We start from the raw sequence: 222,152 nt of genomic DNA on the forward strand, positions 1-222,152 counted from the left end.
GGGGCTGGAGTCGGTCGAGTTTCCGCCTCCGGAGGCCACCTACGCCTCTTGCTTCGCGGGACCAATACCGAGCATGGAAAGGAACGTCCGGCATTCGTCGGCATCGGTTGCGTAGGCGGCGACCACTCGACGCGCCTGACTGGCAGTGTCGTCGGCGACCGGCTCGACTTCGCCGATCTCGGCGGTATCAGATTTTGCAGGCATCCACTAACTGTAGGTGACCGGGCCCGGTGCTGTGTACATCAGGCCCGGTCACCAGCCACTTACGGGCTGGAGCTGACGCTGCTGTGCGGCTGCTGGAACTGCGGCGCGTCCTCGGCCAGACCGATGCACTGGCCCGAGTTGCGGCCGGTGCAGGGGATGCCGTTGATGGCGGGCAGGTCGGGATTGCCGGGGATGGCGCTGAACGGCGACGCCGGCGAATTCGGGACGGTATGCGGCAGGCACGAGCCTGTGTACAGGTCTTCTTCCTCGCCGGACGGGCAGGCTGCCACCGTGCCGGTGGCCGGACCGGCAGTCGCGAGGATGGCGACCACCGGGGCGGCGGCCACCGCGACAGCGAATCCGCCCGCAAGGACCAATCGTGGAACGGAGAACTCGAAGGTCGCCATCGTCACGCTTTCTGTAGTTATTGACCGAGACGTCGGACAGATTCTAAGGAAGCTGGGAAGAATCTGCATGGGTTCCATGAGTTGCCTGGGAGTTGTGCCGGCGCTGATCGACGAAACTCACGACAAAGCCGGGGCACCCGCAGGCAACCCCGGCTTTTGTCAACGGCGCGCTAGGGGCTGGAGCTCACGCTGGTGCGCGGCTGCACGAACTGCGGCTGATCTTCCGACAGGCCGATGCACTGGCCGGAGTTACCGCCGGTGCACGGGATGCCGTCGACCGACGGCAGACCGCCGCCGCCCGCGGAGGTGTTGCCGAACTCCGGAGAGTTCGGCACCAGTTCCGGGGTGCAGTTGCCGGTGAAGGTGTCCTCCGATTCGCCGGACGGACAGGACGCGAGGGCGGGTCCCGGTGCGGGTGACTCGACGGCGAACGCCGCGAGAGCGGGGGCCGCGACGACCGCCGCGGCGAACCCGCCGGCAAGAATCAGTCGTCGGGCGGGGAACGCGAAGGTCGCCATGAGCGTCACGCTTTCTGTGATTTGCCGGCCGGATCGACTGGGTGATCCAGGGCTCGGACGGGAGGTGACTCCTGTGCCGAGAATACGCTGGCGAGGGCCGGAAAGAGCGGCCAACGGCGCCAAAATTGGTGCGGCCGTGCCAATTCTGTGAACGCTCTGGACACTTGCTGTGCCATGACTGGACGGCGAACTGCTGTACGGCACCGGTGCGGCGTGGTTCTATGACGAGAACGTGTTTCAGTTTTGACGTTGAAGGGATCGCGGTGCAGCTCTCATTGGCCGATCGCACGGTTCTGGTGACCGGCGGCGGCAGCGGTATCGGCAAGGGTGTCGCGGCGGCGGTGGTCGCCAGCGGCGGCAACGCAATGCTGGTGGGCCGCAACGCGGATCGCCTGTCCGCCGTCGTCGACGAGATCGCGGCAGCGGGTGGAGCGGGACGGGTTCGGTACGAACCCGCCGACGTCACCGACGAAGACGAAGTCGCCCGCGCTGTGGATGCCGCCACGGCGTGGAACGGACGACTGCACGGTGTCGTGCACTGCGCCGGCGGCTCGCTGACCATCGGCCCACTGACACAGGTGGATTCCGACGGATGGCGCAAGACCGTCGACCTCAACGTCAACGGCACCATGTATGTGCTCAAGCACAGCGCCCGGGCCATGGTCCGCGGCGGCGGCGGGTCGTTCGTCGGAATCTCGTCGATCGCGTCGAGCAACACCCATCGGTGGTTCGCCGCCTACGGCCCGAGCAAGGCCGCGCTCGACAATCTGATGCAGCTGGCCGCCGACGAACTCGGCCCGTCGTGGGTTCGGGTGAACAGCATCCGGCCGGGTCTGATCAGGACCGAGATGGTGGCGCCGATCCTGGATTCACCGGAGATCAGCGCCGACTACGCCAACTGCACGCCGCTGCCGAGGCCCGGTGAGGTGGAGGACATCGCCAATGCGGCGATCTTCCTGCTCAGCGATGCAGCCCAGTGGATCACGGGTCAGTTGCTCAACGTGGACGGCGGGCACTGCCTGCGTCGCGGCCCCGACATGTCCTCGATGCTGGGGCCGGTGTTCGGTGAGGACGCGCTGCGCGGCGTGGTCGACTAGTCAGGCGCGGATGTTCTGCGCCGCCTGGTGCACCGCGTTGACGATGCCTTGATATCCGGTGCAGCGGCAGAAGTTGCCGGACAGGCCCTCGCGAATCTCCTCGTCGGTGGGCTCCGGGTTGTCCCGTAGCAGCGCCGTGATCGATGTGACGAAACCCGGTGTGCAGAAACCGCATTGGAGACCATGACAGTCGCGCAAGGCGGCCTGGACGGGGGACAGCTGACCGTCTTCCTCGGCGATGCCCTCGACCGTCGTCACCTCCTGGCCGTCGGTCTGGACGGCGAACACCAGACACGAGCGGACCGCCTGACCGTCCAGCAGCACGGTGCAGGCGCCGCAGGCGCCGTGCTCGCAACCCAGGTGGGTGCCGGTCAGCCCGCAGTTCTCCCGCAGGAAGTCGGCGAGCGTGATGCGCGGTTCCACGGAGTGTTGATGGCTGCGGCCGTTGACCGAGATGCCCACCGGTAGTTCATGCATCGAGCGCCTCCGTGGTTGCCTCGGTCCAGGCCCGTGCGACCATCGCGGCGCCCACTCTGGTGCGGTAGGACACCGAACCCTGTAGATCGGACGGGATGTAGTGCAGGTCGGACAATGCCAACCTGCCGAACTCGTCGGCGCTGATGTCACCGACAGGCCTGCCCAGCACCGCGGACTCGGCGGGTGTGCCGCGCTCGGGGGTGGAGCCCAGCCCGAGCAGTCCCACACCGCAGCGGGTGACGCGGTCGTCGTCGTCCACCTGGACGGCGACGGTCGCCCCCGCGATGGCGAAATCGCCGTGCCGGCGCGCGAACTCGTGCACCGCGAAACCGCACCGGCCCGACCACACCGGGAATCGCACCGCGGCCAGCAGTTCATCGGCCGCCAGCGCGTTCTCCCACAAGCCGGTGAAGAAGTCGGCCGCCGCGATCTGCCGGTCGCCGCGCGCGGAGACGGCATCCATGGTGGCGTCCAGCGTCAGGGCCACCGCCGCGAACTCGGCGGCGGGGTCGGCGTGCGCGACGGCACCGCCCAGGGTGCCGCGGGCGCGGATCTGGAAGTGCCCGATGTGTGGGGTCGCCCGCGTCAGCAGCGGCACGGAATCGGCCACCTCGTCGTCCATTCCGACCAGGGCGTGTGTGGTGCCCGCGCCGACGACCACCTCGTCGCCGACCAGATCGATGCCCTGCAGTTCGCCCAGTCGCGAGATGTCGACCAGATTCTCGAAATGCGTCAGCCGCATGGCCAGCATGGGCACCAGGCTCTGCCCACCGGCGAGGATCTTGACCTCATCGCCGAAGTCGGCCAGCAGTTCTGCGGCCTCCTTGACCGTGTCGGCCCGGTGGTAGGCAAACGGAGCGGCTTTCACGACAGCAGCCGGGCCAGCAGCGCCTGCAGTTCGGCGGAGACGGCCCCCGCCGGGGGCACGGCCTTGCGCTTGCGGCGTCCGGCGAGGAACCCGACCGCACCGGCGGCGGCCGCCGCCGCGAGCACCGGCCCGAACCGTTTGGCCACCGGCACCGCCACCACCTTCAGCAGGTCGACGGAATCGGCGGAAGCCGGCGCCACGGTCTCGCCGGGCTGCGTGTCCGAAGGTGCTGCGCCGCCGAGCAATTCGGCTTCCAGGCTGCGGGCGAACTGCTCGATGAGGTTGCTGGATACGTCGGCGAGCACCCCGCGGCCGAACTGGGCGGCCTTCCCCGAGATCGCCAGGTCGGTGGTGATCACCACGCTGGTGGCATCGCCCTCGTCCTTGAGTTGGGCGGTGACGGTGGCCGCGGCGGTGCCGTTGCCGCGCGTCTCCTTGCCCTCGGCGCGCAGCACGATCCGGCGGGCTGCCTCGTCTTTCTCCTTGTACGCCGCAACACCCTTGTAGGACACCGTGATCGGGCCGACCTTCACCTTCACCGCGCCGGTGAAGTCGTCACCGTCCACCGAGAGCAGGGTGGCACCCGGCAGGCAGGGCGCCACGCGTTCGACATCGGTGAACACCTCCCAGGTCTTGGCTGCGGGCACGGCAACCCGGAATTCGTTGTTGAGTTCCACGCCTAGTGGTCCTTTCCTGGGGATGCCGCTTGTTCGAGCAGGGCGACGATGGCCGCCGGGCTGGCGGGCAGCTGGGTGACCGTCACGCCGAGGGGCGCCAGTGCGTCGTTGATCGCGTTGATCACGGCGGGTGGCGAACCGATGGCCCCGCCCTCGCCCGCACCCTTGTAGCCGCCGACCCCGGGCCCCGGGATCTCGACGTGGCCGAACTCGATCGGGGGCACTTCGGTGGCGGTGGGCAGCAGGTAGTCCACGAAGGTGGACGACAGCGGGTTGCCCGCGGCGTCGTAGGAAAGCTGTTCCAGCAGTGCGCCACCGATGCCCTGGACGGTGCCGCCGGCCACCTGACCCTCCACGACGTTCGGGTTGATCATCGGTCCGACGTCCTCGCTGACGATGTATCGGGTCAGCGTGACGTGGCCGGTGTCGATGTCCACTTCGCAGGTGCACGCATGGGTGGCGTTGGCCCAGTGGATCATCGACTGTGAGTTGAACCGCGCGGTGGCCTCCAGGGTGGGGGAGGCCCCGGCGAGCATGACCGGCTCGTAGTGCGATCGGTAGGCGATGTCGCCGAAGCTGACGCTCTTCTCGGGAGCGTCGCGGACGCAGGCCCGCGAGTCGGCGAGTTCGATGTCGTCGGGTTCGACGCCGAGCATCTGGGCGGCGATCCCGGCGATCTGCCCACGCAGGATGGTGCCCGCCTCGTTGACCGCGCCCGCCGTCATCGGCGCGCTGCGACTGCCCTGGGTGCCTGCGCCGTAGGGCGTCACCGCGGTGTCGCCCTGGATGGTGGAGACGTCGTTGATGTTGGCGCCCAGCGCATCCGCGGTCAGCTGCACGACGGTGGTCTCCAGGCTGTTGCCGCTGGAGCCGCCGTTGACGTACACGTTGATCCGGCCCGTGGGCTCCATCCGGATGGTGGCGCCCTCGGTGGCGAGGTGGCCGGTGGCCGCGCCGGTGGGCTCGATGTACGCCGAGAACCCCAGTCCGATGTAGCGGCCCTGCGCCAGCGCCTCGGCCTGCTCTTTGCGGAAACCCTCGTGGTCGAGGATCTTGACGGCCTGCTCGAAGGTGTCCGCCGGGGCGCAGTTGTCGTAGGGCATGCCGTTGGGGTTGAAGAACGGCATCTCGTCACCGCGCAGGATGTTGATCCGCCGCAGTTCGACCGGGTCCATGTCCATCTTGCGTGCGGCGATGTCGAGAAGCATTTCCCGCGTGAGGGTTTCGTACTGCCAGGGGCCGCGGTAGGCATGCAGGCCCGCGGTGTTGGAGAACACCGTCTTGTAGTTGAAGCTGGCCTTGGGCACCCGGTACGGGCCGGGGAAGAACATGCCGATGGCCGCCGTGGTGAGCACCGGATACGGCGTCGGGTAGGCGCCGATGTCCTGGACGAAGTCGATGTCGGCGGCCAGGATCTTGCCGTCGGCGTCGAAGGCCATCCGCACGGTGCCGTCGACGTGCCGGGATTGTCCCGCCGACATCAGGTTCTCGCGGCGGTCCTCGATCCACTTGAGCGCGGCGGGGGACCTGCGCGCGGCCAGCAGGATGGCCATGTCCTCGCGCATCGGGACGACCTTCTGGCCGAACCCGCCGCCGGTGTCGCGCATGATGACGCGCACGCCGTGGGCGGGGATGCCGAGCAGTCGCGCGGCAAAGGCTCGCAGTTCGTGCGGTGTCTGGGTGGACGCCCACACGGTCAGTTCCGATGTGCTGGAGGTCCATTCGGCGACGATGCCGCGGGTCTCCATCGGCACCGGCACGTACATCTGCTGATAGATGTTCTCCCGCACGACATGTGCCGCATTCGCGAACACGTCTTCGTCCGGTGGGGCGCCGCCCATGCCGCCTGCCACGTTGTCGGGATAGGCGTCGTGCACGCTGACCGCGCTGTCCTGTGCCGTACGGAAGTCGGCGATGGCGGGCAGTTGCTCGTAGTCGACGTCGACGAGGTCGACGGCGTCCTCGGCCACCCGCCTGCTCTCGGCGATCACGATCGCGACCGGATCGCCGACGAACTTCACCTCCCCCTCGGCCAGCGGCGGACGTGGGGTGTCGGCCACGTTCTTGCCCGCGACGGCATGCCAGGCCTCGTGCACGCCGGGGTTGATGTCCGCCGCGGTGAACACCGCGTACACCCCGGGCAGGGCCAGCGCCGCGGTGGTGTCGATGCCCGTGAGGGTGGCGCGGGCGAACGGGCTGCGCACGAAGCAGGCGTGCAGCATGCCGGGGCGCTGCACGTCGTCGACGAAGGTGCCCCTGCCGGTGAGCAGGCGGGTGTCCTCGATGCGCGGGACGCGGGTTCCTGCGTAGCGGGGGGCCACGGTTCCCGTCACTGGGCGGCTCCTGTCGATCGGTCACCTTCGCGCGTATGTGGTGCTGGTCACACCTGTGCGTGAGTGGCGCTATCGTAGCCCGAGAGCGAGCGTTCCAAAAGAAGAGAGTGGCGTTACCGCACGTCAGCGTCGTCGATCGAGGGTGTGTCGGCCAGGGCGTGGTGGATTCGCCCGTCGACCGCAGTCAACGGGCGGCCACCACCGCCCCAACGCCGGGCGATGATCTCCGCGACGATGGACACCGCCGTCTCCTCGGGTGTCCGGGCGCCGAGGTCCAGGCCGATGGGGCTGGACAGCCGCGCCAGATCTGCCTCCGTGAGTCCGGCGTCGGCCAGCCGGTCCAGTCGATCCAGATGGGTGCGCCGCGATCCCATGGCGCCGACGTAGCCGACCACGGGCAGGCGCAGGGCCACCTCGAGGGCGGGCACGTCGAACTTGGGATCGTGGGTGAGCACGCAGATCGCGGTCCGGCGGTCGATGGCGCCGGCTTCTTGTTGGCCCCGCAGATATCGGTCGGGCCAGTCGACGACCACCTCGGCGGCGGAGGGAAAGCGGGCAGGCGTGGCGAACACCGGACGGGCGTCGCACACCGTGACGCGGTAACCGAGGAATGTCGCCTGCTGGGCCAGCGCGGCCGCGAAGTCGATGGCGCCGATGATCAGCATGCGCGGCCGCGGTGCGTAACTCGCGACGAACACCTCCATGCCCGTATCAGTCTCGCCGGAGGTTTCGTCGACGCGCTCCCCGTCCGGGCCGTAGGACAACACCGCCGTACTGCCGGCCACCAACAGACCGCGGGCGTCGTCGGCGACGGCGGCGTCGGCGCGGCCGGATCCCAGGGTCCCGGTGGCGCGCTCGGGGTCGACGATCAGCCGGCGGCCCAGCCAGCTGGGGTCGGGATGGGCAATCACCGTGGCGACCGCGATCGGCCGGTGTGCATCGATGGCCTCGGCCACCTCGGCCAGCTGGGGAAAAGTCTTCTGCGACACCGGTTCCACGAATACATCGAGGATGCCGCCACAGGTCAGGCCGACGGCGAAGGCGTCGTCGTCGCTGATCCCGTAGCGCTGCAGGTCGGGTGTGCCGGTGGCGACCACCTCGGTGGCCAGCTCGTACACGGCGCCCTCGACGCAGCCGCCGGACACCGATCCCGCCACGGCGCCGTCGGGAGCGACGACCAGGGCTGCCCCGGCGGGGCGCGGTGCGGACCGGATGGTGCGCACCACGGTGGCCAGCCCGGCGGTGCCGCCGGCCCGCCAGGTGGCCATCAGGTCGTCGAGAACCTCGCGCACGGTGTGGAGTCTAGGTGTGTGCCGGCGGGCAAGCGGTCATGATGGGTTGATGCGCAGAGTGCTCGCGGCGGTGTTGCTGGTGCTGGCGGGGTGCGGCCATCAGCCGAACTCGCTGTTCGACGCCGCCGGCTATCACGTGCGCGACGGTGCCGTCTATTACCTGAATGCCTTCCCCGGAAGCGCCTTTCAGATCGAGGGCGCCGATGTGGACTCGTTCGAGGTGCTCGATGCGGCGTATGCGCGCGACCGCCATACGGTGTACCTGGACGGCCGCCGCCTGCCAGACGCCGACCCCATCACATTCGCCGTGCTGGCCCGGCCCGGCTACGCAAAGGACGCCAGGCACATCTTCGTCCGCGATCGCATCCTCAGCACCGATCCGGCGCATTTCCAACTGCTGGGCGGCGAATTGGCCAAGGACAGCGGCGCGGTGTACTGGTCCGATGGCACTGTCCTGTCGCATGATCCGCAGCATTTCGTGATCGTCTCCGACACCGACCACTACCTGTTCGCCAAGGACGGTGCCAACGTCTACGTCAACGGGAACACGATCGCGGGCGCCGACCCACCGAGCTTGCGGGTGCTGGGCAGGGCCTATGCCACCGACCGCGACCGGGTGTACTACTTCAGCGACGCCATTGTCGAGGCAGACCGTGCGTCACTGCGCTTTCTGCAGGATGCCTACGCGGCCGACGACCGGCGGGCGTACTGGATGGGCAAGGAGATCCCCGGTGCGGATCCAGGGTCTTTTCGGGTGCTCAACGGCGCCTTGGAATGCACGGCCGATGCCGACCGGGCCTACTACCGGCAACAGGTCATCGCGGGAGCCGATCCGCGGACGTTCCCGGCGAACCGGCAGGCGATCGGATGTTCAGCGGCCGAGATTTCCTTCACAAATTAGTGATGCTAAGTTAACGATTGGAATTTTCGCCCGGCTTCGGGTGTCGTTCCTAGGGAGTCGGGGGACTCAAAGTAGTCGATTGTGTTGCATGTGTTGGAGGTTGTGATGATCGGATTGCGTGAACTTGCAGCGGGGGCGGCGATCGTAGGTGCGCTGGGTATGGGCGCGGTGGGTTTTGGCGCGGGGATGGCCAATGCGGCACCGTCCGCGCCGTTTGCGCAGGACCGCGGCTGGGGACACGGTCACGACGATGATTGGCGCTGGGACAACGGCCGCCACCGCGGCTGGGACAACGGGCCTGGTATCTACCTGCCGTGCGTGACCGGCCCGTTCGGGCACGTCAGCTTCTGCCCTTAGCCCTGAAGTGGTTGACCTGAGCTGACTTTGGTGCGGCGGGCCGCTGACGCGAGACCTTAGACTGGATCGCATGACTGCACCGTTGCGCGTCGATCCGTCGGCCCTTCAGGCCGCGGCGTCCGCCCAGTCGGGTGTGGCATCGGCGGTTGCCGCCCTGGATATCGGCGGCGCGATCGCCGGTGCCGCCGACGGGATGGCGACGCTGTCCTCGGGTGTGGCATGTCGGTCCGCCGCGGAGTCGTTCACTGCGGAAGTCCAGGCTGTCCACGATGGATTGTCCACGTACGCAAACAATTTGGCTGCCGCGGCCAACGCCTATCAGCAGGCCGACGAGCAGCTCGGCGGGACGCTGTAGCCACCGCAACGGGACCGGGCTCCCTTCACGCGGAAGGGAGCCCGGCCGTCGGTTGAGTTGTGCTACTCCGACGAGCCGCTCGAAGACGAGGCGCCCTCGGTCGAATGGCTCGCGGCTGCGTGCTTGGTGCCGCGCTTGTGGGTGCCGGCCTTGGCGGTATCGGCCTTTGTCGAGTCAGCCTTTGCGGTGTCGTCGCTCTTGGTCGTCTCAGCCTTGGCGGTGTCGGACTTCTTGGTGCCGTGCTTGCTGCCGCTCTTGGTGGAGTCGGCCTTGGTGGTGTCCGCCTTGGTGGAATCGGTCTTGGTGTCCGCCTGCGCGTCATCCTTGGCCGTGTCCGCCTGGGTGGTGTCGGTCTTCGCCGCCTCGGCCGGGGACGACTCCGCATGGGTGGCGTCCGCGGTGGTGCTCTCGGTGACCGGCGTGGTGTCGGCCGTTTCGACGGTGGCGGTCTGCTCGGTTGCCGCGGTGGTTTCTGTTGCAGCCGAAACCTTTTCGACGGTCTTCGAGGTGTCGGCATCGACCACGGTCAGGGTGACCGTGCTGGATGCCGGCACGACTGCGGCCGAAGCGACATCCGCGGCGGTGGCTGCGGTCGCCGTTGTGTCCGCCGCGGCAGTGGCCGTGGCAGCGACCGCCGTGGTGGGTGCCACGTTCTTGATCGCGGCGGCGATCTTCTGCGCGATGGTGATGAAGAACTGCGAGATCGGACCGCCGCCGGCGCAGCGGCCGGTGCAGTTCGGATCCTTGGGCGACAGCAGACCCGCCCATGGGTTGGTGGTGCCGCTGGCGTCGTAGTCGAAACCGTTGAGGAACGCATCCGCGACGAACCCGGGGGTGTTCACCAGCGCGGTGACCGCCGCGACGATATTGCCCGAGCTCAGCGAGGACACCACGGTGCCCAGCGCGCGTGAGACCGCGAACGCCGCGCCGCTGACGGGGGCGTACAGGCCCTGGAAGGCGCCGAACACCAGCGTGCCGGTGGTGAAGAACGCGGCGGACGCATCGGTCAGGTTCTGTGCCATCTGGGTGAAGATGCTCGGGTTCGTGGCGGTACCCAGGAACCAATTGTTCAGCCACGGCAGCACGGTGTTCTGCACACCGAACAGCGCCAACTTGTTGAAGTTCTCGTAGGCGGCACCGAAATTACCGGTCTTCAGCGCTGATTCGACGTTGGCCACCAGGGTCTTTCCCGGAGGGGATTCACGCGTGCCGGCGGTCCACCACGTCTGGAAAGCGGTGGAGGCGGAACTGAAGTCGAAGATGCGCTTCAGGTAGCCGACCTGGTTCTGCACCAGCGCGGTGAGGATCGGGAACGGCGCGGCGGAGTACTGCTTGATCAGGGTTTGCACGTTGTACGCGGTATTGCTGAGCAGGTCGCCGTACACCGCAGCGGTCGAGTCGGTGACCGCTGCTGCCAGTTGCACGGCGTGCTGCTCGGCCTTGTGCAGCTCGAGGCTGGCGCCGTTCTGGGCTACCGGGCTGATGGCGATGACGCCGGCGCTGAGCGCGGCGACGCTGCCGATCAGGATCTTGTTCTTGCGCGCGACCCAGGGTGAGTCGGGGTTGAGGCCTGCTGCGGCAGACGGGTGGAGCGCGAGTTGCACGGGGGTTCTCCTCTATTGACATGTGTCACCTGTAGGTGGCGAGCTCAGAATTTAGCTGAGATTTAGCTAAGAAACCATAGGTTTGCCTTACCTCACTTTGCGAGCGGAAAGCTATGGGCCGTCTGTGTTTGCGGGACCGCAAGGGCGAGCAGATAACCTGCTCAAGCGTGGTCTTTAGGCAACCTAGGCTGGTCGGGGTCGGTGACGAGCCAAAACGTTGCGGCTGAGGCAAAACTGAGAAAACGAGGTAAGGCAAGCCTATTTTGACACAGCTGTCAGAAACATTGCTGGGTATCCTGCCGCCGCGGGTCGGCTAGTACGACTTGCCGTCGGCGTAGCGCTGCCGGCGGAAGCTGCGGCCGTTACCGCGGTTGCGGCTCTTGTAGGTCGGCAACTGCGAGTCGCAGTTGGGGCAGATGAGTCTCAAGTTCTCACGCCGGTTGTTGTCCGGGTTGCCGTCGATGTGGTCGAGGACGAGAACCAAGTGCTGCCCATGCCAGGTGGTGGAGCCGCCGCAGATGGCGCAGCTATTTGATTGCTCGGCGGCGACGTACTCGCGGATGTAGTGACCTCGCAGGGATCCGGCCCTCCCCTGGCCAGACTCCAACCAGAGATTCGTCCGTGCCGCACGTCGAGACGAAATCTGACATGGATTGCTGCAGTAGAGTTTTTGGCTGCGTCGCGTGAGTTCAACACCGCAGCCGAGACAGACTCGCATGGCTCGAAATTACGGGCAGGCACCGACAAAATTGAATGCAGCGTGGAGCCCCCGGTCAGGATTGAACTGACGACCTTTCGCTTACAAGGCGAGTGCTCTACCACTGAGCTACGGAGGCAGTGGAACGTCGAACAGCTTAGCGGTCTTCGTCGATGATCCGTTCGGAGACCACGGCCCGAGGCCCGGTGCTGCTGCGGCGGTTGCGTTGGCGCGGCAGCGGGATGCGCCCGGCGATATTGCTCAGCGGGTTGACCACCTGGCTCAAGGTGATGACGGCCTCGTGCAGGGCGTCGATCGTCGGCGCCAGCGCTTCCAGTCCGGGGGTGAGCCGGTTCAGGGTGTCTGCGACATCGGCCAGCTTGAGCAGCGGTCCGTCCGGGTCGGTCAGGGTGTCGAGCAGTCCGCCTTCGGCCAGCAGCCGGTCGGCCACCCCTTCCTCGCGCAGCACCCGCTCGATCAGTCCGTCGTCGGCAAGCAGCTGATCGGCCAGGCCACCGGGTGCGATGAGGCGCGAGAGTGCGCCGCTGTCGGTGGTGAGCCGGTCGATCAGGCCGCCCTCGGCCGTCACCTGCTCGACCAAGCCGCCCGGGGCGAGCGCCCGTCCCACCGGTCCGTTCTCGGACAGCAGCTGGTCGGCGACGCCGTCCGCGCGCAGCGCGCGCTCGACCACGCCTTCCTCGGCGAGCAGCCGGTCAGCCAGGCCGCCGGGCTCGATCACCCGGGACACCACGCCGCCGCTGGCGGTGAGGCGGTCCATCAGGCCGCCTTCGGCCGTGAGCTGATCGATGAGTCCGTCCTTGGCCAGCGCGCGTGCCACCGGGCCGTTCTCCGCCGTGAGCCGGTCCATCAAGCCACCTGGCGCGGTGAGTTGGTCGACCAAGCCGCCCTGGCGCAACAGCTGATTGACCGGGCCTTCGGGTGCCAGGGCGCGGCCCAGCGGCGCGTCGTCGTCCATTAGGCGGGCTAGGCGGTTGGCGCGCTCGACCGCGTCGTCGAGCCCGAGCATGCCGGCGAACGAGGTGGTGCCGTTCGGTGAGGACGGGTCATTCAGCGAACGCTGGACCGTCTTGAGGGTCCCGCCTGCAATGCTCAATCCCAGGTCGGCAACGGCCAGTCCGAGCCGGACCGGTGCCGTGGCAAACTGCACGACGGTGTTGCCGAGGTTCATGGCGCCAGTCTAGGGGGGTGCGCCGGGACGGTCGGCAGGTTTACGCTCACAACGGTCTCCCAGGTTCACAGGAAGCTCACAGTGGGTATGCAGGATCAGTCCAAACGGCGGGTGGACAGTAGGCGTATGGCTATGGCGGCAGTTCCTGAAAGCATTCCCGAAGCACGGATCCTCGTGGTGGACGACGAGGTGAACATCGTCGAGCTGCTCTCGGTGAGCCTGAAGTTCCAGGGCTTCGAAGTGCACACCGCGTCCAACGGGCCGGCCGCCCTGGACAAGGCCCGCGAGGTCAAGCCCGACGCGGTGATCCTCGACGTGATGATGCCGGGCATGGACGGGTTCGGCGTGCTGCGCCGGCTCCGTGCCGACGGTATCGACGCCCCGGCCCTGTTCCTCACGGCCCGTGACACCTTGCAGGACAAGATCGCCGGGCTCACCCTCGGTGGCGACGACTACGTCACCAAGCCTTTCAGTCTGGAAGAGGTGGTGGCCCGGCTCCGGGTCATCCTGCGCCGCACCGGCCGCGGTATCGAAGAACCCCGCAATGCCCGGCTGACCTTCGCCGACATCGAACTCGACGAGGACACCCACGAGGTGTGGAAGGCCGGCGAACCGGTCTCGCTGTCGCCCACCGAGTTCACGCTGCTGCGCTACTTCATCATCAACGCCGGCACGGTGCTGTCCAAGCCCAAGATCCTCGACCACGTCTGGCGCTACGACTTCGGCGGTGACGTCAACGTCGTCGAGTCCTACGTGTCCTACCTCCGCCGCAAGATCGACACCGGCGAGCGGCGGCTGCTGCACACCCTGCGCGGGGTCGGCTACGTGCTGCGCGAGCCGCGTTGACCCAAATGAGCGGACGGTCGGGCCATCCCGGCCAACAATGAGGACATGACCGAAAAACGTAGGCGCGGCGTCCCGCTGCGGGTGGGTCTCGTCGCCGCCACCCTGGTGCTGGTGACGTTCGGCCTACTCGCCTCCGGTGTCGCGGTCACCTCGATCATGTCCCACACCGAGGTCGACCGGATCGACCAGACGCTGCTGGATGCCTCCCGCAGCTGGGCGCAGGCACCCCGTCGGACGTCGACGCAGACGCCGGAAGACCCCAACCCGGCCCGGCCACCGTCGAACTTCTACGTCCGCGGCATCGGCCCCGACGGCCACATCTGGATGGCGGTCAACGACCGCGACGCCGAACCCGACCTGCCCGACGACAACAACGTCGGCCCGGAGCCGGTGACCGTCGGCTCCGTCGACGGCTCCCGTGTGGAGTGGCGAGCCATGACGGTGCGCGGCCCGCACGGCGAGCTGACGACTGTCGCCATCGACCTGTCCGAGGTGCAGTCCACGGTCCGCTCACTGATCTACGCCCAGGTGGGCATCGGCGTGGCCGTGCTGCTGGTGCTCGGCTTCGCGGGTTTCGCGGTGGTGCACCGCAGCCTGCGCCCGTTGGTGGAAGTGGAACAGACCGCCGCAGCCATCGCCGCAGGTGAGCTGGAACGCCGTGTCCCGCAACGTGATCCGCGCACCGAAGTCGGCAGGTTGTCGCTGGCCCTGAACGGGATGCTAGCGCAGATCCAGCGGGCGGTGGCCTCCTCGGATGCCTCCGCCGAACAGGCCCGCACCTCCGAGGAACGCATGCGGCGCTTCATCACCGACGCCAGTCACGAACTGCGCACGCCGCTGACCACCATCCGCGGCTACGCCGAGCTGTACCGTCAGGGCGCCGCGCGCGATGTGGACATGCTCATGGGCCGCATCGAGAGCGAGGCCCGCCGGATGGGTCTGCTGGTCGAGGATCTGCTGCTGCTGGCCCGACTGGACGTGCAACGGCCACTGGAGCAGCATCGCGTCGATCTGCTGGCGCTGGCCAGTGACGCCGTGCACGACGCGCAATCGGTGGCACCCGCGCGGCACATCCGGATGGAGGTGTTCGACGGCCCCGGCACACCGGAGGTGCTCGGCGACGAGGCCCGCCTGCGCCAGGTGCTGAGCAACCTGGTGGCCAATGCGTTGCAGCACACCCCGGAATCCGCGGGCATCACGGTGCGGGTCGGCACCGACGAGGCGCACGCCGTGGTCGAGGTGTGCGACGAAGGGCCGGGGATGAGCAGCGAGGACGCCCAACGCGTGTTCGAGCGGTTCTACCGCGCCGACTCGTCACGCACCCGCGCCAGCGGCGGCACCGGCCTTGGTCTGTCGATCGTCGACTCGCTGGTGTACGCGCACGGCGGCACGGTTTCGGTGCGTACCGCGCCCGGGCACGGCTGCCAATTCCGGGTCAACCTCCCGCGTATCGCGGACGCCGCCTCGGCGGCGCCGGCCCGAGATGCCGCTCAGGCCAGCTGAGCCAGCGCGGCCTTGATCCGGGTCTGGGCGTCGTCCAGGGACTCCGGTGACGGATTGCGGTCGACGGCCGCGAAACCGAAATCACTCAGATTGCGGGCCGGGAACACGTGCACGTGCAGATGCGGCACCTCAAGGCCCGCGATGATGACGCCGGCCCGCTCCACGTCGAAGGCCTTGGTGACCCCCTTGCCGATGAGCTGCGCCACCGACATCACCTTGCCGAACACGGCCGGATCAAGGTCCTGCCAGTTGTCCACCTCGGCCCGCGGCACCACCAGCGTGTGGCCCGGCGTCATCGGCTCGATGGTCAGGAAGGCCACCACCTCGTCGTCTTCGTAGACGAAACGGCCGGGCAGATCCCCGTTGATGATCATCGTGAACACGGTTGCCATGAGCACCGAGCATAGTCAGCGCGCAGCAAGCTCCCAGTGCCGCGGCAGTCCCGTGGCAGCTTGTTACACGAGTGTGAACTCATGACCGAGCTGGCTCGCGCCCAGGCGGACGGGCGCCCGTATCCGGCTGCGCTGGACGCCCCCGTCCTCGACATCGTCATCCCGGTTTACAACGAGGAACACGATCTGCCCGGCTGCGTGTCCCGGCTGCATCATTACCTCGCCGAGCAGGTGCCCTACGCGACGCGGATCACCGTGGCCGACAACGCAAGTACCGACTCGACCCTGGCGGTCGCGCACCGGCTCGCGACTGAACTGCCCGGTGTCGAGGTGCTCCACCTGGACCGCAAGGGCCGCGGCGGCGCGTTGTACACCGCGTGGATGGCGTCACCCGCAACCGTCGTCGCCTACATGGACGTCGACCTGTCGACGGACCTGGCCGCACTCATGCCTCTGGTGGCGCCGCTGATCTCCGGGCACTCCGATGTGGCGATCGGATCCCGGCTGGCGGCCTCGGCCCGGGTGATCCGCGGCCCGAAGCGTGAATTCATCTCGCGCTCATACAATTTCATCCTGCGCGGCGCGCTGGGTGCGCAGTTCTCCGATGCCCAGTGCGGCTTCAAGGCGGTGCGTGCCGACGTGGCCCGCCAGCTGCTGCCGCTGGTCGCCGACACCGGCTGGTTCTTCGACACCGAACTGCTGGTGATCGCCGAGCGCGCCGGGCTGCGCATCCACGAGGTGCCGGTGGACTGGATCGACGACCCGGACTCCCGCGTCGACATCGTCGCGACGGCGATCGAGGATCTCAAGGGCTGCTGGCGGGTGGGGCGTGCGCTGGCCACCGGTGCGCTGCCGTTGCGCGAACTGCAGACCGCTCTGGGGCGCGAGCCCTTGGTGCCCGGAGTGCCGCCCGGCATGGTCGGCCAACTGGCCCGGTTCTGCATCGTCGGCGTGATCAGCACCGTCATCTACGCCCTGCTGTTCATGCTGCTGCACGCCGCGATGGGTGCCCAGGCCGCCAACCTCACCGCATTGCTGCTCACCGCGATCGGCAACACGACCGCCAACCGCGCCTTCACTTTCGGCATCCGCGGGCGGACCGGCGCGGCCCGGCATCAGGCAAGTGGTCTGCTGGTGTTCCTGTTCGGGTTGGCGATCACGAGCGGTTCGCTGTTGGTGCTGCACCACTTCGGCCTCACGAAGGACAAGGCCGTGGAGCTGTCGGTGCTGGTGGTCGCGAACCTGGTGGCGACCCTGGTGCGTTTCGTCGCGCTGCGCCGGGTGTTCGGGGTGCACCGGCACTAGCCGATCACAGGATCAGATCGGCGAGTCGATCGAGCTGCTCGATCGACGCGCCCGTCGGATGGAAGAGCAGACGATCGAACCCGAGGTCGCGATAGCGGTCCACGGTGTCGCGGACGTCGTCCGGGGAGCTGATCATGTCGTCGACGTTCACCCGGGCGTACTCCGGATTGAATCCGTAATACCGTTCCAGGTGCGCCTTTCCGGCGGCGATGGTGTCGGTGGATCCGAGTCCGAAGTTCACCGATGCCTGTAGGTACGGGTGCCCTGCTCGTCCGGCGGCGGCCCAGTCGGTCCGGATGCGCTCAGCCAGCTCGGTCTGTACGGCCCAGTGCCGCACGGCTCCAGCGGCCCAGCCGTCGCCAACTGCCGTCACCCGGCGCAGCGTGGGTGCACCTCGACCGCCGAACAGCAACGGGATCTTCACGGTTGCAGGGGAAATGGAATCATCGCCGACAACAGGCTCACCGTCCCAAAGCTTGCGCATGCGCTCCACCTGGTCGTCCAGGACGCGCCCGCGGCGCTCGAAATCGGCACCGCTGCCGGCATAGTCGTCGCGGCGGTTGCCGACGCCGAGCCCGACCACCAGCCGCCCGCCGGACACCTGCGCCACACTCGCGAGTTGTTTGGCCAGTGGCACCACCGGATAGACCGGAGCGAGAAGAACATTGGTCACCAATGACACATGAGTGGTGGCTCCCGCGGCGGTGGCCAGCGCGATCAATGAATCGATGCCCGGGTAGAGCAGCCGGTCGATCGTGGTGACGGATTCGAACCCGCGTTCCTCGGCCCGGCAGGCCCATCGCGCCATGGCCGGGCCGGGAACTCCGGCAATGTGGTTGGGCAGGCCTATTCCCAATTTCACGGCAGATCCTCCGCCTCGATCGTGGCGTTGACCGTGGCCAGCGCGTCAGCGTACCGACCCTCTCGGTCGGCATACCGCAGCGCGCGGGCAGCCTCGACGACGACCTCGGTGGCATCCGGGGATGTGGTGAGTGCCGTCAGCACGTCCGCGACGAACACGTCGGCATCGGCACCTCGTGATTCGGACATCTCGGTGGCGACCAGGGGCGGGGCGATTTCGATGACGCGAACATCACTGTCTCGCAGCAGGATACGAAGAGCCTCCGTGTACGCGTGCAGGCCTGCTTTGGTGGCGCTGTATGTCGGTGCGGCGGCCAGTGGCACGAATGCCAAGGCCGAGGTGACGTTGATGATCGCGGCGCCGGGTACGGCGCGCAACCGCGGGATCAGCAATGACGTCAGGGCGATCGGACCGAGCAGATTGGTGGCGACGAGTGATACGGGGACCGCAATGTCGGGCGCGTCCAGATCCTCGAGGGCCATCGCTCCGGCGTTGTTGATCAGTACGTCGACATCGGGCCAGCGGTGGGCGAGCGTCTCGACGAACCGCCGGATGCACTCGATATCGGTCAGATCCAGCGGATGCCATTCGATTCCCGGATGTTCCTCGGCGACGGCACGCAGCGCGGCAGCCCTGCGGCCGGCGATCACCACGCGGTTGCCACGCCGGTGGAGGGCGACGGCCATAGCCCGCCCGATCCCGTGACCGCCGCCGGTGATCAGGACGGTGTTGTTGATCAATTCCATGACATCAGCATCGAGCGTACGGGCGATCTCGACCACGTTGGCGTCTCCAAATGACGTAAATACGACGATCGGCGGCGATTTATGTAGTGTTTTCATCACCATGGAGGCACCAGACGGTCATCTTCTGCACGCGCTGCAGATTGCGCCGCGGGCCCCGTTCCGACGGATCGCCGACGTCGTCGGTGCCAGCGAACATGCGGTCGCGCGGCGTTACCGCGCGCTGCGTCGGGACGGCGTACTGCGGGTGATCGGAGTGGTGAACCCGCGTATCCACGGAGAGTGCCAGTGGATCGTCCGGGTGCACGCCAAACCCGACAACCTGCCTCGCCTGGCCGAGGCGCTGGTCCGCTGGCCTGAGGTGACCCATGCGAACGTGCTCTCCGGCGGCACGGAACTGATCTGTGTCGTGCGTGCGCCCATCGGCGATACCGGCGACGGCTTGCTGCACCGGCTGCCCCGCACCTCGGCGGTCCTCGACGTGCGAGTGGACCTTGTGCTCAACGAATTCGGACCGGCGGCCGGGGCGCATTGGAATGGCCACGGGAATGCCCTGAACGCCAGGCAGATCGCCGCGTTACAGCCTGCAGCGGGATCCCGGAGGGAGCGTCCCGCCGCGCCGTCGGCCGACGACCAACTGTTGTTCGATGCGCTGGCCGACGACGGGCGCATGTCCGACAGCGCGCTGGCCACGCTCACCGGATGGTCACCCGCCCGGGTCAAGCGCCGGCTGGCCGCGCTGCAAGATGCCGACACTCTCACCTTCGACGTCGACGTGCTGCCCGAACGACTGGGTTTCGCGCTCAACGCCACCATCTGGATCTCGATACCGCCGCGGCATCTTGAGGCAGCCGCCGAGCGGCTGGTCGGGCACGACGAGGTGGCTTCGGTCATCGCAGTCAGTGGCACCGCCAACCTGATGGTTGTGGTGATATGTCGCGACGTGGAGCACTTCTACCGCTACCTTTCGCAGCGATTGGCGACCGTCGACCACATCCAGGCCTATGACGTCAGCATCCGCAGCACCCGGCTCAAACAGGTCGGCTCGCTGATCTCGCATGGCCGGCTGATCCGGGCCGATTAGCCGCCGATCAGGGCGTGAACTTCTCCGACCGTGTAGGGCGGGACGTCCTTGTGGTCGCGGTACCCGATGAAACCCGTTTCGGGCCTGGCGAATTCGCCGACGAAGTTACCCGCGGCAATGAAGATCCGGCCGGTCACGTCCTTCGCGAGGTCGCTGACGAGATACCCGTAGGTGGGGGCCACGTACTCGGGTGGGGCGGCGTCCAGCGCGCCCTGCATGCTGACATCGTCGAGCAGGCCGCGCCGGTGCAGCTCCGCGATGTGCTGCTCGTACTCGGACCCTTCGGACAGCCGGGTGCGCGCGCCCGGGCACACGACATTCGCCCGCACGCCATGCTCTTTCAGCTCGGCGGCGATGGCCAGCGTCAGGCCGTTGACACCACCCTTGCCCGCCGGGTAACCGGTGCCGCCGTAGTCCCCGAGGAAGGCGAACGAGCTGGTGTTCACGATGGCGCCGGAGCCCTGCCGGACCATGTGCGGCGCGGCGGCCCGGCAGGTCTCGAAAGCGGTCAGCAGGTGTGCGTCGAGAAGCTCGCGGAACTGCGCCGAACTGACGGTGAGGATGGAGGAGCCGGGGGGCTCTGCAGTGCCGGCGCAGTTGATCAGGATGTCGATGCGGCCGTGGGCGCTCACGCAGGCGTCGATCAGGCCGTCCGCGACGTCGGGGTCGGCCGGCGAGCCGGGGAAACCGATACCCGAGACATGCTGTGCGGCTTGCTCGGTGGCTTCCGGGTCGCGCCCGTTGACGACGACGTCCGCACCCTGGGCCGACAGCAGCTCGGCGACGGCCAGCCCGATTCCCCGGGTGCCGCCGACGACGACTGCGGCGCGGCCGGCCAGCAGACCGCTAATCGGCCTTCGCCTCGGTGAACGTCATCGCGTCCATGTTCCAGTAGCCGCGCAGGTTGGTGATCAGCCCCGCGTCGTTGACGCGATACGTGAACACGCCCCGCACGCTGGCGACGAAGCCGTTGGGAAACTCGGTGCGCAACAACAGGATGTAGGCGATCTCGTTCGGCGAACTGGACGGGAACGTCGCCTCGGTGGTGACCGTCAGCGTGTTCGGCCCGATGTTGGTGTCGTAGAACGTGGCCAGGGCTTCCTTGCCGCGCACACCGGTGCCGTCGGGGTTGGTGACCGCTTCGCCGATCGGGTCCTCGACCAGGATGTCATCGGCCATCAGGGCCAGCCAGCCCTCACGGTCCCCGGATTGCACGGCGCGCCAGGAGGCCTGGGATGCGGTGACGACGGGTGACTCGGACATGCATCTCCTAACGGGCGATTTGTGGAGCGGCAGCCGTAATGATTACGGCATCTGCTCCAGCTTGTACTGCCGGGTGACCATGTCGTCGAGGTTGAGCCGGCCCGCCTTGTACATCGACAGCAGCTGCGGGATGTCGTGATGCGGGTTGCCGCCACCGAAGATGGTGCCCTGCAGGCGCTTCTGCAGCAAGGTCAGCATCGCCAGGTTGAGCTTCACGTCGTTCTCGGCCATGTTCGCGACTGCCGTCGCCACCACGGTGCCGCCCTTGGCCGTGATGTTCATGTAGTGGTCGATGTCCTCACCCTTGAGCTCACCGACGGTGACGATGGTCTTGTGCGCCATCCTGCCCTGGGTGACCTCGGCGACCCCGGCCATCGCACTGAAGATGTCGGGGTAGGCGTGCGTCGCGCCGAACTTGAGCGCGTTGTCACGCTTGAACTCAACGGGATCCACTGCGAAGACGTTGCGGGCGCCGGCGTTCAGCGCACCCTGCAAGGCGCCGGTGCCGACACCACCGACGCCGACGATCACGACGTCGTCACCGGGGCGCACCTCGGCGCTGCGGACAGCCGAGCCGTAGCCGGTGGTGACACCGCAACCGACCAGGCAGGCCACCTCGAAGGGGATGCTCGGGTCGATCTTCACGACCGAGCTCTTGTGCACGACCATGTACGGGCTGAAGGTGCCCAGCAAGGTCATCGGGATGACGGGTTGACCGTTCTTGACGGAGTGGACGCGGTAGGTGCCGTCGGATACCGCGGTGCCGCCGAGCAGGCCCGCGCCCAGGTCGCACAGGTTGCGCAGACCTTCCTGACAGGCCGGACATTCACCGCAGGACGGGATGAACGACAGCACCACGTGGTCACCAACTGCGATGTGCTCGACGCCGGGCCCGACTTCGGTGACGATGCCGGCGCCCTCATGGCCGCCGAGTACCGGGAAACCGGCCATCGGGATGTCACCGGTCACCAGGTGGTGGTCCGAATGGCACATGCCCGAGGCTTCCATCTGGATCTTGACCTCGTCCTTGACGGGGTCACCGATCTCGATCTCCTCGATCGACCAGGGCTGGTTGAATTCCCAGATCAGAGCGCCTTTGGTCTTCATATCTCCTGCTTTCGACTAGAGCCTCTAGCTCAAGACTAGAGGCTCTAGTTAGCCACATCACACTGCCCCCAAGCAACCGCTTGGTGGTGATTTACCAAATGGGTAGGGGAGCCTCGCCGAGGGGGTAGTAACCGGGCAGTTTTTCGCCCGCCAGGGACCGCTCGATGCGCTTCTGCATGGTCGGGGTGAGATCACCGGAGGTGATCAGGTCCATGAAGGCCTTCTGCACGTGGCCGAAGTCGAAGAAGTCGCGCTGCCACTCGATCTGCAGCGCATCGTTCAGCCGGAACCAGCTGCCGCCGATGCCGTAGATCTCGGAGGTGCTGCCGTCGGACTTCTTGGCGATCTGCTTCCAGAAGCCGACGATCTCGTTCTGCTTCTCGTCGATGAGCACCTTCTGGTACTCGTAGACCCAGTTCTCCAGGCCCTCCATCTCCAGCCCGAGCGCGACATCGCGGATCTCGTCCCGGCCCACACACATCACGTCTTCCTTGGGGCCGATGTTCCAGCCGTAGGTCGCGTCCTCGGTGTAGAAATCAGCCAGCGGCTTCCAGTCGCCGGCCGCCTCAGCGTCCTGGTTGGCCTTCAGCCAACGCTCGGACCAGTCTTCGAGTTCTTGTCGTGACGCCATTGTCTCTGTCTCCTAGTCTTTTTCGATCAGGGATAGTGCTCGGGTGGGACACATGTCGATAGCCCGTTCGACATCCTCGCGGAGTTCGTCGGGCGGTTCCGCGTCGACGATTTCGACGACGCCGCGCTTGGGCACCTTGAAGACGTCGGGCGCCTCCAGCTCGCACATGGCGTGGCCTTGGCACAGGTCCTCGTCGAGTTCAATGCGGTAGCAACCCATCGGGGGCCTACTTGACGCGCTTGCGGTAGCGGACCTTGGCCGGCTGCGCCAACTGCACGACCATCTTGGAGTGGTCGTTCTGGTAGCTCTCCGACGGCTGCGTCATCTCGAACTCGTACTCGCGCAACAGCACCGAGAAGATCGCCTTGATCTGCATCTGCGCGAACGCCGCACCCACGCAGCGGTGCTTGCCCGCACCGAACGGGATCCAGGTCCAGCGGTTGATCAGATCTTCCTGGCGTGGCTTCTCATAGCGGTCGGGATCGAACGCGTCCGGGTCGGGGAAGTCCTCGGGTATCCGGTTGGAGATCGCGGGCGAGGCGGCCACCATCTGTCCCTTGTGGATCGGGTGTCCGACGACCTCGAACTCGTCCTGGGCCACCCGCATCAGGATGATCAGCGGCGGATGCAGGCGCAGCGTCTCCTTCAGGGCATTGTCCAGATTCGGGATCTGGCGCAGCGCATGGAAACTCACCTCCTGGCCATCGGAATAGAGCTCGTCGAGCTCGGACTGCACCTTGGCGTAGAAGTCGGGATTGCGCAGCAGTTCGATCAGCGTCCACGACGACGTGCCGGAGCTGGTGTGGTGCCCGGCGAACATCAGCGAGATGAACATGCCGGTGACCTCATTGGCTGAGAAGCGCAGATTGCCCTCCTCGTCCTTGATCGAGACCAGGACGTCGAGCAGGTCGCGGTCCTCTTTGCCCTTAGGCGGGTTGGCGATCCGGCCGTCCATGATCTCCTGGACGAGCGCGACGAGTTTGACGCGCGACTCGTCGCGGATGCGGAAGCTCTCGATGTCCAGGTACGGGTCGACGTAGCACAGCGGATCGGTACCGCGCTCCAGCTGGTGGTAGTACTCGGCGAAGCGGCGGTCGAGCTGCTCGCGGAACTTCAGTCCGATGAGGCACGCCGTCGAGGTGTAGATGGTCAGCTCGGAGAAGAAGTCGAGAAGTTCGATCTCGCCTTCGTCGCCCCAGCCGGCGATGATCTTCTTGACCTCGTTCTCGATGGTGGCCGCGTGGCCCTTCATCTGCTCGCCGCGCAGGGCGGTGTTGTGCAGCATCTCGGCCCGGCGTTCAGGGTCGGCGTCGAACACCACACCCTCGCCGAAGATCGGCGTCATGAACGGATACGCCTCGGCCTGGTTGAGTTCGCTGTCATTGGAGCGGAAGAAGAACTCGTTGGCTTCCGAGCCGGACAGCAGCACCACTTGCTTGTCGGCCAGCTGGAACCAGCCGGCGTCACCGCATTCGTCGCGGATCCGCTGCATCAACCCGATCGGGTCGGTGCGGAACTCCTCGAGGTGGCCGTGCTCTTCGCCTTCCCCACCGGAGACGCGCTGTACCTCTTTGAGATTGCTCATCATTGTCCGGGCATCCCTTCCTCGCCCAGGGCGAGCTTCTGGCGGTCTTTCACATCGGCCAGCGGGGCCTCGGGCTGCAGTTCCATGGTCGCGACGTAGCTGCCGCGCGGAGTCTCCGCCACGAACGTGATGGCGCGTGCGAGGTCGGAGGCCCGCATGAAGTAGTCATGGCGCGCCTGACCCCACTTGGCCCAGTCCTCGAGCGCGGGGCCGATCAACTCGGCGGGCAGGCTCCAGCCCATCGAGGTCTTGGTGGGGCCGGGATGCACGATCGAGGCGCGCACGCCGGTGCCTTCCAGCTCCATCTGGTAGTTCGTCACCATCGACACCAGGGCGGCCTTCGCCGCGCCGTACGCGCCCATGTGCGGCCGCGGCCGAAGCGACACATCGGATCCCACGAAGATCAGGTCACCGCGTTGCCGTTCGAGCATGCCCGGCAGGACTGCGGCGGCCACCCGGTAGGCACCGACCAGATGGATCTGGACCTGGGAATCGAACTCGTCGGTGCTGATCGCGTCGAGCTTGCCGAAATAGGTGTCGCCGGCACCGGCGACCAGGACCTCGATCTCGCCGAGTTCGGCGGTGGTCTGCTCGACGGCGGCCTTCACGGAATCGGGATCGGTGACGTCCAGGTGGACCGCAATGGCCTCGCCACCGTCGGCGCGGATCTTCTCGACGATTTCCTGGAGCTTCTCCACCCGGCGCGCGCCGAGTGCGACGGGAAATCCGTTGGCGGCGAGCTTGATCGCGGTGGCTTCGCCGATTCCGGACGAGGCGCCGGCGACCAGTGCGGGGCGCCGGTCGGGGAGGGGAGCAAAACGAGGCATGCTTGAGAAACCTTTCAGGCCTTTCAGCGTTGCTGGACGGTTATCGGAAGATGAGCGAATCCGCGGACGCTACTGGAGTGGACGCGGACAGCGTTGGCCTCGTCCACCTCGTATCCGCGGATTCGCTTGAACAACTCGGTCAGTGCCACCCGGGCCTCCATGCGTGCCAGATGCGCGCCGAGGCAGAAGTGGGCGCCACTGCCGAAACTCGTGAGCTTCGGACCGATCTCGCGGTCGATCCGGTACTCGTCGGGATCCTCGAAGACCCGCTCGTCGCGATTGGCCGAGCCGATCAACAGCACCAGCACGTCACCCGCGGGCACGGTGGTGTCGTAGTACGTCTGGTCCTCGGTGACCAGTCGCGCCAGGATCTGGCTGGAGGCGTCATAGCGCAGCGTCTCCTCGACCCAGGGCACCACCAGGTCGTGGTTGTCGAACACCGGAGCGAGTTGGCCGGGATTCTTGTAGCCCCAATATGCGGCGTTGGCAAGCAGTTTGGTGGTGGTCTCGTTGCCCGCGACCACCATCAGGAACAGGAACGCCATGATTTCGTCGTCGGTGAGTCGGTCGCCATCGATCTCGGCTTCCACCAGCGCGGAGGTCAGGTCGTCGGTCAGGTTCTTCCTGCGCTGCTTGACCATGTCGGCGTAGTACACCAGCAGCTCGCCGGATGCGGCGATGGCCGAATCGGGTACATCGGCCACCCCGTCCTCACGGTGCATGACGGCGTCGGCGAGCGCCCGGATGCGCACCCGGTCTTCGTCCGGCACACCCATGAGCTCGGAGATGACATCCATCGGCAGCTTGCCCGCGAAGTCGTCGACGTAGTCGAAACTGTTGCCCTGCAGGGCGATATCCAGATGCTGGTGGGCGATCTCGGTGACCCGGCCCTCCAGTTCGCGGATGCGACGCGGCGTGAAGCCCTTGGACACCAGGGTGCGTAGCCGCAGATGACCCGGATCATCGAGGGCCAGGAACGACATCACGCGGTGGGCTTCGTCGTTGCGTGAGATCGGGTCCAGCGAGACACCGTGCTTGTTGGACAGCGTGACGCTGTTACGGAAACCCGCCACCACGTCCTTGTGCCGGGACAGCGCCCAGAAGTTCAGCTCGTCGTTGCGGTACAGCGGGGCCTCGTCGCGCAGTCGCTTGTAGTACGGGTACGGATCTTCGTGGAAGTCGTAGTCGTACGGATCGAACGTCGGCTCGACGGTATGAAGGCTCATCGGTGCTCTCCGAGGCTCATGTCTAATTGTCCTCTCCGAGGAGCAGGCCGACCGAGTAGGTCAATCGATCGGCGATCTGGTGATAGGTGAACGCGCCGCTGCCGGCGTTGACCAGCGCCCCGAAAAAAGTCATCTCCAGGGCTGAGATGATGCGGGGATCGGTATCGGGGCCGACTGCCGAACGGATGCGCTTGTGGATCTCGGCGCCGATGCGGTCGCGGACCGCGCGGACCGCCGGGTCGCTCCCACCGCCGAGCAGGGCGGTGGTGCAGGCGGCGGCGACCTCGGGTTCGTCGGCGACCACCAGTGTCAGGGCACGGACGGCTTTGTCGACGCGACTGGTCATCGAGTCGTTGACGTCGGTGAAGTACGGCACCTGCTTCACCAGGTCCAGGTAGACCTCGGCAATCAGATGGTTCTTCGACGAGAAGTAGGTGTAGGCGGTGGCCGGGGCGACCTTGGCGCGGGCGGCAACCGCGCGCACGGTCAGGTCCGAGTACGACGTCTCACGCAGCATTTCCATGCCCGCGGTCAGGACCTTGCGGAAGGTCTCTTCCTGACGGCGGTTGCGCGGCGTCTCCCCGGCCTCACTTGTGACGGCTGCCACGGCATCGCTGGACACATGTCCAAGTTATCCGACACTGGGCTTATGAAGCAAGTTGTTGGAGCAAAGATGCAGCAAATGAGCACTATTGGCGATGCCGGCACAATCCGGTCTTGCCACTGAGACTTGCCTGCGGCTATCGTTCGGATGAATGCCGCCGGACAGTTGTCCAGGAACGGATCCGACCGGGAAGACCCGAGGATGTAAGGGGAGTGTGGATGGCGCTGATCGCCGACCGTGAGAGCAGATTGCTCATCGACGGCAAGCTCGTCACCGGAGGTGACGGCACGTTCGAGACCGTCAATCCCGCGACCGAGGAAGTCCTCGGCGTGGCGGCCGATGCCGACGAAGCGGACATGTCAGCCGCGATCGGCGCGGCCCGGACGGCGTTCGACGACACCGACTGGTCGACCAACACCGAATTGCGGGTGCGTTGCCTGCGTCAGCTGCGCGAGGCCCTTCAGGCGAATATCGAGGACCTGCGGGAACTGACGATCTCCGAGGTGGGTGCGCCGCGGATGCTGACGTCGGGCGCCCAACTGGAAGGCCCGGTCGATGATCTGGCGTTCTCGGCCGACACCGCCGAGAACTACCAGTGGCGCAGCGACCTGGGATACGCGACACCGCAGGGCATTCCGACCAACCGGACCGTCGCCCGTGAGGCCGTCGGTGTCGTCGGCGCGATCACGCCGTGGAACTTCCCGCATCAGATCAACCTGGCCAAGGTAGGCCCGGCGCTGGCTGCAGGCAACACCTTGATCCTCAAGCCCGCGCCCGACACCCCTTGGGCCGCAGCGGTGCTCGGTGAGATCATCGCCGAGCACACGGACTTCCCGGCAGGCGTCATCAATATCATCACCTCCGACGACCACGGCGTCGGCGCTTTGCTGTCCAAAGATCCGCGCGTGGACATGGTGTCGTTCACCGGCTCCACCAACACCGGCCGCGCCGTGATGACCGACTCCGCCGTGACCATCAAGAAGGTGTTCCTGGAACTCGGCGGTAAGTCCGCCTTCCTGGTGCTCGACGACGCGGACCTGGGCGGCGCCTGCGCGATGGCGGCGTTCACCGTCGCCATGCACGCCGGGCAGGGCTGCGCCATCACCACTCGCCTGGTCGTGCCACGGGCCAAGTACGACGAAGCGGTCCAAGCTGCGGCGGCCACCCTCGGTGGCATCAAGCCCGGGGATCCGAACAGCAAGCGCACCATCTGCGGTCCGGTGATCTCGGCCCGCCAGCGCGACCGCATCCAGGATTACCTGGACTCGGCGATCGCCGAGGGCGGCCGCTTCGCCTGCGGTGGCGGCCGGCCGGCCGACCAGGACACCGGCTACTTCATCGAGCCGACCGTCATTGCCGGACTGGACAACTCGGCCAAGGTGTCCCGCGAGGAGATCTTCGGCCCGGTGCTGACGGTCATCGCCCACGACGGCGACGACGACGCGGTGCGCATCGCCAACGATTCGCCTTACGGCCTGTCGGGCACCGTGTTCTCCGGCGACGACGCCCGCGCCCAGGCGGTGGCCTCGCGGCTGCGGGTCGGCACCGTCAACGTCAACGGCGGCATCTGGTACTCGGCTGATGCACCGTTCGGCGGCTACAAGCAGTCCGGTGTCGGCCGCGAGATGGGCGTGGCCGGCTTCGAGGAATATCTGGAGACCAAACTCATTGCCACCCTGGCCAATTAAGGAGATATCAACGATGGGGCAGTACGCGGAATTCAAGGACAAGGTCGGCATCGTCACCGGTGCCGGCGGCGGTATCGGCCAGGCCTACGCCGAAGCGCTGGCCCGTGAGGGCGCGGCCGTCGTCGTGGCCGATATCAATCTCGAAGGCGCGCAGAAGGTTGCCGACGGCATCAAGGGTGAGGGCGGCAACGCACTGGCCGTGCGGGTGGACGTCTCCGACCCGGAGTCGGCCAAAGAGATGGCCGCCACGACGCTGTCCGAGTTCGGTGCCATCGACTACCTGGTGAACAATGCCGCGATCTTCGGCGGCATGAAGCTGGACTTCCTGGTCACGGTCGACCCGGAGTACTACAAGAAGTTCATGAGCGTGAACCTCGACGGCGCACTGTGGTGCACCCGCGCGGTCTACAAGAAGATGGCCAAGCGCGGAGGCGGCGCGATCGTCAACCAATCCTCCACGGCCGCTTGGATGTACGCCAACTTCTACGGTCTGGCCAAGGTCGGCGTCAACGGTCTGACCCAGCAGCTGTCCCGTGAGCTGGGCGGGCAGAACATCCGGATCAACGCGATCGCACCGGGCCCCATCGACACCGAGGCCAACCGCACCACCACCCCGCAGGAGATGGTCGCCGACATCGTCAAGGGCATCCCGCTGTCGCGGATGGGGCAGCCCGAGGACCTTGTCGGAATGTGTCTGTTCCTGCTGTCGGATCAGGCCAAGTGGATCACCGGGCAGATCTTCAACGTCGACGGCGGACAGATCATCCGCTCATGAGTTCTGATCTGAAGCTCGGTTACATCGGCCTGGGTAACCAGGGCGCGCCGATGGCCAAGCGCCTGGCCGACTGGCCGGGCGGGTTGATCGTGTACGACGTGCGCACCGAGGCCATGACGCCGCTCGTCGAGTTGGGTGCGACCGTGGCGGACAGCGTCGCCGACGTCGCGAAAGTTGATGTCATCAGCGTGACCGTGCTCAACGACGCACAGGTGCGCGACGTCGTCGGCCAGTTGGGTGAACATGCCGCGCCGGGCACCGTCATCGCGATCCACTCGACGATCGAGCCGGACACGGCGGCCGAACTCGCCGACGCGCTGGCGCCCAAGGGCATTCACGTGGTCGACGCGCCCGTCAGCGGCGGGGCGGGTGCCGCCGACAAGGGCGAGCTGGCCGTCATGGTCGGCGCCGGCGACGAGGCCTATGAGTTGGTCAAGCCGGTATTCAAGAAGTGGGCGTCCATGGTGGTGCGCGCCGGTGAGCCCGGCGCGGGCACCCGGATGAAGCTGGCCCGCAACATGCTGACCTTCATCGGGTTCGCGGCCGCGTGTGAGGCGCAGAAGTTGGCCGAGGCCTCCGGAATCGACCTGCAGAAGCTGGGCCGGGTGGTGCGTCACAGCGACGCGCAGAGCGGCGGGCCGGGCGCCATCATGGTGCGCGACGACACCGCACAGCTGGCTCCCGATCACTGGATCTACGACATGTTCGTCCACACCCGCGGTCTGGCCGAGAAGGACCTGGCGCTGGCCCTCGGCTTGGGTGAGGTTGTGGGAGTGGATCTTCCGTTGGCGCGGGTGGCACTGGATCGCCTGGCCGACGGCCTCGGAGTACCGCACACTAAGGAGTAGTCAGTATGGACGAGTTGCGCGCCAAAGGCCTGGCGAAGATGAATGAGGTCTACGGCTGGGAGATGCCCAACATCGAGGGCGACCCGTACTTCGACCTCACTGTGGACCATCTGTTCGGCACCATCTGGTCCAGGCCCGGGTTGTCCATGCGTGAGAAGCGGCTGATGACCATGACGTGCGTTACCGCCGTCGGCTCTCAGGACCTCGCGGAGATCCAGGTCAACGCGGCATTGTTCAACGGCGAGTTCACCGAGGACGAGCTCAAGGACATCGGGATCTTCCTCACCCAGTACCTGGGCTTCCCGCTCGGCTCCGCGTTCAACGGAACCGTCTCCAAGGTGGTGGCCAAGCGCCGCAAGGCTGCGGAGAAGGGGCAGGGCGAAGACAAGAAGGCGAACGTCAACGCCGCTGTCCGGATGAACACAGGGAAGTCGCTCGATGATGAGTAGGTATGCCGCGCTGTCGCGCGACGAATTGGCCACGCTGGTCCCCGAGCTGCTGCTCATCGGTCAGCTGATCGACCGGTCCGGGATGGCCTGGTGCATCAGCAGTTTCGGCCGTGAAGAGATGCTGCAGATCGCCATCGAGGAGTGGGCGGCATCCAGCCCGCTCTACACCCGGCGCATGCAGAAGGCGCTCAAGTACGAGGGTGTCGACATCTTCACCCTGTTCAAGGGTCTCCAGCTCGATATCGGTGCGCCACCGCAGTTCATGGACTTCCGCTACGTCGTGCACGACCGCTGGCACGGCGAGTTCTACCTGGACCACTGCGGCGCGCTGCTCGACGTCGAGCCGATGGGCGAGGACTACGTCAAAGGCATGTGCCACGACATCGAGGATCCCACCTTCGATGCCACCGCACTGGCCACCAACCGCAAGGCACAGGTCCGGCCCATCCACCGGCCGCCCAGGGCCTCGACCGATCAGCACCCGCATTGCCGGTGGACCGTCATCATCGACGAATCCTATCCGGAGGTGCCGTTCATTCCGGCGATGGATCTCGTCGGCGCCACCCATGCGCACGCGTGTGAGCTGGATCCGATCGATCCGGACGATGAAGGCATGTCGGACTATTCGGGTGATCTGCTCGCCGATGTGGACTTCGGGGCGTTCTCCCACTCGGCCCTGGTCCGGATCGCCGATGAGGTGTGCATCCAGATGCACCTGCTGGTCAAGTCGTTCACCATCGCCGTCGAGAAGCGGGCCAAGGACGATGCGGCCCTGGCCCGCTCGATCCGCACCAAGCAGCTGATCGGCATCGCGGGGGTGGCGTCCGAGCGGATCCACAAGGCTTTGAAACTGCCTGCTGACGCGGCGGGTGCGCTGCGGGTGCTGGAGCTGCATCCGTTGCTCAACCCGGCCGCCTACGTGTCCGCCGACGTCGACCCGGACTTCGTCCATGTGCGGAAATCACCTGCGTACGAGGATGGTTCGTGGATCTCCTTGGTCTCGCCGGTGGTGGACGCCCCGCTGCAGGCCATCGTGGCCGCCGTCGACCCGCACCTGCGGGCCGAGGTGTCGGGCACCGAGTCGGACTGGACGGTCCGGGTGGTCACGACCGACACCCCGGCCAAGAAACTGCCCGAGGTCGAGGTCTGCGAATTCAGCGGCGGTGCGTCCTGGGTGTTCGAGGAGCGAAAGTCCCTGCCCCTGACCGTCGTCTAGTTTTCCCGCGATGTGTGGAGCCGCACCCGTAATCATTGCGGGTGCGGCTCCACAAATCGCTAGGGACGTAGGGCGGGGGCGACCCAGCGGCGCAGATAATCGCGCAACTCGGCGCCGGTGCGCGGTGGCCGGCCGGGGTCGATGACGAACGACTGGATGATCCGCAGCAGATGCTCGGCGAGCTCGTCGAGATCGGCATCGGTGAATCCGGCTGCCGGCCAGTCCACGTCGAACTGACGCACCACCGACTGGGCGAACTGCAGGGCGATGTCCGAGGTCACCGATTCGGTCAGGGCGGGCGAGCGGCCCGGGGCCAGGAGCAGCCCGATGTGCTTGTCCTTCGGCAGCCATTCCAGTGCGGTGGCGATGGCCTCGGTGGCGGCGTCCGCGGGATCGGTGATGCCCTGCAGGTGCGTCGCCAGCCGCTCCAGGAAACCGGTGGCGGCGGCCACGCCGGCCTGCATCAGCAGCGCATCGGTGCTGGGGAAATAGCGGTACACCGTCTGACGGGTGACGCCCAGGGTGCGTGCCACGTCGGCGATGGAGAAATCTGCACCGCGCTCATCGATGGCCTTGCCCGCGGCGGCCAGGATGCGCGCGACGGCCTCTTCGTCGCTTGCCGGGGCGGCGCCGGACCAGCCGTGGGTTCGCATCCTGAGAATGCTAGGGCACTAGGTGTAGGAGACCTGCAGATCCTTCACTCCGTTGATCCAGCCGGAGCGAAGGCGAAGCGGCTCCGCCAGTTTCGAGATGTCGGGAATCTGATCGGCGATCTCGTTGAACATCAGCTTGATCTCCATGCGGGCCAGATTGGCGCCGATGCAGAAGTGCGCACCGTTCCCGCCGAAGGCCAGATGCGGGTTCGGGTTGCGCAGGATGTCGAACTGGAAGGGGTTCTCGAACACTTCCTCGTCGTAGTTGGCAGAGCTGTAGAACAGTCCTACCCGCTGGCCCTTGCGGATGGTGACCCCGCCGATCTCGGTGTCCTCCAGCGCAGCGCGTTGGAAGCAGTGCACCGGGGTGGCCCACCGGATGATCTCGTCGATGGCGGTGTCGGGGCGGTCCCGCTTGAAAAGCTCCCACTGGTCCGGGTTTTCGAAGAACGCGTTCATGCCGTGCGTCATGGCGTTGCGGGTGGTCTCGTTGCCTGCGACGGCGAGCAGGATGACGAAGAAGGCGAACTCGACCTCGGTGATGCCGTCGCCTGCTTCGTCGGCCTGCACCAGCCGGGTGACGATGTCGTCGGCCGGACATTTCCGGCGGGCCTCGGCCATGTTGTAGGCGTAGCCCATCAGCTCGGCATTGGCCACGGTCGGGTCGGCGTCGAAATCGGGGTCGTCGGTGTTCATGATGCAGTTGGACCAGTGGAAGATCTTCGCCCGATCCTCCTCGGGCACGCCGATCAGGTCGGCGATGGCCAGCAGCGGCAATCCTGTCGCGACGTCGTCCACGAAATTGCCGGTACCCTTGGCCGCCGCGGCGGCCACGATCTCGCGGGCCGCCACCGCGAGCTTCTCCTCCAGGGCGGCCACCGAGCGCGGGGTGAACAGCCGGGACACCAGCTTGCGCAGCCGGGTGTGCTCGGGGGCGTCGTGATTGATCAGCAGGGCCTTGGTGAGGTCGAGCTGTTCGGCGGTGACGCCGTCGGGCAGCCGCATGACCGCGCCCTTGAGATTGGTGGACCACAGGTCGCCGTTACGGGAGATGGCCCTGATGTCCTCATGCCGGCTGATCACCCAGTAGCCGCCGTCGCCGAAGATCGACTCACCCTGCTCGTTCCACCACACCGGCGCCGTCTTGCGCAGCTCGGCGAATTCGGTGACCGGGATGCCGCGGAGCAGGACGTCGGGATCGGTGAAGTCGTATCCGGCGGGCAGGAGCGAAGCGACCGGGGAATCGTCCGCGCCGAAAGGGCAAGTCTTCGTGGTGGTCATCGGCTTCCTCCTGTGACGTACCGCACTCGTTCCGTCGACCATACACTGCTGATCCAGATGTATGGCCGCGGCTTGTGGCCGCCTCCGTGGAGGTGCCGATAAGGTGAGCACTCGTGCGCGTCCTCGTGATCGGATCCGGTGCCCGTGAACATGCCCTGCTGCTGGCGCTGCGCCGCGACCCCGGCGTAGAAGCCCTGGCCATCGCGCCCGGCAACGCCGGGACGGCCGCCCTCGCCGACCAATACGACGTCGACGCGACCTCGGGTGAGGCCGTCGTCGCCTTGGCGCGGAAGTTCGAAGCGGACCTCGTGGTGATCGGACCCGAGGTGCCCCTGGTGCTGGGTGTCGCCGACGCACTGCGGGCCGCGGGCATCGCCGCCTTCGGCCCGTCCAAGGACGCCGCGCGCATCGAAGGGTCCAAGGCCTTCGCCAAAGACGTGATGACCGTCGCCGGCGTGCGCACCGCCACCAGCGAGATCGTCGACACCCCCGGCCACCTCGACGCCGCCCTGGACCGCTTCGGCCCGTCGGCCGGTCAGCGGGCCTGGGTGGTCAAAGACGACGGCCTGGCCGCGGGCAAGGGCGTCGTCGTCTCCGCGGATCGCGACGCGGCGCGCGCCCACGCCGCTGAACTGCTGGAGTCCGGGCATCCGGTGCTGCTCGAATCGTTCCTCGACGGCCCCGAGGTGTCGTTGTTCTGCGTCGTCGACGGCGAGACCGTGGTGCCCCTGCTGCCCGCGCAGGACTTCAAACGGGTCGGCGACGGCGACACCGGACCCAACACCGGCGGGATGGGCGCCTACACCCCGCTGCCCTGGCTGTCGGACGAGGTGCTGCGCCGCATCGTCGACGATGTCGTCAAACCCGTTGCTGCCGAGCTTGTTTCACGCGGGAGTTCATTCTCCGGGCTGCTGTACGCGGGGCTGGCCATCACGTCGAACGGGCCCGCCGTCGTCGAGTTCAACTGCCGCTTCGGCGATCCCGAGACCCAAGCGGTGCTCGCCCTGCTGGAATCGCCGCTCGGAACCCTGCTGCACGCCGCCGCCACCGGGACACTGGCCGAGCAACCGGCACTGCAATGGCGCGACGGCGCGGCGGTCACCGTGGTCATCGCCGCGGAGAACTATCCGGGCCGGCCGCGCGTCGGCGATGTGATCGCCGGAGCCGACGCCGACGGCGTCCTGCACGCGGGCACCAGCCGTCGTGACGACGGTGCCGTCATCTCCGCGGGCGGGCGGGTGCTGTCAGTGGTGGGCACGGGTGCCGACCTGGACGAGGCCAGGGCCGACGCCTACCGGCGAGTCGGCTCAGTTCGCTTGCCGGGCAGCCACTTCCGCAGCGATATCGGTTTGGCGGCGGCCGAAGGTCGCATCGGGATCTAAGCGACGAGCAACGGGCCCATCCAGGAGACCTCGGCGGGCAGTTGCGAACTCCAGAACCCGGCGTCGTGACCACCGGGGGAGAACCCGCCTGACGGCGGGGTGGGCAGCTGCGCGATGAACTGCCGCGTCGCCGAGGCGAACGGATCGCTGTTGCCGATGTCGATGCGGATCGGGATCGAGCCCAGCGCGGGCTGACCCCAGACACTGTTGGCCGCGTAGTCGTCGGCGCCGTCGAATGCGCCGGGCGCCGTCGCCCCCGACGAGGTCCACAACGCCGGACTGACCGCGCAGATGGCCGCGGTGCGGGCCGGGCCCAGCCGCGAGCCCAGCAGCAGTGCGCCGTACCCGCCCATCGACCAGCCCAGAAATCCCACCCGGGTGGTGTCCAGCCCCTGACCGGCCAGCATGGGGATCAGCTCGTCGAGCACCATCGCTCCGGCGTCGTCGCCGTCGGCACGCTTGTGCCAGTACCCGCCGCCGCCGTCGACCGCGACCACCGCAAAGGGCGGTATCCCGGCGGCGACGGCCTGAGCCAGACCGTCCTCGACCCCGCCGGCCATGACCGTGGCGGCGTCGCTGCCCTTGCCGTGCAGTGCGATCACCGGACGCAGCGGCGCCGTCTGGCCGGGCGGCCGGGCGATGGCCCAGTTGGTGGTGATTCCGCCGCGCGCCGCCGACACGAACGATCCGGTGACGTAGGTCGGGGCCGGTGCGGCCGGGGCCAGAGGGGGGAGCGGCGCGAGCGGAGCACCCACACTCGTCATCGTCACGGGCGGGGTGGCAGCCTCCGGGACGGTCGGCAGCGAGCCCAGCGCGTAGGCGCCCGCCGCGCCGGCAGCCGCGCCGAGGCCCAGCCRCAGAACGGTCCGGCGAGTCACGTCTGGCATGCGGGCCATCATGCCATCGGCTGTGTGACGAACATGTGTAGTGGCTTGGCGATTGCCGAAAAACCCCCATACAACAGGCTCTTTGCTGGCAGCATGCAAAGCGTGACAGCGGCGGTGACCCCCAAGGGTGAACGGCGGCGGGGTGCGCTCGTCAGCGCCGCCGCCGACCTGCTGTGCGAAGGCGGCATCGATGCGGTGCGCCATCGCGCAGTGGCGCGCCGGGCTGGTCTGCCGCTGGCGTCGACGACGTACTACTTCTCCTCCCTGGAGGACCTCATCGCCAAGGCCGTCGAACAGGTCGGCACGCGGGAGGCCGAACTTTTGAAGACACAGGTGGCGACGCTGTCGCGGCGGCGGCGCGGTGCCGAGTCGACGGCCGACCTGCTGGTGGACCTCCTGGTCGGGGACGATCCGGGGTCGCGGGTGCCCGAACTGATCTCCCGCTATGAGCGCTACATCGCGTGCGCGCGGCAGCCGGAACTGCGCGACATTCAGCGCCGGATCCTGCGTCAACGCACCGATGCAGTCGTCGAAGTGGTCGAACGATCCGGCCGGACGGTGCGCACCGAACTGCTCACCGCGCTGGTCCGCGCCGTCGACGGTGCGGTGGTCGCCGCGCTCGTCGACGACGGTGACACTGCCCGCGAGACGGCGCGCGCGACGCTCATGGAAGTGATCGACGTTCTCGCGCCGTTCGACTGACTCGTAAGCTGTGTGTTCGTGAGCATCCCGAATGTCCTGGCCAACCGCTACGCAAGCGATGACATGGTGGCCATCTGGTCACCCGAAGCCAAGATCGTCGCCGAACGCCGGTTGTGGCTGGCGGTGCTGCGCGCCCAGGCCGAACTCGGGGTGCCGGTGCCCGACGGGGTGGTGGCCGACTACGAGCGGGTGCTGGAGAACGTGGACCTGGCTTCCATCGCCGCGCGCGAACGCGTCACCCGCCACGACGTCAAGGCCCGCATCGAGGAGTTCAACGCCCTCGCCGGCCACGAGCATGTGCACAAGGGCATGACCAGCCGTGACCTCACGGAGAACGTCGAGCAACTGCAGATCCGGCGCTCCCTGGAGTTGGTCTTCTCGCACGGTGTGGCCGTTGTGGCCCGGCTGGCCGAGCGGGCGGTGGTGTACCGCGAGCTGACGATGGCGGGCCGGTCGCACAATGTCGCGGCGCAGGCCACCACGCTGGGCAAGCGTTTCGCATCCGCCGCCGAGGAGACCCTGGTGGCGCTGCAGCGGCTGCGCGAGCTCATCGACCGCTACCCGCTGCGCGGCATCAAAGGCCCGATGGGCACCGCCCAGGACATGCTCGACCTGTTCGACGGGGACACCGACCGGCTCGCCGAACTGGAGCGCCGCGTCGCCCAATTCCTGGGATTCGCAGACGTTTTCACCAGCGTCGGTCAAGTGTATCCGCGCTCGCTGGACCACGATGTGCTCTCGGCACTGGTGCAGGTGGGCGCCGGGCCGTCGTCGTTCGCGCACACCATCCGGCTGATGGCCGGGCATGAACTGGTCACGGAAGGATTCGCGCCGGGGCAGGTCGGGTCCTCGGCGATGCCGCACAAGATGAACACCCGCTCGTGCGAACGGGTCAACGGTCTGCAGGTGATCCTGCGCGGCTACGGATCGATGGCCGCCGAATTGGCCGGCGCCCAGTGGAATGAAGGCGACGTGTTCTGTTCGGTGGTGCGCCGGGTCGCGCTGCCGGATGCGTTCTTCGCCATCGACGGGCAGACCGAGACCTTCCTGACGGTGCTCGACGAGTTCGGCGCCTACCCCGCGGTGATCCAGCGCGAACTCGATCGCTACCTGCCGTTCCTGGCGACCACCCGGATTCTCATCGCCGCGGTGCGCGCCGGGGTCGGACGCGAAGCGGCCCACGAGGTGATCAAGGAACACGCGGTGGCCGTCGCCCTCGCGATGCGGGAAAAGGGTGCGGAGCCAAACCTGTTGGACCGGCTGGCTGCCGACCCGCGGCTGCCGCTGGACCGGGTCGCCCTCGACGCCGCGCTGGCCGACCGCGCGGCGTTCACCGGCGCGGCCTCGGCTCAGGTGGACGCGGTGGTCGGCGCGGTCGACGAGCTGGTGAGCCGTTACCCGGAGGCCGCCAAGTACACATCGGGCGCCATCTTGTGACGCTGGCAGATCTCACCGATCTGGACAACTTCGCGCACGGGTTTCCCCACGAGCTGTTCGCCGAGCACCGGCGCATGGGGCCGGTGCTCTGGCACTCGCCCACCGAGCACACCCCGGACAGCGAGGGGTTCTGGTCGGTTGCCAACCACGCCGAAACGCTTGCGGTGCTGCGTGATCCGGTGACATTCTCGTCCGTCACCGGCGGTACGCGGCCCTATGGCGGGACGCTATTGCAGGATCTGTCCATCGCCGGTCAGGTGCTCAACATGATGGACGATCCGCGGCACGCGCAGATCCGGCGGCTGGTGTCCTCGGGGCTGACGCCGCGGATGATCAGCCGTGTCGAGGATGACCTTCGGGTGCGCACCCGCCGGCTTTTGGACGCGGTGGTGCCCGGCGAGCCGTTGGACTTCCTGGTCGAGGTGGCGGCCGAGCTGCCCATGCAGATGATCTGCATCCTGCTGGGAATCCCGGAATCCGAACGGCATTGGCTGTTCCATGCCATCGAGCCGCAGTTCGATCTGGCGCGGGAGGTCGACGCCGACGACGGCGTCCGGATGTACACCTACGGTCAGGAGCTGATCGCCGCCAAGCGCGCGCAGCCCACCGACGACATGCTCTCGGTGGTGGCCAATGCAGCCGACGCTGAGCTGTCAGACCTAGAGTTGTACCTGTTCTTCAGCCTGCTGTTCAGTGCCGGCGCCGAGACCACCCGCAATGCCGTCGCGGGCGGGTTGCTGTCGTTGATCGAGCACCCGTCGCAATGGGCCGCCCTACGTCACGATATGTCGTTGCTGCCCAACGCCATCGAAGAGATGGTGCGGTGGACGACACCGTCGCCGTCGAAGCGGCGTACCGCCACCGCCGATGTATCGCTGAGTGGTGTGGCGATCACCGCGGGGCAGAAGGTGCAGGTCTGGGAGGGCTCGGCGAACCGGGACCCGGTGGTGTTCGAGGATGCGGACACGTTCGACATCACCCGTAAACCCAACCCGCACTTGGGTTTCGGCTATGGCGTGCACTACTGCCTGGGCGCGAACCTGGCCCGCCTGGAGCTGCGGGTGATGTTCGAAGAGCTGCTGGCCCGTTTCTCCGGAGCGGAATTGGTGGCGCCGGTGGAATGGACACGGAGCAACCGGCACACCGGTATGCGGCACCTCGTCGTGCGATTTGTGGAGTCTCACCCGTAACCATTACGGGTGTTGCTCCACAAGTCGCTGGTTCAGAGCGTGTTTGACCTGTGCAACGACCCGCTCTGGATATTCGTTGAGGTCGAGCCAGGTGAATCGGAGCACTTGCCAGCCGGACAATATGAGGGCGTTCTGGCGGACCCGGTCATTGTGAAAGACATCCGGATCGCTGTGAAATGCCCAACCATCGGTCTCGAGCGCAAGGGTGGCGGCGGGAAAGCCGTAGTCCACCTTGTACCCGGCGACCCGATAGTTCGCCGTCCAACCGGTGATACCGGCTTGCCGCAGGATTTTCCCAAGTAACCGCTCGGCCTCGGATCGTGTGCCGTCACCTGCAGCCAACAACAGGATTCGTGCGCGCGGTGATCCGTGCCGGCCCTTGTTGTTCAGGTGCGACTTCCAGAGGTCGGGCAGATCGAGATGCCGCTGCAGAGCCGTGTCCATGATTTTGGCTCCTCCGCCCCGACGGACCGATGCCTCGACGACCGTGAGCGGAAGCGCGGTCACCCGCAAGCCTCGGTCCTCGACGACTTCGGCCGGATCGAGGTCGCGTCGCCGCAGCCTCGTGCCGGGCTGGAGTTTGAGCCGGCGACACCTGGACACGGTGACTTCGATGATGTCCGGGGCGAACTGCGTGAGGCGATGCCACCAGGCGGCGGTCAGCCCACTGGCAACGCCCTCGTCGCCGTAGGACCATACGGCGGCACGAACCCGCGCAGCATCGGTGAACTGCCGGTCGTCGGCGAAGTACACACCGCGGGCGCATCGTCGCCACTTGCCGGTGCGCACCCGGTAGTCGATGTCGCCCTGGCTGATGCCGGTCTGTAAAGCCTGGGCCAAGGTGATGACCCCGTCGTGATCACGCAGCAAGTTGTTGAGCATGTCGACTTGGACGCACTCGCCTGGTGATCGGTTCCATTCGTCGTGTTTTGTGGAGCCGCAGCCGGAACGATTACGGGTGGCGCTCCACAAATCGCCGCTCGGGGGCTAGGACTTGAGACGTATCCCGGCCGCGTGCAGTTCCAGCAGGGCCAGGCCACGGATCGCCATCCGGTCGTTCCGGCGCCAGGCCCCGATCGGGTCGGGGTCGATGGCGGTGAGCTTGGCCAGTGGCCGGTTGGCCAGGGCCCGCATGGCCAGCAGCTCCTGACCCGCGTGGCTGGAGGCCAGGGACAACACCACCAGCTTGCGGCGGAAGAACCGCACCCGCAGGAACAGCCAGGGCATCGCGACGGCCAGGATCGGCGTGGCCGCCACGGCCAGGGACAGCACCCACGCCAGCCAACTCGCGGTGACGTCGAGGCTGTGGCCTGCGCCGGCGATCTCGTCGGCGGCGCGGCTGGCGGCCTTGAGCGGTCCGGCCAGGGTGTCACCGATCAGCGGGACGTCGTCGGTGCTGTCACCTGCCGACGCTAGGTTGCCCGACACACCGTCGGCGCCGCTCTGCACCTGACGGCCCACCTTGGAGATGGTGGCGACGGCCGAGTAGACGGCCCCGCCGACCATCACCCAGATGGCCGTCCAGATGATGACCGAGATATCGCTGAGCAGCTGCGCCAGCAGCCGGCCGGGCTTGGTGGCATAGGGGAGGTACCGCGAGCTCATGACTCCGATCCCAGCACATAGGGTGGTCGGATGCGCCCCGCTCTGACCGACTACCGGCATCTGGCCAGCGGCAAAGTTCGCGAGCTGTACCGCATCGACGACGACCACCTGCTGTTCGTGGCCTCCGACCGCATCTCGGCATTCGACTACATCCTGGACACCGAGATCCCCGACAAGGGCCGGATCCTGACCGCGATGAGCGTCTTCTACTTCGACCACCTGGGCGTGCCCAACCACCTCGCCGGCCCGCCCGACGACAAGCGCATCCCCGCCGAGGTGCTGGGTCGTGCGCTGGTCGTGCGCCAACTGGAGATGCTGCCCGTCGAATGCGTGGCCCGCGGCTACCTCACCGGATCCGGGCTGATCGACTACCAGCAGACCGGTTCGGTGTGTGGCATCGAACTGCCGGCGGGTCTGGGCGAGGCCAGCAAGTTCGCCGCGCCGATCTTCACCCCGGCCTCCAAGGCCGAACTCGGCGATCACGACGAGAACATCGCCTTCGACGCGGTGGTGGCCCAGGTGGGCGCCGAGCGCGCCGCGCAGCTGCGCGATCGCACTCTGGCCATCTATTCGAAGGCGGCCGAGCACGCGTTGAGCAAGGGTGTCATCGTCGCCGACACCAAGTTCGAGTTCGGGGTGGATGCCGACGGTGAGCTGGTGCTGGCCGATGAGGTGCTGACCCCGGATTCGTCGCGGTACTGGCCTGCCGACAGCTACCAACCCGGTGTGGTGCAGCCCAGCTATGACAAGCAGTTCGTCCGCAACTGGCTGACCGGACCGGACTCCGGCTGGGATCGGCACGGCAACACCCCGCCCCCGCCGCTGCCGCAGGAGATCGCCGCGGCCACCCGGGCGCGTTATATCGAAGCCTACGAACGTATTTCCGGACTCAGTTTCAGCGATTGGATCAGTGCATGAACCCGCCGGTGGCAAAACGCGTGGACAAACGCCGCGAGCATCACGGCGACGTCTTCATCGACCACTACGAGTGGCTGCGCGAGAAGGACAACCCCGAGGTCATCGCCCACCTGGAGGCGGAGAACGACTACGCCGACCAGGCCACCGCCCACCTGGCGCCCCTGCGGCAGAAGATCTTCGACGAGATCAAGGCCCGCACCAAGGAGACGGATCTGTCGATCCCGACCCGCCGCGGCGACTGGTGGTACTACGGGCGCAGCTTCGAGGGTAAGCAGTACGGCGTGCAATGCCGTTGCCCGATAGTCGATTCCGATGACTGGACCCCGCCCGTCCTGGACGAGAACACGGCGATTCCGGGTGAGCAGATTCTGCTCGACGAGAACATCGAGGCGGAGGGCCACGAATTCTTCTCGCTCGGCGCCATCAGTGTCAGTGTCGACGGCAGCGTGCTGGCCTACTCGGTGGACGTCAAGGGTGACGAGCGGTACACGTTGCGGTTCAGGAACTTACGGACCAATCAGCTGTACGAGGACACCATCACCGGGATCGGCGCCGGGGTGACCTGGGCCGCGGACAACCGCACCGTCTACTACGTCACGGTCGACGACGCCTGGCGCCCGGATACCGTGTGGCGGCACCGGCTGGGTGCGGGCTTGCCCTCGCAGAAGGTGTTCCACGAACCCGACGAGCGTTTCTGGCTCGCGGTCGGGCGCACGCGCAGCGACAAGTACGTGCTCATCGCGGCGGGCAGCGCGGTCACCACCGAGGTGCGCTACGCCGACGCCGCGGACCCGGAGGCCGAGTTCACCGTGGTGCTGCCGCGCCGGGAACTGGTCGAATACTCCGTCGAGCATGCGGTCGTCGGCGGCGAGGACCGCTTCCTGATCATGCACAACGACGGGGCGCTGAACTTCACCCTGGTCGATGCCCCGGTGAGCGACCCGACCGCCTTCCGCACCCTCATCGAGGGCCGCGACGATGTCCGCCTCGACGGTGTCGACGCGTTCGAGAAGCACCTGGTGGTCAGCTACCGCAGCGAGGCGCTGCCGCGAATCCAGTTGTGGCCCATCAACGCCGACGGTTCCTACGGTGCGGTCGAGGAGATCGCCTTCGAATCCGAGTTGATGTCGGCGGGCCTGTCCGGGAACCCGAACTGGTCGTCGCCGAAGCTGCGCGTCGGTGCCACCTCGTTCGTCATCCCGGTGCGGATCTACGACCTGGACCTGACCACCGGCGAGCGCACGCTGCTGCGGGAGCAGCCCGTCCTTGGCGACTACCGGCCGCAGGATTACGTCGAACGCCGGGACTGGGCCGTGGCCGACGACGGTGCGCGGATTCCCATCTCGGTGGTGCACCGGGCCGGGTTGGCCTTCCCCGCACCGGCACTGCTCTACGGGTACGGCGCCTACGAGTCCTGTGAGGATCCGCGCTTCTCGATCGCACGGCTATCCCTACTGGACCGCGGCATGGTGTTCGCGGTGGCGCATGTCCGCGGCGGCGGCGAACTCGGCAGGCCGTGGTACGAGAACGGGAAGATGCTGCACAAGCGCAACACCTTCACCGACTTCGTCGCGGTGGCAACGCATCTGGTCAACACCGGGCTGACAAAGGCGCAGAATCTGGTGGCGCTCGGCGGCAGTGCTGGCGGCCTGCTGATCGGTGCGGCGGTCAATCTCGCCCCGCAGGCGTTCGCCGGTGTACTGGCCCAGGTGCCGTTCGTCGATGCGCTGACCACCATCCTGGACCCGTCGTTACCACTCACCGTCACCGAATGGGATGAGTGGGGAAACCCGTTGGAGGACAAGGACGTCTACGACTACATGAAGTCGTACACGCCGTATGAGAACGTCGAGGCCAAGGACTACCCGGCCATCCTGGCGATGACCTCGCTCAACGACACCCGGGTGTACTACGTCGAGCCCGCGAAATGGGTTGCCGCCCTGCGTCATAGCAAGACCGACGAGCACCCGGTGCTGCTCAAGACCGAGATGGTGGCCGGGCACGGCGGTATCAGTGGGCGCTACGAACGGTGGAAGGAAACCGCGTTCCAGTTCGCGTGGCTACTGGCCACCGCAGACAGCGACAACTACGGCAGCGGCCAGGTAGACAGCCTGTTCGGCGGACCGCGTACCTAGGTTGGTGGTCATCGACGCCGGCGGACGGGGCATCCGCGCGGCGTGGATGTTGGCCGGGAACATGGCCAGCATGAGTAGGAACAGGCATGTCGCGGCGGCCACTCGGGTGGGTGGATAGAGCAACCCGGCCGCGCCGGCCAGTTCGAGCACGCCGGTGACGGTGACCAGCAGTGCCGGCCGGGGCAACCGCGGCGGCACGATCGCGATCATGTCCCGGCGCATGCTCGGGACGAAGTGGGCCACTCCGGTGAGGATGAACATCAACGCGAGCCCGGCCGCGAGGGCGGCCGGCCAGGTGTCGGCGATGCTCAACCGCGCCGCGAGGGACCCGAGTACGAGTGCGAGGAAGACGGCCATCGAACCTTCCTAATCTAGACAGTGACTAGATCTAACCTAACCGGAAACTAGGCGCTGTCAAGATAGGATGTGCGGGTGGACAAGCGGACCTATCACCACGGCGACCTGCGCGCGGTGATCCTGGCCCAGGCGGCGATCCTGGTCGCCGAACGCGGCGCCGACGGCATCTCGCTGCGCGAACTCGCCAGGGCGGCCGGCGTCTCGCACGCGGCGCCGGCGCATCACTTCACCGACCGGCGCGGTCTGTTCACCGCGCTGGCCGCCGAGGGATTCCGGCTGCTGGCGGCCGCGCTGACCGACGCCAGACCCCAATTCATCGACGCCGCCAAGGCGTACGTGCGGTTCGCCCTCGACCATCCCGGCCACTACGAGGTCATGTTCGACAAGTCGCTCTTCGACGACGACGACCCGGAACTGCGCCGGGCCGCCGACGCGGCGGGGGCCGAGCTCAACCGCGGGGTTGGCACGCTCGCCGACCCGCACGCCCACGCGGATCCCGAGGCTGCCGCCCTGGCCGCTTGGTCCCTGGTGCACGGATTCGCCCAGTTGTGGCTCAACGACGCGGTCGACACCACCGGCGATCCCGTCGCCATGGTCGAGAGGCTGGCGGCGATCCTGTTCGACGGCTAGCGTCGGAAGCCGTGAGCCCTACAGACATCCAAGACCTCCCGCTGACCACCCTCGCCGGAGAATCCACCACGCTGGCCGAATTGTCCGACGGCGCAACGCTCGTCGTGAACGTCGCCTCCAAATGTGGACTGACGCCGCAGTACACCGCACTGGAGAAGCTGGCCCAGGACTACGCGGGCCGGCTCACCGTCGTCGGGGTGCCGTGCAACCAGTTCATGGGTCAGGAGCCGGGCAGTGCCGAGGAGATCCAGACGTTCTGCTCGACCACCTACGGCGTCAGCTTCCCGCTGCTGGCCAAGGTCGACGTCAACGGGGACGACCGGCATCCGCTGTACACCGCCCTGACCGCGGCGGCCGACGCCGACGGTGAGGCCGGCGACATCCAGTGGAACTTCGAGAAGTTCCTACTGGCGCCCGGTGGCGCCGTGGTGCAGCGGTTCCGGCCGCGCACCGAACCCGACGCACCCGAGGTGATCGCGGCGATCGAGGCGGTTCTCCCGAAATAGCCAACTTGCGTCCGGGTGTTCGCAACCGTCGCGACACCTGGCGTTGCCACACTGTGAACGTGGCAGGAGAACTGATCGTCTCCATATCCGGCATCCGGGATCGCACCCTGGCCGAGGTCGACGCGTTCTGCGGTGAGCTCGACGCACGCGGTGTCCCGGTGTCGCTGATGGTCGCGCCGCGGCTCAAGGGTGACTACCGCCTGGAACAGGACCGGGCCGGCGTCGACTGGCTCAGCGACCGGCGCTCCCGCGGGGACGCGTTGGTCTTGCACGGGTTCGACGAGGCCGCCACCAAGGCGCGCAAGGGCGAATTCGCGGTGCTGCCCGCGCACGAGGCGAATCTCCGCCTGATGGGCGCCGACCGGGTTCTTGAGCATCTGGGACTGCGTACCCGGCTGTTCGCCGCGCCCGGCTGGACGGTGTCCCAGGGCACGGTCGCGGCCTTGCCGCGCAATGGTTTCCGGCTGCTGATCGGCGTCGCGGACATCACCGATCTGATGCGCGAGACCGCCATCCGGGCCCGGGTGCTCGGCATCGGCGAGGGCTTCCTGACCGAGCCGTGGTGGTGCCGGACGCTGGTGCTGTCCGCCGAGCGCAGCGCCCGCCGGGGCGGGATGGTGCGCCTGGCCGTGTCGGCCCGCCAACTGCGCCGAAGCGGCACCCGGCAGGCCATCCTGGATGCCATCGACCTGGCCCTCATGCACCAGTGCGTGCCTGCGGTGTACCGCTGGACGCCGTACCCCGCCTTGACCGACGCCGCCTGAGACTAACGTGGCGTCTCATGGACGCTGACGTCATCGTGGTGGGTGCGGGACTGGCAGGCCTGGTCGCCGCATGCGAACTGGCCGAACGCGGCCGCAGCGTGCTGATCATCGACCAGGAGAACGCGGCCAACATCGGCGGTCAGGCGTTCTGGTCCTTCGGCGGCCTGTTCTTCGTGGACAGCCCGGAGCAGCGCCGCCTCGGTATCCACGACAGCCACGAACTGGCACTCCAGGATTGGTTGGGCGCCGCCGGTTTCGATCGCGCCGAGGATCACTGGCCCCGACAGTGGGCGCACGCCTATGTCGACTTCGCCGCCGGGGAGAAGCGCCGTTGGCTGCGCGAGCGCGGGCTGCAGACCTTCGCGCTCGTCGGCTGGGCCGAACGCGGCGGCTATGACGCTCGCGGACACGGCAACTCGGTCCCGCGCTTCCACATCACGTGGGGGACGGGCCCGGCGCTCGTGGACATCTTCGCCCGCCGCCTGCTCGGCAACTCGAAGGTGACGTTCGCGCACCGGCACCGGGTCGACGAACTGATCGTCGACGGCGGCGCCGTCGTCGGTGTGCGCGGCGCCGTCCTGGAACTGTCGGCCGCCGCGCGTGGCGTCGCGTCATCGCGGAACACTGTGGGGGACTTCGAGTTCCGGGCTCAGGCGGTGATCGTCGCCAGTGGCGGCATCGGGGGCAACCACGAACTGGTGCGCAAGAACTGGCCGGCCCGGATGGGGACGCCGCCCAAGACGATGCTCTCCGGGGTGCCCGAACACGTCGACGGCCGGATGATCGGGATCGCCGAATCCGCAGGCGCACAGGTGATCAACGCCGACCGGATGTGGCATTACACCGAGGGCATCACCAACTACGACCCGGTGTGGCCCGACCACGGCATCCGGATCCTGCCCGGTCCGTCGTCGCTGTGGCTGGACGCCGACGGAAAACGTCTGCCCGTGCCCCTGTACCCGGGGTTCGACACCCTGGGCACCCTGGAGTACATCGCTGCCACCGGCCACGACTACACCTGGTTCATCCTCAACGCCCGCATCATCGCCAAGGAGTTCGGCCTGTCCGGGCAGGAACAGAACCCGGACCTGACCGGGCGCAGCGTGCGCGCGGTGCTGGCCCGCGGCCGGGACGGCGGACCCGCGCCGGTGCGCGCGTTCGTGGACAAGGGCGCCGATTTCGTCACCGGGAACTCGTTGCGCGAACTGGTGTCCGCGATGAACGGGGTCGCCGACGTGCAGCCGTTGGACTACGCGACGGTGGAGGCCGAGGTGACCGCCCGGGACCGTGAGGTGGTCAACCGCTTCACCAAGGACGGGCAGATCACCGCTATCCGCGGCGCCCGGGAGTACCTGCCGGACCGGGTGGCCCGCGTCGTCGCCCCGCATCCGCTGACCGATCCCAAGGCCGGCCCGCTGATCGCCGTGAAGTTGCACATCCTCACGCGTAAGTCGCTGGGCGGGCTGCACACCGACCTGGATTCGCGGGTGCTGACCGCCGACGGCGGCACGCTCGCCGGGCTCTATGCCGCCGGGGAGGCCGCCGGGTTCGGCGGTGGCGGAGTGCACGGCTACAGATCGCTGGAAGGCACCTTCTTGGGTGGCTGCGTGTTCTCCGGCAGGGCCGCGGGCCGGGCGGCCGCGCGCGACACCGCCTGAGGTCCGGCCGCGAGGACGGCCAGACACACGATGGAGGTGGCCCACAGCCAGCCGCCGAAGATGTCGGTCAGATAGTGGGCGTCGATGGCGGCCATCCCGATACCGCCGATCACGCTGACCGCGGCGGCCAGCGCCACCCGCCATGCCGTGTAGCCGACTGCCAACACCACCATCGCCGTCACCGTGGTGACCACCGTGGTGTGCCCGCTCGGATACGCGTGGGCCCAGCTTCGGCCGTCACTCTTGGACCGGCCGAACAACGTCTTCAGGACCCGCGACCCGATCAGTGCGACGACCGGGCACAGGGCCACCACCGCCGCCACGCGCCAGCGCCGCCGCCACAGCGTCACCAGCACCGCGCAGAACAGCAGCACGACCATCGCGATGCCCCAGGTGAACCACAGCATCCACACCGGGTCGGGTCCGAGGATCCTGTTCATCGCATCGAGCGCGGCGATGTCGAAGGCCGTGTTGCTGGGACCGACCAGCAGGCCCAACACCACCATGGCCGTCAGACCGACAGGCGGCCACCAGAACAGCAGTGAGCGCGCGTTCAGAATGCCGTTCCGTTCTCCGGGTCGAGCACTTGGAAGTCGGTGTCCGTCATCTCGGACAACCGGCCGTAGTAGATGCCCCGGGCGGCGGGCTCGACGATGCCTTGATGGATCGGTACGGCGCGGGTCGGGGCGACCGCGCGCAGGTAGTCGACGGCCTCCGAGATCTTCATCCACGGCGCCGCCGCCGGGGTGGCCAGCACGTCCACCGGCTCGCCGGGGACGAACAGTGCATCGCCGGGATGCATAAGCCGGGCCGGGTGGTCGCCGTCACCGATCAGGTAGGACGTGTTGTCGATCACCGGGATCTCGGGGTGGATTGTCGCGTGCGTGCCGCCCACGCCCCGCACCGACAGATGGCCGACGTTGAACGCGTCCCCGGCGTGCACCGCCGTCCACGCGCCTCCGAACTGGGCCGCGGTCTGCGGATCGGCGTACAGCTTGGCCTGCGGATTTGCGTCCAACAGTGCAGGCAGCCGGGCGGTGTCGGCGTGGTCGGGATGCTGATGGGTGATCAGGATCGCGTCCAGTCCGCTGATGCCCTCGAAACCGTGCGAGAAGGTGCCCGGATCGAACAGCACGGTCGTGTCATCCCCACTGCCGTTCGGGAAGGCAGCCAGCAGGCAGGAGTGACCGAAGTGCGTGAGTTGCATGGCTCCATTGTGGCTTGTCTTCACGTCGGTAGAGTTACAGCCGATCAGGACCGCTTTCCGAATTTTTCGAAGGAGTACCCGTGGCCCGCGTCGTAGTGCACGTGATGCCCAAGGCCGAGATCCTCGACCCGCAGGGGCAGGCGATCGTCGGCGCGCTGGGGCGTCTCGGCCATCCAGGTATCTCGGATGTCCGTCAGGGCAAGCGTTTCGAGCTCGAAGTCGACGACTCGGTGTCCGACGCGGCGCTGGCCGAGATCGCCGAATCGCTGCTCGCCAACACCGTCATCGAGGACTTCGTCGTCAGCAGGGAACAGGCATGACTGCGAAAGTCGGCGTGATCACGTTCCCCGGGACGCTCGACGACGTCGACGCCGCCCGGGCGGTACGGCTGTCCGGTGGTGAGGCCGTCGCCCTGTGGCACGCCGATGCCGACCTGAAGAACGTCGACGCCGTGGTGGTGCCCGGCGGGTTCTCCTACGGGGACTACCTGCGGGCCGGCGCCATCGCCAGCTTCGCTCCCGTGATGCGCTCGGTGGTCGACGCCGCCCGCGGCGGCCTGCCGGTACTGGGCATCTGCAACGGCTTCCAGGTGCTGTGCGAAGCCGGCCTGCTGCCGGGCGCACTGACCCGCAACGCCGGCCTGCACTTCATCTGCCGGGACGTGTGGCTGCAGGTCGCGTCCAACGCGACGGCGTGGACCAGCCGGTACGAGCAGGACGCGGATCTGCTGGTGCCGCTGAAGTCGGGCGAGGGCCGCTATGTGGCCTCCGAGGCCGTGCTCGACGAGTTGGAGGGCGAGGGTCGCGTGGTGTTCCGCTACCGCGACAACCTCAACGGGTCGATGCGCGGCATCGCCGGGGTCAGCTCCGCCGACGGTCGGGTGGTCGGGCTGATGCCGCATCCCGAGCACGCCACCGAAGCACTGACCGGCCCGTCCGACGACGGGCTCGGCTTGTTCTACTCGGCGCTCGACGCGGTGCTGACGGCCTGACGTCGCCGCCCGCGAGCGTGCGCGAAATTCCACGTTCTGCGGCGCGTCGACGTACAGACGCGCACGCTCGCGGAATGAGGGCGGGGTCAGGCGCTCAGTGCGACTGACGCCTCGGCGGTGTAGTTCAGGAACGTGAACGTCTCCTGCAGATAGAGCTGCACGGTCTCCGCGTCGTGGGAAAGGTAGCCGATGGACACATCGGTGCCCAGCTGCAGATCGAAATCGCCTCCGCGCGTGGACAATACGAACGCGCCGTCGATGGCCGGGGCCCAGATGATGTCCCCGTCGACCACCCGGTTGAGGTGCTCGCGCAGCGGGTAGCCGTGCTCGGTGGTCTCACTGACCTTCGTGTACGCGTCGGCCGACAGCAGCACCGAATACGGGCCGTCGACACCGGCGAGCCGCAGTTCGGAGAGCGCCTGGGCGATCACGTCGGGATAGTCGCGGGGATCCTCGGGCAGCGCCAGCCCCGGGTTGGAGCTCGACGCCCGGATGCCCTTGATGTTCGCGGCCGCGTAGCCCTCGAAGATCGCCCGGTCCTCCGCGAACGCCAGCTTCTTGGCAGCGTCCTTCACCGGATCCCAGTCCGAGTCCTGTGAACCGCGCTCCACATCGTCGATGGCCTCACGGGTGATCGTGAACGGCACCCGCAGCCGCACCAGCGGACGGCTGTCCCGCAGGTGCGCGAGCACACCGTCGCCGGGAGAGGCCACGTCGATCAGATGCCCGGTGGACACCGATGCGGTGGTGGCCCCGCTCGGCCCCGCGCAGTCCACGACCCGGCGGCCGGCGATGTGGCGCTTGAAGGTCCGCGTCGCCTCCTGCTCGATCTCGGCCCACGCCTCGTCGGTGACCGGGGCGAGTTCGCGGTAGAGGTTGTTCATTGGGGTTGTCCTTTCAGACTGCCGATCGACAGTGAGCCGGAGTACGTGGGGGCGGGGACGGCGACGACGACGGGAACCGCGTCCTCGTCGCCGGGCAACGGTGGGGGGTCGTCGAGGAAGTCGGCGGTCGGGGTGAAGAACAGGCAACCGGTGACGGCGGTGGAGAAGTCCAGGATCCGGTCGGTGTTGCCGGGCGGATCGCCGATGAACATGTTGCGCAGCATCCGCTCGGTGACGGCTGCGGCCCGCGAATACCCGATGTAGTAGGTCCCGGATTCGCCCTTGCCGATCTCGCCGAACGGCATGTTGTGGCGCAGGATCTTCAGCTCGTTGCCGTCCGCGTCCTCGATGACATTGAGGGCCACATGGGAGTTCGCCGGTTTGACGGCGTCGTCGAGTTCGATGTCATCGAGTTTGGTGCGGCCGATCGCGCGCTCCTGCTCCTCCACGGACAGCGCGTTCCAGGCCGACATGTCATGCAGGTAGCGCTGGACGTGGACGTAGCATCCGCCGGCGAAGTCCGGATCCTCGGCGCCGATCTGACTGGCGTGCACCGCGAGCGCGCCGCCCGGATTCTCGGTGCCGTCCACGAAGCCCAGCAGATCGCGGTTGTCGAAGAACTTGAAACCGTGCACCTCGTCGACGATGGTGATGGCGCCGGCCATCGCCTGCGCGATCTTTCCGGCCAACTCGAAGCACACGTCCAGCGACTCGGCCCGGATGTGCAACAACAGATCGCCCGGTGTCGACGGTGCGTGGTGGCGGGGTCCGTCCAGGGCGATGAACGGGTGCAGTTCGGCGGGCCGGGGTCCGGAGAACAGCCGGTCCCACGCGTCGGAGCCGATCGAGGTGACGGCGGACAGCTGCTTGGCCGGATCGCGAAACCCTATGGCGCGGACCAGACCCGAGATGTCGCCGAGGGCGTCGTGCACGGTCTGCTCGCCGCCGTCGTCGATGGTGGCGACCAGGAAGATGGCGGCCGGGGTCAGCGGCGCCAATACCGCCTGCGGAACAAGATCGGGCACATCGCAGACCCTAGCGCGGCCGACCGTCTCCTCACCGGTCAAGATGAAAAGATGCCAGCTAGCCCCCAGAGCCTGTGTGAGTTCATCGACGCGTCGCCGTCACCGTTCCATGTGTGTGCCACTGCCGCGCGCCAATTGGAGGCCGCCGGCTACACCGAGCTGTCCGAGGCCGACGCCTGGCCGGCCGCGGGAAAGTTCTTCACGGTGCGCGCGGGTTCGCTGGTGGCCTGGGATTCGACGCCAGGTGACGTGCCGTTCCGGATCGTCGGCGGCCACACGGACAGTCCGAACCTGCGCGTCAAACAGCATCCGGACCGGGTGGTCGCCGGCTGGCAGGTGGTGGCGCTGGCGCCCTACGGCGGCGCCTGGCTGAATTCGTGGCTGGACCGCGACCTCGGGATCAGCGGACAGCTGTCGGTCGCGGACGGCGCCGCGGTGGTGGAAAGGCTCGTCCGGATCGACGACCCGATCCTGCGGGTGCCGCAACTGGCCATCCACCTGTCCGACGACCGCAAGGGCGTCAGCCCCGACCCGCAGCGCCATGTGAACGCGGTCTGGGGGCTGGGGGAGCAGCGGTCCTTTCTCGAATTCGTCGCCGAACGCGCCGGGGTGCGCGCTTCCGACGTCCTGGGCTTCGAACTGATGACCCACGACCTGACCGCTTCGGCGATCACCGGCGCCGGCGGCGAGTTCGTCAGCGCACCGCGGCTGGACAACCAGGTCACCTGTTACGCCGGACTGCAGGCGCTGCTGGACACCGAACCCACCGGCCACATCCCGGTGCTCGCGCTGTTCGACCACGAAGAGGTCGGCTCGCAGTCCGATCACGGCGCCCAGTCCGAACTGCTGCCGACGGTGCTGGAGCGCGTCGTGCTGGCCGGCAACGGCACACGCGAGGATTTCCTGCGCCGGTGCAGCGCGTCGATGGTGGCCTCCGGGGACATGGCGCACGCCACCCACCCGAACTATCCGGAGCGCCACGAGCCCGGCCACCAGATCGCGGTCAACGCCGGTCCGGTGCTCAAGGTGCAGCCGAACCTGCGCTACGCCACCGACGGCCGGACCGCGGCGGCGTTCGCGCTGGCGTGCCGGCAGGCCGGGGTGCCGCTGCAGCGCTACGAGCACCGGGCCGACCTGCCCTGCGGGTCGACGATCGGGCCGATGACGGCCGCACGCACCGGGATCCCGACCGTCGACGTGGGCGCGGCGCAGCTGGCCATGCATTCGTCCCGCGAGGTGATGGGTGCCCTCGACGTCGCCGCCTATTCGGCTGCGCTTGCGGCGTTCCTGGCACCCGCGTAGTCGCTAGGCTCCCGGTATGGGCCTTGGCGTGGAGATGATCACCTTCGATTCCCACGATCCGGACCGCCTCGCGGCGTGGTGGGCGACGGCCACCGGGGGTGAGCTGAATGCCCTGATGCCAGGGGAATTCGTGTTCGTCGCCCTGGCAGGCGGGTTGCGGTTGGGCTTCCAGCGGGTCGACGATCCGACGCCGGGCAAGAACCGGGTGCACGTCGACTTCAGCGCAGCGGACCTGGAAGCCGAGGTGACCCGGCTGGTGTCACTGGGCGCCACCGAAACCGGCCGGCACGACTTCGGCGCGGAGTTCCGGTGGGTGGTGTTCGCGGACCCGGACGGCAACGCCTTCTGCGTGGCGGCGTCCTCCTGACAGGATCCGCCGGCATCGTGTGGTCTGTCGTCGGGATCACCGCCGCGCTGACACTGTGGGCGCTGTTCGCCCGGCTGCTGGACCGCTGGCGGATCACGCCGGCGATGGTCCTGGTCGTGATGGGTGCGGCGGTGGGAGTCGGAACCCATCACGCGATGGCGGCCGCGCTGGACACCGACGTCATCCTGCCGATCATCGACGGCCCGGGTCAGGAACCTGCTCAACATCGAAGAGGGCTACAGCGACGGCGTCGTCGCGCCCATCCTGGTGTTCGCCCTGGCGATCGCCGGCGGCGAACAGGCGGGCCCGGCCAGCCTGATGCACGCCGTGCGGGAGGCGGTCCCGCACCTGGTGAGCGCGGTGGTGCTGGGGCTGGCCATCGGCGCGGTGGTCGCCGTCGCCGCCAACGCGGTGGATCGCCGCGGGCTGATGACCGACCGATCCCGGCGGCTGATCCTGCTGTGCACGCCGGTGCTGGCCTACACGCTGAACGTGGCGTCGCACGGCAACGGTTTCGTCGCCGCGTTCGTCTGCGGCATCGCGTTCAACGGGCTGCGGCGCTACTCCGATCCGGCCCGTGAACTGGAGTTACTCGACGACGTGGCGTTCCTGCTGTCGGCCGTGTTGTGGTTCGTGTTCGGTGCGGTGGCCTGGTACGTGCTCGAAGAGGGCGTCTCGATCGGGCTGGTGGTGTTCTGCGTGCTGGTGGTCACCGTGGTCCGGTTCGTCCCGGTGGTGCTGTCGCTGACCCGCTCCGGGGTGGCCTCGCCGGAACGCCGGCTGCTGGCGGTTCTCGCGCCGCGCGGCGCGGCGACCATCGTGCTGGGACTACTCGCGTTCAACGTGCTCGACGGGGACGCCGAACGCGCCGTGCTGCTCTGCACCATCCTGGTGGTGCTCGGCAGTGTCGCGCTGTACGGACTGCTGGGACCGGTGCTGGTCGGCCGCTCGGCGAAGAACGAATAAACTGTCTCCGTGACGTCTGGTAACAGTCCCGAAGTAGACACCGTCGAGCGCGCAGCCACCACCCCCGAACACCCGCAGCCCTACCGTGAGCTCGGCCTCAAGGACGACGAGTATCAGCGCATCCGCGAGATCCTGGGCCGCCGCCCCACCGACGCGGAACTGGCGATGTACTCGGTGATGTGGAGCGAGCACTGCTCCTACAAGTCCTCCAAGGTGCACCTGCGCTACTTCGGTGAGACCACCACCGACGAGATGCGCGCCGGGATGCTGGCCGGCATCGGCGAGAACGCCGGCGTCGTCGACATCGGCGACGGCTGGGCCGTCACCTTCAAGGTCGAATCGCACAACCACCCGTCCTACGTGGAGCCCTATCAGGGTGCGGCCACCGGTGTCGGCGGCATCGTGCGCGACATCATGGCGATGGGCGCCCGCCCGGTGGCCGTGATGGACCAGCTGCGCTTCGGTGCGGCCGATGCCCCCGACACCCGACGGGTGCTCGACGGCGTGGTCCGCGGCGTCGGCGGCTACGGAAACTCCCTCGGCCTGCCCAACATCGGCGGCGAGACGGTGTTCGACGCCTCCTACGCCGGCAACCCGCTGGTGAATGCGCTGTGTGTGGGCGTGCTCCGCAAGGAGGATCTGCATCTGGCGTTCGCCTCAGGTACCGGCAACAAGATCATCCTGTTCGGCGCCCGCACCGGTCTGGACGGTATCGGCGGTGTGTCGGTGCTGGCCTCGGAGACCTTCGGCGGCGACGAGGGCTCCGGCCCCGGCCGCAAGAAGCTGCCCGCCGTCCAGGTCGGCGATCCGTTCATGGAGAAGGTGCTCATCGAGTGCTGCCTGGAGCTCTACGCGGCCGACCTGGTGGTCGGCATCCAGGACCTCGGCGGTGCCGGATTGTCCTGCGCCACATCGGAACTGGCATCCGCCGGCGATGGTGGCATGCGGGTCGAGCTGGAGGCGGTGCCGCAGCGAGCTGCGAACATGACCCCGGCCGAGATCCTGTCCAGCGAGTCGCAGGAACGCATGTGCGCCGTCGTCACTCCCGAGAACGTCGACAAATTCCTGGCGGTGTGCCGCAAATGGGAGGTGCTGGCCAGCGTCATCGGTGAGGTCACCGACGGGGACCGGCTCGAGATCACCTGGCACGGCGAGACCGTCGTCGACGTCCCGCCGCGCACCGTCGCCCACGAGGGCCCGGTATACCAGCGCCCGGTCGCCCGGCCCGACACCCAGGACGCGTTGATCGCCGACACGTCGGCGGGGCTGACCCGGCCCGGGACCGGTGACGAACTGCGCGCGACCCTGCTCGCGATGATCGGCAGCCCGCACCTGTGCAGCCGCGCCTTCATCACCGAGCAGTACGACCGCTACGTGCGCGGCAACACCGTGCTGGCCGAACACGCCGACGGCGGTGTGCTGCGCATCGACGAGGCGACGGGCCGCGGCGTCGCGGTGTCCACCGACGCCTCCGGTCGCTACACGCAGCTGGACCCCTACACCGGTGCGCAGCTCGCGCTGGCCGAGGCGTACCGCAACGTCGCCGTCACCGGTGCCACGCCTGTCGCCGTGACGAACTGCCTGAACTTCGGTTCCCCCGAGGACCCGGGCGTCATGTGGCAGTTCTCCCAGGCGGTCCGCGGGCTCGCCGACGGCTGTGCGGCCCTTGGTATTCCGGTCACCGGCGGCAACGTCAGCTTCTACAACCAGACCGGCGCCACCGCGATCCTGCCCACCCCGGTGGTCGGGGTGCTCGGCGTCATCGACGATGTGAAGCGCCGCATCCCCACCGGCCTGGGCGCCGAACCCGGCGAGACGCTGCTGCTGCTCGGGGACACCCACGACGAGTTCGACGGTTCCATCTGGGCGCAGGTCACCGCCGACCATCTCGGTGGGGTGCCGCCCAAGGTCGACCTGGCCCGGGAGAAGCTGCTCTCCGAGGTGCTCACCTCGGCGTCGCGCGACGGTCTGGTCTCGGCGGCACACGACCTGAGCGAGGGCGGCCTGATCCAGGCCGTCGTCGAGGCGTCGCTGGCCGGCGAAACCGGTTGCCGCATCATCCTTCCGGAAGGTGCCGATCCCTTCGTGGCGCTGTTCTCCGAGTCGGCGGGCCGGGTGCTCGTTGCGGTGCCGCGCACCGAGGAGAGCCGGTTCCGGGCCATGTGCGAGGCGCGCGGGCTGCCCGTGGAGCGCATCGGGGTGGCCGACGAGGGCAGCGATTCGGTGGACGTGCAGGGCCAGTTCAGTGTGACGCTCGACGAGTTGCGAAGGACCTCCGAGGGCGTGTTGCCCGGGTTGTTCGGGTGATCGAGCGGACCGGTACACACCACCCACTGTTGTTGTGGGCKTGGAGCCTGGTCCGCCTCGATTTCGTCGGCGTGGCCTTCGGCGCCCTGTTCTTCTGTCTGTCGCTGACCCCGTCGCTGCTGCCCAGGGACTGGTTGTTCGCCGGGCTGATCGGCGGTATCAACGCCGCGATCGGTTACGGCATCGGTGTCGGAGTGGGAAAATTGTTGCACCGCTTCGTCCTTCGGCGCCGCTCGTGGTGGCCGCCACCCCCGCGCGTGACCCGTGCACTCAAGGCCGCGATCGTCGCCGGCTCCGTCGGGTCGGCACTACTGGTGCTGATCCCGGCCGCGGCCTGGCAGCGCCAGGTGTCGGCGGCCATGGGTATCGCGGGCCCGGGCACCGCGGAGTATCTGCGGACGCTGCTGATCGCGCTGCTGGTCGGCGCCGCCTGCGTCGGAACCTGGCGGATCCTCATCGACGCCGTCAAACTCCTGGCCCGGGTGATGATCCGGCGTTGGCACCTGCACCACGAGGTGGCGTTCTTCATCGGCACCGCCGTCGTGGTGGTGTTGATCATCACGCTCGTCAACGGCGTGCTCTACCGCGGCTTCCTGCTGGGGGCCAGCAGTGTGTTCCAGCCGCAGAACTCCACCACCCGCGCAGGCGTCAGCCAGCCGCTGCAGCCGGAAAGGTCGGGCAGTCCGACGTCGTTCGCGCCCTGGGACACCCTGGGCTACCAGGGTCGCAACTTCGTCGCCGGCGGACCCGACGCCGCCGCGCTCACCCGCATCAACGGCACCCCCGCGATGGAACCCATCCGGGTGTACGCCGGGCTGCAGACCGCCGACACCGACGAAGGCCGGCTGGCGGTGCTGCTCAGCGAGCTGGAACGCACCGGCGCCTTCGAGCGCAAGCTGTTGGTGATCGTCCCGACCACGGGCACCGGGTGGGTCAATCCTGTTGCGGCGCGGGCCATCGAGCTGATGTACAACGGGGACACCGCCCTGGTCGGTATGCAGTATTCGTATCTGCCGAGCTGGATCTCGTTCCTGGGTGACCGGCAGAAGTCGGTCGAGACCGGCCGGCTGATGATCGACGCCGTGCACGACCGCTGGTCGAAACTGCCGCCGGCGCACCGGCCGAAGCTGGCCTTGTACGGCGAGAGTCTGGGGTCACTGGGCGGTCAGGGCGCGTTCGGCTGGTTGCCCGACATCGCGGCGATGGACTTCTCGTCGGTGCTGTGGGTGGGGCCGCCGAACGAGAGTGCGCTGTGGAGCGGACTCGTGCAACGCCGGGACCCGGGCACGCCCGAGGTCGAACCGCGCTACGACAACGGGCGCACGGTGCGGTTCTCCCAGGCCCAGAATGCGGACGACATCGCCGGGGTGGCGGCGGCGCCATGGGAGGGCACCCGGGTGTTGTTCCTGCAGCACGCCTCCGACCCGATCGTCTGGTGGTCGCCGAAACTACTGTTCTCCAGGCCGGATTGGCTGACCGAGTCGCCGGGTGCCGACCGCACGGCGTCCATGCGCTGGTATCCCATCGTGACGTTCTGGCAGGTGGGCGCCGACATGACGAACGCGTCCGGGGTACCGGGCGGGCACGGGCACAACTACGGCGACTCGGTGCTCGACGGCTGGGTGGCCGTCGCCGCGCCGAAGGGCTGGACGCCCGCGGACACCGAGCGGGTCCGTGGCGCGCTGCACCATGACACCGGATCCGACCAATACTGATGTCCGGCACCATGTTCCGGGTCGTTGCGCTGGCCGCCGCGTTGGCAGTGGGCAAATCCGTGCTGACCCGCCCGGCGGTGCTCGCGGCGGCGGGCACGGCGTTGGTCGGCGTCAGCGGTGCGGACGTCGGCTTGCGTGGCTCCGCTGCGCGCTCGGGTGTGCGCCTGGGTCTGGCGGTGGCCGCCCCGATCGCGGTGGGTATCGCCGCGTCGGCGGCGCTGCCCGCGGTGCGGGCCGGGATGGCCGCGCGCGAGTTGCCCGGCGATCCGGCCCGCTGGTTGTTGCTGCGTATCCCACTGGCCACCGTGTGGGCCGAAGAGGCGGCGTTTCGTGGTGGCCTGGGCGCCGTCGCCGCGGCGGCCTTCGGTGTCCGGACGGGCCGCCTGGTTCAGGCAATTGCGTTCGGGCTCAGCCACATCGGCGATGCCAAACGAACCGGGGAGCCGGTGTGGGTCACCGTCGCGGCTACCGGTGCCGCCGGCTGGGCGTTCGACTGGCTGTACCGCCGGTCGGGCAGTCTGGTGGCGCCGATGCTGGCGCACCTGGCCATCAACGAGGCCGGTGCGGTGGCCGCGCTCCTGGTGCAACGCCGACAGAGCTAGGCGTCGCGGATGTCAGGCACCAGGTCGTGCGGTTCGGTGTTCTGATCGTCGATGCCGAAGCTGATGATCCGGCGCGGCGTGACCCGGATGATGGCTGCGTCGCCGTCGTCCCCGGATGTCGTGGCCTGCTCGGCGGTGCCGCGGATCTCCAGGCAGCGCACCCGCCACGGATCGCGGGAGACGATGTCGTCGACGACGAAGGCGACCTTGTCATTGCTCGCGAGGTTGCGGAACTTGCGGCTGGCCGACATCCGGTAGCCGGCGATGTCGATGGTGCCGAGTTCGTCGTTGTAGGTGAAGCCGACGGGGCTGTTCTGCGGGGTGCCGTCCGGTGCGATGGTCGCCAGCCGACCCAGATCTGCGTCGGTGAGGAAGGCGATTTCGTGCGGTTTGAAGGTCATGGCCCCACGGTAGGAGCTCAATGATGGTTGAGGTCAACCCTCACGGATTGATGGTGGGCTCGCCCACCTGACGGCCCCACACGTAGTCGGTGAACATCGGTGAGCCCAGCTCGAAATGGTTGTAGGGCGCGATGTTCAGCCCGGTGTCCATCACCAGATACGGTGCGGGCCAGAGGTCTTTGGTGACCTTCTGCCAACAGCCGGGCTTGCCCTCCGGTCCGCCGTGCGCGTTCACCCTCGGCAGATTGTCCGGATAGACGTACGGGTTGGGCAGCCCCAAGCCGAAGATTGTGCCTGCCGAGTCCAGGGAGTAGCCGTTGTCGCCGCCGAACGTCGACGCCATCAGCGGGGCGACATCGTAGTAATTGCGGATGGTGCACAGCAGTTGCGGACTGTAGTAGTCGAACACCTTCGATGTCGGGATCAGGTCCTGCGCGCCGCGCGCCAGATAGGGTCCGCCCCGCTCCAGGATGTCGCCGGCTTCGGCACCGAAGCCGACGGCGGCCAGCAGCGCCTGGTCGATGGCGCCGCGCTGCTCGTTGAGCGTGGTGGCGGTGCGTACCGCCGCGGCCAGCCCGTCGAACAGGTCGGGGCCGGCGTCGGCGTAGCGGTCGGCCAGGGTCGCGAGGGACCGGGTGTCCTGCCCGAATTGATCGGTGCGGGCGATGAAGTCGTCGAGGATCGCGTTCCCGTCATCCAGGGACCGCCCGAATCTGGCGCCCATCCCGTCAAGGGCGTCGGCGGCCGCGGTCAGCGTGAGGTTGAGTTTGACCGGGTCGACGCGTTCGGCGATGGCCATCACCGTCTCGAACAGCGAGTTGAACTCGGTGCTGACCCAGGTCGCGATGATCTCACCGTTGGCCGAAATATGTTCCGGCGATGGGGTTTCCGGCGATCGCAGCGCAATGTACTTGTTGCCGAAGACGGTGGTGGCGTTGATGTCGGCGGTGACGTTGGCCGGGATCAGCGGCAGGTAACGCGGCTCGATCTGCACCGCCAGCCGGGCATGAGGTGTCCCGTCGACGTCGGTGGGGGAGATGGTGTGCACCCGGCCGATCTCCACACCGTTGAAGGTCACCTTCGAGCCGGGGTCCACCCCGAGGCCGGCCCGCGGGGACAACACCGTCAGGTCGACCCGGTACCGGAACTCGCCGCGGAACTGCAGATAGATGACGGCCGCCAGGCCGGTCAGCAGCACCAGCGCGACCGCGCCGAACGCCCGGATCTGCGGCGGGGCGGAGCGGTCGGCAGCCACATTGCGACACTAATGGGATGGTGGCGCGGCGAACGGCAGATCCGGAACAGACGCGGGCAGCGGTGCTCGCGGTCGCCGACTGGCTGCGCGACGACAGCCTGCCCGCCCCGGAACGGTCCGCTCTGGCCGCCGCCGTCCGCCTCACCGCACGCACCCTCGCCGCGCTGGCGCCCGGCGCCAGCGTCGAGGTCCGGGTGCCGCCGTTGGTGGCCGTGCAATGCATCGCCGGTCCCCGGCACACCCGCGGCACCCCGCCGAATGTGGTCGAGGCGGACCCGCGCACCTGGCTGCTGCTCGCCACCGGTCTGCTCGACGTCGACACGGCACCCGGCATCACGATGTCGGGGTCCCGGGCCGGCGAGATCGCCGGCTGGCTGCCGTTGGTGCGGCTGGACGGCTGACCAGGCCGCGCGCGTGGCGGGCGGGAATGTCGGCCAACGGCAGTGGTGTTGACGTTCACACGGAGGCAATCCGCCGTTCGATTCCGCCAATGGCGGGGGTTGCCCGTAAACTGGGTTACGTCACCCACAGCCCCCAGGGAGCAGCCATCGTGACCTTCGAGCCTGACGAAACAGACCCGAAAGAAGAGTGTGGCGTCTTCGGCGTCTGGGCTCCCGGCGAGGATGTGGCCAAGCTCACGTACTACGGCCTCTATGCGCTGCAACACCGTGGCCAGGAGGCGGCGGGTATCGCCGTCGCCGACGGTTCGCAGGTGTTGGTGTTCAAGGATCTCGGCCTGGTGAGCCAGGTGTTCGACGAGCAGACCCTGGCCGCAATGCCCGGCCACGTCGCCGTCGGGCACTGCCGCTACTCCACCACCGGATCCACGACGTGGGAGAACGCCCAGCCGGTGTTCCGTAACACCGCGGCGGGCACCGGGGTTGCGTTGGGCCACAACGGCAATCTGGTGAACACCGCCGAGCTGGCCCGCCAGGCGCGTGAAGCCGGCCTGATCGAGACCCGCGGCGCCCCCGCCGCCACCACCGACTCCGACATCCTGGGCGCGCTGCTCGCCCACGGTGCCGCCGACGCCACGCTGGAACAGGCCGCGCTGGACCTGCTGCCGACGGTGCGCGGGGCGTTCTGCCTGACCTTCATGGACGAGAACACGCTGTACGCGGCGCGCGACCCGCACGGGGTGCGCCCGCTGTCGCTGGGCCGGCTGGATCGCGGCTGGGTGGTCGCCTCGGAGACCGCCGCCCTGGACATCGTCGGCGCCTCGTTCGTCCGCGACATCGAGCCCGGCGAACTGCTGGCCATCGACGCCGACGGGGTGCGTTCGACGCGGTTCGCCAACCCGACGCCCAAGGGCTGCGTCTTCGAATACGTCTACCTGGCGCGTCCGGACAGCGTCATCGGTGGCCGGTCCGTTCATGCCACCCGCGTCGAGATCGGCCGCAGGCTGGCCGCGGAGAACCCCGTCGAGGGTGACCTGGTGATCGGCGTGCCCGAGTCGGGCATTCCGGCGGCCGTCGGCTACGCGCAGGGTTCGGGCATCGCCTACGGGCAGGGCCTGATGAAGAACGCCTACGTGGGGCGCACCTTCATCCAGCCGTCGCAGACCATCCGCCAGCTCGGCATCCGGCTCAAGCTGAACCCGCTCAAAGAGGTCATCCGCGGCAAGCGGTTGATCGTCGTCGACGACTCGATCGTGCGAGGCAACACCCAGCGTGCCCTGATCCGGATGCTGCGGGAGGCCGGCGCACTGGAGGTGCACGTCCGGATCGCCTCACCGCCGGTGCGGTGGCCGTGCTTCTACGGCATCGACTTCGCCACCCCGGCCGAGCTGATCGCCAACGGCTCCAGCGGTAACGAGGACGAGATGCTCGAGGACGTGCGCCGGGCCATCGGTGCCGACTCACTCGGCTACATCAGCCAGCAGGGCATGATCGCCGCCACCGAGCAGCCGTCGTCGCGGCTGTGCTCGGCGTGCTTCGACGGCAATTACCCGATCGAACTGCCCGGAGAGAGCGCCCTGGGCAAGAACGTCATCGAGCACATGTTGGCCAACGCGGCGCGCAGCGGGCTCCCGCTGCAGCCGGCCAATGACAACGCGTCCGCGCTGCGACGTCCCTAGAACCCACACCCCGGTTCGGGTGCATCGGTCGCCGGCGGCGCACCCGCCGGATCGATGTAGAGCACCCACATCACCAACGGGTCCGGACCCAGGTTGCGGCCGATGTGCACCTGGCCGCTCTCCTCGGTGATCGGGGCGCCGGGCGGATACACCCCGTCGACCGAGCAATCCGCCCGGAAATGCGTCAACGTGCCCGACCTGATGAGCCCGTAGACCTGGCCCTGATGCCAGTGCCAACCGGTGCCACCGCCTGGTGCGATGGTGAGCTCCTTGGTGATGTAGTCGTGCCCGTCCCGCGTGGCCTGCGCCAGGATCTCGGCCTGCACACCGACGCCGGGGGTCGCGGAGGCGCCCGCGGGCAGCACCACCGCGACGGGCATGACGGTCGCGGCAGCCAGCGCCGACCAGCGAAATCGGTTCATGAGCGCCCAGAGTGTCATACGCCACATCAATGCGTGCGGAGTCGGCGGAAGGCCCGGCGCTTACCAGCGGTGTCGGGGCGGGACCGCGACCGGTAGCCTTTAGCCTGATGAGTCAGGGTCGCGCCGAACAACACGGCATCTCTTATGCAACGGCCGGAGTGGACATCGAGGCGGGGGATCGCGCCGTCGAGCTGTTCAAACCGCTGGCCAAAAAGGCCACCCGCCCGGAGGTCCGCGGCGGTCTGGGTGGTTTCGCCGGACTGTTCGCCTTGCGGGGCGGGTACCGGGAACCACTGCTGGCCTCGTCGACCGACGGTGTCGGCACCAAGCTGGCCATCGCGCAGGCGATGGACAAGCACGACACGGTCGGGCTCGACCTGGTGGCGATGGTCGTCGACGACCTGGTCGTCTGCGGCGCCGAACCGCTGTTCCTACAGGACTACATCGCCGTCGGACGGACGGTCCCCGAGCGGGTCAGCGCCATCGTGTCCGGTATCGCCGACGGCTGTGTGCTGGCCGGCTGCGCGCTGCTGGGTGGGGAGACCGCCGAGCACCCCGGCCTGATGGAGCCCGACCACTACGACATCTCGGCGACCGGTGTCGGCGTAGTGGAAGCCGACGACCTGCTGGGACCGGAACTGGTCCGGCCTGGCGACGTGATCATCGCGATGGCCTCGACGGGCCTGCACTCCAACGGTTACTCGCTGGCGCGCAAGGTGCTGCTGGAGATCGACCGGATGGATCTGGCCGGCCACGTCGAGGAGTTCGGCCGCACGCTCGGCGAGGAACTGCTCGAGCCCACCTACATCTACGCCAAGGACTGCCTGGCGCTCGCGTCGGAGACGCAGGTCCGGACGTTCTGCCACGTCACCGGCGGTGGGTTGGCGGGCAACCTCGAACGGGTAATCCCCAACGGGTTGGCCGCCGAGCTCGACCGCGGCACGTGGACGCCCGCGCCGGTCTTCGGCATGATCGCCCAGCGCGGCCGCGTCGAGCGCGTCGAGATGGAGAAGACGTTCAACATGGGTGTCGGCATGGTCGCCATCGTCGCGCCGGAGGACACCGACCGTGCACTGGCGATTCTCACCGCACGTCACCTGAACTGCTGGACGCTGGGCACCGTCACCAAGGGTGCCAAGGGTGAAGCCCGAGCACACCTCGTCGGTCAGCATCCGCGGTTCTGACAGAAGTCAGAACCGCGGGGCTACACCTGCGCGTGAGTCAGCGACGCCAGTCGTCATCGTCGGCGTGTTGATCGGCAAAGCCGTCACCGCCACCGAAGTCATTTTCAGACTCGGCATGTGACAGCTCTCGCTGCAACCTGTCGAAGTCGGTTTGTGGCGAGCTGTACTTCAGGTCGCGTGCGACCTTCGTCTGCTTCGCCTTCGCCCGGCCGCGGCCCATGGGGGACCCCCTCGCGCAATAACGGAGCGGCCCAACGTGCAGGCGGCTCCGATCTGTGTGTCTTTATTGTCCTGCCATCACTTTACCGTGCCCGACGGCGCTGCGCTGGTAGGCCCTACCTGTCACGGGTCGAGCCCGCCCAGTAGAGGGTCAACGATCGCCGCTGCGCAGACGTTCCACGGCCAGCCGTCCGGCGCCGACGTGCTGGTCGGCCGCGATCGAGTCCGGGTCGATCACCGCGGCCACGGTGACTTCGCCGCCCGTGCTCAGCGCCGTGTCGGCCGGGATGCCGCGCTTGACCAGCGCCAACCCGATGGGCCCGTCGTCGATGTGATCGACCACGGTGCCCAACCGCCCGACGGGACGGCCGCCCGCGGTGAGCGGGTCGCCGGTCGAGGGTCGGTCACCGGAGCCATCCAGCTGCACGAGAACCAGCGTCCGCGGCGGTTTGCCCAGGTTGTGGACGCGCGCGACGGTCTCCTGACCGCGGTAGCAGCCCTTGTCCAGGTGCACCGCTCCCTCGCCGGGGCCGCCGATCCAGCCGACCTCATGCGGGATGGTCCGTTCATCGGTGTCCACACCCAGTCGCGGGTGCAGCGCGGCGACGCGGTGCGCCTCGTAGGCCCAGATGCCGGCCGGCCGGACCCCGGCCGAGGTGAGCGTCCGTTGCCACTCGCCGGCGGTCTCACGGGGCACCAGGAGGTCGTATTCGCCCGGGTAGGTGCCCCGCAGGAAGCCCCCGCCGGTCAAGGCCACCGCCGTCCAGGGGGCGGGCAGGGTGTCGACGCCCAGCGCGGCCAGGACCTCGGGTGCGTTCAGCGCAGGCCCGAGGAGTGAGAGCACGGTCAGTTCGGCCGGCTCGACCACCACGTCGGCCCAGAACACCATCTTGCGGAGAAAGGCGAGCAGGGGTTCGCCCCGCCATGGCTCGGTGTCCAGCACAGTGACGCCGTCGAGCTGGGTCTGCAGCCAGTGATCTTCCACACGACCCTGCCCGTCGAGGCTGAGATTCTGCACGACGGTGCCGTCGGTCAGGTCGCTGACGTGCTGGCTGGAGACGGTGTGCAGCCAGGAACGTCGCTCCCCGCCGGTGAGTGTGAGCACTGCGCGGTGCGACCGGTCGACAACCACGGCTGCGTCGGCGGCGGCGCGCTGCTCGCCGAACGGATCGCCGTAATGCCACACGGCACCGGCATCGGGATCGCCATCAGGGGCGGGAACTGCGGACATGCCCCCAGACTACGGCGCAGTGGTCACTAGGCTCGGGCGTCATGTCCGCCGGCCTGATCGTCACCCTCGACGGGTTCGTCCACGGGGTCGACAAGCCGTTGGTCCGCGCCACCGACCCGGTTCTCACCCATGGCGACGGCGTGTTCGAGACCACGCTGGTGCGTGACGGACGGGCCTGTCTGTTGAGCGCCCACCTGAGCCGGCTGTCCGTGTCGGCGCGGATCGCGGGGCTGCCCGCGGTCGACACGGAGCTGTTCCGGGCGGCGGCGGCCACCGCCGTCTCGAGGTGGACCGGGGATGCGGTGTTGCGGTTGGTGCACGGCCGCGGCGCGGCCTTCGCCGCGGTGTCACCGGTGCCGGACCGGGTGGCCGGGGCGCGCCGAGACGGGGTGGCGGCGGTGACCCTCGAGATCGGACGACGCGGTGCGCCCGCGGTACTCAGCGGGGCGAAGTCGTTGTCCTACGCGCACCACAGCGCGGCGCTTCGGGAGGCGGCCGGGCGCGGCGCGGGCGATGCGATCTATGTGGACGCCGACGGGCTGGTGCTGGAGGGTCCGCGGTCGTCGGTGGTGATCGCTGATGGCGAAATTTTGGTCAGCCCGCCGCCCACGCTGCCGATCTTGGCAGGCACCACGGTGCATGCGCTGTTCCAGGTCGTGCCGCGGTCGGCCTACCGACCACTGCGGGTGTCCGATCTGTTTGCCGCACAAGGTGTTTGGCTTCTCTCGGCGGTGACGTTGGCGGCGCGGGTGCACACCTTGGACGGTGTCGGCCTGCCACCCGCTCCGGGTGCGGCGCAGCTCGCCGCGTGGGTGGACACCGCCGTAGACCGCGATGCGTGAGAAAAATCGGTTGTCGGGTCCGCCAGGCGCGAGTACTTTCGTCGGTACACATGGAAGGAGGTGGTCCGAGAAATTGATTGGCATACGGACAAGTGAGGTGGCTGCTAGCTAGCAGCACCAGGCACGAGGAATCACCTGCGAGCGCTGGCGAATTCCGAGCAGCCACCCGACCCCCGAGCCCTTGGTTTTGTCCAACCAAGATCTACGGCTCGGGGGTCGCCCATATCTGGGGCCTTTTGTGACGGCCTACTGCTGCGGCGGGTGTGCCGGCGCCAGCGAGGCGCACGCCTGGTGTGCGGAGTCCCAGGTGCCCTGGTCCACTCCCGGCGGCGCCGGCGGCGCCGGCGGAGCCTGCCCCGCACCGGGTGCGCCGCCGGGCGGAGGTCCGTCCGGGCGACCTTCAGGACCGGGACCGTGCTCGCCGTGGCCGCCCCCGGGTCCGTGTTCGGGCATGGTCACCCCGTGCTGGGTCATGCAGTCCCGGAAGGCTTGGCGGTCACCGGACTGTGACTGTGAGGTAGACGTGGCGGACGGCTCGGCAACCGTCGAATCACTTTGCGCCGCACCGGATGAACACGCCACCACACCGGCCACCACGGCCGCGCCGGTCGCGCCGAGCAGCGCGGTGCGCAGGGATAACAGGGTCATGAAATCTCCGTTCTCGAATCAACGGAGCCGACGTTATGGATCGAGACTGGGCACGCCGTATCAGTGACCTTGGGGTGCGCTATGGCCTTGTGATGTCAGCCGACGAAGCGGCTCAGGCGCGCCGACAGGTGCGGCACCAGACCGCCGTCGGCATCGACCCGCTCTTCGACGTAGGCCAGGTCGCCGTCGTCGACGATGCCGTACAGCCGTTTGGCGCCGCCGACGAGCATGCCGGACTTGCTGCGGGCCAGGGCGTCGGTGGCCAGTTCATAGGAGGACTGGTTACGCGGGCGTCCGTAGAACAGTTCGACGTAGCCGGCCGAATGAGCCAGCAGCAGCTCGATGGCCTGGGTCTCGGAGGGGTCGGCGGGGTCGTCGACGAACCGCCAGAACCCCGATTCGCGGAAGCCCGGCGATTCGAAGGCGCCGTCGGCGTCGAGCCGCCAGGAGCGGCTGTCCCAGTTGAGGTAGTCGCCGCCGTCATGGGAGACGATGATCTGCTGGCCGAACCGGTAGTCACCGTGGGCGTCGCGGCCCTCGCCCTCGCCGCGCCACACGCCGACCAACGGCAGCAACGCCAGCAGGGCGGGGTTGAGGTCGGCGCCTTCGCGCAGGTTCGCGGTATCGGCCGGAAACGGCAGATCGTCGAACCCGGGGATGTTGCGGGCCGCGGTGATCCTGGCCCGCTCTACTGCCGCAGCGACGGCCCGGTCACCCGAGCCCGGCTCGACCGCGTCGCCGGTGCTCACGCCTCGTCGGTGATCAGACGGTACAGCGCGTACAGCGCAAACCAGGTGATGACGACCACGGCCGCCACAAGCATGAATTCGAAGAAGAGAACCACGTCGGAATTCTAACTGCAGGGAGCCGCCGCGCTCGAACCGGAGGGGTCCGGGCGCAGCGGCTCACCAACCAGCTAAGCGACCTTGATGTCGACTTCGTGGATACCGGCGCCGGACGGACGCACGCTGGCGTCGCCGTTGCCGGCGGGCGACAGCGCACGCACGGTCCAGGTGCCGGGCGCGGCGAAGAAACGGAAATCGCCGGTCGCGGACGCCACCACCTCAGCGGTGAACTCGTCGCTGGAGTCGAGCAGGCGCACGAACGCACCGCCGACCGTCTGGCCCGAGCCGTCCACCACACGACCGGTGATGACGGTTTCCTTCTCCAGGTCGACGCCTGCCGGCAGCGTCACGCCTTGCTTCGGTGCAGAGCACATATCAACTTCCCAACTCGATCGGGGCACCCACGAGGGAGCCGTATTCCGTCCAACTACCGTCGTAGTTCTTGACGTTCTGGTGACCCAGCAGTTCCTGCAGCACGAACCAGGTGTGCGAAGAACGCTCCCCGATGCGGCAGTACGCGATGGTCAGCTTGTCGCCGTCCAGGCCGGCCTCGGCGTAGAGCTTGGCCAGGTCCTCGTCGGACTTGAAGGTGCCGTCCTCGTTGGCGGCCTTGCTCCACGGCACGTTGATGGCGCTGGGGATGTGGCCGGGGCGCTGGCTCTGCTCCTGCGGCAGGTGGGCGGGCGCGAGGATCTTGCCGGAGAACTCGTCGGGGGAGCGGACGTCGACCAGGTTCTTCTCGCCGATCGCCGCGATGACCTCATCGCGGAAGGCGCGGATGTCGTTGTTCGGGGCCTTGGCCGAGTAGGACGTGGCGGCGCGGTCGGCGACCTCGGTCACCAGCGGGCGGCCGTCGAGCTCCCACTTCTTGCGTCCGCCGTCGAGCAGCTTGACGTCGTTGTGGCCGTACAGCTTGAAGTACCAGTAGGCGTACGCGGCGAACCAGTTGTTGTTGCCGCCGTACAGGATGACGGTGTCGTCGTTGCTGATTCCCTTGTCGGACAACAGCTTCGAGAACTGCTGCTGGTCGACGAAGTCACGCTTGACCTGGTCCTGCAGCTCGGTCTTCCAGTCCAACCGGACGGCGCCGGCGATGTGGCCGCCTTCGTAAGCCGAGGTGTCCTCGTCGACCTCGACGAAGACGGTGTTCGGCGCATCGAGATTGCTCTCGGCCCAGTCGGTGGAGACCAGGACGTCGGAGCGTGCCATGAAGTGGTTCCTTTCGGTTAGTGGCTCGTGGCGGGTGTTGCGCGTCGCAGGCGAGCGACGAACGGGTAGATCTGGCAGCCGAGGCAGATGCCGAAGGCCGCGTTCAGGAACGCCGCGAACAAGGCGAACGCGGTCGCAACGATGCCCAGTGTGCCGAGTCCGGCTGCGAAGCCGGCGGCGCCGACCACAGCGAAGACGAAGCCGACCAACTGGGCGAACTTCAGTGGGGGCACCGGTTCCCTCTCGGTGACCGGGCCGAGCCGCGGTGCGATGAGCGCGGCGAACACTCGGCCGTAGGGGTGCTTGCGCGGACCCAGTGCAGCGCCGATGGCGAAGACCACGGCCTGCACGCCGAGGATGACCGCTGCGGCAGGCACACTGATCGCCGACACCAGCAGCGTGACGACGAGGACCCCGGTGGTCACCCAGGCGACGAAGCGGGGACCGCGGACGTCAACCTGATCGAGGCTGGGATTGCTGGACATATCTGTGACTCCTGTTTGCGTGGCTGGGCTGGGGCTGTGAAGGGGCACGTCCGGCTTTTCGGCCCGGCCCCGAGCGCGGCGCAAAGAGAAGAGCGCGGCTACTCAGCAGCTACAACAACAACAGCAACAACCCGCGACGCGGCACAGATCAACTGCGCGGCGCTTGGTGAGCAGCAGCTCAAGGCGGGCGGACACGTCGCACACAATACCTGTTGACCCTGCGGTCAAGCCAATAGCGGCTCGAGCGCCGAGCGCAGGTCAGCGGCCTTGGGAACCCCGGTGGCGCGGAAGCGTTGCCGGCCCTGGGCGTCGAAGATGAACGTCGTCGGCAGCGACAGCACCGAAAGGCGCCGGGCCGCCGCGGGATTGGCATCCATGTCGATCTCGACATGCGCGACGGCAGGCAGGTCGCCACACACCTGGCTGACGACGCGGCGGACCGCGGCGCACGGGCCGCACCACACGGCGGTGAAGTGCACGATCGTCGGTCCGGTGCCGGACAGTCCGAGGTCGGAGGTGTCGACATCCTCGGCGGGGGCGTCCTCGGCGGCGGCTCGCAGCATGCCCGCGCGCCGCGTCATCAGGCGTCCGACGACGAAGCCGACACCCAGCACGCCGATCACCACCACGATGACCAGGGCCATGGAAGTGTTCATGACTGTCTGAACCCGTCCAGCGTGATGGTTACTCCCTCGGTGATGCCCTCCACGATGATGTCGGAGCCGCGGGCGCCCGCCGAGGTGGGTGTGAGGCCGAAGGGCAGCTTCTGGCCGGGGACCTGAGAGGTGAAGGCCTTCAGGACCGCGTCGTTGCGATCCTCGGGGACCGCCTCATCGGCGGTACCTGGCCCGGTGAGCACGCCTGTCGGCGTGAACACCAGCGTGTTCTGGTTCGGGCCTGCCAAGGTCAGATCGACCGCGACGCTGACCCGTTTGTCGAACCCGGCCGAGGTCGGGGTTCCGGTGAACACCAGGCCGTCACCGCTGGAGATGCCGGACTCGGTGGTGTTGGCGCCGCCGCCGTCCTCGGTCTCGCGCGGCGGGGCCTCGATCTGCAGGTCCTTCATGCCCATGAAATCGCCGATGTGCCGGGAGTCGATGATGATCCGGCTCTCCAGCTTGCCGACCGGCAGCGCGGCGTCGGGCGCGATCAACCAGGACGAATCGTGCAGGTCGACGCGGTGCAAGGTGGCTTCCAGCGAGACCTTGCCGGTGATCGGGTGGTCTACTCCGGTGGCCCGGATCTCCACCTCCTTGTAACGGTGGTTGGCCGCCTGCGAGATGAACGGGAAGCTCAGGATGCTGGCCCACGGGTCGAAGGGCAGGTGCGCGGCTGTGCGGACGCTGCGAGCCAGCCGGTATTCGGCATAGATCGCGGCCCCGACATCGACGGCGACAGCCCCCAACACCACAGAGGCGAGAGTCGCGATGAGAGCGACGAGCAGTTTGCGCACCCGGTCATTCTGGCGTACCCGCGGGCGACCGGCGGTGACGGCGCCCCGTTCAAGTCGGCTAATCAGCAGGTAGCACGCTATCGTTATGCATCGCTGGTCGTAACGGCCGCGTGTCAGTCATGAATCTGGAAGATGACCTTCGACAGCGTTGTCCTGGGACTGTTCCAGGGCGCCGGAGGGCCTTTTGGAGCTATTGCTACTGACCGTAGACCCCAATCCTGAGTCGGTGCTGCCGTCGTTGTCCCTGCTGGCACACAACGTCCGCTCCGCCCCGACCGAGGTTTCCTCGCTGTTGGAGGCCAGTACCGCCGACATCGCGATCGTCGACGCGCGTACGGATCTGGCGGCCGCCCGCGGCCTGTGCCGCCTGCTGGGGACCACCGGAACTTCGATCCCGGTGGTTGCCGTGGTGAACGAGGGCGGTCTGGTGGCGGTCAACGTCGAGTGGGGTCTGGACGAGATCCTGCTGCCCGGTACCGGGCCCGCCGAGATCGACGCGCGGCTGCGGCTGCTGGTCGGCAGGCGCGGCGGGGTCGCCGACCAGGAGAGCATGGGCAAGGTCACCCTCGGTGAGCTCGTCATCGACGAAGGCACCTACACCGCGCGGTTGCGCGGTCGGCCGCTGGACCTCACCTACAAGGAATTCGAGCTTTTGAAGTACCTCGCCCAGCACGCCGGGCGGGTGTTCACCCGGGCCCAGCTGCTGCAGGAGGTGTGGGGCTACGACTTCTTCGGTGGCACGCGCACTGTGGACGTGCACGTGCGACGGTTGCGGGCCAAGCTCGGGCCCGAGTACGAGGCATTGATCGGCACCGTGCGCAACGTCGGCTATAAGGCGGTACGACCGGCCCGCGGCCGCGCCCCTGCACCCGAAGCTGAGGACGACGAGGACGTTTTCGACGACGACGGTTTCGGCACCGCGTCCGAGACGTTCGACCCGCTGCACAGTCAGTGATCTCGTGGCAGACCGGCCTGCCGGTATCCGAACAACAGCGCATCGCCACCGTGATCGGGGCGGCCACCGCGCACGACGGCGTCGCGCCCGTCGGTGATCAGGTGTTGCGTGAGCTGTCCCGCGACGACACCCGGCACCTGCTGGCCGTCGACGACGGGGAACTGGTCGGTTACCTCAACCTGGCCCCCGGGATGGCCGAGCTCGTCGTGCATCCGGACGCGCGGCGCCGCGGTATCGGAGCCGAGTTGGCGAGCACCGGCCTGGACGCCGGCGGCGCCGACCTCCAGATCTGGGCGCACGGCAATCTGGAACCGGCGCGGGCATTGGCCGCCGCGCTGAAACTGGTGCCCAAGCGGGAACTGCTGCAGATGCGCCGGGGGCTGGCCGACCTGCCGCCCGAGCCCGCGGTCGACGGCCTGCGGACCTACGCCGGGCCCTCGGATGACGCCGAGCTGCTGCGCGTCAACAACGCCGCGTTCTCCTGGCATCCAGAGCAGGGCGGGTGGACCGAGGCCGATATCGCGGAGCGCCGCGGTGAGAGCTGGTTCGACCCGGCCGGGCTGTTCATGGCCTTCGAGGGGGCCACCCTGCTGGGGTTCCATTGGACGAAAATCCACAGCGACGTGCTCGGCGAGGTTTATGTGGTGGGTGTCGATCCTGCCGCGCAAGGCCGCGGATTGGGCGCGACGCTGACCCTGGTGGGTCTGCACCACCTGGCCCGGCGGCTCGGTCCCGATGCTGAGGTGACCCTCTATGTCGAAGGGGACAACACCGCCGCGGTGAAGACTTACCGACGCCTGGGTTTCGACGTGTTCAGCACCGACGTCGCCTACGGGTTCTAGCCGTTTCGGCGTTCTCAGCATCCTGTGAACACCCTGGACCTATTCACCTTCCGTTCACTTTCCATCTAAAAAGAGTCCACTACCACCGCATACGTTGCCGGAGAGTCTGAAGCCGTCAATCGAAAGTGGGATAAGTGAAGCTCAATCGCTTTGGCAAGGTCCTTGGTACGACGTTGTCCGTGACCGCAGCCGCCGCTCTGTCGCTCACCGCTTGCGGCAGCGACAACAACTCCGGCAGTTCCTCGTCCCCGGCCGCCTCGGGTAGCTCCGCCGCTTCTGCCGCCGACTGTGCGGGCAAGAACAGCGTGACCGCCGAGGGATCGACCGCTCAGCAGAACGCGATCGCCGAGTTCAACAAGGTGTGGGGCCAGGTCTGCTCCGGCAAGACCCTGGCGTACAACCCGACCGGTTCGGGCGCGGGCGTGGATCAGTTCATCGCCAAGCAGGTCGACTTCGCCGGTTCTGACTCGGCGCTCAAGGACGATCAGGTCACCAAGGCCGCCGAGCGTTGCGGTGGCAACGAGGCGTGGAACCTGCCCCTGGTGTTCGGCCCCGTCGCGCTGGCCTACAACATCGAGGGTGTCGACAAGCTGGTCGTGAACCCCGAGGTGCTCGCCAAGATCTTCCAGGGCGAGATCAAGAAGTGGAACGACCCGGCCATCGCCGCGCTGAACTCGGGCACCAACCTGCCCGACGCGAACATCACCCCGATCTACCGCTCGGACTCGTCGGGCACCACCGACAACTTCCAGAAGTACCTGGGCGCCGCCGCACCGCAGGCATGGACCAAGGGTGCCGGCAAGGAGTTCCAGGGTGGCGCCGGTGAGGGCGCGCAGAAGTCCTCCGGTGTCGTGCAGGCCGTGCAGGCCACCCCGGGCGCCATCGGCTACGTGGAGAAGAGCCCGGCCGCGGCCGCGGGTCTGCCCTACGCGCAGATCGACAGCGGTGCCGGCGCCGTCGCGCTGACCGACGACTCCACCGCCAAGGCCGTCGGCGCCGCCAAGTTCAAGGCCGAGGGCAAGGACCTCACCCTGGACCTGAACGCGCTCTACGCCTCCAAGGAAGCCGGCGCCTACCCGCTGATGCTGGCCACCTACGAGATCGTCTGCTCGAAGGGTTACGACGCCGACACCGCCGCCGCCGTCAAGTCCTTCCTGACGGTTGCCGCCAACCAGGGCCAGGCCAGCCTGTCGCAGGCCGGTTATGTCGCCCTGCCGGACGCCTTCAAGACGCGTCTGCTGGCTTCCGTCTCGGCAATCGCCTGACGGCTGGCGAACTACAGAAATTGCGGTGAGGATGGACTGGCGGACCAATGACCAATCAGGTCCCTGACGGGATAACAGTGACGACACCAGATCCAACGAAGGCGGGTTCGGGCGAGGCGCTTGCCATGCCCATACCCGAGCCAGAACCCATCTCCACCAACCCCTCCAAGGGTGCGAAAGAGCGCTTGGGAGACCGCATCTTCCGCAGTCTGGCAGAGGGCTCGGGCATCCTGATCGTCGCGCTCATCGCGGCGATCGGGGTGTTCCTCCTCTGGCGCGCCGTCCCTGCGCTGGCTCGCAACAAAGAGAACTTCTTCACCTACGGCGGCAACTGGATCACCACCGACACGTCGGCGATGCACTTCGGCATCTTCGACCTGTTGCAGGTGACGGTGTTCGTGTCGCTGTTCGCGCTGGTGCTGGCCATGCCGGTGGCGCTGGGCATCGCGATCTACCTGACGCAGTACGCGTCGAAGCAGTTGCGCGGGCCGCTGGCCTACATGGTCGACCTGCTCGCCGCGGTGCCGTCGATCGTCTACGGCGTATGGGGCCTGTACGTGTTGGCGCCCGTGCTCAAACCGTTGGCGTTGTGGTTGAACCAGAACCTGGACTGGCTGTTCCTGTTCCAGACGGGCACGGCCTCGGTGGCCGGCGGCGGCACCATCTTCACGGCAGGCATCGTGCTCGCCGTGATGATCCTGCCGATCATCACGGCCGTCAGTCGCGAGGTGTTCGTCCAGACGCCGCGCGGCCAGATCGAAGCGGCACTGGCGCTGGGCGCCACCCGCTGGGAGGTCGTGCGCACCACGGTCCTGCCCTTCGGCCTGTCCGGCTACATCAGCGGCGCGATGCTCGGCCTCGGCCGTGCGCTCGGTGAGACCATCGCCCTGCTGATCATCCTGCGCGGTACGCAGACGGCGTTCGGTTGGTCGCTGTTCGACGGTGGCTACACCTTCGCCAGCAAGATCGCCGCCACCGCAAGCGAATTCAACGACCAGTACAAGGCCGGTGCCTACATCGCGGCCGGTCTGGTGCTCTTCATCCTGACGTTCATCGTCAACTCGCTGGCCCGCGCCGCAGTGGCCGGAAGGGGCGCCAAATGACCTCCACGCTGGAACAGCCGGTCAAGGCACCCGCCTTCCAAGGGGTTAGTGCGCGGCGCAAGATCACCAACAACATCGCGACGGTCCTGGTGACCGGCTCCGTCCTGGTGGCCCTGGTGCCGCTGATCTGGGTGCTGTACTCGGTGATCACCAAGGGCTTCACCGCCATCACGTCGGCCACCTGGTTCACCAACTCCCAGGCCGGCATGACGACCTTCACGGCGGGCGGCGGCGTCTATCACGCGGTCGTCGGAACCCTGCTCCAAGGCCTGGTGTGCTCGCTGATCTCCATCCCGGTCGGTGTGTTCGTCGCCGTCTACCTCGTGGAGTACGGCGGCGGCACCCGGTTCGGCAAGATCACCACCTTCATGGTCGACATCCTCACCGGTGTGCCGTCCATCGTCGCCGCCCTGTTCATCTACGCACTGTGGGTGGCCACGCTCGGATTCGAGCGGTCGGGTTTCGCGGTGTCGCTGGCCTTGGTGTTGCTGATGATCCCGGTCATCGTGCGCGCCACCGAGGAGATGCTGCGCATCGTGCCGATGGATCTGCGCGAGGCCAGTTACGCACTGGGCGTACCGAAGTGGAAGACGATCATGCGCATCGTCATCCCGACTGCGCTGTCGGGCATCGTCACCGGCGTCATGCTGGCGCTGGCCCGTGTGATGGGTGAGACGGCCCCGCTGCTCATCCTGGTGGGCTACGCCCAGGCGATGAACTTCGACATGTTCGGCGGCTTCATGGGATCGCTGCCGGGCATGATGTACGACCAGATCTCGGCAGGCGCCGGCGCCAACCCGGTGCCCACCGACCGACTGTGGGGAGCGGCGCTCACCCTGATCATCCTGGTTGCGCTGCTCAACATCGGCGCGCGGCTGGTCGCAAAACTCTTCGCTCCCAAGAAATTCTAGGAAGGCACACCGATGGCAAAGCGCTTGGACCTCAAAGACGTCAATATCTACTACGGGTCTTTCCACGCGGTGTCCGAAGTGGCACTGTCGGTTCAGCCGCGCAGTGTGACGGCCTTCATCGGCCCGTCGGGCTGCGGCAAGTCGACCGTGCTGCGCACCCTGAACCGCATGCACGAGGTGATCCCGGGCGCCCGCGTCGAGGGCTCGGTGCTGCTCGACGGCGAGGACATCTACGGTGCCGGCGTCGACCCGGTCGGTGTGCGCAAGACCATCGGCATGGTGTTCCAGCGCCCGAACCCGTTCCCCACCATGTCGATTCGCGACAACGTGGTGGCCGGCCTGCGGCTGCAGGGTGTGCGGAACAAGAAGACCCTCGACGAGGTCGCCGAGCGTTCGCTCAAGGGCGCCAACCTGTGGAACGAGGTCAAGGACCGCCTCGAGAAGCCCGGTGGCGGCCTGTCGGGTGGTCAGCAGCAGCGCCTGTGCATCGCCCGCGCCATCGCCGTGCAGCCCGACGTGCTGCTGATGGACGAGCCGTGCTCGGCGCTGGACCCGATCTCGACGCTGGCCATCGAGGACCTGATCTCGGAGCTGAAGCAGGACTTCACCATCGTGATCGTCACGCACAACATGCAGCAGGCCGCCCGCGTCAGCGACCAGACCGCGTTCTTCAACCTCGAGGCGACGGGCAAGCCCGGCAAGCTGATCGAGATCGACGACACCGAGAAGATCTTCTCCAACCCGACGCAGAAGGCCACCGAGGACTACATCTCGGGCCGCTTCGGCTAGAGCGATTTCGGCGCGCGTACCCGCGGTGAGCGCGGGACTAGGGGACCAGCACCACTCGGGTGCCGGATGGCTCCGCGGTTGTCCAGGCCTCGGCCACCTCGGCGAGGGGCCGCGCCTGGGTTTTCAGCTGCAGCCGCCCGTCGGCGACCATCTCGAACAACGCAGGCAGGGCCTCGTTGCGCGCGCGGCCCAGGATCTCGGGCGGCACGCTGCCGATTCCGATGCCGGACAAGGTGATTGCGGTACCGCGCAGCACGCCCGCGGGTAACTCGATATCCGCGCCGGCCATCGAACCGATCTGCACCCATCGGGTCGGGTGGTAGTGCGACGACGGATGGCTGGCGGCCAGGGCTTGTAGTGCGGTCGCCGCGGGTGCACCCCACAGGTAGTCCAGCACGGCGTCGAAGGGCTGTTCGGTGTGCAGCGCGGAGATGCGTTCCGCCAGGTCCTCGTCGCGCATCGCGATGGCGTCGTCCGCGCCGACGGTGCGCAGCCAGTCGAGGCGCTGCGTGTCGCGGCCGGCGACCACGACCCGTCCGGCACCGAACATCGACTTGGCCAGCTGGACGGCCGTTGCGCCGGTGACACCCGTGGCGCCGAGCACCAGCACGTGCTGGCCGGGCCGGGCGGCGGCCCCGTGCTCCAATGCCATCCACGCCGACATGCCGGGGTTGGGGAGGGCCGCAGCGGTCACGGAGTCGACGCCGTCGGGCACCTCGATGTTGCCGTGCGCGCTGATCAGGGTCCGCTCGGCCATCATGCCCAGGGTGCTGATCCCGCCGCCGTACACCCGGCGGCCGTCGTCGAGGCGGACGACACCGTCCACGCCGGGGACGGCCGGGAGTTCGATCTCGTTGCTGGCGTAGTGCTTTCCGGAGACGATGCCCCGGGTGAGGTTGGTCAGCGCGGAGGCCTCGACCGTCGCGACGACGACGCCGTCGCGGGGCTGTGGATCGGGGTAGTCGGTGTACGCCGGAACGGCGCCCCACTGATGCACCACTGCTGCCTTCATGGCGGTCTCCTCTGTTTCCGTAAATATTGTTTCGCTGGAAACAATGTACGCCGACGGCGATGGGATGGCAATATGGTTTCCATGAAAACCAAGTCCGCCCTGATCGACGCGGTGAACCTGCTGATCGGCGCCGTGGGGGACAAGTTCGAGACCGACGAGGACGGCGACCCGGAGCGCGACTTCATGGTGGCGCGCTGTCCGAAACGTCTGGAGCCCACCCTCCGCGGGCTACCGACCTTGTCGATGCACCTGCTCGGCCCCATCGCCGACGAGCCGCTGAGTGTGGTCGGGCTGGCCGCACGGTCGGGTCAACTGAAGGGCACGGTGTCCAAACACGTCCAGCGCCTGGTCGAGGCCGGACTGGTGGCACGCACGCCGGTGCCCGGCAACCGCAAGGAGCTCACCCTCGGTCTCACCGCCGACGGCGAACTGGTCACCGCGGCACATGCCGCACTGCATGACGAGATGGACCGCGGCATGCGGGAGTTCTTGCAGCGCTACAGCAACGCCGACCTGCAGGTATTGGAGACCGTGCTGCGCGACCTGTTGGCGGCGCGCAAGGACGGCGTCCGGATCGTCGCCGGGCGTGGCGACGGTGAACGCTAGCGCGGGGTGATGACGTCGTCGTCGGGCAGTTCGCCGGTGACCTGGAAGATGACCCGGCGGGCCACCTCCACCGCGTGGTCGGCGAAGCGCTCGTAGAACCGGCTCAGCAGCGTCACGTCGACGGCGGCGGTGACGCCGTGGCGCCACTCCTTGTCCATCAGGACGGAGAACAGATGGCGATGCAGATCGTCCATCGCATCGTCTTCTTCGCTGATGTGGGCGGCCTTCTCCGGATCGAGCGTGCGCAGCACCTCTTGGGCGCTGTTACCCAATTCGACTGCGACCCGGCCCATTTCGGCGAAGTAGCCGTTCACCTCTTCGGGCAGCGCATGCTGGGGGTGACGACGGCGGGCGATCTTGGCGACGTGCAGGGCCAGCGCGCCCATCCGGTCCACGTCGGCGACGATCTGGATGGAGCTGACGATCGCGCGAAGATCGCCGGCGACCGGGGCCTGCAGGGCGAGGATGACGAATGCCTCTTCCTCCGCCACCTTGCTGATCTCGACGATGCGCTCGTGGTCGGTGATGACCTGTTCGGCGAGCGCAAGATCGGCCTGCAGCAGGGCCTGGGTGGCGTGTTCCATCGCCTGACCTGCCAGGCCGCAGATCTCGCCCAGCCGATCGTTCAGGCCTGCCAACTGCTCGTGGTACGCGGTACGCATGGCGTAGAGCCTACGGTTGCGGCGCAGGATCGTCACGAGGGCGCAGGTGAACTCGCGATGAATGCGAAGGTGTGCGCTGCGCGGCTATTCGCAGGTCGTGTCGGCCGCGTTGGTGACGGTCAGATCCTCGGGCAGCTGAGTCGGCTCGGTGGCGACGCCACGAACCAGATGCACCTGCACCGCCGAGCCACTGGGTGAGGGCGGAGCGACCGCGCGGTAGTCGGACCCCAGCACCACGCGTACCACCTCACCGAGGCCGGTGGTCCGCTCCATGGTCGCGTTGGAGAACGAGGACGCCACCGTCGCGGCGGCCTGCTCGTTGCCCGGCGCGAAGAACACCGTGGTCGCGTCGAGTGGGCCCGGATAGTCGTCCGGGGCATCGATGTTGAAGCCGTGCTCCTGCAGCGCGGACGCGGCATCGGCGGCCAGGCCGTTCTCGCCCGTGGAGTTCGATACCCGGACGGTCACCAGGCTCGGATCGGTGGCGACGGCGTCGACCACCTCGCCGGCGCCCGGCGCGGGCATGCTCGGCGCTTCCGGGGTCTGGGGGACCGGGGTGTTGTCGGCGTTGCGTTCCTCGGGCAGCGGATCGTCGTTGATGATCGCGTCGAACAAGGCGTGCACGTCATCGGTGCGCGGCGGCTCGTTGCCGTCGGCGTCGGTCTCCCCGGTGGTGGGCACGGTGATGAAGCTGATCCGGCCGGCGTTCACGCCCTGGATGGACTGGCCGAGGTCCACCAGATCCTTGGTCTTGATGTTGTCGACGTAGCTGTCCTGGACGAACATGTTGACGACGTTGTTGAGCTTGCTCAGCGAGAAGAAGGTGTCCTTGGAGATCAGCGAGCGCAGCAGGGACGACAGGAACAGCTGCTGGCGTTTGATCCGGCCGTAGTCACCGTTGAGCTCGGTGGTGACCTGGCGGGCCCTGACGTACTGCAGTGCGGTGTGGCCGTCCACCATCTGGCGGCCGGCATTGGACAGCACGGTGCCCAGCTCGTAGTCCTCCAGCGGGGTGGTGCTGCACACCTCGACTCCGCCGAGGGCGTCGACCATCTTGGCGAATCCGGCGAAGTCGACGGCCATGAAGCGGTTGATCGACAGGCCGGATAGCTTTTGGATTACCTTGACCAGGCATTTCGGCCCACCGAAGGCGTACGCGGAGTTCAACTTGGTCTCGGTGTAGACCTCGTCGGGGCCGTATTCGCCGGTGTCCTCGTCATAGACGGGGCCGTACTGCCCGGTCGACGGGTTCCAGGCCTGGCACTGGATCGGGTTGATGGCCAGGTCGCGCGGGAAGGACACCGCCACCACCCGTTTGCGGTCCGCGGGGATGTTCACCAGCATGACCGTGTCCGAGCGGGCGCCCGCGGCGTCGTCGGTGTTCCCCGCGCCCATGTCGCTGTTGGCGCCGATCCGACTGTCGACGCCGACGATGAGGAAGTTCTCGTCGCCGAACTGCGCGTTGGCGTCGACGATGTCCCGGGAATTGGGGTCCAGCGCCGACACCTTGTTGAGGCTGTTGTTCTTCATCGACTGCCACTGCCAGGCGCCCCCGGTCAGCGCCAGGGCGCACACGGCGATGAGCGCAACGGCGATCCGTCCGAGGATGCGGGCCCGGCGGTGGGTGCCCCGCGCGACCGGTGGCGGGGTGATGGTGTGTGCGGGTCGATCGGAGTGGGCCAGGGCCAGATCAGGCAGCACGGTGGCGTAGTCGGACGCGTATGCCGAGGCGAGGTGCATGACCTCGGTGTCGGAATCCCCCGCGTCGGCCGGCTGGGCCGGTTCGTCGGAAGCGACGGGCTCCGAGGTGTGCGGATCTTCAGGTTCCTCGGGTTCTGCGGGCGGCTCGGGCTCGGCCCGCCGACGTCGGCGACCGCCGCCTGCGCTCTCGTTGGCCAGCTTGGCGATCAGGTCCGCGACGGCGACCCCGTCGGTGTGGTTCCCGGTGCCCAGCTCCTCGAACAGCGCGTCGTCGCGCGGATCGGGCGGCAGCACACCTTGTGCGCGTTCCCACGGCGCGGCGCCTGGTCCGGGCGGAGTCGATCGGGTAAGTCTGCGAGAGGAGTCCGGGGAGTTCGCGGGACCCCAAAGACCGGGAGTGGCGTTGTCGCCGTCACTCATGGTCTACCGGCCTTCGACTGTCGCGGGGGACGTGCGCGCCGTTGCACACGCTTGGTCGTGGGGGCTGCATTGTTGTCTAGCAGCCCGGAACCCGTTTCCGCCAGCCGGAAGGGGTCGAGTGGGTCCTCATCGTACTGAGACAACCTGAGCGTCAGCCAGCCCGAGCGAGTGACGGGGTCGTCTCGGTTTTGTTTCAGACGCAACGAGACAGGGATCGGTTCAGCCGCCGGAATTCATCACGTCAGCCCCTGCAGGCACAGTGGCGTCATCCGGATCGTCGAGCCAGCCTTCAGGCAGGCTCACCGAGGACGGCGAGCCCTGACGTCCGCGCGGACCGTTCGCCGACGGCGGGAACGGCTCATCGGCGTCGAGTTCGTCGAGCAGCGCGTCGAGTTCGTTCAGTGTCTTCACCAGTGCCAACGATCGGCGAAGGTCGGCACCCGCCGGCAAACCGTGCAGGTACCACGCGATGTGCTTGCGCATGTCGCGCATGCCCTTGTCCTCGCCGAAGTGGGCGGCCAGCAACGAGCCGTGGCGGCGCATGATGTCGGCGATCTCGCCGAGGGCGGGCGGGGTGGCGACAGGGCGTCCCGTGAACGCGTCCGACAGTTCGGCGAACAGCCAGGGCCGGCCCAGGCAGCCACGGCCGATGACGACTCCGTCACACCCGGTCTGCGCCATCATGTCCAGTGCGTCGTCGGCGTTGAAGATGTCCCCGTTGCCCAGCACCGGGATGGTGGTGACGTGCTGCTTCAGTGCGGCGATCTGACTCCAGTCGGCGGCGCCCGAGTAACGCTGGGCCGCGGTCCGGGCATGCAGCGACACGGCCGCCGCGCCCTCCTGCTCGGCGATCCGGCCGGCATCGAGGTGGGTGTGGTGGGCGTCGTCGATGCCGATCCGGAACTTCACGGTCACGGGGATGTCGGAACCCTCGGCCGCGCGCACCGCCGCCCCGACGATCTGGCCGAACAGCCGGCGCTTGTAGGGAATGGCCGAGCCGCCGCCGCGGCGGGTCACCTTGGGGACCGGGCAACCGAAGTTCATGTCGATGTGGTCGGCCATGCCTTCGTCGACGATCATCTTCGCCGCGGCGTAGGTGGTGTCCGGGTCGACGGTGTAGAGCTGCAGTGACCGCGGCGTCTCATCCGGCGCGAAGGTCGTCATGTGCAGGGTGGCCGGGTTGCGCTCGACGAGCGCGCGGGCCGTCACCATCTCGCAGACGTACAACCCGCTGACGGTGCCGGCACGGGCCAGCTCCAGCTCGCGGCACAGCGTCCGGAAGGCGACGTTGGTGACACCGGCCATCGGGGCCAGCACGACGGGGGAGCGCAGCGCAATCGGCCCGATCTGTAAAGATCGGGCCGACGCGATGCGCTCTACCGTCTGGGTCATCCAGCCGCGGAGGTCGATACCAGCAAGTTCTTCATCGCCTTCTTCTCGGCGATCTTGCGCTCGCGCTCCAGGCGGCGCTCCTTGGCCACCTCGAACTTCACGCAGGTCTCCTCGAGCTCCTGGACCAACAGGCCGAGGTCGTCGCGCAGCCGCGCGCCCTCGCCGGTGAAGTCCTCGCGCTCGAAGATGCGCCACTTCTTCAGCACCGGCATCACCACGTCGTCCAGGTGGATACGCGGGTCATAGACACCGCCGACGGCGATGATGACGGCCTTGCGACGGAACTCCGGCACCGTGTATCCGGGCATCTTGAAGTTGCGCAGCACGCGGTGCAGCGACTTCATCGCCTGGTTGGGCACCAGGTCCAGGCCCGCGGCACTGATGTCGCGGTAGAAGATCATGTGCAGGTTCTCGTCGGCCGAGATGCGCCCCAGCAGCTGGTCGGCGACAGTCTCTTCGCAGGCCTTGCCGGTGTTGCGGTGTGAAACCCGGGTGGCCAGCTCCTGGAACGTCACGTAGACGACGGAGTCGAAGAGGGTGGACGCGAACAGGTCCCCCTGCTGGTTCTGGCCGGGGGAGAAGCCGCGGGTCACCTGCTCGACGCGCAGTTCCTCCAGCTCGATCGGGTCGATGGCGCGGGTGACCAGCAGGTAGTCGCGCAGCGCGATGCCGTGCCGGTTCTCCTCGGCGGTCCAGCGGTTAACCCACCAGCCCCACGGTCCGTCCATGGTGAAGTTCATGGCGATCTCGCGGTGATACGAGGGCAGGTTGTCCTCGGTGAGCAGGTTCTGCACCATGGCGGTCTGGGCGACCTCGGAGAGCTTGGACTGCTCCGGATGCCATTCCTGGCCACCGAGCGCATAGAAGTTCTTGCCGTCCGACCACGGGATGTAGTCGTGCGGGTTCCAGTCCTTACGCATCGAGAGGTGCCGGTTGATGTTCTGTTCGACGACAGGTTCGAGTTCGCGAAGCAATTGCACGTCGGGTAGGTCCTGCGACACGTGTCTCTCCCAGTTATCTGTACCTAGTGGTTGCACGCAGAATATCTGTGTACCCCGGTGACATTCAAGTTAGTCGGGTGGTCTGTCATGTAACAGTTTTCACACGGTTCCCGGATCTGGGAGGCGGCCTCGGGAAGGATGCGGCCCGGTGCGGCGCGGGTTAGTCTCTTCCGAATACAACAAATTCCTGAATTATGGGAGTAGGGCCGCAGTGAACAAGCTGATCGTTTTGGGGTCGGGCACCGTCGGTGCACTCGCCGCCGCCACCGCTCTTTTCGGCACGGGTGTAGCCGCTGCCGACGCGTACGCCGGACAGACTTATAGCGATGCAAGCTCCGCGGCCGGCGACGCCGGCCAGACCGTGGTCGTGGCGGCCCGGGTCGGCGACAAGCTGGACGAGGGCAACTGCATCGTCAGCCGCTCCCAGACCGCGCCGTTCGCCAGCGCCAACGACGGGATCCACGTCTCCGGCCAGGTGCAGTTCTACTTGAACTGCGCCGGTTCCTACGCGACGGCCACCAACCCCGGTTCCTCGGTGGTCAGCCCGGACGGCCGCGCCGCCAAGGCCGCAGCCGATGAAGCCGCCGCCCAGGCCGAGGCCGAGCAGAAGCAGGCCGAAGCGGAGGCCGCTTCGCAGCAGGAGCAGAGCCTCGAGCAGGTCAGCACCCCCGACCAGTAGGTCGGGTCAGTGCGTCGTCGCTCGGCGTAGCACCAGGTCGCTGCAGTAGTCGATGAACTGCTCACGGGTCGCCGACAGGCGACCGTCGAGGTAGGCGGTGAACAGCGCCGTCAGAGCACCGACCAATCCGGTGGCGATCATCTCCTGGCGAGCGTGACCGCTCACGTGACTCAGCCTGCTCTGCAACAGCCCGATGAAGGTGGGCATCCAGTCGGCACCCGATTGGGTGAGCACCGGTTCACGCTCCGGGGCCAGCAGCAGGACGCGCCCGCGAGTCGGGTCGTCGACCATCAGGGCCACGAATCCCTCCACGGCTTCGCGCGGCGTATGTGAAGACGCCAGCGCCGTCATGGCCGTCGTGCATACGTCGTCGTAGACGGCGCGCACGAATTCGTCTCGGTCGCTGAAACTTTCGTAGAAATAGCGCTCGGTGAGTCCGGCTGCCCGGCACACCGCGCGCACCGTCAGGCTGGGGCCTTCCGGGCCGCCGAGCAAGGCGACGCCCGCGCTGACCAATTCATTGCGCCGCAGAATCTGGCGCTCGCGCAGCGGCACGCCGGACCAACGACCGCGCCGTTGACCGGATGCCTCGCTGCTTCTAAGCTCCATAGTGACAACGAGTGTAGTCAGAAGTTGGCTGCCCCTGAGGGAAAGTGCGTCCGTGACTCAAGAGACGTCTGAAACATGCCCGGCAGCCGACGACGCAGTGCTCGCGTCGGGTTGCCCGGTGGCCCCCGGTGGCTATGACGCGCCGCCGATTCCGCTCGGTCCGGACTCGCTGACCTGGCGCTACTTCGGTCAGTGGACCGGCCTGTTCCAGGGCACCTGGGCGGGCTCGATGCAGAACATGCATCCGCAGCTGGGCGCCGCGGTGAAGGACCACTCGATCTTCTTCATGGAGCGGATCCCGCGCCTGATGCGGTCGATCTACCCCATCGGCGGGGTGGTGTTCGACGGCTACCGCGCGCCGCAGACCGGCGCCGAGGTCCGCGATTACCACATCGGCATCAAGGGCGTCGACGAGCAGGGTCGCCGGTACAGCGCGCTGAACCCCGAGGTCTTCTACTGGGCGCACGCGACGTTCTTCAAATCGACGCTGCTGGCCGCCGAGAAGTTCGGCGGCGGGATCAGCGAGGCCGACAAGCGTCAGCTGTTCGACGAGCACATCACCTGGTACCGCATGTACGGGATGAGCATGCGTCCGGTGCCGAAAACCTGGGAGGAATTCCAGGAGTACTGGGATCACATGTGCCACAACGTTCTTGAGAACAACTACGCGACCCGTGAAGTGATGGACCTGTCGACGATGCCCAAACATCCATCGTTGCAGTGGATTCCGGACTTTCTGTGGGCGCAGAACCTGAAGGTGATGCAGCGGTTCCTGACGTTCATGACGGTCGCGCTCTACGACCCGCCGGTGCGTGATCTGATGGGCTACACCTGGTCGGCCCGGCAACAGTGGTGGCATGACCGGCTCTGTGCGGCAATCACATTGGTGACCAAGTTCGGTCCCAAGCGCAGGCTGATGCATCCGCGCAAGCGTTCGGCCATGGATCGGGCTGCGGGCCGGCTGCCGGTGGATTCGCCGCTGGTGCAGACCCCGGCGCGCAACCTGCCGCCCGTCGAATACCGCGACAGCCCGAACTTCTACTGCCCGAAGGTCGGCTGACACGCCGGCGTCCATCCGGCGCCGTCGAAATAACGCACCCGAGCGCGGTGGTGCGGGTCCGGGTACCAGCCCGCAGGCGGGTATCGGCCCCATGAACCACGCGGATCGCCGAAAGCGCTGAGCATGTTCTCGTAGTCGGCGCGCGCCCGCAGTCCGGCATGGCGGATCCGGCGAGACCGGCCGGACCGGCGCACCGCCAGCAGCACGATCAGCGCGACGGCCACGCCTGCGGTGCGGTACCAGCCTTCCGAGGCCAGCCAGCACAGCGTGATCACCGCGGACCCGGTCAGTATCGGGTGAGCCCGCAGGAAAGTGTGTCCGGCCTGGTCCAGCATCGTGGTCCAGCATACGATCCCGGCCGGATAGCGTGGAGTGCATGCAAGGCCCTGAACTCCTCGGTGGCCGCTACGAACTCCGCGGGCTACTGGGCCGCGGCGGGATGGCGGAAGTCCGTGCCGGCTGGGATGTCAGGCTGGGCCGCCCGGTCGCGATCAAGCTGCTGTATCCACCGCTCAGCACCCAGCCCGACAGCCGTCGGCGCTTCGAGGTGGAGGCGCGGGCCGCGGCCGGTCTGAGTCATCCGCATGTCGTCGCGGTACACGATGTCGGCGAATACCGGACCACCCCGTACATCGTCATGGAGCAGCTGTCGGGACGCACGCTGGCCGACGCCCTCGACAACGGCCCGCTGCCAGACCATTCCGTGCGCGTCCTGCTCGATCAGGTGCTGTCGGCACTGTCGGCGGCACACGCCGCGGGCATCCTGCATCGCGACATCAAACCGGCGAACATCCTGCTGACCGACGACGGCACGGCGAAGGTGGCCGACTTCGGCATCGCCAAGAGTGCCGATTCCACGGCCACCGTGACAGGGCAGATCATCGGCACCATGGCCTACCTGTCCGCCGACCGGATGGCCGGCCGGCCGGCGACGGTGGCCGACGATCTGTACGCCGTCGGAGTCGTCGGACACGAGGCCCTGTCCGGCCGGCGGCCCTATCCCCAGGAGAATCTCGCCGAGCTGGCAGCCGCCGTGGCACACGGGTACCGCCCGCCGCTGGCGACCCTGCGGCCCGGCGCCGACCCGGTCCTGGTCGACGTCGTTGAGCGGGCCCTCACCGGACGCTTCGGCAGTGCCATCGAGATGCGTGCGGCGCTGCCGGGTGGGCTGCCGGTCCGTCCGCCGACGCGGGTGCTCGAGAGCGCTCCGGTCGACCCGGCGACCACCATGATCCCGGCGCGTCGCCGCAGGCGCCGGCCGATGATCGCGGCCATCGGCGCGATCGCCGTGGTGGTCATCGTGGTGGTGGCGTTCGTCGTCGATTCGGCATCGCGGCCCTCCGCGCCGACGGTCGGGACCGAGACCTCGCAACCACCGCCATCCAGCTCGGTGGCGCCGCCGACCCCTTCGCCGGCGCCCGTACCCGCAAGTGAGCAAGCCCCGCCCGCGGGGCGGGGTAACGGTAACGGCAAGGGAAATGGCAACGGGCACAAGCCGAAACATGGCGGCGGTTGACCGTCGTCAAACGATGCTCGGCACCAAGCATTGTCGTCGTGAGGAACTCGTAGCGTCTGCGCTACTTCGGTGAAATCCGACGGCAATCGCGGTGCGGTGCCCTGGGGGCATGAGCATCTACGCGGATATCGGCGGCGCGCAAGCCATCGAGACCGTCGTCGCCGATTTCTACGTTCGGGTGCTCGCCGACCCCGAGCTGGCGGGGTTCTTCGCCGGTGCCAACATTGCCCGGCTCAAAGGCAAGCAGGCCGAGTTCTTCGGGGCCGCGCTCGGCGGTCCCGATCCCTACACCGGTGCTCCCATGCGCCAGGTGCACCAGGGCCGCGGCATCACCGCGCACCACTTCGGCCTGGTGGCCGGCCATCTGTCGGACAGCCTGACCGTGGCCGGCGTTCCCGAGGAGTTGGTGGCGCAGATCATCGCGGTCGTGGCCCCACTGGCCGACGAGATCGCGACGGCGCGCAGCGCCTGAATCGGGTGGCGCGGGAATGCTTGGTGCCCCCACCAGGGCTCGAACCTGGGACCTGCGGATTAACGGTCAACCAGTGTGGCACACGGGTGCGCAGGAGTAGAAAATGGCGCTGAACTGCAGTCAATCCGCTATTCAACGTGGCTCAACGTGAGCAAGAATGGGCCGCACCGACTCAATACAGATGAATAAACGATGGATCGAGGTCCCGTGGAACGGGTCATGAGCGACCACCCCCGAACTAGCCCGGCGACTACTGACGGGGTATCGGTATCGGCCACTGCCCACCGCACTTCGCGCATCTGAACTTCGGCTTTGTGTAGTCGGCCAGCACAAGACGGGTACTACAACCCGGGCAGGTGACGGCCTTCTTTTCGCCAGTGGGCAGCGTGGGGATCGGCTGAATCGGTGGAGCGACTCTGAGGTGGCACTGCCAGCACTCATAGTTCGACGGGTTGGGGACGTTCTGCGCCGCGCTGCACCTCGGGCAGATAACAGCGGTCAAACCGGCCGGGGCTTTCGGCAGCTGCTTAGGCAGTAGCGCCACGATGATCACCCCGAAGATGCCGCAAAGCAAGCTGAGGAAGAACCCCTCGGCCAGACTGCGATTCTTCGCGTTTGCGATGACCATTCCGAGTCCAGCGCACAGCAGCCAGAACAGGAGTATCACTTCCATAGATCGTCCCCCTTGGGCCGGCGGCGATGGACCTCAGCTGATCTTCTCCCATGGCTGGCAGCTGCTCGTGTAGAACGCGATGTCTGAGGGAGAGATCGTGACGATGGTCTGACCAGGCTGATTAGCGATGGCGATGGTGTCTTCCATGAGGCCACTGAATCCGCTCAGGCGCTTCCAGGTGCAGAACGGATAGTCGTTCTTCAAGGTGGGTGCCGATTTGTAGGTGCCCGGCTCTATGTCTTTGCCGATCACGTAGGTGCCATCGGTGTTCATGAACGTCGTGGCCGTCGGTGCCGGTGCCGGTGTCTGTGCCTGTGCCGCTGCGGAATCGTGGTCGGTAACCGTCACTGTGGTGGTCTTGGTGGGGGCCGGCCCGCTGCTGGGTGCCACACACCCTGACAAGACAGTGGCGCCGGTAGCGGCGGCAACGGCGAACTTCACAGCGCAGAGGCGGGTCACTCGCAGCATGCTAGGGGCGCGAATTTGGCCCTGTCCTACCAGTCTTCGGATATCCGCCGATCGGATGACACGTAGCCGCTCGTTGCATTGCGGATGCGCTGCAGCCGATTCACAGTGACGGCGTCATACGTCGAACCCGGTTCGGCGTCGACAACGTCACCTCGAAATACTTGCTCGCCGAGGCTATGTCCGCCTCGACGCCTCCAAGCCCTGCTCGACGACCTGGCCACCCGACGAGAAGGTAGAGGACTCCGGGGCCGTCCAGCTAGTCCGCGGCGCCGTCGCCCGGCTCATCGAGGGCCACGCCACCGCCGCCGACCGCGCGATCGCCACCGACAAGGCCGCGGCCAAGAAGCGCCAGGACGCCTACGACGACTCGGCGTGGAAACGACAACCCGCCTACCAGAAGCCGGCACGCAAGCCCCGGCCGGCGCGGGCATCGCCGCGGGCGACCGCATCGCGGTATTCCCACTGACCCTTGTCACAGACATCGACATCGACGATGACACAAAGGTCAGCCTCGAAAATGTCTGCAATGACTGCCATCTCGTCCACGCAGGGGTGTGCTGCTGACCAAACGTAGTGATCGACCACTGACAGCAAAACGATGCTTGCGGTAAAAAATCGACCGAACATGTCGCACCATCGAGATACGGTAAGAACGGATATTTCGCGCGAGCCTGGAGAAGCCGGTCTCGACACGTTGGAGAAGCAAGTGGAGAAGCTCGACAAGGTAGTTCGCCAGCGCCCCGTGCCGATCACGCAGTACTACGGGCCCGCCCCCAGGGCTCTTCGTCCATGTGGTTCCGGTCGCCAATCTCGGCGTTGCCATCAGGGCGAAGACAACTCCTGGATCGCCGAACGGCCGCTCGCACTCCTGACCGACCCGCGCACCGGCTACGCCAATCCGGGCTGCTACGGCCGCGCAAGCATGGACTGCAGTGACGACCTGACTCGAGAGCACTACATCAGCGACGACCTTCTCGAGAGCATTTCCTGGGACGGCAAGGCAGTCCTGGTCCGAGGGGCGGCATGGCAACCGTTGGGGGAGGAGACCACAGTAGGTGTGAACTCGCTGTCGTCGCGGATGCTCTGCGGTCGCCACAATGGTGCCCTCTCGCCGCTGGATACACTGGCGGCCAACTTTTTTCGTTACTCCCTTGAGGATCATCTCGACATCTTCAAGTACCTCGGCTATGACAGCCGGCCGAACTTCCCACGCGGATTCATCATGGTCAGCGGACCGCTGTTGGAGCTCTGGCTTCTCAAGGCCGTCTGGGGCGCAATCGAGTCCAAAGCCCTCAGTGTTGACGGCCGACCCGCCTACCGGTTTCGGCTTGGGGTCACCACCGAGCAGCTGGCCGAGATCCTTTGGCGCGGCGCCGACTGGCCGCCGAACTGGGGAATGTACATACTGCGCCACCGGGACCCGGATCAGCCGGTCACGCCGCGAGCAGTGCAGCTGCGCCTGGAGAGCGCGGGGCCCGAAGTCCTCGGTGGGTATGTCCAGATCGCTGGCTTCGAGTACCTGGTCGCCTTCGAACGCCCACCCATAGACCACTTCTATAGGCCCGCCGGCATGACGTTCCAACGGGCCGGTTTTCCCCAGACCAGCTGCAAGCTAACAGCGTTCGCATGGCCCGAAATTGGCCATGACGTCATCAATGCAGTGAGCGCGGCTCCACCAAACAAGAACTACGCCGCGCCATCCAACCCGCGCGCCGCCGCGATGCGTAACCAGATTCGGCCCGGCTCTCTTCATGTCGGCACGGTTCCCCGCCCAACCTGAGTGAGATATGGCTGAGGTATCGACGCCATCGGGAAAGAACAGAAGACGTTAAGGAACAGCGATGAGCGAAGTCGATATCCGCATCGGGCATGAGTCCTGGATTTGACAACAAGTCGAGGATGTCGTCGCAGACACCGTCGTCGCGACCGTCACCCTAACTGCGAAGCAGTCCATCGCCTCGCATCTGAAACAGGTGCTCGCCCATGCGGAGGCAGGCGGATGGGAACGCGACCAAAACCCACGACTCGGAACTGCTCAACGTCCCTGATCCACAGCAGCTCGTCATCATCATCGACGGTCAGACCGTGCACGACGGCGTCGCCACTGACGCAAACCTGCACACGCGCACGGCGACGACGAAATGACCATCACCTTCACCGCCAGTGCAGTGCCGGCGTAATGGGTGCTAAGCCCTGGCCTTGGCCAGGACAATCTAGCGAAGACAAGGCGAAATAGGTCGCGAGCTCCTACCGCGGGTTGGTGCGCAACATCGCCCAGGGCCTCGTCGACGACCCCGCCGTAGACCTTGAGCGACTCGACAAGCACTGGCGCGAACTTGGCATCACATGGCATGTCCCACATCCCATCCCCGGTGACCCCGACGACTGGATGTGCGCCGCCGACATCGTCCACTACCTCGGCCGCACTTCAAAAGACGTATACAACTGGGCACACCGCGATCACATCCAACAACGAACATCGGCCGACGGTGCGCCAGAGTACTTGTTGCGCTCTGTCCTCGACTACGCCCGAAGGTGAGCGAATCCTAGGAAAACAGCGGGCTGAAGAAGACGACGATGTCGTGAGCCATCATGTTCAACAAGTCCATCATCGTACCGTTGCTGGTGCCATGACCGAAGCCCGAAATGCCTGCTCCTGATCCGTGGGATGCCAGATTGTTGTGGAAATCGGGGTCGGATACTCGTTCCGTCGAATACGAACCGGACGGAACGCGATCGAAATCGGGGGTCCCAGACAGCGGCGGCACTATAGGCCGACTGCTCTGGGTGTCCCCTTGATTGCTCCGCTGCCAGGGCGGTGTTTCGGTGTATGGCGAGTCGAAAGATCCGGCGCCGCCAGGAGTTCGCGGAGGTGGGTTCCGAACATGGCCGCCCTGGTTGCTGCTGCGGCTTCGCTGCCAGGGCGGTGTCTCTGCATTAGACGATTCGAAGGTTCCGGTGGCACCAGAAGTTCGCGGAGGTGGTCTTCTGTGCTCCTCATCGTTCGACGAACGCTGAGGTCCTTTGCCCGTCGAACCCGACACGCTTGAGCCAGCATTGCCTCTTGTCTGGCGATTGAGTTCCTCAAACAGCTGCGATTTTGCGTCCTTCATCGGCTCAATGAGCGAGTCCTTGAGCAAGAGGAAGATCGCGTCAGAGCGGTTGCCGATTATGCCAGCCGCAGCTGCGACTGCGACAAATCTTGCCGTCGGCGCTATCCACGTAAACGGTTTCACTCTTGCGTCGCTGTACGCACTTCCGAGTGCGTTGACGTAATAGCCGCTCCGCGCGGGATCGGCTAAATCGTCGAACAGCCTTCCCAATCCGAACGCGCAAGCACCGTTGCCGAGGCTCCGGGCCAAGTCCAACTTGTCCGTGTCGAGATGCATCGCCCGCGCGACAGCTTGAGCTACGGGAAGGTCGGTCAAATTGTTCAGTTCTGTCAACCAGTTCGTGGGCAGACCATTTGTGCCAACAACAACCAGAGCCCAAAGGGCGTCGGTCGCAATCCCGATCGCAATGTTCCGTGGCACATTTGCGTCACTCGAAGGTCCCGTCTGTAACCCGCTCCAGAAAGCGCCAGATGCCAGCAGCTGACGGATACGCTCAGTGCTGTTGCTCGTCGGCTTACCGTGTATCGCCTCGGAGAGATCCCCGAGGTGCTGTCCTTCGGGGGTGCTGTACGGCGCGTGCATGTACGTGATTCGGCACCGGTCGATCCATTGCTGCAACGCAGCAAGGTCCGCCTTGCGGGAACTGGCCATGGCGCCTCCGTGCGTTTGCAAAGACTCCTGAATAACCGCGGAATTAGCGCTTTTCCGCTGATGGGTGGCTAGATATTACGGCTCAACCCGGAGATCCTGCAGAGGTTCTCAGCGGCGGCATTGGGCACACTGGCCAGCTAGTCCCTCCTCGTGAGTCTTATGTGCCTGTAAGCACCGCTGTGCCCCGACCCGGGACATGGCGGTTTTCTGTTGGGAGAGTGTTAAACCTGGTCCGCYGTGGCAGAAGTCAACGACGCCACTGGAAATGTCACCAACAACTTCACAAAAACGGACCGGGCTCGAGCAGTGCGGCTGACCAAAGCGGCTCGAGTGATGCCGTCGAGAAGTTTCGCAAGCGCAATGCTGATTGAAAGCGGACGATCTTCCGCGAGCTTGCTCGCGTCCTGGCGTTCGGCGCTGGTAAGGAAATGGGCGAAGAAATGATCCGCGACCGTGGACAGGATCTTGTTGACCGTGGCCACGATCTCGCGAACTGGTTCATCTCTCTTTCCTCGGGAACTGATCCAGCCCGTTTCGCCCCGCTGAGTGTTCGAAGCCGCCCTGTGTTGCAGCCGGGGTGAATAAACGATGGGCATAACCCCAAATCTGTGCCCCCACCAGGGCTCGAACCTGGGACCTGCGGATTAAAAGTCCGTAGCTCTACCGACTGAGCTATAGGGGCGTGGAGGAACACGATACTGCCTGCCATCCGGGGGCCGTCGCCAGGTGCGCCTGCAGGGGCCTGAGCAGGGCGGGGGGACCCCGTTTGGGATTTCTGACGACCGTGTCCTAAGCTATCGAAGCTCCCAACGGAACCTCGTCGGAGTACCCCGGAGTGATTCGGATTAGGCCCCCATCGTCTAGTGGCCTAGGACGCCGCCCTTTCACGGCGGTAGCACGGGTTCGAATCCCGTTGGGGGTACGCAACGCGGAAGCGCGGAGCATGCAGGAAAGCAAGGCCCTGTGGCGCAGTTGGTTAGCGCGCCGCCCTGTCACGGCGGAGGTCGCGGGTTCGAGTCCCGTCAGGGTCGCAGTAATGCGGCGTAAGGCAAGTCCCGTCGAAAGACGGGCGCCTTCCGGCCAGGTAGCTCAGTTGGTACGAGCGTCCGCCTGAAAAGCGGAAGGTCGCCGGTTCGATCCCGGCCCTGGCCACCATTTTTCTTCTGCCGCTCGTTCGGCTTCTCTTTTTTTGAGATCTACGTCACGCCTGCGTTTGTCCGCTGAGCGAAAACGGTATTCAGCTCCAGTTCAGCGTGTTTCGGGCAAAACCGAAGCCGTTCCGCTTGGAGAGGATGACGCAATGAAGATGAAGAATGTGCTCGCCGGCGCCGCCGTGGCAGGCGCTCTCTTCGCCGGGCCCGCCGTGATGGCCGCCACCGCGGGTGCCGACCCGGGTTGGCAGCCCGCACCCGCTCCGGTCCCGCCGGCCGGTCCGACCGTCGCCTCGCCCCCGGCCTGGGCACCGCCCAAGCCGGCCGAGCCGGTCTGGTCCAACGGCGCCCCGCAGGTCTGGGACGCCGGCTGGAACCACTGGGGCGTGTGGCTCAACGGGACCTTCATCCCGACCTTCTGATCGATCCTTCGGAAAAGCCCGGGGCCATCTGGTCCCGGGCTTTTCGCCCACCTCAGGCCGGCAGTCGGCGGTTCAACGTCAGCGCCGTCACCGCGGATGCCACGGTCACCAGCACCGCCAACCGCAGCCAGCCGGCGCTGGCATCCCCGGGCACCGTTTGAAAGCCGATCTGCTGCTGCAGCGTGGCGTACACCCCGTTGAGTTCGTTCAGGCTCGACGCGTGGAACATCTGCCCCCCGGTCAGCTCGGCGATCTTCTGCAACGTGGCGTCATCGACCGGCACCGGCTGCCTGACGCCTTCGAGCTCGACGTAGCCGCTGGGCGTGCCGAAGGAGATGGTCGAGATGGGCACGTCCTGGTCCTTGGCGGCACGCGCCGCGGTGAACGCCCCGCGCGGCTGGTCGGGCTCCGAGGGCACCGTCTCCTTGCCGTCGGACTCCAGCACGATGCGCGCCGGTGGCGGGCCGTCGCCGCCGCCGACGACGGCATCGGCCGTCGAGATCGTCTGCAGTGCAGTGAAGATGGCCTCGCCGGTGGCGGTGCGCTCCTCGGCCTTGAGTCCGTCGATGGCATTCTTCATCGCCGTGCGGTTGGTGGTCGGCGCCACCAGAACCGTGGCGGTGCCACCGTAGGCGACCAGGCCCAGGTTGATCCCCGGGGTCAGCTCGTCGGCGAACTTCTTGCCTGCCGTCTGGGCGGCCGCCAGCCGGCTCGGTGACACATCGGTGGCGCGCATCGACTCCGACACGTCGATCACCAACATCACCACCGCCCGATCCCGCGGGATGCGCTCATCGTGGGTCGGGCCGGCCAGCGCGCACGAGAGCAGCAGCAGCGCGGCGACCAGCAGCACCGCCGACAGGTGCCGCCAGCGGTCGCGTCGCTTCGGGGCGACCGCGGCCAGGACCGACAGATTGGCGAAGCGCAGCGTGCGGGTCTGGCGCCTGCGCAGCATCGCCACATACAGCAGCGCCACCGCAGCGGCGACGAGTGCGAACAGGAAGAACCACGCGTGGGCGAAGCCCGCCAACGTGATCGGGCCCAGAAATGGCAGCGTCATGGTCGAGCCAGGCTAGGTACGGGTGCTGGCGCCAGACTCCGGCGCGCATGTCAACCCGCTGTGCGCGTCTCAGTTCACGCAGGGCGTGCGGTCGCCGCTGACGGGTACGCCATGGTCCGGGGTCGGCTCGACCTCGGCGGACTGCTCGCCGGTGAACCACGGTGACCGCGCGGACGTGGTGGTGGGTGTCGTCGTCGTGGTGGTGCTGGTGGTCTGGGACGACGACGCGGTCAGTTTGGACGGCACCAGGTACCCGTTGCCGATCACCAGTCGCACTTGGCCGGCGGGCAGGTCCGTGTCGGACTCGGTCACCACATTGCCGAGCAGACCGGAGATCTCCTGGGCGACGTTGTCGGCACCGGCGCCGTAACTGATGGTGGTCAGCGCGGGCTTGTCCTCGAGCTGGATGTCGGGCTTCTCCACCTGAAAGCCCCGCTTCTCCAGGGCGGTCGCCACGGTGGTCGCCGTCCAGTTGCTGTCGGCGTTGACCACCTGCACCGGGTTTGTCGGGACCGCGGTGGTGGTGGTGACCGGGGCGCCGTCGGAGAACGCCTCGCGGACCTCGGCCTTGATGGCGTCGGGGTCGATGATGTTGACGTCCTGGCCGTTGCGGGTGTCGTAGCGCACCACCGGCAGCGTCTTGTAGACGACGTCCTCGCCGCTGATCGCGCCGAGCCTGCGGAACAGGTCCGAATCCCAGCCGCTGGACAACACGATGTCCTTGTGCGCGATGGCCATCAGTTCGTTGAGCTTGCCGATGTCGGTGAAGGCCCCGGACTCCTGGAGTTGCCGCATGACTGCGACCAGGAACGCCTGCTGGCGGTGGGTCCGGTCCAGGTCGCCGTTCTCCAGGCCGTGCCGCTGCCGGACGAAGGCCAGCGCCTGCGCGGCATCCAGCGTCTGGTGGCCGGCCGGGAAGTCGGCACCCGAATAGTCGTCGTGCACTGCGTGATTGAGGCACACCTGGATGCCACCCAGGCTGGACGCCAAGTCGTAGAAGCCGGCCAGGTTGATCTCGGCGAAGTAGTCGATGGGCACGCCGACGAGATTGCGCACCGCGCCCAGGGTGGCAGCGCGTCCCGCTTCGCGGCCCGCGGTCTCGACGGTCGCGCGGTCGTCGTAGCCCTGCTCGGCGAGGTGCTGCTCGGTGTAGAACTTCGTCAGCCCGTACGCCTCTTTGATCTTGATGTTGGTGTAGCCGGGCAGGCGGTGGAAGTCGACGTAGTCATCGCGGGGGATGGAGAAGGCGGTCACCTTGTTGGCGGCGTCGACGTGCACCAAGATCAGCGTGTTGGTGTTGTATCCACCGGTCTCGGAGTCCCCGGCGTGCAACTGGTCCAGCACTTCCTGCGGTAGGTCGTTACCGTGCTGATCCTTCCGGGAATCCAGCCCGATCAGCAGGATGTTGATCGGGCCGCCGCTGATGTGTGCGGAATCGGCCAGCGCGTGCGAGACGGTGAACCCGGTCAGCACGCCACGGGTGGTCCACCAGGCTGCCCCGGAGACCGCCAGCAGAGCGGTCGACAGCACGGCAAGGGCGACGCGGGCCCAGCGGAGCCGGCGCCGAGGCGGTTCGGGCAGTCGGTGCCGGGCGGCGTCGGGCATATCAGGCGAAGTGTACGACCGCGACCGCCCCGGAGAGGACACAACGACCGGCCAGGACACCATGCTGATGGCAAGAATCACACTGGGACGTCGCTGCACGGCCGCCTATTCGGTGGTGCGGCGCGAGAAGCGCTCCCGTAGCTGGGGGTCGGCCTCCCACCACAGCGTGGCCGGTGCGTCGGCCGGTTCGGCATCGTCGGCCGCATCGACTTCTGCCGCTTGGGCTTTCTCGTCCGACGCCATCGCGCGCATCAGCACCATCAGGAACGGCACCCCGAGCACGTCGCCGAGGATCCACAGGATGCCCGCCCCGATCGACTGGTCGACCCGTGGGCTGGGACCCCAGGTGCGGTGCAGCGCAAGGTAGTAGTCGGTGGCGATCAGCGGCCCCAGCCACAACACGATGCCCAGCAGTCCGTCGCCCAGTGTCTCGGCGATGCTGATCATCATGGAGATGGTCTGCGGGTAGCGCCGCGGCACCGGGTCGGCCTGGATGCGCGCGTAGAAGTACCCGAAACCGATGAGCGCCAGAGCAATTCGGGTGATCGCGCCGACGGCCGGGTTGGTCAACGCCGCGACGTACCACGGTGTGAGATACAGCAGCCACGGTGTGGCCAGCATCAGCACCGAGGTGGTCGCTGGGTGGCTGAGCAGCCGCGCGGCGCGGCTCGCGAGCAACCGGTCGACGCGCGCGGCGGCCCCCGCGTGGCGCACCGCCGTCAGCGGGGTGCCCAGTGCCAACAACATCGGCACCACGAACAGCAGCAGCAGAACCTGCAGGGCTCGCACCCAGAACAGCACCGCGGCGTACACGCCGATCATGCTCATGGTGGCCAAGGCCCAGACCGCGATGCCGGTCCAGAAGCCGGCCCGCCTGGACGCGGGCAACGGCATTCCGGCCACGCGCGCCCGCCGGCAGCACCATGCGTACGTCCCACCCATCAGCACGAGCAGTGCCACCGAAGCCGCGTCGACGGTCCACGAGGTGAGGGCGGTGGACGGCGTCAGCGGTGCCACCGCCGGATACATGGCGGCCAGTATGCGGGCGGTCGCTGTGCACCACCTGCGCGTTCTCGGGCAGTACGATGACTGCCCGATATGAGGTGGACCTGGTGACGACCGAACCCGCTGCGCCCGACTTCCGGCAGCGACTGCTGACCGCGTTCGAAGAGTCGATCGCCGAGACCGGCTATACCAAGACGACGATCGCCGACATCGTGCGGCGGGCGCGCACGTCGCGGCGCACGTTCTACGAGCATTTCTCCAGCAAGGAGGAGTGTTTCGTCGGCCTGCTGAGCGAGGCCAATGCCGAACAGGTGCAGCAGATCGCCGCGGCTGTCGATCCGGAGGCGACGTGGCAGCAGCAGGCCCGGCAAGCGATCGAGGCCTGGATCGCGTCGGCCGAGTCGCGTCCGGACCTGACGCTGAGCTGGATTCGCGACGGTCCGTCGCTCGGGGCGGCGGGCCGGGCGCTCACCCGGGACGCGATGGAGCAGTTCGTCGGCATGGTGAATCAATTGGTGGACCGTGCCGAGTTCCGCGCGGCGGGGGTCGGCCCGATCTCGCGGCAGCGCCTCATCATGCTGCTGGGTGGTCTGCGCGAGTTGACGGCGATGACGGTGGAGAGCGGCGGCCGGATGAGCGATTTCACCGAGGAGGCGGTCGCGGCCACCATCGCGCTGATCACGCCGCCGTCGTAGCACTGCTTGTGGGGGCCCGGTACATGCGCGTACCGTGGCGGTACATCGCCGTACCGACATGATGGGTGCGTACACATGGCCGAAGCGACCACCCAAGAGGAGCACCGTGAGCAAGTCCACGCGTAGAACCATCAGCGGCCGCACCGTCGTCATCAGCGGCGCGGCCTCCGGTATCGGACGGGCCTTGGCGCAGCGCCTTTCGGCGCACAGCTGCCCGGTCGCGATCTCCGATATCGACGAGGCGGGTCTCAAGGAGACCGAGGCGTCGTTGCCGGGACCGGTGCTGCGCACGGTGCTCGACGTCGCCGACGCGCAGGCGCAGCGCGACTTCGCGGCGGAAGTCACCGAATGGGCGCCGGAGCCGATCGGTGCGGTGTTCAACAACGCCGGCGTCGCCGTGTCCTTCAGCGTGCTCGACGCCGACCCCGCCGACGACAACTGGTTGTGGGACATCAACTTCCACGGCGTGGTCAACGGCACCCGGGCCTTCCTGCCCACCTTGGCGCGCCAGGATTCCGGAGTCATCGTGAACACGTCGAGCGTCTTCGGACTGGCCGGCATGCCCAACCAGAGTGCTTACTGCTCAGCGAAGTTCGCGGTGCGCGGCTTCACCGACGCGTTGCGTCAGGAGCTACGCGGCACCGGGGTGACGGCGGTGAACGTGCATCCCGGCGGGATCAACACCAACATCGTGCGCAACGCGCGGTTCCGCAAGGATCCCGTCGGGCGGGGCCGAACCCACGACCAGATGGCGGACGAGTTCGCGGCGCTCGCCATGACCGAACCGGACAAGGCGGCGGCCATCATCCACCGTGGCGTGGAGGCGGGAAAGGCCCGGGTCCTGGTGGGGCCGGATGCATATGTGTTCGACGCGCTCACCCGGATCACCCCGACCCACTATTACGACGTCATGAGCCGACTGGAATCGGTGCTGCGCCGGCGCGCGCGCCGCTGACCTAACCCGTCGAGTCGCGCGCCCGGTCCAGCAGTACCGGGTCGTGCGCGTTGACGACCATCAGGTCCGGCTCGTGGCGACCGGCCAGCTCGGCCAGCCGGGCGTGGTTGTCCCGCAGGCTTTTCCGGTCGAACGGCACCGTGCTTTCCATCCGCGACAACACCGTCGGCACGGCGGTGCCCTCGATCGTTCCGTGGTGGTAGAAGGCGTCACCGGCGTGCAATATCCAGCGCTGCCCCGCGTCGACGGCCACGCAGGCGKGGCCGCGGGTGTGCCCGGGCAGTGAGACCAGCACGATGCCGGGGAACAGCTCCTTGGCGGCGGCGAACCCGCGCCAGGCCTCGCCGTCGGGGTTGTGTTCGATCAGAAGTGGGCCGTGCGACCACTGGGCCTTCTGGTACCGGATGCGCTCGCGGGGGGACGGGGCGTGCACCGCGCCGCGCGCCTCGGCGACGGTGGTGTGGATACGGGCCAGCGGGAAGTCGGCGATGCCGCCGATGTGATCAGAATCGAAGTGGGTCAGCACGATATGGCGGACATCGCCGGCCCGGTAGCCGAGCTCCTGGATCTGGTGCAGCGCAGTCTCGGTCCGCGACAACACCGGGCGGGTGATCCGCCGGACGGGGCCGACGCGGCGCCTCGGGTCGGCGCAGTCTTCGGTGCCGAACCCCGAATCCACCAGCACCAGACCGTCGTCGGTCTCGGCCAGCAGCACGTGGCACACGAGGGGATAGGTCGGCAGGCGCATGCTGCCGCAGTTGAGGTGGTGGACCTTCACGCCGTCATCTTGCCCGACCTGTCAAAGGGTGAACTTTGACAACCTGAGGTGACGGGCTAGCGCTGCGGTACGTTGAAATGATGGTCCGGCCTGCCCAAACGGCGCGAAGTGAGCGCACTCGCGAAGCGCTGCGGCAGGCGGCGCTGGTGCGGTTTCTGGCCCAGGGCGTCGAGGAGACCTCTGCCGAGCAGATCGCCGCCGATGCTGGGGTGTCGCTGCGGACCTTCTATCGTCATTTCTCGTCCAAGCACGATCTGCTTTTCTTCGACTACGACGCCGGCCTGGAATGGTTCCGGGCAGCCCTGGCCGAACGGTCGTCGGGCGAATCGATCGTGGAGTCGGTGCATTCGGCCATCCTGGCCTCGCCCTACGACGTGGACGCGGTGACCAAGATCGCCGCGCTGCGTGCCGAGGAACTGGAGCCCGGCCGGATCGTCCGTCACATTCGCCAGGTCGAGGCCGACTTCGCCGAGGTGGTCGAGGAGCACCTGCGCCGCGACTACCCGCCCCGTCCGGGCGTCGACGCCTGGCTGCGGGTGACCGTGGCGGCCCGGTGCATCGCCGCGGCGGTGTTCGGCGCCATGGAAGTCTGGATGCTGGGCGAACGGTCGTTGCCCGAACTGGCCCGGCTGACCCGCAACGCACTGAACTCCCTGGAGACCGGCATCCTGCCTACCTATTTTTGTCAATATTGACAAAACTAGGGCCGACTGCGAGCCTCGATTGATGTCGGACTTTGACGCCATCGTCGTCGGCGCGGGCCACAACGGCCTGGCCGCCGCCGCCCTGCTGCAACGCGCCGGACTGCACACGCTGTGTCTGGATTCCAAGCTGTATGCCGGAGGCATGGCCTCCACCGTCGAACTCTTCGACGGCTACAAATTCGAGATCGCCGGCTCACTGCAATTCCCGACCTCCGCGGTGGTCAGCGCCGAACTAGGCCTGGACGAACTGCCGACCGTCGACGTGGACGTCATGTCGGTGTCCCTGCGCGGCATCGGCGACGACCCGGTGATCTACTACGCCGACCCGATGAAGCTGCTCACTCACCTCAACGAGGTGCACGGCGCCGAGGCGGTCAACGGGATGGCCGGACTGATGGCCTGGAGTCAGGCCCCGACCCGGGCCCTCGGGCGCTTCGACGCCGGCCGGCCACCCCGCACCCTGGATGAGATGTACGCCTGCGCCGCAGGAGAATTCGAGCGCGCCGCGATCAGCGACATGTTGTTCGGTTCGGTCACCGACGTGTTGAACCGCTATCTCCCCGACAGCGAGAAACACGGTGCACTGCGCGGCATGCTGGCATTCCTGGCGGTCAACACCACCTACCGCGGACCCGCCACCCCCGGCAGCGCCGCCGCGCTGGCATTCGGCCTCGCGGTGCCCGACGAGAACGCTGTACTGATGAAGAAGCTGCGGGGCGGGATCGGCACGCTCACCGCACACCTGCAGCGCAGGCTGACCGAGGCGGGCGGCGAACTGCGGTTGCGGGCCACGGTCGAAGAGATACTCGTCGGCGACGGTCGGGTCACCGGGGTGCGACTGGACGACGGGACCACCGTGACCGCCCCGGTCGTCGTGTCCGGTGTCGCACCCGATCTCACCGTCAACGGGCTGATCGATCCGGGTGCGGTGCCCGCCGACATCCGGGAGCGGTTTGCGCGCATCGACCACCGCGGCAGCTATCTGCAGATGCATTTCGCGCTGGATGGCATACCCACCTTCGCCGAACCATACGGCGCTCTCAACGATCCCGAAATGCAAGCTGCCATCGGTCTTTTCAGCACACCCGAAGAACTACAGCAGCAGTGGGAGGACTGCCGGCGCGGTATCGTGCCCGCCGATCCGGCCATCGCCATGCAGATGCCGTCGGTGCATGATCCCGACCTCGCACCGCCCGGCAAGCACGCGGTGTCGGCCTTCTCGCTGTGGTTTCCGGTCGAGGGGTCGGCGGGAGCGGCGGCCTCTTACGGGGAGATGAAAACCGAGATGGGGCAGCGCGTCATCGACAAGATCACAAGAATCGCACCGGATTTCGAGAAACTCATCACCCGGCACACCACGTTCACCCCGCGACACATGGGCACCATGTTCGGCGCACCCGGCGGCGACTACTGTCACGGACTCATCCACCCCGAGCAGATGGGCCCCAATCGCCCCGGCCCCAAGGGCTATGCCGACCAGCCCATTCCGATCGCCGGGCTGTACCTCGGCAGTGCGGGTTGCCACGGCGGGCCGGGTATCACCTTCATTCCCGGCTACAACGCGGCCCAGGCGGTGCTGGCCTAACGATTCTGCAGCTGGTCCATCCAGTCCTTGGGGACCCGCGCGCGCGGGCCGGGCACCGACTGATCGGCCGGATGACATTGCGGCTCAGCCAATTCCGGGCCGTCGTAATACTGATTGGTGTCGTAGTTCCAGAACCAGTCCTCATCCGGCTCGAAGCTGCGGATGACGGGATGGCCGGTGCTGCGCCAGTGCGCCTGCGCGTGCCGCGACAGGGAGTCGTCGCAACAGCCGATATGCCCGCACGCCGCGCAGCGGCGCAGATGCACCCACCAGCCGCCCGCCGCATCGCACTCCAGGCATCCGGTACCGCTGGGGGCCGCACTCGGGTCGACTGCAGGCTCGGGAGGGGTCATGGCTCAAGCTTACTGCGCGGCAAGCGTTTGTATCGATGCGATTGAATCAGACTGAGCAAAACTGTTCCCGTCATATCCACCAGCAAAATTCAATATTGACGTCGATGTTCTTGCGAGAACTGCCTTTGACAGCTAACTTCGGTGGCCCTAACGTCCGCGCGATGACAGCTCGAGCCGTGTCGGGGCAACTCGCCAAATCCATGGACGCCGTGGGTGGCTTCGTGGTGCTCACCGCCGAGACGTTCGGGGCGATGTTCCGCCGGCCGTTCGCCTGGCGTGAGCTGTTCGAGCAGATCTCCTTCGTGGCCCGGGTATCCATCTTCCCGACGATCATGCTGTCCATCCCCTACACCGTGCTGATCGTCTTCACCCTCAACATCGTGCTGCTGGAGATCGGCGCCGGGGATCTGTCCGGTGCTGGCGCCGCGCTGGCCTCGGTCACCCAGGTCGGCCCCGTCGTCACCGCCATCGTCGTCGCCGGTGCCGGCGCCACCGCGATGTGCGCGGACCTCGGCGCCCGCACCATCCGTGAAGAGATCGACGCCATGAAGGTCATCGGCGTCAATCCCGTTCAGGCCCTGGTGGTTCCGCGCGTCATCGCCGCCACCTTCGTGGCGCTGATGCTGTACTCCGTGGTCGCCGTCGTCGGGCTCACCGGCAGCTACATCTTCGTGGTGTACGTCCAGCACGTCACCCCCGGCGCCTTCGTCGCGGGCCTCACCCTGCTGACCGGCCTGCCGCAGGTGGTCGTGTCGCTGGTGAAGGCTCTGCTGTTCGGCCTGTCGGCCGGTCTGATCGCCTGCTACAAAGGCCTTTCCGTGGGCGGCGGTCCCACCGGGGTGGGCAACGCGGTCAACGAGACCGTGGTATTCGCCTTCATGGCGCTGTTCCTGATCAACATTCTGGCGACCGCACTGGGTGTGAAGGTGGCGCCGTGAGTGAGCTTGCGAACGAATCGAAGGCCTGGGTGACGGTGACCGACCGGCTGCGGGGGCTCGGCGAGCAGACCGCCTTCTACGGGCAGTCCCTGGCCTTCATCGGGGACGCCCTGCGGCGCTACCCGGGTGAGGTGCTGCGGCTGATCGCCGTGATGGGTTTGGGCACCGGGGCGCTGGCGGTCATCGGCGGCACCGTCGTCATCATCGGCTTCCTCACCTTGTCCACTGGTGCGCTGATCGCGGTCCAGGGCTACAACACGCTCTCCAACGTCGGTATCGAGGCGCTGACGGGCTTCCTGTCGGCCTTCCTCAACGTCCGGTTCATCGCCCCCGCCACCGCGGGCGTCGCGCTGGCAGCCACCATCGGAGCGGGCGCCACCGCGCAACTGGGTGCCATGCGGATCAACGAAGAGATCGACGCCCTGGAAGTGATGGGTATCCGGGCCATCACCTATCTGGTGTCGACTCGCATCGTCGCCGGCGTCGTGGTCGTCATCCCGTTGTACACCGTGGCCGTACTGATGTCGTTCCTGGCCACGCAATTCGGCACCACCGTCATATACGGCCAGTCCAACGGGGTGTACCAGCACTACTTCTCCACCTTCCTGCGGCCGATGGACCTGGTGTGGTCGTTCATCGCCGCCCTGTCGATGGCGGCCGCGGTCATGGTGGTGCACACCTACTACGGGTTCACCGCCACCGGCGGACCCGCCGGCGTCGGAGAGGCCGTCGGGCGCGCGGTGCGCACCTCGGTGACCGCCACGGTGTTCGTGCTGCTGACCATCACGCTGTCCGTGTACGGGCAGTCCGGCAATTTCCACCTGTCGGGCTGACGGGCATGACCAACAGCGCCCGCCGCGAGAAGATCGACCCGATCTGGTACGCGCCCATCCTCTTCGTCGTGATCGGCGCCCTGATCGCCTTGACCGCCTTGCTGTTCAGTGGAACCCTGCGTGCCTTCGTGCCGGTCACCCTGGTCTCCGACCGCGCCGGGCTGGTCATGGAGAACGGTGCCAAGGTCAAACTGCGCGGCGTGCAGGTGGGTGAGGTCGGTTCCATCGGGGAGCGGTCCGGGCTGGCGTCGCTGAACCTCAAGCTCTACCCGGGACCGTTCCGGTACCTGCCCGGCAATGTCGAAGCGGAGATCAAGTCCAGCACCGCGTTCGGCGCCAAATACGTCGACCTCATCGTGCCTGAGGAACCGAGTGCGCAGCCCCTCAAGTCGGGCGCCGTGTTGCAGTCCCGCAATGTCACCGTCGAGGTGAACACCGTCTTCGAGAACCTGCAGTCGGTGGTGCACGCCATCGATCCGGCGAAGCTGAACTCGGTGCTGTCGGCGGTCGCGGAGTCCTTGCGCGGCAAGGGCGACACCATCGGCCAGGCCATCACGTCGGCCAACAACGTGTTGCTCACCGTGAATCCGCGGATGCCGACGGTGCAGCGGGACTGGCAACTGTTCGGCCAGACGACCGCCGCGTATTCCGATGCGGCCGAAGACATCGTGGCGATCCTCGACTCGGCGGCCACCACCAGCACCACCATCGCCACCCACGCGCAGGCGCTGGACAACGTGCTGCTCTCCGCGATCGGGTTCGCCCAGTCCGGTATCAATGTGATCGGCGGCAATCAGCAGAACTTGGTGCGCGCCATGAACATCCTGGACCCGACCACCAGCCTGCTGCTGAAGTACTCGCCCACCTACACCTGCCTGTTCCAGGGCGCGCAGTGGTTCCTGGAGCAAGGCGGTCGGGATGCCATGGGCGGCAACGGGAAATCGGTCATCATGGACGCCGCGATGCTGGCCGGCGACGACCCGTACCGCTTCCCGGACAACCTGCCCATCGTCAACGCCAAGGGCGGCCCCGGCGGCAAGCCCAGTTGCGGTTCGCTGCCCGACGTCACCAAGAACTACCCGGTCAAATACCTGGTCACCGACACCGGATTCGGTACCGGGCCCGACATCCGCACCAACCCCGGGATCGGATTCCCCGGCTGGGCCAACTACCTCCCGGTCACCCGGGCGGTGCCGGAGCCCCCGAGCATCCGCTACAACGGACCGCCCGCGCCCGGACCGTTCCCCCCGCAATTCGCGCCCGGACCGCCGCCGCCTCCAGACTCCACCCCACCCGCCCCGCCTGCCCCCTAGGACAACTCATGCGACGAGCGAGCATCACCGGCACGGTGGTGCGGGTAGTGCTGTTCACCGCCATGTGCCTGGTCTTCCTGTTCGTGTTGGTCACCGTGTTCGGCCAGTTCCGGTTCGACTCCCGCGCGACCTTCCACGCGGTCTTCACCAACGTGTCCGGTCTCAAGGAGGGCAACTTCGTCCGCATCGCCGGCGTCGAGGTGGGCAAGGTCGGCACGATGACGCTGCAGAAGGACGGCACCGTCCACGTCGACTTCTCCATCGACAAGGACCTCGCCCTCACCGAGGGCACCACCGCCGCGGTGCGTTACGAAAACCTGATCGGCGACCGGTATCTGGCACTCGAGGAAGGCGCGGGATCGGTGCACCGGCTGGTCCCCGGGGAGACCATCCCGAAGGAACGCACCTCGCCCGCGCTGGACGTGGACGCATTGATCGGGGGCTTCCGCCCGTTGTTCCGGGCGCTGGATCCGCACCAGGTCAACGCGCTGTCCGGTGAACTGCTCAAGGTGTTCCAGGGCCAGGGCGGCACGCTGTCCTCGGTGCTGGCCCAGACCTCGGCACTGACCACCACCCTGGCAGGTCGCGACCAACTCATTGGCCAGGTCATCACCAACCTGAACACGGTGCTCGGCACGTTCGCCGCACGTGATGACCAGTTCTCCGCAGGCCTGGACCATCTCGCGGAACTGGTGCAGGGCCTCTCGGACCGCCGAACCGATATCGCGCACGGCGTCGCCCACATCAGCGCGGCGACCGCCACCATCGCCGACCTGCTCACCGATATGCGTCCACCCCTGAAAGAGGCTGTGGTGCAGACGGATCGGGTATCCGGTCAGATCGAAGCCGACCATGCCTATGTCGACGACCTGGTGAAGACGCTGCCCGACGCCTACCAGATCCTGGCCCGCAACGGGCTCTATGGCGACTACTTCGGCTTCTATCTGTGCGACGCGATCCTCAAGGTCAACGGCAAAGGCGGCCAACCGGTGTTCATCAAACTCGCGGGCCAGGACACAGGTAGGTGCACACCCAAATGAAGCGACCCACCATCAAACCTATCGCCGAACGCAACAGGGTCGCGGTCGGTACGGTCGGCACGCTGATCATCACGCTGGTGGTGATAGCCGCGTTCTCCTACGACCGACTGCCCTTCATCAAGGGCACGTCCGACTACTCGGCGTACTTCGCCGAGGCCGGTGGCATCAAAAGCGGTAGCGACGTACGGGTTTCAGGCCTGTCCGTCGGGCGGGTGTCCGACATCAAACTCGAAGGCACCAAGGTCCGGGTCGACTTCACCGTCAACGACGGTGTCGACCTTGGTGATCGGACCGAGGCGGCGATCAAGACCGAAACCGTGCTGGGTACCAAGATGCTGGAGATCACCCCGCGCGGGGACGGCGAGCTGTCCGGCACCATCCCGCTGGAGCGGACCACCTCGCCCTATGACCTGCCCACCGCGCTCGGCGATCTGACCACGGCGATCAGCGGCCTGGACACCACCCAACTGTCTTCGTCACTGAGCACCTTGGCCGACACGTTCAAGCAGACCCCGGCCGACCTCAAACTCGCCCTCGACGGTGTCGCGCAGTTCTCCGACACCCTCAACGCGCGTGACGCGCAGCTGCGCAACCTGCTCGGCAACGCCAACAAGGTCACCACGGTGCTCGCCAAGCGCAGCGACGAAATCGCCGGACTGGTGGTCAATGCGAATGCGCTGCTGGCCGAACTGGTGGCGCAGCGCGACGCGGTGGACGGCTTCATGACCAACCTGACTGCGGTATCGCAGCAGATCTCCGGGTTGGTCGCCGACAACAAGACCCAGCTGAAACCGGCGCTGGACAAGGTCAACGGCGTCCTGTCCATTCTGGACAACCGCAAGAAGGAACTTCAGCGCACCGTCACCCTGTTCCGCCGCTACGCCATGTCCTTCGGTGAAGTGCTCGGTTCCGGACCGTATTTCAAGGCCTCCCTGGTGAACCTGCTGCCCGGCCAGTTCGTCCAGCCGTTCATCGACGCCGCGTTCTCCGACCTCGGCCTGGACCCGAACGTGAAGCTGCCGTCGGAATTGGTGGACCCCGCCGTCGGGCAGCCCGGTACCCCGGCGCTACCGGCGCCCTACCCGCGCACCGGGCAGGGTGGCGCGCCGAATCTCACGCTGCCCGATGCCATCACGGGTAACCCCGGCGATCCGCGCTACCCCTACCGCGAACCGCTGCCCGCCCCGCCGCCCGGTGGCCCGCCACCGGGACCGCCGGCCCCGGCGCCGCCCGGTGTGGTCGGCCCGGTCCCGTACACCGGTCCCACCCCGTTCCTCGTCACGGCACCCGGTGAGCCCGGAGGCCAACCGTGAGAAAGAACGCCCGCCTGCTGATCGGAGCGGCATTGGTCGTGATCCTGGCGGCCGGCATCTCGGTGGTGGCCACGCCGTGGTGGAAATTCGTCGCCAAGGACACCTTCGTCGCGTACTTCGCCAACGCCAACGGTCTGTACAGCGGCGACGAGGTCCGCATACTCGGGGTGGCCGTCGGCACCGTCGACAAGATCGAGCCGCAACCCCAGACCACCAAGGTGACGTTCTCCGTCGACGCGCAGTACCCGGTGTCGGCCGATGTGAAGGCGGCGATCCTGTCCCCGTCGCTGGTCAGCGCACGCGCCATCCAACTGGTGCCCGCGTATGACGGCGGCCCGAAACTGGCGTCAGGGCAGTCCATTCCGCAGGAGCGCACCGCGGTTCCGGTGGAATGGGACGACTTCCGGCAGCAGCTGGAGAAGCTGACCGCCTCGTTGCAACCGCAGACACCCGGCGGGCCCAACTCGGTGGGCGAGTTCATCAACAGTGCCGCGGAGAACCTGCGCGGCGAGGGTGACACCGCCCGCGGCACGGTGATCAAACTGTCGCAGGCGCTTTCGGCGCTCGGCGACCACAGCACCGACATCTTCAGCACGGTGCGCAACATGGCGTTGCTGGTGTCGGCGTTGTCGTCGAGCAGTGACCTGCTGGCCGCGTTCAACCAGAACTTCGCGCAGGTGAGCACGGTACTGACCAACACCCCCAACGAAGTCTCGGACGCGACACAGAGTTTGGATGCCGCGGTCGGCGACCTGCGCGGCTTCGTCGCCGAGAACCGTGAATCGTTGGGTAGCACCTTCGACCACTTCAACCAGATCACTACCGCGCTGAACGACAGCCGTACCGACATCAAACAGGTGCTGCACATCGGCCCGACGGTTTTCCAGAACTTCGTCAACATCTACCAGCCTGCCCAGAGCGCCATCACCGGGATCCTGGCGCCGGTCAACTTCGCCAACACCGTCCAGTTCCTCTGCAGCGCAGTGCAAGCGGCATCGCGATTGAACTTCGAGCAATCCTCGAAGCTGTGTGTCCAATACCTCGCACCGATCATCAAGAACCGCCAGATGAACTTCTTCCCGATCGGGGGGAACCCGTTCGTCGGCACCATGGCCCGCCCGAACGAGATCACCTACAGCGAGGACAGGTTGCGGCCGCCGGGGGATCCGCTCCTCCCGCCGCCACCTCCGCCGCCGGTCGATCCGGTGGGCCTGCTCGCCGCCGAAGCGCCAGCGGCGACACCCGATCCCGCGGCGGGACTACCCGGGCTGATGGTGCCGACGCCATGAGACGATCCCTGCTCGCGGTGCTGCTGGTGGCATGCCTGGCGATGCTCCCGGGATGCCAATGGCGTGGCCTGAATTCGCTGAGTCTGCCCGGCACCGAGGGAACCGGTGACGGCTCCTACACGATCCAGGCGCAGCTGCCCGACGTCGTCGTCATCCAGCAGAACACCCGGGTCCGGGTCGCCGACGTCAACGTCGGCAACGTCACCAAGATCGAGGTTCAGGACTGGCATGCGCTGGTCACCATGCGGATCAACGGGGACGTGCACCTGCCCGCCAACAGCACCGCCAAGGTGGGCCAGACCAGCCTGCTGGGCTCCATGCACATCGAACTCGCCCCGCCCGCCGACGAACCGGCACAAGGCCGGTTGCACGAGGGGTCGCTGATCCCACTCTCGCGAGCAGGCACCTATCCCACCACCGAGCAGACCCTGGCCTCGGTGTCGATCCTGCTCAACGGCGGCGGGCTGGGGGAATTGCAGGAGATCAACCAGACCTTCGCGAAGGCGCTGTCCGGGCGGGAGACCGACATGCGCAGTCTGCTCACCCAGCTGGACACCTTCATCACCCAGGTGAATGCGCAGACCGACGACATCATCACCGCGACAGAACATCTGAACTCGCTGGCCGGTAAGTTCGCCGCCAACGACCAGACTGTCGACAAAGCGCTGACCACCCTTCCGCAGGCACTGGCCGTGCTCGCCGACACCCGCACCAAACTGGCCGACGCGATCGACGGGCTGGGCAAGTTCAGTGCCGTCGCCAATTCGACTGTCACCCAGAGCAAAACGGCGCTGGTGGACAATCTGCGCAATATCGGTCCGGTGCTGCGCTCACTGGCCGACGCCGGGCCGTCGCTGACCAAAGGGCTGGACTTCCTGTCCACCTACCCGTGGGTGAAGAGCAATCTGTCCAAGTGGTTCCGCGGTGACTTCGCGAATATCACCCTGGTGCTCGACCTGACGCTGAGTCGGCTGGACAGCAGTATCTTCACCGGCACCCGGTGGGAGGGCGACCTCACCGAGCTGGAGATGCAGTGGGGCCGCACCATCGGCCAGATGCCCAGCCCGTACACCGGCGGCAATCCACTGATCGCGCCCTACCATTTCGGGGGGTACTGAGCATGCTGCGATTGCATCGCAAGGTCTGGATCCAGCTCGCCATCCTGGCCGCCGTAACGCTGATCTCGGTGGGGGTCATGGCCTTCGGAATCGTGAACGTGCCGGCCCTGCTGGGCTACGGGCGCTACACGGTGTCACTCGACCTGCCGGCCTCCGGCGGACTCTACGAGAGTTCGGTGGTGACCTACCGGGGCGACGAGGTCGGCCGCGTCACCGGCGTCGACGTCGACAAGGACGGGGTGCGGGCCGAGTTGACCCTCAAATCGTCCACCCCGGTACCGGCAGATGTGTCGGCGGCAGTGCACAGCCGCTCGGCCGTCGGCGAGCAGTTCGTCGAACTCACCCCGGGTGCGGAGGGTGGCCCGGCGTTGCGCGACGGCGATGTCATCCCGGCAGGCAAGGTTTCGGTGCCCCCCGACATCGGCAACCTGCTGGACGCCACCAACCATGCGCTGCAGGCGATTCCGCAGGATAACCTGAAGACCGTCGTCGACGAGGCAGCCAAGGCGGTCGGCGGTCTCGGGCCGGAACTGTCACGCATCGTGGACGGCTCGACGTCGCTGGCCATCGAGGCGGGGAAATCCACCGACCAGCTGGGCCGACTGATCGACGAGGCGCCCCCGGTACTGGATTCCCAAGTGCAGAAGGCGGATTCGATCCAGACCTGGGCAGCGCACTCCGCCTCGCTGTTCGGTCAGTTCAAGGCGCAGGACCGGGCCTTCGTCGATCTGCTGAACCAGGGCGGCCCCGCGCTGAACGAGGGCAGGCAGCTGTTCGACCGGGTGGCGCCGGCGCTGCCGGTGCTGTTGGCCAATCTGGTCAGCCTCGGTGATATCGCGGTGACCTACCGCAACGACATCGAACAGCTGCTGGTGTTGTTCCCGCAGGGCACCGCCGTCATGTCGGGCATCGCCGTCGCGGACGCCGGCGTCAAGCAGGCCTACAACGGCATCTATCTGGACTTCAACCTGAACCTGAACCTGCCGCCCCCGTGCAACACCGGGTTCCTGCCGGTGCGCCAGCAGCGTGCGCCGTCTGATCAGGACTATCCGGACCGCACAGCCGGCGAATTGTACTGCCGGGTGCCGCAGGACTCCGATCTGAATGTGCGTGGCGCTCGCAACATCCCGTGTGAGGGCAAGCCGTGGAAGAAGGCGCCGACGGTCGAGATGTGCGAGAGCGACGAGAACTACGTCCCGCTCAACGAGGGCTACAACTGGAAGGGTGATCCCAACGCCACCCTGTCCGGGCAGAGCGTGCCGCAGTACCCGCCGGGCACGGTCCCGGCGTCCACCCCGGAAGGAAGCGCGCAGGCGGCGCCCCCGCCGGTTGCCGTCCCGTACAACCCGGCGACCGGGGAGTACATCGGCCCAGACGGCCGGCGCTACACGCAGGGCGATCTCGCGAACCCGGGCAACCGGACGTGGCAGTCGATGCTGGTGCCGCCGGGGCCGTAGGCGGGAGGGGCTACTTGGGCTTTTCGCGCCACGCCCGTTCGAACGGCAGCCGCCACGCGTTCGGCGCGATGAGCTGATGGATGGCGTTGGGGCCCCACGTTCCGGGCTGGTAGATCTTGGCCGGGGGCGGATCGTCCAGGAGTTGCGCCGAACGGTCCCAGAGGGATTCGATGCCCTCGGCAGTGGTGAACAACGTGTGGTCACCCCGCATGGCGTCCAAGATCAGCCGCTCGTAGGCCTCCAGCACGTCGCCGTTGGTCGCGATCTCGGTCGTGGAGAACTGCATCGACATCTTGTCCAGCTTCATGCCGGGGCCGGGCCGCTTGCCGTAGAACGACAGCGACACCTTCGAGTTGTCCGCCAGGTCGAAGGTCAGGTGGTCGGGTCCCTGCGAACCGACACCGGAGCCGGCGGGGAACATCGTCCGCGGCGCCTCCTTGAAGGCGATGGAGATGATGCGCATGCCCTCGGCCATCTTCTTGCCGGTGCGCAGGTAGATCGGCACACCCGCCCACCGCCAGTTGTCGATGCCGACCTTCATGGCGATGAACGTCTCGGTGTCGGAATCCCTTGCCACCCCGTTGAGTTCGCGGTAGCCGGCGAATTGGCCGCGCACCACGTCGTTGCACTTGATCGGCAGCATGGACCGGAAGACCTTGTTCTTCTCCTCGCTGATGGCCCTGGGTTCCAGCGCGGTCGGCGGTTCCATCACCACGAACGCCATCACCTGGAACAGGTGGGTGACCACCATGTCCTTGTATGCGCCGGTGCTCTCGTAGAAGTTGGCCCGCTCATCGAGGCCGAGCATCTCAGGGATGTCGATCTGGATGTGATCGATGAAGTTGCGGTTCCAGATCGGCTCGAACAGGCCATTGGCGAACCGGAACGCCAGAATGTTCTGTGCCGCTTCCTTGCCCAGGAAGTGGTCGATACGGAAGACCTGACGCTCTTTGAAGGTCTCGTGCACGAAGTCGTTGAGCGCCACCGCGCTGGCCAGGTCGGTGCCGAACGGCTTCTCCATCACCACCCGCGAACGCTCCACCAGGTTGGCCTCGCGCAGCATGGTGATGACCGCGCGTGCGGCCTTCGGCGGGACCGAAAGATAATGCAGCCGTTGGGCATTCCCGCCGAGTCTGGCCTCGGCCTCCGCGACCGCTGCGGCCAGTGCCACCGGCCCGGCGCCCTGCGGCACGTAGGTGAGGATCTTGGAGAAATTGGTCCACTGCTCGTCGGTCAGCTTGTGCGTGCCGAACTTCTCGATGGACTCTTTGGCCAGTGCCCGGAACTCGTCATCGGTCAGATCCTCCAGCGAGGTCCCGACGACCTGGATGTTCGGCGCCAGTTCGGACTGGTCCAGGTAGGCCATCCCTGGGATGAGCTTGCGCTTGGCGAGATCGCCCGTCGCACCGAACAGCACGATGACATGCGGTTCGAGCGGGTCGGTGTCCCGGCGGTGCGGGCGTGCGCCCAGCGCGGGGTAGGCGATGGTCTGCGGGGTGTCTGGCAAGGTGGCGGCCACGCGGGTGATGCTTCCACCGGTAGGTGAACTCTGCACGACATGGAGGCGGTCAATTGTCGGCCGGTGCCCGGCACGGGTGGCTACTGTCGGCCCATGGCAACCAGCGTCTCCCGTGAAGTGGTCATCGAAGCGTCCCCGGCCGAGATCTTCGCCGTCGTCGCCGACGTCGAATCGACCCCGACCTGGTCGCCCCAATATCAGAAGGCGGAGGTCGTCGACCGCGACGACGAAGGCCGGCCGCACCGCGTCATCCAGACCATCAAGACGGTCGGTATCAGCGACAAGCTGACGATCGATTACACCTGGGAAGAGAACAAGGTCAGCTGGGTACTGGTCAAGGCCAGTCAGCTGAAATCCCAGCAGTGCAGCTACACGCTGACGCCCGAGGGTGACAAGACCCGGGTGCGTTTCGACATGGACATCGAACTGGCCATCCCGCTGCCCGGGTTCATCCTCAAGCAGGTCATGAAGGGCGCCATCGACGTTGCTACCGGCGGACTGCGCAAACAGGTGCTCAAGGTCAAGAAGGGCTGACAGGCACCGACTGACCGCGGTTCTCCCGGACACCCGTGAGACCCGTCGGCGCACCACCACAAAGTGCCACCCCGATCGGTGAGATCGCGTGGTGACGATTTGCTTACGTTACGGACAAAATTAGCCTTCAGATCCGTTGCGCGAGGCTGAACGGGGAATTACATTTGCCCATATGGCTGTCAAGGCAACGAGGGAAATCGTCTTCGACGCGCTACCCGAGGAGATACTGGACGCTATCGCCGATATCGACGCGGTCCCGTCGTGGTCGTCGCTGCACCGGGAGACCGAGGTGCTCGACCGTCATCCGGACGGGCGCCCGCATCACGTGCGGGCGACGCTGAAGATCATGGGCTTCACCGACAAAGAGGTGCTCGAGTACCACTGGGGTGCGGACTGGGTGGTGTGGGACGCGGCCGCCACCGGCACCCAACGCGGGCAGCACGGCGAATACAACCTGACCCGCGAGGGCGACCGCACCCGCGTCCGCTTCGACCTCATCATCGACGTGGCCGCGCCCATGCCGGAGTTCATCGTCCGGCGCGCGAAGAAGCTGGTGCTCGACACCGCCGTGGAAAGCCTGCATCAACAGGTGATGGACAAGTACTCAGCCTGAGCCGAACGGAATGCCCGGCCCCGGTCGGCGGTTGTCCTCACCATGCCCACCGGAGTAGTGCTCGACCCCGATCGCAACGCCCCCAACCACGTCGCGGCCGCCATCGACCAGGCCCGTCGCGCGTACGACGCGGGCATCCGCCAGCTCTGGATCGCCCAGCAGTTCGACCATGACGCCATCGCGCTGGCCGGCTACATCGGCGCCGCGGTGCCGGGACTGGGCGTCGGCACCTTCGTCGTCCCCATCAACCCGCGCCACCCGCTGATCGTCGCGTCGGCGGCCCAGACCGCCCAGGCCGCCACCGGCGGGAACTTCAGCCTCGGCCTGGGCCTCGGGGCGCACGCACCGGAGCAGGCGGCCTTCGGCACGGCGTGGCCGAACACCATCGGACGGCTGCGCGAGCATCTGCAGGTGCTGCGCTCCATCCTGGACACCGGCGCCGTCGACTTCCACGGCGACGAATTCACCGCCGCTCCCGAGTGGCCCGTGACCGTGGCCGGTGGGGCGCCGCTGCCGGTGTACGTCGCGGCCATGGGTCCCAAGGCATTACGGGTCACCGGAGAACTCGCCGACGGCACGTTGCCCTATCTGGCGGGCCCGCGGACCGTGGCGGAGTTCATCGTCCCGACGATCTCGAAGGCGGCCGCCGAGGCCGGCCGGCCGGCACCGAAGGTGATCGCCGCCGTGCCCGTACTGGTCACCGACGACGTGGACGAGGGCCGGGCGCGGGCGGCCGAAGCCCTGGAGTTCTACGCCACCATCCCGTCGTACGCGAAGGTCATCGAACGTGAAGGCGTGGATTCGGTGATCGACCTGGCCGCGGTCGGCACCACCGCCGAGGTGACCCGCCAGCTGCGGCGCTATCTCGACGCCGGGGCCACCGACGTCGTGCTCAGCCCGCTGGTCCGCACCGGCGTCGCCGCACTGGAGCCCATCTGGGAGGTGGGCGCCGCGCTGTAGGCGGTGTGAAACAGGGCGGCAACACCGATGCCCTACCCTGCGGGCATGCGGCCACCACGCCGATCTGCCCTGCTCGAACATCTGGTCGCCGACCATTCGGGTTCATCGCAACAGGCTGTGCTGGGCGAACTGCGCCGCGCCATCCTCGACGGCGGCGTCCCGCCGGGTACCCCGATTCCGCTCGCGGAGGTGGCCGAGGCATTCGGCGTCAGCCAGATCCCCGTTCGAGAGGCGCTGAAAACCCTGGTCGGCGAAGGGCTGGTGGCACAACGCCGCAACGCCGGCTACAGCGTCGCGCAACTGACGGCCGAGGAACTGCGCGAGATGTACATCGTGCGGGAGACGTTGGAGTCCGCGTCGCTGACCGCTGCCGTCGCCAATGCGACCGACGCCGACCGGGCCGCGGTGATCGCGGCCAACGAGCTTCTGGAACAAGCGGTTCGCGATGGCGACGGCGCGGCCTATCACCGCGGCAGCCGCGAATTCCACGCCGCGCTGACCCGACCCTCGCGCATGCACCGCCTGTTGCACATGCTCGAGGCGGCATGGAACGTCACCGAACCCGTGCAGTCGATGGTGCACGTCGGCCCCGAGGACCGTGCCCATCTGCACGCCGATCACCGCGCAATGATGGAGGCGTTCCTCGCCGGTGACGCGCAGCGACTTCTGGCCGCCTCGGAAGCGCACGCGGCGCGGCTCAACGTCGTGATCGCCACGCTGCCGACGGACACGGGCCTGCTTGCCCAGCTGTGAATATATTCTGAACGCAATCAGTCGATAGTCATTGTGAAACAGCAGGGAAACACCCGGTTTCTAGCGTCACCGACTATGACCGATACCGTCATCCCGAAGAACGACGCGCACCCCGGGGCCGTTGTCGGCGCCAATGATCTCGTGGAAGCAGCCGGCCATCCGGTCGGCGGTGGCCTGATCAAACCCGGCTACGACCCTCGACTGACCAACGAGGACCTCGCTCCGCTGCGCAAGCAGTCCTGGGGCTCCTACAACATCTTCGCGTTCTGGATGTCCGACGTGCACAGCGTCGGCGGCTACGTCACCGCGGGCAGCCTGTTCGCCCTGGGGCTGGCCAGCTGGCAGGTGCTGGTGGCGCTGCTCGTCGGTATCAGCATCGTCTACTTCCTGTGCAACCTCGTCGCCAAGCCGAGCCAGCTGGCCGGCGTGCCCTACCCGGTGATGTGCCGGACGGTGTTCGGGGTGCTGGGCGCCAACATCCCGGCCATCATCCGCGGCTTGATCGCGGTGGCCTGGTACGGCATCCAGACCTTCCTGGCGTCGGCGGCGCTGGACATCGTGCTGGTGAAGCTGTTCCCGGCGCTGGCGCCGTACGCGGTCGTGGAGGACTACGGTTTCACCGGTCTGTCGCTGCTGGGCTGGGGCAGCTTCCTGACCCTGTGGGTGTTGCAGGCCTGCGTGTTCTGGCGCGGCATGGAGTCCATCCGCAAGTTCATCGACTTCTGCGGGCCTGCCGTCTACGTCGTCATGTTCATCCTCTGTGGCTACCTGATCTACAAGGCCGGCTGGAGCGCCATCGATCTGAACCTCGGCGATGTCACCTACACCGGCTGGTCCTCGGTCCCCGTCATGCTGGGCGCGATCGCGCTGGTGGTCTCCTACTTCTCCGGCCCGATGCTCAACTTCGGCGACTTCTCGCGCTACGGAAAGTCGTTCGCGGCGGTCAAGAAGGGCAACTTCCTCGGCCTGCCGGTGAACTTCCTCGTGTTCTCGGTGCTGGTCGTGGTGACCGCGTCGCTGACGCTGCCGGTGTTCGGTGAGCTGATCACCGACCCGGTGCAGACGGTGGCCCGGATCGACAGCACCTTCGCCATCGTGCTGGGCGCCCTGACCTTCACCATCGCCACCATCGGTATCAACATCGTGGCCAACTTCATCTCACCCGCGTTCGACTTCTCCAACGTCAGCCCGCAGAAGATCAGCTGGCGCGCCGGCGGCATGATCGCCGCGGTCGGCTCGGTACTGATCACCCCGTGGAACCTGTACAACAACCCCGAAGTCATCCACTACACGCTAGAGACCCTCGGCGCGTTCATCGGCCCGCTGTTCGGCGTGCTGATCGCCGACTTCTACCTGATCCGCAAGGAGAAGGTGGTGGTCGACGACCTGTTCACCATGGATGAGTCCGGAAAGTACTGGTACACCAAGGGTTACAACAAGGTGGCCGTCGTCGCGACCGTGGTCGGCGCCGTCCTGGCCGTCATCCCGGTGCTGCTCGGTGGCTACGTGTACGGGATGCACACCGCCGCCCAGTACAGCTGGTTCATCGGCTGCGGTGTGGCGTTCGCGATCTACTACGTGTGGGGCAAGCGCGACGCGCTGGTGACAGAATCGGTGTCGTGAGCCGAATCTGGGTGATCAACCCGAACACCACCCGGGCCATGACCTCGACCATCGAGGCGTGCGCCCGGGCGGTGGCCGGACCGGGAACCGAGATCACCGGTTTCACCTCCGAATTCGGCCCGCCGTCGATCGAGAGTCACTACGACGAGGCGATGAGCGTGCCGGGGCTGCTGGCCGCCGTGCAGCGCGGTGAAGCCCAGGGGGTGGACGGGTACGTGATCGCCTGCTTCGGTGACCCGGGCCTGGACGCGGCCCGCGAGGTGGCCCGCGGACCCGTGCTAGGGATCGCCGAGGCGGCCATGCACACAGCCAGCCATCTGGGCCGCGGATTCAGCGTGGTGACGACGCTGGGACGCACCATGGGCCGGGCGGCAGACCTGGCCGAACACTATGGCATGCAACGGTTCTGCCGCGGTATTCACGCCTGCGAGATCGCCGTTCTGGATCTGGAGACCGATCCCGATGCGCGAAAGATCATCACCGAAGCGTGCCGCGACGCGATGGAAGCCGACGATTCGGACGCCATCGTGCTCGGCTGTGCGGGCATGGCGGACATGTGCGCCGCGATCTCCGCGGATCTCGGGGTGCCGGTGATCGACGGGGTGACCGCCGCGACGCTGACGGTGCAGTCGCTGATCACCCTTGGCTTGCGGACCTCCAAGCGAGGTGAGTTCGCCGCGCCACCGGAGAAGGAGTACACGGAACGACCGCCGTGCTGATCGCACAGTTGTCAGACCCGCACGTCCGCCCGAAAGGGTTTCTCTACCAAGGGGTCATCGACTCGAATGCCGGTTTCGCCGACGCGATCGGCAATGTCCTGGCGCTGGACGTCCGTCCGGACCTGGTGCTCATCACCGGCGATCTGGTGGACGAGGGGCAGCCCGCCGAGTACGAGATGGTGCGGGAAAGTCTTGCTGCCCTTCCTATTCCATACCTGGTGATCCCGGGTAACCATGACCACCGGGAGAACTTCCGGTCGGCCTTCTCCGATCATCCGTACCTGCCTGCGCACGGGCCACTTCGCTACTGCGTCGACGACTATCCGGTGCGGATCATCGGCCTGGACTCGACGATTCCCGGCAAACATCACGGCCATATCGATCAGGCCGGGTTGGACTGGCTCGCAGACACTCTCGCGCGGAACACGGTGAAACCGACATTGCTGATGCTTCATCACCCGCCCCTCGTCAGCGGCATTCCCTACCTGGATGAATACCGCTACTTCGATGAGTCGTCACTGCGTGGGGTCGTCGCACGGTTCGACAACATCGAAGCGGTGCTGTGCGGGCACGTGCACCGGCCAACGATGAAACGCTGGGCAGGCACGCTGCTGTGCGCCGGCCCGAGCACCGCGACGCAGATCGACATGAAGCTCACCCTCGCGGCCGCCCCGTCCAGCCACGCCGGACCGCGCGGCTACATGCTGCACGCGTGGGATGAGCGGAACGGTCTGGTCAGCCACCTCAGCCATATCGGCGACTTCGCGGGGCCCTACCCGTTCGCCTAAGCATCACGACCAAGTGGGCAATGCAACCGGCGCGAAGCAGTACGAGCGGGGCGGCGAGAGATAGATGTAGGCATCGCTGTCCTGCGGGCACGTGGTGGTGTCGATGCTGTCGCTGCGCCGCACCACGCGCATCGCATTGCCGCCGGCGCCGGCGCAGTCGAGCAACTCGGTGATCTGAGTTTCGGGGGATGTCCGGTAACAGTGGTCGACGAGGAGGTTCTCGACGAGACACAGGCGCACCACGGTCTTGTCCTCGACGACCCAGTCGTAGCCGGCGTAGTTGGCGTTGTCGCAGGGCCGATCGTTGTCGTACACCGCCCCGACGGTGTAGCTGGGATCGGTTGCACACTCACTGCGGCGAACGTCGGCCTTGTTCTCGGGGCCCGCCGACACCATCACGATGCAATCGCCGACGTGGTATTCGGCGAAATCGGACCGTGCGTCGTTTGTGGCCATCTGCTTGCTGACCTCATGTGACACCGCGACCTTGACGGCGATCACCAAGGCGCCCGCGATCAGGCCGACGACCACCCGGGCGGCCGTGCTGCGCCAGAAGGACTGCCGTGGCGGCACGGATTTCGACACCTCGTCCATGGCCCGATAGTGGCAGGCATTTCGTGGCCGGGCATACGTATACCGGTACCTGAATTTCGCCGCCTTCAGGAGTGCGTGCGGGCCTTCAGGTTCCGCAGGGTCGCCAGGTCCGCGCCAGGCGCCTGCGCCAGCACCTCGTCGATACCGAACGCCCCGCAGTCCAGTCCCCGCAGCACCACGGCCGCAAGCGCTTCCGCGGTCGCCGGTTCGTCGGCGACGGCTCCGCCGCGGCGGTCCAGATACGCCTGCAGGCGTGGGGCGGCGGCGTGCAGCGCGGCCCGGAAGAAGGTGAACGTCGCCAGCCAGCGCGTCACCAGATGACCCGGATGCATATCCCAGCCCTGGTAAAAGCCGCGCTCCAGCGACCGGGTGACGAGCCGATGGTGCCGCCGGATCGCCTGTTCCACTTCGGTTTCGGTGCCCACCGGGTTGACCTGGGTGGAGCCGTCGGCCACCCACACGCCGGTCTGGGCGGCAGCGACCAGCATGACGGCCTTGGCGTGGTCGGCCACCGGATGTTCCAGTGACTGGTGCTGCGGCGTGATACCGCAGGCGGCGCTGTAGTCGTAGGTGCCGTAATGCAAACCGGTACAGCGACCCTCGGCAAGGTGGAGGGCCCGGGCCAGCGTCGCGGCACCGTCGGCGCCGAGCACCGCCTGCGGGCTCTCGATCTGCAACTCGAAGCGTAACGCCCCGACTGGTAGTCCGTGCGCATGCTCCAGCGCCTCGCACACCCACACCGTCGCAGTGACCTGTTCGGCCGCACGCAGTTTGGGCACGGTGAAGACGAACCCGTCCGGCATCCCGCCGTCGAGCACCAGCTCGAGGGTGCGCAACGCGCGCGGCCGGTCCGCCAGCGTCAACCCCTTGAACCGGATCCCCGAGGTGCCCAGCCCGAGCGACCGCAAGGTCTCCCCCGCGCGGCGCGCATCGGTGTCCTCGACGGCGTCGCCGCGGCGGCCGTAACCATCCTCGAAATCCAGTCGCAGATCGGCGATGGGGCTGGTGATCAAGCGATCCCGCACCAACGCCAGTGCGCTGTCGTCGCCCAGTTCGGCGACGACGCCGGCGTGCCGGTCCAGCAGTTCCAGCGCTGCGGAACCCCACAGTGCCGGGGTGTCCGCAGTGGCATCCGCGGCGCTGAGGTACACCGTGTGCACCGGCTGCGCCTCGGGACGATCACCTGGATAGTGTGCGGCCAGGTCGGCGTCGGCATCGGCCAGTAGTGCGTCGATACGGGCCAGCGTGGGTTCCGGGATGGCACTCATGACCGCAACACGTCCAATCGGCGGATCGCCTCGTCGAGGGTGTCGTCACGCTTGCAGAATGCGAAGCGCACCAAGTGATTCCATGCTTTGTCCGGCTCGGCGCAGAATGCCGACATCGGGATGGCGGCCACCCCCGCCTTGTGTGGCAGTTCGGCGCAGAACGCGGTGCTGTCGTGGTATCCGAGCGGGCGCGGGTCGGCGCACAGGAAGTACGTGCCGTGGCTGTCATGCACCTCGAAACCCAAGTCCGTCAGTGCAGCCGACAGCCGGTTGCGTTTGCTCTGCAGGCTGTCGCGCAACCCCAGCACCCAGGCGTCCTCATGGTCCAATGCGTAGGCCACCGCGGGCTGGAACGGCGCGCCGCCGACATAGGTGAGGAACTGTTTGGCCGCCCGCACCCCGGCGATGAGTTCCGGTGCGCCGCAAGCCCAGCCGATCTTCCAGCCGGTGGCGTTGAACATCTTGGCTGCACTCGAGATCGTCACGGTGCGTTCGGCCATGCCCGGGTAACGGGCCAACGGCAGGTGCCTGCGGTAGTCGGAGTCGGTGTAGACCAGCGCCTCGTAGACCTCGTCGGTGATTACCAGCAGATCGGCCGTGACCGCCAGATCGGCAATGGCACTCAGTTCGGCGTCGCTGAGCACCATGCCGGTCGGATTGTGCGGTGAATTGATGATGAGCGCCTTGGTCTGCGGCCCGACGGCGGCCCTCAGGGCGTCGAGGTCGAGGGCGAAACCGCGGCCGTCGGGCACCAGCGGGACGACCTTGCGCACGCAGCCGGCCATGGCGATGACAGGGGAGTAGGAGTCGTAGAAGGGTTCGAGCACCAGCACTTCCGACCCCGGTTCGACCAACCCGATCACGGCGGCGGCGATGGCCTCGGTGGCGCCGACGGTCACCAGCACCTCGGTGTCGGGGTCGTATTCGACCCCGTAGTGCCGGGCGCGCTGCCGGGCGATGGCCTCGCGCAGCGCCGGAATCCCAGGGCCCGGCGGGTATTGGTTGATGCCCTCGGCGATCGCCTCCTGGGCGACCTTGAGCATGCCGGCCGGACCGTCCTCGTCCGGGAAGCCCTGGCCGAGGTTGACCGCGCCGATGCGCGCCGCCAGCGCGGACATCTCGGCGAAGATGGTCACCGCATACGGCTTGAGCCGCGACACCGTCATGGCATGAGGGTATGTGGGAATCCGCACAGGCCGGGTACCGCGCGGAATGAATCTCTTCACAGCTGCGCTTACCTGCACATGGCCTTCACCCTCGCCCCCGATGCCGCCCTGCTCAAGCCGATCCGCGTCGGCGACACGCAAGCGCGTAACCGCATCTTCATGGCGCCGCTGACCCGGTCCCGGGCGCAAGCCGACGGCACCCCGTCCGACCTCGCCGCGCAGTACTACTCCGAGCGCGCGGGTGCAGGCGTCATCATCACCGAGGCGACCGCCATCTCCGAGGTCGCCAACGGCGCCTACATGAACACCCCCGGCAACTACACCGACCGGCACCAGGAGAAGTGGGCGGAGATCGCCGGTGCCGTGCATCAGGCGGGCGGCCGGATGTTCATGCAGCTCTGGCACGTTGGCCGGATGGGCCACCCCGAGGTCAACGGCGGGATCGAACCCGTCGCCCCGTCGGCCATCGCCGCGAACCTCACCACCCACACCCCGTCGGGCAAGAAGGCGCTGGTGGTGCCGCGCGCACTGCGCACCGATGAGATCGCGGACATCGTCGCCGATTTCCGCGCCTCGGCCCGCCGCGCCGTCGATGCCGGTATGGATGGGGTGGAGATCCACGGCGCCAACGGGTATCTGCTGCACCAGTTCTCATCCGATGTGACCAATCAGCGCACCGACAACTACGGCGGCTCGCCGGAGAACCGGGCCCGGTTGACGGCCGAGGTGGTCGAGGCCGTGGTCGCCGAGATCGGCGCGGGCCGGGTCGGCTTGCGGATCTCGCCCGGAAACTCGGCCGGCGACATGCACGAGAACGACACCGTCGCGGTCTACGAAGCGCTGGTCAACCGGATCGCCCCACTGGGCATCGCCTACCTGCACCTGCTGATCGACCCGAGCGCCCGCGAGTTCGGGGTGCTGCGCGCCATCTGGACGGACACCCTGGTGCTCAACACCGGGCGCGACAGTGGCACCGATTTCTGCCAGCTGGAGAGTTATGTGGAATGGGGTGCCGTCAGCGCCGTCGCGGTAGGCCGCACGTTCCTGGCCAACCCCGATCTGATCGACCGGCTGCTGCTGGGCGCCGAGCTCAACGAGCCGGACGTGGCTACCTTCTACGCCCCGGGTGCCGAAGGTTACATCGACTACCCGACCTTGGCTGAGCTGGAGGAACCGCGCACGGCATGAGTGTGTAGTGGGTGAGTGGGTGCGCTGAGCAGACGCCCAACCAACAGGTTGGTTTGCGGTTTTGTTAGGCTTCGCGACCAGTGGACTCGCGTCCCGACCGACGATCCCGTCACCCACCCGAAAGGGAACTACACATGTCCGAAGAAGCCTTCATCTACGAGGCCATTCGCACGCCTCGCGGAAAGCAGCGTGGCGGCGCCCTCAACGAGGTCAAGCCCGTCAACCTCGTGGTCGGCCTGATCGAGGAGATCCGCGCCCGCTTCCCCGACCTGGACGAGAACCTGATCAGCGACGTCATCCTGGGTGTCGTCTCCCCGGTCGGCGACCAGGGCGGCGACATCGCCCGCACCGCCGGTCTGGTGGCCAAGCTGCCCGAGACCACCGGTGGCTTCCAGCTCAACCGCTTCTGCGCCTCCGGCCTGGAGGCCGTGAACCTGGCTGCTCAGAAGGTCCGCTCCGGCTGGGACGACCTGGTGCTCGCCGGTGGCGTCGAGTCGATGAGCCGCGTCCCGATGGGTTCCGACGGCGGTGCCTGGGCGTCTGACCCGGAGACCAACTACCGGATCGGCTTCGTCCCGCAGGGCATCGGCGCCGACCTGATCGCCACCATCGAGGGCTTCTCCCGCGAGGACGTCGACGCCTACGCGGCCCGTTCGCAGGACCGCGCCGCGGCCGCATGGTCGGGTGGCTACTTCGCCAAGTCCGTTGTGCCGGTGCGGGATCAGAACGGTCTGGTCATCCTGGACAACGACGAGCACATGCGCCCCGGCTCCACCGTGGAAAGCCTGGGCAAGCTCAAGACCGCGTTCGACGGTGTCGGCGCGATGGGCGGCTTCGACGACGTGGCGCTGCAGAAGTACCACTACATCGAGAAGATCAACCACGTGCACACCGGCGGCAACAGCTCCGGCATCGTGGACGGCGCGGCCCTGCTGCTGATCGGTACCGAGGCCGCGGGCAAGTCGCAGAACCTGACCCCGCGGGCCCGCATCGTGGCCACCGCCACCAGCGGCGCGGACCCCGTCATCATGCTGACGGGTCCCACCCCGGCCACCCAGAAGGTGCTCGACCGTGCCGGGCTGACCGTCGATGACATCGACCTGTTCGAGCTCAACGAGGCGTTCGCCTCGGTCGTCCTGAAGTTCCAGAAGGACCTGAACATCCCGGACGAGAAGCTCAACGTCAACGGTGGTGCCATCGCGATGGGCCACCCGCTGGGCGCCACCGGCGCCATGATCACCGGAACCATGGTCGACGAGCTCGAGCGTCGCGGTGCGCGGCGTGCGCTGGTCACGCTGTGTATCGGCGGCGGCATGGGCGTTGCCACCATCATCGAGCGCGTCTAAGGGGAATTGGCATGACTGAGAACACGATTCACTGGGACAAGGACGCCGACGGCATCGTCACCCTGACCCTGGACGATCCGACCGGGTCGGCCAACGTGATGAACGAGCACTACAAGGAGTCGATGCACAACGCCGTCGAGCGACTCTTCTCGGAGCAGGAAGAGATCACCGGTGTGGTGATCGCCAGCGCCAAGAAGACGTTCTTCGCCGGTGGCGACCTCAAGGCAATGATCAACATCGGCCCGGACAACGCCGCCGACGCGTTCAACGAGGTCGAGACCATCAAGCGCGACCTGCGCACGCTGGAGACCCTGGGCAAGCCCGTCGTCGCCGCCATCAACGGCGCGGCACTGGGCGGTGGCCTGGAGATCGCGCTGGCGACCCATCACCGCATCGTCGCCGACGTGCGCGGTGTGCAGATCGGTCTGCCCGAGGTCACCCTGGGCCTGCTGCCCGGCGGCGGCGGCGTGGCCCGCACCACCCGGATGTTCGGCATCCAGAAGGCGTTCATGGAGATCCTGAGCCAGGGCTCGCGGTTCACCGCGGCCAAGGCCAAGGAAATCGGGTTGGTCGACGAGCTCGTCGGCTCGGTCGAGGAACTCATCCCCGCCGCCAAGGCATGGATCAAGGCCAATCCCGACGCCCACGTGCAGCCGTGGGATGTCAAGGGCTACAAGATGCCCGGCGGTACCCCGTCCAGCCCGGGTCTGGCGGCCATCCTGCCGTCCTTCCCGGCGTTGCTGCGCAAGCAGCTCAAGGGCGCCCCGATGCCCGCACCGCGCGCCATCCTGGATGCCGTGGTCGAGGGTGCGCAGGTCGACTTCGACACCGCGTCGCGCATCGAGAGCCGCTACTTCACCCAGTTGGTCACCGGCCAGGTCGCCAAGAACATGATCCAGGCGTTCTTCCTGGATCTGCAGTTCATCAACGGCGGCGGTTCGCGCCCCGAGGGCATCGCCTCGGTGCCGATCACCAAGATCGGTGTGCTGGGCGCGGGCATGATGGGCGCCGGTATCGCCTACGTGTCGGCCAAGGCCGGCTACGACGTCGTGCTCAAGGACGTCACCATCGAAGCCGCCCAGAAGGGCAAGGCGTACTCGGAAGGCATCGAGGCCAAGGCACTCAAGCGGGGCAAGACCACGCAGGAGAAGTCCGACGCATTGCTGGCCAAGATCACCCCGACCGCCGACCCGGCCGATCTGGCCGGCGTCGACTTCGTGATCGAGGCCGTCTTCGAGAGCCAGGAACTCAAGCACAAGGTGTTCCAGGAGATCGAGGACATCGTCGAGCCCAACGCGATCCTCGGCTCGAACACCTCCACGCTGCCCATCACGGGCCTGGCCTCCGGTGTGAAGCGCCAGGAGGACTTCGTCGGTATCCACTTCTTCTCGCCGGTGGACAAGATGCCGCTGGTGGAGATCATCCGCGGAGAGAAGACCTCGGACGAGGCGCTGGCCCGGGTGTTCGACTACACGCTGGCCATCAAGAAGACCCCGATCGTCGTCAACGACAGCCGCGGCTTCTTCACCTCGCGCGTGATCGGCACCTTCGTCAACGAGGCGCTGGCCATGCTGGGTGAGGGCATCGAGCCCGCCACCATCGAGCAGGCGGGTTCGCAGGCCGGTTACCCGGCGGCGCCGCTGCAGCTCTCCGATGAGCTGAACCTCGAGCTCATGCACAAGATTGCCGTCGCCACCCGCAAGGGTGTCGAGGACGCCGGCGGCACGCACGTGCCGCACCCGGCCGAGGCCGTCGTCGAGAAGATGATCGAGATCGGTCGTCCGTCACGGCTTTCCGGTGCCGGCTTCTACGAATACGCCGACGGCAAGCGGGTCGGCCTGTGGACCGGACTGAAGGAAACCTTCAACTCCGGAAGCGCCACGATCCCGCTGCAGGACGCGATCGACCGCATGCTGTTCGCCGAGGCGCTGGAAACCCAGAAGTGCATCGACGAAGGCGTGCTCACCTCGACCGCCGACGCGAACATCGGCTCGATCATGGGTATCGGCTTCCCGCCGTACACCGGTGGTTCGGCGCAGTACATCGTCGGCTACGAGGGCCCCCTCGGTGTCGGCAAGGCCGCGTTCGTGGCCCGCGCCAAGGAACTGGCCGCCAAGTACGGCGACCGCTTCAACCCGCCGGCGTCGCTGGAAGCCTAAGCGGTACAACGTCAAATGCCCCCGGCGCGAGCCGGGGGCATTTGTGTGCGCGGGTCAGGCCGGCAGCGGCATGGTGTCGTAGAGCCGGACACCTGTGCGGTTGAGCCGGGCCAGCGCCTGCGTCACGCCCAGCGGGAGCACCGAGATCGCCCGTCCCGCCGCGACGAGCGCGTTCACCCCGAGGCGGCTGCCGGGCACGATGGTCTTCGACACCGTCGCGGCGAATGCGCGCGCGGCGAGCACCGACGGCGTCATGATCTTCTCGTAGGCCTCGAACGCCGCCTCGTAATCGGCACCGGCACGGGTGATTTCGCCGGCCAGCACGTACGCGCCGTAGACGGCCAGGCTGGTGCTGCCGCCCACCGCCGGCCCGGGACAGTAACCCGCGTCCCCGACCAGCGTCACCCGTCCCTTCGACCAACTGGTCATTTCCAGCTGGGTGATCGCGTCGAAGTAGAACGCGGGTGTGTGTTCCACTTCGGCCAGCCAGGTGTCGACCTCGGCGGACATGTTGGCGAACGCGGCGCGCAGTTGCCGCTTCTGCCGCCCGGTGTCGCGGTGGTCGAACTCCAGCACCGCAGGTCGGAAGATGAACACCGCCCGCGCATCATCGAGATGGTCGGCGGTGTAGATCATCGCCACCCGGTTGGGCTCGTAGTACCCGGTCATCTCGCCTTCTCGGGCAAAGGATTTCGGCACCGAGACCACGGCTAGGTATCCGCCGAGGAAACGCTCGGGTACCTCACCGAACACGAGCTGACGGACCCCCGAATGTAGCCCGTCGGCCCCGACCACCACGTCGAACTGGCGGGACGGGCCGTGGGCGAAGGTCACCCGGCCGTCGTCGGCGATCGCGGTGATCTGGTCGCCGAAGATGTACTCGGCGTCGTGTCTGCTTGCGCTGTAATAGATCTCGCTCAGATCATCGCGCATGATTTCGACGTGACGTTCCGACATGGCCCCGGTCAGTTTCACGTAGTCGATATGGGCGGCCCGCGACGTCCAGGGTCTGCGGATGTCGAGCAGCGTCGTCCCGGTGGCCCGGGCCGTGATCTGGGGCAGCACGCCCATCTGTTCGGAGATCTCCATCGCGGGTCGGAACAGGTCGATGGCGTGCCCGCCTGTCTTCCGCAGTGCGGGTGCGCGTTCGACGACGGTGACGTCGATCCCTTGCCGGGTGAGCCAGTAGGCCAGCACGGGTCCGGCGATGCTGGCGCCGGAGATCAGGACCTTCATGGTGGTCTCCTTACTTAACGATCGGTAAGTCTATGTCGACCAGCTTACCGATCGTTAAGTCAGCTAGGGTGGCTACGTGCCCAAGCCTCCGTCAGACACCAGGAACCGCATCCAGGAGGTAGCACGCGAACTGTTCACCGAGAAGGGGGTGCAGCGCACCAGCCTGCAGGACATCGCCAACCGACTCGGTATCACCAAGCCCGCGCTGTACTACCACTTCAGCTCGCGCGAAGACTTGGTCCGCAGCATCCTGACGCCGCTGATGGATGAGGGTGAGGCACTGGTCGCCGGCTATGAGCGCCGGCGCGGCGCGGCGCGGGCGACTCCGCGCGAACTGCTCGAAGGCTGGTTCGACTTCCACTATCGGTACCGTGCCGACCTGGTCCTGGTGGTCGCCGAACTCACCACGCTGGCCGACCTCGGCCTGATCGACACACTTCTGGCGTGGCGGGAGCGTTACACCCGACTGGTGTTCGGCGCCAAGGCGTCGCTGGCGCAGTCGGCTCGCGCGGTCATTGCGTTCGGCGGGGTGCAGGACTGCTGCCTGCAGTTCCCCGACGTCGGGCACGAACAACTGCGGCAGGCGTCCGTCGACGGTGCCATGGCAGCGCTGGGCCTCTGAACCTTCTGACACAACCGTTACAGGGGGCACCAATTCTCGGAGGCGACCCACATCTGAAAGGTGATATCGCGGGCGATGCCACTTTCCACAGTTAACTCCCGCGCCTCACTCCGCGACGTCGAACCCCGCATGCACCTTCGTCGGGCGCACCCGCACCACCAGCTCACCCGGGACACCGTTGCGCTTGCCGAACTCCTCGGCCCGGTCGGCACCCATGTACCGGCCGCCGAGCCGGGTCGCGGTGTCGATCAGCTCGGCCGGGTCCTCGCTGAGCGTGGCGACGCCCTGCACCTGGACGAACGAAAACGGCGGGTGTGAATCGTCGATGCACAGGACGACCCGCGGATCCCGAAGCAGCGCCTTGCCTTTCGCGGTGTCCTTGCCGGTGTTGAAGACCAGTTCGTCACCGTCGACGTAGAACCACACCGGCGCGGCCACCGGCCGGCCGTCGGAGGCCACCCACCCGAACACCGCTGTACGCGTGCCCTCGGACAGGAATGCGACGACCTTCTCGGACAGCGCGGTCATACCGAGCCCAGATCGGAGGAGATCCAGTGTTCGGGCTTGAGGAACACCGCGACGCTCTCGCCGTGCTCGCGGCGGGCGAACTCCAGGTAGCCGTCCACCTTGTCGGGGGCCAGGTAGCGCTTGGTCATCTCGACGAGTTGTTCGTCGGTGCCCGGTTCGATGCGGTCGACCGCTCCGTCGACGGCGACGTAACGCACCGTCGGCTCCAGTCGCTCGACCATGAGTGACAGGTGGCCGGCGGCCTCGATCAGCTTGTGCTTGCGGGAGCCGACACCGGTGAGCACCCACGGCTGCCCGCCGGGGGAGTACTGGTACCAGATGGGGACCGTCAGCGGTCCACGTTTGTCACCCGCGTACACCGACAGGGCGGCGATATGGGGCTCGGCGAGAAACTGTTCGCGTTCTTCCTTGGAGAGGGCCATGTGTCCAGGCTAACCACTGCCGCAACAAGCTATGCGGCAGTGAGTGTTTCGTCGTTCGCGCGGTTGGCCGCGGCGTAATCGGACAGCGCCTTCAAGACGACGTCCCACGTCGGCTTGGCGAAGACGAGGCCCAGATGCCCGGCATTGAAGTTCGGGTACAGGTCCTGCAGGACGATGTTGGTGACCTGCCCCGGATCGCCGCCGTTCAAGGCCTGGTTGGTGTACGGCGTGACGATCCAGTCGTTCTTCGTGCTGATCGTCGTGTACGAAACGCCAGGACGGGTATCGCCCTTGCCGTAGATCTCGTCGAGCAGCGGCGACCCGATGGCCTGCTGCAGCCACGCCGGGCCCAGCAGGTTCACCAGGCTCAGGATCGGCTTGCCGATCAGCGGGATGTTCTTGATGTAGGCCAGCCCGTCCACGTCGGCACCATGGTGGCCGGGCGCGATCCCGATGAACTGCGCCACACTGGCGGCGCCACCCAGGTTGTTCAGGTAGTACTCCGGCGTCAGGCCGCCGCCCTGCGAGTGACCGATCAGGATGACCTTGTCCGAACCCGTCAACGTCTTGACGCGCTCCACCTCGGCGGCGAGTTCCGCGGCCGACTTCCGGATGTCGGCGGTGCCCCGCACCGGCCAGATCGGATTCTTGGTGACGTTGCCGTAGTTGAAGGTGAAGACGGTGTAGCCCGCATTGGCCAGCACCGGTGCGCCGACGCTCCAGTTGAACGGTGCGTTGGCGGCGGTACCGGCGATCAGGATGACCGGAATCGGATGATCGGCGTTGATGATGGTGTCCGAGATGTTGGCGCCCGCCGGTGACTTGTTGACGTTCAGGTAGTCCAACAGATTGCCGACCCCGTAGGTCACCTTGTAAGGCCCGGTGTTGCCGAGGTCGGCGTTCAGCGGTGTCCCGGAGAGCAGCTTGCCCGCTGTCGCCGCCGTGCCCGCGATGGCGGCCGCGAAGTGATAGGGCACGCCGAAGAACGGTTTGGGGCCGATGGCGGTGGCCGTCACGGCGGCCAGGTTGTTCACCAGGGTGACGGCGAGCAGGCCGATGTCATTGGCCAGGCCGGTCATCTGCCGGGCGAACTGAATGGCATGGGCGATCGGATTGGGCGCCTTCTTGGCACTGGCCGACGGGGTGACCGCCGGACTGGCCAGCTTCAGCGCTGCGGCAGAAGCCGCGGTCGTCGCGGTGCCGGCGGTCGCGGTGTCGATCGACGCGGCCTTGGCGGTGGCACCCTGCTTCTTCTTGGTGACCGGCTTGGTGTCTTGCGCCGGATCAGCCTTCGGGTCCGCCTTGGCGGCCGTGGTGCTGTCCTCTTTGGCCGCCGGTTTCGTGGTGGCGTGCTTGTGCGCCTTCCGCGGCTTGTCGGCCTTCTTCGAGGTCTCGGTCTTGTCCTCGGACGTCTTCGGGGTGTCGGCGGGTTTCTCTGCCGCGGGCTTGTCGGCCTTGTCCGTCTTGTCCGGCTCAGAACTGCTCGACGGTGAATCGTGCGACGCCGAGTCGTCGGCGTGCGCGATGCCGGTGGCCAGCCAGATGGTGGCGAAGGACCACAACACGACCAGCAGCGCTGCCGCCAACCGGTATGTGTGCACGCCGACACGATTCAACGACATTGAAGCCTCCCCGACCCCGATGAGTGATACCCCCGGTACGGGTATAGCGGATGAGTCGATGTGCGCGAGCGGTTTTCGCGCGTCTCGTGGCCGCTGATGTCAACTTTTTGGCCGGAGCCTCTCAGGCCGCGAGGGCCATTGTCGGCGTGACATTGGCTGCCGGGTTCCCTGCCAGCGCGCCCAGCACGGCGGTCCACGTCGGTGCGGAGAAGACGATGCCGAGGTGGCCGGCGTTGTAGTTCGGGTATTGGTCCTGCAGCACGATGTTGGTGACCTGACCCGGTGCGCCGACCGGCAGCGCCTGATTCGTGTACGGCGTGACGACCCAGTCGTTCTTCGACGAGATGGTTGTGTAGAGCACGCCCTCCCGGATGGCGCCGTCGCCGAACGTCTCGTGCAGCAGCGGCGATCCGACCGCCTGCTGCGTCCAGGCCGCACCGAACACATCGATGATGCGGTAGATCACCGAGGCCACGGCAGGCCCCAGCACGGGGATGCCCTTCAGGCCCACCAGCCCGTCCACATCGGTGCCGTTGCTCGGCGCGATCCCGATGAACTGCGAAACCTTGGTATCTCCACCGAGTTTGTTGATGTAGTACGCCGGCATGACGCCGCCACCCTGTGAGTGGCCGATCAGGATGACCTTGTCCGCGCCGGTCTCCTTGAGGACCCGCGTCACCTCGTCGGAGAGTTCTTGGGCGGACTTGCGGATATCGGCGGTGGCCTGGATGGGGAAGCCGGGCAAGGAGGTGGTGTTGCCGTAGTTGAAGCTGTAGACCTTGTAGCCGGCATTGGCCAGTACCGGCGCCCCGACACTCCAGTTCACGCCCTGGGTGGCACTGGTGCCGTTGAGCAGGATGATCGGCAGCGGATGGTCAGCGGGCATCCCGGTGAACGGAAGATTGGCTCCCGGAGGCGATTTCACCGGGTTGAGCCAGGACAACAGATTCGGCACGCCGTAGTTCACCTTGTACGGGCCCGCGCTGACGGCGTTCAGTGGTGTCCCGTCGAGCAGCTTGGCCGCGGTGGCCGCCGTGCCGGCGATGGCGGCCGCGAAGTGATAGGGCACACCGAAGAACGGCTTCGGGCCGATGGTGGTCGCCGCCGCCGCGGCCAGATTGTTCACCAGGGACACCGCGACCAGCGCCAGATCGTTGGCCAACCCCGTCATCTGACGGCCGAATTGGACGATCTGCTTGATCGGGTTGGGCACCCCCGACGCCTTCGCCGACGGGGTGACCGCGGCGGTGGCGACCTTCAACGCCGTGGGTGCGACCGCTCCCGCGGTGCTGAGGTTGATGGTCTTGGCCGCCTTGGCGGTGCTCGCCGAGGCTTCGGTACCGGTCGTGGCCGGCTTCGGATCAGACGCGGCATCGGACTTCGCGTCACCATCGGACTTGGTGTCCGCCTTGGACTCCGTGGCCTTCTTCGCGGTCGCGGCCGACTGTGCGGCGGCGTGCTTGCGGTGGCCGCGACTCTTGGGTGGATCGGCCTTGTCGGTCTTGTCGACCTTCTCGGTGGCCGGCTTCGGATCGGCATCCGGCTTGTCGTGCTTGGCCGGCTCGGTGCCGGACGAACCGGTGCTGCTCGTCGAGGAATCTGTGGTCGACGTGCCGTCGGCATGGGCGACGCCGCCCGCCATCCACATCGTCGCCAACGCCCACAACACCGTGCACACCACCGCGACCGTCCGCCGCACCTGTGTGCCACCAAGACTCATCGACATCAGACCCCCCAACCCGATAGGCGATACCAGCGGTCCTGTGTATACCGAACCAGTCGGGGTCGGCGTGGGCTTTTCGCGTGACCGCTACCCTGCCCAAGTGACCGAAAGCTTTACCGAAACCTTTGCGGCAAGGGCAGCCGGATACGGCGACCGGCCCTGCATCGAGTTCGGCGGACGCTGGTACACGGGTGCCGAAGTCGCCACGATCGGCGCGGCGGTCGAGGCCGCGCTGGACCGCGCGGGCGTGCCCGCCGGCGCACCGGTCGGGTTGGTGGTCCGCAACAGGCTGCCCCACGCTGCCGCGGTCATCGGCCTGCTCGCGGCCCGGCGCTGGGTGTCGATGATCTACTCGTTCCAGTCCCCGGCCGCCATCGCCGGCGACATCGAGAAGTTGCGACTGCCCGCGGTGCTCGCCGAGGACGAGGACTGGACCGAGCCGGTCGTCGCCGCGGTCGCCGCGGCCGGCAGTGCCGGGGTGCGGATCTCGGCGGCGGGAGCGCACCTCGTCGACGGTCTGACGCGCAGTCACGCCGAAGCCGTGCGCGGGGACGCCGGACTGCACGTCCTCACCAGCGGCACCACCGGCCCGCCCAAGCGGCAGGCCATCCCCGCCCCGGTGCTGGAACGCACCGTGTTCAGCGTGACCGGCGGCCAGGCCGGCCCGGACGATCCGCCCGAACTCGTGTACTGGCCGCTCGGTGGGATAGGCGGCGTGTGCCAACTGATCACCGGCGCCTACGTCGGCAAGCGCATGGTCCTGTTGGAGAAGTTCAGCGTCGGCGAATGGGTGCGGGTGGTGAAAACCCATCGGCTGCAACGGGCCGGCGTGCAACCCGCGGTGGTGCGCATGCTGCTGGACGCCGATCTGGACCCCGACGACCTGGCCTCGCTGCAGTTCATCATGAGTGCCTCGGGCCCACTGGATCCGGAGGTGCGTGACGAGTTCGAGCGGCGGTACCGCATTCCGGTGTTGTTGGCTTACGGCGCAACGGAATTCGCCGGATCGGTGTGTACCTGGACGCCGGAGCTGTATCGCGAGTTCGGCGCCACCAAACGGTTGAGCTCGGGAAAAGCGCTGCCCGACACCGAGGTCCGGATCATCGATACCGACACCGGGGAGCGGTTGCCCGCGGGAAAGCAGGGCCTGCTGGAGGCGCGGATCGCGACGATCAACCCCGACTGGATCCGCACCACCGACCTCGCGTCCATCGACGAAGACGGATTCATCACCTTGCACGGCCGGTCCGACGGCGCCATCAATCGGGGCGGCTTCAAGATCCTGCCCGAGACGGTGCGCCGCGTGCTGCTGGACCATCCCGGCGTGCACGAAGCCTGCGTGGTCGGGGTGCCCGACGCCCGACTGGGTCAGGTGCCGTTCGCCGCCGTGGAATCCACGCCCGGTGCACCCGCCCCGGACCCGGCCGAGCTACAGGACCTGGTGCGCGACACCCTGCCGCGGCACTGCGTCCCGGTGCAGGTGGTGGTGGTCGGAGCGCTGCCACGCAACCCGGCCCTCAAGATCAGCCTGCGCGACGTCGCCGCGCTGTATCGGCCTTGAAACACCTCCGGCCGGGAACCCGCAGGTTCCCGGCCTTCGGCATCTTCGGGACACCGAGCTTGGGCAGACCGACCTTGGGCAGTCCGACCTTCGGGGACGGTAGCGACTGGGCGACGTCGGCGATGGCGCCCATCGCGCTGACGGGGGCCGTTGCGGACTTGGCCAAGGTGCTGGTCGCGGCGGCCGGATTCACGAGCCGGCTGAACAGCAGGCCGGTGTACGCGAGGTCGTTCACGCCGCCGATGAAACTGGTGGGCACGTCGATCGCGGAGTTCACCACGCTGAACACGTCCTTGGTGCCCTTCACCCCGGACGGGATGATGTTGCCCTGCTGCGCGACGTGGTACGCCTGGTTCCACTGCTCGGGGCTGACCTCGGCGACCTTGCGGGGCTGGGCCTTGCCGAGTGCCGCCGACAACGCGCTGCGGCACTCACCGGTGCCGGCGTCGCGGACCTCGCTCTTCTTGCAGTTCGACGTGACGCAGCTGCCGTTGAATTCCGATTGGTCCGCCCCGCAGTCGGCGGAGCTCGGCGCGGCGGTGATCACGGATACGACGGCCAATGGTGCGAAGGCCGCCGCCACGGCTGCCGCGTAGCGGCGCGTCGAGTTGGTCATGCCAGTCCTCACCCATAGATGTAGCGAACAATTTCCTAGAGTGTAGACGAGATAACAAAGTGATGGGCCTACAGTTTCAAGGCATGCACTTCGGACTTTTCATTCCGCAAGGTTGGCGCCTCGATCTCGTCGGCATCCCCACTGCACAGCATTGGCCCCTGATGAGCGAATTGGCCGCTCACGCCGATGACAGTGCCTGGGATTCCGTGTGGGTGTACGACCATTTCCACACCGTCCCGGTGCCCACCGACGAGGCCACCCATGAGGCGTGGTCGTTGATGGCGGCGCTGGCCGCGACCACCGGCCGGGTCAAGCTCGGCCAGATGTGCACGGCGATGAGCTACCGCAACCCCGCCTACCTGGCAAAAATTGCCGCGACCGTCGATGCGATCTCCGGTGGGCGCACACAGATGGGCATCGGCGGCGGTTGGTACGAGCACGAGTGGCGGGCCTACGGCTACGGCTTCCCGTCCGCGGGGGAACGGTTGGGCCGGCTCGACGAGGGCGTGCAGATCATGCGCGACGCCTGGCGCGACGGCCGCGTCACCTTCGACGGCAAGTACTACCAGGTGAACGACGCCATCGTGGCGCCCAAGCCGCTGCAAGAGGGCGGCCTGCCGCTGTGGATCGCCGGGGGTGGCGAGAAGGTGACGCTGAAGATCGCGGCCAAGTACGCGCAGTACACCAACTTCAGTTCGGCTCCCGAGGAGTTCGCGCGCAAGTCCGAGATCCTGGCCGGGCACTGCCGCGCGGTGGGCACCGATTACGGGGCCATCGTGCGGTCGGCGAATTTCAATGCGGTGGTCGGGTCCTCCGAGGCGGACGTCAAGGAGCGGCTGGCCCGGATCCGGGCCCGGCAGGTGGGTAAAGCTCCGGAAACGGCGGTCGACGCGATGCTGGCCAACGTCGCCTCGCCCGACTCGGCGACCGGGACCCCCGAGCAGATCGTGCCGCGTTTGCAGCGGATGCGTGATCTGGGCTGCGAGTACGCCATCCTCTATTTCCCCGAGGCCGCGTATGACCGCTCCGGGATCGAGCTGTTCGAGCGTGAGGTCATTCCGGCGCTCGTTTAGTCGGGCACCGCGCTGACCTGGTATTGCGCGATCAGCCAGCTTTCGCCGGCGCGGGTCAGCGCCACGCCCAGGCGCAGGGAGAGCACGGTGCCGTCGGGCCGGGTGAAATCTGCCAGGCCGTAGCCGAGCACCACCTCGTCGGCGGGTCTACGGATCTCGTCGATCCGATAGTCGACCGTGAGTCCGTGCGGCTGGCCGTCGTAGTAGGCGAGCACGCCCACGCGCCCCACCGTGTAGGGATGCAGGCCCTGGAAGACGGCGTCCTCGGTGAACACCGCCGCCACCCGGGCCGGGTCGTGCGCATCGATCCCGGCTTTCCACTCGTCCAGCACGCCGCGGAGGATGGCCTCGCTAGTGTCCGGCACTTTGACCTCCATCGACGTGCAGGATCTCGCCGGTGACGAACTTCGCCTGCTCCAGGTACAGCACCGCATCCACGACGTCATCGATATCACCCAGATGACCGACCGGGTGCAGCGCGGCCAGGAAGTCGTGGGTCTGGGGATCGTGCATGGGGGTGTCGATGATGCCCAGCGCGACCGCGTTGGACCGGATGCCGCGTCCGGCGTATTCGATGGCCAGGGCCTTGGTGACGGCGTTCAGCCCACCTTTGGACAGTGACGCCAGCGCCGAGAGCACCTGCGAGTTGGCGTGGTCGACCAGGCTGGTCGAGATGTTGACGATGTTCCCGCCGCCCTCGCGAGTCAGCATGGCGGCGACCGCGGCGCGGGTGACTTCGAAGAAGCCACGGACGTTCACACCGCTGACGGCGTCGAAGTCTGCGTCGGTGTACTCGGTGAACGGTTTGGCGACGAAGATGCCCGCGTTGTTGACGACGGTGTCCACCCGGCCGAACCGGTCGAGGGCGGCGTCGACGATGCGCCGCCCGACTCCTGGTTGGCCGATGTCGCCGGCCACGGTAAGGACCATCGGATCATCGCTGGGCGCGATGCTGCGGGAGTTCGCGACGACGGCGTAGCCGAGCTTGCGGTAGCCGGCGACCAGCGCTTCGCCGATGCCTTGGGAAGCGCCGGTGATGATCGCTACGCGAGGTGTGGTGCTCATGGTCTGTGCCTTTCGGTTGCTCTGATGCACTACTCAACCTCGGCCCCGGCTCCGGCGATGTCCGCCTGGCACGACGCGATACCTCCCTCCTGAGAGGAAACGCCTACTACGCTCTGCCGGTGGAACTGCGTCAGGTGCGGTACTTCGTCACGGTCGCCGAGGAACTGAACTTCGGTCGCGCCGCCGAACGGCTGCGCATCGCGGGCCCGTCGCTGTCCCAGCAGATCAAGGCCCTCGAGCGGGATCTGAAAGTCCAGTTGTTCGACCGGGACCGGCGCTCGGTGACGCTGACAGCGGCCGGTGCCGCGCTGTTGCCCGGTGCCCGGGCGTTGATTGATCAGGCCGACGAATTACGAAGGCAGGCAACCGGATTGGTGGTGACCGATCCCGTGCGCATCGGTTACGTCAACTGGTGTCCGGTGGACTGGGCCGAGCGGGCCGCGGGGGTGGCCCAGCTGCGGGTGGACACCTGGGTGATGCCGTCGCACACCCAGGCGGCCAGGGTGGCCGACGGCAGCCTGGACCTCGCCATCTGCTGGGTGCTCGACGCCGACCTCGACGCGCTGTCGCTGGAGGCGCGACTGGTCGGGGTGGACCGGCTGTATGCCCTGTGCCCCGGCAACGACGACGCACCGGTGCAGGCCAAGGACACCGTGGTACTGGTGGACACCGATACCGCGAGTTGGTCGTCGTGGAACCGCTACGCCGAGCAGTTCGCCGCCGACACCGGCGCCCGCGTGATGCGCACCGACGACGGCGGGGTCACGGGGGCGACCTTCTTCGAGCACGTGCGCAACCTCGGCAGGCCGGTGCTGAACAATCCGCGCGGGCAGAACGACGCCGAACCGCGCGACCTGGTGCGCAGGCCGGTGGTGGCGCCCACCCCGCTGTGGACGTGGTCACTGGTGTGGCGCCGGGCTGAGACCAACGCGGCCGTCCTTGCCGTCATCGACGAATTCACCGGCAGTACCGGCATTCTCGGAGTGGGTGAGCCCGACACGTGGCTGCCTGCCGATGATCCACACCGAGGCGGTGGCGCTTGCGGCGAGTAACACGATGAACGCCGAGACGACGAGAGCAGGCCGGTAGCCGCCGTCAAGTAGCGGCGCCACCACCAGCGGTCCCACGATCTGGCCGACGGAGTAGCCGACGGTCAGCAGGGCCACCGCGCCGCGTATCCCGAGCAGTCGTCCCTCGGCCATGGCCAGCGTGCTCACCCCGATGAAGGTGCCCCCGAACAGCAGTGCCCCCGCCAAGCTCGCCGCGCTGCCGCCCTGGCAGGCCAGTGCGATGCCGACGGCCTGCAGCGCCAGTGCCGCGGTGAGCATCGCCGGTTGGCCGAACCGCGCGCCGAGCCGGGCCCACAGCGCGGCCGATGGGATGACGGCCAGCCCGACCACCAGCCAGACGCTGTTTCCCAGGGCGCCGGGGGAATGCTGCGTCACCGCGGCCACCAGGAAGGTCCCGGCGATGATGTAGCCGATGCCTTCCAGCGTGTAGCCGGTGAACAGGAGCACGAATCGCGCGGTGCCCGCGCGGTGCGTCCGTGTGGGTGCCGCGCCGGTCGGCGCGGTTTCGCGCCGCGGATGCACGGACCAGCCGGCCGCGGCGAGCACTGAGGCGAGGGCCGCCGCCGACCACCACGCCGTGCGCCACCCGGCGGCGGTGGGCAGCGCCAGCACCAGGACCGCGGACAACGCGATCCCCGCGCCCACCCCGCCGAAGCCCCAACCCACCTTTTCGGGCAACCGTTCCAGCAGCGTGTTGACGGCTATCACGAACACCACCGCGCTGGTGAATCCCGCGACGGTGCGTAGCGACAACCACGCAATGGCGTTGACTGTCAACGGCATTGCCGCCATGCTCGCGACGATCGCGAGCAGCGAGACCCGGCAGGCAAGCCCGGAGCGGGCCAGCCGCGGGGACAGCGTCGTGGCCACCGCGCCGCCCAGGTAGCCGAGATAGTTCGCGGTCGCCAGATGCCCGGCCGAGTGCGCGCCGAGCCCGGCCTGGGCTGTCATCAATGGCAGGATGGGCGTGTAGACGAACCGGCCGACGCCCATCGCGGCGGCCAGTGCCGCGGCGGTGGGCAGCACGGCGGTGTGGAGGTGTCGTCGCATCGTCTGATCATCGGGCCGGGGCGCGTCCCGGGCCAGGATCGGATTGTTCGCAGCTGGAAGGCGATTCCTCGTACCGGCCGGGTACCGATGTCGTCATTGCCGATGTTGTGCGCGGTATGACTGACAACATCACTGCGCTGGTCACCGGCGCCAACCGTGGACTGGGCAGGCAGATCGCCGCTGAGCTGCTGGCCCGCGGTGCCAAGGTGTACGCCGCAGCGCGGCGCCCCGAGACCATCGACCTGCCGGGCGCCATCCCGGTCCAGCTGGACATCACCGACCCGGAGTCGGTCCGACGGGCCGCGCAGACCGCGTCCGACGTGACCGTGCTGGTGAACAACGCCGGGGTGTCCACCCGCGCCAATCTCCTCACCGGGCCGATCGACGATGTGCGACTGGAGATGGAGACCCACTACTTCGGCACACTGAGCGTGACCCGTGCTTTTGCGCCCGTCATCGAACGCAATGACGGCGGCGCCATCCTGAACGTGTTGTCGGTGCTGTCGTGGCTGCACCCGCACACTTCAGGTGCCTACGCCTCGGCGAAGGCGGCGGCGTGGGCGCTCACCGACGCCGTGCGTGAGGAACTCGCACCCCGCGGAATTTCGGTGTCTGCGCTGCATGTCGGGTACATGGACACCGACATGGTCCGCTACATCCCGGCCGACCAGAAGACAGATCCCGCGGTCGTCGCGCGGGTGGCCGTCGACGGGTTGCTCAACGGCGAACCGGAGATCCTGGCCGACGAGACGTCGCGCGCCGCGAAGGCGGCGCTGTCGAATTCGCTCGGCGCATCGGCGGCCGGATGACGATCTTCTGTGGTGCCCGGCCGTTGCGACTGTCCCTTCTCGGTCGCGCGCGGCTCAGAAGTGGAAGCATCGGGTGGCATGGAGAAGATCTCATTGACCGCGCTCGCGCGCCAGGAACTGACCTCGGCTCGGGTCGCCGCCAGTGGCCGCAGCGCGCACACGGTGTACGGCGGACACGAGCATGCGCTGCGTCAGACGTTGATAGCGCTGACCGAGGGCAACGGGCTCGACGAGCACGAGAGTCCGGGGGAGGCGACGTTGCAGGTGCTCGAAGGCCGGGTCCGGCTCAGCAGCGCCGACGCGAACTGGGAAGGCTCACCCGGCGATCACCTGGTCATTCCGCGGACCCGGCACAGCCTGGCAGCGCTGGCGGATTCGGTGGTGCTGCTGACCGTCGTCAAACCGGTCGGGCCGCACATCTGAGGTCAGAACGGGCTCGAGTTGGACTGCCATTTGGCTGATTCCGGCCGCGCCCCGAAACGCTGCGCGTAGTCCTCATGCAGGCGGGCGTTCTTCTCCCGGTTGGCCAGGTCGACCAGGTTGGGGTCGAGGCCGTGCTGCGCCAACCGGTGCCTGCGCCAGATCTTGTTGAGCACGAAGGCCATCACCACGGCCCAGAAATAGATGGGCACCGTCATCTCGAGGTGCACGTAGACAGACGCAGGCAGCAGCCACAGCGGCGCCAGGATCAGCAGCGGCGGGATCGAGTACCGGATCATGTGCCGGCGGATCGCGCCGGGTCCGGCCAGGTCATGGGCGACGAACTCACGCATCGAGTCGGGCAGGCGGCGGCCGTACGCGTACGCGACGTACTGCAGCGGGGTCGGTCGTGAAGTGCTCATGGTGGCTCCTGTGGGTGGTGCCGGTTGCTACTTGAATAGTACGCTAATAGTTAGGGCACTAATCAAGTAGTACACTTGTGAGCATGACCACCGTGACCGACGCTGTCGATCCGCTCGCCCTGGAACGTCAGGTGTGTTTTGCACTGGCAGTCACCAACCGGGCCGTGCTCGCCGTGTACCGGCCACTGCTCGAGCCGCTCGGCCTCACCCACCCGCAGTACCTGGTGATGCTGGCCCTGTGGGACAACGCGAACGCGGGCGGAGAACCGCTGCCGGTCAAACAGATTGCGGGACTTTTGCAGCTCGACCCGGCCACGACGTCGCCGATGCTCAAGCGGCTCGACACGCTGGGGCTGATCACCCGGACCCGCTGCAACACCGATGAACGCGCCACCCTCGTCGCTCTCACACCCGAAGGCGTTGCGCTGCGCCGTCGGGCCCTCGACATCCCGCCCACGGTGGTGGCCCGCCTCGGTGTCGACCTCGCCGAACTGGAGAACCTGCACGCGGTGCTCACCAGGATCAACGGGGCCGCGTTGGCGGCGGGCGCACTGGAAACCTGAGGGCGCATGCCTCAGATCCGGCCGACGGTCATATGGCGGGCCCGAGCATGTCGTCGGCGTCCTTGATGATGTAGCCGTAGCCCTGCTCGGCCAGGAAGCGTTGCCGGTGGGCGGCGTACTCGGCATCGAGACTGTCGCGCGAGACCACCGAGTAGAACACCGCACCGCCACCGTCCGCCTTCGGTCGCAGTAGCCGGCCCAGTCGCTGCGCCTCTTCCTGCCGGGAACCGAAGGTACCCGAAACCTGAACGGCCACAGATGCTTCCGGTAGGTCGATGGAGAAGTTTGCCACCTTGCTGACCACCAGCGTCCGGATCTCGCCGCGGCGGAATTGGTCGAACAGTATCTCGCGTTCGGCATTCTTGGTCGAGCCCTGGATGACGGGGGCGTTCAGTTCCTGGCCGAGCTCGTCCAGCTGATCCAGATAGGCCCCGATGACCAGGGTGGGCTCGTTCGGGTGGCGTTCCAAGATCGACTTCACCACCGCGATCTTGGTATGCGCGGTCGAGCAGAGTTTGTAGCGTTCTTCCGGTTCGGCAGTGGCGTAGATCATCCGCTCGTTCTCGGTCATCGTGACCCGGACCTCGATGCACTCCGCGGGCGCGATCCAGCCCTGGGCCTCGATGTCTTTCCACGGTGCGTCATAGCGCTTCGGGCCGATCAGGCTGAACACATCGCCCTCGCGGCCGTCCTCGCGGATCAGGGTGGCGGTCAGCCCCAACCTGCGTCGCGACTGCAGATCGGCCGTCATCCGGAACACCGGCGCCGGTAGCAGGTGCACCTCGTCGTAGATGATCAGGCCCCAGTCGCGGCTGTCGAACAGCTCGAGGTGCTTGTATTCACCCTTGGTGCGGCGGGTGATCACCTGGTAGGTCGCGATGGTGACCGGACGGATCTCCTTGCGTTCACCGGAATACTCGCCGATCTCGCTCTCGGTCAGTGAGGTTCGCGCGATGAGCTCGCGTTTCCACTGCCGTCCGGCGACGGTGTTGGTGACCAGGATCAGCGTCGTCGCCCCGGCCTTGGCCATCGCGGCGGCACCGACCAGCGTCTTACCGGCGCCACACGGCAGCACCACCACGCCGGACCCACCGGCCCAGAACGACTCGGCCGCCATTTCCTGGTAGTCGCGCAGCTCCCAGCCGTCCTGATCCAGCTCGATCGGATGGGCCTCACCATCCACGTAGCCCGCGAGATCCTCCGCCGGCCAGCCGATCTTCAGCAGCATCTGCTTGATCCGGCCACGCTCGCTGGCGTGCACAACGACGGTGTCCTCGTCGAGGCGGGCGCCCAGCATCGGGGCGATCTTCTTGTGCCGCAGCACCTCTTCGAGCACCGCCCGGTCCAGGCTCACCAGCATCAGCCCGTGGGCCGGATGCTTCACCAGCTGCAGCCGGCCGTACCGCGCCATGGTGTCGACGATGTCGACCAGCAGCGGCTGGGGCACCGCGTACCGGGAGAAGCTCACCAGCGCGTCGACCACCTGTTCGGCGTCATGCCCCGCGGCGCGGGCGTTCCACAGCGCCAGCGGGGTGATGCGGTAGGTGTGGATGTGCTCGGGGGCGCGTTCCAGTTCGGCGAACGGCGCGATGGCCGCGCGGGCGGCGCCGGCGAGCTCATGGTCGACCTCGAGCAGCACGGTCTTGTCCGACTGGACGATCAGCGGTCCCTCGGTCATCGGCGGCGGCTCTCGGAGTTACTCATCCCATCCATTATCCAGAGTCTGCCGACACCACAGAGGTCACGCGATGGATGGCGAACTCGCGGACCCGCCCGGCGGCGGGGTCGAAGGCCGTGAGCTGGCCCCCGCGGACGTTGATCGGCTCAATGACCCGCTGGGTGGCCACCCCGGCAGGGTCGACATAACCCATCACCACCGGCTGCTGGGTGAGGGCGGCCTGCTGCAACTGGGTGATCAGGCCGGCGGGATCCAGGCGCTGCCCCGCGGCCGGCGTCGACGACACCTTGCGCAGCACGGCGACGATCGCGGCGAGTGTCTGCGCGGCGGGCGCGGTCAACGGGCGATACGTCCGGCGCCGGCCCTGCACCGGCACCCGGGCGCCACGGGCGCTGATGTCGACGACCGCACCCGACGCATCCTCGGCGGCCGGGACGAATCCGGCGGCGCGCAGGGCCGCGAGGACGTCGCCGATCTGGGCTTGGGACACCGCGACCGTCGGCGCCAGGATGCGCAGTTCCAACGGCTCGGCGGCCGGGCTGGCGATCGCCTGCGCCAGCAGCGCCGGGTCCTCGCACCGCACGAACGACGCCGCCATCCCGACCCGCAGCTGCCCATGCCGGCGCGCCACGTCGTCGATCAGGTAGGTCAGCCCTTGGGGCACAGGCGTTTTCGAATGCCGCGTGAAGAAGGCATGCAGTTCTCCTGCGGTACGTCCCGAATCCAGGGCGTGCCGGATGGACGGTTCGCTGATTCGGTAGACCATCGCCGCGCCCGCCGACTCGACGGTGGCCACCACCCCCAACTGCTCGGCCAGGTCGCGCTGCAGCGGGCCGGGCACCACGACGGTCAGGTCGGCCTGCAGCAGGAAATGGTCCAGCGGCGCGGGCAGCGCCTTGCCCATCGCCGCGACGATCTCGTCCTCGGTACCGCCCGCCAGCAGAACCCGCGTCGGGCCGGCGATGGCGCCGCGGCCCACCACGCCCACCGCGTGCGCCTCGCGCAACAGGTCGGTGACGGGTTCGAGCTGAAGCCGGGCCGCCCAGCGCGGCCGGTGCCAGATCATCGCCCCCGCCGCGGAGGCGGCGTCCACCCCGGCTCCCGGCTTGAGCTCGGTCAGCATCTCCAGCAGCAGTCGCCGGTCCAACGGGGCCGCGGTGGAGTACAACGCATCCGAGAGGGCGCCGTAGGGCTTGCCGTCCGGGCCGCGGGTGCCGACCAGCCCGGGACGCGACGGCAGGTCCAGCCAGGTCGACGTGATCAGGTGCCAGCGGGCGGCCGTCGTCGTCTCGATGAACCGGTCGGCGGCCACCGTCGGCGCCCAATACGGGGAGCTGCCGTCCTGCGGTAGCGGGTCGGGCACGCCCGAGGCGATCAGGCCCGCCCCGGCCGCGATGTCGAGGATCAGCCCGAGGCGTTGCTCGTCGATACCGGTCAGCTTGGTCAGCCGTTTGACGTCACGCACCCCGAGGCCGCCAGCCCTCAGCTCGGAAATTGGTGTGGCCGAAAGAGTTTCGAGGACAACATCGATCTCGCGGAGCAGATCGATCGCCGCGCCGGCAGCCACCGAGTCGGCGTCGGCCTGCTTGGTCGTGTTCACCGTCGGATCCGGGCGGTTCAGCCCGACGGGACCGGGCAACTCGTCGCGCAGCACCTGACCGACCAGCCGGGGCAAGATGACCGTGTCCTCGTCGACGCGGTTCAGCAGTCCGGCGGACAGCAGACGCTGCACCGGCCGATCCGCCGGCGTGCCGGGCGCCGCGTCGCGGGTCCGCCCGACCGGTGAGCCCTCTGCCAGCCGGTTCAGCAGGTCGCGCTGCGGGCCGTCGCTATCGGCCAGCAGGGCCGCGATGGCGCCGGGATCCAAGTCCGGTTCGGCCTGCACCGCCTGTCCGGGAAACCAGGGCAGTCCCGAAGCCACCTCGGGGGTCACCCGCAGCGAATCCGCACCCCACACCAGCACGCGGTCGGTCAGATCGGTCAAGGCCGCCCGCACCGCGTCGGCGTCGGCGCGGGGCCCGAGGAACTTCACCACCGTCTCGGGCTGCACCGGACCGGCGTCGGCCTGCAGTGCCAGCATGGCGTCGAGCACGGCGAGGTGCAGGAAATCCAGGGCGTCGGTCGCGGCCTTCACCGACTGGCGCGCCTGGGCGCGGGCGGCGAGTGCCGCGAGCGTGCCCGGTGGCGGCTGGGTGAGGTCGGGGCGCAACTCCAACAGCCGAATCAGGCGGTCGTCGGGAAGGTCAGCCAGCCAGACGCCCAGGGGCACGCTCGGACGTAGGTTCTGGCTCATCGCTGACCAGCGTAAAGCAGCTTCCTGCGCGGGTCAGCGGCGAGACGGCCACCGGTCTCGCCCCAGAGCGCGGTACCTGCCACAATGTCAGTCGTGGCTGACAAGAAGAAGCAGTACGTCGACAATGGCTGGCCCCAGGTGGCCGACGGCGAGCACGCCGTCAGCGAACTCGCCAGCGACCGCGTCGGTGCCCTCTCGCCGTTCGGTGACGTGACCTTCCCGGTTCCGGCCGAGGACCTGCCGTTCACGCACGCGGTCACCGTCGTCAACAAGTAATCCGGTGAGCGGGCTCTCGCACCTCGACGAGTCGGGCGCCGCCCACATGGTCGATGTCTCGGCCAAGGATTCGACGAAGCGCACCGCCGTCGCCGTCGGCACGGTGCAGAGCCGCGCGGACGTCATCGAACTCATCGCCGCCGGCGGGCTCCCCAAAGGGGACGCGCTGGCCACGGCCAGGATCGCCGGCATCATGGCGGCCAAACACACCAGCGACCTGATCCCGCTGTGCCACCAGCTGGCGCTCACCGGCGTCGATATCGACTTCGCCATCGGCAGTACCGAGGTGACCATCACCGCCACGGTCCGCACCACCGACCGCACCGGCGTCGAGATGGAGGCGCTGACCGCGGTGAGCGTGGCCGCCCTGACCCTCTACGACATGATCAAGGCCGTCGACCGCGCCGCCCGTATCGACGGGATCCAGGTGGTGCACAAAGAAGGCGGCAAGACGGGTACCTGGACACGATGAGAACCGCCTCCGTGATCGTGGCCTCGACCCGTGCGTCCGCCGGTGTCTACGAGGACCGCAGCGGGCCGGTGATCGTGGACTGGCTCACCGCACGCGGATTCGAGGTCCCCCCACCCGTAGTCGTCGCGGACGGGGTGGCGGTCAACCGCGCACTGTTCGCCGCCGTCGAGGCCAGAGTGGACGTCGTGCTGACCTCCGGCGGCACCGGCATCTCACCGACCGACCGCACCGCGGACGCCACCGCGAACATCGTCGACTATCAGATTCCCGGTCTCGCCGACGCCATCCGTCGGTCCGGTCTGCCGCATGTGCCGACCTCGGTGCTGTCGCGCGGCGTCTGCGGCGTGCGTGACGGCGTGCTGATCATCAACCTGCCCGGCTCCACCGGCGGCGTGAAGGACGGGCTGGGCGTGCTCGACGGCGTCCTGGAGCACGCGCTGGACCAACTCGGCGGAGGCGATCATGTCCGCTGATGAGCGCTCGCGCGAAGAAGGGAAAACCGCTGAGATCGTCCGGGTCGCGCTGACCGAGGACTTGATCTCGCTGCCCGAGCACGAGGCGCTGGTGGCCCACGAGGCGGCCGGGGCGGTGGTCGGGTTCTCCGGGGTCGTGCGCGATCACGACGGTGGCCGTCACGTCACCCGGCTGGAGTACTCCGCACACCCGTCGGCCCTCCAGACGCTGACCGAGGTGGTCGAGGAAGTGGCCCGCGACGCCCAAGGCGTGCGGGCCGTCGCGGTGAGCCACCGCATCGGGGTGCTGCACATCGGGGACGCGGCGTTGACCGTCGCCGTCGCCGCCGACCATCGCGGCGCCGCGTTCCAGACCTGCGCGCTGCTGGTGGACACCGTGAAGGCCCGGCTGCCGGTGTGGAAGCACCAGTTCTTCGGCGACGGCACCGAGGAATGGGTCAACTCGGCCTGAGCCCGGAAACGACGAAACGGTATCCCCGTAGCTTCACACTGCTGGAATACCGTTTCGGCGAATCCGTGACTAGGGCGTCGGCAGCAGCGGGGCCGGCGCGGGCGCGGGCGCTGCGTCGGCGGGGGCTGCCACCGGGGCGGCGCCCGGTGCGTTCGGCGGAGCCGGGATCTCATCCGGGATCGGGCTGTTCATGGACCGCTGGGTACCGATGGCGATCAGCGCGTCCTTGCCGGAGATGTCCTGGTTCTGCACGGCGTGCCACAGCTGCTTGATGTAGCTGACGTTGGGGCTCTCGGCGCCCCCCGCGTTGGGATCCATGGTCGATCCGGGCGGCAGGTTCTCCGGGCTGATCAGGTGCGGCACGCCGTCGGCGGGCGCCGGAAGCTGGCCGGAGACGGCCTGGTTGGCGATGTCGTATGCGGGCTGCGGGATGTTGACCGCTGCCAGCGGTGCCAGCGCATCGGCGCCGGCGGCGACCGGGGCAGGCCCGGGCGCGGGGGCCGGGGCCGGATCGGGAGCGGGCAGGACCGGGTCCAGCGGCATCGGAGCGCCGTGCAGCGCCCACACCTCGGGCTGGCCGGCCGGAGCCGGCGTGGCATCCCAGCTGGCGGCCTCGACGACCGGCGCGGCCGGGTCGACCGGAGCCGGGGCGGGAATCACGTTGTCGACGTTGACGATGTCGGCCGGGGCAGGAGCCGGCGGGGGCGCAGGAGCGTCCAGCGGGGCGTCGACCGGAGCGGCAACGACGGGTGCCGGGAGCGGCGCGTCCAGCGGCATCACGGCGTCCGGCGCGGGTGCATCGATCGGTGCCGGCGGCAGATCGGCCGGGGCCGGGATCACGGCGTCCACGGGCACGGCCGGGATGGCGTCGGGGGCCGGCGGCAGCGGCTCGGGGGCCGGCGGCAGCGGCTCGGGGGCCGGCGGCGGGGGAGCGTCGGGCAGCGGCGCGCTGAATGCGTCGAAGGGGGCCGGCTCCGGCGCGGGCGGCGCCGGGACCTCACCGTTGATCAGAGGATTGTCGAGCGCCTGCGGCGGGGCGGGCTCGTTGACGACGTTGCGCGGCGACGCGGCACCGAGGCCACGGCCGCAGACGGGCCAGGCACCCTTGCCCTGGGTGGCCAGCACACGCTCGGCGACGGCGATCTGCTCGTCCTTGCTCGCCATGTGGGCGGCGGGGGCGTACTCACTGCCACCGTGGCCGGACCAGGTGCCGGGGGAGAACTGCAATCCACCCTGGTAACCGTTGCCGGTGTTGATGGCCCAGTTTCCGCCGGACTCGCAGCGGGCAACCTGATCCCACTGGCCGTCGGTGGCGGCGCCTGCTTGCCCGGCAAGGGCGAGGCTTCCGCCGCCGAGGACCGCGCCGGTGAAGGCGATCTTGGCGACGCTTACTGAAGATGACGTGGGCTTGCGGTGCCGTCCACTCATAGAAAAAGACAGTCCTCTCGTGAACGCCTACGAGGTCAGCTGTCGGGTTCGGGCTGGAGAGGTTGCCCGGCCTGCGTCGTTGCCGACGCCGGCTTCACCCCGAGGGCTCACGCTGTGAGCCCTGGTCTGCGTTTCGGCGGACCGGTTGGGTCCCCCGCCTCCATCCAAGGTTTGGTTCGTTGGTGGCAGTGCCCGGTGGATGGAGCTCGGCGTAAAGGGCGCTGCGGGCCACTCGATATAGGTCAAATGGCTTGGGCAAGACGGTAACTGTTCGGCGGGCGTGCGTCACCTCGATGCCTTTTCGGCGTTTTCACAGGCAGCAAATCTTATGAGGACTTTAAAGGCGCAGGCCGCTCGGGCGTTTTCGCAGGTGTTGTCGCCGCTAAACCTGTCGGTAGGCTCGTCGTGACCGTTTCGTTATGTGACACATATCACCGCTAGCCGCCGGCGAAAGGGGGTAACACATCGACGGTTTGGTTTGTTTGTAGCGGCTTGTCGCGATCGCGCACGGCGACCTCGTCGCACAGGAAAGAGCAGCGTGCCAGGACTTTGGCCAACTCCGGGCCGCGGGCCGATAGTTGCTGCACCAGCGATTCGAGCGTCAAATCCTTTTGCAGCTGCAACGTTTCGATCTCGATTCCGGCTGCGGCCCGTGCTGCGGCGAAATAACGCACGGTCACGGTCATCGCCGGGCCTGCGGGGGCGCCCGTCACCGTCACCCGCCGATCGCGCTCATCGGCCGGGCGGGCTGGACGAAACTCGGATCGTTGATGCCATGCCCGGCAGCCTTGGCCCACATCGCGCGGCGCCACGCGGTCTCGATCTCGTCGTCGCCGGCTCCGCCGCGCAGCAGCCCGCGCAGGTCGGTCTCCGCGGCGGAGAACAGGCAGTTACGGATCTGGCCGTCGGCCGTCAGCCGGGTGCGGTCGCATGCCCCGCAGAACGCCGCTGAGACCGACGCGATGATGCCGACGGTGGCGGCGCTGCCGTTGACCCGCCACAGCGCGGCCGGCGCCGACCCACGCGGGGCGGGATCCGGCCGCAGATCGAAGTACTGACGCAGCGTGTAGAGCACTGCGTGCGCGCCGATCGCGCGATCCCGGCTCCATTCATGGCCCGCATCCAGCGGCATCTGCTCGATGATGCGCAGCTGGTACTCGTGCTCCAGGCAGAACCGCAGCAGGGGCACCACGTCGTCGAGCCCGGTCCGGGGGTCCAGCACGGCATTGACCTTCACCGGCGCCAGCCCGGCGGCGGCCGCGCCTGCCAGTCCGGCCAGCACGTCGTCGAGCCGGTCGCGGCGGGTGATCTGGGTGAAATGCGCGGCGTCGACGGTGTCCAGGGAGACGTTGACCCGGTCCAGGCCGGCCCGTTTGAGTCCGGCCGCCCGCGCGGCCAGCCCGATGCCGTTGGTCGTCATGGCGATCTGGGGCCGGGGCCGCAGCGCCGCCGCGGTGGCGACGACCTCTTCCAGATTCCGCGAGACCAGCGGTTCGCCACCGGTGAAGCGGATATTGGTGATGCCCAACCGGGTGACGCCGATCCGCAGCAGGCGGCCCAGCTCGGCAGCACTGAGCAGCTGGCTGCCCGGCAGCCAGTCCAGGCCCTCGGCAGGCATGCAATAGGTGCAGCGCAGATTGCACCGGTCGGTCAGCGACACCCGCAGGTCGGTCGCGATCCGGCCGAAGGTGTCGAGCAGTGGGCCTTCGGTGGGCATTCCGGCAGAAGACACAGAAGGTACCGACGGCATGGGCAGCCCGAGATCGGTGAGCGTCATCAGCTCACCCGTGCCGTTTGGTCGACGGGCAGGATCTCTTTACCGAGGGGCATCAACGACACCGGGATCATCTTGAGGTTGGCCAGGGCCAGCGGGATGCCGATGATGGTGATCGCCATGGCCACCGCACTCACCAGGTGCCCGATGGCCAGCCAGATTCCGGCCACGATGAGCCAGATGACGTTGCCGACCAGTGCGCCCGGGCGCACCCCCGGCTTGTCCACGACGGTGTAGCCGAACGGCCACAGTGCGTACAGCGCGATGCGTAATGAGGCGAACCCGAACGGGATGGTGATGATGAGGACGAAGCAGATGATGGCGGCCAGCAGATAGCCCAGTGCCAGCCACAGCCCACCGAAAATCAACCAGACGATATTCAGGACCAGGCGCATGTCTCCTCCAGCGGTCGTTTCAGCCTACCGGGGGGCCAGAACCGGCGGGCAGGAGCACGGCGCCCCGGGAGTTGGATAAGATCCACATACATTGCGTCCTGCGCAGGCGGGACGCATTACTTATGTGATCAAGAGACGAGCGGGTGAACAGCAGTGCCGACCGGCAAGGTTAAGTGGTACGACACCGAAAAGGGCTTCGGCTTCCTGTCCCAGGAGGACGGCGAGGACGTCTATGTCCGTTCCTCGGCGCTGCCCGCTGGCGTCGAAGGCCTCAAGGCCGGCCAGAAGGTCGAGTTCGGCCTGGCCGCCGGACGCCGCGGCCCGCAGGCGCTGAGCGTCACGCTCGTCGACCCGCCGCCGAGCCTGTCCCGGACCCGCCGCGAAGCGGCCACCGTCGAGCACAAGCACACGCCCGACGAGCTGCACGGCATCATCGGTGACCTCATCACGCTGCTGGAGAACACCATCCAGCCGGAGCTGCGTAAGGGTAAGTACCCCGACCGCAAGGTCGCCCGCCGGGTGTCCGAGGTCGTCAAGGCCGTCGCCGCCGAACTCGACGCCTGAGTCCTCGAACGTGAAGGTCTGATCGAAAGTTCGGTCAGTTCTCACACATGAGCGCACGCTCGACGGGGAAGACTGGGGCCATGGCCTACGTCAGCCCGCAGGGTGAGTTCAACCGCGACACCAACTACATCCCCACCCGCGTCACCGCGGACGGCCGCGACGGCTTCCCGGTCGAGCCGGGGCGTTACCGGCTGATCGTGGCGCGCGCCTGCCCCTGGGCGAACCGCGCCATCATCGTGCGGCGGCTGCTGGGTCTGGAGGATGCGCTGTCCATCGGCTACTGCGGGCCCACCCACGACGCTCGCAGTTGGACCTTCGACCTCGACCCCGGCGGTGTGGACCCGGTGCTGGGTATCCCGCGGCTGCAGGACGCGTACTTCCGGCGTGACCCGAACTACCCCAAGGGCATCACGGTGCCCGCGATCGTCGACGTGCACACCGGCGCCGTCATCACCAACGACTTCGCCCAGATGACGCTGGACTTCTCCACCGAATGGACGGCCTACCACCGCGCGGGCGCACCGCAGCTCTATCCCGAACCGCTGCGTGCCGAGATCGACGAGGTCGCCCGCCGAATCTACACCGAGATCAACAACGGCGTGTACCGCTGCGGGTTCGCGGGCTCGCAGGAATCCTACGAGGCGGCCTATGACCGGCTGTTCACCGCACTGGACTGGGTCTCCGAAAGATTAAGCGCGCAAAGGTATCTGGTGGGCGACACCATCACCGAGGCCGACGTCCGGCTGTTCACCACGCTGGCCCGGTTCGACCCCGTCTACCACGGGCACTTCAAGTGCAACCGGTCCAAGCTCTCGGAGATGCCGGTGCTGTGGGCCTACGCCCGCGATCTGTTCCAGACACCCGGATTCGGCGACACCGTCGACTTCGATCAGATCAAGGCGCACTACTACATCGTGCACAAAGACATCAATCCCACCCAGATCGTCCCGAAGGGGCCCGAGCTGTCCGGCTGGACCACCCCGCACGGCCGGGAAGCATTGGGCGGCAAGCCATTTGGGGACGGCACTCCTCCCGAATAGCAAGCGCTAACTCCAGACGGTGCGCACCGACCACTCGGCGTGCGGCAGCGGGAACTCGTTGCCGGCCTCGTCGCGCACCAGCGTCGGAACCTGCACGGCCAGACCTGTCAGCTTGCCGAACCGGGCGTCGACGGTCGGAATGGTGACCGCGAGCGTGGTGCCCGGCCGGAACTCCGAGACCACCGGCGACGGGGCGTCCTCGTAGGCACGGATCAGCCACCAGGGCGCCCGCGCGATCGCCGACGGCACCGACAGCTGCACCGGGTTACGCGAATTCACGGCCAGATCACCTGTGGTCTGCGGTATTTCACAGTTGTCCAGATCGAGCACCTGGCAATACCGGTAGGGGCCGATGCGCACCGACTCGCCGTGCGAATAGGCGCTGATCTCCGGCAGCGAGGTGCCCTCGTGCCGGGTCAGCTGCCACACCAGCAGGCCGGTGCCCACCGACGCCACCAGCGCCACCGCCAGCAGGGCCGCCAGGACGCGCTTCATCGGCGCCCAGTCGGAGCGGCGACGGGGCCGCCCTCGGTTTCGGCGAGCACCGGGCGGTTACCGCCCAGGCCGGGTATCAACGATGCACCGTTGTAGCTCACCAGTGTCTGGGCCATACCGAGAATCAGCACGGCCGTGATCGTAGTGAACCCGACCCACAGTTGCGGATAGATGAGTACGCCGGTGGCCCCGCCGAGCACCCAGGCCAGCTGCAACAGCGACTCCGACCGGCCGAACGCGGACGCCCGGGATTTCTCCGGCAGGTCGTCCTGCAACGACGCGTCCAGCGACGCCTTCGCGATGGCGCTGGCCCCCGAGGTCACCAGGGTGGCCAATGCGGCCACCAACAGGTTCCCGAACACGGCGGCCGCCAGCGCCATCACCGTCACGGCGACGGCCGCGCGGGTCACCAGCAGCGACGGCCTGCCGAGTTTGAGCCGGGCCGCGGTGAAGTTGCCCGCGAAGTTGCCGATGCCGGCCGCCGCGCCGATCAGGCCCAGGATGCGCAGCTGCTCCCAGCCGCCGTCGCCGTGCGATTTGGCCACGAACGCCGGGTACAGGAACAGGAAGCCGACCATCACCTTGATGGTGCAGTTACCCCACAGCGAGGTGATGATGTTGCGGCCCAACGGCTGCCGCTCTTTGGCGGGCCGGCGCAGTGTCTCGGTCTCGCCGCCGTGGTAACTCAGCGTCGTCGGCACCTCACCGGCGGTCACCTCGACCCATTTGGGGATCCGCATCGACAGCGCCGCGCCGGCCACGGTCACCGCCACCACCACGTACAACGCGCCGGGCAGCCCGGCCAGTTTGAGCAGATACTGGGCGCCCGCGGCGATAGCGCCACCCGCCATGGTCCCGCCCAGCAGGCTGAACATCGTCAACCGGGAGTTCACCCGGACCAGGTCGATCGTCGGCGGCAGCACGCGCGGGGTCACCGCGCTGCGCAGCACCGAGAAACTCTTGGACATCACCATCATTCCGAGTGCGCACGGATAGAGCACCCAGGACGGGAAACTGCCGGTGGCGCCGTCGAAATTGCCGATCAGCACCACCGCAAGCACGGTGCGCAGCGCGAACGACATCGCCAGCGCCACCCGGCGGCCGTGCTGCAGACGGTCCAGCGCCGGACCGATCAGCGGGGCGATCACCGCGAACGGCGCGATGGTGATGAGCAGGTACAGCGCCACCTTGCTCTTGCTCTCGCCAGAGGCTGCGGCGAAGAACAGGGTGTCGGCCAGTGCCACCGCCATCGCGGCGTCCACCGCGGAGCTGGCGACCACCGGCCAGGTCAGCGCCGTCAGCCCGGACTTGTCGGCGCCGTCCGCGGTGGCCGCCCGGTGCACCAGGTCGTACATCTTGTTGCCCATTTCCCGGCTGCGCTGCGCGGCGGCGCGGGTGACGGTGACCTTCTCGCCGGCGGATGAGCCGACCCCTGACCGGGCGCGGGGCGGGGGTTCGGTGTGGTGCCGGGGTGACTCGTCGTCCAGCGGTGGCAGCCACCTGTTGGCGCTCGGGCCCGACGGTGGGTGTTGGCGCCTGCCGTTGGAACCGTCGCCGCCGTCGCTCGGATAGTTGGCCATGCCGGGGTGCTCACCGTCGGACGGCGGCCGCGGTGGATGGTATCGGGGATCCCGGGAAGGCACGACTTCGATTGTCCCTTACCGCGACCGCTGCCGTGGGACGCCATCGGTGTGGCTGTCGGGGGCTGGGCAGGCCGAATACGCCTAGGTCATAATGAACGCGATGGACACAGCAACGGACCCGGTCGCCGAAGTCACCGAACAGGCCGAGCCGCAGGTGGAGCGGTCACCTGAGCTCGAAGCCCTGCTGCTCGGTGCGGTCGACGCCGCCCGCGCGGCGATCGAGGAGTTCAGTGGCGCCGACGCTGTCGACGAGTACCTGGGCTCGGTGTTCGACGACCCGGCTGCGGCGACGCACCGCTTCCTGGCGGTGCAGCACGGCTACCAGGGCTGGCAGTGGGCGGTGGTGGTGGCCGGTTATCCGGGCGCCGATCACGTCACCATCAGCGAGGTCGTCTTGGTGCCCGGTCCCACCGCGCTGCTGGCGCCCCAGTGGGTGCCATGGGACGAGCGCGTCCGCCCGGGCGACCTGAGCCCCGGAGACCTGCTGGCCCCGCTCACCGACGATCCGCGGCTGGTGCCGGGGTACATGTCCAGCGGCGACGACGAGCAGGACGAGGTGGCCGGCGAGATCGGTCTCGGCCGCCGCCAGGTGCTCAGCCTCGACGGCCGCCTCGACGCCGCGCAACGCTGGCACGACGGTGACTTCGGGCCGGGGTCGGCGATGGCACGGGCCACCCGCCGGTTGTGCCGCGAATGCGGGTTCTATCTGCCGCTGGCGGGGTCGTTGGGCACCGTCTTCGGGGTCTGCGGGAACGAGATGTCCGCCGACGGCCGGGTGGTCGACAGCGAGTACGGCTGCGGTGCACATTCGGATACTCCGGCTCCGGCCGGCACGGGGTCGCCGCTGTTCGACCCGTTCGACGACGGCGTGCTCGACGTGGCCGAAAGCCCGGCCGGGTCTTAACGCTCCGCCGCGGCCTTGATCCGCTGCAGCGACTCGTTCATCCCGGCGACCAGTTCCTGTTCGAAGCTGGGCACCCCGCCCATGAACTTGTCGACCAACATGGTGGGCACCGTCTTGAACCCCTCCGGGGCGCGCCGGCTCTCGATCAGCCGGGTGCCACCCTCGACGGCTTCGAGTTCATAGCTCCACACCATCGCGTTGAGGTCCACCCGGAATTGCAGTTTGCGTTCCGGGTCGATCTCGGTGACGGTGCACGTCGTCGGCCAGAACATCTTGTTGCGGCGGTTCAGGTTGATCGCCTTGGCGCCGACGCGAGTGCGTCCGAGGACCTTCATGACACGGCACTGCGGACTCCATTGCGGCATCCGGCGCAGATCCGAGACCAGCGCCCAGACAGTTGCGACCGGGGCGTCGATGTCGATCTGGGCCTGGAGTAACGGGGAACCCACTGCGCTCCTTCAGTTTTCGTTGACGAGTCCGCGCTGCGCGCCGCGGTCGCCGCGACGGGCGGAGCGCAGCTGCAGCAGGAAGATCGAGGTGCCGAGCACCCCGACCGCCAGCCCGGCGACGGTGATCGGCCGCCAGTCGTGCAGGCCGGGAACGGTGAAAGCCAGGACGACCGCGACGAGCCAGCCGGCCGCGATCGCGATGATGACCGGCGCCGGTTCGAGGAGCCTGGCCGGTAATGCGGGCGGCTCGTGCGGGGCACCTGGCGTGTCGTCTGACATCGCCTCACAACCTAGTCGATGTCCTCTGGGTATTGTCTTGCCCTGTGACAGACGTCGACTCCAGGTTGTCGAGCGATCTGTCGTTGGCCGTGATCAGGCTGGCCAGGCAGTTGCGCTTCCGCCGTCCCGACTCGCCGGTGTCGCTGTCGCAACTTTCCGCGCTGTCCACGGTGGCCAAGGAAGGGCCGATGACGCCCGGCGCGCTGGCCATCCGTGAGCGGGTCCGGCCGCCGTCGATGACGCGGGTCATTGCTTCCCTGGTGGACCTCGGCTTCGTCGATCGCTCGGCGCACCCGGATGACCGCAGGCAGGTGCTGGTGGCCATCTCGGCGGCCGGTACCGACCTGCTGGAGGCCGAACGCAAGGCCAGCCGCGAATGGCTGCAGCAGCGGTTGGCGGAGCTGACGCCCGAACAGCGTCAGACCCTGCTGGACGCCGCGGATCTCATGCTCGCCATCGTCGACGAAGGTTCGGCGAACTGACCGACGTCATCGACATCGTGGATCCGGCCGATCCGCGTCTGGACGATTTCCGCGACCTCAACAGCGTCGACCGCAGGCCCGACCTGCCCAGCGGCAAGGGCTTGGTGATCGCCGAGGGCGTGCTGGTGGTGCAGCGCATGCTCGCCTCCCGGTTCACCCCGCGGGCGCTGCTGGGCACCGACCGCAGGCTCAGCGAACTGACGGCCGACCTGGCGGGCGTGGACGTGCCCTACTACCGGGCCGGCGCCGAGGTGATGGCGGCGGCCATCGGCTTCCACCTCAACCGCGGTGTGCTCGCCGCGGCACCGCGCCCGCCGGAGTTGACGGTCCAGGAGGTGCTCGACGGCGCCCGCACCATCGCGGTGCTCGAAGGCGTGAACGACCACGAGAACCTCGGCTCGATCTTCCGCAATGCGGCCGGCCTCGACGTCGACGCGGTCCTGTTCGGAACCGGATGTGCCGACCCGCTGTACCGGCGCGCGGTGCGTGTCTCGATGGGGCACGCGCTGCTGGTGCCCTACGCCTGGGCGCCGTCCTGGCCGCACGATCTGGATACCCTGCGCGACAACGGTTTCCGGGTTCTCGCGATGACCCCCAACCCCGCCGTGGACACCCTGGCCGTGGCCATGGCGGGCCTGACCGAGGACAAGGTCGCCATCCTGGTGGGCGCCGAAGGGCCCGGGCTGGCCGAACACACCATGCGGTCCGCCGACGTCCGGGTGCGCATCCCCATGGCGCGCGGCACCGACTCGCTGAACGTCGCCACTGCCGCGGCGCTGGCCTTCTACGAGCGGGCTAGGCTGGCCTGATGTCCGGCGAGACGACCACTCCCTGGGGAACCGGCCTGACCGTCGCCGGCTTCGTCGCAGCGCTGACCGCCGCGGCCATCATCGTGCTCAGCGTCGGACTGACGCGGGTACATCCGCTGCTCACCGTCGGGCTCAACCTGGTAGCCGTCGGCGGCCTGGCGCCCACGGTGTGGGGCTGGCGCAACCGGCCGGTGTGGCGCTGGTTCGTGCTGGGCTCCGGCGTCGGCGTGGCCGTCGGCTGGGTTGCCCTGCTCGCGCTGCTCGCCGGCTGAGACTCAGCGCTGGGTGCCCGAGGAACGCACGCCCAGCAGCACGTCTTCCCAGGCAGGCACCGTCGCGCGGGCCTTGCGGGTGCGGGCCGGCTTGGGTGCCGGCGCGACGGGCTGCGGTTCGGCCTCCGGCCGCGGCTCCACCACGGCGGCGGGCACGGGAGCCGGGGCGGGCTCCGGAATGACGACCGGGGCAGGCACCGGCACCGGCACGGGGACGTGGACGGGCGTCGCTGCGAAGTCGAGTTGGGCGACCGGCGCGACGGTGCGCAGCTGGCGGCTGAAGTTCGGGTCGATCAATTCCGCGGCCCGCTCGTCGAACGCGGTCACTGTGCCGCCGTGGGAGCCGGGGGTGAACCGGAAGTGCGCGGTGTTGTCCGACCGGCCCGCGGTCCAGGCGAGCTGCACGGTCCAGCGGCCGTCCTCGTTGCGCCAGGCGTCCCAGTTGGTGGCGTCGGGGTCCAGGCCGCGCGAGATCATCGCGGAGGTGACGGTCTCCAGCAGCGTCAGCACCGCCGGGCCGTCGGCCAGGATCGGGTGCGCCGCAGTGGCCAGTTCCGCTGCACGGGCGCGCTCCAGGAGCACGGGGTTGGCGAACCGCCGCACCCGTTCGGCGTCGGCGCCGGTGATGGAGGCGACCTGTTCGACGGAGGCGCCGGCCCGGATTCGAGACTGAATCTCCTTGGGCCGCAACGTTGTCGGCACCTCGACCTCGAGCTCGGTCTGGTTGGTGGTGGCCTTGTCGCCGCGCACTGCTGCGCGCAACCGGTTATCCACCCGAATGACGAATTTGTCGGCGGAGTCAGCCGCCTCGCAGATCAGGCGTTTGCCGTCCACGTCCAGCCCGACGACCTTGAGTTCGCGCATACTGACCTCCTGCGTGGACCCTACAGCGTTATCCCGCCGTTACCGGGCGGACACGCAGCCCCGACTCAGAGATTCTGGACGACCCAGTCCACGCATGCCGTCAGAGCACTGACGTCCTCGGGATCGACGGCCGGGAACATCGCCACCCGCAGCTGATTGCGGCCCAGCTTGCGGTAGGGCTCGGTGTCGACGATCCCGTTGGCGCGCAGCACCTTGGCGACGGCGGCCGCGTCCACGTCGTCGTTGAAATCGATGGTGCCGACCACCTGGGACCGCAGCGCCGGGTCGGCGACGAACGGGGTGGCGAACGCCGACGACTCGGCCCACGAGTACAGCCGCTGCGACGAGTCGGCGGTCCGCTTGACGGCCCAGTCCAGTCCGCCGTTGCCCAGCAGCCAGTCGATCTGCTCGGCGAGCAGGATCAGCGTGCCGATGGCCGGGGTGTTGTAGGTCTGGTTCTTGAGGCTGTTCTCGACCGCGATGGGCAGCGACAGGAAGTCCGGCACCCAGCGGTCGGTCGCGGCGATCGCCTCGATGCGGGCCAGCGCGGCCGGCGACAACGCCGCGATCCACAGGCCGCCGTCACCGGCGAAGTTCTTCTGCGGGGCGAAGTAGTAGGCGTCGGTGTCGGCGATGTCGACGGGCAGCCCACCGGCCGCCGAGGTGGCGTCGATGAGCACCAGCGCGTCACCCGCGGGCCGCTGCACCGGCACGGCGACGCCGGTAGAGGTCTCGTTGTGTGCCCACGCGACGACGTCGACGGACGGGTCCGAGGTCGGCTCCGGGGCGGTGCCGGGGTCGGTCTTGATGATGATCGGGTCCCCGACGAACGGGTTCTTGGCGACGCAGGAGGCGAACTTCGCGCTGAACTCGCCGTAGGTCAGGTGCAGCGATTTCTTGTCGACCAGGCCGAAGGCGGCGGCATCCCAGAACGCGGTGGAACCGCCGTTGCCGAGAACGATCTCGTAGCCGTCGGGCAGGGCGAACAGCTGGCGCAGCCCGTCGCGAACCCGGCCCACCAGGTTCTTGACCGGCGCCTGCCGATGGGAGGTGCCGAACAGGTCGCCCGCGGCGGCCAGGGCGGCCAGCTGCTCGGGGCGCACCTTGGACGGTCCGCACCCGAAGCGCCCGTCGTGCGGCTTGATATCGGCGGGGATCGTCAGTTCAGCCATGGGGTTCAGATTATCGGCCCGCGGCAACCGGATTGACGGCCGGTGCGTCTCAGGGGGCCTGAGGCACCACGTAGGTCGGCTGGAACGGGTTCTGGCCGTTCTCGATTGCGATGGCCCGAAGGTAGGCGTCGACGTCCGGGTAACCGGCGATCTCGGCCTGCTTCTGCAGCGCGCGCTGGCGGGCCAGTTCGGTCTGTGCCTGCGCGGTCGCCTTGTCGGCTTCGGCCTTGGCGCGGGCCGCGTTGGCGTCGGCGACGCCCTTGGCCTCGGCGGCCCTGGCGTCGGCGATGGCCTTCTGCTCGGCGATGATCGCGTCCTTGAGTCCCGCTTCCACCGGATCGGGCTTCATGACCGTCACCTGGAAGTTGGTGAAGAACTCGCGTCCGTCGGTGCGGGCCCGGGAGGCGCCGGGCAGCGCGTCGCGCAGCGCGTTCTGGAATTCGATCCGGACTTTCTCGTCGTTCCAGATCTCGCGCCAGGTGTATTTCTGGGCGACGCTGATGAGCACCTGCTCGGCGGGTTGGCCGATGACGTAGCGCAACAGATTGACCCATCCGGGGGTGACCAGGCCTTCGTTGTCCAGCCAGCCCTGGTACTTGGTGCCGAAGTCGCGATGGAAGTCCATCAACATGCCGCAGTCGGTGGTCAGGTCGAAGGTGATGACGACGGGAACCCGCAGCTCGGCCGGGGCGGTCGCGTTCGACACCACGATGGTCGGTTCGGCTTCGGAATCGGGACTGCCGGTCGCGTCCCAGCTGATCTGGCGCGACGGGTACCGATAGGCCTTGAACCCGCCCGGCGGGTTGAACGCCGACGTCTCCGGGTCGATGCAGCCGTCGACCTTGGGGTCCGCCGGGATGAGTAGATAGTCGTCCACCTTGATGGCGGTCTGGCCCGGGCCGACCTGGGTGGCGCAACTGGACAGCACGGTGCCTGAGATCAGCACGCCGACGACCAGTACGGCACCGACCACCAGACCCTTGACCTTGCGATTGACGACCATCCGCATCCTTTGTCGGTGCTGTGAGACAGCTGGGAGTGTAGCCACCGGTTCTGCATTGCGCGCCGTCTGCGGTGCAGGTGCGTCGGGTGAGTTGCTCTCACGCCACCGCGGCCGGCTGGCGGAGGCCCTTCCCGGCAGTCGCCGCCGCGGGGCTCCCGGGCCCTGGTCGCCGCCTTTGCGCTGTGCCGTGGTCCGAGGTTTGAACTGGCCGCACGAGTGGGTAATTCCCGACCGACGCGAGGCGTTCCCGTCGGCCGCCGTAGCCGCTGGAAATGGGCGATAACGACCGTCGCGCCGGTCGGTGTCGCGTGCGCAGCAATCTATGCCTGACGGTATTGCACCTCAATGGCGGATATCGACTCGAATCGCAGCAAATTCTCGGTTCCGAAGATGGACTTTTACTCGATACCTGCGGTACCGTCTAGACAAGAGGCCGTTCGATGTAAACCTCATGGAGGGATTCCAGTGGCTAGAACGAAGATGATCCGGCGTTGGCGCAAGAACATGGACGTCACCGAGGACACTCAGTACGTCGAGATGCTCAACACCCTGTCCGAGGGTTCGGTGCGGCGGAACTTCAACCCGTACAAGGACATCGAGTGGGACTCACCGGAGTTTGCCGTGATCCCCAACGACGAGCGGTGGGTTCTGCCCGCCACCGATCCGATCGGCTCGCACGCCTGGTACCAGGCGCAGTCGCTGGAGCGCCAGATCGAGATCGGCATGTGGCGCCAGGCCAACGTCGCCAAGGTCGGCCTGCACTTCGAGTCCATCCTGATCCGTGGCCTGATGGAGTACGCCTTCTGGACGCCCAACGGCTCGCCGGAATACCGGTACTGCCTGCATGAGGCGGTCGAAGAGTGCAACCACACCCTGATGTTCCAGGAGATGGTCAATCGCATCGGCGCCGACGTGCCGGGCATGCCGCGCCTGCTGAAGTGGGTCCAGCCCGCCATCCCACTGGTGGCCGGCCCGCTGCCCATTCCGTTCTGGTTCGGCATCCTCGCCGGCGAGGAGCCCATCGACCACACGCAGAAGAACGTGCTGCGCGAGGGCAAGACGCTGCATCCGATCATGGAACGGGTGATGGCGATCCACGTGGCCGAAGAGGCCCGCCACATCTCGTTCGCCCACGAGTACCTGCGTAAGCGGGTTCCCGAATTGTCTTGGCGCAAGCGCTTTGTGCTGTCCATCTACGTGCCCGTCGTGATGCGCATCCTGTGCTCGGCCATCATCGTGCCGCCGCGCACCTTCTGGAAGAAGTTCGACATCCCGCGCTCGGTGCGCAAGGACATCTTCTTCAAGTCGCCGGAGTCGCGGCAGATGCTGCGCGACATGTTCGGTGACGTGCGGATGCTGGCGCATGACAGCGGATTGATGAACCCGTTGGCCAAACTGGTGTGGCGGATCTGTCGGATCAACGGCAGCCCCAGCCGTTACCGCAGCGAGCCGCAACGCCAGCATCTGGTCTCGGTCGCCTAGCGTCGGCGTCATGCCCCATGTGATCACCCAGTCGTGTTGCAGCGACGGGTCCTGTGTCTACGCCTGCCCGGTGAACTGCATCCACCCGTCCCCGGACGAGCCTGGTTTCGCCACGGCGGAGATGCTCTACATCGATCCCGATGCGTGTGTGGACTGCGGTGCGTGTGTCAGTGCGTGTCCGGTCGGCGCCATCGGGCCCGACACCCGGCTCACCGAGAACCAGCTGCCGTTCATCGAGTTGAACGCGGCGTTCTATCCCAAGCGGGAGGGCAAACTGCCGCCGACGTCGAAGCTGGCGCCGGTGCTGGAGGCGCCGAAGGTGTTTCCGCGCAGCGGTGATCCGCTCACCGTGGCGATCGTCGGTTCCGGCCCGGCGGCGATGTATGCAGCCGACGAGTTGCTCACCCAGCGAGGGGTCCGGGTGAACGTCTTCGAGAAGCTGCCCACGCCGTACGGGTTGGTCCGGGCCGGGGTGGCGCCGGACCATCAGAGCACCAAACGCGTCACCCGGCTGTTCGACCGGATGACGCGCCAAACCGGATTCACGTTCTTCCTCAACGTCGAAGTGGGCACGCACCTGACCCACGCGGAGTTGTTGGAACACCACCACGCCGTGCTCTACGCGGTCGGGGCGCCCAACGATCGGCGCCTGGACATCGACGGGATGGACCTGACGGGTACCGCCACCGCCACCGAGGTGGTGGCGTGGTTCAACGGGCACCCCGATTTCGTCGGCCTGCCGGTCGACCTCAGTCATGAGCGGGTGGTCATCGTCGGCAACGGCAACGTCGCGCTCGACGTGGCCCGCGTGCTGACGACGGACCCGGATGCCTTGGCGCGCACAGATATCGCCGATCACGCCCTGGCCGCGCTGCGCCGCTCCAAGGTTCAGGAAGTGGTGATCGCGGCCCGGCGCGGACCCGCGCAGTCGGCGTTCACGCTGCCCGAACTGATCGGGCTGACCTCGACCTGCGATGTGGTGCTGGACGCGGCCGATCACGATCTGGTGATCCGCGACCTCGCCAACGAGTCGGACCCGTTGACCCGCAACAAACTGGAGATCCTGTCCAAGCTGGCCGACGGTTCGGCCCCGACCACGCGGCCACGGATCCGGTTGGCCTACCAACTGACCCCGCAACGGGTGCTGGGGGAGGGCCGCGTATCCGCCATCGAGTTCGGTGTCACCGGTTCGGACGCCCGGCGCACGCTGGACACCGGCATGGTGTTGACGTCGATCGGCTACCGCGGCAAGGCAATCGCGGGCCTGCCCTTCGACGAGGCCACCGCCGTGGTACCCAATGACGGTGGCCGGGTGCTCGACGCCGGGGTACCAGTACCCGGCAGCTACGTGGCCGGCTGGATCAAGCGCGGTCCCACCGGCTTCATCGGCACCAACAAGTCGTGTGCGGCCCAGACGGTGCACAACCTGGTAGAGGACTACAACCGAGGACAGCTCGGCGACCGGGCCCACAAGCCCGGCGCGCTGGACAAGCTGGTCCGAAGCCGCCGGCCCGCGGTCGTTGACGCCGCGGGCTGGCGTGCCATCGACGCGGCGGAGGTCGCGCGCGGCGGTGACGATCGTCCGCGGGACAAGTTCACCCGAGTCGACGAGATGCTGGCTGCCGCCGCGGCGGTGCCCAAACCCACCATCGGACAACGCATCCTGGCCGGTCTGCGGCGCTGATCGGTCAGGCGCCGGGCTGAAGTGCCGTCATGGCGTCCACCCGGCGGGCGATGAAGTCGTCCCACGAATGCTCGCCGGTGGTGTCGGCCAGGGTGCGGGCGCGGGCCAGGATGTCGCGTGCCGACGCGAGGCGGCCGGCGCGTTGTTCGATGTCGGCGAGCAGGGCCAGGAACAGCCCGTGCATCGCCACCGATCCGTCACTGGCGAACTCGTCGAACGCCTCGAATGCGGTTGCGGCACCGTCGTTGCCGGACTCGAGCACGTCGGCCCAGATGCTGATGATGCGGGCGCAGGCTCCCCACTGCTGGGCACCTGCGGCGCACAGCTTGCGGTCGACCTCGGCGGCGGCCACCGCGGTGCCCGCGGTGATCCCGAGGATCGCCGCGCATTCCACCTCGGCCAGCTCGGAAGCCAGGATGTTGAACATGTCGCCGCGACTCTGCGCCAGTTGTCTTGCCAGCCTGCGGTATCGGTCCATCGCCTCGGTGTCGCCGCGCTGCGCCTCGGCGATCGCCATCCAGCAGTACACCCGCGGATGGACGAAGTGCAGGGGGTCGGTGACGGTTTCGGGCGGCGGGAAGTTCGTCATCATGTGCTCGCCGGTGGCGACCGCCGCGTCGTTGTCACCGCGGATGAAATACACCATCACCTGCGTGAAGTCACTGGCCAGGCCGGCATCCGGATCGCCGGAACGCAGGTACTGCTCGCGCAGGGCGTTGGCGATGACGGCCGCTTCTTCGGTGTGGCCCATGCCGATTCGGGCGAAGCACTGGAAGGCGACCGCGCTGTAGAAACTGCGGCCCCGGACCTGTTCGCCGATCTCGAACGCCCGGGCGACGGCGTGGGTGACGGCGCTGCTGGTCTGGCCTTCGAGGATGCCCTTGGCGGTGGCGAGGTGCATCCACAGGGTGGCTTGGCGCTCCAGGTAGTCGGGCTTGGCGGGCAGTCGAGCGGCGATCTGGAGCGCGTGCTGGGCCAGCACGGCGATGTCCTCGTAGGCCGAGCGGGTCAACGCCCGCTGGATGACGGTCTCGCTGATCTCCAGTGCGACATCGGGATTGAGTGCGGTTCCGGCCAGCCATGCATGGTCGGCTGCGGCGATCGCATCCTCGTAGGCATCGGTGGCGATGGCGGCGGCGCGGGTGGTGGCGATGGCGGCATGTACGCCGGTGCGTTCGGTCGTCGCCAGATGGGCCAGCACGGCGTCGCGCACCAATCCGTGGCTGAATCGGTAGGCGCCGGGGTGCCGCGGCACCTCGTCGAGCAGTCCGGTTTCGAAGGCCGGCCGCAGCCGGGTCTGCACGGCGGACACCGAGAGGTCGACGACGTCGGCCAGCGCGGCGACGTCGAACGCCGGGCCGATCACCGCGGCTGCCCCGAGGGTGCGCCGGGTGGCCCGGTCCAGTGCGCTCAGGCGGCGGCCCACCACGCCGAGCACGGCTTCGGGTACCCCGTCGCTGCGTTCGTCGGCACCGAGTCCGTGTGCGATCTCCTTGATGTAGAAGGGATTTCCGCCGGCCGCCCGCCACACGGACTCGGTGATCTCGATGGGGATGGGTGCACCGGCGATCGTGTCGATCAGCTGGTGCGCGGCGATGCGGTCGATCCCACCGAGCGCGACCGTCGCGGTGTTGCTGGAATGCAGCAGCCGGGTCAGCGCTTTGCGGTTGATCGGGCGGTCGGCTCCGAAGTAGGTCCAGTTGCCCAGCACGTGGATGGGTATCCGCGGCAGTTGAGCGGCCAGCAGGCTGAGCGCCTCCAACGACGTGGTGTCGGCGTGATGCAGGTCGTCGAGGATCAGCAGCAGCGGACGCAGCGCCGACAGTTCGCGCAGGGCGGTGGCGATCCCTTCGGCCAGGGCGAAACCCGTGGCCGCTATCGCGGGCGGCTGCGGCAGTCCGTCGACGGCACCGTCGGTGCCCCACTCCGGCACCAGCGCATCGACGACGCCGGGTGCCGCGCGACGCAGGACCTGACGTCCCGCGGGACCCATGTCGGCGCCGAGTTGGCGCAGGACCTGAATCCATGTCCACATCAGTGGCAGCCTGATCCCGGTGGGGTGGCCGGCCCACACCACCTGAACATCGCCGGCCCGGTCGGCCACGGCCTGGGCCAGGGACGTCTTGCCGATACCGCTCTCACCGGTGACGAGCGTCAGTCCACCGGTGCCCACCCGGATGCGGTTCACCGCCGCCGTCACCGATTCGGTTGCCGAGTCCCGGCCGATGTAGAGCGGTGGCCGCGGCATCTCGGGCGCAGGCGGGGCGGGGGAACCCAGTGGGTCGACGGATCCGTCGCTGATCTTCTCGAACAGCGTCTGCAGTCCTTCGCCGGGGCGCACCCCCAGTTCCCGTTTGAGGATCGCGCCGACGCGGTCGAACGCCCGCACCGCATCCGCGGGGCGGCCGGCCTGCGACAACGCCGACATGAGGTGACCCCAGAGCCGTTCCTGCAGCGGATCGTGGGCCACCGCGGCCTCGATCTCCGGGATGATCTGCCCGCCCCGGCCGTGCTGGACCGCGGCGTCGAAGCGGGCCTCGATGACGGTGGTGTGTAATGCGCTGTAGCGCCGGGCTTCTGGGATAGCGAAGTCGCGGTAGAGGAATTCGCCGAACGGGTCGCCGCGCCAGAGTTCGAGCGCACGACTCAGGGAGACGAACGCGCCGTCGGCATCGGCGCCGACAAGTTGTGCCCGGCCCGTGAGAACCAGTGCCTCGAATTCGTGCAGGTCCACCGAATCGCCGGGGAGCAGGTTCAGCTGGTAGCCGTTGGGGCGCGAGGCGAGCCGGGCGGTCCCGTCTTCGGTGGCGGGCGTGAGCACCTTGCGCAGGTTGGCGACATAGGACCGCAGCGACGTGAGCGCCTTCGCCGGTGCCTCGTCGGCCCAGATCGCGTCGATCAGGCGATCGATGCTGACGACGGTGCCGTGGTGGACCAACAGCACCGCCAGCACGCAGCGCTGTTTCGGTCCGCCCAACGGCACCGTCGTCCCACCGACACGTGCCGCGACCACCCCGGACAGGCAGTACTCGACCGTGTCACCGGACCGCTGGCGATTGGACATAATTGGTCAGACGATACCGCCGAGGACGCCCGGTTGTGGGGCTGACGAATCGCTCAGCGGCAGTGTCGAATTGACCCGCGGGCAAACTGTGGATTTCCTGGGAGCGCTCGAGTGGATTACTGCGCCTGCATCGCCTCCGCGATCTCCTCCGGGCTGACCTCGCGCACCGGCTGCCCCAGTGACCAGGAATGGCCGAACGGATCCTTCACCAGGCCGTAGCGGTCACCCCAGAACTGGTCTTCCAGTGGCATGACCACCTCGGCGCCGGCGTCGACGGCCTTGGCGAAGCTGGACTCGACATCGGTGACGGTCAGGTGGATGGTGACCGGCGAGCCACCGAGCGCCGCCGGTGACTGCGACTTGCCGTCGTTGTACTCGGGGAAATCGTCGTTGAGCATCACGGTGGAGCCGTTGATGGTGAGCGCGGCGTGCACCAGCCTGCCGTCCGGTCCGGGCACCCGGCCCAATTCGGTGGCGCCGAAGGCTCTGACATAGAAATCGATGGCGGCGGCCGCGTCGTCGACGACGAGGTGCGGGATCACGGCGGGGACGATTTCGATGGCCATGGGTTTCTCCTCCAAAGGGGCAGTGGGCGGACGACGATACAGACCAGCCGGGTCGGCGGATCTCATCGCGGACGGGCTCATGAAACCACTGCGCACCGACAAACTTGGGGCGAGCGAAGCGACGGGGAGTGGATTCTTGGGGCGAGCGAAGCGACGGGGAGTGGATTCTGGGGCGAGCGAAGCGACGGGAGTGCGAATACAGGTAGTCGACTACGCTATGGCGCCGGCGGGACCCCCACGAAACTGTTTTCATGGGCAACATCCCGGTCGAGGATCTACCGCAGGCGCCGCTCAACCCGCTGTCGTACCGGGCGAAACTGCGCGCGCTGCGCAGCTTCAACACGGGGTTCGAGGTGTTGCGAGACTCGGGCGGCCCGGTGACGCGGCTGAAGATGGCACCGCGGTGGTTGATGCCGGAGGTGGTGGTCGCGACCTCGCCGCAGGGCGGCCACGACATCCTCGGGCGCAGTAGCGAGTACGTCGACAAGGCGACCTTGCACCAGGAGATGCAGTACGTGCTCGGCGGCAACCTGTTCGACCTGATGCACGACGAGTGGCTGCCCCGCCGGCGCGCGGTACAGCCGGTGTTCACCAAGAAGCATGTGCAAACCTTCGCCAGGGATATGGCGCAGGCCGCGCAGTCGGTGGTGGACGGCTGGTCGGAGGGCTCACGAATCGACCTGGACAAGGAGTGCCGGAAACTCACCATGCGCGCCCTGGGCCGGGCGGTGCTGGGTGTGGACCTGGACCGGCGCTCGGACGCGGTCGACAATCCGCTGCGCACCGTACTGATCTACATCGCCAACCGTGCGGCGTCCCCGGTCCGCACACCCCGGTGGCTGCCCACCCCCGCGCGAAACCGGGCCCGGGCCGCGGCCGCCACCTTGCGCACCCTCGCCGAGGACGTGCTCAAGGCCTGCCGCGAAGATCCCGAGATCGACGCGCCCCTGGTCCGGGCATTGATGGCGGCCACCGATCCGGAGACCGGTCAGGGCCTCACCGATGCCGAGATCCGGGATGAGCTCATCGTGTTCATCGCCGCCGGGCATGACACCACTGCGACGGCGCTGACCTACGCGCTCTGGCAGCTGGGCCGCTATCCGGAGATGCAGGAGAACGTCCGGGCGGAGGCGGCCGAGTTGGGCGACCGCGAACTCGGGCCCGCGGACGTCGACCAGCTCGGTTACACCGTGCAGGTACTGCACGAGGCATTGCGGCTGTGCCCCCCGGCGCCCGGCGCGGCCCGGCGGGCGATGCGCGACATCGAGGTGGACGGCTACCGGGTGCGGGCCGGTACGTTGCTGTTGTTCGGAACCTATGCGGTGCAGCGTGATCCGGCGTTGTGGGAATGGCCGCAGCTCTTCGATCCTCAGCGTTTCCGGCCGGAGGCGGCCAAGGCGATGGATCGGTGGCAGTACCTGCCGTTCGGTGCGGGGCAGCGGTCCTGCATCGGCGAGCACTTCGCCATGCTGGAAGCCACCTTGGCCCTGGCGACCATCTTGCGCAGCACCGAAATCCGGTCCAGTGACGACGTTTTCCCGGTGGCGACCCCGTTCACCATGGTGGCCGGTGCGCCCATCTGGGCCAGGGTGTCCTGGCGGCGCAGCTTCGCCTACGGGGGCGGCGTCGGCCTACGTCACCGAGAAGCCGGCAGGTAAGGACGCCCGACCGGTCAGGGCTTCGAGCACGGCGGCGCCGTGCCCCAGGGCCAGGGCGACCCGCGTCGCCAGCACGGTGGCATCGGCGAGCGCATCCGCGGGCACGACGAATTCGACTCCCGTGGCGCGGGCGATGTCCAGTCCGTGCACCACCAACTCGAAGATCCGGGTGTGCAGGTAGGCGCTCAGCGGGATGCCCAATCCACCGATGACCGCGATGAGCGGATCCGCGCCGCCCGCGGTCGCGGCCTCGACATCGGCCAGCGCCCGGGCCGCCAGTTCGTCGACCGAGGCGGCGGGGTCGGAGCCCAGGTCGCGACCGGCCTGGCGGCCACGTTCGAGGACGTCGGCCGCACCGAGATCTGCTGCGTAGGCGCGCATCCGGACGTAATACTCGACGGCATCACCGATGTCCGCCCGCTCCGCGGGAGCCTGGACGTAGGTGCTGACGGTGATCAGCGATCGTGAGGTGTGCCCGACCAGGGCGCGAAGATCCCAGTCGCCCAACCCCGGCCCGTCCCAGCGGTCGGGCAGGCGATGCACCAGCGCGGCGAAAGCCGTTGCCGCCGAGGCGAACACGGTCACGACGTGCGCACGCTCTCCCAGCCCGGAACGGCCTCCGGTGAGCGTGGTTCGGGTCCGACGTAGATGGCTGCGGGGCGTACCAGCTTGCCGAGGCGTTTTTGCTCCAGGATGTGCGCGCACCAGCCGGCGGTGCGCCCGCAGGTGAACATGGCGGGCATCATCCGGGCGGGCACCTGCGCGAAGTCCAGCATGACCGCGGCCCAGAACTCGACGTTGGTCTCGATGGCGCGGTCGGGGCGGCGCTCCCGCAGTTCGGCCAACGCGGCCTGTTCCAGCGCGGCGGCCACCTCGAAGCGCGGGGCGGCCAGCCGTTGCGCCGTCGCGCGCAACACCTTGGCCCGGGGATCCTCGGCCCGGTAGACCCTGTGCCCGAATCCCATCAGCTTCTCGTTGCGATCCAGGATGCCCCGCACCACGGCGCGGGCATCGCCGGTCTGCTCGGCTTCCTCGATCATCGGCAGCACCCGCGCAGGAGCGCCACCGTGCAGCGGCCCGCTCATCGCACCCACCGCGCCCGACAGCGATGCCGCCACGTCGGCACCGGTGGAGGCGATCACCCTGGCGGTGAACGTCGAGGCGTTCATCCCGTGCTCGGCGGCGGTCACCCAGTAGGCATCGATGGCCTCGACATGGCGCGGATCCGGATCGCCCTGCCAACGGGTCATGAAACGTCCTGTGACGGTGTCACATTCGTCGATGGTCCGTTGCGGGACGGCCGGCCTGCTGATACCGCGGGCGGACTGCGCCACGTAGGACAGCGCCATCACGGAGGCGCGGGCCAGTTGGTCGCGGGCGGTCTGATCGTCGATGTCCAGCAGCGGGGCGTAGCCCCAGATGGGGGCGAGCATGGCGAGCCCGGCCTGCACGTCGACCCGGACGTCACCGGAATGGATGGGCAGCGGGAACGGCTCGGCGGGGGTCAACCCGCGGCCGAACTCGCCGTCGACCAGCAGGGCCCACACGTCGCCGAACGTGACGTGCTTGGTCACCAGATCTTCGATGTCGACGCCGCGGTAGCGCAGTGCGCCGCCGTCCTTGTCGGGCTCGGCGATCTCGGTGGTGAACGCGACGACGCCTTCCAACCCGGCGACGAAATTCTCCGGAACGGTCATACGCGAATTGTTACACCCGTCCGGACGGTGACCGCGTGCCGGTGTCAGCCCGCAGGCGTAGCGTTGCCGCGTGAGCAGACCAGATGATCAGGACCTGGCCGCGATGCGCGTCGAATACGGCTCCGTGGAGAAGGACGGCAGCGCCGACCTGGATGCCGACTGGCTCGGCGCGGACGCCTCCACGGGGTGGCTGACGCTGTTGCGTACCTGGATCTCCGAGGCCTGGGCGGCCGGATTGTCCGAAGCCAACGCCATGGTGGTGGCCACCGTCGATCAGCGGGGAAGGCCGGTGACGCGGACGGTGTTGTGCAAGAGCGTGGACGAAACCGGGATCAGCTTCTACACCAATTACGACTCCGCCAAGGGCGAGCAGCTCGCCGAGACGCCGTACGCCTCGGTGACCTTCCCCTGGTACGGGTTGGGACGCCAGGTCCATGTCCGAGGGTCGGTGACCAAGGTGTCCGCCGAGGCTACGGCCGACTACTGGAGCAAGCGTCCGCGTGGATCCCAGTTGGGAGCGTGGGCGTCGCACCAGTCGCAGCCGATCGAGTCGCGCCGCGCGCTGCTCGATCAGCTCGACGAGGTGACCGCCCGGTTCGCCGACCAGGAGACCGTCCCGGTGCCCCCGCACTGGGGCGGGTACCTGATCGCGCCTGAGGTCGTCGAGTTCTGGCAGGGCCGGGAGAACCGGGTACACAACAGGATTCGGGTGACATCGGGCCGCGTCGAGCGGCTCCAGCCCTGAAGCTGTTCGCCGACACCACACCGCTGAAAACCCCGGACTTCCGGCGGTTGTGGCTGGCCGGCATCGTCACCGTCATCGGCGGAAATCTGACCATCTTCGCGGTCCCCGTCCAGCTGTACGCACTCACCCAGAGCTCCGCCTACGTCGGGTTGTCGGGTGTGTTCGCACTGGTGCCCCTGATCGTCTTCGGTTTGTGGGGCGGCGCGTGGGCCGACGCGATGGACCGCAGGCTGCTGCTGATCATCACCGCCATCGGGCTGGCCGCCTCGTCGGTCCTGTTGTGGCTGCAGGCCGCGCTGGCCATGAACAACGTATGGGTGGTGCTGTGCCTGCTGTCGCTGCAGCAGGTGTTCTACGCCGTCAACTCGCCCACCCGCGCGGCCGCGATCCCGCGGATGCTGCCCGCCGAGCAGCTGCCCGCGGCCAACTCGCTGAACATGACGGTGATGCAGTTCGGTGCCATCGTCGGCCCGTTGCTGGCCGGGGTGCTGCTGCATTTCGTCGACCTGTCGACGCTGTACCTGATCGACGCCGTCACCTGCATCCTGCCGATCTGGGCGACGGTGCGGCTCGCGAAGATGCCACCGAGTGGCACCGGCGATGGCACGGGCAAGTTCGGTTTCCGCGCCGTGCTCGAGGGCTTCCGCTACCTGGCAGGCAACCAGGTGGTGCTGATGTCGTTCGTCGTCGACCTGATCGCGATGATCTTCGGGATGCCCCGGGCGTTGTTCCCGCAGATGGCCCACGAGAGCTTCGGCGGGCCGGTCGAGGGCGGCACCACGATGGCGCTGCTGGCCGCGGCCATGTCGGTCGGCGCGGTGGCCGGCGGGGTGTTCTCCGGGTGGCTGCCCAGAATCCGAAGACAGGGCCTGACAGTGGTGGTGTGCATCGTCGTCTGGGGGGTCGCGATGCTCGGGTTCGGGCTGGCCGCGGGCGCCGCGCACGGCACTGCCGGCGTGATGCTGTGGATTGCGCTGGCGTTCCTGGCGCTGGGCGGTGCGGCCGACATGGTGTCGGCGGCGTTCCGGTCGACCATCCTGCAGGAGGCGGCCTCCGACGAACTGCGCGGTCGTTTGCAGGGTGTGTTCACCGTCGTCGTGGCGGGCGGTCCACGGATCGCCGATGTGGCCCACGGCGGGGCCGCGGCGGCAATGGGAACGACGGTGGCTGCGGCCGGCGGCGGCCTGCTGGTGGTGATCGGTGTGGTGGTGGCCGCCCTGGCCGGTCCGGCATTCGTGCGATATCGGGTGCGGGCGTATAGCCAGGATGAGTGATGACCGGGAGTTACCATCCAGTAATGGCTGATGACAGGGCGGTCACCGATCTCGGCCTGCGTGAGCGCAAGAAACAGCGAACCCGCGTGACGTTGATCGACGCTGCGCTGGACTTGTGTTTGCGGCAGGGTTACGAGCACACCACTGTCGACCAGATTGCGGCGCAGGCCGAGGTGTCGGCGCGGACGTTCAGCCGCTACTTCGCCACGAAGGAAGCCGTCTTCCTCACGCTGATCGAAGACCTCGCCGACGAGGTCGCCGTGGAGATCGCGCAGCTGCCGCGGCACCTGGGACCGGTGGAAGCCCTGCGCGCGGCGCATGTAGAGGTGCTCACCCGGGTGGAGGGGGAGACCGTCGGCCGGCTCACCAAGGACCGCATCGTGCTGATGCTGCGGATCATCAACGGGTCGGATGTGTTGCAGCAGGGTGCCTTCGAGTTCAAGCATCCGAAGGTGATCGCGTTGCTCGCCGACCGGATGGAGGTGCCCGTCGATGACCGCCGGCTGCTGCTCGGGGTGTCGGTGTTCTCGACGATCATCGTCGCCGCGTGCGGTGACCTGGTCCGCGATACCGAGCACGGCCGGCTTGGGCCGCTGCTCATGGTCGAACGGCTGAATCAGGCCTGCATCGATACGGCGGAGTTCGTCGCGGACCTCGACGTGGCGGCGAATGTCTGAGTACGTCGGAGCGGGCCTGCGGGAACGCAAGAAACTCAAGACGCGCGCGACTCTGGTGGCGGTGGCGGCCGAGCTGTGCCAGCGCCAGGGGTTCGACAACACGACCGTCGAGCAGATCGCGGCGGCCGCCGATGTCTCCCCGCGCACCTTCAGCCGCTACTTCCCGACCAAGGCCGACGTGGTCGCCGCCCTGGCCGATGACATGGACGACTACGTCACCGAAGCACTGCGGCGTCAACCCGCCGGCATCACCGCCTATGAGGCGTTGCTGCGCGCGCACCTGGAGATCTTCGCCCGTCGCAGCGGCCACGAGTCGCCGGCCTTCACCCGGATGGCGGTGCTCATCTCGATCGTGAACGGCGCCACCTCCATGACCACGTCGCCGTTCGCCTTCAAGCAGCGCCACACCGGCACGTCGGTGGAGGCGATCGCCGAGCGGCTCGGAGTTCGGCTGTCCGACCCGATGGTGGCGCTCGTCGCCGACGTCTGGACCTTGTTGTTCTCGTCGTCGTTCGCCGGGCTCGGGCTGCCGGGGCAACCGCCGATCGAGTCGGGGGTGCTGTGTGAACGTTTATCGGCGGCCTTCGACACATTCCGCCGATCCTGGGAAACGGCACCGGAGCCGGTCCGTCACGTGGTACCCCACGCAAGCGGGCCGCAACGTTAGCGACTACCGTCCAGTACTGACGCTCAGCCCACGACCACAGAAGGGGTTCCAGTGGCCGAAAACTCCAGCCCTGACCAAAAAGCGACCCTGTCGTATCCGGGTGGCTCGTTGGACCTGGATATCGTCCGCGCCACCGAGGGCTCCGACGGCATCGCGCTCGGTTCGTTGCTCGCAAAGACGGGTTACACGACGTTCGACGGCGGGTTCGTCAACACGTCGTCCACCAAGAGCTCGATCTGTTACATCGACGGTGACGCCGGCATCCTGCGCTACCGCGGTTACCCGATCGAGCAGCTGGCCGAGAAGTCGACCTTCATCGAGGTCAGCTACCTGCTGATCTACGGCGAGCTGCCCACCACCGAGCAGCTCGAAGCGTTCACCACCCAGATCCAGCGGCACACCATGCTGCACGAGGATCTGAAACGCTTCTTCGACGGCTTCCCGCGCAACGCGCACCCCATGCCGGTGCTGTCCTCGGCGGCCAACGCCTTGAGTGCCTACTACCAGGATTCGCTGGATCCGCTCGACAAGGAGCAGGTCGAGCTGTCGACCATCCGGTTGCTGGCCAAGCTGCCGACCATCGCGGCCTACGCCTACAAGAAGTCGGTCGGCCAGCCGTTCCTGTACCCGGACAACTCGCTGACCCTGGTCGAGAACTTCCTGCGGATGACGTTCGGCTTCCCGGCCGAACCCTATGAGCTGGATCCCGAGATCGTCCGGGCCCTGGACATGCTGTTCATCCTGCACGCCGATCACGAGCAGAACTGCTCGACGTCGACGGTGCGGCTGGTCGGTTCCTCGCAGGCCAACCTGTTCACCTCGATCTCCGGTGGCATCAACGCGCTGTGGGGCCCGCTGCACGGCGGCGCCAACCAGGCCGTGCTGGAGATGCTGCAGAAGATCAAGGACGGCGACGACGACGTGCAGACCTTCGTCAAGAAGGTCAAGAACCGCGAAGAAGGCGTGAAGCTCATGGGCTTCGGGCACCGGGTCTACAAGAATTACGACCCGCGTGCGCGCATCGTCAAGGAGCAGGCCGACAAGATCCTGGCCAAGCTCGGCGTCAACGACGAGTTGCTCGACATCGCCAAGGAGCTCGAAGAGATCGCGCTGACCGACGACTTCTTCATCGAGCGCAAGCTGTACCCGAACGTCGACTACTACACCGGCGTGATCTACCGGGCCATGGGCTTCCCGACGCGCATGTTCACCGTGCTGTTCGCGCTCGGCCGCCTCCCCGGCTGGATCGCGCACTGGCGTGAGATGCATTCCGAGCCCGGCAAGATCGGCCGCCCGCGCCAGATCTACACCGGCTACACCGAGCGTGACTACGCGGCGATCGACAACCGCAGCTAGTTTTCGCGAGCAGACACAGACTCCCGCCTTTTCACCTGAAAAGGCGGGAGTTTCTGTCTGCTCGCCTGACAGCGTTTGCATAGGTAAAGGTTGTAGTTTCACAATAGTTGTGTGAATGAAACCATCAGCTCGCTGACCCCGCGGCGCAAAGCCGTCGTCCTGGTGTCGTGTTGCCTGAGCCTGCTGATCGTCTCGATGGACGCGACCATCGTCAACGTCGCGATCCCGTCCATCCGGGCCGACCTCGGGGCCAGCCCCGCGCAGTTGCAGTGGGTGGTGGACATCTACACCCTGGTGCTCGCCTCGCTGCTGATGCTGTCCGGAGCCATGGGGGACCGGTTCGGCCGGCGCCGGATCTTCCAGATCGGGCTCACGGTGTTCGCCGTCGGCTCGCTGTTGTGCAGCTTGGCACCGGGTATCGACACCCTGATCGCCGCCCGGCTGCTGCAGGCCGTGGGCGGATCGATGCTCAATCCTGTTGCGCTGTCCATCATCTCGCAGGTCTTCACCGGGAAGGTGGAGCGGGCCCGGGCGCTGGGCTTCTGGGGTGCGGTGGTCGGCATCTCGATGGCGTTGGGCCCCACCGTGGGTGGATTGCTCATCGAGTACGTGAGCTGGCGGGCGGTGTTCTGGATCAACCTGCCGATCTGCGCGGCCGCGATCATCCTGACGGCGCTCTTCGTGCCCGAGACGAAATCGGCGACCATGCGCAATGTCGACCCCATCGGCCAGGGGCTGGCGGTCATCTTCCTGTTCGGCGTGGTGTTCGCGCTGATCGAGGGGCCCGCGATGGGCTGGACGAACCCACGGGTGATCACGGTGGCGGTGCTGGCACTGGTGGCCTTCGCGGCGTTCCTGCGCTTCGAATCGCGCCGCCACGATCCCTTCATCGATCTTCGGTTCTTCCGCAGCGTCCCGTTCGCGTCGGCGACGGTGATCGCCATCTGCGCGTTTTCCACCTGGGGCGCGTTCCTGTTCATGATGTCGCTGTACCTGCAGGCTGAGCGCGGCTTCTCGGCGATGCACACCGGTCTGATCTACCTGCCCATCGCCATCGGAGCGCTGCTGTTCTCGCCGTTGTCGGGCCGGTTGGTGGGGCGCTACGGCGCGCGGCCGTCACTGGTGGCCGCGGGTGTGCTGATCACGCTGGCCTCCTTCCTGCTGACCTTCCTGACGGCGACGACGCCCATCTGGGCACTTCTGGTGGTGTTCACGGTGTTCGGCATCGGCTTCTCGATGGTCAACGCGCCGATCACCAACGCCGCGGTCAGCGGGATGCCCCTGGACCGGGCCGGTGCGGCTTCGGCGGTGACCAGTACCAGCCGTCAGATCGGAGTGAGTATCGGTGTGGCACTGTGTGGTTCGGTGACCGGGCCGACGCTGCTGTCCGCCGGGGTGGACTTCATGGGTGCCGCCCGGCCGCTGTGGTTCGTGTGCGTCGCGCTCGGCATGGTCATCATCGTGCTGAGCTTCACGTCCACGTCACAACGCGCGTTGGCTTCCGCGCAGCGGTTGGCGCCCCTGATCGACGGGAAGGTGGCGGCCCATGCCTGATAGTGCGCTCGCCGACGAGGTGTGGCAGCGGATGGCCGCGCTCGTGCACGAGAACCGCGGCGACTGGAAGCGCGCCGTCATCGACAGCTCAGGTCTGTCGTTCAGCCGAATCCGGGTGCTGCGCAGGCTGGCCCGCACGCCGATGACGGTCAAGGAACTGGCTGAGGCCGCCACCATGGACGCCCCCGCGGCGACGGTGGCCGTCAATGATCTGGAGGAGCGCGGGCTGGTGCTACGGCAGATCAACCCGCAGAACCGGCGCTGCAAGGTGGTCTCGCTCACCGACGAGGGGCATGCAGTGGCCGCAGCCGTGGAAGCGGTGCAGGATCCGGCGCCTGCGGCGTTGGCGATGCTTGATGACGCCGATCTGGTTGCACTGCAGTTGATCTTGCGAAAGCTAACTCTCTAGCACTGCCATGGCCGCGTTGTGCCCGCCGATACCGGACACCGCGCCGCCTCGTCGGGACCCCGATCCACACAACAGGATTCGGGAATGCGCCGTCGCCACCCCCCAGCGCCGGGCGGGCGTGTCCAGCGGATCGTCGTCATCGGCGAATGGCCACTCCAGGCCGCCGTGGAAGATATTGCCCGCGGTCATACCCAGGATCTTGTCCAGGTCGGCGGTGGTCTTGGCCTCGATGCACAGCCGGCCCGCCGCATCTTCGGCGATCACATCCTGAATGGGTTCGGCCAGAACGGAATTCAGTGAGTCCAAGGCCGCGGATGTCAACCGGTCGCGGGCGCGGTCCGGGTCGGCGCCGCTGGACAGGCTGTGCGGGGTGTGTAGCCCGAACACCGTCAGGGTGTGCGCGCCGGACTCCCGCAGACGCGGGGACAGGATGCTCGGGTCGGTCAGCGAGTGGCAATAGATCTCGCACGGCAGGGGTTCGGGCACCTGGCCGCGGCCGGCGGCGGAGTGTGCGGTCTCCAATTGGGTCAGCGTCTCGTTGATGTGGAAGGTGCCGCCGAACGCCTGCTCGGGGGTGACCGAGGTGTCGCGCAACCGCGGCAGTCGGCGCAGCATCAGGTTGACCTTGATCTGGGCCCCGGGCGCGGACTCGGGTGGCTGCTCGCCGAGCAGCCCCGCCAGCACCGTGGGCGTCACGCCGGCCAGCACATGGATTCCGGACACATTCTGGTCGTGGCCGTCGGCTCGGTAGCGCACCTGGCCGTCCGGCGTGATGGCGAAAACCTCTGCACCGGTGGTGATCTCGGCGCCGTGTGCGCTGGCCGCCGCGCTCAGCGCGCCGGTGACCGCACCCATCCCGCCGATCGGCACATCCCAGTCCCCGGTGCCGCCGCCGATCAGGTGGTACAGGAAGCAGACATTCTGGATCAACGATGGATCATCGGTGGAGGCGAACGTCCCGATCAGCGCGTCGGTGGCGACCACCCCGCGCACCAGATCGTTGCGCACCGCCGCGGTGATCGCGTGCCCGATCGGCTCCTCGACGATCTCGCGCCACGCGGTGGCCGCGTCGTCCCCACCGGCCAGCACCCGCCGCCGCGCAGCGGACCGGGTTTCCAAGGGCCGCAACATCGTCGGCCAGAGTGCGGTGGTGATCAGCCCGGTGCGGCGGTAGAACTCGGCGAACCCGGTCTCGTCGGCCTGGGCGCCGATGACATCAAAAGTGTTGCGCGACCCGAGCAGCAGCCCGGTGGAACCGCCGGTAGCCGGGTCCGGGGTGTAGGACGAATGCCGCCGGCGAGCCAGCCGGATCCGCGCGCCCAGATCGTCGATGACGCGTTTTGGCAGCAGGCTGACCAGATAGGAGTACCGGGACAGCCGGGCGTCGACACCGTCGAACGCGTGAGCCGAGACGGCGGCGCCGCCCACGTGGTCGAGCCGCTCCAGCAGTCGCACCCGGCGGCCTGCGCGCGCCAGGTACCCGGCGGCGACCAGACCGTTGTGTCCGCCCCCGACGATGACGACGTCGTACTGCGCGTAAGCCACCGCGCGCTCAGCCCAGGTAGCCCTCGACCTCGTCGGCAGGTCGCGCGGCGGCGTCGTCGGGATTGCCGCCGGACTCACGCAGCGCCCGCCGCTGGCGCAGCAGATCCCAGCACTGGTCCAGCTGCACCTCCAGGGAGCGCAGGCGCTTGTGTTCGGTCGATTCGTCGATCTCGCGATGCTGCAGTTGAGTGCGCAGCTCCTGCTCCTCTGCGACGAGCTTGTTGACTTCGGCGAGGATGTCCGCATCAGTGGCCATGGAGCCAGTGTGCCCGACTACGGTGGACAAGCGTGGCAACAAAACCTGAGATCGAGTTTCCGGACGGACCCGCGCCCACCGAGCTGGTCATCGAAGACGTCATTGTCGGCGACGGCGATGAGGCGGTGCCCGGCGGAGCCGTCGAGGTGCACTACGTCGGCGTCGAATACGACACCGGCGAGGAGTTCGACAGTTCGTGGAATCGCGGTGAATCCATCACCTTCCCGCTGCGCGGCCTCATCCAGGGTTGGCAGGACGGCATTCCCGGCATGAAGGTCGGCGGCCGGCGCAAGCTGACCATCCCGCCGGAGCAGGCCTACGGCCCCGAGGGCGGCGGTCATCGGCTGTCTGGCAAGACGCTGATCTTCGTCATTGACCTGCTCGGCGCGCGCTGACCTACGCCTCGACTGTCCGGTTGGGGCGCGCCGCAGCACCAAAGGCGTGCCCCAACGGGACACTCGGCGCCTATTAAGCCGGGCCGGGCAAACGCAACAGCAGCCGCACCCCACCCAGTGGACTGGCCTCCAATGAGGCTGTGCCGCCGTGCAGTTCGGCCTGCTGCGCCACCAGTGCCAGCCCCAGGCCGGATCCGGAGTGCGAAGCCGTCGACCCACGGGAGAACCGCTCGAACACCCGGGTGCGTTCCTCTTCCGGCAGGCCCACCCCGTCGTCGTCGACGGCGATCTCCACCCCGGCCCGTGAGCTCACGGCGGACAGTTGCACCCGAGTGGCGTTGCCGTGCTTGACCGCATTGGCGATCGCGTTGTCCACCGTGAGTCGTAGGCCGGTGGGAAGGCCGAGGATCAGCACAGTCGGCGCAGGCACCAGAGACACATCCAGGTCGGGATACACGCGCATGGCGTCATGCGCCGCCCGGTCGAGCAGGTCGGTGAGGTCGACCGGCACGTGGTCATCCGAGGTCGTGAGTTGGCCCTGTGCCAGCCGCTCCAGCGCCGTCAGCGTCGCCTCGATCCGGGTCTGGGTGCGGATGACATCGCCGAGCACTTCCTTGCGCTGCTCCTCGGGCATCTCCAGGGTGTCGAGCACCTCGAGGTTGGTCCGCATCGCGGTCAGCGGGGTGCGCAGCTCGTGGGAGGCGACGGCGGCGAAATCGCGGGCCGATTCCAGGGCCGCCTTGGTGCGCTGCTGTTCGTCGCCGATGCGGGCCAGCATGCCTTCGACGGCCTCGCCGATCTCGGTGGCCTCCCACACCCCGCGCACCTGAACCTCTTCGGGTTTGGACTGCGCGTTGATGGCGCGGGCCTGCTGGGCCAGCCGCCGGAACGGGGTGATCATGATCGCGGAGATGATCCAGCCCACGATGGCGGTACCGACGATGACACCGCCGCCGATCAACAGCACCCGCCGGTGCTGCGAGTCGATCTGGCGCTCGGTCTCGGTGGTCGGCGCCCCGAGCGCGACCGATGCCTGGCCGGCACTGAAGGTCCGCACGCGGTAGTCGACACCGTTGATGGTCGTAGTCGAGAATCCGTCGGGGAATTCGGGCAGCACGATGTCATCCGGTGCGGACACCGTCGACCCGCCGATGCGGGCCGTGCGGACCAGGCCGCCGTTGGCCGTCGGCTCGTCGGTGTGGTCATTGAGGGCGCTGCTGAGCAGGGTGGTGACGTCACCGAGGCTGCTGATCGAGTCCAGGCGCCGGTCCAGCTGGCTGTACTGCTCGTTGGTGATGCCGATCCATATCCAGGTGCAGATGATGATTACCGTCGCGACCACGCCGAATGCGGCCGCCAGGACGATGGAGCGCAGGGACAGGGCCCGTTTCGGCAGTCCGAAGAGCCGGTAGACGGTTTCGTTGAGATCCATGCGGGCCTACTGCTGCCTGAGGACGAATCCCACGCCGCGGACCGTGTGCAGCAGGCGGGGGGCGCCGCCGGCTTCCAACTTGCGACGCAGGTAGCCGATGAACACGTCCACCACGTTGGTGTCGGCGGCGAAGTCATAACCCCACACCAGCTCGAGAAGCTGGGCGCGCGACAGCACCGCGGTCTTGTGTTCGGCGAGCACGGCCAGCAGATCGAACTCGCGCTTGGTCAGGTCGACGTCGGTGCCGTTGACGCGGGCGCGCCGGCCGGGGATGTCCACTTCGAGCGGGCCGACAGAAATGGTCTCCGAGGAGAACGTCGCCGTGGAGCCGCGGCGGCGCAGCAGCGCCTTGACCCGGGCCACCAATTCCTGCAGCACGAACGGCTTGACCAGGTAATCGTCGGCGCCGGCTTCCAGTCCGGCCACCCGGTCGTCCACCGAACTGCGTGCCGACAGCACGCAGACCGGCACGTCGTTGTCCATGGCGCGCAGGGCGGTGACCACGCTGACGCCGTCGAGCACAGGCATGTTGATGTCGAGCACAATGGCGTCGGGTCGGGTCTCGGTGGCGCTGCGCAGGGCCTCGGCTCCGTCGACCGCCGTGGCGACCTCGAATCCGGACAGCCGCAGGCCGCGTTCCAGTGACGCGAGTACGTCGGGATCATCGTCGACGACGAGCACCCGGGGGGAGACCGCTCCACTGTCCATGGGGCCCATCTTGCCTGATCGGCCACCGCGAATGTGGCAGGCACGTCTGAGCGAAGGAAGTATTTGACCTCAATGTTTGTTGAGGTTTTAGCTTCGAGTGGCGAAGGGTTATTCAGTTGTCCGGCGTGGGAACATCGAAGTCGGGGGAAGCACGCACCTGTCGGTGACGTGAGTTAGACAGTCTTAGTGGGTGGAGTCATGGACAAGGACGACAGTGTGCTGCGCGCGGCACCGGCCATTGCGCCGCCGCCGCGCCGCATCCGCTCGTCCTCGGACATCCTGCGCCTGCTCCCGTACCTGAAGCCCTACCGGGTGCGCTGGGTCGTCATGGTGGTGGCCGCGTTCACCAGCCTCGGCGCCACCGTCTCCATCCCGCTGATCACCAAAGCGGTGATCGACGGGCCCATACAGCACCACGACGAGCGCGGGCTGTGGATCCTCGGCTTGGCGGCCACCGCCGTCGGCGCCTCCGAGGCGGTGCTCTGGTTCATCCGCCGCTGGCTGGTGGCCCGCGCCACCATGGGTGTGGAAGCCGACATCCGCAAGGACCTCTACGCCCGGCTGCAGATCCTGCCGATGAACTTCCACGGCCAATGGCAGTCCGGGCAACTGCTGTCGCGGGTGATGAACGACCTCAGTGCCATCCGGCAGTTCCTGTCCTTCGGCCTGCTGTTCCTGATGCTCAACACCGCCCAGATCATCGTGGTGACGGCCATCCTGCTGGCCATGTACTGGCCGCTCGGGGTGGTCGTGGTGGTCTCCGTTGTGCCGATCACCCTCACGGTGCTGCACTTCCAACGGCAGTTCACCCTCTTGTCGCGTCAGTCGCAGGATCAGGCCGGCAACGTCGCCACGCATGTCGAAGAGGCCGCGCTGGGGCTGCGCGTCATCAAGGCGTTCGGCCGGGATGAATACGCCTACGACCGGTTCGACGAGCGGGCCGCGGGCCTGTACGACACCGAGATACGCAAGGTCGGCGTCTCCGCCAAATTCTGGACGCTGCTGGAGGTCATCCCCAACGGCACGCTGATCATCGTGCTCGGCGTCGGCGCGTGGGCGGCTGGTCACGGTGCCGTCAGTATGGGCACTCTGGTCGCCTTCATCACCATGATGCTGTCGCTGGTGTGGCCCATCGCCTCGCTGGGTTTCCTGTTGTCGATGACGCAGGAGTCCATGACGGCCGCCAACCGGGTCGCCGAGATCTTCGACGCACCCCGCGACATCGCCGACGGCCCGGTCGGCGACACCCCGCGCGGCGGGCGTCTGGAACTGGTCGACGTCGGCTTCCGGTTCCCGGACAGCGAGGCGTGGGCGCTACGGCACGTGAACCTGACGGTGGAGCCGGGAGAGACGGTCGCCCTGGTCGGCGCCACCGGGTCGGGCAAGTCGGTGCTGGCCGCGCTGCTGTCCCGGCTCTACGACGTCACCGAGGGCGCGATCCTGTTGGACGGCAACGATATCCGTGACCTGTCGCTGCCCGCGCTGCGCCAGGCGGTGGCCACCGCATTCGAGGACCCGACCCTGTTCTCCATGTCGGTGCGGGAGAACCTGCAGCTGGGCAACCCGTCGGCGGGTGCGGATCAGCTGGCCGAAGCCGTCCGGGTGGCGGCCGCAGATTTTGTCTACGACCTACCCTTCGGTCTGGACACCCGCATCGGCGAACAGGGCATGAGCCTGTCCGGTGGTCAGCGGCAACGCCTGTCGCTGGCACGCGCCATCCTGGCCAACCCTTCCGTCCTGGTGCTCGACGACACCTTGTCCGCTCTCGATGTGCATACCGAGGCTGTCGTGACCGAGGCGCTGGGCCGCGTGCTGCGCAATGTCACGGGCATCGTGGTGGCCCACCGGGCGTCGACGGTGCTGCTCGCCGACCGGGTCGCGCTGCTGCAGGACGGCACCATCACCGACATCGGCACGCACAGCGAGCTGTTGGCGAGCGTCGGCGAGTACCGGTATCTGTTGGCCGCTGACGACGAACTCGACGACGGCGCCGAGCGGGCCTGCAATTGGGAAGACGACGAATGCCGGTCCCGGCTGGAGCATCTGCACCTGGAGGACGCGGCGCGGCGTTGGGACGTGAACCGATGAGTGTCACAGACTGGCGCGGACAGACCGTCGACAAGCAGGACGACGATCTGCCCATCGACGAATCGATCTCCCGGCGGCGCGAAGCCCGGCACCTGCTGTTCGCGTTGCTGCGGCCCTACCGCGCGATGATCGCAATCCTGGCGATCATCGTCGTGGTCGAGAACGCGGCCCGGTTGTCGGTGCCGATCCTGGTGCAGCGCGGCATCGACCACGGCATCCCGCCGATCGTGCACGGCGGCTCCGCGCGCGAACTGCTGATCATCCTCGCTGTCCTGTCCGGGATCGTCGTCATCCAGGGCGGCAGCCGGATGGTGTTCCTGCGGCGATCGGGGCGGATCGGACAGCAGGTCCTGCTCGAACTGCGCCGCAGGCTCTTTCGCCATTTCCAGCGCCTCGACGTGGCCTTCCACGACCGCTACACCTCGGGTCGGGTGGTGGCCCGGTCGACCAATGACATCGACGCCATCCAGGACATGCTGGCGACGGGATTCGATGGACTGATCACCGCGGTGCTCACGATGTGCGGTACCGCCGTGCTTCTGGTCGTGCTGGACTGGCGGCTGGGCCTGATGTGCTTGTGCGCCTTCCCCATTCTGGTGGGGTTGGTGATGTGGTTCCGGTCGGAATCCTCGAAGACGTACCTGAAGGTCCGGGAGTCGGCCGCCCTGGTGATCGTGCAGTTCGTGGAGACCATGACCGGTATCAAGGCCGTGCAGGCCTACCGGCGTGAGCCGCGCAACCAGGAGATCTTCGAAGACGTTGCCGACCAGTACAAGTCGATCAATGAGCGCGCGTTCAAGCTGCTGGCCATCTTCATGCCCAGCGTGCGGCTGGTCGGCAACCTCGCGACCGGCGCGGTGATCCTGTACGGCGGCTACCTGGTGTTGGGTGAGCAGATGACGCTCGGCACGTTGACGGCGTTCCTGCTGTATCTGCGCATCTTCTTCGAGCCGATGCAGGAGATCTCGCAGTTCTTCAACACCTTCCAGTCCGCGTCGGCGGCGCTGGAGAAGATCTCCGGTGTGCTGGCCGAACAGCCCGGCATCCGTGATCCGTCCGATCCCGTGCCGCTGCCCGCGGTGCGCGGCGAGATGGACTTCCGCGATGTCCGGTTCGACTACGTGCCGGGCCGGCCGGTGCTACCTGACCTGTCGCTGCACATTCCGGCCGGGCAGACGGTGGCGCTGGTCGGGACCACGGGCGCCGGCAAGACGACCATCGCCAAACTGATTGCGCGGTTTTATGATCCGGTGTCCGGTGTCGTCAGCCTGGACGGGATCGACCTGCGCGATATCGAGCAGGCGGAGCTGCGCCGGCACGTCGTGATGGTGACGCAGGAGAACTTCATGTTCGAGGGCACCGTCGCCGACAACATCCGGTTCGGCAGGCCGTCGGCCACCGATGCCGAGGTGCGCGCCGCGGCGCTCGCCGTCGGGGCCGACCGATTCATCGATACCCTGCCCGACGGTTATGACACCGACGTCGCCAAGCGTGGTGGCCGGCTCTCGGCCGGACAGCGCCAGCTGGTGGCGTTCGCGCGCGCATTCCTGGCCGACCCGGCCGTGCTCATCCTGGATGAGGCGACGTCCTCGCTGGATGTGCCCAGTGAGCGTCTCGTGCAGCGGGCATTGGTGACCGTGCTGGCCGATCGGACGGCCGTGGTGATCGCGCACCGATTGTCGACGGTGCTGAGCGCGGACCGGGTGCTGGTGCTGGAGCACGGGCGCATCGTCGAGGACGGTCCACCCGGCGAATTGATCGATGCGGGTGGGCATTTCGCCGGGCTGCATCTGGCGTGGGTTGAATCGCTGGCGTGACACTCAACCAGCTGCGCGCGTTCGTGGAGGCACAGCGGACCGGCTCGTTCACCGCGGCGGCGCAGGCGTTGCAGATGGCGCAGGCCTCGGTGTCGGAGTTGGTGCGCCGGCTCGAGGTCGAACTGGATACCCAGTTGTTCGTGCGGGGCAGCCGCCGCTTGGCGCTGACCGCCGCGGGGGAGGAACTGCTCCCGTACGCCCAGCAGTCGGTGCACGCCGCCGACGGCGGGGTGCATGCCGTGCGTTCGGCCGGATCCCTCGGTGGTGGCACCGCGACGTTCGGCGTTCCGCGCAACGCCGACTACTACCTGCTGTCCAGCCTGGTGCAGACCTTCCACATGCGCTATCCCGAGGTCCGGGTGCGATTGGTCGGGCAGAACTCAGCCGAGACGGCGGCCGCGATCCAGGCGGGAGAGATCGAAGCAGGCATGCTGATCCTGCCGATCGATGACGAGGATCTGACCGTGCGGCCATTGCTGCGCGACGAGGTCTTCTACGTCAGCGCCGACCCCACCCATACCGAAAAGCCTGTCACGATAAGGCAATTGGCCGAGGCCGACCTGGTTCTCTACGACGCGCACTACGGCTGGAAGGATCCCACGCGGCGTCAGCTGGCCGAACGTGCGCAGCTGGCCGGCCTGCGGCTGGAGCCGCGGATCGAAATCGAGCACGTCGAGGCGGCTTTGCGTCTGGTGGCGGCCCGGTTCGGCGACACCATTGTCAGTGGGGCGGTGATCGACAGTGCGGCGTTCCCGTCCGGGTTGCACATCGCTCCGTTCGCCGAGCCGTTGTACGACACCATCGCGCTGGCCCAGCACCGAGGCCGGCCACTGTCGAACGCCACCCGAGAATTCGCGCGCCTGGCCGAGGACACCATTCGGGAATTGGCCGCATTGCCGGCCGAATCTCCCGCCGCTTCCGGGCATCCGACGGTTCCGCTGATCACCCGCCGCCAGGTGTGAGCCTCGGCCGAATGTGGGCTCTAGGTAGGCAAAAGTGGGCACATCAGTGCGCAGCACCCACAGTCGTGGGAACGCCTGACCTGGAAGAATGTTCTTCCATCGTATTACCCTGTGGATAATGCAGGATTTGCCCATCTAGTCCTTTGGCTGGAATGTGCCTAGCGTCGCCGCCATGCAGATCACCACCGACGAAGCCCGCGCCCTCGGACCGTTCACCTGGCTCAAGAAACCCGGGATCGACGGGCCGCCAGCCCAGCGCGACCCGCAGGTCACTGAGCGGGTGTCGCAGATGCTGTCCGATATCGAACGCCGCGGCGTGGACGCGGTCCGCGACTACTCCCGCGACCTGGACGGCTGGACCGGCGAGCTCGAAGTCGACGCGAACGAGCTGAGGCGTAGCGGCGACGCACTGCCCGGCGACGTTCGCGAGGCACTGGAGCTCGGCTACGAGCGCACCAACCGTTTTGCGACCGCCACTCGTTCGCACCTGTCCGACTTCGAGGTCGATCTTGCTCCCGGTGTCGTCGGTGGGGTGCAGTACATCCCCGTCACCCGGGTTGGTGCCTACCTGCCCGCAGGTCGTTTCCCGCTGCTGGCCAGTGCCTTCATGACTGTCGGTGTGGCGAAGGCGGCAGGCGTTCCCACCGTGCTCGCGTGCACCCCGCCGTCGGGAGACCACGGTGCGCACCCGGCCGTGCTGTACGGGGCGTACCTATCCCGGGCCGACCGGGTCTTTGCCGTCGGTGGTGTCCAGGCATTGGGCGCCATGGCCTTCGGCCTTCTGGGTGATGCGCCGGTGGACATGCTCGTCGGTGCGGGCAACGCCTTCGTGACCGAGGCCAAGCGCCAGCTGTTCGGCCGCGTCGGAATCGACCTGCTCGCGGGACCGTCTGAGGTTGCGGTGCTGGCCGACGAGACGGCGAACCCGGAATGGGTGGCGGCCGATCTGTTGGGCCAGGCCGAGCACGGGCCGAACTCGCCGGCAGCACTGATCACCACATCGGAGACGTTGGGACGCAGGGTGATCGAGGCCATCGAGCGTCAGCTGGAGACCCTGTCCACCCGTGAGATCGCCGGCGCGGCCTGGCGCGACTACGGCACCGTGGTGGTCGCCCGCGATCGTGCGCAGGCCGCGGCCATCTGCGATGTGCTGGGACCCGAGCACCTCGAAGTGCAGACCAGCGATGACGACTACTTCCTCAAGGAGCTGCGCAACTACGGTTCGTTGTTCGTCGGACCGTGGAGCACCGTCGCGTATTCGGACAAGGGCATCGCCGGCACCAATCACGTTCTGCCGACCGGGAAAACCGCACGATACAACGCCGGTCTGTCGGTGTCGCGGTTCCTCAAGCCGCTGACGTACCAGCGGGCTCAGCGGCAGGGGACCGCCGCGCTGGCTCCCGCGGTCGAACGGATCTCTGCTTTCGAGGGACTGGCCGCACATGAGGCCACCGCGACCATCCGGATCGAGGAGATCGGCAGGCATTCAGGTGCTTTCGACGGTACTCCTGCGGTGAACCGGGCCTGATGGACGGCCGGCAGCTGCGCGTCTCGGCGATCTCGATCCCCGTCGCCATCGGGGACGTCGCACAGAACCTGGCCCGCATTGCGCAGGCATTGCGGACTGCCGTCGGCGCGCAGTTGATCGTCCTGCCCGAACTGGCCACCTCCGGATACGTTTTCCAGGACCGCGCCGAAGCAATCCGGCTTGCGCTCCGGGCGGACGACCCGCGGCTGACCGGGCTGGCTACCTGTCTGCGGCCCGGGGCCGTGGCTGTGGTCGGCTTCTGCGAAGTGGACAGGGGTGAGCTGTTCAATTCGGCGCTGGTTCTCGATCGCCGCGGTGTCCTCGGTTGCTACCACAAGTCGCACCTGTGGGATGCGGAGCAGGAGATCTTCACCCCCGGAGAGCGGGCCGGTGCGGTGTTCGACACTCCGATCGGCCGGCTCGGCGTCGCGATCTGCTACGACAACGAATTCCCTGAACTACCAAGGCAGTTGGCGTTGGCCGGAGCCGATGTGCTGGCGCTGCCGGTGAACTGGCCCTTGGTGTCTCGGCCAACCGGTGAGCACCCGCCGGAGACCATTCAGGCCATGGCGGCCGCCCGTTCGTCGCGGCTGGCGACGGTGATCGCCGACCGGCACGGCGCCGAGCGCGGGGTCGCGTGGACCGGCGGCACGGCGATCATCTCGGCCGATGGCTGGATCGTCAGCACCGCCGACCACCGCGACCGCGCCGACGCGGTGCTCGATCTCTACCGCGACAAGGCCATCGGTCCGCACAACGACCTGTTCGCCGATCGTCGCCCAGATCTTTACGGGGACATCGTGGTTCCCCGATACGACCACCACAACCAGAAGCGAGGAATCCGTGTCTGATTCACCCGCGATCGAGTCGAAGTCCATCGACTGGATCCCCCTCACCGAACGCCGCGGGAAGCCGTCGACGCTCTTCCCGCTGTGGTTCATGTCCAACGCGAACCTCACCACGCTGGCCACCGGCATGGTGGGCGCGGCACTTGGCGCGTCGTTCCTCACGTCGCTGGTCGCCATCGTGTCAGGCGCGGCCATCGGGACCGTGTTCACGGCCTTCCACTCGGCGCAGGGTCCGCAGCTGGGCCTGCCCCAGATGATCCAGTCCCGGGCCCAATTCGGTTACCGCGGTGTGGTGGTCATCTGCGCGGTCGTGGTGTTCAGCATCGTCGGCTTCAACATCTTCAACCAGATCCTGGCCGCCGACGCGCTCACCCTGGTCACCGGGGTGGACCAGCGTGACCTGTGGTTCGTCGTGATCACCGGGCTGGCATTGGCCTTGGCGATCTTCGGCTACCACTGGATCCACCGTTTCCAGACCTGGTTGACGTGGCTGTTCCTGGCTACTTTCGGCGTGTTCACGGTCGCGGCGTTGGTCTGGCTGCCGCTGCCCGACGGGCAGCTCGGCTTCGGCGGGTTCACCTGGGCGGCCTTCCTGGTCCAGTTCGCCGCCGCGGCGGCCTACGCGCTGGGCTGGGCGCCGTACGTGTCGGACTACTCCCGCTACCTCCCGCCGCAGACCAGTCCCCGCAAGGCGCTGTTCCACACGTACACCGGCGTTTTCGTCGGCGCGACCTGGCTGATGGTGCTCGGTGCGCTGGTGGCCGCGCTGTTCAGTGGCGTCGCCCCGCTGGAGGCGGTGCAGCAGGCCGCCGATCAGCTGGTGGCGGGTTCCGGTGCCTGGCTGGTCGTGGCCGCGATTCCCGGCTTGATCACCGTGGTCACCGTCAACATCTACGCCGCTTCACTGGAGCTGATCACCATGGTCGATTCGTTCCGTCCGGTGCGGCCCACGCTTCGCCTGCGGGTGATCTCCTGCACGGTCATTGCCCTCGCCGGCCTGCTGGGCGCCGTGCTGTCGACGGGCGCGTTCCTCACCAACTTCGGCAGCTTCCTGGTGGTGCTGCTGTACCTGCTGGTGCCGTGGACGTCGGTGAACCTGGTCGACTACTACTTTGTGCGGCGCGGGCACTATGCAGTGCGGGAGATCTTCGTGGCGCACGACAGCGTGTACGGGACGTGGGGCTGGCGCGGGCTGTCGGCGTACCTGATCGGGATCGTCGCGATGATTCCGTTCGTGGTGACCGTCTGGTTCACCGGTCCGGTCGCGGCGGCCATGGGCAATATCGACATTGCACTGTTCGTCGGTCTTTTCGCTTCCGCCGCAGCATATTTGGTGATGGCTCGATCGCTGGATCTGGCGACCGAGACAGCCCGGGCCGAGGCCGATGCGCGTGAGCACGGGATCGAGGCGGTCAGCTTCGCGGGCCGGGTGGCGCCGGTGGAGACCTAGCCCTGCGGATAGAAGAGGAACAGTCGGCACCCGATCGTCGTCGACGGAATGTGCCAGGACCCCGCGGGTGCATGCAAGAACGTGCCTGCGGGATAGTCCTGTGCGCCATCGTTGAACACACCGTCGAGAACGTAGACCTCTTCGGGACCGGGGTCGTGGATGTCTTTTTCGGGAAAGATGCTTCCCGGGTCCATCTCGAGAATGACGGCTTTCGCCTCCGGTCCGTTCCACAACCTGCGCACCCGGACGCCGGGAAGGATCTCTTCGGCGGCGGTGTCGTCGACGAATGCGGACTGGTAGCCGGGCTGGGCGAGGATCTCGGGATTCACCGCTTCATCGTCTCGGCGTGAGTCGGCGTCGGACAGGGCAACACTTGCCACGATTGGGTATTTTCGTGCCATGCATCGTGTTGTCGCATTGGTGCGATCCGTGCAATCCCCCTTCGAGCTGGGTTGCGCAGAAGAGGTTTTCGGAACTCAGCGGCCGAGCGTTCCTGTGCGGTACGAGTTCGCTGTCTGTGCGCAGGCGCCGGGACCGATACGCACCACGGCCGGTTACACGATGCAGGTGGATCACGGGCTGGAGATGCTCGACACCGCTGACACCGTCGTGGTGCCTGGCTGGGCACCGGTCGACGCGCCGCTCAGCGCGGAGGTCAGGACGGCGCTGGTTCGTGCGCATGGCCGGGGCGCACGGTTGGTCTCCATCTGCTCCGGCGTGTTCGCCCTGGCCAGAACTGGTCTGTTGGACGGTCGGTCGGCCACTGTGCACCCCGCCCGCTTCGAGCAGATGCGTCGCGAGTTCCCTTCGGTCACCGTAGAAGATGCGGTGTTCGTCGACCACGGCGACGTGGCCACCAGTGCCGGTGGGGGCGCCGGCATCGACTTGTGCCTGCATCTCGTGGAGCGCGACTTCGGCGCTGAGTACGCCCGGCTTGTCGCCGAGAGCATGGTGCTGCCCCGATACACCCCGAGTGCTGGCGTCTCTGGTGATTTCGGTGCGCTCGCCGCGTGGGTGTCCGAGCGGTTGGCCGAGCCGCTCAGTGTGCGGGATTTGGCTGCCTTCCTTAATATTTCGCCGCGCACTCTGGCTCGGCGCACTGCCGAGGAGCTCGGGACGAGTCCGGGGGAGTGGCTGGTGGACCGGCGGATCGCCGCCGCGCGGGAGCTGTTGACGGCGACTTCGTTGACGGTCGACGCCGTGGCGACGCGGGTTGGTCTGGGATCGGCGGTCAACTTACGTAGGCATTTTCGGCGGCAGTTCGGAACGACGCCAGGGGCCTTTCGCCGGTCGGTGTTGCCGTGAACGCAGGAAGGTCACCCGAGCGAACTCGAGTGACCTTCCTGCGTTGACGTGCTACTTGCCGCCGATCTTGTACAGCAGCGACTCGACGTTGTTGATACCGGCGGGCAGGCCGCTCTGCCGGTCGCTTTCGAGCACGTCGAACCCGCCGCGCGGATCCTTGGCGACCAGGATCATCACGTGGGACATGTCGGTGCCCTTGGGCTGGGCGATGTCGTTGTGCACCTTCGCGAAGAAGTTCTGGTCCAACGAACTTGTGTGCCAGGCTCGGTAGCTGTTCGGGTTGGTGTTCTTCGTCATCGACTGGTCATGTCCGGTGACCGGGATGACCGAGTTCACCCAGTTGCTCTCGCTATCGGTGATCTTGCCGGACTTGGCCGCGGCGTCGATATCGTGTCGCGCCGGGCGGTACAGCTCGGTCAGATGGATGTGCATCTGCTCTTGGCCCCGGCTGTCAGCGGAGTTGATGGCCAGTGCCCAGTCGCTGACGCCGGTGAGGTGATGAGCTTCGTCGGCGGCGTGCTTGAAGTAGTGGGGTGCGTCCGCAGACAACAGGTTGGAGCATTCGATACCTGATTCGGGCATGGTGGGGATGACCAGCAGGTCGGTGTGCACCTTTTTCTGGCTGGAGTTGCCCGAGTGCACCGCCCACCCGTGGGTTGCGTCGTTGTGGGGCCACTGGATGTCGAAGTTGGTCCCCTTGTTTTTCGGGGTGTACTTGGCCGGGTCGACGCCCTTCCACAGAACGCTCTCCATCTGCTTGATGGTGGAGCACGGTCCGAAGGTGGTGGCGGTGGCGGTGGCGTCGGCGTCGGCGTCGGCGTGGGAGGCCGGGGCCAGGCCGAGGGCCAGTGCCGGGACGACGGCCATTGAGGCGACCGCGGCGATGCGGCGGGCGAAGCGGGTGCGAGAGGTGTTCGTCATGGTGTTCTCCGTTGCTTGTTTGGTGGAGTGAAAGCTTGGTGAGAACAACTTCTCGCATCGGGGCGTCGGGGTATGTCCGCTGGTCAGGTGGCGTGCCAGGGGAAAGTGCGTTCCCCCGATTGGGGGACATGGGGCTCTCCGTCCTCGCGGTACTCCGCAATGTTGTTGCAGGCCAGCGCATCCGAACTGCCCCGCCACTTTGGCGGATATATCCGCTGGCCGACGACGGACTCGTTCGCTATCGTCGCCTGTGTGAACATCCGAGTCGAGGAGGTCGTCGGCGCTCGCGCCGACATCAGATGACCGCGCCCCGTCGCCGACCCTTTGGGCCGGCGGCGCCGTGATGCCCTCACTCACCGAACGCACCGGATTGCGTTCCCTTTCAAGGATGGTTCATTCATGCACTCCTTTACGCGCGACCAGATACTCGGCGCCTTCCGTAGCGCCACCCGCAGCGAGGTCAAAAGGGTCACTTTCGCCGAGAACTTCGAATCCGTCGAGTTCGGTGCGCTGGACTACTACGGCTGGGTCGATCCCAAGATTCCGCGCCGTGCCTACCTGCTCTTCGACCGGCCAGACGGACCGATCGCGCTGCTGCTGAATCGTGCCGCGGTCACCCCGCGCGGACGAACCATGTGCACGTGGTGCAACGACGTGAATCTCACCGACGACGCGGTGCTCTACACCGCTCGCCGGGCTGGGGCGGCAGGCCGCAAGGGCGACACCATCGGGACGATGATCTGCGCGAATTTCGGATGCTCGCGCAATGTGCGGCGGCTGCCACCCGCGTTCCATAAGGACACCGACCTGGAGTTCATCCGAGAACGGCAAGTTGGAGAGCTACGGCGCAAGGTCGACGGTTTCGTCGACAAGGTGCTCGCTACCGCGGACTGAAAACGGCCGTGGACATCAGCCTGTGTGTCGCGCGCTCACGGAATCAACCGCCCGCGCCGGGCGCGCGACACCGACTCATGCCTGGTCTTCGTCCCCAGTTTTGCTGCGGCACTGCGCAAGTAACTCTTCACCGTTTCCGGCTTCAGTGAAAGACGCTGCGCTGCTTCGGCATTGGTGCACCCCAGCGCGACCTGGGTCAGTACATCGATCTCGCGGGCGGTCAAGGGAGCCGCGGAAGGGGCACCTCCAGACAGCGCTACACCCAACTGGTCGGCCAACACCCGTAGCGGTCCCTGTATCGCGTCGGGCACCGAAGCTGCCAGCCGGCGCAGCTCGGCATGCACCTCTCGGATCTTCTCCGGGTCGGCCACCCGATCGGTGAACCCGGCCAGGTGCGCCTCACGCAACCGCATCCGGCGGTCCACCTCGTCGCGGATCTGTAGCTCGTGGGTCAGCCGGCGCGCCGATCCGACCATCAGGTCGACGGCCCGACCACCGATAGGGGCCGCGGACCGGTAGGCGCCGTACAACATGGCCCGGGCCCGCCCGTCCACGACCACCGGCACCGCCAGCACCGAGCGGATGCCCTCGCCGTGCACGGGCGCGTCGTAGTCGTGGGTGATGCTGACGTCGTGGCGGTAGTCGGCCACCGCCATCGGCCGGCCGGCGACCATGCTGGCTCCGCCCAGGCCGGACCGGGACCGCACCACCAGCCCGCGCAGACCACCGGTCCGGGTGCCGACGAACTCGGTCAGCAGTAGCGCGTCCTCGTGCACCTCGCCGCCGAACAGCACCGGAACTCCAGCCTCGGCGGCCACCCGGCGCAGCTCAGCGCGCACCGCGTCGGTATCGCGGGGCCTTAACAGCGATTGCACAGAATTCCCCTCTTCCGGGGGTAGCGGACGGGCGAGTGTGACGTAGATCCTATCTGTATGGCGACCAACACCGACCTGTACCGCGATGCCCGCGACCACCTCGTCGACGTCATCGGCGACTATCACAAGGCCGTCGAGACATTCCAGTGGCCGCAGATCACCGGTTCGTTCAACTGGGCAATCGACTGGTTCGACGTCATTTCGGCGGGCAATGACCGCACGGCGTTGTGGATCGTCGAGCAGGACGGCAGCGAGCGTAAGGTCAGCTTCGCCGGGATGTCGGCGGCGTCTGCTCGGGTTGCGACATGGCTGCGCGGCTTGGGGGTGAGCAAGGGCGACCGGGTCATCCTGATGCTCGGCAATCAGGTCGAGTTGTGGGAGGCGATGCTCGCTGTCGCCAAGCTCGGCGCGGTCATCATGCCGACCACCGGTGCGCTCGGGCCGGATGACCTCAAGGATCGGATAGATCGCGGCGGCGCCCGGTTCGTCATCGCGAACGCCGCCGATGCCCCGAAGTTCGACGAGGTGCCCGGCGACTACGTGCGGATCGCGGTCGGTGACGTCGAAAACTGGCACCGCTACGAAGACGCTTACCAGGCCACCCCGGAACCGCACGAGACGGTGACCGCTGTCGACGACCCGCTGCTCGTCTACTTCACCTCCGGCACCACCAGCAAGCCCAAACTGGTCGAGCACTCCCAGATCTCCTACCCGGTGGGCCACATGTCGACCATGGCCTGGATCGGGGTGCGCCCGGGGGATGTGCACCTAGCCATCAGCTCGCCGGGCTGGGCGAAACACGCGTGGAGTTGCTTCTTCGCGCCCTGGATCGCCGAGGCGACCATCTTCGTCTACAACTACAGCCGGTTCGACGCCGCCGACCTGCTGGCGCAGGTGCATCGCGCCGGGGTCAGCACGTTCTGCGCTCCGCCGACGGTGTGGCGGATGCTCATCCAGTCCGATCTCGGCGCCAAACCCGAAGGGCTGCGGGAGATTCTGGGCGCGGGGGAGCCGCTGAATCCGGAGGTGATCCAGACGGTGGAACGTGCCTGGGGGTTGACCATCCGGGACGGCTTCGGCCAGACCGAGACCACCCTGCAGGTGGGCAACACGCCCGGCCAACCCGTCAAGGCGGGTTCGATGGGCCGGCCGATGCCCGGTGTGCCGGTGGTGCTCATCGACCCGCTCACCGGCGAACTGGCCGACGAGGGCGAGATCTGTTTGGACCTGAGGCGGCAACCTCTGAACCTGATGACGGGCTATCTCGATGATCCACAACGCAATGCGGCGGTGATGCACGGCGGCTACTACCACACCGGTGATGTCGCGGGCCGCGACGCCGACGGGTACATCACCTACATCGGCCGCACCGATGACGTCTTCAAATCCAGCGACTACAAGGTGTCGCCGTTCGAGCTGGAGAGCGTGCTGATCGAGCACCCCGCGGTCGTCGAGGCGGCCGTCGTCCCGCAACCACACGAGACGCGGCTCGCGATCCCAAAAGCGTATGTGGCCCTTGCCGACGGCTGGACCGCCGACGCCGACACCGCGCGCGCCATCATGGAATACGCTCGCGACCATCTTGCGCCGTACCTCAAGGTGCGACGGGTCGAGTTCTTCGAACTGCCCAAGACCATCTCCGGAAAGATCCGGCGCGTGGAGTTACGCCGCCGTGAGGAAACGGGGCAACCGATCGAGACCGAATACCGCTACGAGGATCTGGTGCGCCCGGGCGAGCGAAGCGACGGGAAATAAAACATGCAGAGCTACGACGCCGGACCGACCACGTTGCCGATCCTCGAAGAGACCATCGGAGCCAACTTCGAGCGCACCGCCGCCGCGCACCCTGATATCGAGGCGCTGGTCGACTGCGCTCAGGGCAAGAGGTGGACCTACCGCGAACTGAACGCCGAAGTCGACGTCGTTGCGCGGGGATTGATCTCAAGAGGGATCGCCAAGGGCGACCGGGTGGGCATGTGGTCGCCGAACCGATCCGAGTGGACCATCGTCCAGTACGCGACCGCCAAGATCGGCGCGATCCTGGTCAACATCAATCCGGCCTACCGCACCCACGAGCTGGGGTACGTGCTCAACCAGTCGGGCGTGCGGATGCTGATCTCGGCAACCGATTTCAAGAGCTCCGACTATGTCGCGATGGTGGATGCCGTTCGCCCGGAGGCGCCCGCGCTGACCGAGGTGATCTTCCTGGGCGCCGCCGACTGGGACGCGCTTCGCTCCAGCGCAGTGGCGCCCGAGGACCTGGCGGCGCGGCAAAAGACGCTGAAGAACACCGATCCGATCAACATCCAATACACCTCGGGCACCACGGGTTTCCCCAAAGGGGCAACCCTGTCGCACCGCAACATCCTGAACAACGGATTCTTTGTCACCGAAGGCATCAACCTGCGGCCGGGGGATCGGCTGTGCATCCCGGTGCCCTTCTATCACTGCTTCGGCATGGTGATGGGCAACCTGGGCTGCACCACACATGGCGTGACCATGGTGATCCCGGCACCGGGCTTCGATCCCGGGCTGACGCTGAAAGCCATTGCACAGGAACGCTGCACCGGGGTGTACGGGGTGCCGACGATGTTCATCGCCATGCAGAACCACCCATCGTTCCCCGAGGCGGACCTCAGCACCTTGCGGACCGGCATCATGGCCGGCGCGGTCTGCCCCATCGAGGTGATGAAGCACTGCATCAACGACATGAACATGTCCGAGGTGGCCATCGCCTACGGAATGACGGAGACCTCACCGGTGTCGTGTCAGACCCTGCACGACGACGACCTGGATCGGCGCACGGCGACCATCGGCCGGGCGCACCCGCACGTCGAGGTGAAGATCGTCGACCCCGAAACGGGCCATATCGTCGAACGTGGGGAGCCCGGCGAGTTCTGCACGCGGGGGTACTCGGTGATGCTGGGGTATTGGGAGAATCCTGAAAAGACTGCCGAGGCAATCGATGACGAGGGTTGGATGCACACCGGCGACCTCGCGGTCATGCGCGAGGACGGCTACTGCACCGTCGTCGGCCGAATCAAGGACTTGGTCATCCGCGGTGGCGAGAACGTGTACCCCCGCGAGGTCGAGGAGTTCCTGTACACGCATCCCGGCATCGAGGACGCCCAGGTGATCGGCGTCCCCGACGCCAAGTACGGCGAAGAGATCTGCGCGTGGATCAAGATGAAGCCGGGTGCGGAACCGTTGGACGTCAAGGCCGTTCGGGCGTTCGCCGAGGGCAGGCTGGCGCACTACAAGATCCCGCGCTACGTCCACCTGGTGGAGGAGTTCCCGATGACCGTCACCGGCAAGATCCGCAAGGTGCAGATGCGCGAGGAGAGCGTGGACATCCTCGGGCTCAGCTGAATTCGGCTGTCCCGATGGTCCAGGCGCGCGCCTGATCGCTCAGTGTGAAGCCCAAGCCGGGGCGATCGGACAGGTGCATCCGGCCGTCGCTGATCTCCAGGTGCTCGTTGAACAGCGGGTCGAGCCAGTCGAAGTGCTCGACCCACACGCCGTGCGGGTAGGTGGCGGCCAGGTGCAGATGAATCTCCATCGCGAAATGCGGTGCCATTTGCAGGAACTTCTGCTCGGCCAGCGTGGAGAGCTTGAGGAACTGGGAGATACCGCCGATGCGCGGGGCGTCGGGCTGGATGATGTCGACGGAGTCGGCGTCGATCAGGCGCTGATGCTCACCCACGCTGGCCAGCATCTCGCCGGTGGCGATCGAGGTGTCCAGGGCGCGGGCCAGATGGGCGTGGCCCTCGGCGTCGTAGGCGTCCAGTGGCTCTTCGATCCAGACCAGGTTGAACTTCTCCAGGATGCGACCCATGCGCATCGCGGTGGGCCGGTCCCACTGCTGGTTGGCGTCGACCATCAGCGGAACGTCATCACCGAGGTGCTCGCGGACCTTCTCCAGCCGGGCGATGTCGGTGCGCCAATCCGGTTGTCCCACCTTGATCTTGATGCCGCCGATGCCGCTGGACAGCGCGGCCGAGGCGTTCTCCAGGACCTGCTCGATTGGCGTGTGCAGGAAGCCGCCGGAGGTGTTGTAGGTCGGCACGGAATCGCGGTGGCTGCCGATCAACTTCGCGATGGGCAGACCCGCGCGCTTGGCCTTGAGGTCCCACAGGGCGATGTCGAAGGCGGCGATCGCTTGTGTCGCGACACCGCTGCGACCCACCGAGGCGCCGGCCCAGACCAGCTTGGTCCAGATCTTGGCGATGTCGTTGGGGTCCTCGCCGATCAGGACGGGAGCCACCTCGCGGGCGTGCGCGAACTGAGCGGGCCCACCGGCGCGCTTGGAGTAGCTGAACCCGATCCCGGAATGACCGTCGACGGTATGGATCTCGGCGAACAGGAACGCGACCTCGGTCATCGGCTTCTGCCGGCCGGTGAGCACCTTGGCGTCGCTGATCGGGTTCTGCAGCGGCAGTGTCACCGACGACAGCGTCACCCGCTCGATGCGGTCCTGGGTGGCCGCGCCGGCGGCCAGGGCTTTGATCGCCGCGTCGGGCGCGCTGAGTGCACTGCTCATCGTCATGGAGTCCACGGTAGGGAGGCCGTCCAATTCAGTCCAACACCGATTATGGATTTATTGATGCAGCAGGGGCATGAAAACAATTCATGCCTGGATTGCATTGACAGATACCGAATCGGGCTTGGACGGGAATGTATCCGGGTGCCTAGAGTCGGCCGAGGTCATTGATGTGACCTGAGCCACGCAAGGAGTTTCGATGAATCCCACCGCCGCAGTACCAGTCGGCAGTCCAGCCCGCGTCCCGGCACCCAAAGCCGGTCACGTGCGGTACGTCATCCTCGCGATGCTGTTCGCGGTCACCGTCATCAACTACGCCGACCGGTCCACCATCTCGATGGCCGGCGACGCGATCCAGGATGCCCTCGGCATCGACGCGGTGACGCTGGGCTACATCTTCTCCGCGTTCGGCTGGTCCTACCTGATCGCCCAGATCCCGGCCGGCTGGCTGCTGGACCGCTACGGCTCCAAGAAGGTGTACTGCGGGGCGATCCTGTCCTGGTCCATCTTCACGGTCTGCCAAGGTTTCGTCGGCAACTTCTCGATGGGCACCGCGGTCGGACTGCTGTTCCTGCTGCGTCTGCTGGTCGGCCTGGCCGAAGGCCCGTCGTTCCCCGGTAATTCGCGCATCGTCGCGGCCTGGTTCCCGACGAAGGAACGCGGCACCGCCGCCGCCATCTTCAACTCCGCGCAGTACTTCGCCACTGCGGCGTTCTCCCCGCTGATGGGCTGGCTCGTGGTGACCGCCGGCTGGGAGCATGTGTTCACCATCGTCGGTGGCATCGGTGTGCTGTTCGGTCTGCTGTGGATCGTCGTCATCTACGCACCCCGCAACCATCCGAGGGTGACGCAGGCCGAATTGGCCTACATCCGCGAGGGCGGCGCCCTGGTGGATATGGACGCCGGTGACGCCGCCCCGGCAGAAGCCAACGGCACCAAGCAACTTCACTACGTCAAGGCGCTGCTGAAGAACCGGATGATGCTGGGCGTCTACTTCGGCCAGTACTTCATCAACACCATCACCTGGTTCTTCCTGACCTGGTTCCCGGTGTATCTGGTGCAAGAGCGCCACATGTCGATCCTCAAAGCCGGCTTCATCGCCTCGCTGCCTGCCATCTGCGGCTTCATCGGCGGCATCCTCGGCGGTGTGCTCTCCGACGGGCTGATGCGCCACGGTTGGTCGCAGACCAAGGCCCGCAAGCTGCCCATCGTGGTCGGGCTGCTGCTGGCCACCGTCATCATCGGCTGCAATTACGTCGAGGCGTCCTGGCTCGTGGTGCTTCTCATGGCGGTGTCGTTCTTCGGCAAGGGTCTGGGCGCGCTGGGCTGGGCGGTGGTCGCCGACACCGCGCCCAAGGAGATCGCGGGCCTGTCCGGCGGGGTCTTCAACACCTTCGGCAGCCTTGCCGCCATCACCACTCCGATCGTGATCGGCTACCTGGTGAAGACGCAGGGCTCGTTCGACCTGGCTCTGCTCTACGTCGGGCTCAGCGCGGTGCTCGCGCTGTTCTGCTACCTCGTGGTGGTCGGGCCGATCAAGCGTCTGGAGATCAGCGACCTGGAGCCTGCCGTCCGCTAGGCCAGGAGCGGGCTCAGGCGCGCGGCGCACTCCCGCAGCACGGGCACCTGGCGGGCCAGCAGTTGCTCCTGCTCGACGCGGGCGGACATCGCCACCGCGGCCACCAGGGCGCCCGCCGGGGCGCGCACCGGGACCGCGACGCACGCCGAATCCTCCCGCAGCTCACCGATCTGGCGGGCCACGTCCTGATCGCGGATCTCGTCGAGTTGTTGCACCAGAAGCGATCTCGAGGTCACGGCGTGCGCGGTCAAGCCGTTCAGGGGTGAGGTGAGCAAGGCATCGATATCCCTCTTCTCGGCCAACAGCAGCTTCCCGACGGCGCAGGCGTGCAGGTGATGATTCAGCACCGACTCATCAGCGGGTGGTGGATACTCACTGTCGGAGTCGGCCAGGCGCACCGAGGTGTTGGTGAAGTAGAACAGGTGCACACCGAAGCGCACCGACAACCGCAATTCGGCCAGCACCTCCCGGGCCGCGGTGCACACCGTCGGCGACACCGCCGCGTCGATCAGCAACCCCATCCGCGGGCCCAGCGAGAATCCGGACAGGTCCGGTAGTCGCACGATATAGCCATCGGCGACAAGCAGATTCAACAACCGGGAGGTGGTGGCCGACGGCATGGAGAGTCGTTCGGCGATCTCTTTCGCGGTCACCCCCACCCCGGCCAACGCCACCGCCTCCAGCACCTGCAGCGCGCTCTGCACCGCCTTGGGCTGGCGGCCGGACAGGGCGCCATCGGTTGGGCTCATCGGCGCACCTCCCACGGGTTGTAGTCGGCGAACACGTCACCGGCCACCGTTTCGTCGAACACCCCGACCCGCTCGGGTAGGTCGGGCAAGCTGCGACGGCGCAGGCCGAACGCGACGAGACCCGTTGCCAGCAGCGCTGCATACACCGCGGTGGCGATCCACACCGGCGAGGCCACCGTGAGGGCGGCCCAGCAGATGATGGCGATCATCGCGGCCGCTGCGCACATCCCGATGACCAACGGGGCGCGGGTCAGTTCGCCGATGCGGCGTAGGAACGCCGGGGCGGCAAGGCACACCAGCAGGTAGGCGCCGATGTATCCGTGCGCGGAGAGCGCGAGCAGTCCGATGAGCACCTCGCGGCTGGAGCCGGCGATGAACAGATACCCGACCGGGACCGCGACGATGACCGGGATCGCCAGGCTCAGCGCCACATGAGGGGTGCGATACACCGGATGGGCCCGGCCGACGCCCGCGGGCAGCACCCCCTCACGGCCCATCGCGAACAGCGTGCGCGACAGCGCCGTGGTCGATCCGATGACGCAGGCGAACCACGATGCGGTGATCCCGAGCTCCATCACGATGGACAGCACCGCCGACGCGGCGCCCGCGTTGTCCGGCAACGTCAGCACGATGGGCACGGAACCGATTCCCGCCCTGATGGTTCCAGCCGACTGCATCGCCGCGGCGAAGGTGTAGAGCACGCCGAGCGCCAAGGGCGACCATCTGATGGCGCGGGTCACCGTGACGAACGGACGCTGCGCCTCACGCGCGACGGTGCCTGCGCTCTCGAATCCCACGTAGGACGTGATCGCCAACAGCAAAGCGAAGCCCAGCGCCGAGTGATCTTCTGGGGCAGATACTTTCGGTGGGTCGTGGCCGCCGGCAACTGAACCGGTGAATGCGATCACCAGCACCACGGCCGCTACCGCGATGGCGAATACCTCGACCGTCAGCGAGATGCGGGCCGACAATCGGATGCCGCGCACCATCAACGCCCACGCGAGGACGCCGACCAGCACGGCCAGCACAGCGATGGCGGGCCGCCCGTCGGGCACGCCGAGACGGCCCAGCAGGGCGGTGAGATAGCTTGCCGCGCCGAGGGTGCTGGCCATTGCTGCCGCCGCGTACCCCATCACCACCGACCAGCCGGCGGCGATTCCGGGTAACGGTCCCAGTCCCTTGACGGTGTAGCTGTACAGCCCGCTGACAGCGACCATCCGGGAGGAGAACTGGGTGACGCAGTAACCCACGGCCGCCATCAACAGCGCGGTCACCACGAATACCGGCAGGGTGGCGTGCCCGGCCGCCGGGATCACCAACGCGGGCAGCGTCACCATCACCGCCGACGGTGCCACCGCCGACACGGACTGCCCCAGCACCTGGGCGAACGACAGTTGCGCCCGGTGTAACCCCGAGACCGGCGACCTGCTCCTGATCGCCCGTCTGCCGCTCATTCCGGCAACGTAACCGATCGGGTCGCCGCCCACAGCGTTGTCAGGTAAATCTTCGCGAACTTCAAATGAGAATCTGTCGGCCACACCAAACCGCATGACGCTCGTAGGGCCGCTCAACTGCGAATTCAAGACGGCGGAATGAGAATGGCTATGACATTCCAAATGAGAAAGACATTCGATCAAAAACTCATTTGGAATTGGTGGTGACGCAGACCACATCGGCGCGTAATCATGACCTATATGACAACCTTGCTGAGCCCGGCTCTGGACCCGCGCACTGCCGAATTCATCTCGGCGCCCCGGCACATGTACGTCGACGGCCAGTGGGTCGACGCGCTCTCAGGCCGGCGCTTCGACACTGTCGACCCCGCCACCGAGCAGGTCGTCACCACGGTCCCGCACGCCGGCGTCGAGGACGTCGAACGCGCGGTCGACGCCGCCCGCCACGCCTTCGAGACCGGGCCGTGGCCGGCGATGACCCCGGCCGAGCGGCAGCGGATGATCTGGCGGATCGCCGAAGGCATCACCGCCCGCGCCGACCAGTTCGCCGAGCTGGAGTGCATCGACAACGGCAAGTCGGTGGCCGTCGCCAAGGCCGTGGACGTGACCTGGGCGGCCGAGATCTTCTATTACTACGCGGGCTGGGCCACCAAGATCGAGGGCCGTACCGTCCCGGTCTCGGTGCCGTGGGCGCCGGGTGGCCGCTTCCACGCGTTCACGCTGCGCGAACCGGTTGGCGTCTGCGCCCAGATCATCCCGTGGAACTTCCCGCTGGTGATGGCCGCATTCAAGGTGGCACCCGCGCTGACCTGTGGCAACACCGTCATCCTCAAGCCCGCCGAGCAGACGCCGCTGACCGCGGTGCTGCTGGCCGAGGTGATCGCCGAAGCCGGTGTGCCCGACGGGGTCTTCAACCTGCTGACCGGATTCGGCGACATCGGCGCGGCGCTTTCCGCGCATCCGGACGTCGACAAGGTCGCCTTCACCGGGTCCACCGACGTCGGCAAGAAGATCGTCAACGCCGCCTCCGGCAACCTCAAGAAGGTCTCCCTCGAACTGGGCGGCAAGAGCCCGCAGGTGGTGTTCGCCGACGCCGACCTGGCGGCCGCGATCCCCGGCGTGGCCGGCGGATTCCTGTTCAACCACGGCCAGACCTGCACCGCAGGCACCCGACTGCTGGTCGAGGACACCATCTTCGACGAGTTCACCGCCGGCGTCGCCGAGCACGCAGCGAGCCTGCGCATCGGCCCCGGCCTGGACCCCACCAATGACATCGGCCCGCTGGTGTCGCGCGAGCAGCTCACCAAGGTGACCGGCTACCTGGACGCCGGCATCGAGCAGGGCGCCCGCGCGCTGGCCGGCGGCGGACGGCACGGCGACACCGGCTTCTACGTGCAGCCGACGCTTCTGGTCGACGTGCGCGACGACTTCAGCGTCTACCGCGAAGAGATCTTCGGACCCGTCGCGGTCGCCGTCCCGTTCAATCGCGAACGCGGCGTCCGAGCGGCTGCGAACGACACCCCGTACGGACTGGCCGCCAGCGTCTGGACCCGCGACGTGTCCACCGCCCACGAGGTCGCCGCCCAGATCAAGGCCGGCACGGTATGGGTCAACTGCCACAACGCGTTCGACACCGCACTGCCATTCGGCGGCTACAAACAATCCGGCTGGGGCCGCGAACTGGGTGAGGGCGCCATCGCCGAATACACCCAGACGAAGGCCATCAATATCGCGCTCTGAGTTTTCGGAGCCAAATGGGAATCGCGCAACAAAACCATTCTCATTTCAACGCACTCAAGCCTTACGGCACGGCAACCCAAACACACTCAATTCCACCGAAGGTAGACCCATGACAACTGACGCAGTCCTGGACGCCGGCCACACCGCCGTCAACCAGGCTCACCGATTAGCCGGCAAACTCGGCCCCACCGCCATCGTCTTCATGGTCGTCGCGGCCGCCGCACCCCTGACCGTCGTCGCGGGCACCTTCCCGATCGGCATCGCCGCGGGCAACGGCGCGGCCTTCCCGGCGTCCTACGGCGTGTGTACCGCGGTGCTTCTGCTGTTCGCCGTCGGCTTCACCACCATGGCCCGCCACATCCGTGGGGCCGGCGCCTTCTACACCTACATCGCTCACGGATTCGGCCGCCATGTCGGACTGGGTGCGGCCTTCCTGGCGCTGCTGTCCTACACGGCCGTGCAGGGCGGCGTGTACGGCTACGTCGGCGCCGCCCTCAACGAACTGGTCACCAGCCACGGCGGCCCGACGGTGCCCTGGTACCTGTACGCCCTGGTGATGATGGCCGTCGTCGGCACGCTGGGTTATCGGCATATCGAACTGTCCGGCAAGGTCCTCGGGGTCCTGCTCGTCTGCGAGGTCGGCATCGTGCTCGTCATCAATGCCGCCGTCATCGGCCAGGGCGGCGCCGACGGACTGTCCACCGCGGTGCTGCACCCGGGCAACTTCTTCAGCGGCGCACCGGGTATCGCGCTGATCTTTGCCCTGGCCGGCTACATCGGCTTCGAAGCCACCGCAGTATTCCGGGACGAGGCCCGCGATCCGGAGCGCACCATCCCGCGGGCCACCTACGTGGCGCTGCTGCTCATCGGTGGCTTCTACGCCCTGTCCAGCTGGACCATGGTCAGCGCGTGGGGTGACGCCGGTGCGGTGACCGCCGCCACCGACAGCCCGGCCACCATGCTCACCGACACCGCCACGCGCTACCTCGGCTCGGTGGCCGGTGATCTGGTCCAAATCTTCCTCATCACAAGCCTGTTCGCGGCACTGCTGTCCTTCCACAATGTGCTGGCCCGCTACATCTTCTCGCTCGGCAACACCCGCGCCCTGCCGGAAAGCTGCGGACGTTCGCATGCCCGGCACGCCTCGCCGCACATCGCGTCGGTGCTGCAGACCGTTTCGGCGCTGGTGCTGGTCGTGGTGTCGGTACTGGCCAACCTGGACCCCGTGATGCAGGTGTTCACCTGGTTCGTCGGCGCCGCCTCGGTCGGCATCGTCGTGCTGATGACGCTGACCTCGGCCGCCGTTGTCGTTTACTTCCGCCGCACCCGGTTGGACACCCGGATGTGGCACACCGTGATCGCGCCCGGTCTGGGCTTCATAGGCCTGGCCGTGCTCTCGGTGATGACCGCCGTCAACCTTCCGTTGCTGGTCGGTGGATCCGGCACCCTCGCCGGTGTCATCGGGGTGCTGCTCGCCGGCGCATTCCTGGGCGGTGCCGCGGTTGCTGTACTGCGCCCGCGCGCCGGCCACCAAGAATTCGAAAACGACAAGGAGATCGCACGATGAGCACCGCCTTCCTCGAAACCCTCACCACCACCGGAAGTTCCGAGCATCCGCTGGACCCGCTGACCGCCGACGAGATCCGCACCGTACGCGGAATCCTCGATGCGCAAGGCCAACTCGGCGAGAACGTGCGGTTCGTCTTCGTCGCGCTGGAGGAGCCGCACAAGAAGATCGTGAAGGCTTTCACCCCCGGCGCCCCGATCGACCGGCAGGCTCGGGTGCTGCTGCTGGACCGGGCCACCGGCCAGGGCAGTGATCTCGTGGTGTCGGTCACGCAGAACAACATCCTCTCGGTGGAGAACGTCGACGCCGGCACCGACGGCCACGTGCCGATCCTGGACCAGGAGTTCGAGGACATTGAGGCCTTCCTGCTGGAATGCCCCGAGTGGCTGGCCGCCATGGACAAGCGCGGACTCAACCACGGCGACGTGCGCGCGGTTCCGTTGTCGGCCGGCGTCTTCGGGCACGAAGACGAGGTGGGTAAGCGCATCGTGCGGGTGCTGGCCTTCTACCAGTACGACGCGGCCGACCTGCCGTGGGCGCATCCCATCGATGGCGTCGTCGCGTACGTCGACCTCACCGAGCGTCGTGTCACCAAGGTGATCGACGAGATCGAATTACCTCTGCCCACCGAGCGCGGGCAGTGGGACGCCGCCCCGCACGCAGTGGCGCCGCGCACCGATCTGAAGCCCATCGAGATCACCCAGCCCGAAGGAGCCAGCTTCACCGTCGACGGCAACCAGATCAGCTGGGCCGACTGGAAATTCCGGTTCGGGTTCGACGTCCGCGAGGGCCTGACCCTGCATCAGCTGTCCATCGCCGACCGGCCGGTGATCTACCGCGCGTCCATCGCCGAGATGGTGGTGCCCTACGCCGACCCGTCCCCGGTGCGCTACTGGCAGAACTACTTCGACCAGGGCGAGTACCTGTTCGGCCGCTACACCAATTCCCTTGAGCTGGGCTGTGACTGCCTCGGCGAGATCCAGTACTTCGACGTCACCATCGCCGACGAAGACGGCAACCCGAAGCTGATGAAGAACGCGATCTGTCTGCACGAGGAGGACTACGGCGTGCTGTGGAAGCACACCGACATGTTCAACGGAATGGCCGAGGTGCGTCGGTCCCGGCGCTTGGTGATCTCGTTTTTCTTGACCATCGGAAACTACGACTACGGGTTCTACTGGTACCTGTACCTCGACGGCACCATCCAGTTGGAGGCCAAGGCCACCGGCATCGTGTTCGCCTCGGCGCACCGCGGTCCCGACAGTTTCTCCAACGAGATGGCACCCGGGCTGGGTGCACCGTTCCACCAGCACCTGTTCTCGGCGCGGCTGGACATGGAGGTCGACGGCCAGACCAACACCGTCGAAGAGGTCGACGCCGTCGCCGTCCCGGTGGGACCGGAGAACCCGTGGGGCAACGCGTTCCGCCCACAGCGCACCCGGCTGACCCGGGAGTCCGAGGCGATGCGGACCGCCGACAACCTCAAGGCCCGGGTCTGGCACATCACCAACCCGGAGAAGCGGAACCGGCTCGGCCAGACCGTCGGCTACGCGCTGCACCCCGAAGGGCAGCCGGCACTGCTCGCGCATCCGTCCAGCTCCATCGCCCAGCGTGCGGCGTTCGCCACCAAGCACTTGTGGGTGACGAAATATGATCCCGCCGAACGCTATCCGGCTGGCCGCTTCGTCAACCAGAACCCCGGCAATGCCGGCTTGCCCGCCTACGTGGCGCAGGACCGCGACATCGACGGTCAGGACATCGTGGTCTGGCACACCTTCGGGCTGACGCATTTCCCGCGTCCGGAGGACTGGCCGGTGATGCCGGTGGACTACGCCGGGTTCAAGCTCAAGCCGGTGTCGTTCTTCGACCGCAACCCCGCGCTGAACGTTCCCGCTGCGCCGAAGGCGCACTGCTGCGAGAGTTAGCAGATGTCGACCGTCAGCCACACGTCCGCCGTCTTCGGGCGGCGGGCGTGTGCGGTGGTCGCGGCGGGTTCCGCCGCGCTGCACGCGACGATGATCGGCCACGCCGGCCACCTCGTGGTGGGGGTGCTCATCGCCGCGATGGCAGCGGCATGCCTGGTGTGCGCCTACGAACTGTGGTGTGGGTGCGGGTTGCGAACGTGGTGCGTGGTCGCGGTGATGAACCTGGCGATGATCGCGGTGCACTGGTCCATTCCGGCGCACCACCACGGTGCGGTAGTGGCCGAGCCGATGTCGGCGCTCATGACGCTGGCGACGGCGGTGTCGCTGACCGAGGCCGCCGTCGCCACCGCGGTGTTGTACGTGCTCACCAGGCGGCGTGAACCATCGGCCATCATGTAGGTATGACCGTCCCGCAGGCCACCACCTGCTACCGCCATCCCGGCCGGCCCGCGTACGTCCAATGCACCCGCTGCCGGCGCTTCATCTGCGGGGACTGCATGCGCGACGCCGCCGTCGGGCATCAGTGCCCGGATTGCGTGACGGCGGGGTCGGCCACGGTCCGCCGCGTCGAGGGCCACTTCGGCGGCACGCCCGCAGGGGAGACCCCGTACGTCACCTACACGTTGATCGCCATCAACGTGCTGATGTTCGTCCTGCAGATGACGTCGCGGCAACTGGAGAGCCAACTGACGCTGTGGCCGCCCGCGGTGGCCGACGGTCAGTACTACCGACTGGTGACGTCGGCGTTCCTGCACTACGGCATCGCGCACATCCTGTTCAACATGTGGGCGCTGTACGTCATCGGCCCGCCACTGGAGCAGGTGCTCGGCCGGGCCCGGTACGGCGCGCTGTACGGGTTGTCCGCGCTCGGTGGGTCGGTGCTCGTGTTCCTGGTCGCCCCGCTGAACACCGCGACCGCCGGGGCCTCGGGCGCGGTGTTCGGGTTGTTCGGCGCCACCTTCGTCGTCGCCCGCAAGCTGCGCCTCGACGTCAAATGGGTCCTCGGCCTGATCGCGCTGAACTTGGCGTTCACGTTCGTCGGCCCACTGCTCGGGTCGGGTGCCATCAGTTGGCAGGGCCATGTCGGCGGCCTGCTGACCGGTTCTGTGGTGGCCGCGGGGCTGGTGTATCCGCCACGCGCACAACGCAATCTGGTCCAGACGTCGCTGGTGGTCGGGCTCCTGGGGTTGTTCCTGGCGCTGATCTGGTGGCGCAGTGTGCAACTGCTCAGCATGTTCGGTGGGTACCTGCACCTGGGCTGACGATGCTTTCTACGCCAGGGTCGTGATCGGCGTCGTTTCACGACCCTGGCGTAGAAACCGAGAATTCCACAGTCGCGCGTTCATCCACAGGGCGTAGCCACAACGGCCGCGCACACCCCTTGGTCGTCGCACCCCGCGCCGACGATCCAGCCTATGGATGACCCTTTCCTCGGCCCGGAAGCGCTGACTGCCGGCGACCTCACTCGAAGCCAGATGCGCTGGCGATATACCGCGGCGCATCCTCGTGTTTACATTGCCCGAGGCAAACCCCTTGACCTGCGCACGAATACGCGTGCCGCCTGGTTGTGGAGTGATCGCCGGGGCATCATCGCCGGGCGTGCCGCGGCCGCCCTGCATGGAGCCCAGTGGGTTGATGACACCACGCCGATCGAGCTGATCGCCGAACACCGCAGACCGCGTCGCGGAATTCTGGTGCGAGAGGAGCGCATTGCCGCCGACGAGATCTGCACCATTGACGGTATGCCGGTCACCACGCCCGCGCGGACCGCGCTCGATCTCGCCCGCTTCCTCGACCGCGACCCGGCGGTAGCGCATGTGGACGCACTGGCTGCCGTGACGCGCGTAAGTGAAGCAGAGGTGATCGCGTTGGCGACCCGCTATCCGCGTCTACGCGGAATCCGGCAGGCCCGAACGGCATTGAAGCTGATGGATGCGGGTGCGCAATCCCCACGAGAAACTGAGTTACGCCTGTTGCTCATCGATGCGGGATTTTCGCGCCCGGCCACGCAGATCCGGGTGAGCGACGGCTTCAACGATGCGTACCTCGACATGGGCTGGGAACACGTGAAGATCGGCGTGGACTATGACGGGCGCCAGCATCACACCGACCGGCGGCGCTGGGTGCACGACATCGGGCGCAATGAACTGATCACCCAGCAGGGCTGGATCGATCTGCACGTAGTGGCCGAGCACAGCCGACGCTTCATCGTGCGGCGGGTGCACGAGGCATTCACACGTCGCGGTCTCTCGCCGTTTTCTACGCCAGGGCCGTAAGTAGGCCGAATCTGTGACCCTGGCGTAGAAACCGACGCCGCGCACCGTGCTTGTGCTGAGATGACTCAGTGGCAGACGCAATCACGGCCCGCGGTATCCGAATGCGCGGGCCCTGGGGCCCGGTGTACGGCCCCATCGACCTGGATATCGAGGCGGGCGGGGTCAGCGTGCTGCGCTACCCGACCGGCACGGGGCGCACCGCGTTGCTGATGACGCTGGCCGGCCGGATGAAACCCGTCGAAGGCCAGGTCACCGTGTTCGGTAAGACGAAGGCCACCGACATCTTCAAGACGTCGGCGCTGGCTTGCATCGACGAACTGGACACCGTCGCCGAATCGGTGACGGTGCGCGATCTGATCACCGAGCAGAAGCGCTGGGACGCACCCTGGTACCGATTCATCGGGCCTGCCGACCAGACCGACCTCGCAACCCTGTGCGCCCCGGTGTTCGGGGACGTCGCCTTGCCGCCGCTCGCAAAGTACTTCGACGAACTCACCGAACTCGAGCAGACCCTGCTGCGGATCGCTTTGGCCAACACCGCCACACCGCCCCTGCTGGTGGTGGGCAATCTCGACCACATCACCGACGACGGAAATCGGGCCACCGTGCTGCAAAGGCTCATCGCCCTCGGTGAGCAGCAGACCGTCATCACCGCATCGGTCAACGTTGTCGCCGCCGACACCGTGACCCAGCTGACCGTGGGGAGTGAGTAACCCGTGCTTGCCGGAATGTCTCTTGGCACCGACCTGAAGCGCTTCTCGCGGGGCGCGTTGCCCCGCATCGCCCTGGTGACGGTGATCCTCATGCCGCTGCTCTACGGCGCGATGTACCTGTGGGCGTTCTGGAATCCGTTCAACGAGGTCAACAAGATCCCGGTGGCCCTGGTCAACGAGGACACCGGCACCGTCGTCGACGGCCAGCAGGTCCGTGCGGGCGCGGAAGTCGCCGACGCGCTCGTCGACTCGGGACAGCTTCAGCTGCACAGGGTTTCGTCCACCGGGGCCGCGGCCGGCGTGTCCAGCGGCAAGTACTACTTCTCGGTGACGCTGCCCAAGGACTTCAGTGCCGACGTGGCCTCCCCGTCGGGCGGCTCACCCGAGCAGGCGCAGATCCAGTTCAAGTTCAACGACGCCAACAACTATCTGGGTTCGATCATCGGGCAGAACGCGGCCCGCGAGGTCATCAACCAAGTCAACGCGAGCATCGGGCAGCGCACCTTGGGCACCGTGCTGACCGGTCTGACCGACGCCGGTGCGGGTCTGGTCAAGGCCGCCGACGGTGCGGGCCAACTGGCCACCGGCACCGCGGCCGCCGATGACGGTGCGCACAAACTGGCCGACGGCGCGGGCGCATTGACCGCGGGACTGGTCACCGCGCGGGACGGCTCGGCGCAATTGGCCGCGGGTACCCGTCAGCTGTCCAGTTCGGTCGACACCGCCACGGGTCCCCTGGTCACCATGCTGGACCGGGTCGGCGATCTGGGACTGGACCCCGACGAGGTCGGCTTCCTCGCCTCGCGGCTGTCCGGGGCCGTGCGCTCGACCACCGACCGGATCGCCGCACTCAACGTCGACCAGGCGCAGGCGGCAGCGATCGTGGATCAAGCCGTCGGTCTGCTGCAGGCCAACCCGGATCCGACGGTCCGCGACACCGGTGACGTGCTCGCCGGAGCTCAGCGGCTGCTACGTGCCAAGGGCATCGACCCCACCACCGATGACGGGCTGAACAAGCTGCGCGACAGCGCAACCCAGTTGGAGAACGAACTGGGCGACCCGAACAGCAAGCTGCGGGTGTTCCTCACCCGTGCGCTCAACGGCGGGCTGCGGTCTGATGTGGTGAAGCTGCGCGATGGCGTGCACCAGTTGGACAGCGGCGCGCGCAAGCTCAACAACGGTCTGGTGCAGTTGGCCGCCGGTGGCGACCAATTGTCCAGTGGAGCATCACAATTGGCCGCGGGCACCACCAAACTGCGCGACGGCAGCCAGGAGCTGGCGACCAAGCTCAAGGAGGGCTCCACGCAGGTCCCGTCCTGGACGCCCGAGCAGCGCACCGCCGTGGCGAAAACCCTGGCCGCACCAGTGACATTGGACATCCAGACCGACAACGCCGCAGCCACCTTCGGTACCGGATTCGCGCCGTTCTTCCTGCCGCTGGCGCTGTTCATCGGCGCGCTGATCATCTGGATGCTGCTCAAACCGGTTCAGTCCCGGCCCATCGTCAACGGCCTCGGCGCGCTGCGGGTGGTGCTGGCGTCGTACTGGCCGGCCCTGCTCATCACGGTCTGCCAAGTCGCGGTGATGTATCTGGTGGTGCACTTCGGGGTCGGTTTGCAGGCCCGCTACCCGATCGCCACGGTGGGCTTCCTACTGTTGATCGTGGCGACGTTCCTGGCCTTGATCCAGGCGTTCAACGCCCTGTTCGGGGTGTCGGTGGGGCGGGTGGTGACACTGGCTTTCCTGATGTTGCAACTGGTTTCGGCCGGTGGTATCTATCCGGTGGAGACCACGGCCAAACCGTTCCAGATCCTGCACCCCGTCGACCCGATGACGTACGCGGTCAACGGTCTGCGGCAGCTGATCGCCGGCGGAATCGACTCCCGGTTGTGGATCGCCATCGCGGTGCTGTCCGGGGTGCTGTTGGCGTCCCTGGCGGCCAGTTCGTTTGCGGCCAAACGAGACCGGCAGTACACGATGGAACGGCTCAAACCGCCTATCGAGGTGTGAGCCCGATCCGCCGGTACCGGTGCAGTCGCAGGCCGAGCCGTTCGGATTCGGGCATGGTCCGCAGCTCGAACAACTCGGCGGCGATCGTCGCCGACAGCCGTTCGGTGAACCGCAACGGCTCGTCGGCGGCGTCGGGCCGTTCGTCGACGATGATGTCGACGATCCCGTTGCGCAGCAGGTCAGCCGACCGAATACCTTGTGCGGCAGACAGTTCCGGGGCGTGGTCGGTGTCGCGGAAGACGATGGCACTGGCGCCCTCCGGAGGCAACGGCGCCAGCCAGCCGTGCTGGGCGGCCAGCACCCGATCGGCGGGCACCATCGCCAAGGCCGGTCCGCCGCTGCCCTGACCCAGCAGCACCGACACCGTCGGGGTGTCCAGCGTCACCAATTCCGCCAGGCAGCGGGCGATCTCACCGGCCAGCCCGCCCTGCTCGGCCTCCACCGAGAGCGCCGGGCCGCTGGTATCGATGATCGAGACCAACGGCAGCCGCAGACTGACGGCCAGCGTCATGCCGCGGCGGGCCTCCCGCAGCGCCGCCGGGCCGAGCGTGCCGATGCGCTGCTGGCCGAGGACAACGGCCGGCTGGCCGCCGAACCGGGCCAGCGCCAGCAGCATCTGGCTGGTGTCCCCGCCGCTGCTGATCCCCCGGTCGCTTCGCTCCTGCCCGCCGGAACCGGACAGCGACACCGCTTTCGTCGTGCCGTGCCGCAGCACGAACTCGGCATTCGGGCGGTCGGGGCGTCGGGACAGGATCACCGAATCCCAGGCCGGGATGTCGGGGATCGGCTCGGCAGGTGGTACCGACGGTGGGGTGCCGGGCGCGTCGACCAGCACGGCCAGCGTGCGGTCGAGCACCGACCGCAGTGCTTCGACGGGCACCACCCCGTCGATGACGCCGTGCCGGAACAGGTTCTCGGCCGTCTGCACGCCGGCGGGGAACTTCTCGCCGTAGAGGTGCTCGTAGACCCGGGGCCCGAGAAAACCGATCAGGGCACCCGGCTCGGCGGCGGTGACGTGGCCCAGCGAGCCCCACGAGGCGAAGACGCCGCCGGTGGTGGGGTGGCGCAGGTAGACGATGTAGGGCAGGTGCGCCCGCTTGTGCAGTTCGACGGCGGCCGCGATCTTCACCATCTGCAGGAAGGCGACCGTGCCCTCCTGCATCCGGGTGCCGCCCGAGCTGGGGGAGGCCAGCAGGGGCAACCGTTCCGCGGTGGCGCGCTGGATGGCCGCGGTGATGCGTTCGGCAGCGGCCACCCCGATGGAGCCGGCCAGAAAGTCGAACTCGCAGGCCAGCACCGCCACACGGCGGCCGAACACGGTCCCTTCGCCGGTGATCACGGACTCGTCGAGCCCGGATTTGGCTTGTGCGGCGTCCAGCTCCTGGCGGTAGGTCTCCGAGGTGGGTACCTGCAGCGGCGGACTGTCCCAACTGAGGAACGAACCCGGGTCGAGGACGGCATCGCGGACTGCGAGGGCGGGGCTGCGGCTCACAGGATGAGGGTAGGCGACGGCGAATGTGCGGTTTCATACGCGACCCGCCGATCACGCCGGATGAGGATGCACAAATGCGGCCCCTGAGAAGGTCGCGGCGAACATATATAGGCTGGCAACCATGATCGGTGTGACGCGGGACGGCAATGTCCTGACTCTGGAAATGCAGCGGCCCGAGCGGCGCAACGCGCTCAACGGCGCACTTGTCGACGGATTACGCGAAGAGATCGAGAAGGCGCAGGGGACAGATGTCCGGGCCATCGTGTTGACGGGGCAAGGCACCGTGTTCAGTGCGGGAGCGGACCTGTCCGACGCCGAGGGTGTGGCCAAGGAGTTGCCGGACAAGGCGCTGGCGCTGAACCTGGCCATCGATGCCAGCCCGGTGCCCATCATCGCCGCGCTCAACGGCCCGGCGATCGGCGCGGGTGTCATCCTGGCGATGATCTGCGATCTGCGGGTCGCCGCCCCCGGCGCCTACTTTCAGTTCCCTATCGCCAAATACGGCCTGGCACTGGACAACTGGAGCATCCGCCGGTTGACGTCGTTGGTCGGTCACGGCCGAGCGCGGGGCATGCTGATCGCCGCCGAGCGTCTCGACCTGGACACCGCCGTGCAGACCGGGATGGTCAACCGCACCGGCACCCTCGCCGACGCCCAGGCGTGGGCCACCGAGATCTCCGGCTACGCGCCCCTGTCGGTTGCGCACTCCAAGCGGGTGCTCAACGACGACGGCGCCTACGACGACGTACGTGGTGATCACACCCGGATGTTCCAGAAGGCGTGGGCCAGTCCGGACGTCATCGAGGCTCAGGTGGCGCGCATCGAAAAGCGGCCGCCCAACTTCACCGGGGCCTGAGCAGCGATGATCGGCGAAGCGGCCCGGGTGGTCGGTGGAACCGCAGCGCTGGTGGCCGGCGGCTGGGTGCTGCGCGCCCTGCACGGCGCCCCCGAGTCCCTGGGCGCCGCCGACATCGGTGCCGCGGCGAAGGCCTCCACGAACTATCGCGACGGGGTGTTCGTCAACCGTGAACCGGCCTCCGAGGTGCAGCTGACCCGTCAGCAGCAGTGGTCGCTGATCCGCGAGCTGTTCATCGGTGATCAGCAGCGGCCGGGCGGTGAGATCCCGCTGGTCCGCCCGACGTCGACCGCGCCGGCCGGTGAGCTGGCCGTCACCTGGTACGGGCACTCCTCGGCCGTCATCGAAGTCGACGGCTACCGCGTCCTGGCCGATCCGGTGTGGAGCGAGCGCTGCTCCCCGTCGCGTGCGGTCGGACCGCAACGGCTGCATCCCGTGCCCGCGGAACTGGAAGCCCTGCCCGCCATCGACGCGGTGATCATCAGCCACGACCACTACGACCACCTCGACATCGACACCATCAAGGGCCTCGCCCGGTCGCAGCGGGCCAAGTTCTACGTCCCGCTGGGCATCGGGTCCCACCTGCGCCTCTGGGGTATCCCACCGGATCGCATCGTCGAACTCGACTGGGATGAGAGCGCCACCCTCGGCGAGCTCACCCTGGTCTGCACCCCGGCGCGGCATTTCTCCGGGCGGTTCCTCACCCGCAACACCACGCTGTGGTCGTCGTGGGCGGTGATCGGCCCCCGGCACCGGGCCTTCTTCGGCGGGGACACCGGGTACACCGAGGGCTTCACCGGTATCGGCTCCGAGTACGGACCCTTCGACCTGACCCTGATGCCGATCGGCGCCTACCACCCGGGCTGGCCCGACATCCACATGAATCCCGAGGACGCCGTCCGCGCCCACCGCGACGTCACCGACACCGGCCTGCTGGTGCCCATCCACTGGGCCACCTTCCGGCTGGCGCCGCACCCGTGGTCCGAACCGGTCGAGCGGCTACTGACGGCGGCCTCGGCCGAAGGGGTGACGATCGCGGCACCCAAACCGGGTCAGCGGGTCGACGCCGCCGTCACGGGGCGCCCGATAGACGCATGGTGGCGGCTTTGACCGGCTAGCGTGCTGCCTGTGAGACGGATTCTGTGCATGGCTGCGGTTGCGTTGCTGGCCGGCTGCGGGACCTCGCAGCCCAGGCAGGCACCGCAGACCCTGTCCGATGTACCGCCCCCGCTGGTGCCCGCAATGCCGTTGCCCGACAAGGCTGTCGAGAACGCCGTCGGCAAACTCGACGGCATCGCCGACGAGCTGATGCGTAAATCCGGCATTCCAGGCCTGGCCGTCGCCGTGGTGCACGGTGGAAAGACGTTGTATGCCAAAGGGTTCGGGGTCAAGGACAACCGCGCGGGGGACGGGGACGCCAACAAGGTCGGCCCCGACACGGTGTTCCAATTGGCCTCGGTGTCCAAACCGCTGAGCGCCACCGTGGTCGCCCATCAGGTCAGCCAGAACGCGGTCGGCTGGGACACCCCGGTCGTCGGTAAACTGCCCTGGTTCGCACTGTCGGATCCCGCCGTCACCCGAATGGTCACCGTCGGTGACCTGTTCTCGCATCGCTCCGGTCTGCCCGACCACGCCGGGGATCTGCTCGAGGACATCGGCTATGACCGCCGGGCGGTGCTCGAGCGGCTGCGGCAACTGCCGTTGGATCCGTTCCGGGTCACCTACGCCTACACCAATTACGGGCTGACGGCCGCGGCCGAGGCGGTGGCCACGGGAGCGGGCAAGCCCTGGGAGCAACTGGGTCAGGACACATTGTTCGGCCCGCTCGGAATGTCTTCGACCAGTTACCGTTTCGCCGACTACGAAGCCCGCAAGGATCGCGCGGTGGGCCACATTCGCATCGACGGGGGCTATCAGCCGACATTCGTGCGCGACGCCGACCAGCAGGCCCCGGCCGGTGGGGCCAGCTCGTCGGTCGATGACATGACGCACTGGCTTCAACTGGTGCTGGCCAACGGCAGCTACCAGGGCCGGCAGCTCGTCGACCCGCAGGCACTGCTGCCCGCGCTCACCCCGCAGGTGGTGTCCGGTCCACCGTCGGAGCCCGCGATGCGCACCGGCTCCTACGGTTTCGGGTTCAACGTCGGGACCACCTCGGCCGCCCGGGTGCAGTTCAGTCACTCCGGGGCGTTCCAGCTCGGCGCCGGCACCAATGTGCTGTTCCTGCCGTCGGCGGACGTAGCGATCGTCGCGCTGACCAACGCCACCCCCAGCGGTGTCCCCGAGGCACTCACCGCCGAATTCGCCGACCTGGTGCAATTCGGCGAGGTGCGTGAGGACTGGTACGGCCTGTATCACCCCGCACTGTCCGCGCTGTCGGACCCGGTGGGCTCGCTGGTCGGCAGGCAGCCGCCCGCGCAACCCGCACCCGCGCAACCGTTGTCGGCCTACACCGGCAGCTACCGCAACGAGTATTGGGGCCCGGCCGTCGTCGCGGAGAAGGACGGCAAACTCACCCTCACGCTGGGGCCGCGCGGCAACACCGTCGAGCTGAACCATTGGGACGGCAACGTGTTCACCTTCACTCAGATCACCGAGAACTCCCCGCCGGGAAGCATTTCCCAAGCCACCTTCGACGGGGCCAAGCTGACACTCGAGTACTACGACGACGGGGTGTTCACCAAGTGACGGCAATGATCAGCGGACTGTCCGATGCCGAGGTTGCGCAGCGGGTTTCGCAAGGCAAGACCAACGATGTGCCCAGTCGCGCGGCGCGCAGCGTGTCGGAGATCGTGCGGGCCAACGTGTTCACCCGCATCAACGCGATCCTCGGGGTGCTGTTCGCGATCGTGCTGGCCACCGGGTCGGTGATCAACGGGCTGTTCGGCCTGCTGATCGTGGCCAACTCGGCCATCGGCATCATTCAGGAGCTGCGTGCCAAGCAGACGCTGGATCGCCTGGCGATCGTCGGGCAGGCGAAACCGTTGGTGCGCAGGCAATCCGGTACCCAGGCGCTGTCACCGAACGAGGTGGTGCTCGACGACATCATCGAACTCGGCCCCGGTGACCAGATCATCGTCGACGGCGAAGTGCTCGAGGAGACCAACCTTGAGGTCGACGAATCGCTGCTGACCGGCGAGGCCGATCCGATCCAGAAAGATCCGGGCGACCCGATCATGTCGGGCAGCTTCGTGGTGGCCGGCAGCGGCGCCTACCGCGCCACCAAGGTTGGGCGCGAAGCATACGCGGCAAAGCTGGCCGAAGAGGCCAGCAAGTTCACGTTGGTGAAATCCGAACTGCGCAGCGGTATCAACAAGATCTTGCAGTTCATCACCTACCTGCTGTGGCCTGCGGGCGCGTTGATCATCTACACCCAGATGTTCACCACCGACCTCGGCTGGCGGGAGGCGGTACTACGGACCGTCGGCGCGCTGGTGCCGATGGTGCCCGAAGGTCTGGTGCTGATGACCTCGCTGGCCTTCGCCGTCGGTGTGGTGCGGCTGGGCCGCAGGCAATGCCTGGTGCAGGAGCTGCCCGCCATCGAGGGCCTGGCGCGGGTCGACGTGGTGTGCGCCGACAAGACCGGCACCCTCACCGAAAACGGCATGCGGGTCAGCGATCTCAAGTCCCTGACGCAACATGACGTCACCGGCGTGCTGGCCCAGCTGGCCGCCGACGATCCCCGTCCCAACGCCAGCATCGCCGCTATTGCGGAAGCCTACAAAATGCCGCCCGGCTGGACGCAGACCGCGTCGGCCCCGTTCAAATCGGCCACCAAGTGGAGCGGCGCCTCCTACGGTGAACACGGCAACTGGGTGATCGGTGCGCCGGACGTACTGCTGGACCCGGCCTCACCGGAAGCCGAACAGGCCGAGCAGATCGGCGCGCAGGGGCTGCGGGTGCTCCTGCTCGGCTCCTCCGACCACTCCGTCGACGCCGCGGACGCGCCCGGGACCGTCACCCCCGTCGCGCTCGTCGTGCTGGAACAGCGGGTCCGCCCGGATGCCCGCGACACACTGGAATACTTTGCCTCGCAAAAGGTCACGGTCAAAGTCATCTCCGGCGACAACGCGGTGTCCGTCGGCGCGGTGGCAGGCACCCTCGGCCTGCACGGTGAAACCCTGGACGCCCGCCAACTGCCACACGAGCCCGACGAGCTCGCGTCGACGCTGGACGAGTACACGACGTTCGGTCGTGTGCGCCCCGACCAGAAGCGGGCCATGGTGCACGCCTTGCAATCCCGCGGGCACACCGTCGCGATGACCGGCGACGGCGTCAACGACGTGCTGGCGCTCAAGGACGCCGATATCGGCGTGGCCATGGGATCGGGTAGTTCGGCGTCCCGCGCGGTGGCTCAGATCGTGTTGCTGGACAACAAGTTCGCGACGCTGCCCTATGTCGTGGGTGAGGGCCGCCGGGTGATCGGCAACATCGAACGGGTCTCCAACCTGTTCCTCACCAAGACCGTCTACTCGGTGCTGCTGGCCGCGCTGGTCGGCATCGGTGGTTTGGCGTCCAAGCTGTTCGGCTCCGACGCGTTGCTCTACCCGTTCCAGCCGATCCACGTCACCATCGCTGCCTGGTTCACCATCGGCATCCCGGCGTTCATCCTGTCGCTGGCACCCAACAACGAGCGCGCCCATCCGGGCTTCGTGCGCCGGGTGATGACCTCGGCGGTGCCGAACGGCGTGGTGGTCGGCGCGGCAACGCTGATCTCCTACCTGCTGGCCTATCAGGGTTCGCACGCGAGCAAGGTCGAGCAGACCCAGGCGTCCACGGCCGCGCTCATCACTCTGTTGGTGGGTGCGGTGTGGGTGCTGGCCGTGGTGGCCCGCCCGTATCAGTGGTGGCGGGTGGCGCTGGTGGCGTTCTCCGCACTGGCCTATGTGGTGATCTTCTCGATCCCGCTGGCACAGGAGAAGTTCATGCTCGACCCCAGCAATGTCGCGCTGACGTCGAT

General features: G+C 67.4%; 226 protein-coding genes, 5 tRNA genes, 2 pseudogenes and 1 riboswitch (2 of these 234 cut by a window edge). Of the genes and pseudogenes, 126 read left to right on the plus strand and 107 right to left on the minus strand.

Annotation, left to right across the window (positions count from 1 at the left end; translation table 11 throughout):
* The 4 genes from AC1DY7_RS15770 to AC1DY7_RS15785 all read right to left on the minus strand — a co-directional run.
* Positions 1–39 carry the beginning of an alpha,alpha-trehalose-phosphate synthase (UDP-forming) gene (locus tag AC1DY7_RS15770; RefSeq protein WP_477494643.1) on the minus strand. 1,425 nt of this gene lie to the left of the window's left edge, so only the first 39 of its 1,464 coding nucleotides appear in the window; it begins with the start codon at positions 37–39; the stop codon falls past the left edge of the window.
* Entirely contained in the window at positions 40–204 is a 165-nt protein-coding gene (locus tag AC1DY7_RS15775) for a hypothetical protein (protein WP_477494644.1), read from the minus strand. It lies immediately after the preceding gene.
* A gap of 59 nt (positions 205–263) precedes the next feature.
* Positions 264–611, minus strand: coding sequence for an intersectin-EH binding protein Ibp1 (locus tag AC1DY7_RS15780; RefSeq protein WP_477494645.1), 348 nt, complete (start codon positions 609–611; stop codon positions 264–266).
* Positions 612–781: 170 nt separating this feature from the next.
* Complete coding sequence (locus tag AC1DY7_RS15785) at positions 782–1,129, minus strand: intersectin-EH binding protein Ibp1 (protein WP_477494646.1); 348 nt, start codon at positions 1,127–1,129, stop codon at positions 782–784.
* Positions 1,130–1,392: 263 nt separating this feature from the next.
* On the opposite strand from AC1DY7_RS15785, the gene AC1DY7_RS15790 reads away from it, so the two are divergent.
* Complete coding sequence (locus AC1DY7_RS15790) at positions 1,393–2,226, plus strand: SDR family oxidoreductase (protein ID WP_477494647.1); 834 nt, start codon at positions 1,393–1,395, stop codon at positions 2,224–2,226.
* Here AC1DY7_RS15790 and AC1DY7_RS15795 read toward each other — a convergent pair whose 3' ends face one another.
* The 5 genes from AC1DY7_RS15795 to AC1DY7_RS15815 all read right to left on the minus strand — a co-directional run bounded on the left by AC1DY7_RS15795 (position 2,227) and on the right by AC1DY7_RS15815 (position 7,873).
* A complete protein-coding gene (locus AC1DY7_RS15795; RefSeq protein WP_477494648.1) occupies positions 2,227–2,703 on the minus strand; it encodes a (2Fe-2S)-binding protein in 477 nt (158 codons plus the stop codon). It abuts the gene before it with no gap.
* On the minus strand, positions 2,696–3,571 hold the full coding sequence (locus AC1DY7_RS15800; RefSeq protein WP_477494649.1) for an FAD binding domain-containing protein: 876 nt from the start codon (positions 3,569–3,571) through the stop codon (positions 2,696–2,698). Before AC1DY7_RS15800 ends, AC1DY7_RS15795 begins: the two co-directional genes overlap by 8 nt.
* The gene (locus tag AC1DY7_RS15805) at positions 3,568–4,248 is read right to left on the minus strand and encodes an SRPBCC family protein (protein WP_477494650.1); all 681 of its coding nucleotides are present in this window, start codon (positions 4,246–4,248) and stop codon (positions 3,568–3,570) included. The genes AC1DY7_RS15800 and AC1DY7_RS15805 overlap by 4 nt, the downstream gene beginning before the upstream one ends.
* A 2-nt stretch (positions 4,249–4,250) precedes the next feature.
* The gene (locus tag AC1DY7_RS15810; RefSeq protein WP_477494651.1) at positions 4,251–6,581 is read right to left on the minus strand and encodes a xanthine dehydrogenase family protein molybdopterin-binding subunit; all 2,331 of its coding nucleotides are present in this window, start codon (positions 6,579–6,581) and stop codon (positions 4,251–4,253) included.
* A gap of 113 nt (positions 6,582–6,694) precedes the next feature.
* Positions 6,695–7,873 (minus strand): XdhC family protein, encoded by a 1,179-nt coding sequence (locus tag AC1DY7_RS15815; RefSeq protein WP_477494652.1) that lies wholly within the window; start codon positions 7,871–7,873, stop codon positions 6,695–6,697.
* Between the two features lie 49 nt (positions 7,874–7,922).
* On the opposite strand from AC1DY7_RS15815, the gene AC1DY7_RS15820 reads away from it, so the two are divergent.
* From AC1DY7_RS15820 to AC1DY7_RS15830, 3 genes are all read left to right on the plus strand, one after another.
* Positions 7,923–8,774, plus strand: coding sequence for a DKNYY domain-containing protein (locus AC1DY7_RS15820; RefSeq protein WP_477494653.1), 852 nt, complete (start codon positions 7,923–7,925; stop codon positions 8,772–8,774).
* Positions 8,775–8,879: 105 nt separating this feature from the next.
* Complete coding sequence (locus AC1DY7_RS15825) at positions 8,880–9,131, plus strand: hypothetical protein (protein ID WP_477494654.1); 252 nt, start codon at positions 8,880–8,882, stop codon at positions 9,129–9,131.
* A gap of 70 nt (positions 9,132–9,201) precedes the next feature.
* Positions 9,202–9,486, plus strand: coding sequence for a type VII secretion target (locus AC1DY7_RS15830; RefSeq protein WP_477494655.1), 285 nt, complete (start codon positions 9,202–9,204; stop codon positions 9,484–9,486).
* A gap of 62 nt (positions 9,487–9,548) precedes the next feature.
* Here the strand turns inward: AC1DY7_RS15830 and AC1DY7_RS15835 are convergent, their stop codons facing one another.
* From AC1DY7_RS15835 to AC1DY7_RS15850, 4 genes are all read right to left on the minus strand, one after another.
* A complete protein-coding gene (locus tag AC1DY7_RS15835) occupies positions 9,549–11,090 on the minus strand; it encodes a hypothetical protein (RefSeq protein ID WP_477494656.1) in 1,542 nt (513 codons plus the stop codon).
* A 313-nt stretch (positions 11,091–11,403) separates the two neighbouring features.
* Positions 11,404–11,808 (minus strand): HNH endonuclease family protein, encoded by a 405-nt coding sequence (locus AC1DY7_RS15840; RefSeq protein ID WP_477494657.1) that lies wholly within the window; start codon positions 11,806–11,808, stop codon positions 11,404–11,406.
* A gap of 43 nt (positions 11,809–11,851) precedes the next feature.
* Positions 11,852–11,926: transfer RNA gene (locus AC1DY7_RS15845), tRNA-Thr, on the minus strand.
* A gap of 18 nt (positions 11,927–11,944) precedes the next feature.
* Complete coding sequence (locus AC1DY7_RS15850) at positions 11,945–12,976, minus strand: hypothetical protein (protein WP_477494658.1); 1,032 nt, start codon at positions 12,974–12,976, stop codon at positions 11,945–11,947.
* A gap of 126 nt (positions 12,977–13,102) precedes the next feature.
* On the opposite strand from AC1DY7_RS15850, the gene AC1DY7_RS15855 reads away from it, so the two are divergent.
* Positions 13,103–13,822, plus strand: coding sequence for a response regulator transcription factor (locus tag AC1DY7_RS15855; protein WP_477494659.1), 720 nt, complete (start codon positions 13,103–13,105; stop codon positions 13,820–13,822).
* Between the two features lie 45 nt (positions 13,823–13,867).
* Positions 13,868–15,325 (plus strand): sensor histidine kinase, encoded by a 1,458-nt coding sequence (locus AC1DY7_RS15860; protein WP_477494660.1) that lies wholly within the window; start codon positions 13,868–13,870, stop codon positions 15,323–15,325.
* Here the strand turns inward: AC1DY7_RS15860 and AC1DY7_RS15865 are convergent.
* A complete protein-coding gene (locus AC1DY7_RS15865; protein WP_477494661.1) occupies positions 15,313–15,717 on the minus strand; it encodes an HIT family protein in 405 nt (134 codons plus the stop codon). The genes AC1DY7_RS15860 and AC1DY7_RS15865 overlap by 13 nt on opposite strands.
* Positions 15,718–15,798: 81 nt before the next feature.
* Between AC1DY7_RS15865 and AC1DY7_RS15870 the strand changes: the two genes are divergently transcribed.
* Positions 15,799–17,022, plus strand: a complete 1,224-nt coding sequence (locus tag AC1DY7_RS15870) for a bifunctional glycosyltransferase family 2/GtrA family protein (protein WP_477494662.1) — start codon at positions 15,799–15,801, stop codon at positions 17,020–17,022.
* 4 nt (positions 17,023–17,026) lie between these two features.
* On the opposite strand, the gene AC1DY7_RS15875 is transcribed toward AC1DY7_RS15870, so the two are convergent.
* Both AC1DY7_RS15875 and AC1DY7_RS15880 read right to left on the minus strand, forming a co-directional pair.
* Positions 17,027–17,884 carry an LLM class flavin-dependent oxidoreductase gene (locus AC1DY7_RS15875; protein ID WP_477494663.1) on the minus strand — a complete coding sequence of 286 codons (858 nt, stop codon included), beginning with the start codon at positions 17,882–17,884 and terminating at the stop codon, positions 17,027–17,029.
* Positions 17,881–18,630: an SDR family oxidoreductase gene (locus AC1DY7_RS15880; protein ID WP_477494664.1), complete on the minus strand. Its 750-nt coding sequence runs from the start codon at positions 18,628–18,630 to the stop codon at positions 17,881–17,883. Before AC1DY7_RS15880 ends, AC1DY7_RS15875 begins: the two co-directional genes overlap by 4 nt.
* A gap of 100 nt (positions 18,631–18,730) precedes the next feature.
* Here AC1DY7_RS15880 and AC1DY7_RS15885 point away from each other — a divergent pair, with 100 nt between their 5' ends.
* Complete coding sequence (locus tag AC1DY7_RS15885) at positions 18,731–19,711, plus strand: Lrp/AsnC family transcriptional regulator (RefSeq protein WP_477494665.1); 981 nt, start codon at positions 18,731–18,733, stop codon at positions 19,709–19,711.
* Here AC1DY7_RS15885 and AC1DY7_RS15890 read toward each other — a convergent pair.
* The 9 genes and pseudogenes from AC1DY7_RS15890 to AC1DY7_RS15930 form a co-directional block, all read right to left on the minus strand.
* Positions 19,708–20,553, minus strand: a complete 846-nt coding sequence (locus AC1DY7_RS15890) for an SDR family NAD(P)-dependent oxidoreductase (RefSeq protein WP_477495048.1) — start codon at positions 20,551–20,553, stop codon at positions 19,708–19,710. The genes AC1DY7_RS15885 and AC1DY7_RS15890 overlap by 4 nt on opposite strands.
* Before the next feature lie 4 nt (positions 20,554–20,557).
* A complete protein-coding gene (locus AC1DY7_RS15895) occupies positions 20,558–20,974 on the minus strand; it encodes a nuclear transport factor 2 family protein (RefSeq protein ID WP_477494666.1) in 417 nt (138 codons plus the stop codon).
* Positions 20,975–21,022: 48 nt separating this feature from the next.
* Positions 21,023–22,081: pseudogene (locus AC1DY7_RS15900) on the minus strand (NDMA-dependent alcohol dehydrogenase); the annotation flags it as partial.
* A 91-nt stretch (positions 22,082–22,172) separates the two neighbouring features.
* Positions 22,173–22,712, minus strand: coding sequence for a nuclear transport factor 2-like protein (locus AC1DY7_RS15905; RefSeq protein ID WP_477494667.1), 540 nt, complete (start codon positions 22,710–22,712; stop codon positions 22,173–22,175).
* Between the two features lie 12 nt (positions 22,713–22,724).
* Entirely contained in the window at positions 22,725–22,931 is a 207-nt protein-coding gene (locus AC1DY7_RS15910) for a ferredoxin (protein ID WP_266046782.1), read from the minus strand.
* Between the two features lie 7 nt (positions 22,932–22,938).
* Complete coding sequence (locus tag AC1DY7_RS15915) at positions 22,939–24,297, minus strand: cytochrome P450 (RefSeq protein ID WP_477494668.1); 1,359 nt, start codon at positions 24,295–24,297, stop codon at positions 22,939–22,941.
* Complete coding sequence (locus AC1DY7_RS15920) at positions 24,297–25,124, minus strand: SDR family oxidoreductase (RefSeq protein WP_477494669.1); 828 nt, start codon at positions 25,122–25,124, stop codon at positions 24,297–24,299. Before AC1DY7_RS15920 ends, AC1DY7_RS15915 begins: the two co-directional genes overlap by 1 nt.
* Positions 25,125–25,147: 23 nt before the next feature.
* Entirely contained in the window at positions 25,148–26,350 is a 1,203-nt protein-coding gene (locus AC1DY7_RS15925) for a cytochrome P450 (protein WP_477494670.1), read from the minus strand.
* Positions 26,351–26,372: 22 nt separating this feature from the next.
* Positions 26,373–26,972, minus strand: a complete 600-nt coding sequence (locus AC1DY7_RS15930) for a TetR family transcriptional regulator (RefSeq protein ID WP_477494671.1) — start codon at positions 26,970–26,972, stop codon at positions 26,373–26,375.
* A gap of 200 nt (positions 26,973–27,172) precedes the next feature.
* Between AC1DY7_RS15930 and AC1DY7_RS15935 the strand changes: the two genes are divergently transcribed.
* From AC1DY7_RS15935 to AC1DY7_RS15955, 5 genes are read left to right on the plus strand one after another with little or no spacing between them, the layout of a single operon-like run.
* A complete protein-coding gene (locus AC1DY7_RS15935; protein WP_477494672.1) occupies positions 27,173–28,642 on the plus strand; it encodes an aldehyde dehydrogenase in 1,470 nt (489 codons plus the stop codon).
* A gap of 13 nt (positions 28,643–28,655) precedes the next feature.
* Complete coding sequence (locus AC1DY7_RS15940; RefSeq protein ID WP_477494673.1) at positions 28,656–29,417, plus strand: SDR family oxidoreductase; 762 nt, start codon at positions 28,656–28,658, stop codon at positions 29,415–29,417.
* Positions 29,414–30,265: an NAD(P)-dependent oxidoreductase gene (locus tag AC1DY7_RS15945; RefSeq protein ID WP_477494674.1), complete on the plus strand. Its 852-nt coding sequence runs from the start codon at positions 29,414–29,416 to the stop codon at positions 30,263–30,265. Before AC1DY7_RS15940 ends, AC1DY7_RS15945 begins: the two co-directional genes overlap by 4 nt.
* Positions 30,266–30,270: 5 nt before the next feature.
* Positions 30,271–30,714, plus strand: a complete 444-nt coding sequence (locus tag AC1DY7_RS15950; RefSeq protein ID WP_477494675.1) for a carboxymuconolactone decarboxylase family protein — start codon at positions 30,271–30,273, stop codon at positions 30,712–30,714.
* Positions 30,704–31,930 carry a hypothetical protein gene (locus tag AC1DY7_RS15955; protein WP_477494676.1) on the plus strand — a complete coding sequence of 409 codons (1,227 nt, stop codon included), beginning with the start codon at positions 30,704–30,706 and terminating at the stop codon, positions 31,928–31,930. Before AC1DY7_RS15950 ends, AC1DY7_RS15955 begins: the two co-directional genes overlap by 11 nt.
* Positions 31,931–31,989: 59 nt before the next feature.
* On the opposite strand, the gene AC1DY7_RS15960 is transcribed toward AC1DY7_RS15955, so the two are convergent.
* Both AC1DY7_RS15960 and AC1DY7_RS15965 read right to left on the minus strand, forming a co-directional pair.
* Positions 31,990–32,583 (minus strand): TetR/AcrR family transcriptional regulator, encoded by a 594-nt coding sequence (locus AC1DY7_RS15960; RefSeq protein WP_477494677.1) that lies wholly within the window; start codon positions 32,581–32,583, stop codon positions 31,990–31,992.
* 18 nt (positions 32,584–32,601) lie between these two features.
* Entirely contained in the window at positions 32,602–33,864 is a 1,263-nt protein-coding gene (locus tag AC1DY7_RS15965; RefSeq protein ID WP_477494678.1) for a cytochrome P450, read from the minus strand.
* A 113-nt stretch (positions 33,865–33,977) separates the two neighbouring features.
* Here AC1DY7_RS15965 and purD point away from each other — a divergent pair, with 113 nt between their 5' ends.
* Positions 33,978–35,246: a phosphoribosylamine--glycine ligase gene (purD, locus tag AC1DY7_RS15970; RefSeq protein WP_477494679.1), complete on the plus strand. Its 1,269-nt coding sequence runs from the start codon at positions 33,978–33,980 to the stop codon at positions 35,244–35,246.
* Here the strand turns inward: purD and AC1DY7_RS15975 are convergent.
* Complete coding sequence (locus AC1DY7_RS15975) at positions 35,243–36,145, minus strand: alpha/beta hydrolase (RefSeq protein WP_477494680.1); 903 nt, start codon at positions 36,143–36,145, stop codon at positions 35,243–35,245. The genes purD and AC1DY7_RS15975 overlap by 4 nt on opposite strands.
* Before the next feature lie 81 nt (positions 36,146–36,226).
* Here AC1DY7_RS15975 and AC1DY7_RS15980 point away from each other — a divergent pair, with 81 nt between their 5' ends.
* Genes AC1DY7_RS15980 through AC1DY7_RS15990 form a run of 3 tightly spaced genes read left to right on the plus strand, consistent with a single transcriptional unit; the run spans position 36,227 to position 39,462 of the window.
* On the plus strand, positions 36,227–36,835 hold the full coding sequence (locus AC1DY7_RS15980; protein ID WP_477494681.1) for a TetR/AcrR family transcriptional regulator: 609 nt from the start codon (positions 36,227–36,229) through the stop codon (positions 36,833–36,835).
* Between the two features lie 18 nt (positions 36,836–36,853).
* Positions 36,854–38,272, plus strand: coding sequence for an adenylosuccinate lyase (gene purB / locus AC1DY7_RS15985; protein WP_477494682.1), 1,419 nt, complete (start codon positions 36,854–36,856; stop codon positions 38,270–38,272).
* A complete protein-coding gene (locus AC1DY7_RS15990; protein ID WP_477494683.1) occupies positions 38,269–39,462 on the plus strand; it encodes a cytochrome P450 in 1,194 nt (397 codons plus the stop codon). The genes purB and AC1DY7_RS15990 overlap by 4 nt, the downstream gene beginning before the upstream one ends.
* A 3-nt stretch (positions 39,463–39,465) precedes the next feature.
* Here AC1DY7_RS15990 and AC1DY7_RS15995 read toward each other — a convergent pair whose 3' ends face one another.
* The gene (locus tag AC1DY7_RS15995; protein ID WP_477495049.1) at positions 39,466–40,344 is read right to left on the minus strand and encodes a type IV toxin-antitoxin system AbiEi family antitoxin domain-containing protein; all 879 of its coding nucleotides are present in this window, start codon (positions 40,342–40,344) and stop codon (positions 39,466–39,468) included.
* 105 nt (positions 40,345–40,449) lie between these two features.
* Entirely contained in the window at positions 40,450–41,067 is a 618-nt protein-coding gene (locus AC1DY7_RS16000; protein ID WP_477494684.1) for a hypothetical protein, read from the minus strand.
* 30 nt (positions 41,068–41,097) lie between these two features.
* Here AC1DY7_RS16000 and AC1DY7_RS16005 point away from each other — a divergent pair, with 30 nt between their 5' ends.
* Positions 41,098–41,985: a phosphoribosylaminoimidazolesuccinocarboxamide synthase gene (locus AC1DY7_RS16005; protein WP_477494685.1), complete on the plus strand. Its 888-nt coding sequence runs from the start codon at positions 41,098–41,100 to the stop codon at positions 41,983–41,985.
* Positions 41,982–44,120, plus strand: a complete 2,139-nt coding sequence (locus AC1DY7_RS16010) for a S9 family peptidase (RefSeq protein WP_477494686.1) — start codon at positions 41,982–41,984, stop codon at positions 44,118–44,120. Before AC1DY7_RS16005 ends, AC1DY7_RS16010 begins: the two co-directional genes overlap by 4 nt.
* Here AC1DY7_RS16010 and AC1DY7_RS16015 read toward each other — a convergent pair.
* Complete coding sequence (locus AC1DY7_RS16015) at positions 44,046–44,477, minus strand: DoxX family protein (protein WP_477494687.1); 432 nt, start codon at positions 44,475–44,477, stop codon at positions 44,046–44,048. The two genes, AC1DY7_RS16010 and AC1DY7_RS16015, sit on opposite strands and share 75 nt — an antisense overlap.
* Positions 44,478–44,552: 75 nt before the next feature.
* Here AC1DY7_RS16015 and AC1DY7_RS16020 point away from each other — a divergent pair, with 75 nt between their 5' ends.
* From AC1DY7_RS16020 to AC1DY7_RS16035, 4 genes are read left to right on the plus strand one after another with little or no spacing between them, the layout of a single operon-like run.
* Positions 44,553–45,107 (plus strand): TetR/AcrR family transcriptional regulator, encoded by a 555-nt coding sequence (locus tag AC1DY7_RS16020; protein WP_477494688.1) that lies wholly within the window; start codon positions 44,553–44,555, stop codon positions 45,105–45,107.
* Between the two features lie 26 nt (positions 45,108–45,133).
* Positions 45,134–45,613, plus strand: coding sequence for a glutathione peroxidase (locus AC1DY7_RS16025; protein ID WP_477495050.1), 480 nt, complete (start codon positions 45,134–45,136; stop codon positions 45,611–45,613).
* A gap of 59 nt (positions 45,614–45,672) precedes the next feature.
* Positions 45,673–46,377, plus strand: coding sequence for a DUF2334 domain-containing protein (locus AC1DY7_RS16030; RefSeq protein WP_477494689.1), 705 nt, complete (start codon positions 45,673–45,675; stop codon positions 46,375–46,377).
* 17 nt (positions 46,378–46,394) lie between these two features.
* Positions 46,395–48,035 (plus strand): FAD-binding dehydrogenase, encoded by a 1,641-nt coding sequence (locus AC1DY7_RS16035; protein WP_477494690.1) that lies wholly within the window; start codon positions 46,395–46,397, stop codon positions 48,033–48,035.
* Here AC1DY7_RS16035 and AC1DY7_RS16040 read toward each other — a convergent pair.
* Together AC1DY7_RS16040 and AC1DY7_RS16045 are read right to left on the minus strand one after the other, a co-directional pair.
* Complete coding sequence (locus AC1DY7_RS16040) at positions 47,948–48,541, minus strand: phosphatase PAP2 family protein (RefSeq protein WP_477494691.1); 594 nt, start codon at positions 48,539–48,541, stop codon at positions 47,948–47,950. The genes AC1DY7_RS16035 and AC1DY7_RS16040 overlap by 88 nt on opposite strands.
* Before the next feature lie 47 nt (positions 48,542–48,588).
* Positions 48,589–49,242, minus strand: coding sequence for an MBL fold metallo-hydrolase (locus AC1DY7_RS16045; RefSeq protein ID WP_477494692.1), 654 nt, complete (start codon positions 49,240–49,242; stop codon positions 48,589–48,591).
* 80 nt (positions 49,243–49,322) lie between these two features.
* On the opposite strand from AC1DY7_RS16045, the gene purS reads away from it, so the two are divergent.
* Positions 49,323–49,562, plus strand: coding sequence for a phosphoribosylformylglycinamidine synthase subunit PurS (gene purS / locus AC1DY7_RS16050; RefSeq protein ID WP_477494693.1), 240 nt, complete (start codon positions 49,323–49,325; stop codon positions 49,560–49,562).
* Positions 49,559–50,233, plus strand: coding sequence for a phosphoribosylformylglycinamidine synthase subunit PurQ (gene purQ, locus AC1DY7_RS16055; RefSeq protein WP_477494694.1), 675 nt, complete (start codon positions 49,559–49,561; stop codon positions 50,231–50,233). The genes purS and purQ overlap by 4 nt, the downstream gene beginning before the upstream one ends.
* An 86-nt stretch (positions 50,234–50,319) precedes the next feature.
* Here the strand turns inward: purQ and AC1DY7_RS16060 are convergent, their stop codons facing one another.
* Together AC1DY7_RS16060 and AC1DY7_RS16065 are read right to left on the minus strand one after the other, a co-directional pair.
* On the minus strand, positions 50,320–51,117 hold the full coding sequence (locus AC1DY7_RS16060) for a family 1 encapsulin nanocompartment shell protein (protein ID WP_477494695.1): 798 nt from the start codon (positions 51,115–51,117) through the stop codon (positions 50,320–50,322).
* The gene (locus AC1DY7_RS16065; protein ID WP_477494696.1) at positions 51,114–52,142 is read right to left on the minus strand and encodes a Dyp-type peroxidase; all 1,029 of its coding nucleotides are present in this window, start codon (positions 52,140–52,142) and stop codon (positions 51,114–51,116) included. The genes AC1DY7_RS16060 and AC1DY7_RS16065 overlap by 4 nt, the downstream gene beginning before the upstream one ends.
* Before the next feature lie 51 nt (positions 52,143–52,193).
* Between AC1DY7_RS16065 and AC1DY7_RS16070 the strand changes: the two genes are divergently transcribed.
* The 6 genes from AC1DY7_RS16070 (at position 52,194) to AC1DY7_RS16095 (ending at position 59,401) form a co-directional block, all read left to right on the plus strand.
* Positions 52,194–53,444: a M18 family aminopeptidase gene (locus AC1DY7_RS16070; RefSeq protein WP_477494697.1), complete on the plus strand. Its 1,251-nt coding sequence runs from the start codon at positions 52,194–52,196 to the stop codon at positions 53,442–53,444.
* A gap of 16 nt (positions 53,445–53,460) precedes the next feature.
* Positions 53,461–53,811 carry a VOC family protein gene (locus AC1DY7_RS16075; protein ID WP_477494698.1) on the plus strand — a complete coding sequence of 117 codons (351 nt, stop codon included), beginning with the start codon at positions 53,461–53,463 and terminating at the stop codon, positions 53,809–53,811.
* 123 nt (positions 53,812–53,934) lie between these two features.
* On the plus strand, positions 53,935–54,777 hold the full coding sequence (locus AC1DY7_RS16080; protein ID WP_477494699.1) for a cation:proton antiporter domain-containing protein: 843 nt from the start codon (positions 53,935–53,937) through the stop codon (positions 54,775–54,777).
* Between the two features lie 9 nt (positions 54,778–54,786).
* Entirely contained in the window at positions 54,787–57,084 is a 2,298-nt protein-coding gene (purL, locus tag AC1DY7_RS16085; protein WP_477494700.1) for a phosphoribosylformylglycinamidine synthase subunit PurL, read from the plus strand.
* Complete coding sequence (locus tag AC1DY7_RS16090; protein WP_477494701.1) at positions 57,081–58,799, plus strand: alpha/beta hydrolase; 1,719 nt, start codon at positions 57,081–57,083, stop codon at positions 58,797–58,799. The genes purL and AC1DY7_RS16090 overlap by 4 nt, the downstream gene beginning before the upstream one ends.
* On the plus strand, positions 58,799–59,401 hold the full coding sequence (locus AC1DY7_RS16095) for an Rv0804 family intramembrane glutamic endopeptidase (RefSeq protein WP_477494702.1): 603 nt from the start codon (positions 58,799–58,801) through the stop codon (positions 59,399–59,401). The genes AC1DY7_RS16090 and AC1DY7_RS16095 overlap by 1 nt, the downstream gene beginning before the upstream one ends.
* Here the strand turns inward: AC1DY7_RS16095 and AC1DY7_RS16100 are convergent.
* Positions 59,398–59,802 (minus strand): PPOX class F420-dependent oxidoreductase, encoded by a 405-nt coding sequence (locus tag AC1DY7_RS16100; protein WP_477494703.1) that lies wholly within the window; start codon positions 59,800–59,802, stop codon positions 59,398–59,400. The two genes, AC1DY7_RS16095 and AC1DY7_RS16100, sit on opposite strands and share 4 nt — an antisense overlap.
* A 40-nt stretch (positions 59,803–59,842) precedes the next feature.
* Positions 59,843–61,057 carry an MCE family protein gene (locus AC1DY7_RS16105; protein WP_477494704.1) on the minus strand — a complete coding sequence of 405 codons (1,215 nt, stop codon included), beginning with the start codon at positions 61,055–61,057 and terminating at the stop codon, positions 59,843–59,845.
* A 17-nt stretch (positions 61,058–61,074) separates the two neighbouring features.
* Between AC1DY7_RS16105 and AC1DY7_RS16110 the strand changes: the two genes are divergently transcribed.
* Together AC1DY7_RS16110 and purF are read left to right on the plus strand one after the other, a co-directional pair.
* Positions 61,075–61,458, plus strand: a complete 384-nt coding sequence (locus AC1DY7_RS16110) for a sterol carrier family protein (protein WP_477494705.1) — start codon at positions 61,075–61,077, stop codon at positions 61,456–61,458.
* An 89-nt stretch (positions 61,459–61,547) separates the two neighbouring features.
* The gene (gene purF / locus AC1DY7_RS16115; protein ID WP_477494706.1) at positions 61,548–63,134 is read left to right on the plus strand and encodes an amidophosphoribosyltransferase; all 1,587 of its coding nucleotides are present in this window, start codon (positions 61,548–61,550) and stop codon (positions 63,132–63,134) included.
* Here the strand turns inward: purF and AC1DY7_RS16120 are convergent.
* Positions 63,131–63,556, minus strand: a complete 426-nt coding sequence (locus AC1DY7_RS16120; RefSeq protein ID WP_477494707.1) for a cupin domain-containing protein — start codon at positions 63,554–63,556, stop codon at positions 63,131–63,133. The genes purF and AC1DY7_RS16120 overlap by 4 nt on opposite strands.
* 107 nt (positions 63,557–63,663) lie before the next feature.
* Here AC1DY7_RS16120 and purM point away from each other — a divergent pair, with 107 nt between their 5' ends.
* Complete coding sequence (gene purM / locus AC1DY7_RS16125; RefSeq protein ID WP_477494708.1) at positions 63,664–64,740, plus strand: phosphoribosylformylglycinamidine cyclo-ligase; 1,077 nt, start codon at positions 63,664–63,666, stop codon at positions 64,738–64,740.
* Positions 64,741–64,777: 37 nt separating this feature from the next.
* Here the strand turns inward: purM and AC1DY7_RS16130 are convergent, their stop codons facing one another.
* Together AC1DY7_RS16130 and ygfZ are read right to left on the minus strand one after the other, a co-directional pair.
* Positions 64,778–64,960: a DUF3073 domain-containing protein gene (locus AC1DY7_RS16130; RefSeq protein WP_477494709.1), complete on the minus strand. Its 183-nt coding sequence runs from the start codon at positions 64,958–64,960 to the stop codon at positions 64,778–64,780.
* A gap of 150 nt (positions 64,961–65,110) precedes the next feature.
* On the minus strand, positions 65,111–66,190 hold the full coding sequence (ygfZ, locus tag AC1DY7_RS16135; protein WP_477494710.1) for a CAF17-like 4Fe-4S cluster assembly/insertion protein YgfZ: 1,080 nt from the start codon (positions 66,188–66,190) through the stop codon (positions 65,111–65,113).
* A gap of 41 nt (positions 66,191–66,231) precedes the next feature.
* Here ygfZ and AC1DY7_RS16140 point away from each other — a divergent pair, with 41 nt between their 5' ends.
* A complete protein-coding gene (locus AC1DY7_RS16140) occupies positions 66,232–67,032 on the plus strand; it encodes an aminodeoxychorismate lyase (protein WP_477494711.1) in 801 nt (266 codons plus the stop codon).
* A gap of 246 nt (positions 67,033–67,278) precedes the next feature.
* Here AC1DY7_RS16140 and AC1DY7_RS16145 read toward each other — a convergent pair whose 3' ends face one another.
* The 8 genes from AC1DY7_RS16145 to lmeA all read right to left on the minus strand — a co-directional run bounded on the left by AC1DY7_RS16145 (position 67,279) and on the right by lmeA (position 71,672).
* Positions 67,279–67,680: a hypothetical protein gene (locus AC1DY7_RS16145; protein WP_477494712.1), complete on the minus strand. Its 402-nt coding sequence runs from the start codon at positions 67,678–67,680 to the stop codon at positions 67,279–67,281.
* A 95-nt stretch (positions 67,681–67,775) separates the two neighbouring features.
* On the minus strand, positions 67,776–68,429 hold the full coding sequence (locus AC1DY7_RS16150; RefSeq protein WP_477494713.1) for a heme-binding beta-barrel domain-containing protein: 654 nt from the start codon (positions 68,427–68,429) through the stop codon (positions 67,776–67,778).
* Positions 68,430–68,596: 167 nt separating this feature from the next.
* Positions 68,597–68,899 (minus strand): DUF1416 domain-containing protein, encoded by a 303-nt coding sequence (locus AC1DY7_RS16155; protein WP_477494714.1) that lies wholly within the window; start codon positions 68,897–68,899, stop codon positions 68,597–68,599.
* Position 68,900: 1 nt separating this feature from the next.
* Complete coding sequence (locus tag AC1DY7_RS16160) at positions 68,901–69,734, minus strand: sulfurtransferase (RefSeq protein ID WP_477494715.1); 834 nt, start codon at positions 69,732–69,734, stop codon at positions 68,901–68,903.
* A gap of 17 nt (positions 69,735–69,751) precedes the next feature.
* Positions 69,752–70,219, minus strand: coding sequence for a DUF4395 domain-containing protein (locus AC1DY7_RS16165; protein ID WP_477494716.1), 468 nt, complete (start codon positions 70,217–70,219; stop codon positions 69,752–69,754).
* Between the two features lie 102 nt (positions 70,220–70,321).
* Positions 70,322–70,423: an Ms5788A family Cys-rich leader peptide gene (locus AC1DY7_RS16170; protein WP_372517291.1), complete on the minus strand. Its 102-nt coding sequence runs from the start codon at positions 70,421–70,423 to the stop codon at positions 70,322–70,324.
* Between the two features lie 20 nt (positions 70,424–70,443).
* A complete protein-coding gene (locus AC1DY7_RS16175) occupies positions 70,444–70,875 on the minus strand; it encodes a thioredoxin family protein (protein ID WP_477494717.1) in 432 nt (143 codons plus the stop codon).
* Entirely contained in the window at positions 70,872–71,672 is an 801-nt protein-coding gene (lmeA, locus tag AC1DY7_RS16180) for a mannan chain length control protein LmeA (protein WP_477494718.1), read from the minus strand. The genes AC1DY7_RS16175 and lmeA overlap by 4 nt, the downstream gene beginning before the upstream one ends.
* A gap of 148 nt (positions 71,673–71,820) precedes the next feature.
* Between lmeA and AC1DY7_RS16185 the strand changes: the two genes are divergently transcribed.
* The 6 genes from AC1DY7_RS16185 to pstB all read left to right on the plus strand — a co-directional run bounded on the left by AC1DY7_RS16185 (position 71,821) and on the right by pstB (position 77,537).
* The gene (locus AC1DY7_RS16185; RefSeq protein ID WP_477494719.1) at positions 71,821–72,627 is read left to right on the plus strand and encodes a winged helix-turn-helix transcriptional regulator; all 807 of its coding nucleotides are present in this window, start codon (positions 71,821–71,823) and stop codon (positions 72,625–72,627) included.
* Entirely contained in the window at positions 72,624–73,469 is an 846-nt protein-coding gene (gene mshD / locus AC1DY7_RS16190; protein ID WP_477494720.1) for a mycothiol synthase, read from the plus strand. The genes AC1DY7_RS16185 and mshD overlap by 4 nt, the downstream gene beginning before the upstream one ends.
* Before the next feature lie 134 nt (positions 73,470–73,603).
* Entirely contained in the window at positions 73,604–74,734 is a 1,131-nt protein-coding gene (pstS, locus tag AC1DY7_RS16195; protein WP_477494721.1) for a phosphate ABC transporter substrate-binding protein PstS, read from the plus strand.
* A gap of 47 nt (positions 74,735–74,781) precedes the next feature.
* The gene (gene pstC / locus AC1DY7_RS16200) at positions 74,782–75,837 is read left to right on the plus strand and encodes a phosphate ABC transporter permease subunit PstC (RefSeq protein ID WP_477494722.1); all 1,056 of its coding nucleotides are present in this window, start codon (positions 74,782–74,784) and stop codon (positions 75,835–75,837) included.
* Positions 75,834–76,748, plus strand: a complete 915-nt coding sequence (gene pstA / locus AC1DY7_RS16205; RefSeq protein ID WP_477494723.1) for a phosphate ABC transporter permease PstA — start codon at positions 75,834–75,836, stop codon at positions 76,746–76,748. The genes pstC and pstA overlap by 4 nt, the downstream gene beginning before the upstream one ends.
* A 12-nt stretch (positions 76,749–76,760) precedes the next feature.
* Positions 76,761–77,537 carry a phosphate ABC transporter ATP-binding protein PstB gene (gene pstB / locus AC1DY7_RS16210; protein ID WP_477494724.1) on the plus strand — a complete coding sequence of 259 codons (777 nt, stop codon included), beginning with the start codon at positions 76,761–76,763 and terminating at the stop codon, positions 77,535–77,537.
* 37 nt (positions 77,538–77,574) lie between these two features.
* Here pstB and AC1DY7_RS16215 read toward each other — a convergent pair whose 3' ends face one another.
* Positions 77,575–78,549: a quinone oxidoreductase family protein gene (locus AC1DY7_RS16215; RefSeq protein WP_477494725.1), complete on the minus strand. Its 975-nt coding sequence runs from the start codon at positions 78,547–78,549 to the stop codon at positions 77,575–77,577.
* Between the two features lie 81 nt (positions 78,550–78,630).
* On the opposite strand from AC1DY7_RS16215, the gene AC1DY7_RS16220 reads away from it, so the two are divergent.
* On the plus strand, positions 78,631–79,155 hold the full coding sequence (locus AC1DY7_RS16220) for a MarR family winged helix-turn-helix transcriptional regulator (RefSeq protein ID WP_477494726.1): 525 nt from the start codon (positions 78,631–78,633) through the stop codon (positions 79,153–79,155).
* On the opposite strand, the gene phoU is transcribed toward AC1DY7_RS16220, so the two are convergent.
* The 4 genes from phoU to AC1DY7_RS16240 all read right to left on the minus strand — a co-directional run bounded on the left by phoU (position 79,152) and on the right by AC1DY7_RS16240 (position 84,331).
* Positions 79,152–79,817: a phosphate signaling complex protein PhoU gene (gene phoU / locus AC1DY7_RS16225; protein WP_477494727.1), complete on the minus strand. Its 666-nt coding sequence runs from the start codon at positions 79,815–79,817 to the stop codon at positions 79,152–79,154. The genes AC1DY7_RS16220 and phoU overlap by 4 nt on opposite strands.
* 84 nt (positions 79,818–79,901) lie before the next feature.
* Positions 79,902–81,938: an LCP family protein gene (locus AC1DY7_RS16230; protein ID WP_477494728.1), complete on the minus strand. Its 2,037-nt coding sequence runs from the start codon at positions 81,936–81,938 to the stop codon at positions 79,902–79,904.
* A gap of 219 nt (positions 81,939–82,157) precedes the next feature.
* The gene (dusB, locus tag AC1DY7_RS16235; RefSeq protein WP_477494729.1) at positions 82,158–83,330 is read right to left on the minus strand and encodes a tRNA dihydrouridine synthase DusB; all 1,173 of its coding nucleotides are present in this window, start codon (positions 83,328–83,330) and stop codon (positions 82,158–82,160) included.
* Positions 83,327–84,331, minus strand: coding sequence for an acyl-ACP desaturase (locus AC1DY7_RS16240; RefSeq protein WP_477494730.1), 1,005 nt, complete (start codon positions 84,329–84,331; stop codon positions 83,327–83,329). The genes dusB and AC1DY7_RS16240 overlap by 4 nt, the downstream gene beginning before the upstream one ends.
* Positions 84,332–84,542: 211 nt before the next feature.
* Between AC1DY7_RS16240 and AC1DY7_RS16245 the strand changes: the two genes are divergently transcribed.
* Entirely contained in the window at positions 84,543–85,010 is a 468-nt protein-coding gene (locus AC1DY7_RS16245) for a hypothetical protein (protein WP_477494731.1), read from the plus strand.
* A gap of 6 nt (positions 85,011–85,016) precedes the next feature.
* On the opposite strand, the gene AC1DY7_RS16250 is transcribed toward AC1DY7_RS16245, so the two are convergent.
* Positions 85,017–85,619, minus strand: coding sequence for a TetR/AcrR family transcriptional regulator (locus AC1DY7_RS16250; protein WP_477494732.1), 603 nt, complete (start codon positions 85,617–85,619; stop codon positions 85,017–85,019).
* Positions 85,620–85,671: 52 nt separating this feature from the next.
* Between AC1DY7_RS16250 and AC1DY7_RS16255 the strand changes: the two genes are divergently transcribed.
* Complete coding sequence (locus AC1DY7_RS16255; protein ID WP_477494733.1) at positions 85,672–86,679, plus strand: oxygenase MpaB family protein; 1,008 nt, start codon at positions 85,672–85,674, stop codon at positions 86,677–86,679.
* Here the strand turns inward: AC1DY7_RS16255 and AC1DY7_RS16260 are convergent.
* On the minus strand, positions 86,658–87,014 hold the full coding sequence (locus AC1DY7_RS16260; RefSeq protein ID WP_477494734.1) for a DUF2510 domain-containing protein: 357 nt from the start codon (positions 87,012–87,014) through the stop codon (positions 86,658–86,660). The genes AC1DY7_RS16255 and AC1DY7_RS16260 overlap by 22 nt on opposite strands.
* A 41-nt stretch (positions 87,015–87,055) precedes the next feature.
* Here AC1DY7_RS16260 and AC1DY7_RS16265 point away from each other — a divergent pair, with 41 nt between their 5' ends.
* Together AC1DY7_RS16265 and AC1DY7_RS16270 are read left to right on the plus strand one after the other, a co-directional pair.
* Entirely contained in the window at positions 87,056–88,195 is a 1,140-nt protein-coding gene (locus tag AC1DY7_RS16265) for a serine/threonine-protein kinase (RefSeq protein ID WP_477494735.1), read from the plus strand.
* Between the two features lie 109 nt (positions 88,196–88,304).
* Entirely contained in the window at positions 88,305–88,667 is a 363-nt protein-coding gene (locus AC1DY7_RS16270) for a group I truncated hemoglobin (RefSeq protein WP_477494736.1), read from the plus strand.
* A gap of 706 nt (positions 88,668–89,373) precedes the next feature.
* Here the strand turns inward: AC1DY7_RS16270 and AC1DY7_RS16275 are convergent.
* Both AC1DY7_RS16275 and AC1DY7_RS16280 read right to left on the minus strand, forming a co-directional pair.
* Positions 89,374–89,799, minus strand: a complete 426-nt coding sequence (locus AC1DY7_RS16275) for a hypothetical protein (RefSeq protein WP_477494737.1) — start codon at positions 89,797–89,799, stop codon at positions 89,374–89,376.
* 399 nt (positions 89,800–90,198) lie between these two features.
* On the minus strand, positions 90,199–90,435 hold the full coding sequence (locus AC1DY7_RS16280; RefSeq protein WP_477494738.1) for a hypothetical protein: 237 nt from the start codon (positions 90,433–90,435) through the stop codon (positions 90,199–90,201).
* Positions 90,436–90,514: 79 nt separating this feature from the next.
* On the opposite strand from AC1DY7_RS16280, the gene AC1DY7_RS16285 reads away from it, so the two are divergent.
* The 3 genes from AC1DY7_RS16285 to AC1DY7_RS16295 all read left to right on the plus strand — a co-directional run bounded on the left by AC1DY7_RS16285 (position 90,515) and on the right by AC1DY7_RS16295 (position 92,347).
* On the plus strand, positions 90,515–91,588 hold the full coding sequence (locus AC1DY7_RS16285; RefSeq protein ID WP_477494739.1) for a hypothetical protein: 1,074 nt from the start codon (positions 90,515–90,517) through the stop codon (positions 91,586–91,588).
* A 203-nt stretch (positions 91,589–91,791) separates the two neighbouring features.
* Positions 91,792–91,953, plus strand: a complete 162-nt coding sequence (locus tag AC1DY7_RS16290; protein ID WP_477494740.1) for a hypothetical protein — start codon at positions 91,792–91,794, stop codon at positions 91,951–91,953.
* 115 nt (positions 91,954–92,068) lie between these two features.
* Complete coding sequence (locus tag AC1DY7_RS16295) at positions 92,069–92,347, plus strand: hypothetical protein (protein WP_477494741.1); 279 nt, start codon at positions 92,069–92,071, stop codon at positions 92,345–92,347.
* Positions 92,348–92,354: 7 nt separating this feature from the next.
* Here the strand turns inward: AC1DY7_RS16295 and AC1DY7_RS16300 are convergent, their stop codons facing one another.
* From AC1DY7_RS16300 to AC1DY7_RS16310, 3 genes are all read right to left on the minus strand, one after another.
* The gene (locus tag AC1DY7_RS16300; protein ID WP_477494742.1) at positions 92,355–93,572 is read right to left on the minus strand and encodes a hypothetical protein; all 1,218 of its coding nucleotides are present in this window, start codon (positions 93,570–93,572) and stop codon (positions 92,355–92,357) included.
* A 221-nt stretch (positions 93,573–93,793) separates the two neighbouring features.
* Positions 93,794–94,168 carry a hypothetical protein gene (locus AC1DY7_RS16305; protein ID WP_477494743.1) on the minus strand — a complete coding sequence of 125 codons (375 nt, stop codon included), beginning with the start codon at positions 94,166–94,168 and terminating at the stop codon, positions 93,794–93,796.
* A 13-nt stretch (positions 94,169–94,181) separates the two neighbouring features.
* Positions 94,182–94,254 (minus strand) — tRNA-Lys (locus tag AC1DY7_RS16310).
* A 167-nt stretch (positions 94,255–94,421) separates the two neighbouring features.
* Here AC1DY7_RS16310 and AC1DY7_RS16315 point away from each other — a divergent pair.
* The 4 genes from AC1DY7_RS16315 to AC1DY7_RS16330 all read left to right on the plus strand — a co-directional run bounded on the left by AC1DY7_RS16315 (position 94,422) and on the right by AC1DY7_RS16330 (position 95,145).
* Positions 94,422–94,494 (plus strand) — tRNA-Glu (locus AC1DY7_RS16315).
* 35 nt (positions 94,495–94,529) lie between these two features.
* Positions 94,530–94,603: transfer RNA gene (locus AC1DY7_RS16320), tRNA-Asp, on the plus strand.
* A 47-nt stretch (positions 94,604–94,650) separates the two neighbouring features.
* Positions 94,651–94,727, plus strand: a tRNA-Phe gene (locus tag AC1DY7_RS16325).
* Between the two features lie 145 nt (positions 94,728–94,872).
* Complete coding sequence (locus AC1DY7_RS16330) at positions 94,873–95,145, plus strand: hypothetical protein (protein WP_477494744.1); 273 nt, start codon at positions 94,873–94,875, stop codon at positions 95,143–95,145.
* Between the two features lie 52 nt (positions 95,146–95,197).
* Here the strand turns inward: AC1DY7_RS16330 and AC1DY7_RS16335 are convergent, their stop codons facing one another.
* From AC1DY7_RS16335 to AC1DY7_RS16345, 3 genes are all read right to left on the minus strand, one after another.
* On the minus strand, positions 95,198–96,205 hold the full coding sequence (locus AC1DY7_RS16335; RefSeq protein ID WP_477494745.1) for a VWA domain-containing protein: 1,008 nt from the start codon (positions 96,203–96,205) through the stop codon (positions 95,198–95,200).
* Between the two features lie 69 nt (positions 96,206–96,274).
* Positions 96,275–97,810 carry an LCP family protein gene (locus AC1DY7_RS16340; RefSeq protein ID WP_477494746.1) on the minus strand — a complete coding sequence of 512 codons (1,536 nt, stop codon included), beginning with the start codon at positions 97,808–97,810 and terminating at the stop codon, positions 96,275–96,277.
* A 105-nt stretch (positions 97,811–97,915) separates the two neighbouring features.
* Entirely contained in the window at positions 97,916–98,839 is a 924-nt protein-coding gene (locus AC1DY7_RS16345) for a cytochrome c oxidase assembly protein (protein ID WP_477494747.1), read from the minus strand.
* Positions 98,840–98,922: 83 nt separating this feature from the next.
* Between AC1DY7_RS16345 and AC1DY7_RS16350 the strand changes: the two genes are divergently transcribed.
* Both AC1DY7_RS16350 and AC1DY7_RS16355 read left to right on the plus strand, forming a co-directional pair.
* Positions 98,923–99,510: a TetR/AcrR family transcriptional regulator gene (locus tag AC1DY7_RS16350; RefSeq protein ID WP_477494748.1), complete on the plus strand. Its 588-nt coding sequence runs from the start codon at positions 98,923–98,925 to the stop codon at positions 99,508–99,510.
* 106 nt (positions 99,511–99,616) lie between these two features.
* Positions 99,617–100,465, plus strand: coding sequence for an SDR family NAD(P)-dependent oxidoreductase (locus AC1DY7_RS16355; protein ID WP_477494749.1), 849 nt, complete (start codon positions 99,617–99,619; stop codon positions 100,463–100,465).
* A 1-nt stretch (position 100,466) separates the two neighbouring features.
* Here AC1DY7_RS16355 and AC1DY7_RS16360 read toward each other — a convergent pair whose 3' ends face one another.
* Positions 100,467–101,243: an MBL fold metallo-hydrolase gene (locus AC1DY7_RS16360; RefSeq protein ID WP_477494750.1), complete on the minus strand. Its 777-nt coding sequence runs from the start codon at positions 101,241–101,243 to the stop codon at positions 100,467–100,469.
* An 80-nt stretch (positions 101,244–101,323) separates the two neighbouring features.
* Between AC1DY7_RS16360 and AC1DY7_RS16365 the strand changes: the two genes are divergently transcribed.
* Both AC1DY7_RS16365 and AC1DY7_RS16370 read left to right on the plus strand, forming a co-directional pair.
* Positions 101,324–101,938: a TetR/AcrR family transcriptional regulator gene (locus AC1DY7_RS16365; protein WP_477494751.1), complete on the plus strand. Its 615-nt coding sequence runs from the start codon at positions 101,324–101,326 to the stop codon at positions 101,936–101,938.
* A gap of 31 nt (positions 101,939–101,969) precedes the next feature.
* Positions 101,970–103,532 carry a phytoene desaturase family protein gene (locus AC1DY7_RS16370; protein ID WP_477494752.1) on the plus strand — a complete coding sequence of 521 codons (1,563 nt, stop codon included), beginning with the start codon at positions 101,970–101,972 and terminating at the stop codon, positions 103,530–103,532.
* On the opposite strand, the gene AC1DY7_RS16375 is transcribed toward AC1DY7_RS16370, so the two are convergent.
* Positions 103,529–103,885 (minus strand): UBP-type zinc finger domain-containing protein, encoded by a 357-nt coding sequence (locus tag AC1DY7_RS16375; RefSeq protein ID WP_477494753.1) that lies wholly within the window; start codon positions 103,883–103,885, stop codon positions 103,529–103,531. The two genes, AC1DY7_RS16370 and AC1DY7_RS16375, sit on opposite strands and share 4 nt — an antisense overlap.
* Before the next feature lie 161 nt (positions 103,886–104,046).
* Between AC1DY7_RS16375 and AC1DY7_RS16380 the strand changes: the two genes are divergently transcribed.
* The 8 genes from AC1DY7_RS16380 to AC1DY7_RS16415 are packed head-to-tail and all read left to right on the plus strand — an operon-like array spanning position 104,047 to position 113,186.
* Positions 104,047–104,823 (plus strand): MlaE family ABC transporter permease, encoded by a 777-nt coding sequence (locus tag AC1DY7_RS16380; protein WP_477494754.1) that lies wholly within the window; start codon positions 104,047–104,049, stop codon positions 104,821–104,823.
* Positions 104,820–105,656 (plus strand): ABC transporter permease, encoded by an 837-nt coding sequence (locus tag AC1DY7_RS16385; protein ID WP_477494755.1) that lies wholly within the window; start codon positions 104,820–104,822, stop codon positions 105,654–105,656. Before AC1DY7_RS16380 ends, AC1DY7_RS16385 begins: the two co-directional genes overlap by 4 nt.
* A gap of 5 nt (positions 105,657–105,661) precedes the next feature.
* Positions 105,662–106,969 (plus strand): MCE family protein, encoded by a 1,308-nt coding sequence (locus tag AC1DY7_RS16390; RefSeq protein WP_477494756.1) that lies wholly within the window; start codon positions 105,662–105,664, stop codon positions 106,967–106,969.
* A gap of 8 nt (positions 106,970–106,977) precedes the next feature.
* Positions 106,978–108,009 (plus strand): MCE family protein, encoded by a 1,032-nt coding sequence (locus tag AC1DY7_RS16395; protein ID WP_477494757.1) that lies wholly within the window; start codon positions 106,978–106,980, stop codon positions 108,007–108,009.
* Positions 108,006–109,322, plus strand: coding sequence for an MCE family protein (locus tag AC1DY7_RS16400; RefSeq protein ID WP_477494758.1), 1,317 nt, complete (start codon positions 108,006–108,008; stop codon positions 109,320–109,322). The genes AC1DY7_RS16395 and AC1DY7_RS16400 overlap by 4 nt, the downstream gene beginning before the upstream one ends.
* Positions 109,319–110,611 carry an MCE family protein gene (locus tag AC1DY7_RS16405; protein ID WP_477494759.1) on the plus strand — a complete coding sequence of 431 codons (1,293 nt, stop codon included), beginning with the start codon at positions 109,319–109,321 and terminating at the stop codon, positions 110,609–110,611. Before AC1DY7_RS16400 ends, AC1DY7_RS16405 begins: the two co-directional genes overlap by 4 nt.
* Positions 110,608–111,729 (plus strand): MCE family protein, encoded by a 1,122-nt coding sequence (locus AC1DY7_RS16410; RefSeq protein ID WP_477494760.1) that lies wholly within the window; start codon positions 110,608–110,610, stop codon positions 111,727–111,729. The genes AC1DY7_RS16405 and AC1DY7_RS16410 overlap by 4 nt, the downstream gene beginning before the upstream one ends.
* A gap of 2 nt (positions 111,730–111,731) precedes the next feature.
* On the plus strand, positions 111,732–113,186 hold the full coding sequence (locus AC1DY7_RS16415; protein ID WP_477494761.1) for an MCE family protein: 1,455 nt from the start codon (positions 111,732–111,734) through the stop codon (positions 113,184–113,186).
* Positions 113,187–113,196: 10 nt separating this feature from the next.
* On the opposite strand, the gene zwf is transcribed toward AC1DY7_RS16415, so the two are convergent.
* Complete coding sequence (zwf, locus tag AC1DY7_RS16420) at positions 113,197–114,705, minus strand: glucose-6-phosphate dehydrogenase (RefSeq protein ID WP_477494762.1); 1,509 nt, start codon at positions 114,703–114,705, stop codon at positions 113,197–113,199.
* Positions 114,706–114,798: 93 nt separating this feature from the next.
* Between zwf and AC1DY7_RS16425 the strand changes: the two genes are divergently transcribed.
* From AC1DY7_RS16425 to AC1DY7_RS16455, 7 genes are all read left to right on the plus strand, one after another.
* Entirely contained in the window at positions 114,799–115,239 is a 441-nt protein-coding gene (locus AC1DY7_RS16425) for an SRPBCC family protein (RefSeq protein ID WP_477494763.1), read from the plus strand.
* A 172-nt stretch (positions 115,240–115,411) separates the two neighbouring features.
* A complete protein-coding gene (locus tag AC1DY7_RS16430) occupies positions 115,412–115,852 on the plus strand; it encodes an SRPBCC family protein (RefSeq protein ID WP_477494764.1) in 441 nt (146 codons plus the stop codon).
* A gap of 42 nt (positions 115,853–115,894) precedes the next feature.
* A complete protein-coding gene (locus AC1DY7_RS16435) occupies positions 115,895–116,812 on the plus strand; it encodes a TIGR03564 family F420-dependent LLM class oxidoreductase (RefSeq protein WP_477494765.1) in 918 nt (305 codons plus the stop codon).
* Positions 116,813–116,857: 45 nt separating this feature from the next.
* Positions 116,858–117,565: a GntR family transcriptional regulator gene (locus tag AC1DY7_RS16440; RefSeq protein ID WP_477494766.1), complete on the plus strand. Its 708-nt coding sequence runs from the start codon at positions 116,858–116,860 to the stop codon at positions 117,563–117,565.
* Between the two features lie 75 nt (positions 117,566–117,640).
* Entirely contained in the window at positions 117,641–119,188 is a 1,548-nt protein-coding gene (locus AC1DY7_RS16445) for an NCS1 family nucleobase:cation symporter-1 (RefSeq protein WP_477494767.1), read from the plus strand.
* Complete coding sequence (locus AC1DY7_RS16450) at positions 119,185–119,907, plus strand: aspartate/glutamate racemase family protein (protein WP_477494768.1); 723 nt, start codon at positions 119,185–119,187, stop codon at positions 119,905–119,907. Before AC1DY7_RS16445 ends, AC1DY7_RS16450 begins: the two co-directional genes overlap by 4 nt.
* A complete protein-coding gene (locus AC1DY7_RS16455) occupies positions 119,901–120,695 on the plus strand; it encodes a phosphodiesterase (protein WP_477494769.1) in 795 nt (264 codons plus the stop codon). The genes AC1DY7_RS16450 and AC1DY7_RS16455 overlap by 7 nt, the downstream gene beginning before the upstream one ends.
* A gap of 3 nt (positions 120,696–120,698) precedes the next feature.
* Here the strand turns inward: AC1DY7_RS16455 and AC1DY7_RS16460 are convergent, their stop codons facing one another.
* The 3 genes from AC1DY7_RS16460 to AC1DY7_RS16470 all read right to left on the minus strand — a co-directional run bounded on the left by AC1DY7_RS16460 (position 120,699) and on the right by AC1DY7_RS16470 (position 123,723).
* Entirely contained in the window at positions 120,699–121,289 is a 591-nt protein-coding gene (locus AC1DY7_RS16460) for an LppU/SCO3897 family protein (RefSeq protein WP_477494770.1), read from the minus strand.
* 65 nt (positions 121,290–121,354) lie between these two features.
* Positions 121,355–122,557, minus strand: a complete 1,203-nt coding sequence (locus tag AC1DY7_RS16465; RefSeq protein WP_477494771.1) for a DUF6986 family protein — start codon at positions 122,555–122,557, stop codon at positions 121,355–121,357.
* A complete protein-coding gene (locus tag AC1DY7_RS16470) occupies positions 122,554–123,723 on the minus strand; it encodes a pyridoxal phosphate-dependent aminotransferase (RefSeq protein ID WP_477494772.1) in 1,170 nt (389 codons plus the stop codon). The genes AC1DY7_RS16465 and AC1DY7_RS16470 overlap by 4 nt, the downstream gene beginning before the upstream one ends.
* Before the next feature lie 78 nt (positions 123,724–123,801).
* Here AC1DY7_RS16470 and AC1DY7_RS16475 point away from each other — a divergent pair, with 78 nt between their 5' ends.
* The 3 genes from AC1DY7_RS16475 to AC1DY7_RS16485 all read left to right on the plus strand — a co-directional run bounded on the left by AC1DY7_RS16475 (position 123,802) and on the right by AC1DY7_RS16485 (position 128,416).
* Positions 123,802–124,911 (plus strand): alkene reductase, encoded by a 1,110-nt coding sequence (locus tag AC1DY7_RS16475; protein WP_477494773.1) that lies wholly within the window; start codon positions 123,802–123,804, stop codon positions 124,909–124,911.
* A 134-nt stretch (positions 124,912–125,045) separates the two neighbouring features.
* Positions 125,046–126,257, plus strand: a complete 1,212-nt coding sequence (locus AC1DY7_RS16480) for an acetyl-CoA C-acetyltransferase (RefSeq protein WP_477494774.1) — start codon at positions 125,046–125,048, stop codon at positions 126,255–126,257.
* Positions 126,258–126,268: 11 nt separating this feature from the next.
* Positions 126,269–128,416, plus strand: a complete 2,148-nt coding sequence (locus tag AC1DY7_RS16485) for a 3-hydroxyacyl-CoA dehydrogenase NAD-binding domain-containing protein (RefSeq protein WP_477494775.1) — start codon at positions 126,269–126,271, stop codon at positions 128,414–128,416.
* Positions 128,417–128,470: 54 nt separating this feature from the next.
* On the opposite strand, the gene AC1DY7_RS16490 is transcribed toward AC1DY7_RS16485, so the two are convergent.
* The gene (locus AC1DY7_RS16490; protein WP_477494776.1) at positions 128,471–129,652 is read right to left on the minus strand and encodes an FAD-dependent monooxygenase; all 1,182 of its coding nucleotides are present in this window, start codon (positions 129,650–129,652) and stop codon (positions 128,471–128,473) included.
* Positions 129,653–129,728: 76 nt separating this feature from the next.
* Between AC1DY7_RS16490 and AC1DY7_RS16495 the strand changes: the two genes are divergently transcribed.
* A complete protein-coding gene (locus AC1DY7_RS16495) occupies positions 129,729–130,274 on the plus strand; it encodes a TetR/AcrR family transcriptional regulator (RefSeq protein WP_477494777.1) in 546 nt (181 codons plus the stop codon).
* 105 nt (positions 130,275–130,379) lie between these two features.
* Here AC1DY7_RS16495 and AC1DY7_RS16500 read toward each other — a convergent pair whose 3' ends face one another.
* From AC1DY7_RS16500 to AC1DY7_RS16515, 4 genes are all read right to left on the minus strand, one after another.
* Entirely contained in the window at positions 130,380–130,802 is a 423-nt protein-coding gene (locus AC1DY7_RS16500; protein WP_477494778.1) for a PPOX class F420-dependent oxidoreductase, read from the minus strand.
* Positions 130,799–131,224: a pyridoxamine 5'-phosphate oxidase family protein gene (locus AC1DY7_RS16505; protein WP_477494779.1), complete on the minus strand. Its 426-nt coding sequence runs from the start codon at positions 131,222–131,224 to the stop codon at positions 130,799–130,801. The genes AC1DY7_RS16500 and AC1DY7_RS16505 overlap by 4 nt, the downstream gene beginning before the upstream one ends.
* A 29-nt stretch (positions 131,225–131,253) precedes the next feature.
* Positions 131,254–132,846, minus strand: a complete 1,593-nt coding sequence (locus AC1DY7_RS16510; protein ID WP_477494780.1) for an alpha/beta fold hydrolase — start codon at positions 132,844–132,846, stop codon at positions 131,254–131,256.
* Positions 132,847–132,967: 121 nt separating this feature from the next.
* Positions 132,968–134,572 (minus strand): esterase/lipase family protein, encoded by a 1,605-nt coding sequence (locus AC1DY7_RS16515; RefSeq protein WP_477494781.1) that lies wholly within the window; start codon positions 134,570–134,572, stop codon positions 132,968–132,970.
* Positions 134,573–134,669: 97 nt separating this feature from the next.
* On the opposite strand from AC1DY7_RS16515, the gene AC1DY7_RS16520 reads away from it, so the two are divergent.
* Positions 134,670–136,130 carry a class I adenylate-forming enzyme family protein gene (locus AC1DY7_RS16520; protein WP_477494782.1) on the plus strand — a complete coding sequence of 487 codons (1,461 nt, stop codon included), beginning with the start codon at positions 134,670–134,672 and terminating at the stop codon, positions 136,128–136,130.
* Here the strand turns inward: AC1DY7_RS16520 and AC1DY7_RS16525 are convergent.
* A complete protein-coding gene (locus tag AC1DY7_RS16525) occupies positions 136,093–136,746 on the minus strand; it encodes a hypothetical protein (protein ID WP_477494783.1) in 654 nt (217 codons plus the stop codon). The two genes, AC1DY7_RS16520 and AC1DY7_RS16525, sit on opposite strands and share 38 nt — an antisense overlap.
* A gap of 83 nt (positions 136,747–136,829) precedes the next feature.
* Between AC1DY7_RS16525 and AC1DY7_RS16530 the strand changes: the two genes are divergently transcribed.
* Positions 136,830–137,819: an LLM class F420-dependent oxidoreductase gene (locus tag AC1DY7_RS16530; protein WP_477494784.1), complete on the plus strand. Its 990-nt coding sequence runs from the start codon at positions 136,830–136,832 to the stop codon at positions 137,817–137,819.
* Here AC1DY7_RS16530 and AC1DY7_RS16535 read toward each other — a convergent pair.
* Together AC1DY7_RS16535 and AC1DY7_RS16540 are read right to left on the minus strand one after the other, a co-directional pair.
* Positions 137,816–138,184 (minus strand): SgcJ/EcaC family oxidoreductase, encoded by a 369-nt coding sequence (locus AC1DY7_RS16535; RefSeq protein WP_477494785.1) that lies wholly within the window; start codon positions 138,182–138,184, stop codon positions 137,816–137,818. The two genes, AC1DY7_RS16530 and AC1DY7_RS16535, sit on opposite strands and share 4 nt — an antisense overlap.
* Positions 138,171–138,884, minus strand: coding sequence for an SDR family NAD(P)-dependent oxidoreductase (locus tag AC1DY7_RS16540; protein WP_477494786.1), 714 nt, complete (start codon positions 138,882–138,884; stop codon positions 138,171–138,173). Before AC1DY7_RS16540 ends, AC1DY7_RS16535 begins: the two co-directional genes overlap by 14 nt.
* A 119-nt stretch (positions 138,885–139,003) precedes the next feature.
* Between AC1DY7_RS16540 and AC1DY7_RS16545 the strand changes: the two genes are divergently transcribed.
* On the plus strand, positions 139,004–139,936 hold the full coding sequence (locus tag AC1DY7_RS16545) for a LysR family transcriptional regulator (RefSeq protein WP_477494787.1): 933 nt from the start codon (positions 139,004–139,006) through the stop codon (positions 139,934–139,936).
* A gap of 45 nt (positions 139,937–139,981) precedes the next feature.
* Here the strand turns inward: AC1DY7_RS16545 and AC1DY7_RS16550 are convergent.
* Positions 139,982–141,004, minus strand: a pseudogene (locus AC1DY7_RS16550) (YbfB/YjiJ family MFS transporter); the annotation flags it as partial.
* Between the two features lie 116 nt (positions 141,005–141,120).
* Here AC1DY7_RS16550 and AC1DY7_RS16555 point away from each other — a divergent pair.
* Positions 141,121–141,813, plus strand: a complete 693-nt coding sequence (locus AC1DY7_RS16555) for an SDR family oxidoreductase (RefSeq protein ID WP_477494788.1) — start codon at positions 141,121–141,123, stop codon at positions 141,811–141,813.
* A gap of 78 nt (positions 141,814–141,891) precedes the next feature.
* Positions 141,892–142,236, plus strand: coding sequence for a cupin domain-containing protein (locus tag AC1DY7_RS16560; RefSeq protein WP_477494789.1), 345 nt, complete (start codon positions 141,892–141,894; stop codon positions 142,234–142,236).
* Positions 142,237–142,238: 2 nt separating this feature from the next.
* On the opposite strand, the gene AC1DY7_RS16565 is transcribed toward AC1DY7_RS16560, so the two are convergent.
* Positions 142,239–142,655, minus strand: coding sequence for a DUF5313 domain-containing protein (locus AC1DY7_RS16565; protein WP_477494790.1), 417 nt, complete (start codon positions 142,653–142,655; stop codon positions 142,239–142,241).
* A gap of 83 nt (positions 142,656–142,738) precedes the next feature.
* On the opposite strand from AC1DY7_RS16565, the gene AC1DY7_RS16570 reads away from it, so the two are divergent.
* Complete coding sequence (locus tag AC1DY7_RS16570; protein ID WP_477494791.1) at positions 142,739–143,218, plus strand: MarR family winged helix-turn-helix transcriptional regulator; 480 nt, start codon at positions 142,739–142,741, stop codon at positions 143,216–143,218.
* Positions 143,219–143,246: 28 nt separating this feature from the next.
* Here AC1DY7_RS16570 and AC1DY7_RS16575 read toward each other — a convergent pair whose 3' ends face one another.
* Positions 143,247–144,896 carry a DNA repair helicase XPB gene (locus AC1DY7_RS16575; protein ID WP_477494792.1) on the minus strand — a complete coding sequence of 550 codons (1,650 nt, stop codon included), beginning with the start codon at positions 144,894–144,896 and terminating at the stop codon, positions 143,247–143,249.
* A 34-nt stretch (positions 144,897–144,930) separates the two neighbouring features.
* On the minus strand, positions 144,931–147,189 hold the full coding sequence (locus tag AC1DY7_RS16580; protein WP_477494793.1) for a helicase-associated domain-containing protein: 2,259 nt from the start codon (positions 147,187–147,189) through the stop codon (positions 144,931–144,933).
* An 84-nt stretch (positions 147,190–147,273) separates the two neighbouring features.
* Here AC1DY7_RS16580 and AC1DY7_RS16585 point away from each other — a divergent pair, with 84 nt between their 5' ends.
* The 4 genes from AC1DY7_RS16585 to AC1DY7_RS16600 are packed head-to-tail and all read left to right on the plus strand — an operon-like array spanning position 147,274 to position 148,861.
* Positions 147,274–147,465 (plus strand): hypothetical protein, encoded by a 192-nt coding sequence (locus AC1DY7_RS16585; RefSeq protein ID WP_477494794.1) that lies wholly within the window; start codon positions 147,274–147,276, stop codon positions 147,463–147,465.
* A 4-nt stretch (positions 147,466–147,469) separates the two neighbouring features.
* Complete coding sequence (gene moaC, locus AC1DY7_RS16590) at positions 147,470–147,937, plus strand: cyclic pyranopterin monophosphate synthase MoaC (protein WP_477494795.1); 468 nt, start codon at positions 147,470–147,472, stop codon at positions 147,935–147,937.
* A complete protein-coding gene (locus tag AC1DY7_RS16595; protein WP_477494796.1) occupies positions 147,934–148,410 on the plus strand; it encodes a MogA/MoaB family molybdenum cofactor biosynthesis protein in 477 nt (158 codons plus the stop codon). Before moaC ends, AC1DY7_RS16595 begins: the two co-directional genes overlap by 4 nt.
* Positions 148,400–148,861 carry a molybdenum cofactor biosynthesis protein MoaE gene (locus AC1DY7_RS16600; protein WP_477494797.1) on the plus strand — a complete coding sequence of 154 codons (462 nt, stop codon included), beginning with the start codon at positions 148,400–148,402 and terminating at the stop codon, positions 148,859–148,861. The genes AC1DY7_RS16595 and AC1DY7_RS16600 overlap by 11 nt, the downstream gene beginning before the upstream one ends.
* 69 nt (positions 148,862–148,930) lie before the next feature.
* On the opposite strand, the gene AC1DY7_RS16605 is transcribed toward AC1DY7_RS16600, so the two are convergent.
* From AC1DY7_RS16605 to AC1DY7_RS16620, 4 genes are all read right to left on the minus strand, one after another.
* Positions 148,931–150,289, minus strand: coding sequence for a transglycosylase family protein (locus AC1DY7_RS16605; protein ID WP_477494798.1), 1,359 nt, complete (start codon positions 150,287–150,289; stop codon positions 148,931–148,933).
* Positions 150,290–150,298: 9 nt separating this feature from the next.
* Positions 150,299–150,476, minus strand: a riboswitch (cyclic di-AMP (ydaO/yuaA leader).
* A gap of 250 nt (positions 150,477–150,726) precedes the next feature.
* Positions 150,727–150,975 carry a MoaD/ThiS family protein gene (locus AC1DY7_RS16610; protein WP_477495051.1) on the minus strand — a complete coding sequence of 83 codons (249 nt, stop codon included), beginning with the start codon at positions 150,973–150,975 and terminating at the stop codon, positions 150,727–150,729.
* A gap of 29 nt (positions 150,976–151,004) precedes the next feature.
* Positions 151,005–152,066, minus strand: coding sequence for a GTP 3',8-cyclase MoaA (gene moaA / locus AC1DY7_RS16615; protein WP_477494799.1), 1,062 nt, complete (start codon positions 152,064–152,066; stop codon positions 151,005–151,007).
* Positions 152,066–152,458, minus strand: coding sequence for a YccF domain-containing protein (locus tag AC1DY7_RS16620; protein WP_477494800.1), 393 nt, complete (start codon positions 152,456–152,458; stop codon positions 152,066–152,068). The genes moaA and AC1DY7_RS16620 overlap by 1 nt, the downstream gene beginning before the upstream one ends.
* Before the next feature lie 153 nt (positions 152,459–152,611).
* Between AC1DY7_RS16620 and AC1DY7_RS16625 the strand changes: the two genes are divergently transcribed.
* Entirely contained in the window at positions 152,612–153,022 is a 411-nt protein-coding gene (locus AC1DY7_RS16625; protein ID WP_477494801.1) for a cold-shock protein, read from the plus strand.
* Positions 153,023–153,102: 80 nt separating this feature from the next.
* Entirely contained in the window at positions 153,103–154,062 is a 960-nt protein-coding gene (locus tag AC1DY7_RS16630) for a glutathione S-transferase family protein (RefSeq protein ID WP_477494802.1), read from the plus strand.
* 6 nt (positions 154,063–154,068) lie between these two features.
* On the opposite strand, the gene AC1DY7_RS16635 is transcribed toward AC1DY7_RS16630, so the two are convergent.
* Entirely contained in the window at positions 154,069–154,557 is a 489-nt protein-coding gene (locus AC1DY7_RS16635) for a DUF2771 domain-containing protein (RefSeq protein ID WP_477494803.1), read from the minus strand.
* The gene (locus AC1DY7_RS16640; protein WP_477494804.1) at positions 154,554–156,137 is read right to left on the minus strand and encodes an MFS transporter; all 1,584 of its coding nucleotides are present in this window, start codon (positions 156,135–156,137) and stop codon (positions 154,554–154,556) included. The genes AC1DY7_RS16635 and AC1DY7_RS16640 overlap by 4 nt, the downstream gene beginning before the upstream one ends.
* Before the next feature lie 163 nt (positions 156,138–156,300).
* Between AC1DY7_RS16640 and AC1DY7_RS16645 the strand changes: the two genes are divergently transcribed.
* Positions 156,301–157,104 carry a DUF3027 domain-containing protein gene (locus tag AC1DY7_RS16645; RefSeq protein WP_477494805.1) on the plus strand — a complete coding sequence of 268 codons (804 nt, stop codon included), beginning with the start codon at positions 156,301–156,303 and terminating at the stop codon, positions 157,102–157,104.
* On the opposite strand, the gene AC1DY7_RS16650 is transcribed toward AC1DY7_RS16645, so the two are convergent.
* Together AC1DY7_RS16650 and AC1DY7_RS16655 are read right to left on the minus strand one after the other, a co-directional pair.
* A complete protein-coding gene (locus tag AC1DY7_RS16650; protein WP_477494806.1) occupies positions 157,101–157,553 on the minus strand; it encodes an SRPBCC family protein in 453 nt (150 codons plus the stop codon). The two genes, AC1DY7_RS16645 and AC1DY7_RS16650, sit on opposite strands and share 4 nt — an antisense overlap.
* Positions 157,554–157,562: 9 nt before the next feature.
* Positions 157,563–157,832 carry a DUF2530 domain-containing protein gene (locus tag AC1DY7_RS16655; RefSeq protein ID WP_477494807.1) on the minus strand — a complete coding sequence of 90 codons (270 nt, stop codon included), beginning with the start codon at positions 157,830–157,832 and terminating at the stop codon, positions 157,563–157,565.
* 44 nt (positions 157,833–157,876) lie between these two features.
* Between AC1DY7_RS16655 and AC1DY7_RS16660 the strand changes: the two genes are divergently transcribed.
* The 3 genes from AC1DY7_RS16660 to AC1DY7_RS16670 are packed head-to-tail and all read left to right on the plus strand — an operon-like array spanning position 157,877 to position 159,395.
* Positions 157,877–158,314: an Rv0880 family HTH-type transcriptional regulator gene (locus AC1DY7_RS16660; protein WP_477494808.1), complete on the plus strand. Its 438-nt coding sequence runs from the start codon at positions 157,877–157,879 to the stop codon at positions 158,312–158,314.
* On the plus strand, positions 158,311–159,123 hold the full coding sequence (locus AC1DY7_RS16665) for a TrmH family RNA methyltransferase (RefSeq protein WP_477495052.1): 813 nt from the start codon (positions 158,311–158,313) through the stop codon (positions 159,121–159,123). Before AC1DY7_RS16660 ends, AC1DY7_RS16665 begins: the two co-directional genes overlap by 4 nt.
* Complete coding sequence (locus AC1DY7_RS16670; protein ID WP_477494809.1) at positions 159,123–159,395, plus strand: DUF2537 domain-containing protein; 273 nt, start codon at positions 159,123–159,125, stop codon at positions 159,393–159,395. Before AC1DY7_RS16665 ends, AC1DY7_RS16670 begins: the two co-directional genes overlap by 1 nt.
* Positions 159,396–159,398: 3 nt before the next feature.
* On the opposite strand, the gene sepH is transcribed toward AC1DY7_RS16670, so the two are convergent.
* From sepH to AC1DY7_RS16685, 3 genes are all read right to left on the minus strand, one after another.
* A complete protein-coding gene (gene sepH, locus AC1DY7_RS16675) occupies positions 159,399–160,259 on the minus strand; it encodes a septation protein SepH (protein WP_477494810.1) in 861 nt (286 codons plus the stop codon).
* Between the two features lie 65 nt (positions 160,260–160,324).
* Positions 160,325–161,431 (minus strand): phosphoserine transaminase, encoded by a 1,107-nt coding sequence (gene serC, locus AC1DY7_RS16680; protein WP_477494811.1) that lies wholly within the window; start codon positions 161,429–161,431, stop codon positions 160,325–160,327.
* Positions 161,432–161,480: 49 nt separating this feature from the next.
* On the minus strand, positions 161,481–162,434 hold the full coding sequence (locus tag AC1DY7_RS16685; protein WP_477494812.1) for a membrane protease subunit, stomatin/prohibitin: 954 nt from the start codon (positions 162,432–162,434) through the stop codon (positions 161,481–161,483).
* A gap of 480 nt (positions 162,435–162,914) precedes the next feature.
* On the opposite strand from AC1DY7_RS16685, the gene AC1DY7_RS16690 reads away from it, so the two are divergent.
* The gene (locus AC1DY7_RS16690; protein ID WP_477495053.1) at positions 162,915–163,916 is read left to right on the plus strand and encodes an AurF N-oxygenase family protein; all 1,002 of its coding nucleotides are present in this window, start codon (positions 162,915–162,917) and stop codon (positions 163,914–163,916) included.
* 10 nt (positions 163,917–163,926) lie between these two features.
* Positions 163,927–165,600: an FAD-dependent oxidoreductase gene (locus AC1DY7_RS16695; RefSeq protein WP_477494813.1), complete on the plus strand. Its 1,674-nt coding sequence runs from the start codon at positions 163,927–163,929 to the stop codon at positions 165,598–165,600.
* A 4-nt stretch (positions 165,601–165,604) separates the two neighbouring features.
* Here the strand turns inward: AC1DY7_RS16695 and AC1DY7_RS16700 are convergent, their stop codons facing one another.
* Entirely contained in the window at positions 165,605–168,664 is a 3,060-nt protein-coding gene (locus AC1DY7_RS16700) for a BTAD domain-containing putative transcriptional regulator (protein WP_477494814.1), read from the minus strand.
* A 116-nt stretch (positions 168,665–168,780) separates the two neighbouring features.
* Positions 168,781–169,230: a VOC family protein gene (locus AC1DY7_RS16705; protein ID WP_477494815.1), complete on the minus strand. Its 450-nt coding sequence runs from the start codon at positions 169,228–169,230 to the stop codon at positions 168,781–168,783.
* Positions 169,231–169,481: 251 nt separating this feature from the next.
* On the opposite strand from AC1DY7_RS16705, the gene AC1DY7_RS16710 reads away from it, so the two are divergent.
* Complete coding sequence (locus tag AC1DY7_RS16710; RefSeq protein ID WP_477494816.1) at positions 169,482–170,888, plus strand: cytochrome P450; 1,407 nt, start codon at positions 169,482–169,484, stop codon at positions 170,886–170,888.
* Here AC1DY7_RS16710 and AC1DY7_RS16715 read toward each other — a convergent pair.
* Both AC1DY7_RS16715 and AC1DY7_RS16720 read right to left on the minus strand, forming a co-directional pair.
* Entirely contained in the window at positions 170,862–171,473 is a 612-nt protein-coding gene (locus tag AC1DY7_RS16715; RefSeq protein ID WP_477494817.1) for a maleylpyruvate isomerase N-terminal domain-containing protein, read from the minus strand. The genes AC1DY7_RS16710 and AC1DY7_RS16715 overlap by 27 nt on opposite strands.
* Positions 171,470–172,585: a citrate synthase 2 gene (locus tag AC1DY7_RS16720; RefSeq protein WP_477494818.1), complete on the minus strand. Its 1,116-nt coding sequence runs from the start codon at positions 172,583–172,585 to the stop codon at positions 171,470–171,472. Before AC1DY7_RS16720 ends, AC1DY7_RS16715 begins: the two co-directional genes overlap by 4 nt.
* Positions 172,586–172,688: 103 nt before the next feature.
* On the opposite strand from AC1DY7_RS16720, the gene pdxH reads away from it, so the two are divergent.
* From pdxH to AC1DY7_RS16755, 7 genes are all read left to right on the plus strand, one after another.
* Positions 172,689–173,330: a pyridoxamine 5'-phosphate oxidase gene (gene pdxH, locus AC1DY7_RS16725; RefSeq protein WP_477495054.1), complete on the plus strand. Its 642-nt coding sequence runs from the start codon at positions 172,689–172,691 to the stop codon at positions 173,328–173,330.
* Complete coding sequence (locus AC1DY7_RS16730) at positions 173,327–174,604, plus strand: MFS transporter (RefSeq protein ID WP_477495055.1); 1,278 nt, start codon at positions 173,327–173,329, stop codon at positions 174,602–174,604. Before pdxH ends, AC1DY7_RS16730 begins: the two co-directional genes overlap by 4 nt.
* Positions 174,605–174,627: 23 nt before the next feature.
* Complete coding sequence (locus tag AC1DY7_RS16735; RefSeq protein ID WP_477494819.1) at positions 174,628–175,281, plus strand: TetR/AcrR family transcriptional regulator; 654 nt, start codon at positions 174,628–174,630, stop codon at positions 175,279–175,281.
* On the plus strand, positions 175,274–175,948 hold the full coding sequence (locus AC1DY7_RS16740; protein ID WP_477494820.1) for a TetR/AcrR family transcriptional regulator: 675 nt from the start codon (positions 175,274–175,276) through the stop codon (positions 175,946–175,948). Before AC1DY7_RS16735 ends, AC1DY7_RS16740 begins: the two co-directional genes overlap by 8 nt.
* A gap of 51 nt (positions 175,949–175,999) precedes the next feature.
* Positions 176,000–177,304 (plus strand): citrate synthase, encoded by a 1,305-nt coding sequence (locus AC1DY7_RS16745; protein ID WP_477494821.1) that lies wholly within the window; start codon positions 176,000–176,002, stop codon positions 177,302–177,304.
* 132 nt (positions 177,305–177,436) lie between these two features.
* Entirely contained in the window at positions 177,437–178,858 is a 1,422-nt protein-coding gene (locus tag AC1DY7_RS16750; protein WP_477495056.1) for an MFS transporter, read from the plus strand.
* A complete protein-coding gene (locus AC1DY7_RS16755; protein ID WP_477494822.1) occupies positions 178,851–179,267 on the plus strand; it encodes a MarR family winged helix-turn-helix transcriptional regulator in 417 nt (138 codons plus the stop codon). The genes AC1DY7_RS16750 and AC1DY7_RS16755 overlap by 8 nt, the downstream gene beginning before the upstream one ends.
* Here the strand turns inward: AC1DY7_RS16755 and AC1DY7_RS16760 are convergent.
* The gene (locus tag AC1DY7_RS16760; protein ID WP_477494823.1) at positions 179,256–180,812 is read right to left on the minus strand and encodes a phytoene desaturase family protein; all 1,557 of its coding nucleotides are present in this window, start codon (positions 180,810–180,812) and stop codon (positions 179,256–179,258) included. The genes AC1DY7_RS16755 and AC1DY7_RS16760 overlap by 12 nt on opposite strands.
* 7 nt (positions 180,813–180,819) lie before the next feature.
* Positions 180,820–181,068: a DUF2630 family protein gene (locus AC1DY7_RS16765; protein ID WP_477494824.1), complete on the minus strand. Its 249-nt coding sequence runs from the start codon at positions 181,066–181,068 to the stop codon at positions 180,820–180,822.
* 32 nt (positions 181,069–181,100) lie between these two features.
* On the opposite strand from AC1DY7_RS16765, the gene AC1DY7_RS16770 reads away from it, so the two are divergent.
* Positions 181,101–181,463: an FKBP-type peptidyl-prolyl cis-trans isomerase gene (locus tag AC1DY7_RS16770; RefSeq protein WP_477494825.1), complete on the plus strand. Its 363-nt coding sequence runs from the start codon at positions 181,101–181,103 to the stop codon at positions 181,461–181,463.
* A gap of 73 nt (positions 181,464–181,536) precedes the next feature.
* On the opposite strand, the gene AC1DY7_RS16775 is transcribed toward AC1DY7_RS16770, so the two are convergent.
* Positions 181,537–182,895: a sensor histidine kinase gene (locus AC1DY7_RS16775; RefSeq protein ID WP_477494826.1), complete on the minus strand. Its 1,359-nt coding sequence runs from the start codon at positions 182,893–182,895 to the stop codon at positions 181,537–181,539.
* Between the two features lie 6 nt (positions 182,896–182,901).
* Positions 182,902–183,612, minus strand: a complete 711-nt coding sequence (gene prrA / locus AC1DY7_RS16780) for a two-component system response regulator PrrA (RefSeq protein WP_477494827.1) — start codon at positions 183,610–183,612, stop codon at positions 182,902–182,904.
* A 189-nt stretch (positions 183,613–183,801) separates the two neighbouring features.
* Here prrA and AC1DY7_RS16785 point away from each other — a divergent pair, with 189 nt between their 5' ends.
* From AC1DY7_RS16785 to AC1DY7_RS16810, 6 genes are all read left to right on the plus strand, one after another.
* Entirely contained in the window at positions 183,802–185,691 is a 1,890-nt protein-coding gene (locus AC1DY7_RS16785) for an ABC transporter ATP-binding protein (protein WP_477494828.1), read from the plus strand.
* The gene (locus tag AC1DY7_RS16790) at positions 185,688–187,508 is read left to right on the plus strand and encodes an ABC transporter ATP-binding protein (RefSeq protein ID WP_477494829.1); all 1,821 of its coding nucleotides are present in this window, start codon (positions 185,688–185,690) and stop codon (positions 187,506–187,508) included. Before AC1DY7_RS16785 ends, AC1DY7_RS16790 begins: the two co-directional genes overlap by 4 nt.
* On the plus strand, positions 187,505–188,470 hold the full coding sequence (locus tag AC1DY7_RS16795; RefSeq protein WP_477494830.1) for a LysR family transcriptional regulator: 966 nt from the start codon (positions 187,505–187,507) through the stop codon (positions 188,468–188,470). The genes AC1DY7_RS16790 and AC1DY7_RS16795 overlap by 4 nt, the downstream gene beginning before the upstream one ends.
* Positions 188,471–188,642: 172 nt before the next feature.
* Positions 188,643–189,998: a histidinol dehydrogenase gene (hisD, locus tag AC1DY7_RS16800; RefSeq protein ID WP_477494831.1), complete on the plus strand. Its 1,356-nt coding sequence runs from the start codon at positions 188,643–188,645 to the stop codon at positions 189,996–189,998.
* Positions 189,998–190,849, plus strand: a complete 852-nt coding sequence (locus AC1DY7_RS16805) for a nitrilase-related carbon-nitrogen hydrolase (protein ID WP_477494832.1) — start codon at positions 189,998–190,000, stop codon at positions 190,847–190,849. The genes hisD and AC1DY7_RS16805 overlap by 1 nt, the downstream gene beginning before the upstream one ends.
* Positions 190,842–192,296, plus strand: a complete 1,455-nt coding sequence (locus tag AC1DY7_RS16810) for a purine-cytosine permease family protein (RefSeq protein WP_477494833.1) — start codon at positions 190,842–190,844, stop codon at positions 192,294–192,296. Before AC1DY7_RS16805 ends, AC1DY7_RS16810 begins: the two co-directional genes overlap by 8 nt.
* Here AC1DY7_RS16810 and AC1DY7_RS16815 read toward each other — a convergent pair.
* Positions 192,293–192,676 (minus strand): cupin domain-containing protein, encoded by a 384-nt coding sequence (locus AC1DY7_RS16815; protein ID WP_477494834.1) that lies wholly within the window; start codon positions 192,674–192,676, stop codon positions 192,293–192,295. The genes AC1DY7_RS16810 and AC1DY7_RS16815 overlap by 4 nt on opposite strands.
* A 19-nt stretch (positions 192,677–192,695) precedes the next feature.
* Between AC1DY7_RS16815 and AC1DY7_RS16820 the strand changes: the two genes are divergently transcribed.
* A complete protein-coding gene (locus tag AC1DY7_RS16820) occupies positions 192,696–193,601 on the plus strand; it encodes a helix-turn-helix domain-containing protein (protein ID WP_477494835.1) in 906 nt (301 codons plus the stop codon).
* 51 nt (positions 193,602–193,652) lie between these two features.
* Here the strand turns inward: AC1DY7_RS16820 and AC1DY7_RS16825 are convergent, their stop codons facing one another.
* Positions 193,653–194,522, minus strand: a complete 870-nt coding sequence (locus AC1DY7_RS16825; protein WP_477494836.1) for a CDP-diacylglycerol diphosphatase — start codon at positions 194,520–194,522, stop codon at positions 193,653–193,655.
* Positions 194,523–194,921: 399 nt separating this feature from the next.
* Between AC1DY7_RS16825 and AC1DY7_RS16830 the strand changes: the two genes are divergently transcribed.
* Entirely contained in the window at positions 194,922–195,416 is a 495-nt protein-coding gene (locus AC1DY7_RS16830; protein ID WP_477494837.1) for an FBP domain-containing protein, read from the plus strand.
* 35 nt (positions 195,417–195,451) lie between these two features.
* Here the strand turns inward: AC1DY7_RS16830 and AC1DY7_RS16835 are convergent, their stop codons facing one another.
* A complete protein-coding gene (locus AC1DY7_RS16835; RefSeq protein WP_477494838.1) occupies positions 195,452–196,291 on the minus strand; it encodes a response regulator transcription factor in 840 nt (279 codons plus the stop codon).
* Positions 196,292–196,348: 57 nt separating this feature from the next.
* Here AC1DY7_RS16835 and AC1DY7_RS16840 point away from each other — a divergent pair, with 57 nt between their 5' ends.
* Both AC1DY7_RS16840 and AC1DY7_RS16845 read left to right on the plus strand, forming a co-directional pair.
* Positions 196,349–198,046, plus strand: a complete 1,698-nt coding sequence (locus AC1DY7_RS16840) for an AMP-binding protein (protein ID WP_477494839.1) — start codon at positions 196,349–196,351, stop codon at positions 198,044–198,046.
* Positions 198,047–198,049: 3 nt separating this feature from the next.
* Positions 198,050–199,660 (plus strand): AMP-binding protein, encoded by a 1,611-nt coding sequence (locus AC1DY7_RS16845; RefSeq protein ID WP_477494840.1) that lies wholly within the window; start codon positions 198,050–198,052, stop codon positions 199,658–199,660.
* Here AC1DY7_RS16845 and AC1DY7_RS16850 read toward each other — a convergent pair.
* Complete coding sequence (locus AC1DY7_RS16850; RefSeq protein ID WP_477494841.1) at positions 199,653–200,837, minus strand: L-talarate/galactarate dehydratase; 1,185 nt, start codon at positions 200,835–200,837, stop codon at positions 199,653–199,655. The genes AC1DY7_RS16845 and AC1DY7_RS16850 overlap by 8 nt on opposite strands.
* Positions 200,838–201,030: 193 nt before the next feature.
* Here AC1DY7_RS16850 and AC1DY7_RS16855 point away from each other — a divergent pair, with 193 nt between their 5' ends.
* Positions 201,031–202,410, plus strand: a complete 1,380-nt coding sequence (locus AC1DY7_RS16855; RefSeq protein ID WP_477494842.1) for an MFS transporter — start codon at positions 201,031–201,033, stop codon at positions 202,408–202,410.
* Here AC1DY7_RS16855 and AC1DY7_RS16860 read toward each other — a convergent pair.
* Both AC1DY7_RS16860 and AC1DY7_RS16865 read right to left on the minus strand, forming a co-directional pair.
* Positions 202,407–203,159: an IclR family transcriptional regulator gene (locus AC1DY7_RS16860; RefSeq protein ID WP_477494843.1), complete on the minus strand. Its 753-nt coding sequence runs from the start codon at positions 203,157–203,159 to the stop codon at positions 202,407–202,409. The genes AC1DY7_RS16855 and AC1DY7_RS16860 overlap by 4 nt on opposite strands.
* Positions 203,156–204,613 (minus strand): APC family permease, encoded by a 1,458-nt coding sequence (locus tag AC1DY7_RS16865; RefSeq protein WP_477494844.1) that lies wholly within the window; start codon positions 204,611–204,613, stop codon positions 203,156–203,158. Before AC1DY7_RS16865 ends, AC1DY7_RS16860 begins: the two co-directional genes overlap by 4 nt.
* 240 nt (positions 204,614–204,853) lie before the next feature.
* On the opposite strand from AC1DY7_RS16865, the gene AC1DY7_RS16870 reads away from it, so the two are divergent.
* The 8 genes from AC1DY7_RS16870 to AC1DY7_RS16905 all read left to right on the plus strand — a co-directional run bounded on the left by AC1DY7_RS16870 (position 204,854) and on the right by AC1DY7_RS16905 (position 214,844).
* Positions 204,854–206,353, plus strand: coding sequence for an aldehyde dehydrogenase family protein (locus tag AC1DY7_RS16870; RefSeq protein WP_477494845.1), 1,500 nt, complete (start codon positions 204,854–204,856; stop codon positions 206,351–206,353).
* A 109-nt stretch (positions 206,354–206,462) separates the two neighbouring features.
* Positions 206,463–207,920 carry an APC family permease gene (locus AC1DY7_RS16875; RefSeq protein ID WP_477494846.1) on the plus strand — a complete coding sequence of 486 codons (1,458 nt, stop codon included), beginning with the start codon at positions 206,463–206,465 and terminating at the stop codon, positions 207,918–207,920.
* Positions 207,917–209,845, plus strand: coding sequence for a primary-amine oxidase (locus tag AC1DY7_RS16880; RefSeq protein WP_477494847.1), 1,929 nt, complete (start codon positions 207,917–207,919; stop codon positions 209,843–209,845). The genes AC1DY7_RS16875 and AC1DY7_RS16880 overlap by 4 nt, the downstream gene beginning before the upstream one ends.
* 3 nt (positions 209,846–209,848) lie before the next feature.
* A complete protein-coding gene (locus tag AC1DY7_RS16885) occupies positions 209,849–210,244 on the plus strand; it encodes a hypothetical protein (protein WP_477494848.1) in 396 nt (131 codons plus the stop codon).
* A 2-nt stretch (positions 210,245–210,246) separates the two neighbouring features.
* Positions 210,247–211,107: a rhomboid family intramembrane serine protease gene (locus AC1DY7_RS16890; protein ID WP_477494849.1), complete on the plus strand. Its 861-nt coding sequence runs from the start codon at positions 210,247–210,249 to the stop codon at positions 211,105–211,107.
* 153 nt (positions 211,108–211,260) lie between these two features.
* Positions 211,261–212,121 carry a hypothetical protein gene (locus AC1DY7_RS16895; protein ID WP_477494850.1) on the plus strand — a complete coding sequence of 287 codons (861 nt, stop codon included), beginning with the start codon at positions 211,261–211,263 and terminating at the stop codon, positions 212,119–212,121.
* A gap of 101 nt (positions 212,122–212,222) precedes the next feature.
* Positions 212,223–212,834 carry an ATP-binding cassette domain-containing protein gene (locus tag AC1DY7_RS16900; RefSeq protein ID WP_477495057.1) on the plus strand — a complete coding sequence of 204 codons (612 nt, stop codon included), beginning with the start codon at positions 212,223–212,225 and terminating at the stop codon, positions 212,832–212,834.
* A 15-nt stretch (positions 212,835–212,849) separates the two neighbouring features.
* Complete coding sequence (locus AC1DY7_RS16905) at positions 212,850–214,844, plus strand: YhgE/Pip family protein (RefSeq protein WP_477494851.1); 1,995 nt, start codon at positions 212,850–212,852, stop codon at positions 214,842–214,844.
* On the opposite strand, the gene AC1DY7_RS16910 is transcribed toward AC1DY7_RS16905, so the two are convergent.
* Entirely contained in the window at positions 214,831–216,336 is a 1,506-nt protein-coding gene (locus tag AC1DY7_RS16910; RefSeq protein ID WP_477494852.1) for a carboxyl transferase domain-containing protein, read from the minus strand. The two genes, AC1DY7_RS16905 and AC1DY7_RS16910, sit on opposite strands and share 14 nt — an antisense overlap.
* Positions 216,337–216,457: 121 nt before the next feature.
* On the opposite strand from AC1DY7_RS16910, the gene AC1DY7_RS16915 reads away from it, so the two are divergent.
* The 4 genes in view from AC1DY7_RS16915 to AC1DY7_RS16930 are tightly spaced (at most 36 nt apart) and all read left to right on the plus strand, a layout consistent with a single transcriptional unit that may run on beyond the window.
* Positions 216,458–217,192, plus strand: coding sequence for an enoyl-CoA hydratase (locus tag AC1DY7_RS16915; protein WP_477494853.1), 735 nt, complete (start codon positions 216,458–216,460; stop codon positions 217,190–217,192).
* 6 nt (positions 217,193–217,198) lie between these two features.
* Positions 217,199–218,302, plus strand: coding sequence for an MBL fold metallo-hydrolase (locus tag AC1DY7_RS16920; RefSeq protein WP_477494854.1), 1,104 nt, complete (start codon positions 217,199–217,201; stop codon positions 218,300–218,302).
* A gap of 36 nt (positions 218,303–218,338) precedes the next feature.
* Entirely contained in the window at positions 218,339–219,880 is a 1,542-nt protein-coding gene (locus AC1DY7_RS16925) for a serine hydrolase (RefSeq protein WP_477494855.1), read from the plus strand.
* A gap of 5 nt (positions 219,881–219,885) precedes the next feature.
* On the plus strand, positions 219,886–222,152 hold the 5' portion of the coding sequence (locus tag AC1DY7_RS16930; protein WP_477495058.1) for a cation-translocating P-type ATPase. Its footprint extends 97 nt past the window's final position; the window shows 2,267 of its 2,364 coding nt (coding positions 1–2,267); its start codon is at positions 219,886–219,888; its stop codon lies beyond the right edge, outside the window.

Source organism: Mycobacterium sp. P2_H7 (genome assembly GCF_056403275.1).

Coding starts and splice junctions, on each gene's coding strand:
- AC1DY7_RS15775 (WP_477494644.1), bottom strand. CDS start 204: ATGCCTGCAAAATCTGATACCGCCGAGATCGGCGAAGTCGAGCCGGTC.
- AC1DY7_RS15780 (WP_477494645.1), bottom strand. CDS start 611: ATGGCGACCTTCGAGTTCTCCGTTCCACGATTGGTCCTTGCGGGCGGA.
- AC1DY7_RS15785 (WP_477494646.1), bottom strand. CDS start 1,129: ATGGCGACCTTCGCGTTCCCCGCCCGACGACTGATTCTTGCCGGCGGG.
- AC1DY7_RS15795 (WP_477494648.1), bottom strand. CDS start 2,703: ATGCATGAACTACCGGTGGGCATCTCGGTCAACGGCCGCAGCCATCAA.
- AC1DY7_RS15820 (WP_477494653.1), top strand. CDS start 7,923: ATGCGCAGAGTGCTCGCGGCGGTGTTGCTGGTGCTGGCGGGGTGCGGC.
- AC1DY7_RS15825 (WP_477494654.1), top strand. CDS start 8,880: ATGATCGGATTGCGTGAACTTGCAGCGGGGGCGGCGATCGTAGGTGCG.
- AC1DY7_RS15830 (WP_477494655.1), top strand. CDS start 9,202: ATGACTGCACCGTTGCGCGTCGATCCGTCGGCCCTTCAGGCCGCGGCG.
- AC1DY7_RS15840 (WP_477494657.1), bottom strand. CDS start 11,808: ATGCGAGTCTGTCTCGGCTGCGGTGTTGAACTCACGCGACGCAGCCAA.
- AC1DY7_RS15850 (WP_477494658.1), bottom strand. CDS start 12,976: ATGAACCTCGGCAACACCGTCGTGCAGTTTGCCACGGCACCGGTCCGG.
- AC1DY7_RS15855 (WP_477494659.1), top strand. CDS start 13,103: ATGGCTATGGCGGCAGTTCCTGAAAGCATTCCCGAAGCACGGATCCTC.
- AC1DY7_RS15860 (WP_477494660.1), top strand. CDS start 13,868: ATGACCGAAAAACGTAGGCGCGGCGTCCCGCTGCGGGTGGGTCTCGTC.
- AC1DY7_RS15865 (WP_477494661.1), bottom strand. CDS start 15,717: ATGGCAACCGTGTTCACGATGATCATCAACGGGGATCTGCCCGGCCGT.
- AC1DY7_RS15870 (WP_477494662.1), top strand. CDS start 15,799: ATGACCGAGCTGGCTCGCGCCCAGGCGGACGGGCGCCCGTATCCGGCT.
- AC1DY7_RS15880 (WP_477494664.1), bottom strand. CDS start 18,630: ATGGAATTGATCAACAACACCGTCCTGATCACCGGCGGCGGTCACGGG.
- AC1DY7_RS15885 (WP_477494665.1), top strand. CDS start 18,731: ATGGAGGCACCAGACGGTCATCTTCTGCACGCGCTGCAGATTGCGCCG.
- AC1DY7_RS15895 (WP_477494666.1), bottom strand. CDS start 20,974: ATGTCCGAGTCACCCGTCGTCACCGCATCCCAGGCCTCCTGGCGCGCC.
- AC1DY7_RS15905 (WP_477494667.1), bottom strand. CDS start 22,712: ATGGCGTCACGACAAGAACTCGAAGACTGGTCCGAGCGTTGGCTGAAG.
- AC1DY7_RS15910 (WP_266046782.1), bottom strand. CDS start 22,931: ATGGGTTGCTACCGCATTGAACTCGACGAGGACCTGTGCCAAGGCCAC.
- AC1DY7_RS15915 (WP_477494668.1), bottom strand. CDS start 24,297: ATGAGCAATCTCAAAGAGGTACAGCGCGTCTCCGGTGGGGAAGGCGAA.
- AC1DY7_RS15920 (WP_477494669.1), bottom strand. CDS start 25,124: ATGCCTCGTTTTGCTCCCCTCCCCGACCGGCGCCCCGCACTGGTCGCC.
- AC1DY7_RS15925 (WP_477494670.1), bottom strand. CDS start 26,350: ATGAGCCTTCATACCGTCGAGCCGACGTTCGATCCGTACGACTACGAC.
- AC1DY7_RS15935 (WP_477494672.1), top strand. CDS start 27,173: ATGGCGCTGATCGCCGACCGTGAGAGCAGATTGCTCATCGACGGCAAG.
- AC1DY7_RS15940 (WP_477494673.1), top strand. CDS start 28,656: ATGGGGCAGTACGCGGAATTCAAGGACAAGGTCGGCATCGTCACCGGT.
- AC1DY7_RS15945 (WP_477494674.1), top strand. CDS start 29,414: ATGAGTTCTGATCTGAAGCTCGGTTACATCGGCCTGGGTAACCAGGGC.
- AC1DY7_RS15950 (WP_477494675.1), top strand. CDS start 30,271: ATGGACGAGTTGCGCGCCAAAGGCCTGGCGAAGATGAATGAGGTCTAC.
- AC1DY7_RS15955 (WP_477494676.1), top strand. CDS start 30,704: ATGATGAGTAGGTATGCCGCGCTGTCGCGCGACGAATTGGCCACGCTG.
- AC1DY7_RS15960 (WP_477494677.1), bottom strand. CDS start 32,583: ATGCGAACCCACGGCTGGTCCGGCGCCGCCCCGGCAAGCGACGAAGAG.
- AC1DY7_RS15965 (WP_477494678.1), bottom strand. CDS start 33,864: ATGACCACCACGAAGACTTGCCCTTTCGGCGCGGACGATTCCCCGGTC.
- AC1DY7_RS15980 (WP_477494681.1), top strand. CDS start 36,227: ATGCAAAGCGTGACAGCGGCGGTGACCCCCAAGGGTGAACGGCGGCGG.
- AC1DY7_RS15995 (WP_477495049.1), bottom strand. CDS start 40,344: ATGCTCAACAACTTGCTGCGTGATCACGACGGGGTCATCACCTTGGCC.
- AC1DY7_RS16000 (WP_477494684.1), bottom strand. CDS start 41,067: ATGAGCTCGCGGTACCTCCCCTATGCCACCAAGCCCGGCCGGCTGCTG.
- AC1DY7_RS16005 (WP_477494685.1), top strand. CDS start 41,098: ATGCGCCCCGCTCTGACCGACTACCGGCATCTGGCCAGCGGCAAAGTT.
- AC1DY7_RS16010 (WP_477494686.1), top strand. CDS start 41,982: ATGAACCCGCCGGTGGCAAAACGCGTGGACAAACGCCGCGAGCATCAC.
- AC1DY7_RS16015 (WP_477494687.1), bottom strand. CDS start 44,477: ATGGCCGTCTTCCTCGCACTCGTACTCGGGTCCCTCGCGGCGCGGTTG.
- AC1DY7_RS16035 (WP_477494690.1), top strand. CDS start 46,395: ATGGACGCTGACGTCATCGTGGTGGGTGCGGGACTGGCAGGCCTGGTC.
- AC1DY7_RS16040 (WP_477494691.1), bottom strand. CDS start 48,541: ATGGTGGTGTTGGGCCTGCTGGTCGGTCCCAGCAACACGGCCTTCGAC.
- AC1DY7_RS16045 (WP_477494692.1), bottom strand. CDS start 49,242: ATGCAACTCACGCACTTCGGTCACTCCTGCCTGCTGGCTGCCTTCCCG.
- purQ (WP_477494694.1), top strand. CDS start 49,559: ATGACTGCGAAAGTCGGCGTGATCACGTTCCCCGGGACGCTCGACGAC.
- AC1DY7_RS16060 (WP_477494695.1), bottom strand. CDS start 51,117: ATGAACAACCTCTACCGCGAACTCGCCCCGGTCACCGACGAGGCGTGG.
- AC1DY7_RS16070 (WP_477494697.1), top strand. CDS start 52,194: ATGCCAGCTAGCCCCCAGAGCCTGTGTGAGTTCATCGACGCGTCGCCG.
- AC1DY7_RS16075 (WP_477494698.1), top strand. CDS start 53,461: ATGGGCCTTGGCGTGGAGATGATCACCTTCGATTCCCACGATCCGGAC.
- AC1DY7_RS16095 (WP_477494702.1), top strand. CDS start 58,799: ATGTCCGGCACCATGTTCCGGGTCGTTGCGCTGGCCGCCGCGTTGGCA.
- AC1DY7_RS16100 (WP_477494703.1), bottom strand. CDS start 59,802: ATGACCTTCAAACCGCACGAAATCGCCTTCCTCACCGACGCAGATCTG.
- AC1DY7_RS16110 (WP_477494705.1), top strand. CDS start 61,075: ATGGTGGCGCGGCGAACGGCAGATCCGGAACAGACGCGGGCAGCGGTG.
- purF (WP_477494706.1), top strand. CDS start 61,548: ATGGCGGGGGTTGCCCGTAAACTGGGTTACGTCACCCACAGCCCCCAG.
- AC1DY7_RS16120 (WP_477494707.1), bottom strand. CDS start 63,556: ATGAACCGATTTCGCTGGTCGGCGCTGGCTGCCGCGACCGTCATGCCC.
- purM (WP_477494708.1), top strand. CDS start 63,664: ATGAGTCAGGGTCGCGCCGAACAACACGGCATCTCTTATGCAACGGCC.
- AC1DY7_RS16130 (WP_477494709.1), bottom strand. CDS start 64,960: ATGGGCCGCGGCCGGGCGAAGGCGAAGCAGACGAAGGTCGCACGCGAC.
- ygfZ (WP_477494710.1), bottom strand. CDS start 66,190: ATGTCCGCAGTTCCCGCCCCTGATGGCGATCCCGATGCCGGTGCCGTG.
- AC1DY7_RS16140 (WP_477494711.1), top strand. CDS start 66,232: ATGTCCGCCGGCCTGATCGTCACCCTCGACGGGTTCGTCCACGGGGTC.
- AC1DY7_RS16145 (WP_477494712.1), bottom strand. CDS start 67,680: ATGACCCTGTTATCCCTGCGCACCGCGCTGCTCGGCGCGACCGGCGCG.
- AC1DY7_RS16155 (WP_477494714.1), bottom strand. CDS start 68,899: ATGTGCTCTGCACCGAAGCAAGGCGTGACGCTGCCGGCAGGCGTCGAC.
- AC1DY7_RS16160 (WP_477494715.1), bottom strand. CDS start 69,734: ATGGCACGCTCCGACGTCCTGGTCTCCACCGACTGGGCCGAGAGCAAT.
- AC1DY7_RS16165 (WP_477494716.1), bottom strand. CDS start 70,219: ATGTCCAGCAATCCCAGCCTCGATCAGGTTGACGTCCGCGGTCCCCGC.
- AC1DY7_RS16175 (WP_477494717.1), bottom strand. CDS start 70,875: ATGAACACTTCCATGGCCCTGGTCATCGTGGTGGTGATCGGCGTGCTG.
- pstC (WP_477494722.1), top strand. CDS start 74,782: ATGACCAATCAGGTCCCTGACGGGATAACAGTGACGACACCAGATCCA.
- pstA (WP_477494723.1), top strand. CDS start 75,834: ATGACCTCCACGCTGGAACAGCCGGTCAAGGCACCCGCCTTCCAAGGG.
- pstB (WP_477494724.1), top strand. CDS start 76,761: ATGGCAAAGCGCTTGGACCTCAAAGACGTCAATATCTACTACGGGTCT.
- AC1DY7_RS16215 (WP_477494725.1), bottom strand. CDS start 78,549: ATGAAGGCAGCAGTGGTGCATCAGTGGGGCGCCGTTCCGGCGTACACC.
- AC1DY7_RS16220 (WP_477494726.1), top strand. CDS start 78,631: ATGAAAACCAAGTCCGCCCTGATCGACGCGGTGAACCTGCTGATCGGC.
- phoU (WP_477494727.1), bottom strand. CDS start 79,817: ATGCGTACCGCGTACCACGAGCAGTTGGCAGGCCTGAACGATCGGCTG.
- AC1DY7_RS16230 (WP_477494728.1), bottom strand. CDS start 81,938: ATGAGTGACGGCGACAACGCCACTCCCGGTCTTTGGGGTCCCGCGAAC.
- dusB (WP_477494729.1), bottom strand. CDS start 83,330: ATGACCCAGACGGTAGAGCGCATCGCGTCGGCCCGATCTTTACAGATC.
- AC1DY7_RS16250 (WP_477494732.1), bottom strand. CDS start 85,619: ATGGAGCTTAGAAGCAGCGAGGCATCCGGTCAACGGCGCGGTCGTTGG.
- AC1DY7_RS16260 (WP_477494734.1), bottom strand. CDS start 87,014: ATGCTGGACCAGGCCGGACACACTTTCCTGCGGGCTCACCCGATACTG.
- AC1DY7_RS16265 (WP_477494735.1), top strand. CDS start 87,056: ATGCAAGGCCCTGAACTCCTCGGTGGCCGCTACGAACTCCGCGGGCTA.
- AC1DY7_RS16270 (WP_477494736.1), top strand. CDS start 88,305: ATGAGCATCTACGCGGATATCGGCGGCGCGCAAGCCATCGAGACCGTC.
- AC1DY7_RS16280 (WP_477494738.1), bottom strand. CDS start 90,435: ATGTTCGGTCGATTTTTTACCGCAAGCATCGTTTTGCTGTCAGTGGTC.
- AC1DY7_RS16290 (WP_477494740.1), top strand. CDS start 91,792: ATGCGGAGGCAGGCGGATGGGAACGCGACCAAAACCCACGACTCGGAA.
- AC1DY7_RS16300 (WP_477494742.1), bottom strand. CDS start 93,572: ATGGCCAGTTCCCGCAAGGCGGACCTTGCTGCGTTGCAGCAATGGATC.
- AC1DY7_RS16330 (WP_477494744.1), top strand. CDS start 94,873: ATGAAGATGAAGAATGTGCTCGCCGGCGCCGCCGTGGCAGGCGCTCTC.
- AC1DY7_RS16335 (WP_477494745.1), bottom strand. CDS start 96,205: ATGACGCTGCCATTTCTGGGCCCGATCACGTTGGCGGGCTTCGCCCAC.
- AC1DY7_RS16340 (WP_477494746.1), bottom strand. CDS start 97,810: ATGCCCGACGCCGCCCGGCACCGACTGCCCGAACCGCCTCGGCGCCGG.
- AC1DY7_RS16345 (WP_477494747.1), bottom strand. CDS start 98,839: ATGTATCCGGCGGTGGCACCGCTGACGCCGTCCACCGCCCTCACCTCG.
- AC1DY7_RS16365 (WP_477494751.1), top strand. CDS start 101,324: ATGGTCCGGCCTGCCCAAACGGCGCGAAGTGAGCGCACTCGCGAAGCG.
- AC1DY7_RS16370 (WP_477494752.1), top strand. CDS start 101,970: ATGTCGGACTTTGACGCCATCGTCGTCGGCGCGGGCCACAACGGCCTG.
- AC1DY7_RS16375 (WP_477494753.1), bottom strand. CDS start 103,885: ATGACCCCTCCCGAGCCTGCAGTCGACCCGAGTGCGGCCCCCAGCGGT.
- AC1DY7_RS16380 (WP_477494754.1), top strand. CDS start 104,047: ATGACAGCTCGAGCCGTGTCGGGGCAACTCGCCAAATCCATGGACGCC.
- AC1DY7_RS16390 (WP_477494756.1), top strand. CDS start 105,662: ATGACCAACAGCGCCCGCCGCGAGAAGATCGACCCGATCTGGTACGCG.
- AC1DY7_RS16395 (WP_477494757.1), top strand. CDS start 106,978: ATGCGACGAGCGAGCATCACCGGCACGGTGGTGCGGGTAGTGCTGTTC.
- AC1DY7_RS16400 (WP_477494758.1), top strand. CDS start 108,006: ATGAAGCGACCCACCATCAAACCTATCGCCGAACGCAACAGGGTCGCG.
- AC1DY7_RS16410 (WP_477494760.1), top strand. CDS start 110,608: ATGAGACGATCCCTGCTCGCGGTGCTGCTGGTGGCATGCCTGGCGATG.
- AC1DY7_RS16415 (WP_477494761.1), top strand. CDS start 111,732: ATGCTGCGATTGCATCGCAAGGTCTGGATCCAGCTCGCCATCCTGGCC.
- AC1DY7_RS16425 (WP_477494763.1), top strand. CDS start 114,799: ATGGCAACCAGCGTCTCCCGTGAAGTGGTCATCGAAGCGTCCCCGGCC.
- AC1DY7_RS16430 (WP_477494764.1), top strand. CDS start 115,412: ATGGCTGTCAAGGCAACGAGGGAAATCGTCTTCGACGCGCTACCCGAG.
- AC1DY7_RS16435 (WP_477494765.1), top strand. CDS start 115,895: ATGCCCACCGGAGTAGTGCTCGACCCCGATCGCAACGCCCCCAACCAC.
- AC1DY7_RS16440 (WP_477494766.1), top strand. CDS start 116,858: ATGCGGCCACCACGCCGATCTGCCCTGCTCGAACATCTGGTCGCCGAC.
- AC1DY7_RS16445 (WP_477494767.1), top strand. CDS start 117,641: ATGACCGATACCGTCATCCCGAAGAACGACGCGCACCCCGGGGCCGTT.
- AC1DY7_RS16460 (WP_477494770.1), bottom strand. CDS start 121,289: ATGGACGAGGTGTCGAAATCCGTGCCGCCACGGCAGTCCTTCTGGCGC.
- AC1DY7_RS16465 (WP_477494771.1), bottom strand. CDS start 122,557: ATGAGTGCCATCCCGGAACCCACGCTGGCCCGTATCGACGCACTACTG.
- AC1DY7_RS16470 (WP_477494772.1), bottom strand. CDS start 123,723: ATGACGGTGTCGCGGCTCAAGCCGTATGCGGTGACCATCTTCGCCGAG.
- AC1DY7_RS16475 (WP_477494773.1), top strand. CDS start 123,802: ATGGCCTTCACCCTCGCCCCCGATGCCGCCCTGCTCAAGCCGATCCGC.
- AC1DY7_RS16480 (WP_477494774.1), top strand. CDS start 125,046: ATGTCCGAAGAAGCCTTCATCTACGAGGCCATTCGCACGCCTCGCGGA.
- AC1DY7_RS16485 (WP_477494775.1), top strand. CDS start 126,269: ATGACTGAGAACACGATTCACTGGGACAAGGACGCCGACGGCATCGTC.
- AC1DY7_RS16490 (WP_477494776.1), bottom strand. CDS start 129,652: ATGAAGGTCCTGATCTCCGGCGCCAGCATCGCCGGACCCGTGCTGGCC.
- AC1DY7_RS16500 (WP_477494778.1), bottom strand. CDS start 130,802: ATGACCGCGCTGTCCGAGAAGGTCGTCGCATTCCTGTCCGAGGGCACG.
- AC1DY7_RS16505 (WP_477494779.1), bottom strand. CDS start 131,224: ATGGCCCTCTCCAAGGAAGAACGCGAACAGTTTCTCGCCGAGCCCCAT.
- AC1DY7_RS16510 (WP_477494780.1), bottom strand. CDS start 132,846: ATGTCGTTGAATCGTGTCGGCGTGCACACATACCGGTTGGCGGCAGCG.
- AC1DY7_RS16515 (WP_477494781.1), bottom strand. CDS start 134,572: ATGTCGATGAGTCTTGGTGGCACACAGGTGCGGCGGACGGTCGCGGTG.
- AC1DY7_RS16525 (WP_477494783.1), bottom strand. CDS start 136,746: ATGACCAACTCGACGCGCCGCTACGCGGCAGCCGTGGCGGCGGCCTTC.
- AC1DY7_RS16530 (WP_477494784.1), top strand. CDS start 136,830: ATGCACTTCGGACTTTTCATTCCGCAAGGTTGGCGCCTCGATCTCGTC.
- AC1DY7_RS16540 (WP_477494786.1), bottom strand. CDS start 138,884: ATGAGCACCACACCTCGCGTAGCGATCATCACCGGCGCTTCCCAAGGC.
- AC1DY7_RS16555 (WP_477494788.1), top strand. CDS start 141,121: ATGACTGACAACATCACTGCGCTGGTCACCGGCGCCAACCGTGGACTG.
- AC1DY7_RS16560 (WP_477494789.1), top strand. CDS start 141,892: ATGGAGAAGATCTCATTGACCGCGCTCGCGCGCCAGGAACTGACCTCG.
- AC1DY7_RS16565 (WP_477494790.1), bottom strand. CDS start 142,655: ATGAGCACTTCACGACCGACCCCGCTGCAGTACGTCGCGTACGCGTAC.
- AC1DY7_RS16570 (WP_477494791.1), top strand. CDS start 142,739: ATGACCACCGTGACCGACGCTGTCGATCCGCTCGCCCTGGAACGTCAG.
- AC1DY7_RS16575 (WP_477494792.1), bottom strand. CDS start 144,896: ATGACCGAGGGACCGCTGATCGTCCAGTCGGACAAGACCGTGCTGCTC.
- AC1DY7_RS16580 (WP_477494793.1), bottom strand. CDS start 147,189: ATGAGCCAGAACCTACGTCCGAGCGTGCCCCTGGGCGTCTGGCTGGCT.
- AC1DY7_RS16585 (WP_477494794.1), top strand. CDS start 147,274: ATGTCAGTCGTGGCTGACAAGAAGAAGCAGTACGTCGACAATGGCTGG.
- AC1DY7_RS16595 (WP_477494796.1), top strand. CDS start 147,934: ATGAGAACCGCCTCCGTGATCGTGGCCTCGACCCGTGCGTCCGCCGGT.
- AC1DY7_RS16600 (WP_477494797.1), top strand. CDS start 148,400: ATGTCCGCTGATGAGCGCTCGCGCGAAGAAGGGAAAACCGCTGAGATC.
- AC1DY7_RS16605 (WP_477494798.1), bottom strand. CDS start 150,289: ATGAGTGGACGGCACCGCAAGCCCACGTCATCTTCAGTAAGCGTCGCC.
- AC1DY7_RS16610 (WP_477495051.1), bottom strand. CDS start 150,975: ATGACCGTGACCGTGCGTTATTTCGCCGCAGCACGGGCCGCAGCCGGA.
- moaA (WP_477494799.1), bottom strand. CDS start 152,066: ATGACGCTCACCGATCTCGGGCTGCCCATGCCGTCGGTACCTTCTGTG.
- AC1DY7_RS16620 (WP_477494800.1), bottom strand. CDS start 152,458: ATGCGCCTGGTCCTGAATATCGTCTGGTTGATTTTCGGTGGGCTGTGG.
- AC1DY7_RS16630 (WP_477494802.1), top strand. CDS start 153,103: ATGGCCTACGTCAGCCCGCAGGGTGAGTTCAACCGCGACACCAACTAC.
- AC1DY7_RS16635 (WP_477494803.1), bottom strand. CDS start 154,557: ATGAAGCGCGTCCTGGCGGCCCTGCTGGCGGTGGCGCTGGTGGCGTCG.
- AC1DY7_RS16640 (WP_477494804.1), bottom strand. CDS start 156,137: ATGGCCAACTATCCGAGCGACGGCGGCGACGGTTCCAACGGCAGGCGC.
- AC1DY7_RS16645 (WP_477494805.1), top strand. CDS start 156,301: ATGGACACAGCAACGGACCCGGTCGCCGAAGTCACCGAACAGGCCGAG.
- AC1DY7_RS16655 (WP_477494807.1), bottom strand. CDS start 157,832: ATGTCAGACGACACGCCAGGTGCCCCGCACGAGCCGCCCGCATTACCG.
- AC1DY7_RS16670 (WP_477494809.1), top strand. CDS start 159,123: ATGTCCGGCGAGACGACCACTCCCTGGGGAACCGGCCTGACCGTCGCC.
- sepH (WP_477494810.1), bottom strand. CDS start 160,259: ATGCGCGAACTCAAGGTCGTCGGGCTGGACGTGGACGGCAAACGCCTG.
- serC (WP_477494811.1), bottom strand. CDS start 161,431: ATGGCTGAACTGACGATCCCCGCCGATATCAAGCCGCACGACGGGCGC.
- AC1DY7_RS16685 (WP_477494812.1), bottom strand. CDS start 162,434: ATGGTCGTCAATCGCAAGGTCAAGGGTCTGGTGGTCGGTGCCGTACTG.
- AC1DY7_RS16690 (WP_477495053.1), top strand. CDS start 162,915: ATGATCCGGCGTTGGCGCAAGAACATGGACGTCACCGAGGACACTCAG.
- AC1DY7_RS16695 (WP_477494813.1), top strand. CDS start 163,927: ATGCCCCATGTGATCACCCAGTCGTGTTGCAGCGACGGGTCCTGTGTC.
- AC1DY7_RS16700 (WP_477494814.1), bottom strand. CDS start 168,664: ATGTCCAATCGCCAGCGGTCCGGTGACACGGTCGAGTACTGCCTGTCC.
- AC1DY7_RS16705 (WP_477494815.1), bottom strand. CDS start 169,230: ATGGCCATCGAAATCGTCCCCGCCGTGATCCCGCACCTCGTCGTCGAC.
- AC1DY7_RS16710 (WP_477494816.1), top strand. CDS start 169,482: ATGGGCAACATCCCGGTCGAGGATCTACCGCAGGCGCCGCTCAACCCG.
- AC1DY7_RS16720 (WP_477494818.1), bottom strand. CDS start 172,585: ATGACCGTTCCGGAGAATTTCGTCGCCGGGTTGGAAGGCGTCGTCGCG.
- pdxH (WP_477495054.1), top strand. CDS start 172,689: ATGCGCGTCGAATACGGCTCCGTGGAGAAGGACGGCAGCGCCGACCTG.
- AC1DY7_RS16735 (WP_477494819.1), top strand. CDS start 174,628: ATGGCTGATGACAGGGCGGTCACCGATCTCGGCCTGCGTGAGCGCAAG.
- AC1DY7_RS16740 (WP_477494820.1), top strand. CDS start 175,274: ATGTCTGAGTACGTCGGAGCGGGCCTGCGGGAACGCAAGAAACTCAAG.
- AC1DY7_RS16755 (WP_477494822.1), top strand. CDS start 178,851: ATGCCTGATAGTGCGCTCGCCGACGAGGTGTGGCAGCGGATGGCCGCG.
- AC1DY7_RS16765 (WP_477494824.1), bottom strand. CDS start 181,068: ATGGCCACTGATGCGGACATCCTCGCCGAAGTCAACAAGCTCGTCGCA.
- AC1DY7_RS16775 (WP_477494826.1), bottom strand. CDS start 182,895: ATGGATCTCAACGAAACCGTCTACCGGCTCTTCGGACTGCCGAAACGG.
- prrA (WP_477494827.1), bottom strand. CDS start 183,612: ATGGGCCCCATGGACAGTGGAGCGGTCTCCCCCCGGGTGCTCGTCGTC.
- AC1DY7_RS16785 (WP_477494828.1), top strand. CDS start 183,802: ATGGACAAGGACGACAGTGTGCTGCGCGCGGCACCGGCCATTGCGCCG.
- AC1DY7_RS16790 (WP_477494829.1), top strand. CDS start 185,688: ATGAGTGTCACAGACTGGCGCGGACAGACCGTCGACAAGCAGGACGAC.
- hisD (WP_477494831.1), top strand. CDS start 188,643: ATGCAGATCACCACCGACGAAGCCCGCGCCCTCGGACCGTTCACCTGG.
- AC1DY7_RS16805 (WP_477494832.1), top strand. CDS start 189,998: ATGGACGGCCGGCAGCTGCGCGTCTCGGCGATCTCGATCCCCGTCGCC.
- AC1DY7_RS16820 (WP_477494835.1), top strand. CDS start 192,696: ATGCATCGTGTTGTCGCATTGGTGCGATCCGTGCAATCCCCCTTCGAG.
- AC1DY7_RS16825 (WP_477494836.1), bottom strand. CDS start 194,522: ATGACGAACACCTCTCGCACCCGCTTCGCCCGCCGCATCGCCGCGGTC.
- AC1DY7_RS16830 (WP_477494837.1), top strand. CDS start 194,922: ATGCACTCCTTTACGCGCGACCAGATACTCGGCGCCTTCCGTAGCGCC.
- AC1DY7_RS16840 (WP_477494839.1), top strand. CDS start 196,349: ATGGCGACCAACACCGACCTGTACCGCGATGCCCGCGACCACCTCGTC.
- AC1DY7_RS16845 (WP_477494840.1), top strand. CDS start 198,050: ATGCAGAGCTACGACGCCGGACCGACCACGTTGCCGATCCTCGAAGAG.
- AC1DY7_RS16850 (WP_477494841.1), bottom strand. CDS start 200,837: ATGACGATGAGCAGTGCACTCAGCGCGCCCGACGCGGCGATCAAAGCC.
- AC1DY7_RS16855 (WP_477494842.1), top strand. CDS start 201,031: ATGAATCCCACCGCCGCAGTACCAGTCGGCAGTCCAGCCCGCGTCCCG.
- AC1DY7_RS16860 (WP_477494843.1), bottom strand. CDS start 203,159: ATGAGCCCAACCGATGGCGCCCTGTCCGGCCGCCAGCCCAAGGCGGTG.
- AC1DY7_RS16865 (WP_477494844.1), bottom strand. CDS start 204,613: ATGAGCGGCAGACGGGCGATCAGGAGCAGGTCGCCGGTCTCGGGGTTA.
- AC1DY7_RS16870 (WP_477494845.1), top strand. CDS start 204,854: ATGACAACCTTGCTGAGCCCGGCTCTGGACCCGCGCACTGCCGAATTC.
- AC1DY7_RS16875 (WP_477494846.1), top strand. CDS start 206,463: ATGACAACTGACGCAGTCCTGGACGCCGGCCACACCGCCGTCAACCAG.
- AC1DY7_RS16880 (WP_477494847.1), top strand. CDS start 207,917: ATGAGCACCGCCTTCCTCGAAACCCTCACCACCACCGGAAGTTCCGAG.
- AC1DY7_RS16885 (WP_477494848.1), top strand. CDS start 209,849: ATGTCGACCGTCAGCCACACGTCCGCCGTCTTCGGGCGGCGGGCGTGT.
- AC1DY7_RS16890 (WP_477494849.1), top strand. CDS start 210,247: ATGACCGTCCCGCAGGCCACCACCTGCTACCGCCATCCCGGCCGGCCC.
- AC1DY7_RS16895 (WP_477494850.1), top strand. CDS start 211,261: ATGGATGACCCTTTCCTCGGCCCGGAAGCGCTGACTGCCGGCGACCTC.
- AC1DY7_RS16900 (WP_477495057.1), top strand. CDS start 212,223: ATGCGCGGGCCCTGGGGCCCGGTGTACGGCCCCATCGACCTGGATATC.
- AC1DY7_RS16905 (WP_477494851.1), top strand. CDS start 212,850: ATGTCTCTTGGCACCGACCTGAAGCGCTTCTCGCGGGGCGCGTTGCCC.
- AC1DY7_RS16915 (WP_477494853.1), top strand. CDS start 216,458: ATGATCGGTGTGACGCGGGACGGCAATGTCCTGACTCTGGAAATGCAG.
- AC1DY7_RS16920 (WP_477494854.1), top strand. CDS start 217,199: ATGATCGGCGAAGCGGCCCGGGTGGTCGGTGGAACCGCAGCGCTGGTG.
- AC1DY7_RS16925 (WP_477494855.1), top strand. CDS start 218,339: ATGGCTGCGGTTGCGTTGCTGGCCGGCTGCGGGACCTCGCAGCCCAGG.